This is a genomic window from Bacillus sp. 205(2023), from assembly GCF_037027485.1.
GTDB lineage: Bacteria > Bacillota > Bacilli > Bacillales > Bacillaceae > Bacillus > Bacillus halotolerans.
The window spans coordinates 861,833-1,090,490 of the sequence record NZ_JAXCHF010000001.1; the positions used below are offsets into that span (position 1 = coordinate 861,833).

Consider the following 228,658-nt stretch of genomic DNA (forward strand, 5'->3'; position numbering starts at 1 on the left):
GAGGGACGAGAAAGCTATGAAAAGCAAGAAATGATTCGTTCCTCAGTAACCAGCATTTGAACCGGGATATCATGTGACAGATGCGGCACGTGATCATACAGCTGGCATTCTAAAAGCAAAGAAACTGTGTTCCCTTTATAATCACTTAAATAACGATCATAATAACCGCCGCCAAAGCCAATCCTATAGCCGTTGGCATCGAAACATACGCCAGGCACGATCATCAAATCAATCTGTGATTGGATCACTTCATTCGTTTTCTCAATCATCGGCTCCTGAAGTCCGGCGTAAACCATTTCAAGCTGATCATCCGCTTGGAATGTGCGGAACTGCATTCTTTTCGTGTCGGGATCACACTTTGGAATACAAACTTCTTTCCCTTCGCCCCAGGCTTTTTCGATGATCGGCCGTGTCGGTACCTCCAGCCCTCTTGAAATGGTGACGGCTATGGTGCAGGCATTTTGCCACTCTTGGAGTGAAAATAAATGCTTGTTGATACGCGCAGTTTTCTTAGACAGTTCTTCACTCGATATCGCTGATAACGTTTCTATTGTTTCTTTTCTTAATTGTGATTTCATTTCCATCCCCCTCGGAATAGAAAAAAGCCAGAACCTTTTTCAAAGCTCTGGCTTTTTTCTTACACCTCAAACAGCTACGCTGTTATTTTGTTTCACGGTGTAACGTAGATTTTTTATCACGTGGGCAATATTTTTTAAATTCAACGCGGTCTGGATTGTTGCGTTTGTTCTTTTTAGAAATATAGTTACGCTCACCACATTCTGTGCAAGCCAAAGTAATATTAACGCGCATTGTTTTCCCTCCAAACTAAATATCATTTACTTATTCAGACTTATATATAATACCACTATAATGCACGGAATGCTAGGATGTTTTTCAATGAAATGATGATTTATTGGATAGACGCTGATAAAGCTGCAAATATGATGCTGTGATGATCCGTGGATGATGCAGTTTCATCACTTGTTCTCTGCCCGCTTCTTTTATCCGGCGGGCCTTTTCTTCATCTATTAATATGTTGTGAAGCCTATCGGCTGCCTCCCGTTCTTGCGAAAAATCAGCAGCAATTGCAGTTTTGTCATGAACGGCAAAGTCACAAAAACCGCCTGACTGTGAAACAGCTGTCAGCACGCCTTGTTCCATGCTTTCTTGTGCAGCGAGCCCAAAGGGTTCATAAAAGCTTGGGAAAACAGCCATTTCACATTGAGACAGTAACGTCACGATCTCTCTTCTATTTAAAAAAGGATAAAACATTACACTTTCCTTTATGCTCAATTGCTCAGCCTGTTTCTCATAGGCAGCAAGAAACGGCCCTTGTCCAGCTAGCACCAACTGAAGGTCAGGCCGGCATTTGTTCAGTATAGAAAATACCTTCAACAGCTGTGAAAACCCTTTTTCCGGAACAAACCTTCCAAACGAAAACAAGTATCTTTTATGAATGATCCTTTCAGCTAGGCCGCTTTTTGCCTGCAGAGACAGAGGGCTTGGGATGACGGTTATTTTTTCACGAAACGGATACGCCTCATTCATCGATCTCTTCATAAAAGTGCTTAACACAATCAGTTCGTCGGAAATGTCGAGGAGGAGCCTTTCCGTCAGCACCCTGTACGGATGAGGCGTTTCTTTGCATGCACGCTTCCTTCTGCTTTCAAGCCCGTGGATCGTTGCGGCAAGCGGAATGCCAAGCTGCTTTTTCAAATAATGAGCGGCAGGGGCCGTCATGTCATCATGGGCATGAATCAGATCAAAGCGTTCACTGCATGACAACACTTGTTGAACCATTCTAAAATTGACATCAGCTATAAAGTCTTCAACATTCGCATAGGAACATAGCTTACCGCTTGGAACGCATATCGTTATTTTGATATGCGGATTTAAATAGGAAATAAGACGACTCAAATGAACGCCAAGCCCGCTTTTCGGTTTATTAGGATGCTCGAATGAAAGCATAAGGATGTTCATTTCCCTCTTCCCTCACTGCAATAGCAGGTATAAGCAGAAAATTGCTCCTCCCACCTGGTATGTATTTCTGCATTGCGGAAACTGTTTATGTCGCTGACACCGTTTTCTGCAAGAAAGATGTCCTCTGTTTCAGCTAGTTTGAGAGAAACATTTATCGAATTCAGTATTCTGCATTCAGCGCGATATAAAGCATTACCAGGCACCTGAACAATGATCCATTTCCCTTTATCCCGTTTTATGCGTTTCGTCCTGACAGCTTCTATACCGTTTCTTTTCACGAAAATACGGATTTCTTTTATCATGTCCGGCGTTTTTTCGAAAAGCACGGTTTCCGCCAGTTTCATCGTCTCAACTGAAAGATTCCATCGGACTGTCAATGTGTGAGAGTTTTGGATGTTCATGTCGAATATGTCCCTAAAAAAAGGAATCCCGCTTCGAATGTTATGGGGAAATGAGTGTTTGTCCATAGGCTTCTCACATTCTCCTTTCCTTCCATTGGCTCGGTGATCCTATTAAACCATTACCCATAAAGGAAGAAAAGAAAGATTTCTCGACAAAAACTCGTTTTTTTCGCGAATTCCTTTAGAATCCACTTGTTTTATGGTATAAAAAAGAAGGATAAAAAAAGAATAGAAGGTGATGAAACGTGGAAATTGCTATTATTGCGTTGTTTATCGTCAGTATAGCGCTAATTGCATTCTCATATTCTCAACGAGATCCGATGAAAGATGTCGAGCAGGAGCTTGAAACATTGCAGCTTTCTGCTATGCAGGAAATTTATAAGCTCAAAAAGAAAATGACAGTGCTTGAGGAAGAATTACTTGAAACAAACCTTGTGATCCGCAAAGCAAAGAACAGCGGCATCAATCAAAAGATCGCCAAACAAATACTTTCTAAATATAATAACGGCATGTCAGCTGAAGCAATTGCTAAAGCTGAGCATGTATCAGTAGAAGACGTGAATACGATTATAAAAGATAATGAGAAGGTGCTCGTATGACAAAACGAGGCATTCAGGCATTTGCCGGCGGTATCATATTAGCGACAGCCGTTCTCGCAAGTGTTTTTTATCTGACAGATGAAGATCAAGCCGCTGCTGTAAAAGAACAAAAAACAGTAACCGAGCAGGACGTGAACAATTATCTCGATTCTAAAAAAATGGTTTCTGTTAACCGTGATGAATATCAAAAGCTTCTCGACTCAAAAGAGAAATCTCTGAGCGATGACAGCAGCTCAGACTCGAAAAACAAAGTAAAAACGTACAAGCTCATCATTAAAGACGGCATGAGCACCGCAGATGTATCAGCTATTCTTGAAAAAGAAGGCATTATTTCTTCAGCTAAGGACTTTAATGACTACGTGATCGACGCTGGGTATCACAAGGAGATCCGTGCCGGAGAATTTAAAGTAAAATCAGATATGAGCTTCAAAAAGATCGTTAAAACATTAACACGATAAAAAAACAGGCTATGTAACAGCCTGTTTTTTTTATCCGAATTTCCCTGTAATATAATCGAGTGTTCTTTGATCTCTCGGCTGAGAGAACATTTTATTTGTATTATCGCATTCAACAAGCTCACCCATGTAGAAAAATGCAGTTTGATCAGAAACCCTCGCTGCCTGCTGCATGTTGTGCGTCACGATAACGATGGTGTATTTATTTTTCAGCTGAAGAATGAGCTCTTCAATTTTTCTCGTCGAAATTGGATCTAGCGCAGATGTCGGCTCATCCATCAGCAAAATATCAGGATTTGTCGCAAGAGCTCTGGCGATACAGAGACGCTGCTGCTGGCCGCCTGATAATGAGAGTGCAGATGAATGCAAACGATCCTTCACCTCATCCCACAGCGCCACGTCTTTTAATGACTTTTCTACAATGTCTTGCAGCTTCTTTTTATTTTTGATGCCGTGAACTCTCGGTCCGTAAGCGACATTATCAAAAATTGATTGCGGAAACGGGTTTCCTTTCTGAAATACCATGCCGATATTTTTGCGTAAATCTACGATATCCACTTTATCCTTTAAAATGTTGCTGCCATTATAGTTCAGCTCACCCGCAAGCTTTACATTCGGCGTCATCTGAATCATTAAATTCAATGTTTTAATAAATGTCGATTTGCCGCATCCTGACGGCCCGATAATCGCCGTGACTTCGTTTTGATTAATATTCAAATTGATATTTTTCAAGGCATGGTTTTCCCCATACCATAAATTCATTCCGTTGACTTGATATACTTCCTGTTTCTTTACAGCTTCGGTAGCAATACTCATTGCCAGCCTCCTATCCGAATTTCCCGTTAATGTAATCCTCTGTTTTTTGCTGCTTCGGACTTGTGAAAATTTGTTCGGTCTGTCCGTATTCAACGATCTCGCCGTTTAAAAAGAAAGCCGTCCGGTCAGACACCCGCAGAGCCTGCTGCATATTGTGAGTGACAATAATAATTGAGTATTCGCTTTTCAATTCCGTAATCAATTCTTCTATTTTCGCATTCGAAATCGGATCTAGCGCTGAAGCAGGTTCATCAAGAAGAAGAACGGCCGGCTTCATCGCGAGTGTTCTGGCAATACATAAACGCTGCTGCTGACCGCCTGATAACGAGAGTGCAGATGAATGCAAACGGTCCTTTACTTCATCCCAGAGCGCCGCTTTTGTTAAGCTTTCTTCCACGATGTCGTCGAGCACTGATTTGTTCCGCTCTCCGGCATATTTTAATGCATGCGTGATATTATGGTAGATCGATTTTGGAAATGGATTCGGCTTTTGGAAGACCATGCCGATTTCTCTTCTTAAGCTGACAACGTTAATATTGCTTCCCAGTATATTTAATCCTTCATACAAAATTTCACCTTCGCTTCTTGCAGAAGGAATTAAGTCATTCATGCGGTTAATATTTCTAAGAAAAGTAGATTTGCCGCATCCTGACGGCCCAATCAAAGCGGTCACCGCATTTTTTTCAATCTCCATATTCACGTGACGAACGGCCTGTGTGTTTCCGTAGAAAATAGACAGATCTTTCATCTCGAGCACATGGTGCTGCTGAGGAATTATAACCGCACTCTCAGGCTTTTCTTTTAGCATTTGTTCAGACATTGTTTTCGCCTCTTTCCGGTCTAATTTGCCGTAAGCTTTTTATAGATTATTGTTCCAAGCCATCTCGCCGCGAGATTGAAGACTAGGACTGAAATCACCAGCACTGCAGAACCTCCGTTGGCAATCGCTTCAGCATCCGGAATCATCCCTTGCGTATTCACGTTCCAAATGTGGACCGCAAGTGTTTCAGCGGGTCTGAAAATATTAAGCGGCGATGTTTCAGAAAACGGATTCCACTCTGCAAAATTGAGGCGCGGCGTTGTAAGCCCTGCTGTAAATAATAAAGCCGCCGCTTCCCCGAACACCCTTCCTGACGCTAAAATGGCACCTGTGATGATGGAAGGGATCGCACTTGGTATTAAAACGGTTTTTACGGTATGCCAGCGAGAAACACCTAAAGCGAGCGATGCTTCCTTCAAATCTTTAGGGACTGAACGGACCGCGTCTTCTGTCACACGCACCATAACAGGAAGATTAAAGACCGTTAATGCCAGCGCCCCGCCTATGATCGTATATCCCCAGCCTGTCAGGTTAACAAACATCAGTAAGCCGAACATCCCAATTACAATTGATGGAAGAGATGAAAGGACCTCAATACACGTTCTGATAAAATCTGTCACTTTGTTGTTAGGCGCGTATTCCGCCATGAACACTCCGCCACCCACTCCGAGCGGGATGGTAATCAGCATCGTGATAAACAGAATATAAAAGGAGTTAAACAGCTGGTCTCGTATCCCGCCTCCTGCGGCAATGGCGCTTGATTTTGTCGTAATAAAATCAAAGCTGAGCTGAGAAACACCGTTAATAATAATATAGGAAAACAGACCGACTAGAATCGCGGCGATAATGGCTGCGCATAAACCGAACATTCCAGTCGCCAGTTTATCTGTTAATTTGCGGTTCATTACACTTTCCTCCTAGATGACAAGTAGCGAATAAGCAGGATGAATAAGAATGACATCACCAGCAGAACAAGTCCCATTGACCACAGCGTATTATTTTCAACGCTTCCGTATGTGGTATGGCCCATATTCAGCGTAATAATGGTTGTCAATGTTCCTGCGGTGTCAAACAGACTTTCAGGCAATACTCTTGTATTTCCAATGACCATTTGGACAGCCAGAGCCTCACCAAACGCACGCGCCATACCTAGGACAACGGCAGTCATTAATGTCGGAAAAGCTGCAGGAATGAGCACTTTTCTAATGGTCTGCCATCTTGTCGCACCGAGAGCGTAAGAACCTTCTCTTAAGCTTTTCGGAAGTGATGCCATCGCATCAGCTGAGATAGATGTAATCGTCGGCAGAATCATAATAGAAAGCACAATCGTTCCCGCCAATAAACTGTGTCCTGTTCCGCTCGTTTTGAACTGAGCAATAAAAGGCACCAATACTGTAAGACCTATGAATCCATAAACAACAGATGGGATGCCGACCAATAATTCGATCACCGGCTGCAGCACTTTCTTCCCCCAATTCGGCGCAATTTCTGTCATAAAGATCGCACCTGCTATGCCGAGCGGCGCAGCAATGAGAGCGGAGAGAATCGTTACTGCAAATGAGCCAAAGATAAAAGGCAGCACTCCGTATTTCGGATCAGAATCTGTTGGGTTCCAATTCAGACTCGTTAAGAATTCAATTGGGCTTACACCATTTACAAGAAAAGATTGCAGCCCCTTAATGCCGAGGAAAATGGTGATCGCCACAGATGCCGCTATCATTATAAGGGCGCAGGCTGTCACGATCATTCTTCCCCGAACTTCATCCAATTGCCTATTTTGCCTTGAGCTGATTAAACGTTCGCTCACAGACATATTTTCTCTATTGTTTATCATTGTTTTACACTCCTATGAATGTGTTAAGAGGAGAAACGGAAGTCTCCGCACTCCTCTTTTTATTTAGATCAGCTTTGCTTCCCTTTGGCATCGCGAGTCACTTTCATATCAGTCACCGGAATGTACCCTTGGTCAGTTACAATGCTTTTTTGAATGTCTTCACTCTTTAGATAATCAAGAAATTCTTTCGCTAGATCTTTCGCTTCGCCTTTTGTATAAGAATGCTGATAAGCCCAGATTGGATATTCTCCAGTTGTAACGTTTTTCGCTTCAGGCTTCACACCGTCAATAGATAAAGCTGTTACTTTGTCATCTGTTAAATATGAGAATGCAAGATATCCAATCGCTCCCGGAGTATCAGCAATGATTTTTTTCACAGTGTTGGAAGAATCCTCAGTAATGCCTTCTGCCGGTTCTTCTCCGTCAAGCGCATATTTTACAAATGTAGCACGTGTACCTGAAGAATCAGGACGGTTTACAAGCGTAATTTTTTGATCCTTTCCGCCAAGCTCTTTCCAGTTTTTGATTTTGCCAGTGAAGATTTTTTTCAATTCATCTTTTGAGATATCTTTTACACCTGTGTCAGGGTTTACAGCCGCTGCCATACCGACTACTCCAACTTGATGGTCTACAAGCGCTTTTGCGTCGATACCTTCTTTTTCTTCAGCGAAAACATCTGAATTTCCGATTTGAACAGCCCCTTCAGAGACTTGAGAAAGCCCTGTTCCAGACCCCCCTGCTTGTACCTGTATATCAGCATCAGGGTTTTCTTCCATAAATTTTTCTGCAGCTGCAAGTACTAATGGCTGCATGGCCGATGAACCAGAAATGGTTAAAGAACCTGATGCCTTTTCTTCTCCTTTTGCAGAGCCGCTATTTGTTTTTTCACTTTCTCCTGCGTTTCCGCATGCAGCTGCAATCATCATAAAAGCAGCCATCAGAAGCATAAGCACCAATTTGTTTTTTTTCATTTCCTGAATTCCCCCTGCGTATAATGTGTAATTTGTCCTACACGTATAGAGTAAAGGTTCTATGTAAAATAGGTTTAAATCGAATGTTAAGGTTTTGTAAATCCGTGCATTTTTTTGTATAAAAAAAACGCCCACATGATGTGGGCGTTTCTGTTTAGTTATCCGAAGACGTTGTGTTTTCTGCTTTTTCTTCAATTTTGTCTTTATTTTTTTGCTGAGTATCTTCTTTGTCCTGCTTCGATTTCAGCTCAAAATATTTATCCAATACTTCTCTGCCGATTTCGTTCGTAATGGTATATTTAGCGCTGTAATCTACATAAGCCCAAGGAACTACAACAGAGATGGCAACCTCAGGGTTATCAGCAGGGGCATAAGCAACAAGTGTTGTATTATAAGTACTTTCACCTGTTTTTGATTTATTTGGTCCGTCATAGAACGATTGTGCTGTTCCTGTTTTAGCAGCAGGTTTATAAGATGCTGAAGCAAATTGACTTGCCGCAGTTCCTTTAGTCGCGACTCGTCTAAACCCGGCTTGAACCTCTTTAATATAATCGCTTTTCATGTCCACTTTATTCAGCACTTCAGGCTGAACAGATTGTACGACCGCCCCGATTCCTTTTTCTGCATCAGGTTCCCTTACTTCTTTTACAAGCTGAGGTTTCAAGCGGTAGCCACCATTTGCGATTGTTGATACATATTGTGCTAGTTCGAGCGGTGTGTACGTATCATATTGGCCGATAGCATAGTCAAGCAAGAATCCCGTCAATCTGCTTGTTCCTTTATAGCCTGTCATTTCATTTGGAAGGTCAATCCCAGTTTTTACACCAAGTCCAAATTGACTGAAATAATTCCGGAACGTATCAAAAGCCGTCGTATCAATCGGTAAAGCTTGATGCGGTTTATATTCACCTTTTCCAAGTGCGATTGCAGTTTTAAACATGAATACGTTTGAAGACTGCTCTAAGGCTCTTTGAATATTAACAGGTCCCAAAGTAGTCCACGATTTTTTGCCGTTTTTATCCTGGCCAATATATAATGGTTCATCCTGAAAAACTGTATTCAGATTGATGGCACCGGTTTGAAGACCTGTCAGTACAGTTGCGCCTTTGACAGCTGATCCCATAGCATAAGATGACGTCATATTCCCTAGTGCGTAATCATCAATTTTATATTTCCCGTTTTCTGTTTTAATCTGCTTACCCGCCATCGTCAGCACTTCGCCGTTTCTCGGGTCCATCATGACGACAAATGCCCGGTCTAACAATTCAGTACTTGGTCTTGCTTTAGCAGATTTGAGATTTTTCTCGATAATTTTTTCAACTGATTTTTGCAAGTCAATGTCAATCGTAAGCACGAGATCTTTACCGGCTTTCCCTTCAGAAACGGTCTTTGTTCCCGTTACATTGCCATTTGAATCTGTGATATTTTCCACCTTTGCTTTTTGGCCCTGCAAAAGGCTTTCGTATTGATATTCCAGATAACTTTTTCCTACCCTGTCGTTTCTGCTGTAGCCGAGCGACAGATAATGGTCGAGCAGATTTGACGGTAATCCTTCATCAGAGCTGGAAACACTTCCAAGCACGGAACGGAGAAGATTTTTATACGGATATTCACGTTCCCAGTCTGACGTGACATCAACACCCGGCAGTTCATCTAAATGTTCACTTACAACTGCCATTTCTTTCGCTGATACATCTTCATTTTTGATGTATTGCGGTGTTAACGCATATCCGGAGTCCATCTGTCTTTTAATGGCGAGAATCTGCATGTCTTTATCAGTCAATTCATTCAGCTGTTTATCGGTAATCCGTTTTAGCTGGAGCTGATATAAATCATCATCTGATAATTTTTTATTTTCTACCTGCTGTCTTTCCTTAGAAGTAATCAGCTTTTTCGCTTCTTTTGGTCTAGTCAAAATCCAATAATCTTTTTTATCTCGTTCTGTTACTTTTTTTGTCTCGACTTTAATCATATCTGCCAGCTTTTTTGCGATTTTCAGACGCTGTTCTTGCGTTGTAGATTTAGATCTGGTGTATGTAATCGCATTTAAAGCCTTATTTGTTACAATGGCATTAAAATTCCGATCATAAATTTTCCCGCGCGGCACCGCCGAGCTGACTTCACTTTGTTCCTGCTGATTGGCTTGATTTTTGTAATCATCGCCTTGAACGATCTGCTTAATGCCAAGCTCCACAATAATCCAGGTGAATATAACAAAAGCGGCCAAAAATAAAATATTCAGCCGGATCGGAAGCGACTTCTTTTTCTCTTTATGATTTTGCTTTTTTTGTTTATTTCTCCTCATAACATCACCTTTTTCTATTTACAGAAAGAAAAGACACTCACGTAAGAGTGCCATTTTTCATTTTAAAGGTTTTTTCGACTTTTTTCTACAGATAACCCCTTATTGCCAAAAAATTATCTTTCGCCTTTTAAAAGGTTCGGTTCAGTCACCCGTTTGTGGCCGTCTTCTTCCATAGTTTCATTTTCCTCTTCTTTCTCTTTAAAACGAATATCCTTGACAAAGTAATAAATGAGCGGATGCCCGATGCCCAAGATGGCAAGCGACAACGGTATACCCATATCTTCTTTAAAAAGGGCCACGATAAGGAGAAAGCATAAAATCGAAACAATTCTGCCGGCGTTTAAAAACATTTCTCTCAGCACGATATATTCAATTCTCGCTTTTCTGGCATGTCTGGCCCGTCCTATGACATCATATGTAAGCGATACATAAGGCACGAGCAAAAGAGGATAGCCGATCGCAATAAACACGCCGTACGTCAATAATGTCGTAAAGCTCATATGAAAGAGTATCAAAAACAGCGCACCATAGAGAATAAGGCCGCCCAGCAAAATTGATTTTTTACGGGCCTTCTTCTTGATCAGCCTTGAAGCAAAATAATAGGCAAAAAAGGAAACAGCAGAGTTGACGAGACCAAAGGTTCCGAGGGCCAGTTCGCTGTTTGTCTCAATAAACACAAAAACACTGATTAAAAAGACGAAAATCCCTTCTCTCAAGCCCTGAAAAAAATGCGCATTTGTAATTCGCCGCCAGTTCATATTAGTGTGGCGTTCTCCAAATACCTTACTCAGCATAAATTGGCCCTTTGATTCTCTCCGTTTTAGGAAGAAGCTCATCACGACAGCCAGTGCAAATAAACTGAGGGAGAGACTGAAAATGACAGTGTAACCCGTATTATTTTCAAGCCTTGAGATGACAAATCCTGCAACAATCGGACCAATCATTCCTGCGGATGAGGACAGGATGCCCATAAAGCCGTTGAAAAAATCCCGCGTATCAGGCTCTGTTATTTCAAAGGTGAGCACATTAAACGCGAGCCAGTAAAATCCATAGCCTACTCCGAGCACCGCTCCGATGAGAACAAGACGTGATGCAGCAGTTTCTCCAGCCAGCAGCACACTTAAATAAAATGCTGCTAAAAAAATCACTCCAAATCTAAGAATGAAAACCCGGTCTATTTTTTTGGCTAAACGGCCAGCTAAATAAAATGTTATCGGCTGCATCGTCACAATCGATAAGTTGTATATCGCCAAATCAATAAATTTTCCTGACTGCTTCCAGAGATACACATTCACAAATGTATTGGAAAGCGCAATTCCTAACGAGTAAAGACCGCCAACGGTCAGCAGAAGAAGTAATCCTTTATTTACATTTACATCTCCAATTACCTTTTTTAGTTTGCTCATTACTGACTCCCCTTTACTACCCCTTAGTCTGTCTCACTGAAACCGAGATATGTAAAGAGAAGACATAAAAAAACAAGGCCCTTTTATGAGGGCCTTGTTTTGCGTTATTATTTTGCTGCGCTGTAAAGACGAGCAACTTCGTCCCAGTTTACCACATTCCAGAAAGCTGAAATGTAATCAGGACGGCGGTTTTGATAGTTAAGGTAGTAAGCATGCTCCCAAACATCAAGACCTAGGATAGGCGTTTTGCCTTCAGAAAGCGGAGAATCTTGGTTTGGCGTGCTTGTGATTTCAAGTTTGCCGTTGTTTACAACAAGCCATGCCCAGCCTGAACCGAAACGTCCAGCTGCTGCTGCAGCGAATTGTTCTTTGAATTTGTCAAAGCTTCCAAATACACTGTTGATCTCTTCAGCAAGCTCGCCAGTTGGCTCGCCACCGCCGTTTGGAGATAAAAGTGTCCAGAATAATTTGTGGTTCGCGTGTCCGCCGCCATTGTTGCGGACTGCTGTGCGGATGTTTTCAGGAACAGAATCTAGATCTGCAACAAGCTCTTCAACTGATTTGTTTGCAAGAGCAGTGTTTCCTTCAACCGCTTTGTTTAAATTTGTAACGTATGTGTTATGGTGCTTCGTATGGTGAATATTCATAGTTTCCTTGTCGATATGCGGTTCTAAAGCATCGTACGCATAAGGTAATTCTGGAAGTTCGTAAGCCATGATAATTCCTCCTTAATATATATGTACTGAAATGCCGCTTCACAGCGAGCCTTTCTTCATTCAATGTAACAAAAGAACGCCGTGTAATCAATGAAAAAGCTCACAATTTGGCTATTTCAGCAGACATATTTCACTTTAACCGTTACTTCGCCCCCTTAAACCTCCTGACAGCAATTCTTACAGGACAGTCCATAAAAAATATCCGATCATTAAAAGCTGAATAATTCCCTTTGCAATGACCCCCGTTAAAAAGCCGATCAATGAGCCTAGCCCAATTTTAAACGCTGATTTTACATCTTTTTGATGTACGATAAGCTCTGCGCAAACAGCTCCGATAAACGGCCCTAAAATAATCCCCGCAACCGGAATCACAAAGGGACCGATCAACAACCCGATCGTACTCCCCCAAATAGCAGCTTTGCTTCCGCCGAACCTCTTTACACCAAGCAGATTTGAAACGTAATCTGCGGCGAATAATACTGCGGCGAATACAGCTTCAACCAGCCAGAACATATAGGAATACGGACTGAAAGAAAACAAAAATCCGTATAATACAAAACCGGCAACGATAAATACAACACTTGGAATAATAGGATACACAAGCCCGATAAAAGCGATGATAAATAGTGCAGCGATCAACAGCCAATACAAAATATCCATAGAATCCATCCTCCTCAATATGCTTACATCTCTGATCTTACACTTCTGCCAATGCAGGTCTTCCTTGTATTCATACGCTGGCAACGATACAATAAGCAACATATATTGTATAGCTAGGAAGTGAAGACAGTGAATGTATTTCAGCTTTTCATCAAAAGTACATACTCTCCACGGGATATTGCAAAAACAAGATTTCAAGGAATCGGAAAAGCGATTCTTTATGTATTTTTGCTTTCTGTCCTTTTTGCGATCCCCACTGCTTATTATGTAAGCTCAGGGACCGTCCAATCTATGAACGGCTTTAAATCCGTTTTAAACAAAGATTTCCCTGATTTCACAATTTCAAACGGCAAACTTCAGACGGATGAAAAAAAAGCCACAGAATCAAAGGCAAACGGCTTTGTCATTGTGTTTGATCCGACGGATGCATATGGCACGGAACAAATCGAAGCAAAGCAAAACGCAATAGGTATACTTCAGGATAAGTTTGTTTTGGCCATTGACGGACAGGCCCAAGAGATGGCTTACTCAATGATGCCGTCAGATTTAACCAAAAAAGATGTCACTGCAGGGTTAAACCAAAATAAAACAATGATCGTGACTGTTCTCTCAGTTCTCATTTTTCTCGTGACAGCGGCGGGAAAATTTATTGAGGTATCATTCTTGGCGCTTATCGGGCTAATCATAAAGAACGCTCAGCAAAAGCAGCTGTCCTACCAGCAGCTATGGAAGCTTTCTGCTTACTCCATTACCCTTTCAACACTATTTTTTACGATTATGCGTGCGTTAGAAACAACGGTGCCAAGTGAATTTTTAGTCAACTGGTTTGTTAACTTTGTCATCCTGTTTCTTGTATTAAAAGAGCTCCCGTCCAAAAAAGCTGTTGCTTAATTCGGAGACTGCCTTCGCAGTCTCTTTTCTTTTGTCATGAATCAACACGGACAAGCATACAATGTTATAAAAATTTTGTATGCGGGAGGCACAATCAATGAAACGTCTCACTTTTGTATTCAGCATTCTCTTTATCCTTTTTATTATTTTTTATGACCTTAAAATTGGAACGATCCCCATTCAGAACCTCCCCGTATATAAAGCATCGGCAACAACAGCTGTACAGGAAACAGCGTATAAAACGGTGACGGTAAAACCGGGTGACACGGTCATGTCAATTGTCGGGTCTGCAAGTTCCCCTGACGATATTGTAAAGGATTTTGAAACGCTTAATCCAAATGTAAAAGCCAATACGATTCAAGCAGGAACAGCATACAAATTCCCGGTCTACCCATAATTAACGTTAATTTCTTGTCAGTTCGGCGAATACACTGTTACAATATAATTTGTAAAATACATTGACATACACCATACTAGGTTTATTCTATCTAGAAGCGGCAACTACAATTAAGGAGCGATTGACAAGTGAGTGAAATCACCCATCGTACAAAAACGCGTCCCGTTAAAGTGGGACCTTTAACAATAGGCGGTAACAATGAAGTCGTTATCCAAAGCATGACAACAACCAAAACACATGATGTAGAAGCAACGGTTGCGGAAATTAACCGGCTGGCTGAAGCCGGATGCCAAATCGTGCGGGTGGCTTGTCCGGATGAACGGGCGGCAAACGCCATTGCGGATATTAAAAAACGCATCTCCATTCCGCTCGTCGTTGACATTCATTTTGATTATAAGCTTGCGTTAAAAGCCATTGAAGGCGGCGCAGATAAAATACGAATCAACCCAGGCAACATCGGCCGCCGTGAAAAAGTCGAAGCGGTCGTTAAAGCGGCGAAAGAAAAAGGGATTCCAATCCGAATTGGTGTAAACGCAGGTTCATTGGAAAAACGAATTTTAGAAAAATACGGATATCCGACAGCAGACGGCATGGTAGAAAGTGCTCTTCATCACATTAAGATTCTTGAGGATCTAGATTTTCACGATATTATCGTCAGCATGAAGGCTTCTGACGTAAACCTTGCCATCGAGGCTTACGAAAAAGCGTCAAAAGCATTTGATTACCCGCTTCACCTCGGAATCACCGAGTCAGGAACGCTGTTTGCCGGTACAGTAAAAAGCGCAGCAGGGCTTGGCGCGATTTTAAGCAAGGGCATCGGTAACACCCTGCGTATCTCATTAAGCGCAGACCCGGTTGAAGAGGTTAAAGTAGCGAGAGAGCTGTTGAAATCCTTTGGTTTGGCCTCTAACGCTGCAACCCTCATCTCATGCCCGACTTGCGGCCGTATCGAGATTGATTTGATCAGTATCGCCAACGAAGTGGAAGAATATATTTCTAAAGTGAAAGCGCCGATTAAAGTTGCAGTTCTCGGATGTGCGGTAAACGGCCCAGGTGAAGCTAGAGAAGCTGATATCGGCATCGCTGGAGCACGCGGTGAAGGCCTTCTGTTCCGAAAAGGTAAAATTGTCCGTAAGGTTCCAGAAGAAACAATGGTTGAAGAACTGAAAAAAGAAATCGACATACTTGCTGAAGAGCACTACGCAAAGCTTGAGGCTGAAAAAGCGAAATTAGCTGAAGAAACACAAAAAGCTTGACGGAAACCCGTCAAGCTTTTTTGTATTAGAAAAATGGAATAATAAATATTCCAAGCACTAATGAAACAACACCAATCCCCATGGCCCATGCACCCAGGCTTTGGGCTCCTCTTCTTCTTGCGATATAGCCGACAATAATACCGGCAGCTCCCAACAAAACAGGAAGAACAAACAATGAAATAATGGACAAGGCTAAAGCGATATACCCTATCCCCCGTCCTTCATTGACATTTCCGCCGCTGCGGTCATTCTCTTGGTCACCGCTGCGGTCAGAAGCGCGGAAAGGCTCTGCAATTTCAGCAGCCGTTTCCTCAAAAAAACCATCATTGTCGCGGGTAATATTTGTTCCTTCAGAACCATGATCTACATAGTAACTGTTGTTATCACGTTTTTCGTAATCGTTTGCCACCTTCAATTCCCCCTTCTGTTTTATTAAAGGAGCTTTTATAGTTTGATCCATTTTTGCTGATTCATGTTTGCTAAACTTTTCTGGTAATGTTAATTGTTTATGTTACACTTGAAAGGATGAAACTGAAGGAGTGTGGGCATGTTACGCTTAGGAATAGATATTGACGGCACAATCACGGCTCAGGATACATTCGTCCCTTATTTAAACCGCTCGTTTAATCTTTCCATTTCATTAAACGATATGACGGATTATGATTTAACAAAACTGTTACATATTACACAGGAAGAATTTTGGGATTGGATGAATCAAAATGAAGCAATCATATATAAAGAAGCACTTCTTGCGCAGCATGCAAAACAGTCCCTTGACCTCCTCAAAGAGGAGCACCGGCTGATTTATATTACGGCGAGAAGGACTCATTTAAGCGATGTTACGTTCGAATGGTTTGACAGACAAAACATCCATTATGACCACATAGAGCTCGTGGGCGGGCATCATAAAGTCGAAGCGGTCAAAAAACATGACATCGACTTGTTTTTTGAGGATCATCACGGAAACGCAATGATGATTGCAAAAGAAGCCGGTATACCGGTGATTTTATTCAATTCGCCGTATAACCAGCTTCCGATCGATTCAAATATCATTAGAGTTAACAACTGGCTCGAAGCGGTTCAATGGATAAATGAAAATAAACATTCTTTCATACGTGTGAAAAATTAAAAAAGGAGCCTGATCAGGCTCCTTTTTCTCTATCCTTAACTCTTACGCAGAAGGTTGATCTTGCTTTTCCTGTTCACAGCTTGGACATGTCCCGTAAATCTCAAATTTATGCCCGCTGATCTGATAGCCATCTAGGTCATCATAGAGCTTATCCATCGGACAAGACTCAATTTCCTTTGTTTTGCCGCAAGCCAGGCAAATAAAGTGATGGTGATGATGAGTAAATGAGCATTTAAATCGGAACAGCTTTTCACCGGAGAGCTCAGTCGTTTCCAAAATACCTAGCTCTTCATATAAAGAAAGGTTTCTGTAAATTGTATCAAAGCTTAAACCGGGATAATCATCATTTAGTGCAGACAGTACATTTTTAGCGGTCAGATACCTGTCCGAATCAGCAAAAAGCTGAAGCATATCTTCCCGTTTGCTTGTATATTTATATCCGTTTTCTTTCAGTAAGTTCAGCGCTTCTTGTACGTTCATGAAGGGCCCCCCTTTTCGCTTTGCTTAAGAACGAACGTATCTTATATATCAAAAAGAAAATGGCAGCTGTCTGACCAGCAAGCCATTTTCTTTACTACTGATAAAATTATACCCATAAAATGAATAAAAGTAAATGAAAGCCTAGTGGATTGCGGTTTTGAATTTACCGCCTCTTGTTTCATGAGTATTCATTATTGTAATAAATGCATTATCATCGACTTCAAACACAATGGATTTGAGCTTGGTCACTTCCAGCCTTGTGACAACTGCATAAATCACATCTTTTTCCTCGTCTGTATAGCCGCCTTTTCCCTTCAGCTTCGTTGTTCCGCGTCCGAGACGGTGTAATATAGCGTCAGAAATCTCATCATACTGGTCCGAGACAATAATCACAGCTTTTGTTTCATCAAGCCCTTGGATGACCGCATCAATGGTTTTCATGGCAATGTAGTAAGTCATGAAAGAATACATAGCTTGCTCAGGACCGAACACAAAACCGGCCCAAATAAAGATAAATACATTGATGAGCATCACAAACTCACCAACTGAAAAGGGCAGTTTTTTCGTTAGAAGGATACCGAGAATTTCTGTGCCGTCCATTGAACCACCGTTTCGAATCACCAGCCCGACACCAAAGCCGAGCAAAAGACCTCCGAATACTGTAGCCAGAATAGGCTGTGTCGTAATGGCTTCTACGTGGTGAAGCGAGGATTCGATTAAGGCAAGGCCGACAATCCCGATAACAGTAGAAACGAGGAAGGTCTTACCGATATATTTATATCCGAAGATCATAAAAGGAATGTTTAAAATGACAACGAATACAGCGAAATTCAGAAAGGGGTTTGACATAAAGAGGTGGTCTAAAATAAGTGATACACCGATAATGCCTCCATCAATAAAATCATTGGGGACTAAAAATAATTCAATACTTACCGCCGCAGACGCAGCTCCAATCAGAATCATGATGACCCTGAATATAAAGTGGGTAAATGATTCTCTTTTGTGTTGTTTTGTTGGGGTCATAAAATCTCCTTTCCTGCAATAACTATTTTAAATAGACTATGACTCTATTTTACCATGAAATGCTGACACATTTTACTGATTTGCCCATACATTATGTCTGAGAGGTGGAATGTTCGATGATATTATTTCAAAGAATTATTTTGCAGAGGCTCAATCAAGCCAGTGCTGAAGATTTATTGAAGTACTCTAAGCAATACGGAATCAGTCTGTCAAAACCGCAGGCAGTTGAAGTAGCAAACCTGTTATACGGGAAAAACGTGAATATTTTTAATGAGCAGGAACGTACGCGGCTGCTGAAACAAGTAGAATCCATTACTTCAAAAGAAACAGCCCAAACCGTTCATGAACTTTTCAAACAGTTCACAAGCTGAAAAAAGGGGGGAATTCAATCCCCCCCTTTTTTTATTGCTGTAAAATCTTTTCGAGTAATGTGTTGTCAAATTGCTTTTCTTTCAGCATTTGAATCTCAAAACGGTACGGCGGTTTTTTGTTCTTTTTATCTTCACCGACATACGGCGTTTCAAGAATTTTCGGGATGTCTTTTAACTGCTCATGATGAACGACATATTGCAATGCGTCAAACCCGATTTCCCCGAATCCAATATTTTCATGACGGTCTTTTCTCGCGCCTTTGACATTTTTGCTGTCATTGATATGGAGCACTTTGATTCTGTCAATACCGACAATTTTATCGAACTCATTCAGCACTCCGTCAAAATCTTCGACAATATTGTAGCCGGCATCATGTGTATGGCATGTGTCAAAGCATACAGATAACTGCTCATTGTGTGTCACGCCATCAATAATTTGCGCAAGCTCTTCAAAGCTTCTGCCGCATTCAGATCCTTTGCCTGCCATTGTTTCTAATGCAATCTGCACATTTTGATTCGGATCAATGACTTCATTTAAGCCTTCAATGATTTTTTTAATGCCTTCTTCGGCTCCCGCCCCAACATGAGCACCCGGGTGAAGGACGATTTGCTTCGCGCCGATAGCAGCTGTCCGCTCAATTTCAGAGCGGAGAAAATCAACACCAAGCTCAAAAGTAGCCGGATTGGTCGTATTGCCAATATTAATAATATAAGGCGCGTGTACGATAATCTCGTCGATCCCGTTTTCCTGCATGTGAGCGCGGCCGGCTTCTATATTTAAGTCTTCAATTTTTTTTCGGCGCGTATTTTGCGGCGCACCTGTATAAATCATAAACGTGTTCGCCCCGTAAGAGACTGCTTCCTGACTCGCAGCCAGAAGCATATGTTTCCCGCTCATAGAGACGTGTGAACCTATTCTCAACAACCGGTTCCCCTACTTTCTTTTTTTAGATTGATTTCTTCGCTGTTTTTTCTTAATTTTCTCCATCTCGTAGCTCATTTTCTTTTTATATCCCGGCTTAACCTTCTTCGGCTTTTTCACGAGACGATGGGCGATTTCATCTGCTTCGTTTGGCGTCTTTTTACGCTTTTGGCGGCGCTGGCGGTCATCGCCTTTTTTCCATTCACCTTTTTCAATCTCCAGGTAATCAAACTCAATGCCCATTTTCTCAAGCTTCACCAATGCATCCTCATCAGAAAGCTCATAAATGGTCATGGCCTGTCCTGAAGAACCCGCGCGCGCTGTTCTGCCCACACGGTGAACATAGAAATCAAGATCATCCGGCAGCTCATAGTTGATGACATGGCTGACACCTTTAATATCAATACCTCTTGCGGCGAGGTCAGTTGCAATTACATAAGTGAATTCCAAATCATTAATCTGCTTCATGACTTTTTTCCGCTCACGAGGCGTTAAGCCGCCGTGCAGAAGTCCGATTTTCATACCTTTGCCCATCAAATATTTGGCAATATGGTCGGCAGTGTTTTTTGTATTGGCAAACACAATGCCTAAGTATGGGTTCAGATTAGACATGATATCGAAAAGGAGCTTGTCCTTATCACGGTGCTTTGAAGGAATAAGAATATGCTCAATTTTCGCAGCAGTGACCTGTTTCGGCTCCACGTGGGCATATTTCGGGTTTTCCATATATTTTTTCAAAAACGGTTTCAGCTTTTCCGGAATTGTTGCAGAGAACACAAGCATCTGCAGATCCTCTGGCATACGTGAACCAATGTAATCAACGTCTGCAAGGAATCCCATATCCAGCATTAAATCCGCTTCATCAATAACAAGAGATTCAGCTTTATGAACACTTAATGCCTGTTCTTTGATTAAATCCGCAATCCGTCCAGGCGTTCCGACGACTAGATGCGGCTGCGTTTTCAGTTTATCAATGGCTTTCTGCTTATCTGTTCCTCCGATAAAACATTTCGAACGGATCGAATCGCCTTCTGCACCCTGCGTGATTTTCAGCGCTTCCTGATAAATCTGGTTGGCAAGCTCGCGCGTCGGAGCCGTGATGACCACCTGAACGACATCCTTAGCAGGATCAATTTTATTTAACAAAGGAAGCAAGTAAGCGTGAGTCTTTCCGGTTCCCGTCTGAGACTGTCCGATGACGCTTTCTTTTTTTAATACAGCAGGAATCAGCCTTTTTTGAATATCGGTCGGTTCATAAAAACCAAGGCGATGTACTGCATCTATAATAAACGGTTTCAATTCATACACATCAAATTTAGTTTCTTTCATTTTTCCCAGCTCCTTAAAGCGGCACATTATGTGTCCATCATCACATTATACCCGATTCACCTTAAAAACACCACGTTTGGAAGGCGTTTGTTTTATTCAGATAAGGAAAGCAAATACCGAAACCCATGCATATTGTAATAGCAGAGAGAACTGAAAGGAGGTACAAGTATGTTTTCACAGCAGCAGCCAATGAGAAACTATCCGCAGCCCGGTCCGCCCCGCCCTATGCAAAACCAGCGCATGATGGGAAGAACAGCGCCTGAAATGCGAAGACCTTCATTTGGTCCGCCGCAGCAAGGTTTCCAGCAATCAGGGCAGCAATTTCTTCCTCAGCCAAACGCCGGAGCAAGAAATGGGGCGGGCACAGGCTTAAAAGGGATGCTGTCCAAATTTCTGCCCGGCGCAGGAGGCACAGGGGCCCCCGGAGCAGCCGCAGGCGGAGGAGCAGGTCTGCAGGGCATTCAAAATCTCGCTAATCCGGCATCGTTATCCAGTATGCTCAACAATGTGCAAAAAGTGCTCGGCATGGCGCAGCAAGTCACCCCTATGATCCAGCAGTACGGACCCTTAGTCCGCAATCTGCCGGCAATGATAAAGCTTTACAGTCAATTAAGCAAAAACGATGATACAGAGGGCACTGAAGAAGAAACGAAGACAGAATCGGAAGAAAGTGCAGAAACAGAAAAGAAAACTGCGTCCAGCGACTCTGCCGAAAAGAAAAAATCAAAAGCAAGCAGTTCATCATCTGCAAAAAAAACAGAAGCACCGGACTTGAAGGAACAAGAATCAAAAACATCTGTCTCAAAGAAAAATGAAACGCCCTCTCCTTCCTCGAAAAAAACATCAGGCAGTTCAAAGCCGAGATTATATATTTAACATTCTTTGATATCTGGAGTGAGTTTGGCTATAATGGAGATCAGAAGAATGCAAGATTAGAGCCGTTTGATTACGGCTTTTTATATTGCCTTTACTCACTTCTGTATTGGAGGACAACCGAAAATGGACGTAATTAAAATTTCGCCGCGCGGCTATTGCTATGGTGTTGTTGACGCTATGGTAATCGCTAAAAACGCGGCACTGGATAAAAGCTTGCCAAGACCCATTTATATACTCGGGATGATTGTTCATAATAAACACGTCACTGATGCGTTTGAGGAAGATGGCATTTATACATTGGACGGCGCTAATCGACTGGACATCCTGAAGCAGGTTGACAAAGGAACTGTCATTTTCACAGCGCACGGCGTTTCTCCCGAGGTTAGACGAATCGCCGAAGAAAAAGGATTAGTCGCAATAGATGCTACATGTCCGGATGTAACGAAAACCCATAATTTAATCTTAGAAATGAAAGAAAAAGGATACCACGTAATCTATATCGGCAAAAAAGGCCATCCGGAGCCGGAAGGAGCGGTTGGCGTTGCGCCTGATATCGTTCACTTGGTTGAAACGCCGGAAGATGTCAAAAATCTCGATATCCAAGCTGAAAAATTGATCGTAACAAACCAAACGACAATGTCTCAATGGGATGTTCACGATATTATGGAGCTTGTGAAGGAAAAATATCCTCACGTTGAATATCACCAAGAGATTTGCCTGGCTACCCAGGTACGGCAGGAAGCTGTATCGGAACAGGCGAAAAAAGCGGACTTAACGATCGTTGTCGGCGACCCGAAAAGCAACAATTCAAACCGGCTCGCTCAAGTGTCAGAGGAAATAGCCGGCACAAAAGCGTACCGAATCGGCGATCTAAGCGAATTAAAACTGGAATGGCTTAAAGGCGTAAATACCGTCGCCGTTACTGCCGGAGCTTCAACACCGACACCGATCACCAAAGAAGTGATTCGCTTTTTAGAACAGTTCGATCATGAAAACCCATCAACTTGGACAATCGAACACAATGTTCCGCTCAAAAAAATCCTTCCGAAAGTGAAAGCAAAAAACTGAGGCCCTCACAGCCTCAGTTTTTTTATAGAAAAGTAAATGGATTTGTATCCGTTTCAGAAATAAAGATATTGACGTCTACTTTTTTATCCTTACACATTGACGTCAGTTTTTTTGTGACGCCTTCTTTCATGATTTTTTCAGCGTAATGGCCTGGATCAATGACACTCAGACCAAGCATCATCGCATCATGGGCAACATGGAAATATAGATCACCTGTAACGTAAACATCTGCGCCTTTTCGTTTTGCCTGGTGGATATACTTGTTCCCGTCTCCTCCGAGAACAGCTACTTTCTTCACCATGCTGTCAGCCTGTCCCACCATTCTGACGCCGTTCACTTGAAGCTTGTCTTTCACAAACAAAGCGAATTCCTGAAGCGTCATTTCATTTTTAAGTGTTCCGACACGGCCTAGCCCTTTTTCAGCTGGTAACTGTTCGACAGGATAAACATCATAAGCCACTTCTTCATATGGATGGCTTTTTATCATTGCGTTTATAACGGCTTTTTCTATGCTTTTAGGAAACACAGTCTCCAGTCTGACTTCATGAACGAGCTCAAGCTCTCCGACCTCTCCGATAAAAGGCTGTGCGCCGTCCAATGGCTTAAAGCTGCCAATGCCCTCAGATGAAAACGCACAATGGCTGTATTCACCGATATGGCCTGCCCCCGCATTTCCCAGCGCTCCTCTGACCTGCTCCTCATATTCTTTCGGCACGTATACGACCAGCTTTTTAAGAGGATCGGTATAAGTAGGAGCCAATACTTCAGTTTCACTCAGCTCCAAGGCCTCAGCAAGCAGATCATTTACGCCGCCGTCAGCAACATCTAAGTTAGTATGAGCCGCATAGACAGCAATATCATGCTTCAAACACTTTTCAATCAGCCTTCCGCCGGGCTGATCAGTTGAAATATGCTTTAGCGGCCGGAAAATAGGAGGATGGTGCGCAATGATTAAATCAACATCTTTTTCAATCGCTTCATCGACGACGCTTTCCAATACATCCAGCGTAATCATCACATTTTTAACCGGTTTATTTAAACTGCCGATTTGCAGACCGATTTTATCGCCTTCAACTGCATAGGCTTTCGGAGAAAATTGTTCAAACAGCTGGATGACTTGCTGTCCGTTTACCATTTTAGCCATGATCGATAACCTCCTTTAATAGCTTCATTCGATCGGTTAGTTCCTTCAATTTCTGTTTGTTATCTTCAGATGTTGCAGCACGGCTGATCTGTTCATATATATTTTGAGTATGCTGAAGCTCTTGTGTCCATTTTTTCAAAAATACAGCATTCTTTTCTTTTGCCAAAAATGGGCCTACGAGCATTCCTGCCGGCAAAGAAATTCCTGCATAAGCTGCATCTCTGTCTCCGGCTTCGGCGACAAGCACCTCATAGCACTTTCCGTCTTCGTCAAGAATCACTTCATCAATAAGTGCGTATCCTTCTTTATACAGCCACTCTCTAATATGAACGGCATGAATATTCGGCTGTAAAATAAGCCGTTCTTTACCTGTCAGTTTTTCTTTGCCTGCTTCTAAAATATGAGCGATCAGTGACCCGCCCATTCCGGCAATTGTTATGGCGTCAGCCTCACCTTTCTGAAGCACTTCCAGGCCGTCTCCTTGCCTTACCGTTATGTGTGCGCTTAAGCCCGATTTTTCGACCTGCCGTTTGGCAGACAAGAATGGACCGTCTGTTATTTCTCCAGCAATAGCTTTGCTGGCTTTATGATTCAGCACCGCATAACAGGGAAGGTAAGCATGGTCAGAACCAATATCCGCTACTACTGCTCCATCCGGTATGTACTCCGCTACTGTTTGTAATCGTTTTGATAATTTTAATTCGTTCACTAGTCATCACAACTTTTCTCAATCATTTTTTCCTTTTCTATCATATAAAAAATCAGTCCGGAATCCAAGCTGAGCGAATGATTTTCAGTTTATTTCTTTGCAGGAACAACATCAAGTATGGGTGACGGACAAAATAAAAGGCTGTCGAGAACATCTCGGCGGCCTGAGAACGTATAAGGAGAAAGATACATCCTTTATTTAATTTTAGACACCCATTCTGCCATGTCATCAAGCTTATCAGCCGGAACAAGACCGGAAGGCATTCCATTACCGCCTTTTTCAATCTTTGTTTTGATTTCAGCGACATCCTTCTTATCTCCTACACCTTTTAAACTCGGACCCGAAACTCCTTCATAATTTTCCCCGTGACACGCGATACAATTTGCCTTGTAAATGTCTTCCGGTGAAGCGTTCGCATCATCTTTTTCAGCAGACTTGCTTTCTCCCCCGCTCGCAATCTCACGAGAGTCATCAAGCCCCTTTACTGATAAAAAGAAAGTCAGACCAATTCCTAAAACAGCGATCAGTAAAAATGGAATAAGCGGATTCCATTTCATTTCCCTTCCCCCTTTATGATCCTTCCCCCTATGTAAACACTTCTAATTCTAACTTATTTTTACAAAAAGTAAATGGATTGGCATACAAAAGTTTTTTATTCACACTTTATACAAAATTGAATCAAAACATGCCTATTTCTCTAACATTCCTTTTATTCTATTGTATAATGTATTGTATACGCTTACAATAGAAAATATGGATTGGTATATTGAAATTTTTCATCACAATGTTCATTTGCAAATGACATCATTTTTCAGTAAAATAAAGGCATATTATCCATATATCTTTTTAAAAAAAGAAGAACGGATCTGCAAGACCCGTTCCATCTTATTCTAGAAAATCTTTCAAACGTTTACTTCTGCTAGGATGTCTTAGTTTCCGCAGCGCTTTCGCTTCGATTTGTCGAATACGCTCTCTCGTAACTCCAAATACCTTGCCGACCTCTTCCAATGTTCTTGTACGTCCGTCATCAAGACCGAATCGAAGCCGCAATACATTTTCTTCACGATCTGTTAACGTATCAAGCACGTCTTCAAGCTGCTCTTTCAATAGCTCGTATGCCGCGTGATCTGAAGGTGAAGTAGCCTCTTGATCTTCGATGAAATCACCAAGATGGGAATCATCCTCTTCACCGATCGGTGTTTCAAGGGACACTGGCTCTTGTGCTATTTTTAAGATTTCACGTACTTTTTCAGGTGTTAAATCCATGTCTTCCGCAATTTCTTCAGGTGTTGGCTCTCTGCCTAAGTCTTGCAATAGCTGACGCTGTACGCGGATTAATTTATTAATGGTTTCAACCATATGAACGGGGATCCGGATCGTTCTCGCCTGATCGGCAATGGCGCGTGTAATCGCCTGTCTGATCCACCACGTAGCATACGTACTGAATTTATAACCCTTACGGTAATCAAATTTCTCAACGGCTTTCATCAGACCCATGTTACCTTCTTGGATCAGGTCAAGGAATAGCATTCCGCGTCCGACGTACCGTTTGGCGATGCTGACAACAAGCCGCAGGTTCGCTTCAGCCAATCTGCGTTTGGATTCTTCATCACCTTCTTCAATTTTTTGCGCATAGGCGATTTCTTCCTTTGCAGAAAGAAGGTTAACCCGGCCGATTTCCTTTAAATACATACGAACTGGGTCATTGATTTTGACACCAGGCGGTACACTTAGGTCATTAAGGTCAAATTCTTCTTCGGCTTTGGCAAGCTGCTGAATATTAGGATCTTCTGTTTCTTCATTCTCACTAATTAATTCAACACCTTGTTCACCTAAAAATTCATAATACTCATCCATTTGGTCTGATTCAATCTCAAAGCTGGACATACGCTCAGCAATTTCTTCATATGTCAAAACGCCACGTTTTTTACCAGACTCGGTTAATTGTTCTTTCACTTGGTCGAATGTTAATTCAGTTTCGTGGGTTTGTTTATCAGCCATTATGGATCCCTCCTTCCAAAGCTTGCAACGAATTCTAAAAGCGGTATGATTCTTATTCGGTCCATTCAGGCGTTTTCTATGTGAACTGCCTTTAACAATGTGCGAATAATGAAATGACAATTCATGATGAGGTCAAGCGATCTATTTGCTCCTCCGCAAGGAATCATTGCCAATGAAAGCTCCTCATCAGTTGTCCCGGTTATTTTAAAGATCGGTTCAAAGTAACGATTTCTTGAGCCAGAGATGCCGCTCTCAAAAAATCTTTTTGCCTTTCGGCTTCGGCTCTTTCCGCCTCTTTTTCTTTTATCATTGACCATTTTCTGTGATTCAACACTTTTTTCACATAATCTGATAACTCGGCCTCGCTGAGTTCTTGATTAATCTGAAGCATTAAAATATCAGACAGTACCTGGCTTATATGATCATCCGTCACCCTGGCCATAAGGTGCTGAGGCGTCAGCTCGGCACCCTCTTCATAAAAAGCGTACAAATAGGCGGCCAAAGCGCGGTGTTCATCAATATTAAATTCAAACCCGACCCGGTCAATGACTTTTTTTATGACGCCCCTGTCACGAAGCATATGCGCCAGTAAAAGCCTTTCTGCATTTTCATACGCCGGGCGCAGCCGTTTTTGCCTTGCCTTAGTTGTCAGATGCGCTCTTCTTGTTTTCGTTTCACCGCTGCTGTCAGCAGGTTTGTTTTGCCTGCCGAATACAGTCAGCTGCTCAGTTAATGACTCCTGGGAAATCGAAAATTCGGAAGCAAGCTGTTTCACGTAGACTTCCTGTTCAAGTGATCCTGACAGCGCGCTGATTTCTTTAAGCACTTCTTTAATGTAGGCTAATCGATCGCCTTCATCGGACAGGTTCTTTCCTTTCCGGAAATATTGCATTTTAAACGCCATTACCGTAACGCTTGCATCGACAATGTCGTTTTTGAATTTTTCTCCGCCGTACTGTTTAATGTAATCGTCAGGGTCCAATCCGTCAGGGATCATTGCGACTCTGACTTTACAATCTTTTTTCTGAAGAAGCTCTGCAGCTTTCAAGGTGGCTTCATATCCGGCTTTATCAGAGTCATAGCAAAGAATGATTTCCTCCACGTTTCTTCTCAGAATCTTTACATGATCATCTGTCAGAGACGTGCCCATCGTCGCTATACTCTCTTTTACGCCTGAGTTTACCGCTGATATGACATCAGCGAATCCCTCGAATAAGACAGCTCTTTCCTGCTTTCTGATATGAAGGCGGGCCTTGTGAAAATGATAAAGCAGCTTGCTTTTATGAAAAAGCGGCGTTTCCGGACTGTTCATATATTTTGGCTGCTGGCTGCCAAGCGCTCGGCCTGAGAAAGCCACAACAGCTCCATGATGGTCATGGATCGGAAACATGATCCGGTTTCTGAAACGGTCAAAATATCCGCTTCCGTCTTCGCGTCTGATTAGCAGACCCGCTTTTTCCATTTGTGTTTCACTGAAGCCCCGCTTGACGAGAAATTTTGTTATGAAATCCCAAGAATCAAGAGCATAACCGATCTGAAATTCATCAATCAGCTCTTTTGTAAACCCTCTTGCAAGCAAATAATCCAGCGCTTCTTGACCTTCTTTTGTATTTATTAACAAATGATGGTAAAATTTCTTCAGAAGCTCATGAGCCTCCGCCATTTTTTGTTCTCCGGAGGATTCTGGCCGGACTGCGGTGTGAACCGTTATATCATCTGGAAAATCAATGTGGTATTTGTCCGCAAGGTGGGAAACCGACTCCGCAAACGAATAGCCCTCCATCTGCCTCAAAAAAGAGAAAACATTGCCGCCCGCTCCGCAGCCGAAGCAATGAAAAATCTGTTTGTCCGGCGATACGGAAAACGAAGGTGTGCTTTCTCCGTGAAAAGGACAGAGTCCAAAGTAGTTTCGGCCTTGCTTCTTTAATTGAACATAATCACCTATGACTTCAACGATATCTGCCGACTTTTGCACCTTGTCTACAATTTCATCTGGTATCCGATTTCCCATCTTATAACACTCCGTCGTACATTATTCGATGTTTTAGTGCAAAATCCCTTCATCGTTCGACAGGATTTTTTGCAGCAGTGTAACAAATCGTTCTCGATCTTCATGATTCAATTTTTTAGGCCCTTTGGCATATATGCCTTTTCTCCTTTGTTTGCCGGAAACATGACGGCCTTCAAGAGCAAAATCAATCGTATCTTCCTTGTAAAGACGCCCTCTCTCCGACATGACGGTGACATTCCTGTTCACAAGCAGGGATGCTAAACCAATATCCTGCGTCACCACGACATCTCCCGGTTTTACATGATTTGCGATATATAAATCAGCAGCTTCTTTATGAGGATCAACATACTTCCATTTTTCTTCCTGACTTCTGGAAAGCTGGTAATGTTCAAATGAAGCGACAAAAAGAACTTGAACTTCATAATCGGATGCTGTTTGTAAAATTTCGTCTTTTACGGGACAAGCATCAGCATCGACAAAAATCGTCTTTTCTTTTTCATTAAGAAGAGTAATTCTCCATCCCTCCATTAAACTCCTGCATAAAAGCAAGCAAAATCGCACACCCTGCAAAAATGCGGGTGTATATGAATTTGTCGAAAAATTCCCGGGAGAAATTCTTGACATCTTACCCATAATAGTTTATTCGTATCACACTAACCTTAAACCTAAAATTAATCATTTTATCACAATTTTTTATTATAATACAAACTTCACAAAGATGCTATTGTTTTTCATTATTCCCTTTTGGCAAAGTCAAAAACCCAGGATAGAGCGTCCTGAGTTACATGTTTTTCGTTTTAAGATGATGGATAATATTTGCTGTTTCTTCTACTGCTTTATTTGAAACATCTACAACCTGGCAGCCGATTCGATCCACGATCTTTTCGAAATATTCCAGTTCCTCTTTAATTCTGTTGATATTTGCATAGATGGCCTTGTCATTGAGGCCAAGCGATTTTAACCGTTCTTTTCTGATATGATTCAGTTTATCCGGACTAATCTTCAGGCCGATGCATTTTTTCGGGTCAACATTAAAGAGCTCTTCCGGCGGGTCAACCTCCGGAACAATCGGAACATTGGCAACCTTCAGCCGCTTGTGGGCAAGATATTGAGATAACGGTGTTTTAGAGGTTCTCGATACACCGATCAAAACGATATCAGCTTTTAAAATGCCTCGTGGGTCACGCCCATCATCGTATTTAACAGCAAATTCAATCGCTTCGACCTTTTTGAAATAATCTTCATCAAGCTGGCGGACCCGTCCCGGTTCATATTTCGCCGTTAAACCGTAGGCTGTTTCCATTTTATCAATTAACGGGCCGATAATATCATAATATAAAACATTTGCTTTTTCCGCTTCGGCAATCAAATATTCTCTTATTTCCGGCACCACAAGTGTAAAACAGATAATGCCTCCATCTGCTTTTGCAAGTGAAATCACTTCATTGATAGTGCCAATGTCTTCAACATAAGGAATTCTTCTTACATGTGTATCATCCGCTGAGCCGTTAAATTGGCTTAATGCAGCTTTGACTACCAATTCGGCCGTTTCACCGACGGAATCCGATACAACATAGATGATGCGGTTATTCATATTATCCCCCCGTTAGTCTGCGCTCTTATAGGATTTCATTTTCTGATAAACTGACAAGTATTTTGGTCATATTCGTTTTCGTCACTCTGCCGATCACTTCATATCCTTTATCGGTATCTTTGATGACAGGCAGCGCATCGATTTGTTTTTCAATTAAGTGCTTTGCAATGTCCATCACATAATCCTCGCGTCTGCACACTGTAATATTCGGCATTCTAGTCATAATAATGTGCACAGGGACAGAAGTAAGCTCCTGCTGGCCGATGCTGGCTCGTAGTAAATCCTTTCGTGAAAGCACTCCGACTAAAACAGCATCACGGTCCACTACAAACAGAGTACCTACATCTTCTAAAAACATGGTGCAAATCGCATCATATACAGAAACGTTCTCGTGAATAACGACGGGGATAGATTGAAAGTCTTTCACCTGAAGCTTTTTCAGTTTATCTGCCAAAAGCTGCGTGCCGGTTTTTCCAGTATAGAAATAACCGACTCTCGGGCGCGCCTCAAGGAAACCTGACATGGTGAGTATGGCTAAATCCGGACGCAGTGTTGCTCTCGTTAAATTCAGCTGTTCGGCAATATGCTCCCCTGTAATCGGTCCGTTTTCTTTTACAATCTGCAAAATATGTTCTTGCCGTTTATTTAGTTCGATCGTACTCACCACCTTTTCACTTCGTATCTATGTAAAGAAATAATAAACCATATTATAACGTAAATGCTTTGTAATCAAACAAAAAAACTTTCAAATGGGGAAAAGACGATTACCGATCCCACAGCAACCGCCTTTTCTTTCTTTATTTTACAATAAGGGCATTCATATTAGCAAAGGACTTGATCTGATCCGCCAAGCTTACCATTTGCGCTAATCGGTTTGCCTTTAATGTCTCGTTATCAGCAATAACCATCGTATGGTCGAAATAAGCATCAATCGGTTCCTTCAAGGCCGCAAGGGAAGAAAGTGCCGCCTCATAATCCTTTTTGCTGAAGCTTTCCTGCAGATTTTGTTTAGCAGTTTGATAAGCTTCGTACAGCTTCGCTTCATATTCATTTTCAAACAAATCAGGCTGAATTTCCGCGCGAACTCCTTTTTTGCTGATAGAGATCACTCGGCCTAAAGATTCTGCTGTTTCCTTAAAGCCTGGCGCACCCAATTTTTGTTCCAGCACTTGCGCTTTGTGGAGCGCCGAATATGGCTCAAGCTCAAAGCTTTCCAGCACGGCATCTATTACATCATGTCTGATCTGCTCCGCATTTAAGACGTATTTTAGACGCTGAGTGAAGAAATCTAACAGTTCGGTTTCTTTTTCGGTTTGTACGAAAGTCAGCAGCTCTTCAAACGAAATGCCCCAGTTCCGGTCAAGCAGAATAGCGACAATACCGCTCGCTTGGCGGCGCAAGCCGTAAGGATCCTGTGAACCAGTCGGAATGACGCCAATCGAGAAGAAGGATGCGATTGTATCCAGCTTATCCGCCATGGCAACTACCGCCCCAGTGAAAGTGGAAGGCGTTTCTCCGCCTGCAGATCTAGGCATATAGTGTTCGTTGACAGCTGCGGCTACAGCAGCATGTTCGCCAAGCATTCTCGCATACTTTTCACCCATAATTCCTTGAAGCTCAGGGAACTCATATATCATATGTGTCACAAGGTCGAATTTAGAAATTTCAGCAGCACGTTTCACATGTTTTAATGTATCTTCATCAGCTTGAAGACGGACAGCAAGCTTCTCTGCGATCGCTGTTACTCTTCTTACCTTATCAGCGAGAGAGCCAAGCTCTTCATGGAACACAATGTTTTCGAGCTTCTTTACATTTTCATCAATGTTCAGTTTCTGGTCTTCCTTGTAGAAGAAGGAAGCATCTGATAAACGCGCACGCAGCACTTTTTCATTGCCTCGCGCGACATTTTCGATCGCGTGGCTGTTTCCGTTACGGACTGTGATAAAGTAAGGCAGCAAATCTCCGTTTTTGTCTTTAACAGGGAAATAGCGCTGATGCTCTTTCATTGTCGTTACAAGCACTTCCTCAGGAATGGACAGAAACTCAGATTCAAATGAGCCGTAAAGAGCCGTCGGATATTCTACTAAATGATTGACTTCATCAAGGAGATCCTCGTCAACCGGAATACTCCAATTGTTTTCTTCGGCCATTGCTTCCAGCTGCGATTGAATCATCTGTTTGCGAACATTTGGATCAGCAATAACATGCTGCTGTTTCAGCTGTTCTTCATAACTTGAAGGTGATTCAATAGACACTTCATGCCCCAGGAACCGGTGCCCCTGTGTCGTCCGGCCTGACTCAACATTTGTAATTGCAAACGGAATGACATCCTGGCCAAATAAAGCGACAATCCATTTAATCGGACGGATATAACGCAGATCTTCATTTCCCCATCTCATGTTTTTCGGGAAATGGAGGCTTGTAATTAAGCTGTTCAGTTCAGGCAGAAGCGTTTTGGTTTCTTGTCCTGCTTGGAATTTTTGCACAAAAACATATTCCGTGCCTTTTATTTCTTTCATATACAAGTCTTCCACGCTGGCACCTTGACCTTTTGAAAACCCAATCGCCGCTTTTGTCCAGTTGCCGTCAGCATCAAGGGCAATTTTTTTTGCAGGCCCTTTTGCCTCTTCTTTTATATCATCCTGCTTTTCTGCTACACCCTTTACTAAAACAGCAAGGCGTCTCGGTGTATTAAAAAGCTTCACTTCACCGTGTGCAATATTTTTTTCTGCAAGCCAGCCTGTCAGCTTTTCACCAAGCTGAACCATGCTTTCATTCAAAAAGCGCGCCGGCATTTCCTCTAATCCGATCTCTAAAAGTAAATCCTGTTTACTCATGAGAAGAACCCTCCCCTTTAAGCATTGGGAACCCTAGTTTTTCTCGTTCCTCATAATAGGTTTTTGCGACTTTTCTTGCTAAATTCCGCACTCTTCCGATATAGCCTGTCCGCTCTGTAACAGAGATTGCCCCTTTGGCATCAAGAAGGTTGAATGTGTGCGAGCATTTAAGCACGTAGTCATATGCGGGATGCACAAGACCGTTATCCATTTGCTTGATCGCTTCTTTTTCATACGTGCTGAATAATTGGAACAGCATATCAACGTCAGATGTTTCAAATGTATAAACGGAATGCTCGTACTCAGCCATCATGAATAAATCTTTCACAGTAAACCCTGACGTCCACTCAAGATCAAATACATTTTCTTTATCCTGAATATAAGAGGCCAGACGCTCAATTCCGTATGTAATTTCCACGGAAACAGGCTTACACTCAAGTCCCCCAACCTGCTGGAAATACGTGAATTGTGTAATTTCCATTCCGTCAAGCCAGACTTCCCAGCCAAGACCCGCACAGCCTAAAGACGGATTCTCCCAGTTGTCCTCAACAAAACGGATGTCATGCTCAAGCGGATCAATTCCGAGAGCGCGTAAAGAGTCTAAATACAGCTCTTGAATGTTATCAGGTGATGGTTTAATGATGACCTGAAATTGATGATGCTGATAGAGTCTGTTCGGGTTTTCTCCGTATCGGCCGTCAGCTGGGCGTCTTGACGGCTCAACGTAAGCCACTTTCCACGGCTCAGGACCGATACTGCGCAAAAATGTATACGGGCTCATCGTGCCGGCCCCTTTTTCTACATCGTATGCCTGCATGAGCACACAGCCTTCATTAGACCAATGCTTCTGCAGGGTTAGAATCATGTCTTGAATATTCATTTCAAGCACCTCCACTTTTCTTTCATAAAATTGCTGCGGCAGCAACCAAAAAACTCCCGTCTCTATGCTTGCCAGCCCGCAAACATAGGGACGAGAGTTCTCCCGCGGTTCCACCCTAGTTGCTGAGAACAAAATCCCAGCCTCTTTTTTAAAATTGCTCAAGAATGCCTTTCGTTGCGCGCTCATCCTTAGCTTACACCGTCCTAAGGTCGCTTTTATGAGGTAAACGCAAGTACTTCTTTCTCTCACTGCAACATATTTTATAATAAATGATCATATAAAAAGATGGGCCATATGTCAACTTTTGTTTTCACCCATAAGATGTTTCATACTCTCCATTTGATCTAAAAAACGCTTCGATTTCAGATAAACCCCTGAATATTCTTCGTAGTACAAGTCAATAACTTGCTTTAATTCATTTTTCGTTTCCTGCTTTAACGACACATTGCCAATCCTTGAAAGATCGAAGTAATAAAACAGTCTCAAAAGCCTTGCCGTTTGCGGCTTAATCGGCACCTTGTAAGGGTCTTTGTCAAAGCAGCGGTGGCAAATAAAACCGTTATCGCGAACAGAAAAATGGAATGTCCCATCCTGGCTTTTACAATGCACACAGTGATTAAGCTCAGGATACAGTCCCATCACAGCAAGCATCTTCATTTGAACAATGAAGGTAATAACATCCGGGTCTGTTCCTTCGTCAAGCTGTTTAAAGGATTCTAAAATAAATTCAAACAAATAGGGATTTGGTTTTTTTTCTTCTGTGCCTTTGTCAACGAGCTCAGCAATAAAAGCTGCATATGCAGTTAAAAACAAATCCTCTCTGATACCTCTCATGCTGAGAATCATTTCACCCTGCTGAAGGGTTCCGAGGCCTGTTGTTTTCTGCATTAGGAAAGAACCATACAAAAAGGGCTGGCTGACTGCTGATAAACGGCTGTTCGGTTTTTTGGCTCCTCTGGCCATAACACCTATTTTTCCGTGTTCTCTTGTCAGTAAAGTAACAATTTTATTCGTCTCTCCGTAATCATTGGTACGAAGAACGATTCCTTCACATTTTGTCAGCATTTCCGCACCTTCCTAAAACAGGAGCGGTCAAGAGGTCTATAAAATTGGAAAATCAAATCGGGCTAGCTCATCTTCTAGTTCTTCGGGTCTTTCCATGTTCTCTTTTTCCAGTTCTTTAAAAAGAAGATACGTATCAACATTTCCTGTTTGAGAAAATACGTTCCAGGTAAAATTCAACACAAGAAACCCACCTTTCTGTAGTTAAACTAGCTTACCTAAACTCCAAATTCTTACCTTTATCTTGACCAGATGTCCTCCATTTCATGTTAAACAAAATTTGCTAATGTATCCCTGTTCATGTGAGATAATGACACAGCAAGTGATTAATATTCATCCTCTTTAAAGCCGAAGTCGCGAAGCTGGGACATTTTGTTACGCCAGTCTTTCTGCACTTTTACCCACAATTCTAGATAGACGCGAGAACCTAAGAGGGCCTCGATATCCGCTCTCGCTCTTTTTCCGACTTCTTTCAGCAGGCTGCCTTTTTTCCCGATGACAATGCCTTTTTGAGAATCCCGTTCGACCACAATTGTTGCCGCCACGTGCACGGATCCGTTGTCCTGCCCTTTAATCGATTCGATGCTTACCGCAATGCTGTGCGGGATCTCTTCCCTTGTCAGATGCAGCACCTTTTCCCTGATCAACTCAGAAATGATAAAGCGCTCCGGATGATCGGTCACCTGATCACTCGGATAAAACTGCGGACCTTCAGGCAAATATACTTCAATCTGCGCCAGCAATGTTTCAATGTTATTTCCCTCTAATGCAGAGATCGGAACAATTTCCTTAAAAGGATATCGCCCGCGGTATTCGTCAATTAGCAGAAGCAATTGATCAGGGTGGATCTTGTCAATTTTGTTTACGATTAAGAAAACAGGTGTCGAGGTATTCTGCAATTTCTCAATAATGAACTCGTCGCCCTTGCCATAGCCTTCCTCAGCATTGATCATAAATAAGATCAAATCGACTTCTTTTAATGTATTTTGCGCCACTTTCATCATAAAGTCCCCAAGCTTATGCTTAGGCTTATGAATTCCTGGTGTGTCAATAAAAATCGTTTGTGATGTGCCGGTCGTTAATACCCCTTGCACCTTATTTCTTGTTGTTTGGGGTTTATCACTCATGATCGCGATTTTTTGGCCGATCACTCTGTTCAAAAAAGTAGACTTTCCTACGTTTGGTCTTCCGATAATGGATACAAATCCTGATTTAAAGCTTTCGTTCGTCATGTAAATCCTCCGATGAAAATGCGCCTGGCAATAATTCTTCTGCAGTCATTTCTTGTATTTGTCCTTGTAAATTGGTCAGCACGATAATAACGTCCTTTGTGCAGAGCTCAGAAATCACCTGCCGGCAGGCTCCGCACGGTGATACTGGTCCCGGGGTGTCAGCAGCTACTGCCAGCATCTGAAACTCAGTATCGCCTTCAGAAACAGCTTTAAACAAAGCGGTACGCTCAGCGCAGTTGCACATGCTGTATGCCGCATTCTCTATATTGCAGCCTCTGTACACTTTTCCATCTTTGGTAAGAAGAGCGGCTCCTACTTTAAACTTGGAATACGGTGCATATGCCATGTCACGCGCTTTTAAAGCTTCTGTTATCAATTTCTGTCTGTTCATGTGTGCATGTTCCTCTCTTACCTATAATGGTACCGCTATCACTTTATATTTTACATAATGGCGCTCCTTTTTTCACGCCCATTTCTAAAAATGTAAAATAAATGTAAGAATTTTCAGCCATACAGCTTTGGCAAAAAAATAAGTAAACCAATAATACACGAAATCACGGCAAAAACGCAAACAGCCCCGGCAGCAGCGTCCTTAGCCGCCTTAGCAAGCGGGTGATGCTTATCTGTTACTAAATCAACCGTGTGTTCAATAGCTGTATTTAAAAGCTCCAGTGAAAGCATTCCGCCAATCAAAAGAAAAATAATAGCCCACTCTGACAGGCTGAGATTAACGAGAAAACCGCAAATGATAACGGCGCAGGCAGCCGCGGCATGAAATTGAAAATTCCGCTCCGTCCGCGCCGTTCTCCATATGCCCCGCCCTGCGTGCACGAAGCTCATTAGGAATCGCATCAGCTCATTTCTATGATCTCTTGAGTCCATAGGCGTCCAGCAAATCCTTTTGCTTAGTAAACATCTCCTCTTCTTCCTCTTTCGTCATATGGTCATATCCTAAAAGATGCAGGAATCCATGTACCGCTAGAAAGCCAAGCTCTCTCTTGAAAGAATGGTTATATTCTTCAGCCTGCTCTCTTGTACGATCTGCACTGATGATAATGTCACCTAAAACCGGCGGCATTTCAGCACCGACAATTTCAACTTCGTCTTCTCCCTCTTCTTCAAGAGCAAAAGAGATGACGTCTGTCGGCGTATCCTTTCCCCGATACTCTTTATTGATCTGCTGAATGTCTTCATTGGTAACGATCGTGACAGAAACCTCAGCCTGGTCCTGAACTCCTTCGCGCTCAGCGGCAAATTGAAGCAGATTTTCTACTTCTTTAAGCATCTCTTCAGAGACACTTCCGGTTTCATCTACGATATCAATCAATAAACTCATCTATTTCACCTTCTTAGTAGCCTCCGGATATTCAATCCGGGAGTGGAAAATTCCTTTTAATGTTGCACAAAGCGTTTTTGCGATTGTATCAAGCTCTTTAAATGTCAAATCGCATTCACTAAACTGTCCGTCCTGAAGCTTATCGGATATAATGCCCCGGACAAGCTTTTCAATTCGTTCAGGATTTGGATTATGCATCGATCTGACAGCCGCTTCGACACTGTCTGCCACTGATATAATCGCGGCTTCTTTTGACTGCGGCTTCGGTCCCGGGTAACGGAATTCTTCCTCTGTAATCTGATCGCCTTTTTCCTTCGCTTTATAATAAAAGAATTTCAAAAGAGAGGTCCCGTGGTGCTGCTCAGCAATATCCACAAGCTCCTTTGGAAATTTATAGCTTCTCAGCATATTCGCCCCGTCAGTGGTATGCGAAATAATGATATTTTTACTGAGCTGCGGAGAAAGCTTATCATGCGGATTGTCAATATTCATTTGGTTTTCAATAAAATACTGCGGCCGCTTTGTTTTTCCGAGGTCGTGATAATACGCACCCACTCTTGCAAGCAAACCATTTGCCCCTACCGCCTCGCAGGCGGCCTCTGACAAATTAGCGACCATAACGCTGTGGTGATATGTACCTGGTGTTTCTGTCAGTATTTTTCGAAGCAGCGGATGGTTAGGGTTGGACAGCTCGATCAGCCTCATTGTGGACAAAATGCCGAAACCTGTCTCAAAAAACGGCATAAGCCCGATAATTAATACGGAGGAAGCAAAACCCGACACAACCCCCATCAGCATGAGCGTCCCGATTTCCAAGCCTGACAGCGCGGTGTTTTGGATCAATAATAGAGATAGAACCACAATCATATTGATAAACGCCACAAAAAGCCCGGTCTGCAAAATTTTTGATCTGCCATTGTGTTTTCCTAAAAACAAAACACCGGAAATACCGCTGATCAAATAATAAATACCAATGACATAATTAAATGTTCCTGTCACACCTTGATTAAACATCATACTTCCGCAAATCGCAAGAATGATACTTCCTAAAATAGCGATCCGTTCATTCATCAGCAGCTTGATTAAGATTGCACCGGCCGCAATGGGGACAAGATAGCCAATATTGTTATATTCCATCTTTTGAAATAAACTGACAACCTCCATAATAACAAGCAAAAGCGTTGTAATAATGGAGAATAATAGGATCGACTTGTTTTTGAATTTCAGATTTTGATTCTGTTTTTCGAAATAGTAAACGAGTGTAGCAATGAAAAGCCCGATCATAATCAAAAGGCCGCTAATCGGCTTGAACAAATTGGAGTTATTTAACAATCCGGTCAGCTCAAGTTTTCTGTACACTTCCCGATCAATGAGGTCATTTTCTTCCACGAGCACCTGCCCCTGTTTGATCTGAACCTGCTGAACATTGTCTGACGCTTCCTGGCGTTTTGCCTCTGTTGCTTTTGGATCGAAGACGTAATTCGGAATAATGGCGTAACGCCCGATTTCCGTGGCGGCTCCCAAATATTTAGACGGGATAGAATTACTCTTTAGTTCTTTTTGCACTTTATCTTTTGCTTCAGATAATTTATCCGACGGGATTTCACTGCTCATCACTGAGTTTACTGCTGTTATGACAGTATCTCTGACAAATGAAAAATCTTCATGGTCCGCCTTCAGCAAAGTCTTGATGGCATCCTCTGATATAGAATCATTCACATCTGACGTCAGCTTATTTTTCACCGACTTAATCATTGTTTTTTCTGATGGTGAACTGCTGTCTTCTTCTGCTGATTTTTTCACTTCACTGATACTGTCGAATATCGATGACACAAGATCAATTCGATTGTCTGTATAATCTTTCTTTAAGGTATATTGATCTTCGACCGCATCCTCAGCAGCTTGCTTTTTTTCCTCTGTCGCTTTTTGATCTTCCACAGTTGCCGGAGCATAAATGGTCTTGTCGCTGACTGAAAACAGGTCTAAATCAAGCGTTTCCGGCTTCACATGTACAAAAAGCAATGCGAACATAATCGCAGCCAGCAGAAGATACAGCAGTACATGCATGGAGCGGGCATTTTTAAAGCCGCGCCACTTTTTTGAGCCGCTTTTGGTCTTCCCCTTCTTTTTCAACACAAGAACCTCCTCTAGAAAATCAAGCTCATAAGCAAAAATGACCCGATAACGCGCGATCGGGTCATTCAGGATTAATTTTGCTTATCGTACGCTTCAATAATTTTCGCAACCAGCGGATGTCTGACCACGTCTGTCTGGTCCAGTTCAATCACAGAAATGCCGTCGATTTCTTTCAGCATCTCTCTCGCTACTGCAAGTCCCGATTTGACGCCTTTCGGCAGATCAATTTGACTAACGTCACCTGTAATGATCATTTTAGAGCCAAAACCCAGCCTCGTCAAAAACATTTTCATTTGGGCAGGCGTAGTGTTCTGTGCTTCATCAAGTATAACATAGGCATCATCAAGCGTCCGGCCTCTCATATAAGCGAGCGGAGCGATTTCAATGACTCCTCTTTCCAGCAGCCGTTCTGTATGATCTGTTCCAAGGACATCATGAAGAGCGTCATACAGCGGGCGCAAATAAGGATCTACTTTCTCTTTGAGGTCACCTGGTAAAAAACCGAGGCTTTCACCGGCTTCTACCGCAGGTCTTGTTAAAATGATTTTTTTAATATGTCCGTTTTTCAATGCGTGGACTGCTTTTACGACAGCAAGGTACGTTTTTCCGGTTCCCGCCGGGCCGATGCCAAATACAAGATCATTTCGTTTCATGGCGGCTACGTATTCCCGCTGTCCCATGGTTTTCACACGGATCGGTTTGCCTTTTGCGTTTTTTGTAATTTCTTCTTCATACATGCTTTCAAAATATTCAAGTTCATTCTTCTTTGCCATCTTGATGGCGGAAATCACATCACGTTCAGAGATCTCTATCCCCTTGCGAATTAATGCGAGAAGTGATCCCAGAAGCCTGTCGGCAATCTGAAACGATTCTTCATCGCCTGAAATATAAATCGTTTCGCCTCGCGTAATGATATTTACATCCAGATCTTTCTCCATCAGTGTCAAAAAAGAATCTTGATTCCCGAATAGTGAAAGCGCCTCGTCCGGGCTTTTCAGTTTTTGATTCATCGCAAGTAAATGTTCTGTCATTCTTCAGTCTCCCTGACAATAGGTGTGGTTTGAACGATATCTTCTATAACTTGGTAGAGAATAATCAACTTTACTTTACCATTCTCGACTGTCTGGTGCAAAACTTTTTCACTTTTCACCTCGCCGTCCTCGCCTATTTTACTCTCTACATCCCGTTTACCCATCTTGATTCCTTCTTGAACTGCTTCTTCTTTCGTATATTTTCGCAAAGCCTCTTCACTTTCTCTCGTTTGCTCTTTGATATAAGAAACAGGGAGCTCCAAACCGAGAAAATGAAGCGAATGCTTCTCTTGTTCTGTTTTTGGATGTTTTAATTCTTCTTTTTTAAGCGTTATCCCCCAGATTGGGAAAGCCCATGAGCCAAAAGAAAGCTTGTGCTTTGTCCTTACTTTGCCCGTATAGACGTTAAATAATGTTTCAAGGGGCACCGTTACTTCAGATCTGTACCAGGTCTCGCCGTAAATTTCAGCTTTAGAGGCGACTTCCTGCTGCTCATCTTCGCTTCCGATTAAGCCGGAGACAAGCATTTGCCCCTTTTCCACATGATCATGGATTGCGGCCATGGGCTGTCCTTTCTGAACAAACATTCTTGTAATGGTTGCTTTCTTTTTGGCGACAATGTGGCGCGGACTGACATACTTTTCTTTTTCAGGCTCATTTTTCTCTACAACTTTCATGTGGATGGTCGTGCCTTTCAAATCGACTCCGACCCACGTGATATTGTCTATTCCGTTGGTTAACGATTTTTGTATTTTTTCGGGAGACTGCATTAAAAATTGCAATCGCCCTTTTTTGACGCCGATTTCCTTCAAATGCTGCATCATTTGGTGCTCCGTTTCAGGCTTGGCACCAGTCACTTCAATTTTCCACACCATATTGGAGAGCAAAAACAAAAGGATAAAAAAAAGCGCAAAACCAATGGTAAAACCTAAATTCAGTTTGGATTTCAGCAATAAGAACGGGAACCCTTTTCGATTGATAAAACGGGCTTTACAGTCAAACTCTCTTCTGACACGCCGAAAGGCATGTACATCCTGAAGCTGTATATATAACAAGACGGCTTCTTTCTTTTTTTTCAGATGAAAGATCGGAATCCCTCTTCTTGTGCATTCATTAAGGAGCCGTTCAATGCCTCGTCCCGTCACTTCAAGCTGGACCTTACCACCAAAAAAAGACAGCCATTTATTTTTCACAACATTTCCCCCTCGGCTTTATGACTCAACATATCGAACGACATCAATCGTACCCTCCAAAAGTATTTCTTCCGGAAGAATCGCTTTGATAACAAAGTTTTTTCCTGATATGATGCACTGGCCCTGCTTCAGCATCAGCCTCACTTCATTCTCACTGAACAGCAGAAGGCCTCTGTGGTTTTCTATGTAGATATGAAGTCTGCCGACCATTGTGATCCGCGGCAGATCCATCATAACGTCCGGGGGAATTTCCAATGCTCTTGTCAGCCAAGCTTTTAAACGATTCTTTCTTTGCCCCATACAAAAAGAACCCCCTTTCATCTCATATGTATGATTAGAAAGAGGGTTCTAACACTTAATTTTTGCGGGCTGCACGCATTGTGTGATGAGGTTTTTTTGCCCTTGGCGGACCGAATACCTCGCCTAAGACTATGCCTTGCACCACAGTGTCTTTATTGACCTGAAGCAGTTTTTGCTTGGTATACACAGCTTTATGTTTGGCGGCAGTAAGATCCCGCTCAAGCCCTTTCAGGTTTCTTTCCGTTTCCTTCCGTCTGTCTTCAGCTTCTTGTCTCATCTGTTCCAAGCGGTTTGGAATAGGAGCTGGCGTTTCTTCAGCTGATTGTTTATTTTGAACAGAAGCAGGTTTCATTGTCTGCGGCTTTTTTCTTTTTTGATTTTGATTGTTTTTTTCTTCTTTTTTCACTTTGCCGAAAATCGTGGAAATAATTCCGATAATCGCTGCAATAACAAGCGGATTCGTCAGTATATCTTCCATAACTATTCTCCCTTCTGCATAGAGAGATTATGATTTGCGGTCTTCATCCGATTGGTCTTTCGTTAATTTACCGAATGAATCACGCATATCTGTGTCTGCATCAATGTTTTTAATATTCATGTAGTCCATGACGCCGATATTTCCTTCGCGTAAGGCTTCGGCCATCGCAAGCGGCACTTCCGCTTCGGCTTCAACCACTTTAGCTCGCATTTCTTCTACACGCGCGCGCATTTCCTGTTCTTGAGCAACAGCCATTGCACGGCGTTCTTCGGCTTTGGCCTGTGCAATATTTTTGTCGGCCTCTGCCTGATCCGTCTGCAAGATCGCCCCGATGTTTTTACCAATGTCAACATCAGCAATATCTATCGAAAGAATTTCAAAGGCGGTTCCTGAATCCAGGCCTTTACCGAGAACCGTTTGAGAAATCATATCAGGGTTCTCCAGCACTTTTTTGTGATTTTCGGATGAACCGATTGTAGAGACGATCCCTTCGCCTACACGGGCTACAATCGTTTCCTCACCCGCACCCCCGACGAGGCGGTCGATATTGGCTCTTACTGTAATTCTCGCTTTCGCCTTCACTTCAATTCCGTCCATGGCAACACCTGCAATAAACGGTGTTTCAATGACCTTCGGATTAACGCTCATTTGCACGGCTTCCAATACATCACGGCCGGCAAGGTCGATGGCTGCACAGCGTTCAAATGTAAGCTCAATATTAGCACGCTGAGCTGCGATAAGTGCGTTAACGACTCTATCTACATTCCCCCCGGCAAGATAGTGGCTTTCAAGCTGGTTTGTTCCAACGTCGAGTCCCGCTTTATGCGCTTTAATCAGCGGATTAACCACCCGGTTCGGTATGACGCGGCGTAGCCTCATCCCTATTAGAGTGAAAATGCTGATTTTAACTCCGGCTGCTAAAGCTGAAACCCAGAGCATAACAGGTACAAATGTAAAAAATACAGCTAAGACAATGATCCCTACTACGACAATAGCCAGTATCATTAATGTTGATGGGTCCATGCTACTTCTCCTCGTTTCTGTTTAAATTTCTCTCACGACAATGCGCGAGCCTTCCACTTTGATTACTTTTACTTTTTTATCTTTCTCTGTAAATAATCCTTCAGATACCACATCAAGACGTTCGTCATCGATAATGACGGTTCCCGCGGGACGCAGCGGCGTAAAGGTCACGCCCTCCTTGCCGATTAAGTCCGTGCGCGTTTGGTTTGATACATAACCGCTCTCTGTATTTGTAGAATCATTTAATATAAACTTCTTAAAGAATTTCATACGCTTTCCCAACACCCTTGTCAGTAAAATGAAAGCTGTAATGGAAACAGCTGAGGCGATCAAGAGAGAAACCGCCATGACTGTGAAGCTTCCCGCGGCCAAAAATAAGCTCGCAACAATTGCTCCCAAGCCAAGTAAACCAATAATTCCTCCGGGGAGGAATATCTCCATTAGGATCAGAATCACCCCTGCTATAAAGAGGAGAACCGTTTCATATCCGGCAAGACCCGTTGCAAGATGTCCGTAAAAAAACAGGATCAAAGCGATAAATCCTGCTGTTCCAGGCAGACCGACACCAGGAGAAAAAAGCTCAACAGTAAGACCTAAAAAGGCAATTGTCAATAAAATAGGAACAACAATCGGACTGGTCAACCACCTTGCTGCCTTTTCTGCAAAGCTTTCCTCAGCATAGCTGATATGTGCATCTTCGTATCCAAGCTTCTTCACAAGCGCGGAAAGATTTTTAACAGTTCCTTCTGAATAGCCTACGTCAACAGCTTTTTCCGCATTCAGCGTAAGCAGATCTCCCTTCGGCGCGCCCGCTTCTCTTGCATCTACATCAGGGTCTGCCATGGCACGCGCGTATTTTGGATCACGGTTGTTTTTTGCTGCAGCATCTTCCAGCTCCGCAAGCCAGAATGATTCAGCTTTTTTGTCAGCAGCATTGCCTTTACCGTCTATGATCGCCGCGGCTCCCATCTTTCCTCCGGGCGCCATATAAATGGCGTCAGCCTGTAACGCGATATATGCACCAGCAGACAATGCCCGTTTGTTTACATAAGCAGTTATCGGGATATCCGTTTCATTGATCGTGTCCGCTATATCAATAGCTGATTTCACCAGTCCTCCCGGTGTGTTGATATCAAGAATAATATGGTTTGCATGCTGAGCCTCTGCATCTTGTAGCGAACGCGACAAAAACGAGGCGAGACCCTTTTCGACATTTTTTTCAACGGGAATGACGTAGACGGTTTGTTTTTCTGCTTTTGTGTGCAGTTGAACTCCTAATAATGATAGTAGAAATATGCTCAAAAGAGCCGCTCGGAATCCTTTTGTTTGAAGCAAGGGCGATGTATCCCTCCTTCCTCGTATATTAAGTGCCTTCTCTTCATACGTAACAAATGTATCAAAGGTTTCATTTTTTTATGTATAAAAAAAGACATCTCTCTTAGAAAGATGTCCTTTTCTTCGCCATTTAAGACAGTTGACTGCTCACAAGCTTATTAATTAAACTTCCGTCAGCTTTACCTTTTACTTTAGGCATAATTGCCCCCATCACTTTGCCCATGTCCGCTTTTGAGCTCGCACCGACCTCCGCGATGGTTTCATTTACGATTGTACGCAGCTCTTCTTCTGATAGCTGCTGTGGTAAATAAACTTCTAAAATGTCCAGCTCTTTTTGAACTTTATCTACTAAATCTAAACGATTAGCGTTTGAAAATTCCTGGAGGGAGTCTTTACGTTGCTTAAGTTCACGAGAAAGGACAGTGAGTTCCTCATCCTCGGTCAAACTGTCTTTCTTAAGCTTAATTGCTTCGTTTTGAAGTGAAGCTTTAACCATTCGAACGACAGTCAGTTTGTCTTTCTCACGGCTTTTCATATATAGCTTCATATCTTGGTTAAGTCGCTCAAGAAGACTCATAAATCCACCCTCTTTTAGAATTTGCGTTTTCTAGCAGCTTCAGACTTTTTCTTGCGCTTTACGCTAGGTTTTTCATAAAATTCGCGCTTTCTTGCTTCTTGCAAAGTACCTGTCTTTGATACACTGCGTTTGAAGCGACGAAGAGCATCTTCAAGCGATTCGTTTTTTCTAACGACCGTTTTTGACATTCTCTTTCCCTCCCTCCGAATACACCAATCGACTACCTTTAAGTTACACATATAAACATGTACTTTGACATTATAATATAAGCCTTCAGTCAGGTCAACTAAGTGAGTTCACTTTTCCGTCATGAGCGAGACTGCCTGTCTATATAATGATAGAAAGGGGTTGGTGAATAAAATGTTGCTTCTGATTAGTTTTACTGCTCTTATATTATTCTTTCTCGCAGGAATGAACATGCTTCGGAAAGGTTTAATTTCGCTGACGTATTCAAAAATTGAAGAGCAGCTGCTGATTTTTACGGATCATCCATTAAAAGCATTCCTCATCAGTATTGTTTTTACAGGATTTCTCCAAAGCAGCTCCGCCTTTATGGTAATTGTCATCGGATTTGTAAGTGCGGAGGCCCTTTCTTTCAAACGGACAATACCGATGATCCTTGGAACAAATGTCGGATCTACCTTTACAACCGAATTTCTTGCAATCAAAATGGATGTGTTGATTTGGATTCTATTGATTGGCGGTTTGCTGTTTTTTCTGACGGGCAGGTATCCGTTCAAACAGCTGGGAACAAGCTTCCTCGGACTCGGAATTATCTTTTTTTGCATCAGCGGCTTCAGCCGTCTTGCAGAACCGCTTACTCAGCTGAAAACAGGTGCAGGGATTCTTCATCATGTAAACGACTCAAACTGGTCTGCTTTGCTTATCGGCATGGTGTTAACTGCAATCATTCACTCAAGTTCTGTCTGCGTCGGCATTTTAATGAGCTTTATGAATGAAGGCGTTATTGGACTGACACAGGCAATGAGCGTTGTGCTTGGGTCAAACATCGGGACATGCATTACCGCTGTCATGGCTGCTGTATCCGGTGGATATGCGGCAAAACAGACAGCGTGCGCCCATGTTTTGTTTAACATAATCGGCGTAGCAATTGTATTCCCGTTTTTGGCGGCAGCGACCGGCTTTGTTGAACAGCTCTCGGCAGACCCTGCCCAAAGAATCGCCCATTTCAGCCTGCTATTTAATGTCGTATCAGCTCTTTTGTTTTTACCGCTTACCAACTTGTTCTACAGCTTTATTAAACTGCTTATTCCAGCTAAAAACTGAACATAAAAAACCGGCACATTTAGATGCACCGGTTTTTCAGATTAAGAAGACATACGCATTTGTTCTGTTATGTCATCCTCAACAATACGGACAAACTGTCCTTCATTGTATGGATAGCCTGCTTTTAGTATTTTTACTTTCACGATTTTGCCGATCATGTCTTCCGTACCTTTGAAAACAACTTTCATGTAGTTGTCTGTGTAGCCGACATACATGTTTTCTTCATCTGATTCTTTAAATGCTTCCTCAGGGATAATTTCAAGGACTTCATTTTCATAATCAGAGGCATATTCCTTCGCAAGCTGGTCAGAAAGTGCAATCAGGCGGTGTACACGTTCGTTTTTGACGTTTTCTTCCACTTGGTCTTCCATCCGCGCAGCTGGGGTTCCCGTACGTTTGCTGTAAGGAAAAACATGCAGTTCAGAGAATCTGTTTTCTTTAATAAAGTTATAGGTTTCCATAAATTCTTCTTCTGTTTCGCCAGGGAAGCCTACAATGACATCGGAGGTTACAGCTAAGCCCGGAAGTGCTTTTTTCAGCTTATTTAAACGGTCAGCGAAAAATTCCATAGTGTATTTGCGTCTCATCCGTTTAAGCACTGTGTTTGATCCGGATTGAATCGGAATGTGCAAATGGCGCACAATCTTATCTGAACGGTCTAAAACTTCAATCACTTCGTCTGTGATCTGGCTTGCCTCGATGGACGAAATTCTGATCCGTTTCACGCCTTGAACACGGGCGTCAAGTTCTCTCAAAAGCTTGGCAAAGTTGTAATCTTTCATATCTTCACCGTAGCCGCCTGTATGAATACCAGTAAGTACGATTTCTTTATAACCCGCATCAACAAGCTGCTGTGCTTGTTTAATAACTTCCTCCGGGTCACGTGAACGGAGAAGTCCGCGCGCCCACGGAATGATACAGAACGTGCAGAAGTTATTGCAGCCTTCCTGTATTTTTAATGACGCTCTTGTCCGGTCTGTGAAAGCCGGTACATCAAGTTCTTCATATACTCTAGCTTTCATAATGTTGCTGACGCCATTGATCGGCTGACGCTCTTCACGATATTGATCGATGTAGCCGAGCATTTTTTCACGATCCTGAGTTCCGACTACAATGTCAACACCCGGGATTGCCATAATCTCAGCTGGCGAGGTTTGCGCATAACAGCCTGTGACACAGATGACGCCGTCAGGATTTTGACGAATGGCGCGTCTGATCACTTGGCGGCTTTTTTTATCTCCCGTATTTGTTACCGTACATGTATTAATGACATATACGTCAGCTGTTTGTTCAAAGTCTCTTCTTTCATAACCCGCATCTTTGAAAAGCTGCCAGATTGCTTCTGTTTCATAATGATTGACTTTGCAGCCAAGCGTATGGAACGCAACAGTTGCCATTATTGATCACCTCTTAATAACTCTGTATGATAAGAAATTGCGCTCAGCGCGTATAGCGGAGCTGTTTCTGTCCTTAAAATTCTCGGTCCGAGGCCGCACGGAACAGCGTTTTTCGCCGTTAGCCGCTCAACCTCCGCATCTGTTAAACCGCCTTCGGGACCGAATACGATCAAAAGGGATGATCCTTTCGGAAGGCTGCTTACAACTGCGCTGAACGAGCTTGTTTCTCCTTGCTTCGATGACTCTTCGTATGCAACGACACATTTATCGAAATTCTGCACCTTTTCAAGAAGCTGCTGAAAGGAATGAATATCCAGCACTTGCGGCACTTCGTTTCGGTACGATTGCTCCGCCGCTTCCTTCGCAATTTTTGTCCATCTTTCCCGCTTTTTCTTAGCTTTCTTGTCATCCAGCTTGACAACAGAGCGTGCGGCTTGCAGAGGAATAAAGGCATGAGCTCCCAGCTCAGTCCCCTTTTGGATAATCCATTCAAGTTTATCTCCTTTCGGGAGGCCGCTTGCAATATAAACCTTTATCGGAAGCTCTCTGTTTTCATTCGTCCATTCTATCATAAGACAGGACACTTTTTCTTTGGTAACAGATTGAAGTTCACATTTTGCTTCGAAGCCATCCTGAGAGCAGCAGATAATCTCGTCTCCCTCGTTCATTCTCATGACATTTACAATATGATGAACATCTTCTCCGGTAATTGAAATAGCCGGCGCTTCCTCCATTTGCTGCTTCGTGAGCTCGATAAAATATCGTTGCATACGCTGTGACACCTACTAACTGTTATTTTTTCGCAATAATGCTGACCCAATCTTCCATTGAGAGAATTTCCACAATCGTAAAGCCAGCCTGTTCCAATGCTTCTTTTACCTCTTGTTTTTTATGGCTGATAATTCCTGAAGTAATAAAATGCCCGCCGTCTTTCAGCAGATGGTATGCCTGTGAAGTAAAACGAAGGATGACTTCAGCCAAAATGTTAGCAACGATCACATCATGTTCTCCTGAAATCCCGTCTAGCAAATTATTTTGTTTGACTTGAGCTATATCGCTAACCTTGTTTAACTTCAAATTGAGACGTGCGCTGTCTACAGCAACGGGATCAAGATCATAGGCATGAACCGATTCAGCCTCAAGCATTGCAGCCGCAATACTTAAAATTCCGGAACCTGTACCTACATCAATCACCTTATCACCCTTTTGCACAAAGCGTTCAAGCGCCTGAATACAAAGTACGGTTGTCGGGTGTGTGCCTGTTCCGAATGCCATTCCCGGGTCCATTTCAATAATCAGCTCATCCGTATGTACCGGCGTATATTCCTCCCACGTCGGTACAATCGTAAACTTTTCAGAAATTTTCACAGGGTGGTAATACTTTTTCCAGGCAGTCGCCCATTCCTCTTCGTTCACTTCGGAAATTGTGATATGGTTTCTGCCCAAATCAATATCATAAAGAAGCAGATTATTAATTGTTTCTTTTATGCCCTCTACCGTTTCTCCAAGAAAGCTGTTGACCGGCAGATACGCTTTGACAATGACACCCTCGTTCGGATAATCATTGGGGTCGAGCTGGTAGATTTCCCCGTACACATTCTCACGTTCTTTAATTAAATCAAGCGGGTCCTCTATCACAACCCCACTCGCACCAGCTTCATGCAAAATATTTGAGATAGGTTCGACCGCTTCATGTGTTGTGTGAATGCTTAATTCGGACCATTTCAAAACTACCAACTCCTCATCCAATAATTAATCGCCTTTAAACGCGCGTTTTACCTTATCAAAGAAACTCATTTCCTGTTCATCAGGCAGGTTTCCGCTGACTTCGGCAAATTCGCGGATAATATCTTTTTGTTTATCTGTCAAGTTTGTCGGAGTGACAACGCGGACGACGATATGCTGGTCACCCTGTCCATAGCCTCTGACATTTTGAACGCCTTTGCCTCTTAATCTGAATTTTGTTCCTGTTTGTGTACCGGCAGGGATTTTCAATTTCACTTTCCCGTGAAGCGTCGGAACTTCCACTTCATCTCCAAGCGCGGCTTGAGCAAACGTTAACGGCATTTCACAGTAAATATCATCTCCGTCGCGCTCAAAGAATTCGTGGGCGCGCACGTGGAATACGACAAATAAATCCCCGGCAGGGCCGCCGTTTACGCCTGGTTCACCCTGTCCTGAGAGACGCAGCTGCTGCCCGTCATCTACACCGGCAGGAATTGTGACGTTGATTTTTTTGCGTTTTTTGATTTTTCCTTTGCCGCCGCAATCCGCACATTTGTTTTTAATGATTTTACCTGTACCTTCGCAGTGGTGGCAGACTCGTCTGTTGACAACTTTACCAAACGGCGTGTTTTGCTCCACATTTAGCTGACCGGAGCCTCCGCAGTGCGAGCACGTTTCCGGATTTGTACCAGGTTTCGCCCCTGAGCCTTTACATGTATCGCATGTTTCCTCACGCGGAATCTCGATGGTCGTTTCTTTTCCGAAAACGGCATCCTCAAATGACAAAGTCATCGTATATTGCAGATCCGCCCCTTGGCGCGGTGCATTCGGATCTCTTCGTCTAGTGCCGCCGCCGAAAATACTTGAAAAAATATCATCGAAACCAAAACCGCCGAAGTCGCCGCCGCCAAAACCGCCGCCGCCGAAGCCTTGGTTAGGATCAGTATGGCCAAATTGGTCGTAATGAGACCGTTTTTGGTCATCAGACAGCGTTTCGTATGCTTCTTTGACTTCTTTAAACTTTTCATCTGATCCGGCTTCTTTGTTAATGTCAGGATGATATTTTTTTGACAGCTTTCGATAAGCCTTTTTTATTTCATCCTTTGAAGCGCTCTTACTTACACCCAGCACTTCATAGTAATCACGCTTACTCATCTACTTCACTCTCCCGAATTTCTCACATAAATTAGATTGTATCATTTTGAATTATGATTTTTCAATTCCTTTTATCCCGGGCAAGAAAAAAAGTCAAAGCCAAGAGATGCCTGACTTTGACTTTCTAACCATTGAATCAGATTATGAAATATGTTCTTTTCGGCCAGCCCAAAAGCGGGCTGACTCAGAAAGAAACTTATTTTTTGTTTTGGTCGTCGTTTACTTCTTCGTATTCAGCGTCAACAACGTTGTCATCAGCTTTGCCTTCAGCGTTTGCTCCGTCTTGAGCTTGCTGTGCTTTAGCAGCTTCTTCGTAAAGCTTCATAGAAAGCTCTTGAACGATTGCTTGAAGCTCATCTTTTTTCGCTTTGATCTCTTCAAATTCGTTTTTCTCAATCGCTGCTTTTAAAGCGTCTTTGGCATCGTTGGCTTTTTTCACTTGTTCTTCGTCCACTTTGCCTTCAAGATCTTTTAATGTTTTCTCAGTTTGGAAAACAAGCTGATCTGCTTCGTTGCGGACTTCGATTTCTTCTTTTTTCTTCGCATCAGCGTCAGCATTTTCTTCCGCTTCTTTTACCATGCGTTCGATCTCATCATCAGAAAGACCTGAAGAAGATTTGATTGTGATGTTTTGTTCTTTTCCTGTGCCTAAGTCTTTTGCTCTTACATTTACGATACCGTTTTTGTCAATATCGAAAGAAACTTCGATTTGAGGCACGCCGCGCGGTGCTGGCGGAATATCAGTAAGCTGGAAGCGGCCGAGTGTTTTGTTGTCGGCAGACATTGGGCGCTCACCTTGAAGAACATGGATATCAACAGCTGTTTGGTTATCGGCAGCAGTTGAGAACACTTGTGATTTGCTTGTCGGAATTGTTGTGTTGCGGTCGATCAGTTTTGTGAACACGCCGCCCATTGTTTCAATACCGAGAGAAAGCGGTGTAACGTCAAGAAGAACAACGTCTTTTACGTCACCAGTGATAACGCCGCCCTGAATTGCAGCACCAAGCGCTACAACTTCATCCGGGTTTACGCCTTTATGCGCTTCTTTTCCAGTTTCTTTTTTGATTGCTTCTTGTACGGCAGGAATACGAGTTGATCCGCCGACAAGGATGACTTTGTCGATTTCGCTTGCAGAAAGTCCTGCATCTTGAAGCGCTTGACGGACAGGGCCCATTGTGCGCTCTACTAAATGAGAAGAAAGCTCTTCGAATTTAGCGCGAGTTAATGTAAGTTCAAGGTGAAGCGGTCCTGCTTCTCCAGCTGTGATAAACGGTAAAGAAATTTGCGTAGAAGATACGCCGGAAAGATCTTTTTTCGCTTTCTCAGCTGCGTCTTTCAAACGCTGAAGCGCCATTTTGTCTTTTGACAGATCAATGCCGTTTTCTTTTTTGAATTCAGACACAAGATGATCGATAATGACTTGGTCAAAATCGTCTCCGCCCAGACGGTTGTCACCGGCAGTTGAACGTACTTCGAATACACCGTCGCCAAGTTCAAGGATGGAAACGTCGAATGTACCGCCGCCAAGGTCGTATACCAGGATCGTTTGATCTTCATCTGTTTTATCAAGTCCGTATGCAAGCGCTGCTGCAGTCGGCTCGTTGATGATACGTTCTACTTCAAGACCTGCGATTTTACCAGCGTCTTTTGTCGCTTGACGCTCAGCATCGTTAAAGTATGCAGGAACTGTGATAACTGCTTTTGATACTGTTTCGCCAAGATAGCTTTCAGCGTATGATTTAAGGTGTTGAAGGATGATAGCAGACACTTCTTGAGGAGTGTAATCTTTTCCTTCAATTTCAACTTTGTAATCTGTACCCATATGGCGTTTGACAGACATAATTGTGTTAGGGTTTGTGATAGATTGGCGTTTAGCCACTTCCCCTACTTGGCGTTCGCCGTTTTTGAATGCGACAACTGATGGAGTTGTGCGGTTTCCTTCAGCGTTAGCAATAACTTTAGGCTCGCCGCCTTCAAGTACTGCCACACATGAGTTTGTTGTACCTAAGTCGATTCCGATAACTTTACTCACTTGAATAACCTCCTGCTATGTAATTATTGATTCACTTTTACCATGGAAGGGCGAATGACGCGATCCTTCAGCATGTAGCCTTTTTGCATTTCCTCAACGACAATGTTGGAGCCGTAGTTTTCATCTTCAGCCTGCATAACGGCTTGGTGAAGGTTCGGATCAAATTCCTGTCCTACAGCTTCGATTGCTTCTACGCCTTCTTTATTCAAGGCTTCTACGAGCTGGCGGTGGACCATTTCCATTCCTTGGAGCAAACTTTTCGTCTGTTCATTGTCGGCTTCAACCTGAAGCGCTCTTTCAAAGCTGTCAAGAGCCGGCAGCAATTCAGTAACGATGTTTTGAGAACGGTATTTCTGTGACGCTTCCATTTCTAAGCGGCTGCGTCGTTTATAGTTTTCAAAGTCTGCTTGAACACGCAAAAGTTTGTTTTCCTTTTCCTCAAGCAAACCTTGCAATTCGTTAATTTGATTTTGAAGAAGTTCGCTTTCGTTTGTTTCTTCCTGCTGTTCTTCAGCGGCAGCTTGTTCTTCGATTACTTCTTGCTCTTCTGTTTCGTTTTGTTCCGCGGTTTGTTTTTCTTCTGACATTGTGTTCACCTCCCTCAAAAGTGTAAGGAGAAGGGCGGGTGATGCCCTTCGATAAAATTTGCCAAATTTCCCTTACTCATCATACAAACTTGTTAATGCTTTTGACAAGTCTGAAGTCACATGCTGAAGCAGACTGACGACCCGTGAATAATTCATACGGGTTGGTCCGATGATCGCAATTGAGCCTATTTGCTTCTTATCTACTGAATAAGAGGCTGTAATCAGGCTGCAGTTTTCCATCTCTTCATAGTCATTTTCTTTTCCGATTTTAATCGAAATGCCTGTATCTGAAGATTGGACGAGCTTCAAGACGTCCTGCTCCTTTTCGATTAGAGAAAGCAGCGACCGCACTCTGCCGATATCATGGAACTCGGGCTGGTTCAGCATATTGATTTTCCCGCCGAAAAACAATTTTTCAACGTGACTTGTCGAATGAAATGTTGAGCGCAGCGCTTCAAGGATGTTGTCGTAGTTCTTAATGTGCTGCCTTAAGTACATGACAACTTCTTTAAAAATGCGTTCATTCAGTTCATCCATCGGAACACCGGTTAAACGGTCGTTCAGTATATTTACCAGCTTTTCAATATCAGACAGATCCATTTTGGTTGGAAAATTAATCGTTTTATTTTCCACATGCCCCGTATTGGTAACGAGAATGGCTACCGCTTTATCAGGCTGAATCGGTATGATTTGAATCTGTTTAAGATAATTCTCGCTCAACTTCGGCCCGAGTACGATAGACGTATAATTCGTAAGATCGGACAAAATTTTTGCTGATTTTTGAACTGTCTTTTCCAGCTCGAATATTTTTTCTTTGAAGATCGAGTGGATTTGGTCTAGGTCGGTTTTTGTCAGTTTGACGGGCGACAGCAAATGATCCACATAATACCGGTACCCTTTTTCCGACGGAACACGTCCTGAGGAAGAGTGGGTTTTCTCAATAAAGCCCAGTTCCTCCAAGTCAGCCATCTCGTTTCTTATTGTTGCAGAGCTAAATGTGATTTCATCTTTTTTCGAAAGAGTTCTAGATCCGACCGGCTGCGCCGATTTAATAAAATCGTTGATTATGACCTGAAGGATCAGCAGCTGACGATTTGTTAACATCATCATCACCTCTGTTAGCACTCTCAACAAGCGAGTGCTAAATCTATAACAAAAGTATCAAACCACAAGAAAAATGTCAATTATAACTCACCCAAAAAAGCGCCAAAAACTTCATTACCCAATAATTTTCCCTGATGAGTCAAACAAACGGCAGATTCTGTGTTAAGAATCAGTCCCTTTTCAGAAAGCTCTTTTAAAACGCCGGGAAAAAGTTTATCAAGAGAACGACCGTATTTCTCTTCAAACCGTTTTTTGCTGACTCCGGATGTTTTTCTTAATCCTAAAAACATCTCTTCTTCAATTTGTTCTTCCATCGTCACTTCATGTGTATCCCGATAAGGAAAACCTTTTTCAGCTATCAGGTCAATGTAATGTTTAACAGGTCCGACGTTTACCGTTCGAATTCCGCCGATATACCCGTGGGCTCCTGCTCCGAAACCGAAATATTCCTCGTTGCTCCAGTACGTCAGATTGTGCTTAGACTCCATGCCTTGCTTTGCAAAATTGCTGATTTCATATTGATGAATACCGGCAGCTTCCATCCGGCTCATCACCGTTTCGTACATTTCGGCTTCCTGTTCCTGCGCCGGCAGATGAAGCCGCCCTTTTTGCATCAAATTATAAAATACCGTTTTCGGTTCTACAATGAGAGAGTAAACGGAATAATGCTCTGCGTTCAGGGATAAAGCAGTTTTTAAAGAATGATCCAGATGTTTAAGCGTTTGTCCGGGAAGACCGAACATCAAATCGAGACTGATATTATCAAAACCAATTTCCCTTGCACGTTCAAAAGATGTAAATACGTCTTTTTGTTTATGCACCCGTCCGATTTTTTCTAGAAGGTCGTCTTCGAATGTTTGCACACCGAAGCTTAAACGATTAACGCCCGCTTCCTTGAGTATTTTCAGTTTTTCTGCCGATAGGTCGTCCGGGTTCGCCTCAACAGCGAATTCCTTTAAAGTGTCTGAAGGCTTCAGCACACGGCTGACCATGTCCATCAATTTTTTGAGCTGGTCCTCTGAGAGGGATGTCGGCGTGCCTCCTCCGATAAAAATCGTATCCAAATCAGGCTGCCCCGTTTTTTCTATCGTATTTATCATTTCCTTCTCGAGTGCGTTTAAATACTCGCCGACGGGCTGGCTTTGAATAAAATATTTATTGAAATCGCAGTAGTGGCAAATATGCTCACAAAATGGAATATGGATATAAGCTGATTTCAATGTATTCACCTTCTTTACAGAAAGAAGCCGCAGTACAGGACTGCGGCGGCTTCTATTATTTTTTCGGACTGTCGTCCATTTTCAGGACCGCCATAAATGCTTCTTGCGGCACTTCAACTGAGCCGACCTGCTTCATTCGGCGTTTTCCTTCTTTTTGTTTTTCAAGAAGCTTCCGTTTCCGCGAGATGTCTCCGCCGTAACATTTAGCCAATACGTTTTTACGCATCGCTTTAATGGTAGAGCGGGCCACGATTTTCTGGCCGATCGCCGCTTGAATCGGTACTTCAAAGTGCTGGCGCGGAATAAGCTCTTTCAGTTTTTCTACAATTACTTTTCCGCGTTCGTACGCGTAATCGCGATGCACGATAAATGAAAGGGCGTCGATTTTTTCTCCGTTCAGCATAATGTCCATCTTGACAAGTTTAGACGGTTTGTAGCCGATCAGTTCATAATCAAAGGACGCGTAGCCTTTTGTGCTTGATTTCAGCTGATCAAAAAACTCATAAACGATTTCCGCTAATGGCATGTCATAGACAATACTCACACGATTTGCGTCTAAATATTGCATGTCGATAAAATTGCCGCGTTTTCCTTGACAAAGCTCCATCACCGCACCGACATAATCGTTCGGCACCATCATTGTCGCTTTTACATACGGCTCCTCGATTCTTTCGATCTTTTGTGGGTCAGGCATGTTGGACGGGTTGTCGACAACAACCTTTTCGCCGTCTGTCATATACACATCATAGATAACACTCGGTGCCGTTGTGATCAGATCGATTTTAAACTCACGCTCAATCCGCTCCTGGATGATTTCCATGTGAAGCATACCTAAAAACCCGCAGCGGAAACCGAATCCGAGCGCTTGGGATGTCTCTGCTTCATATTGAAGCGATGAGTCATTCAGTTCAAGCTTCTCAAGAGCTTCCCTTAAATCGTTGTATTTGGCCGTATCGATCGGATACAAACCGCAATACACCATCGGGTTCAGCTTGCGATATCCAGGCAATGCTTCGGCAGCCTGATTGGCCGCGCTTGTTATCGTGTCACCGACGCGTGTGTCACCGACATTTTTGATCGCAGCAGTTAAAAAGCCTACATCGCCAACGGTCAGTTCATCTGTCGGAGTTGCTTTCGGCGTGAACACACCGACTTCTGTCACTTCAAACTCTTTGCCGGTTGCCATCATTTTGATTTTTTGCCCCGGCTTTACCGTTCCTTCAACGACTCTGATATAAGCCACGACACCGCGGTAAGCGTCATAAAGCGAGTCGAAGATCAGCGCTTTAAGCGGCGCTTCTGGATCTCCGGTCGGAGCAGGCACCTTTTCCACGATCTGCTCTAATATCTCCTCAATCCCGATCCCGGCTTTTGCTGAAGCGAGCACGGCTTCCGATGCGTCAAGGCCGATGACGTCCTCCACCTCTTGGCGAACACGTTCCGGCTCTGCGCTTGGCAGATCGATTTTATTAATAACTGGAAGAATTTCAAGGTCATTATCAAGCGCCAAGTAAACGTTCGCAAGCGTCTGCGCTTCAATTCCTTGCGCCGCATCCACGACAAGTATCGCTCCTTCGCAGGCAGCAAGGCTTCGGGATACTTCATATGTGAAATCGACGTGTCCCGGTGTGTCAATCAGGTGGAAAATATATTCCTCTCCGTCTTTCGCTTTGTATTTAAGCTGAACAGAGTTTAATTTAATGGTGATGCCCCGTTCGCGTTCAAGATCCATAGAATCAAGCAATTGTTCTTTCATTTCTCGTTGAGTGATTGCCGACGTTTTTTCTAAAATACGATCCGCTAAGGTCGATTTTCCGTGGTCAATATGGGCGATGATGGAGAAATTCCGAATTCTCGACTGCCTCTCTAAACGCTTTTCTTTATCTGTCACAATCTATCACTCCTACTATTAAACGCAAAATACACTAGCTTAGATTATATCAATAGGATTGTAAAGATTCAATGTAAAACAAGAAAGAGAAAAGTTCCCTCTCATACTGGGGCTGCTTTTCTCTTTCAAGCACTTATTTTCTCATATCCCGTACCCATTCATACATCGATTGGGCTGTGTTGGTCACTGTGTCAGAAAGCGTTTTTCCGGCTTTAGAGAAAACGTTAAAGGTTTCCACCTGTTCCAGCTCTTTTTGTTTCTCTTCTAAATCTTTCGAGGTTACTGTTTCCCCTAAAACGGTCGCTTCTTTTTCATTATTTTCTCCGTCTGTGAGCGTAAACGCGCCTTTCAGTGAAGGATCATGATAGCCTTTCATGCTCAGCATGCCATTATTCGCCTGTTGCATGCCGAACAGGACGCCTATAAACATCATCGCCACAAGAAGCAAGCATTTGCCAAGATATGCAATCAACTCGACCACCTATTTCTTATTGTTTTTTCGTCTCGCCGCTTTCAGCGTTAACCTTTTCAGCATCCCAGTACATTTCGCTGAATACGTCAGCGGTTGCGTCAGCCGCCCGCTGCAGCTCTTCGAGATTGTTATCCACTCCGCCGAATTCAAGCAAAAGCGCTCTGTCGTTTAAGTCTTGGTTGTAAACTCCGTTATCGCCTGGTGAGCCTTTAGAAAAAACCCCTGTGCTGAGTCCCGGGTATTTTTTCTCCATCAGCTTGTGAAGCTCACTTGCAATTTTGTAGTTTTCTTCGAAATTCTTGCTTTTTTTGCCGACCACAAACGCCACCCGGGCATAGCTTTTCCCTTTAATGGTTGCCGTCGTATTTTTCTTGCGCCTGGAGTCTCTATGGATGTCAATGATATATTGCAGATTTTTGTTTGACGCAAGGGCTTCCTGTACGACCGGCCTTGATTCATCGTAGGATCTGGCATAATTCAAACCTTTTTTGCTCAGTTTTGCCTGTATATCCGTTTTATTAACTGTGGCTCCGATACCTTGAGATTGCAGCGCTTTTCCGAACATGTCCCCCACGAGGGTGACGTTTGCTTTAGAATGACGCGCCATATCGGGGTCCGTCTCACCTTTTAATAGCGGGAGATAAGATTCCGTATTATGCGTGTGATAGATAAAGACAACCTTCTTATCGCCGGTTGTTTGTTTTGGCGGGTCTTTTTGCGTATTGTCTGTTTGCGTCTGCTGTTTTTCAATCTCCGCCAAATTCGCTTCTCTTTCTTCCTGCATCACCTTTGAAGGCGGCGGGGATTCCGACGGCATGTTTGTATAATCGGTGCCTTGTCCCGCTAAAAGAATCTCTGTGTCAAATTGCGCAAACCCAGGCAGCTCGCGTCCAAGAAAACTTCGCGGATCTTCGAGATTAATACTTGTCGCCAGCTTTAAAGAAAGACGTGATAGATGAAATGAGCTGTCGGTTTGAGAAAGGTCAGAAGCGAAATAATGGTTTTCCATCCGCAGCAAGTGTGCAAATACGTCACCCGGCAGTTCGTCGGCAATCCCGTAAAAAGAGTCAGACGAAGGCCTGAGTTCCGGCCGGAGAGACGTCAGCACACCAGATAAAACAAAAATCACTACTAGGCTTGCGATAAATAGAAAGATCGCCTTTATCGCTTTCCCGCCATTCACCGCAACAACAATTTGTCTGTTTCTGCGTTTATTTCTCATTGAATCCCTCCAGCGCTTGTCTAGTAATTACTCTATGAACAAGCTAGAGGAAGTAGAACCGTTTAGTGATTATAGGAGCCTTTGTTTTCTTGAGACACCTTTTCATGAAGCGCTGTATTTAATCCGTTTGCCAGCACATTTGCCATATCGTCAATAAATGAATCGACTTCCTTCGGCGTGACCATCAAATTATGGCCCAGAGGCGCCAGCACCTCATGAATGAGCTGCCGCTTTTCATTTTCTTCAAGAGTTCCGACAATGCCGAGAAACGATTGACGCTGCCTTGGGTCGGGAAGATCCTCTTCAGTAAGCACTTTCTTTTTCCCAAACGTCATCCCCGCCGGAACAAGCGATCTCGACGGACTGTCATCTCTCATTTCTCTGCCAAAATGCTTTAATATGTAGTCAACCGTATCGCTGGCAATTGTTACCGCGTCAACGACCGTCGGTACACCGATTGCAATGACAGGTACGCCCAGGGTGTCCTTGCTCAAGTCTTTACGTTTATTTCCGACGCCTGACCCCGGGTGAATTCCTGTATCTGATATTTGAATGGTTGTGTTGACCCTTTCTACCGCACGCGCCGCAAGTGCATCAATGGCAATCACAAAATCAGGTTTTGACTGTTCGATTACCCCTTTAATAATGTCGCTTGTTTCGATACCTGTAATTCCCATGACACCAGGAGCAAATGCGCTGACAGGCCTGTAGCCCTCCTGCACATTTTCAGGCTGGAGTTTAAATAAATGTCTTGTCACCAATAGATTTTCTACAGCCATCGGACCGAGCGCATCAGGTGTCACGTTCCAGTTGCCGAGGCCGACAATTAAACAGCTCGCATCCTTTGAGATCTTAAGGCTTTCCAGAAAGGCTGAGAATTCTTCCGCAAATACAGCAGAGACTTTCTCTTGCATTTCCGAGTCATTTTCTCTGATCCCTTGGGCCTCAATCGTTAAATAACGTCCTTCTTTTTTTCCTGAAAGCTCAGCGCCTTCCTTCGTGATATCAACAGTGCGGATTTTTATTCCGCCATGATCGCGTTCTTTTTCGATAAAACCTTTTATCTCTTTTGCAGGCACAGCCTGCTGATTAGCCATGGCATCCTTCGTTTCAACCGCTAAATCCGTACGCACCAAATACTGATTTACATCCAGCTCACTCTTTTTCATACAGGGCCTCCTTCGATATTCAGTATCCATATTGTTTCCATTTATAAAATGAATCATGCTTAAAAGCATTTCTTCAATGAAAAATACTTTACATTTATATTGCAATCTAAAGGTGTGTTTGATAGAATACAATTTGTTCTATTGTGAAGAAGATTTAACCTTAAGACACTGTGCTACAGGTTGTATCTTAGGAGGTGAAACACATGCCAAACATTAAATCAGCGATTAAACGTACAAAAACTAATAACGAACGCCGCGCTCATAACGCGACAATCAAATCTGCTATGCGTACTGCAATCAAACAAGTTGAAGCTTCTGTTGCAAACAACGAAGCTGACAAAGCGAAAACTGCTCTTACTGAAGCAGCTAAACGTATTGATAAAGCAGTGAAAACAGGTCTTGTACACAAAAATGCCGCAGCTCGATACAAATCAAGACTAGCGAAAAAAGTGAACGGACTTTCTGCATAAAACAAAAACGATCCTCAATTATGAGGATCGTTTTTTTCATTTCTTTTTAACAGCTGCAAGAGAAAAAGCTCTAGTAAAAGCTGCTTGTCCTTTTTCCCGGTTTTCATCTCATAGTCCATAACGGCAAGCTGTTCAATAATAGACCGGAGCTCGGCTTCTGAAAAAAGCCTCGCTTGATCCATCGCCAGCTTTACCCGGAATGGATGCACCTTTAAATTAGAAGCAATCTGTTTTTGTCCGTACCCTTGTTCCGCGAAATATTTCGTCTGCAGGATCAGCCGGAACTGGTTCGATATAAGAGCCATAATTTTGATCGGTTCTTCATTTTGTTTGAGCAAATCATAAAAAATTTGCAGACTCTCAGTTCGTTTCCGATTGACGATTTTATTAATCAGTTCAAAGATATTTTGTTCCAGGCTTCTCGCCACAAGCATTTTCACATCATCCAGCGTAATCTCTTCACGGTCTCCAATAAACGTGCAGAGTTTCTGAATCTCCTGAAAAAGAGATGACAGATGCCCGTTTACAAGCAAAACCAAATGCTCTGCCGCCTCGGTGCCGATCGTTTTCTGCTCGGTTCTCGCCAGATTGATCGTAAAGTCTGTCGTTTCCTTCGCGTTTAATTCCTTTGCCTCCATCATGAACGCCTGCTTTTTTAGCGCTTTGGTCAGTTTTTTCCGCTCATCCAGTTTTTCATAAGGCGCAAGCAGAACAAAGACCGTATATGGTGCCGGTGATTGTATATACGATTCAAGCGCGCTGACGTTGTGCTCAACTTTTTCTTTCTTTTTCTCACCCGTTAAAAAATATGGATTTTTCACAATGACAAGGCGCCGCTCCCCCATAAACGGGAACGTTTCAGCGTCAGCAATCGCCTGATCCAGCGGGTCTTCTTCCAAATCAAAAACAGACAGGTTGAAATCTTTTGTCTCTTGATCAATCACCGTCTGTCTGATCCTGCTGACGGTTTCTTGGAGCAGATACGTCTCTTTTCCGTATAAACAATAAACCGGATGGACTTCTCCTTTTTTCAGGCTTTTCCACACATCAAATACCATTGTTGTACGACTTCCTCTCTTTCATCATCCCCTTCTATCCTAAATTGTGTTTGCAAAATAGTAAAGAGGAAGCCTGACAGCTGCTTCCCCATTTATATTAAACGCCTGTTCGCAAGCCCCCGGGACAGCTTGTAAAAAGGCGATAATCACCAGAACAGAAAACGTTACCTTAGCTTCTAGATTTTTCAAAACGATTCCATTATACTTAAGTCAGTCAGGGGGGATGAAATTGAATGATTTTGAAAAAAACGTTCAAAGCAAACGAAATGATGCTGTAGATTCAGCGGTTGGTTTTGTTGTGTCCTTCGGATTTTTCGCCTTATTGTTTGTCATGGCAACGGTTATTCACCTGGTTGGTTCATAACACGACTGCCCGGGCTGCTGATTTCTCGGCAGTCTTTTTTAATTCGTCTCTGTCATATCTGATGTATCATATGGAGGGTAAACCGAAAAGGTTCCAGATCCGCTTTTGTAAGTGTATTGGATCGTGCCGCTTTGATCAGTGCGCAGCACACGGATGGATCGGCTCTTTAACAATTGAAGAACTTCTTGATGCGGATGATGGTACCTATTGTTTTCACCCGCTGAGATGACCGCCGTTTTGGGCTGAAGCTGTTTGATGAATTCTTCACCGGTCGAGCCCTTGCTTCCATGATGCCCCACCTTTAACACATCCGCTTTTATATTCGGGAACACATTGATAACCTCCTGTTCCCCCTCTTTTTCCAGATCACCCGTCAGGAGCCAGCTGAGCCTGCCTGTTTTCATCCATAGAACGAGAGAAGAATTATTTTTACTTGCCGGATCAGGCGTTTCCGGTGACAGCACATGAAACTGTAAGCCCTTTATTTGCAATACATCACCCCGCTTCACCTCTTCAATTGTCACACCCTCCTGTCTGGCAGTCCGCAGCACTTTCTCATCATGAGATTCAGAAACAAACCCTTTCGGAATGATGAGACGATTCACTTTATGATGCTTCAGCAAAACCTCTGCCTCTCCGATATGATCTTGATCTGCGTGCGTCAGTATCAGCGCATCAAGCTGCTTGATGCCCTTTGCCGTTAAAAAAGGGATCAGCACCTTTTCCCCCAGTGAAAAAGGATGCTGTTTTTCCCGCCAAGGCTCTGACGAATAAGACAAAGTGCCTCCCGTATCAATTAAAACACGGCCTTTCTGATACGGTGCACTGACAAACATACTGTCACCTTGTCCGATATCAATCATATCTACTTCTCCCTCGGAACTAACATAAGGGAAAACAAAGAGCAGGATAAGCGTTGCACAAAAAAGGCTTGTGGACACTGTCAGCCGGGGAAACGAGGGTTTCTCAATACTCATAAGCAATATGATGACAGCGAGCGTGAATAAGAGAAGAAGAGCAGGTGCAGGACGTGAGATGATGATTGTGAATATATCTATATCAGCGATTTTAGTGATCAGTCTGTTGGTCCAGGTCATCATTACATCAAACCAATAGAACAGAAATTGACCGACGGACGCTGAAAAAAATAATAGAATAACTCCTATAATAGCAGCCGGTAAAATACAGAATGTATAAAAAGGCACCAACACCATATTCATCGGAATGCTAATGATAGAAAACTGCTGAAAATGATACAGAAGAATGGGTAGTGAGCCTAGCTGGGCAATAACAGATACGATCGTCAGCTGTCCCAGACTCGTTTTGATATGCTGAAAAATAGATGATGAGAGAATTAAAGAAAAACTGACCACAAATGAAAGCTGAAATCCAGCTTCAAAAAGGTAGTAGGGATTAAAAAGCAAGAGGACAATATATGAAAGACAGATTACCCCGGCAGAATTCACCCGCTGCTGAAAAAGGCTTCCCGCTAAGTAGACGCCCGACATCAGAGCGGCTCGGAGAACAGAGGGCGCTGCACCTGTCAAAATAACATAGATCGGCAGAAACAAAAGCAATAGGATTGACGCATTTTCTCTTGTTATGCCCAGACGGATCATTGCGTAAAATAGGCCTGCTGTCAAAATTCCGATATGGAGCCCTGAGATGGCTAACAGATGGACAACGCCTAGATTTTGGTAAGCATTAAGCACTTCGTCATCCAAATAAGATCTTTCACCTACTGTAAGCGCCTGTACGATTCCTGCTGAATCTGGCGGAAGCTGTGTGTTCGTGAATGATATGATGTATTTTCTCAAACTGAGAAGCTTATATCGGACACCTGAAGGCTCGCTGCAATTTCCAATAGATGTGACAGAATAGCTCCAATGAATATGCTGCCGGTAAAGATACTGTTGATAATCTAATGTTCCCGGCACTGTTGCTTGTTTTGGCTTCTCCAAATCACCAGTCAATTCGCATGCCATACCCGGCTCTAGATGTGACAGTTTGTCTTTTTCAGCTAAAGACTGAATCCGATAAGAGGCAGCCCATTTTTCGCCATCGGGCGTCTTGATCAGCATAGACATCCGATCCCCGTCAATTTTAGGAATACTATGAATAACCGCCTTGAAGTGATAGCTGCCCTGCTGAAACGAAGAAGTATTTTGAGAATCTGTGATCTTAAACAGGGCAAAATTGAGTACAAAAGAGAATAAACAAACAAAAATGAGTGGAGCGTGCCTTGTTTTGATTGACACAATAAGAAGAAAGAGGAAGAAGAGAAAGACAGCGGAGAAATAAGAGGCAGCAGCAATTCCAGCCGTTGCTGAAGCTGCCGCCAAAGGCAATAATAGACGCGAATTCCGCATCAATCACACATAACTCGTAAAAAGTTGATTAGCCTGTTCATGTATTGTCTTCAAATCTTCCTCTGCAAGACCGGCATCCGCTAATTTTTCTAAAAGCCCCGCTACAAATGAAAGCTTTTCTCTGTTTTTCAGATCAACGATCATTTCATCGAGTTCAACCTGTTCAACCGTAACGCCTGATTGCTCAAATAGCTCCTGGGCATACGGATGTGTTTTATAATCCTCAGCGTAATATACTGTTTTGATACCGGCTTGAATGATAGACTTACAGCATTGAATACACGGATAGTGCGTGACATATATCTCCGCTCCATCTGTCGGCACTCCAAATTTAGAGCATTGAAGAATCGCATTCATTTCCGCGTGAATCGTTCTCGCGCAATGATCGTCTATCATTAAGCATCCTTCGTCCGCGCAATGTACGCCGCCTGCGATTGATCCGTTATAGCCTCCTGCAATCATGCGTTTATCTCTGACAATGGTAGCGCCGACAGACAATCTCGGGCAGGTGCTGCGCAGTGCCAGTAAATGGCTTTGAGCCATAAAATATTGGTTCCATGAAATTCGTTCCACGTTGTTCCCTCCAAATGTTGTGTTGCCTGTTCTTTAGTTTACCTATCATCATGCATGACCGTCAATTCACTTTACTGTAATGGAAGACTTTATTTTTTCAAAAGATTTTTCGCCAATTCCCGAAACCTTTGTGATATCTTCAATTGTTTGGAAACGCCCGTTCTCTTCCCGATATGCAATAATCGCTTCAGCTTTTGAAGGCCCTACTCCCGAAATGTTTTGTAAATCCTCTAATGTTGCTGTGTTGATATTGACCAATGTCTCCTTCCCCTTACTGCTTTGTACAGCGCCGCCGGCCGCTTGCTGCGCCGCCTCTTCTCCCTCACTCGGTATGTACACCACTGTACCGTCCTGTAAAAGTTCCGCCAAATTCACTTGTGTTTCATCTGCTTTTTCACCAATGCCGCCTGCTTTCTCAATAGCCTGCGATACTCTGTCTCCCGTATTCATTTCATAAACGCCGGGATGCTTAACAGCGCCTTTTATATCAATTACAATATTTTCTTCCTCTTTGTCTTTTGCCGCTTCCTGCTTGACCTCCGCATTTTCCTTTTCACTAGATACAACTTGTTTTACAGGCTCTTTGTTATTTCCGCTGAAAAAAAAGAGGCAAAGAACTGCAATGAGAACAGCAGCAGAGCCAACTGACATGATTATCGTTTTATGTTGATTCAACCAATTCAACTTGCATGGGCCCCGCTTTCGTCATATTTTGTTTCTTTATCACATATGGTTTAGAGGATAATAGCTCAAAGGAGGGGAAATCATTGAAGATTGGCTTTATCGGCACTGGAAATATGGGTACGATCCTTATAGAATCATTTATTGAATCACAAGCAGCCGATCCCTCAAACATCACAATCACAAACCGCACAATTGAAAAAGCGTTGAAGATAAAAAACCGCTACAACAGCTTAAACGTAACAGAAAGCCTTGAAAAGCTTGTTGCAGAAAATGAGATCATTTTTATCTGTGTAAAGCCGCTTGATATATATCCATTATTGTCAAGGGCAGTCCCTTATTTAACAAAGGATCACATTCTCATTTCAATTACAAGCCCGCTTCAGACTGATCAGCTGGAACAGTATGTGCCATGTCAAGTGGCACGAGTTATCCCGAGTATTACAAACCGGGCGCTTGCTGGCGTTTCTCTTGTCACCTTCGGTAAAAGCTGCGGGGAGGCAGCAAAAACAAAAATCAACGAGCTGATGAAGCACATTTCTAATCCGCTGCAAATTGAAAGTGACATCACAAGAGTAGCGTCAGATATCGTAAGCTGCGGACCCGCTTTTATGAGCTATCTGGTTCAGCGGTTTATAGATGCAGCCGTTACGGAAACGTCAGTATCTAAACAGGACGCTATACTCATGTGTAAAGAAATGCTTGTCGGTCTGGGAAAACTGTTAGAAACCGAATTGTATACCCTTCCTGCATTACAGGAAAAGGTTTGCGTAAAAGGCGGCGTGACAGGAGAAGGCATTAAAGCACTCGAAAGCGGTGTACAGGATATGTTTCATCGGGTGTTTCAAAATACGCATTTGAAGTACGAAGAGGATATTTCCGCAGTGAAGAAGCAGTTTCATGTGTAAACGAGTATGTCATAGCCGTTTGTTGTATGCAAAAGGGTAAAAAGGCATTTTAAAAACCATCGTCTTAGTAAACGATGGTTTTTGATTTCTGTGCTTTAAAGAACAGGCGTTCAGATTGTGATGACGGCGCTGAATCGGTAAAATCAGCGGTGACCTTATGAAGCTGAAAGCCGCAGCTTGCCAGCATTTCTTCGTATTCATCCACTCGGAACGTTCTTTGCTCATGTGTTTCGTCGAAGCGGTCGTACGCCTCTCCGTTCCAAACAAAAAACGACATATCATGAATGGCGGAAAGCTCTTCACTTCCGGCAAAGCTTTGCCAAATATAGCTGATATCTTCGTCCTGATCAGCAAACGTGCTCCCAGGAAAAACCTCGGTTATTTTATACGGTGAATGAACATCAAACAGCAATATGCCGTCCGGCTTTAGCACCTGAAATACACTTTTAAAGGTATTCATTACGTCATTTTTCGTTTTTAAATAATTCAAGGAGTCACAGCAGATCACAACCGCGTCAAACTGGCCTTCAAATCCGGTAATCTCTCTCATGTCCTGCTGAAGGAAAAGAATCGGCTGTTTAGCTGGTCCTTTTTGCTGGGCGTAAGAGAGCATTTCTTCACTGAGATCAATCCCGGTGACTTCAAAGCCTTTTTCGGCAAGCCGGATTGAAATCTCTCCGGTGCCGCATGCCAAATCGAGAATACGGCCTTTTTCCGGTAGAGATGCTTCAATCCACTTTGTCCATTTGTCGTAAGGTGCGTGAGACATTAACTCGTCATACACGCTTGCAAAGCCTTGGTAAATCATTGGTTCAATCCAAGTTCCAGGTCTGCGAGCGGAGCGTCTCCCCACAGTTTTTCTAGGTTGTAATAGCTTCTTTCATCCTTATGAAACACATGGGCAATGACATCCCCAAGGTCAACTAATACCCATCTTGCTTCATCGAAGCCTTCCATCTTTTTGACTTCAATGCCATTTTCTTCAGCCTGGTCCTTGATTTCACGCGCAATGGCCTGCACTTGTTTGTCTGAATTACCGTGGCAGATCAGAAAATAATCCGCAACCAGAGAAATTCCTTCCATATCCAGTGCTAAAATATCCTCTGCCCGCTTATCGTCGCAAGCCGCAGCTGCAATCTTTAAAATGGACGTTTGATTCATTCACATATTCCTCCTGTTCATTTGCCAGACACAAGCCAGTTATAAGTTAAACATGTATCTGGGAAAACCTGTTGATTTTTTTTCATTAGAAAAATCATTGTATTTTTGATCGACTGAATCAACGCTTGATTCAAATCCGTTTCTGCAAGTTCACGCACCTCATCGACACCTGGAAATTTACGGCCTGGTTCAATATAATCAGCAACGTAAATGACTTTTTCCAAAAGCGTCATGCCCGGACGCCCAGAGGTATGATATCTGATCGCGTCAAGAATATCTTCATCATGAATTCCCGCTTCTCTCTGGACTAGGTAAGCGCCGACCGGAGCATGCCACAGCTCCGGGTTGTGATCCAACAGATACGCGGGCATTTTTTCTCTGGCTATAATTTGTTTCATTTCTTCTTTCGGGCGAAATTTGGCGTAATCATGAAAGATAGCCGCCGTTTCCGCTTTTTTGGAGTCGGCGCCAAAGCGCTCCGCAAGTTCAATCGCCGTGTTCATTACGCCAATTGTATGGATATATCGATGCTCGGTCAATTGCTGCTTGACGCAGGCAAGTGCCTCCTCACGATTCATATAAACCATTCTCCTCTACATACTTCTTCACTTTATCAGGGATTAAGTAGTCAGTGGGCTTCTTGCTTTTAAACCGTTCCCTTATCATAGTCGATGATACCTCAAACTCCGGAACGTCTGCAAAGAGAAGCGGATAAGGGGTTTCAACATGAAAACCGGGGCGCTTTACTCCGATAAATTGAATAAGGTTCAGCAGCTCGTCCAGCTTATACCATTTAGGCAGGTATTCAATCATGTCAGCACCGATAATAAAGAAAAGCTGATCATTCGGATATCGCTGCTTTAGTAAAGAAACGGTATCAAAAGTATATGACGGCCCTTCTCTTTCCATTTCAGCAAGCTGCAGCTTAAAGGATGGATTAGACTGAATAGCAAGCTTCAGCATTTCCACCCGATGAGTGCTGTCTGTATAGTCTTCATCCTGTTTATGCGGAGGAATTTGATTGGGCATAAACCAAATTTCGTCGAGCTCCGCCTGATACAGCACCTCATTCGCCATTAAAAGGTGACCGTTATGCGGAGGATCAAACGTGCCTCCGAAAATTCCGATTTTCTTCATTTCAACCACCTTAAGGAAGCTCGATTTGTTTATTTTCCTTTGATTCCTTATATAAAACAATCGTATTGCCGATCGTCTGAACCAACTGTGCGCGGCTTCCTTTTACAAGAGCTTCCGCAACATCATTTTTATCGTCTTCGCAGTTTTGAAGAACGCTGATTTTAATCAGCTCTCTCGCTTCAAGCGCTTCAGAAATTTGTTTAATCATGTTGTCATTGACTCCGCCCTTTCCTACTTGAAAAATCGGGCTTAAATGGTGCGCTTTTGAACGCAAGAAACGTTTTTGTTTTCCTGTTAACATTATTTTCCTCCTAGTTTCCCTACTACAATAGATCTCATTTTTTCAACATCAGGCTCATGTCCCGTCCACAAGCGGAAAGACAATGCCGCCTGCTCAACAAACATGCCGACTCCATCCAGTGTTTTCAGACCTTTTTGCTTCGCTTCTTTTAATAGTGAAGTCTGAATCGGATTATACACGATATCGCAAACAACCGCACTGCTTGCAGCACGCTGCAATGAAAGCGGAATATCTTCCACGTATGGATACATGCCTACAGATGTTGTATGGATAATTACATCATACTGCTCAAGCCGTTCTTCTGCTTCTTTTATGCTTAACACTTCTACATTGCGGAACGAGGGGGCAGATTCTGCGAGCTGTTTGGCTTTTTCTATCGTTCGGTTGCAAATATCAAACTTTTCCGGATTGTCGCGGACGATCGTTGTAAAAATCGCTCTGGCTGCCCCGCCCGCGCCGATCATTAAGAAAGACAGTTCGGAGATAGGTTTGTCCAAAATTCTCATTAAAGATTTCACAAAGCCTTCTCCGTCTGTATTATATCCGACAAGCTTGTCTCCTTCTCTTCTGACAGTGTTAACGGCACCAAGCACTTTTGCGCTCTCATCAATATGATCGAGATGATCCATGATGGAAACCTTGTGCGGAACAGTCACATTGATGCCTTCTACACCAAGAGCTCTTATCCCTTTTACCGCATCTTCCAGACGATTCTCTTCCACCTTAAATGCATGGTAGTGTCCGTCCAAACCAAGATCCTTCAAAGCCGCGTTATGGATATCCGGCGACATGGAATGCGCAATCGGATTTCCGATAACCCCGTACAGCTTCTTCATACTCCTCTCCCCTTTTTGTTAAATTAATGAGCGCCGAACAAATACGTGAACGCCTTTTGGCGCATAAGCCGTTATTTTTTTATTCGCGTCATGCACCGTTACCCAGCCTAACCCAGAGAAAACGATATCTGTCTTTTGCTCTTTCATCGTAAACGTATGGGCAACCAGCTCTGGAAACTCATCCATATCATCTTTTCCCGGCGGTGTGAGCAATTCCCCTGCGTGCTTTTCATAAAGCGCGTCTGCATTTTCCAGTTTCGTTCTGTGAATCATTAATTCATTCGGCATATAGCAGACAAAGGCAGCTCTTTCACCTGAAACATAATCAAACCTTGCCAGTCCGCCGAAATACAGCGTTTGCTGATCGTTTAGCTGGAATGTGCGCGGCTTCAGTTCCTTTTTGGGCGAGAGTACTTTTAAATCCTTTTTGTTTACATAGTGCGCCATTTGATGGTGATTGATGATTCCCGGTGTATCATAAAGCGCAGAGCCGTCATCTAACGGAATTTCAATTGCATCAAGAGTTGTGCCCGGGAATTGGGATGTCGTGATAATGTTGTCTTCACCTGACACTTCTTTAATAATCCGGTTAATGAACGTTGATTTTCCTACATTGGTACAGCCGACAACGTAAACATCCTTGCCGTTACGGTAATGCTCAATCGCATCAATGACTTCTCTGATTCCCTGGCCGCGTCCCGCACTGACCAAAAATACGTCAATCGGTTTTAAGCCAAGCTCTTTCGCCTCGCGCTTCATCCACTGGATCAGCCGTTCTCTTTTGAGCGATTTAGGCAGAATATCTGCCTTGTTTCCGACTAACAATATAGGATTGCCTCCGACTAAGCGCTGCAATCCATTAATCCAGCTGCCGTTAAAATCGAAAATATCAACAATTTTAACGACGAGAGAATCCGTTTCTCCAATTCCATGAAGGATGTTTAAAAAGTCATCATCCGTTAAGGAAACGTCTTGTATTTCATTGTAGTTTTTCAGTCTGAAGCAGCGCTGGCAAATCACACTTTCTTTAGAAAGCGAAGCCGGCGGCGCGTATCCCAGACCATTTTTGTCTTCGGTTTGGATTGTGACTCCGCAGCCGATACAAACAACCTTTTCCATTCTTACTCCTCCCACTGAATGTGCCCTTTTCGTTTAAGAGCACTCAGTATTCTGCGTTCGACCTGGCGGTTAAAGCGCGTAATAAAGCCATCCGAGGAAGCGACAGGCACAACCAGGATCGTATGGTAGCCGTTACGGTTCCCGCCGAGTACATCAGTCAGCAGCTGGTCTCCGATGACAACACAGTCCTCTTTTTTCAGCTCCATATTGCGCACTGCTCTATTAAAGGCTTTGCCCATCGGTTTTCTTGCTTTATAGATGAATGGTATGCCGAGCGGTTCCGAGAAAAGTTTTACTCTTCGCTCATTATTATTAGAGACAATCGTCACTTTAATGCCGTGCTCTTTCATTTCTTCAAACCACTCGATCAATCGCGGCGTCGCGTTTGGTCTGTCCCATTCAACAAGTGTATTATCCAGGTCAGTGATAATTCCTTTTACATTTCGTTCCTTTAATTTTTCAGGTGTAATATGAAAAATATTTTTAACAAACTCGTCAGGTAAAAAAAACTTTTTTAACAAAACCCGCACCCTTCCCTTTTCTTTCTCTTAAAATTCATGTCGAAAAAAATCGAACTTGCGCTTAAAGAAAAACTGAGCAAAAAAATTTCGACAAAAATTGGGTTTCTTCACCAGGTGTGGATAATTTTACACACACTATCCACTCTTATTACATCACTCTTTAGACAAATTATAAACACGATACTCACAAGTTATCCACTTTTTGGTGTGGATAACAGAACGATTGTTCTTATATGCAATTCATGGTAGATTAAAGATAATCTTCAGCTTCAGATGAACGCAACCTATAAATGTATGTCACAAAGTCATGAATGATTCCAACTATGAAGGAGGTGTCTCTCCCATTAATTGGGTTCCTAGCATGAGAAAATTGTCTGATGAATTATTAATAGAATCTTATTTCAAAGCCACCGAAATGAATTTAAACCGTGACTTTATCGAGTTAATCGAAAACGAAATAAAAAGAAGATCGCTCGGACATATTATTTCCGTATCTTCTTAATAGGAATTTGTCTATTTTTTCCGGGCGTATTTCCTTTTTTTACTCAGATGACTGATATTATATCACTTCAGTTACGCGCTTTACTACTGTTTTCAGCAAAAAACACCCCTAAAAAGAGGTGTTTCCAGGGCTGGATTTCATGTGAACCAATACACTCCGCCCACAATCAGGAGAACAACAATCAAAACAACGATAAAAGCGTATCCGTATGCTCTGCTTGCGCCATATGGCCAGCCGCCGAAAGGATACGTGTATAAATAACCGCTGTACATGTGAAGCGCGCCTCCTTAAAAATGTTTCTATAACAGCCTATGTAGGAGAAATAAAACGGCTTAGGCCTTTTTCCGGATCAGCGCTTCAGGACCTGCCCATCTTGTATTCCTTCATAAACTATCCTTGCTCCTTTAGGTGTCATATGATTCCCGGAAGGATCTATCAAGCCGGATTGGATAAGTGCTTCATCAGTAGCTTTTCCGCCGTCTGCTTCTATAAAGTGCTTCCAGTTGTCTACGAGAGGCACATTCATATGTTTCGCGACATCTCTTGTAATATCATTGTATGAGTTATGCCACTTTCTCGCCCCGCCTTTTGATTCAAAAGCAGCCGCTTTATACCTGGAATAGTAAAAGAGGTGATGCTTCCCGTTTCCTTCAATAATAGGGATACACGTCATTAAAACAGGCTTGATGCCGTGTTTTCTGCTTTCTTTTATAAAGTAAACCAGATTCTCTCTGAAACGCAGCTTTGACACTCTTGGCTTTCCTTCAGCCAGAATCCCAGCGTCATTAGTGCCAAACATAATAAAAAGATGCTTAGGTTTTTGATCGAGTACATCTGTTTGAAACCGTAAACGGGCATCTTCAGTCGTTTGTCCTCCAATTCCTGCGTTGAGGATATCAAGATTCCCGCGTTCAGCCGTTTTTAATATATTGACCCACTGCTGCGCTTTTGGATAGTCACGATAATCCCAATTAGAGCCGCGTGTATTGCTGTCACCAAATGCTACCACGTCTTCGTATCCCTTTCCTTCACATCCTGCTGTAACGAACAGCAGAAGGAAAAGGATGAACATATACTTCATCTTTACACCCCCAAAAGCTTCATCTTTATGTTATACCTCTGTTCTGTTTCATTCAACGCAGAGTTTTTTCGTTATAGCGTTCTCTTTATTGTTAACGTGTCCCTCTCAACTAAAATCATTCTGTTTCCAGTAAGGGGTGAGATATCTATTTCAGTTCCCTTCTTTTTCTGCGAAAAAACACTTCAGAGAGTTGAGTGCAATAACCTGCTTCCGCCAGAGGAAACAGGCTACTGATTACCTCTGCATTTATTTTAATTTCGCTTTAAGCTTGGCCTTTGTTTTTGGTCCGTAAATACCATCAGCTTTTAATCCATTCATCAGCTGAAAACGTTTCACGGCATTTGCTGTTTTCGGTCCATAAATGCCGTCAATACCGTAATTCTTCGCGCCTTTATCGGGGTAAAAATGAAGGGCGGCTAAAGCCTTTTGCAGCTGAAGAACTTTAGTGCCTTTTCTATAAGGCGCAGTGAGTTTTATTACTCCTGAAGGCAGAGGATAAGATTTGGGTGATTCTTCAGATGGCGTATCAGAGGAAGAAATTCCGTTTTTGAAAGCACTCCATTGATGTAAGAGTTTGCGGGGACATTCTTTTCCAGACCATTTTTTGTGGGGAACAACACGATCCAGCGAAATATTGTGATCCTTCATTAATTTTTTGATCAGCCACTGCGCATTAGCTACTGCTTTGTCAAAATCGCCGTCTGCATTTTCACAGATTTCAATCCCGATTGATTTGCGATTCCCTGTCCCATTGGTGCCGTCGCCAGCATGCCACCCGTTTTCAGTAAGAGGTAGATGCTGATAGATGTCTGAATCGTCTACTGTAAAATGCCAGCTGACAGATGTACTTGGGTTTTTCACATAATCAGCGTGCATTTTTGCATCGGCACCTTGGGCGGTATTTGCTGTATTGTGCACGGTAATATATGCAGGTGTCATCGCATAGCCGGGACGGTTATCGTTTGATTTTGGTATAAAATCCTTTTTTATCGCTACCATTTCTATCCCTCCCTGCTATTAAAGAATGCAGCAACAAGAGAAATGGACAGCCTATTTTACTAGATAAAAAAGAATTGTATTTCCCCCCACTGGTATTACAGTTGAACCATCGAAACGGTACAAGTTATACTAACGTAGATGCCGGAGATTCTGCCTCCTGACATCGCCACAAGTGTTGGGAGTGGATAATTGATATGTTAAAAAAGACTTTAGGTATAATCTTGATCATCGCCGTTATTGCAGTCGGTTTCTATCAGAAAGAAGCTTGGCTTGATGCTATAAAAGCAGGCGGATTGATCTCCGTTTTATGTAGTATGCTGCTGATAGCCGCCGACGTCTTTTTCCCGATTGTGCCGTTTGCAATCATTGCAGCTTTAAATGGCGCTGTGTTCGGAATTGCAAATGGTGTTTGGATTACACTGGCCGGTTCAATGCTTGGCACGATATTGCTGTTTTTTCTTGCGAGGTACAGCTTTCGAGATTGGGCCAGAAAAAAAATAAAAGCTTATCCTGCTATACAAGGCTACGAGGCTTCATTCGATAAAAATGCGTTTACCGCTGTTTTATTGGGAAGGCTTATCCCTGTTATCCCTTCTCTTGTCATGAACGTTGTATGCGGACTAAGCAGTGTTCGGTGGCATGTTTTTTTCTTCGCCTCTTTAATAGGAAAAATTCCTAACATTTTAGTTGTTACCATTGCCGGCGCCAATTTCTCCAGCAACAAATTGCTTTCTTTCAGTATTTACGGGGCCTACGTTCTGATCCTGATGCTAATCATATATATAAAGTTTCCTCATCTGGTGAAAGCGTCAAAAAAATAAGGGCGGCCCGCTTCGCCCCCTTACTTTTTTTCTGTTGCATGTCCTCCAAATTCATTACGGAGCGCAGCAACGACCTTTCCTGTAAACGTATCGTCTGTTAACGAACGGTATCTCATCAAGAGGGACATCGCGATCACCGGAGCTGCTGTCTGCAGATCTAGTGCCGTTTCCACTGTCCATTTCCCTTCCCCGGAGGAATGCATGACGCCTTTGATCTGGTCCAGCCTCGCGTCTTTAGAAAAAGCTCGCTCAGTCAGCCCCATAAGCCACGACCTTATGACAGAGCCATGATTCCATACCCTTGCGACTTTCTCATAGTCAAATTCAAACGGACTGTTTTCCAGCACTTCAAATCCTTCACCAATGGCAGCCATCATTCCGTACTCAATGCCATTATGAATCATTTTCAAAAAGTGGCCGCTGCCCGCTTCTCCGGCATATAAATATCCATTTTCAACAGCAGTATCCCGAAACAGCGGCTCCGCGATACGCCATGCTTCGGGGTCTCCTCCAACCATATAACAAGCCCCGTGACGCGCTCCCTCCATACCGCCCGAAGTTCCGGCGTCGAGATAATGAAGACCGGCTTCTTTCATTTGATTGTAGCGCCGGATCGATTCTTTATAATGAGAATTTCCAGCCTCAATGATAATATCCCCTTCGTTTAATAACGGTGCCACATCACTCAGTACAGCATCTACAACGCCGTGCGGCACCATCACCCACAGAATTCGCGGCGTATCTAATAATGAAATCAACTCTTTTATATTTGTTGTCCCCTCAGCCCCATAAGATATCAGTTCATCAACAGCCGCTTGATTCACGTCATAACCGATTGCTTGATGATTGCGGTCGATCAATTGCTTTCCTATGTTTATGCCCATTTTCCCTAAGCCGATCAATCCTATTTTCATGTGAGTTCCTCCTGGTTGTCTAAACTCTAAAGCCATTACTCTTTATGTTCCCTGTGAACTGCTATGTGATACGTCCTGTTTTCTCAAATAAAAAACAAAAGCGGGCCGCGATCAGCAAGAGTAATTCCTTTTATCCCCAGTAACTTACTGCTCCGTGTCATATCGTTTTTGTATGATCTTTATCATAAAGAAGACTTGATAATCATTTGGCGGCTTCATGCATGACAGCAAAAATCGCGGAAACATTCTTGATTTCCTCTCTATTTAAGTTAAAATATGGGAAGGGAATTCAACTTATTTCTAGTTAAGAAGGTGACAACTTGCAGGATCAAACACAAACTATCATTGGAATTACGAAAACCGCGAAATGTTTATTATACGGTACACTTGCAATCATCGGTCTTCTCATTGGTTATTTTTTTCATCAGCTTGCGAAATGGGCATTATCCCTGCCGTGGATTCCATTAGAAGGCCCTCTTCGGCTTGTTACCTCTTTTCACGGATCACCGGTTAAGTTTATCACCGCGCTGCTTGGCCTGATTGCAGGTATATGGTTCGCTCATTCAATCATGAAATTGCTATTAACTGTACAGATTACAAACGACTCCGTAGCATTAATGAAAGGCAAGCATGTTCAAACGATCAACTCCGAAGACATTGCTCTGGTATTTATTGATCACAAACGGCTTGTCCTCTTAGGAACAGACGGATATGAACTGGCACGTGAAGAAATAGATGAAAAACCTAAAATCATTGAGCAAGCCTTTAAAAAGCACCATTACGTGTGGTCGGCTGAAGGTGACCCGTTTAAAGACAAATTTCGGCGATGGGTACCTGAATCACCCGATCTCTCTCCAAGCGCTCATGCTATATTGAAGGCTCGTCAGAAAGCACTGAAAGAAGAGGAAACAGACGACATTGAAGATTTCCGTCTTGAACTTGCAAAGATCGGGATTGTTGTACGTGAAGAAGGAACACGCCAGTATTGGCGAAAAGCAGAATCGTATCCTCCTCAGGAAAATCAGCCTAGCGGCAAAATAGGATCATAGCAAAAGAGGCTCAGAATTGAGCCTCTTTTTTTATTACTGAACAATAAACAACACTTTGGTGCCATCTGGATAACTGCTCATTTGATTTCCTACCCATGAACCGGCACCGCGATTATCAGAAGGCGTTACATATCGGACATCGGCTCCGGCGCCTCCTTCTTCACAAACTGCCATCGGCCATTCATCCCGATCGTAGCCAGGCTTCGTCGGAATTCCTTTTAATGATTCCTCCCGCCTTTTGTCCGCCCCATCACGATCAATTGTACATATATCAGAATGTCCTTCGGCAATCGCATCTCTTATATGATCCCCGGTTTCCGGATAACGAGACAACGGAAAGTATAAAATTTTGTCATATAAAGCAGCCCCCTTGACCTGTTGCGGAGCCGTCATATCCTTTCCCAACAAACAAAGAAAAACTGCTGCCGCCAGAAAAAGCATTGCCATCCATCTTTTCATCCTCATCCCCCCATACCATACAGTTTCGTTTATTTAAATGTATGGGAGCAGCGTAAAGATTATTTTAAAAAACAAAACCTCAGCTCTCCATTGAGAAATTTCCCGGTACAGACACAGACAGCCTTCCGATCACATACATTGACATATAGGCTTTTGCCTACATAATCATGTGGAGGTGACGATGGTGACAGGTGTTTTCGCAGCGCTCGGTTTTGTAGTTAAAGAGCTTGTCTTTTTAGTATCTTACGTGAAAAACAATGCCTTTCCACAACCGCTCTCAAGCAGCGAGGAAAAAAAATACTTAGAGCTCATGGCTAAAGGGGATGAACATGCCAGAAACATGCTGATTGAGCATAATCTTCGCTTGGTCGCCCATATTGTAAAAAAGTTTGAAAATACAGGTGAAGACGCAGAGGACTTAATCTCCATCGGAACAATCGGGCTGATCAAAGGAATTGAAAGCTATTCCGCCGGAAAAGGGACAAAACTGGCGACGTATGCTGCGCGGTGTATTGAAAATGAGATTGTAATTACAAAAGGGGGGTGCATACACCCCTCTTTAATAAGTTTCAATATATACGGTGTCAGAATCCACAACGGTAACTTCTTTCACGATAAAGTTAACAATTGTTTTTTTATCTTCAAGAGTTAAGTTATCTGCACCGATTGATTGAAAATAGTCGATGGCTCTTTTTAGAGCATTTTCACTTGAGCTCGTATCATCTAGGACTTTCATTTTTGATTGGATTTCGTTACACTTTTCAGTAAGCTGGTTTTGCTTTTTTTGCAGTTCAATAATTTGTGCTTTGATTTCATCAATATCTAAATCATCGTCATCGCTTAGGCTGATTAGCGTTAAAAGACGCTTGCGGCCTTTTTTTGTTTTCTCTATCTCTTTTTGAATGAGTTCTAATTCATCAGACAGGTGATTTGATTGTTCAATCTCTTTAAAAGAAGCATACTTTTGAGGATTTGTGATGAATTTAAAAATTTCACCCCATACATGCCGGTTCAATTTATTCTCAGACATTTCTTTTCCGCAGCCGCGGTCCTTTGCCCCAGAATAATTTTTCCGACAAGTATACACATAGTAGTCTTTACCATGTGATTTTCTTTTCTTTCCTGTCATGGTATTTCCGCACTTCCCGCATCTAACCAAACCGGATAACAAATAATTGTGAGGACTGATACTCAAGTGCTTTCGTTTACTTTGGCCTAAAAGCTCTTGAGCATAGTCCCATTGTTCGGCTGGAATTATTGCTGGAATTTTAACAGTGATTTGTTCTTCTTCAGGCCTTATTTTAATTATAGATTTGTTCCCTGCCTGTTTTGAAACATAGGAACCCTCTGTATCATATTTATACTGTTTATGTTCACCCTTATAAGAAGAGTTCATTAATATTTGTCGAACAACCTGCCTGTGCCATACTTTGGCGCCTTTTTTGGTTTTAACCCCCATCTGGGTTAAATGTAGAGCAATACCATTTACTCTGCCGAAAAAAGGGCTTTTATGATCGGTGAAATAGTTAAAAATCATTCGAATAATTTTGGCTTCCTCTTCAAATATCGCAAGAGTTCTTCTCTCTTTAACAAATTTATAGCCATATAGTTTGGAATCTTTAATAATCATGCCTTTTTTCATTTTTTGAAGTCGGCCGCTTGAAGTCCGTTCTTTGATTTTGGCTTTTTCAAATTCTGAAATTGCCCCGCGCATTGCGAAAAACAATTGACCCTCTGGAGAATTGGCATACTCACCATTTACAAAAATCAAGGGTATGTTTCGCTTTCGCAGTTCATCATCAATGATAAGCTGATTCATTAATTTCCGAGAAAGTCGGTCAGGATCATAACAAATAACTTGACTTATAAGTCCTTTGCTTGCATCCTCCCTCAGGCGATTCAAAGCCGGACGTTCTAAAAGCTCTCCAGAAAATCCTTCATCGGCATACTTCAGCACATCCTTAGTCCCTGCTTTCTTTATGCAGGCCTCGATCTGGCTGTCGATGCTCGATCCCTTGATCGCTTGTTCCTCGGTCGATACCCTTACATATATTGCTATCACCCTGGATCTCCTTCCTATAAAGTTTTATTAAATAATGATAGCAATCGTTAATGCATTTGTCAGCATGAGGTCCCTCGATGATTATTACCTTCATAAAATGCATCACCCCTTGGGTAATGCTATGTGACAAGTGTTTGTCCTAATGAGGTGATTTTCAATGAGTATGAAAACAAATAAAAAAACCGATGGTTTAAATCATCGGTTTCTTCTCTGACGTATACGACGCCCACTAGTCCCTCAACATAGTAAATCCATATCATTGGTTATGAAAGCTAATTTTCATTACACTCTGTATATTCACTTTGCACCATTTCTATACGTTTATATGAAATATGGTTAAAAAATGGTGAGCTAAAACGATAAAGATCCAACCTGTTCATTTGGTATCCTTATTACTCAAGGACCTCAATAAAATGAGCACTGTTTTTAGGTTATTAAACCACTGAATATTTTTATGGTATTGCACGTGTCCCTGGTGGCATGTCTATTAAAATAGCCATATGAAAATAAATACTGCTCCTATGAATTTTTTTGAGAAGAAAACTGTGACTATGAGTACGAACTTAATAAGATCGATGAATTGCAAACCAAAATTAAATGTACGTGAGGCTAAATGTGAATTACTCTAAAGTGAAAAAATTCTTTGATGAGAATAAAAAATATTCAATTCTTATTGGAGAAGTCATTGATAAACAAATTAAAGAGATAGAAGAAGATCTCAGAGTAACCCTTCCAGACAGTTATAAGTGGTTTTAACTGAGTATGGTTCAGGAGGCACGTTCGGACTATGATACTCGGTTATGACTCTCATGGAGCTGAAGTTGTAGAGCAAACAAAAGAATACAGAACGTTTTACAAGCGTATACCAGGTCTAGTTGTTATTGAGTATATAGATGAATACTTTTATTGTCTTGATACAAATAAAATGGTAGATGGCGAATATCCTGTTATCCTTTGGGACAACCATGAAGGATACGGTTATACTGCTGTAAATAATTTTCTTCAATAACCCCTTGGTTCATTGATGATATGAAATTTTGATAGTAGTAATTATATAATCCTCTCTAACAACTCTCCCACTTTTTCTGCCATAGCACGAGGTGGATAAGGCATTTCATTTTTTAGCCACCATTCCACTACTCCCACGTAAGCATTTGCAACAAATTCAACAATGACATCTTCACTTTGGCCATAATTTTTGCCTTTCGTTATATCTACATCTTTCTTAAACTCTTCGATATTAAACTTAAGGAACTGACTGCGAAAATATCGAGCTCCCTCACTGGCCAACATCGTCGAAAAGAATAAATAATTACTCTCAAGATATTCCATGCAGTGAACAGTCGATTCAATCCAATCCATTTCAGTAGCTGACTCGCAAAAATCTCCCATATTGTTTATATGTTCTTCCATAATCTTATCTAATAGATCAAATTTATCTAAGTAATGAAGATAAATGGTTCCTCGATTAACATTTGCTCTGTCAGCAATATCCTTAATTGTAATGTGATCAAAACTTTTTTCACTCATCAGCTCAATCAGAGCACTCTTAATCGCTTCTTGACTTTTGGTTATTCTTCTATCCACTTTGGACATAGCTGGTCACCACACTTTCTTAAGATCATCAACAATTTAGGTTGAAGTGTTGATTAATCAACGAATTACGTTCATTTAACCATTGAGAGCATCGTGTATCTATTTATAATTATAAACAAATGTTGATTAATCAATCAACGATGCTTTCAACAAAGTCAATATACACCATTTAATTACAAGAGAATTATTTTTAAAACAAAAGTAAGAAAGGGTGTTATTTAAAATTGAAAAAAAAGTTTACTATCACGCTTGTACTCACAGGGATATCATTGGGCTTGCTTTTATCCGCGGTGACCTTTGCATCAAAGACTAGTGCTGACGTTGCATCAAAGGCTAGCGTTGACACTGTATCCAAGAGCGTTGGATACAAGCCTGATCTGTCCAATGGAGCAGACAACTTTTACAAAAGCAACAAGGTAAACAAAAAGAATGTTTCGTTTAAAAATCAATACAACATGAAAGTTGCAGGGAATCTTTTTATTCCTAAAGGTTTGAATCAGAACACCAAAAATCCCGCGATCATTGTCGGGCATCCTATGGGCGCAGTAAAAGAACAAAGTTCAAATCTGTATGCGCAAAAAATGGCTGAAAAGGGATTCGTTACGTTGTCCTTGGATTTGTCTTTCTGGGGAGAGAGTGAAGGTCAGCCTCGCAACGCTGTTTCGCCAGATATCTATGCCGAGGATTTCAGTGCTGCGGTGGATTTCCTAGGCACCCGGCCGTTTGTTGACAAGGAGCGGATTGGTGTTCTAGGGATTTGTGGCAGCGGGAGCTTTGCCATCAGCGCAGCCAAGATCGACCCGCGCATGAAAGCCGTTGCGACAGTCAGTATGTACGACATGGGTGCTGCTAACCGTAACGGGCTTAAACACTCGCAGACTCTCGAGCAGAGAAAGAAGATTCTCGAAGAGGCAGCGGAGCAACGCTATGCGGAGTTCACAGGCGGCAAAACCAAATACACCAGTGGGACAGTACATGAACTGAATGAAAAATCTACCGCCATTGAGCGAGAGTTTTATGACTTCTACCGCACTCCAAGAGGTGAATACACGCCTAAAGGATCGTCGCCAGAACTCACAACGCACCCGACGCTCACCAGCAACGTCAAATTCATGAATTTTTACCCATTCGAAGATATACAGACGATTTCTCCTCGTCCAATGCTTTTCATCACAGGTGAAAACGCTCATTCCAGAGAGTTTAGTGAAGAAGCCTACAAGCTGGCGGGCAAACCGAAGGAAATCTACATTGTTCCGGGTGCAGGTCACGTGGATCTGTATGACCGAGTGAATCTAATCCCTTTTGACAAGCTCGAGTCCTTCTTCAAAAAAAACCTGAAGAAAAAATAGTCGGATTGAAAATTGCAGAGAGCTTTGCGTACCAATGGTACTTCAAACGAAACAATTATAATAAAGCAAATCTTCCTGGATTCTCATTTTTTAAAACAAAGTAATTTTATAAAATGAGTTTTATTTCTCTAAAATTCCTTTGTCAATAATAATGTTATGAGGTGAAGAATGATTAAAAAACAGTTTATTGTCAATAAGGAAACAGGATTTGCGAGACCAGCAATCCTGTTAGTAAGTTTAGCTCATCAATTTGCATCAGATATCTTTCTTGAATGCCGTGGGAAAAGAATCAATCTAAAACACTCACCTAAGTCTATAATGGACATTATGGACTTGGAAATTAAACCTGGAACCGAAATATATTTAAAGGCTATTGGAGCTGACGAGGTTCAGGCTATCGAAATGATCAAAGATAGTTTAATAAAAAATGATTATGTACAGTAAAACTCTATCTTCTTACAAACTAAAGACACTGATATGCAGGTTATACAAATACTTAGCTTTTTCTAAAATAATCAACAATATTTGTTGACTTGTTGAATAATCAACGAATTGCATTCATTTAATCATTGTATGTATCACATATCTAATTAATAATAATAAACAAATGTTCATTATTCGATCGATGTTCATTTAAATGAAAGAAATCTTGGACACAATATAAAGAAATGTTTCAAAGAAGGGTGTTATGCAATATGTCAAATATTCAAGGTAAAGTTGTGATTATTATAGGTGCATCAAGTGGGATTGGCGAAGCAACTACTAAGAAACTTGCACAAGAAGGAGCAAAACTAGTTATAGCTGCTCGTCGTGAAGATCGTTTGAAAGCTCTTGTTGAAACGTTACCCAACGCGGAAATTTCATATGCTGTTGCAGATGTAACGAATAAAGAAGATGTTCAAGCAGTTGTAGATTTGGCAGTTAAAAAATATGGCCGTATAGATGTAATGTACAATAACGCTGGAATCATGCCAACTGCTCCACTTTCAGAAACTCGCTTTGATGAATGGCGTCAAATGTTGGATATTAACATTATGGGTGTTTTAAATGGAATTGCTGCTGCATTACCTATTATGAAACAACAACAGTCCGGTCACATTATTGCAACTGATTCCGTAGCTGGACATGTTGTTTATCCAGATTCAGCTGTATACTGCGGGACTAAGTTTGCGGTTAGAGCGATTATGGAGGGATTGCGTCAGGAGGAAAGGGAAAATAATATTCGGTCAACTATTGTTTCACCGGGTGCTGTCAGTACTGAACTTTATACAACAATTAATGATCCTAAAAACCGCGAATGGGTAAAGGATCTTATGGATACAGGAGAAGGTTTTTCTCTTAAACCAAGCGATATTGCAGATGCAGTAGCTTATACGATCAGTACGCCTGAAACCGTTGCAGTAAGTGAAATTTTGATTCGTCCAACCAAACAAGTTATCTAATGAATGTTGGCGATTAAGGATTATTAGCCCTGCATGCCAGTTACTTTAAATTCTATAAAAAAAAAATGCCCCTATATGGTTTGGGGCATTTTTTACTATTGCTTGTTGATCCATCAATAAAGATTGGAGTTGTTATTTTGGTTAAACGAAATAATTTATTAATATTAATACTCACCGTAGGAACTTTCGGCATTATCAATACTGAAATGGGGGTTATAGGGATATTACCCTCTATTGCTGATTATTTTCATATTAGTGTATCTAAGGCCGGGTGGCTGGTAAGTCTCTTTGCACTTACTGTTGCTATTTGCGGTCCTACTATGCCGTTATTATTTTCGGGGATCAATCGCAAGAAGGTAATGTTACTTGTACTTGGTATTTTTGTTCTGGGTAACATTGTCTCTCTGTTTGCAACAAACTTTACGATAGCTATCATTGCTCGTGTAATTCCAGCCATTTTTCACCCCATTTATTTTTCAGCGGCTTTTACAATAGCTGCTAACTCAGTTGACAAGAAAGAAGCTCCAAAAGCTGTTGCCAAGGTACTTATGGGCGTTTCTGCAGGTATGGTACTTGGTGTACCAATCGCAAGTTTTCTTGCTAGTACAGTTTCGCTTCATATCGCAATGTTATTCTTTGCAATTGTGAATGCTCTAACATTCATTGCTACATTAGTATTTTTTCCTTCTATGCCTGTAAAAGAAAAACTTTCTTACGGCAAACAGGTAAGTGTATTAAAAAAAACAATTACTTGGCTTTCCATTGTTACAGTCATTTTAATAAATTCAGCAATATTTGGGGTTTATAGTTATCTTGCTGAGTATCTGAAAACAGTTACGAATATGTCTCCTAATACAATTAGTTTCATATTAGTCATATTCGGTGTGGCAAACATCATTGGGAATATTATTGCAGGTAAGTTACTTACTAAAGATACCATCAAGACTGTTGTTTCTTACCCATTTGTATTAGGAATTGTATACATCATATTATTTTTAATAGGACAATTTACTTTACCAATGGCTGTCATTACTTTAGTTTGGGGAATAGTAGCTGGTATAGGAAATAATATAAATCAATATTGGATTACGTCTGCTGCACCAGAAGCTCCTGATTTCGCAAATGGATTATTTGTAACATCTGCTAATGTAGGAACAACAATTGGTACAGCTGTAGGTGGATTATTTATATCACAATTAGGTACACAATACGTCGTGTTAGTAGGATTTTTATCAGTTATATTGAGCTTGATATCGATTTTACTCAGAACGAACATGTATAGTCCCACAAAACAATTTTTTAGATAAACTCGATATTTTAATGAACTTTCATTTCATATTTTTATTAAGAAAGAGCCGACTGTCCTTTTGAGGATGATCGGCTTTTTCATACCTTATTTATTCAACAGATAAGTCAGGCATTTCAACATTTAACGTCATTTATCTGACAATCATATGAACTGTAAATAAATAACTTACTTTAAGTTAGTGGACAATTTTGGTCACAAAATATAATTTCCTCGAACACTCAAAAAAATACCAAAGGTCTAAAACCCTTGGTATCATTGATGCGGCCGAGAGGACTTGAACCTCCACGGGTTATTCACCCACTAGGCCTCAATAAAGTGAAACTGTGTTTTCTGTTACAAAACCTTTATATATCAGTGTTTATTTATTTTGATTATGTTGTTTTGCAATGATTTATTCATATTGTGGAGTAAAAATGGAGTAGTTTTTTTCATCACCAGAAAATTACATGTCATTGGTGGCATATTCGCTAGAATAACCACATATCTTTTGTTTTCTCTGCAAGACAGTAAAAGATAGCCTAGCTTGAAATAAAAAACTAATTACTAACTGATTAGTAACTAGTTTAGAGTTAAATCTATTTTGAATAAATTAAATTTTTGGTCTCACCATATCTTCTGGCTTGAACATCTCTTCAAACATTGTTTTTCTGTTAGTAAATTGAGTTTCGCAGCAACCTCTTTTAATGTCAAACCTTCTTTTAAAGTGATATGAGTGGTGATCGACAATTACCTATTTTTATACCAACCTTATTATAGTGCGCTTTTATATTAACAATAGGTTGATTGTTTGTAACCTCATTTATTAGGTCGTTTAATTTATTTAGATTAACCGGTTTATTCTCTAACAAGTTATTGAAAGCTTCTTTGACTTCTCGAGGATAAACATTCCCTACCATACTCGACAAACCGTTACATCCATTATTGATTAACTCTAGGAAATTTACATCTCCTGCTGCAAACATAATAAAGTCTTTAGAAAGATTGGTTTGTTGATGACGATGAACGTCGCCTCCTTCTTTCAGTCCAATAATATTAGGATGCCGGCTGACCAAGTCTTTAAGTGCTTTCTGGCTCAAATCAAAGCCAGTTCGGGCAGGGTTATTATAAAGCACAACCTCTTTAGACGTATGGCTAAGCAGTTCATCAACATAATAAATAGCTTGCTGTTGTGTTGGTTTTATATAAGGCGGAAAGCCAAGTAATATAACATCTATATTGGTTTTTTCGATTTTTTCAATAAGCTTTCTAGCATCACTTGTTCTTATAGATGACACACCAAACATCAGTTCAATATCCTCAAATTTTTGCTGATTGAAATGTTCAATGATTTGTATACGTTCATTAATGCTGAGTGAATGTTGTTCACCAGTAGTGCCGCATATAAGCAAGGAATCGATTCCGTTGTTTCGTAAATATTCAACAATAGGGTCAAAGCCTTCTAAAAATAAACTCTCATTTTCATAAAAAGGAGTAGGAATAGCAACATTAAAATTTTTCATTATAAGCAATCCTCCAACTTATAAACTTATTGCATTTTTTTGTTTATATTTTCTTTCATTAAACTAGAGATTATTTGTTCGTGTGTATGTGGTATTAGACTGAGTTGGTTAACGACTAATTCCTGCCGTAATATCGAATGATTTTGACTTAGCTTCGCTTTCCCCTCTATTTTGTTGATTTTGATTTTAAAACCTTTTACCCCTTTGTTCATGCCCGCTAACAATTTAGAATCGACATCCCCTATTTTGTATGGACTGTCAGGGCTTTCGTATTTCAATACCAGATCACTCATTGAATTTATTGTTTCTTCCTCATCCAAAAGTTCAACTTCCCCGTAAACATGAGCAGATACGTAATTCCATGTAGGTACAGCCTGATTCGTCTCATACCACTTGGGCGAAATATAACAATGAGGCCCTTGAAAAACTGCTAAAACGGATTGGCTTACGATATCTTTCCACTGAGGATTCGGTTGAGCCAAATGACCGTATAAGTAATTTTTATCGTTGCTTATCATCAAGGGCAAATGGGTTGCATACGGCATACCATCGTGCACTGAAAACAATGTTGCAAAACCATACTCTTTTATAACATCGCAAGCTTCGTCTTCACTAAGCTGAAATGGGGCGGGGATATACATAAAACCCTCCTTTCTAAAAATGGATTGATCAAGCGCCTTTAGGGTATAATATGATACTAACTGACATTTTAAAAGGTACAATTCCAAATAAATATACATGTCAGGGGAGAAGACGATGAAAAACATTATTTTTGCTTTTAAAAGTAATACTCCTAAATACAAACAAATTTACGAGCAATTCAAAGCATTAATTGAGCAAGGAAATATACAAGCAAATGAACAATTACCATCCATTCGTGAACTGGCAAATTCCCTGCAGGTAAGTCGCAATACAACGCTAATGGCCTACGATCTACTTTTAGCGGAGGGATACATTCGGGGCGAAAAAAGAAAAGGGTATTTTGTAAATGAAGTAAACCCCCTTTTGTTTCAACGAAAAAATGACTCTTTTCAAAGTAAGCAAACAAAAACGTTAGAAGAAAGGGTTCTGATTGATTTTCGTGCAGGTGCTGTAGATCAAAAGCATTTCCCTCTGAAAACATGGAGGAAATTGTATAATCAAGTTTTGACATTAGAGAAAAGCTACCTATACGGTGAAGCATTCGGTGAAATACAGCTACGTGAACAAGTAGCTGCTTATTTGTTAGAATCCCGCGGGGTGAAAACTGATGCAAATTCCATTATCATTGGCAGCAGTACTCAGCAAATGTTAATTTATCTTGGTCATATTCTGAAAGATGAATTTTCTGGGATCATAGTTGAGGACCCAGGTTTTGACGGGGCGAGAGAAGCATTTCAATTTCATGGGTTTTCTCTAGAAACATTACCTGTCTTTGAAAGTGGGGCTGATTTTTCGAAGTTAAATTCAATGAAAGAAAAATTAATTTATGTGACACCTTCTCATCATAGCCCTTACGGAGTAAGCATGCCCATTCAGCAACGTCAAACACTTATCAATTGGATTAATAAAAAAGAGGGATATATTCTTGAAGATGATTACGACAGTGAATTCCGTTATACGCAGCAGCCATTTCCTGCCCTTGCCTCCATTCATTCAGAAAGAGTAATCTATTTAGGAAATTTCTCAAAATCCTTTCTTCCAGGCGTTCGCCTAAGCTATATGGTTTTACCCCAACCTATATTACATCTATACAAAAACCGTTTTCTTCATTTCGAAAGTACTGCTTCTTTGCTTAACCAACTAACCATGGCCGAATTTATGAAAGAAGGTGAATGGGCCCGGCATATTAAACGCATGCGTACCATATATAGACGCAAAATGCAGCACTTTACTTCAAATTTAAAGAAGCAGTTCGGAGATCATTTAACGATTATTGGTGAGCAGTCTGGATTATATATATTAGTGAAAGTTCATCTTAACTATTCAGAAGAAAGATTAATCCAACGTGCTTTAAAGTATGGAGTAAAAGTATATCCTACTAACATTTATTTCGTTAATAGAAATCCTAATAGACCAATCATAAAGTTAGGTTTCGCTCATCTCAACTTTGATGAAATAACACAGGGTGTAAAACTTTTGAAAAATGCTTGGTTGTAATACACATATCTTAGTTTTGTCTTATTTAAAAAATTAGAAATGGTTAATTATATTAGATTTTGGACTTCATTAGGATGCATCTTATTTCTTTATTACTTGTATTTAATCCCAAGTCTGTTAAAATAACAACCTAGAAAATGTAATAATAGCCATTATATTATATACAGGGTGGTCTGATGGAGTTAAAAGACAAAATAAAACAAGTTGCCATATACCTCAGAAAAGTTTAATCCAGCTAGATGGCATGTATTAACTTGATGCACTGTTGTTTTCTTTTCAAAGGTAAATTTATAAAAAATAGTTAATTCCTTGAGTATTTCACTTTTCGGTGTTACAGATAAAATGTGGAAATCCGTCACCATTACAACTTTTCCTCGGATACGAAAAGCATAGCTCCCCGCATCTGAGGCAAAAGTACAATTAGAACTGTTCTGTGCCTGTTGCTATCTTGTCGAAATCCACATTCGTCAACTGTTTTGAGACTTCCCATAATCGCTTCGCTGTGTTCATATCTTGTGCCTCAGGTGTTATTTTAGCAGGTGCGGGGAATCCCTTTATTTCTCTAGTGCCACCCGGTCCATAATACTGTCCGCTCTCTGCCTCTGGAGATGTTGCAGCAAAAAGCGTCGGCAAAGCCCCTTGTTCAGCTGACTGCAACATAAATTTTCCAAACAGACGAATGGGAAGTGGGGCTTTATTATTCTTTGTTCCAGTGTCAACCAAATCTGTTCGAGATAAGCCTGGGTGAGCAGCAATGCTCATCACTCCCCACTTTTCAGATTCACTGCGACGATGAAGCTCAAGTGAAAAAATCAGGTTAGCCAGCTTTGATTGCCCGTATACCGGCATTGGCTTATAGTTTTGTTCAGATTGCAAATCATCGAAGTTAATCACCCCATGATTGGCGGCAAGGGCACAGACAGTCACTACACGAGAGTTGCGACTTTTTCGCAAAAGCGGCATAAGATGAGCTGTCAATGCAAAATGTCCAAGGTGATTTGTGCCAAATTGCAATTCAAAGCCATCTTTTGTAACTTGCCGCTTTGGAATCGTCATCACTGCGGCATTATTGATTAGAACATCCAGATTTTGATACTTACTACTTATTCGCTTTCCGAAAGCTTCAATAGATGCAAGGTCAGCAAGATCTAGCTCTTCAAAATGAATGTTTGCCGAAGGAACACTTGACTGAATTTTTTCGATTGCTGCCTCCCCCTTGTTTCTATTTCTTCCTGCCATAATCACCTCTGCACCTGCACGACTTAGAGCTAAAGCATTTATATAGCCCAACCCACCTGTACCTGTGACAATAATCAAACGACCTCTCTGAGAGGGAATATCGGACATCTTCCAAACACCTTTTTCTTGTATGTTTCCCATAACTTTTTCTCCTTTTCTATTACTTACTTCAAAAAGGTTGATTATAGTTAGTCACGTGAATTAATTATTTTGCGATCAAAGAAATATTTGTCAACTCAAAACATAATTCTAGCAAAAATAGATAAAGCTAAACGATCAATGCGCAATATAAGTAATCATGTCCAAAATAGAAGCATCAATTCGTTGTTCTAATTCGTCTGCTAATTGAAAACGTATTTTTTGTTCGCTGCTTTCAGTACGTTCGATCTGATTATCTACTGCAAAAACATTCTCTCCAAAACATTTGACTCCCATAGATGCTAACAGAGGTTTTAATGCGTAGTCTATTGAAAGTAAATTTGAAATGGTTCCTCCTACAAAGTAGGCCGCTGCTATTTTATCTTTAAAACCTTTTTGGGGTAATAAATCGATATAGCTTTTGAGAACTCCAGTATAAGTTGTTTTGTATACCGGACTTGCAATAATAATTCCTGACGCTTCTTCAACCTTAGTATGCGCAGCCAGTATAGGCTTACTGTTAAAATTAGCGTGTATTAAATCTTCTGCAGGCAATGAAGGTACATCAATAATCGTCACATCACATCCGTTTTGTTCTAGTTTTAATCTTGCATAATTTATTACACCATTTATACGGGATTTTTCGTTTGGACTTCCGGATATTATCGCTATTTTTCTCATCTTCTGCTCCCCCGTATCCATTTATTTTTCAAAATGCGTTGCTACACCAAGTGTCATGATATGTTGCGGAGGCACACCCATCAGTACTCTTCCGTATAACTCCAGTCCGGTTGATGCTGTAGTAAGTGCATGATTAGCCCCACCTCTAATGTCGCGGAATATTCCTGACAAACGATTGGAATCGGCAATGACACTTCCTCCGCTTTCTGCCACTAGCATATCTACTGCTTCCCAGCACAACATAGCCGCATACGTAATATCGGTCTGGATTTGGGCAAATTCTTTTAAGCTGAATTTTTCTCCACTCTGAACATGATGCTCTAAATTTTCAATCGTTCGGCTAATATGAAGGTGAGCTGATTCAACCTTCATGGCTGCAAGTCCTACTTTATATTGAATATGCCCAACATTCGCTTGAGAAGTATGGGTTGTCATTGTAATCCCTTTACAAGGTGCTTTTTCAACAAAAAATTCCAATGCCCCTCTGGCAAGCCCGAGAATAGCGCTTATCCCTGTTGTTATGGCGGTGATAACATTTACATAAGGTCTATACCTGTCACGTCCCTTTAATTCTACTGGTGAAAAATTCTGGTGGCTCATGTCCTGGCGTATTACATAGTGTTCCGGAATAAATACATTTTTCATTTCCAAACTGTTACTTGCGGATCCTTTTAGGCTCATTGTATACCAATCATCCACAATTGTTACATCATTCATAGGCACGACTGCCAGCATCATTTCCGGATTCTCGCTTTGTTGCAAGGACTTCATATCCATCAAATTTAACAATGCATGGGTGGCATGTTTGGAACCAGAGCCAAATCCCCAAAAGCCCTTCTCTACTAAATAACCTCCGTCTACTTTTTTCACAACCGCTTTACGTGCCTGTAAAACAGAACAGAAACGCACTTCCTCATCCTGGTTAAAGATCGAATCCAAAACTTCAGACGATAAGGACAACGAAGCGTTGTAATTATTTCCGTTTATGATTTGAACGACCCAACCAACAGAACCATTTCCTTTTGCTACTTCAGAAATAATTTCGACCATTGCACGGATACTCACTTCATGACCGCCATACTTTTTTAATGTACCGAGCTTAAAGAGTCCTGCCTCCGAAACTTTTTGTATAACTTCATCTGGAATATGTCGGTCTTCATCAATTTTAGCTGCAAATTTTTGAAGGTAGGGAACGAGTTCTGTGGCGTTCCTGAGTAATTGTTGTTCATGAGCAGTAAGTTGATGATTTGTACTTAAATTAGCCATCGATTGCACTCCTTTTTCTACACTTGTATAATAACGTGTGTTTGTAGTTTAAATATTATGGTGTATAATAAAATGAATCAACCGATAAAATGATCAATATGTCGAATAACGGTACAGAAAGAGGTAATTGTCTTGGATAAGCACACAACTGATGACTTACGGGTGAGAAGAACACATAAGCTTCTTTACAATGCATTATTGGATTTAATGGAAAAGTACTCCTTTGAAACAATAACCGTGAAACAAATTTGTGATCTAGCCATGGTACATAGAACCACGTTTTACACTCATTTTAATGACAAATTTGACTTGCTTTCCCATGCACTAAGACAAATTGCTGAGGATGAATTTAAGCTTGGCCAACTTACTCCTTCTGAAAGTTTTCAAGAGCTATTTTCAATAGCAACAAAACATAAAAAATTGTTTTCACAGCTCCTGGCGGAAGAAAGAGATTCTCTGAGGAATTTGTTACGAAGAGAAATGGGATCGGGCATGAAGCAGCACTTGATTGAAGATTGTTCGATTGAGAACAACTCGATTGACATGCAGATTGCTGTAGAGGCCTATGTTGGCGCTGTCCTTGGAGTGTTAAATTGGTGGATTGAAAACAATATGCCTATTGATCAAGAAAACCTTTATAAACAGTTAACAGAGTGGGTTTTCCTAAAGCAATAAATAAAATGGAGAAGTTTGTATTTACTTATAATTACTGTGGTAAGCTAAATATAAATAAAACTGAAAGAAGGTGATCCCATGCCCACTAACAATAAACCCAATAGATTAATCGCTGAGAAGTCTCCATATTTACTTCAACATGCTCATAACCCTGTGAATTGGTTTCCTTGGGGAGAAGAAGCATTCGAAAAAGCGAAACGCGAAAACAAACCTGTTCTCGCATCTATTGGGTATAGCTAGCTCGGGTAGCTACACGCACATGTCATTGGTGACAAGTCATGAACTCCTATAATAAATATAAAGCAAAAAAGATACCAATATGCTTTGGTATCTTCATCTAAATCGAGTCCCTCAATAAAGTGGATCAGTTACAAAAGCCTGTATATTTATTTGAATCATTTTTTACTCAATACGGGGATAATATGGGCACTGTTTTTAATCCGTCCAATTAAAAAAATGAAGGTTCTTCCCCTTCCCATTAGTCCCAAACTTGATCTCCTGCAATTTTAAAACCAGCTTTTGAAGGTCTATCTTATCTACGAAGTGAGTTTTTTAATGAACTAATCTCCAAAACCACCTAATTCCCCATCGCACAGATTCTTCATGAGAACCAAAAAGTTATTGCGGTCTCACCGAAAATTTAAATTGCGGTGCCCTATTGCCTTTTTCTGCGAACGAAAACTTGTTAATATTTACATTACTAGTAGAGTTAAGGGAAGGGTGAATATCTTGATATCAATCACATCAGCTGAAGTGGGAATGAAAATTAATGAATGGCATAGGCATATTCAAAAATTCAACGTTACTGATGCTGAAATGTTAAAAGCTGAAATAGAACGTGATATAGAGGTTATGGAAGAAGATCAAGATTTGCTTATTTATTATCAATTGATGGCCTTTCGCCATAAGATCATGTTGGAATACACGCTGCCATCTGATGAAAACCGAATGGAACTTTCAGAATATTTAAAGAAAATCGAAGGCCATAAGAAAAAACTAGACAATATGCGGGCATATTATTATAACTTCTTCCGCGGGATGTATGAGTTTAGAAACGGTGAATACACAAAGGCCATTACATATTACAAAAAAGCTGAACGCAAAATTCCAACGATCTCCGACAAGATTGAAAAAGCTGAGTTTTATTTTAAGTTATCCGAAGTCTATTATCATATGAAAATGACTCATATCTCAATGCACTACGCTGAACTTTCATACAATATCTATAAAAAACATGAACTTTATTCTGTTCGGCGTATTCAGTGCCATTTTGTCATTGCCGGTAACTACGATGACCTTGAGAACCATGAAAAAGCTCTCCCCCACCTTCAAGAAGCTTTAAAAGGTGCTGAGCTGCTTAAAAGTAAAAATACTCACATCTATGCCACCGCATTTTTCAATCTCGGTAACTGCTATCACAAAATGGACAACCTAAATAAGGCTGCACGTTATATCGAACAAGCCTTGGTTCAATACAGAAAAATAAACTCTGACGTACTTCCGCAAGCTTATCATGACCTAGCTTTGATTTATTTTAAACAAGGTAAAAAAGAACAAGCAATGGATTGCTTCCGCAAAGGAATCAGAAGCGCTGTAGACTTTAAAGACGAACTTTTTATGAACTTATTTGAAGCATTAGACGTTCTTTATATAAGAAATGGCGATACACCTAAACTCCTCAACATTTTTTCTCGTTTAGAGAACGGCAAAGGATACCCTTATCTGGAAGAGCTGGCATTGTTAGGAGGCAACCTTTTCGATTATAATGGAAAAATAGAGGATAGTATCATCTGTTTCAAGAAGATGGTATATGCTCAAAAGCAAATATCGAAAGGGGAATGCATGTATGAAATCTAAATTGTTTATCAGTTTATCCGCCGTTTTAATTGGACTTGCCTTTTTCGGATCTATGTCTAATGGCGAAATGAAGGAAGCATCCCGGAATGTAACTCTAGCACCTACTCATGAATTCCTTGTTTGATTCGATAAACAACATTAGTTCTAATTCCCTTTAGCCGTTTCATAACGGCTTTTTCTTATTTTAGACATCAAGTAAACCTCTCGACCAACTATTACATTCCCTCGAAACAGGTCAAAAGACACAGATCTAATGATTCATTTCCACCCTTTGATCCACAAACAGTTAGTTTCATCATTCTTCCATGGTAATATTTTGTTATGACGATTAAATGAAAGGATATGATCATGAAAGTCTTTGAAGCTAAAACACTTATGTCTGAAGCTACAGACCGCGCCAAAGAATATAAAGAACTAAGGACGCAAATGGTCAACTTGAGAAAAGCTTTACAAAGCGTCGCTGAACTTGACGACAGCGAATTCTCAGGTAAAGGCGCTAATAACATTAAAGCATTCTATCACGATCATGTTGGTGTCACTGATCAATGGATCGATTACATTGACATGAAAATCGCATTTTTTAACAGCATTGCCGGAGCTTTCGAGGACAAAGGTCTCTCTGATGCTTATATTGAAGAATCTTTTTTAGAACATGAACTGGCTAACGCCCATAAAAAATCAAAGTCCATCATGTCTGAACAGAAAAAAGCCATGAAAGATATTCTAAACGATATCGACGACATCCTCCCGCTCGACTTGTTTTCAACAGAAACCTTCAAGGATGAGCTTGCAGATGCCAATGATAAACGCAAAAAAACAATTGAAAAACTAGGTGACCTTGACGAAGATTTACTGACAGAATATGCCCTGTCAGAACCTAATGAACAATTCATCAAGTCAGACTTCCAAAAGCTCCAAGAAGCAACGGGCAAAGGCAAAAACGCTACGCCCATTCACTACAACGCCAAGGCGTACCGTGAGAGTGATATACATAAGAAAAAAGGCGATATTGAAAAGCGAACGGAAGCTTATTTGAAGATTAAAAAGAAAGAAGAAAAAGAACGGGAAATCGAAAAGTTGAAAGAAAGACTGAAAAATTACGACTATGCTGATGCAGATGAATTCTATTCAATGGCTAAAACAATTGGGTATGAAAATCTAACAGCAGATCAACAAAGATATTTCACACAGATTGAAAACACACGGGAACTAATGGCTGGAGCCAAAGGTACTGTTACCGCCCTTTATGATATGACAGCTGAAACATTAGACTATATGGCACACAATCACCCTGTCGACATGTTTATTAATTCTGCAGTTGCAGTTTATCACTATGATTCTACGTTTAACTCAATAAAAGATGCAATAATAACCTCCTATGTTAGAGACGTAAAGAACGGAGACGCAGAATCAACATCTCACTGGATTACATGTGCAGCAGTAAACATCTTTGCTTTAAAAGGTGCTGGTTCAGTTGCTAAAATAGGAGTGAAAACAGCCGGAAAAGCTGCAGTCAAAAAAGTGTCTAAAAAACTGGATGAAACTCCTGATCCACTAACAGCAATTAAACCGTTTGTCATGCGAGATGATGTTGTTGTAGCAGGTGGTGTGCCGTATAATGTCATCAACGATGTGAGTGCAAAAGACAGGCTACTTCAGCTTGCTAAAAAATTAGATGAAACAAGAAAACCATTTACAGGTAAGGAAATAAATCTCCCTTGGTTAAATAAAGAAAAGTACAGTGCTGTTGAAATAGACGGCAAAGTAAAGGTTAAAGGTGAAGTTAGAGATGTAAGCCGGAGAGTCTATACCTTAAAGGACATTGATATTAATCAAAAAACTCCAAGAGGAAAAACCAATCTTGAATTAATGAAGGATGGTAAATCTCCTTATGCTAAAGACGGAACACAGATTAACTTACATCACCTCATACAAGAAGAAAGTGGAACATTGCTTGAGATACCTAACAGTTTACATACAAAGTATAGTGATGTGATACATGGCCTAAAAGGTAATGGCGAAAGCTTTAGAAATGATGTTTACTTGGAGAAACAATACAATAACTTTAAGACAAGGTATTGGAAGTGGAGAGCAAAACAATATGAGAAAGAATAAGGGGTTATAAACCATGGATTTTTATTTGAAAGTAAAAGAATTCTTAGCTGAAAATGCAAAGGAAAAAGATTTCACAGGTGGAATTAGCGAAGATAAAATTTTAAAAATCGAACAAGATCTTCAAGTCACACTTCCAGATAGCTACAAATGGTTTCTTAGAAACTATGGTTCTGGTGGGGTTTATGGAATCGATTTATTAGGATATGACTTTGGTGGTGCTTCAGTTGTTGAGACAACCAGGGAATATCGTCAATATAGGGAATTGCCAAGTGGATTGGTAGTTATAGAGCATGTTGATTTTTTTGGTTATTGCTTAGATACCAATAAAATGAACAATGAAGGAGAATGTCCAGTTGTTATTTGGAGTGAATTTGGTGGCTATAAAGAGCTTGATTCGGCGCATTTTATAAAGTTCTTTTATGAAAGGCTACATGAGATGAAAGAAAACTGGGAAGAAGATGAAGATTGGGACGATTAAGCAAAAAATTGAATTTAGTGCCTCTTGCAAATGAGGGGCTTTTTTTTAAATTGATTGGTGTTTTTCTCTGCAAAGCTAACAAGATATTTATAATAGCCCATCCAGTTTTTTTGTTTTCTGTCCGTAACTGCCGTCTTGATTTCAGTAGAAAAAAAGAGCCCTTCTTTAAGTAAGGACTCTTCTCAGTACAGAATTATTTTATTTTTTCTATTTAAACCAAGCTTTCTTTAAATTGTTGGTAAAATTACTATCATTAAAAGGAACATTTGCTTTACCGAAATTTGCTATATTTAATGCATTCCTTGCGGCAGGAGTTAAATCATCCCAGCCGATTAACGGTTGAGTTCCACCTACAACACGATCGCTCATCATCAATTCGTGGTTGAGCGGCCATGTGCTGTCATAAGCAATCAAAGGATGAGTGCCATCTTTCATGTTGGTTCCGCTTGGTGCTACATTTGTAAATTTTCCATGTCCAGAATATGCAATTGATAAAACTTTTGGATTTTGATTTGCTGGATTATCTATCCATACAACGATTCCTTCCCAGTCATGTCTGTGACCTAAGCTTGGAGAGGCTTCATCTTTAGGAAAATACCAAGAGTACATGATTGCCCAAACACCATTGTACCATGCAGAACGTGAATATACTTGTCCAGTATTTTTGCTGCAATGTCCTTCAGGCGCTCCAGTAGGCTCTAAACCCCCACTTGTATTGCCTTTTTCATCTACTGCAGGAAAAGGCACACAGCCGCTATAAACCTTTAAATATGGCTGAAAACGTTTCGCAGCTTTTTGAGTAACAGTTGTAGGTACCACCTCTCTAAAACCCACAACTTTATCATGATCGATTACAGCTGCATTTGCTGTTGAAACCATGCTAACAGAAGTGATTACAGATAAAAAGAGAGCCAAGAAAAATTTGTTCATTATTCCAACTCCTTTTAAAAATATTGACAACAATTAAATACCACAGAGTTGGAATAAATATCAATATCTTTTTTTAAAGCTAACTGAATATCCATACTAGAGTACTATTTTATTTTTCTTAGGTCTTTAAATTCAGTAAATAATACACTCTTCAAAAATACATAAAATGTCCTCTCTTTAAAAAAGAGGGTTGTTATTTCAATAATGCTTCAAGTTTAGCTTTCGTATCCGGTCCATAAATACCGTCTTGGGTAAGACCATACATAGATTGGAACCGTTTAACTGCATTTGCTGTTTTTGGACCATACACACCGTCAATTCCGTGATTCGGCGCTCCTTTATCTGGATAGAAATAAAGAGCTGCTAGAGCTTTCTGAATCTGCGTGACAGAAGCGCCTCTCATCATTGGGTTCTTCACTTTGAAAATACCGGAAGGCAGCGCATATGACGTTTTTTTGCTGCTTGAGTTTGTTGTTTGCTTTTTAGTGGCACTTATTTTGCTTGAGCTTGTTTTTCCACCTAGCGCCTTTAATTCTTTTTCAATGGCAGCCTTAACTTGATTCCATCTACCCTCTGACAAAATGCGGTGCGGGCAATACTTGCCGTTCCAGTCTTGGTGCTTACGGACACGATCAACGCCCCATCCCCGTTCTTTAAGCAGCTGTGCCACAAACTTAATAGCAAGTTTTTCCGCTGCCTTATATCGTGCCCCTCCTGACTTGCTATAACAAATTTCGACACCAATCGACTTACGATTCCCTGTACCGTTTGTTCCATCTCCTGTATGCCAAGCGTTACGATTTGTTGGAATTCCTTGAATGACTAGTTTATCGTCTACTGCAAAGTGAAAACTTGTTGAGCTAGAGTTATTCTTCATGTAAGAAATCTCATTGGCTGCTGAAGCATCATTCGCAGTGTTATGAATAGTAATATATTCAGCTTTCATTGGATTAGGACATTTCAATCCATACTTTGATTTAGAGACTAGATTCTTTACAACTTTAATGGTCATATATCCTCTCTCCTTCTGTCTGTGTAATAAAAAAAACCACTGGCTTAGCCAGCAGCTTTGTCTGCGTTATCCTTACTCTGTTCTTTTTCGTTCTCAATTGTTTGTAATCGATCTGTTATTGTTGAAGGGATTTTAACACCGATCTGTGCTAAGTTTTCAGTTATTGATAAACCTTCATTAGCGATATAAAAAAGAACGGTACCAAATGTTAGGACACCGTTTAAATTGAGGACTGTATCAATAACGTTTGCTAAAATGACCGCAAAGAAATTGAGCAGCTTGCGGACATAGCCAAACCATGCGCTTCGGCTCCGCAGTTTCTTGAATTTCCATGCCTTAATTACTCCTGTTAAAACGTCTATTATGCTAAGAACTAGAAGTAAATCAAGATACTTCACCCCTCCAAATAAATATACTCTTGCTAAATCTAATGTTTCAAAATTGATAAACAAACTTGTCTCCTCCATTTCTAATCACCTCCGAGGCAAATAAAAAAGGACAGCCGGATCTTATGAGACGGCCGTCCCTCTAACTGAAAAGTTTCCATTTGTTAAAGATGTAAGCTCCATAACAATTTCTTTAAAACCAGTAATGTCAAAAGACCAGGCTTCAGATTTTCCTTTTGTGCTAGTGGCAAACGTTCCGTCATCCACTTTCTGCCCTCTAAGGGCTCTTTTTGTTCCCGATAAGGATTTACCCCAGAACTTCAATTCACTTGTCTCAGCCGTCCCATAAACCTCAATGAGTAACGTTTTGAATGATCCAACGGTGAATGGGTTACCCTCACCTATGGTTTCTGTTTTATCGTGAAAGACAATATCCATTGTTTTTGATTGAGTGTCTAATGAGCTAAAGTTCAGGCCTTCAGTCTGAACTTTTAAACGACCATCATCAGTTAAGCCGCTTTTATCTAGATGGACTGAGAACGGAGCAACTGCTGTAATAGGAACAGTATGGTTAATGTTTATATCCTCTTCACCTGCGCCCAATGACTGGTAAAGCAAGAATTCAGATTGCTGCAGGTTACCATTTGCGTATCTGAAACGGAAATAACGTTTAGTTAAGTGAACCCATTCAGTCTCGCCAAGCGCATTTGCTTTAACGACCAATGAAGAGACTGTGGTCCATGAATTCATATCGTTACTTTCTTCAATGAATAAGGTACCTTCACGATCAGAATAAGCATGACCTTTTACTTTTGAAATTAAAACCTGACCTAATCGATCTTGCCCATATTGCGTGTATACTTCAGTGGCTTTTAAAACTGCGTTCGTCAGCAGCTCCGCATTACCTGAAATAGCAGCGACGGGTACTATAAAATCCCGGTTCCCTTCCCTGTAAGGTTTAGCCGCTCCTGGCTTACCGGTTGCATCTGTTGGAAATTGAAAACTATATGATGCCATTAAAAATCCTCCTTGCTATTGTAGATCATTAGTGGTGAGCATGGGTTTACAACGGAACCACCCCCTTTAAGGCAAAATAAAAAAGCCCTAAATGGCTTCCCCTGTGAGCTCTTTATACTGTTCAGCTGTAATGAGTTTTTTCTCTATTCCTTCCTGTAAATCTTCGGGCGAGCAATCTTTGAGATGAATTGCCTGTTTAACCATTTCAGACGAAGCCCATTTATAATGCAAAGCCAGCACCCAATAATTCATGAATCTCTCCCTCCTTGTAGAGTAAGTAACTGCAACTTTATTTTTGAGAGCTCGCTTCCCAAAGTTTGATTTAATTCTTCAAGCTGTTTACGAGCTAGCTTTTCCTGAGATAACTCTTTCGCGAGTAGCTCAATCTGATTGGGAGGTTCATAAGACGGTTTTTTCTGTGACTCCTCCCACCAGGCCTCTAATTCTTCCTGAGTCGGTAACGGCGCCCTGATATTCCATTTCTCAATGTATGAGCCATTCCCGTCATTCCGTAATTCAAAATCTTTTCTCGGTACTGCGTTAGGGTACTTGTACATAATCGCATCATACAAAATCATAGAAGCACCTCCTAAAATCTCGGGTAATTTCTACCGCCGATTTCTGTGATATCAAAGTAGTTATACCATCCTGAGTTATCAGAGATATACCGTGAAGTATTACCGTCATAACCCACATAAAGATACATCTCTATATAATCCCCCTTATCAGCTGGAACAGTGGCAGCTCCATATACTCCAACATTGAAATCTGTGGTATCAGACGGGCTAGCAGGACTATTTCTATAATGTGCTATGTTCTTATAAATCGTTCCGTTTAAGTAGATCTCTAATTCATAGTTAGCATATCTCTGAACGTTTTCGATATATACACCGGCATTGACTAGAAACATTCCGCTGTTTGGACAGATAAACCGGCAATTATTAATGTCAAAGGCATTATGACTGTCCTTTATCTTTCGATTAAAACGAATTTTTTGCTTTTCTCCTTTGATAAGAAGTTGCTTACCTGTTGTTCCAATATTGGCATGAGCGAACCCTGATATCTTTTGCCAAGAGGTCCAGCCTGAACCACTCCACCAGTGTCTAATCCAAACTCCTGTACTGTCGTAGTAAGTCCCAGACTCATTTCCTGTCCCATAAAAGTATTGTGTAAATCGGTAATTATTATATTTTTCATTTTTGACAATGCCATAACCTAAAGGGTAGCCAGTGGTATTCCCTTGACCAATGTCCATTAATGTCAATCCTAAAGGATATTCTTCCCCTCCTGTTCTTGCATCTTGAATAGCATTGTCTCCAGTAATTAACGTCAGATTGTTATTTTTGTAGTTGGTATCCACGTAATGTTTTGCATCCAATAAAGCCTTATCCGCTTTTTCCTGGGCTCCGGCAGTTGTTTCTTTCGCATTCCAATTCTCCCGCTCTACTGGTGTTATGTGCCGTTGTAAATCATTATGATGCTCTTCAAATTCTTTTTTCGAAGCTTGCTGTACATTATCTACGTTCCCTAGCCCGATTTGCGCCTTTGTTGTATTGTGAGGGTTGTTCATATCATTTTTATGTACAGCTAAATCTTTATGCGCGTCTTGAATGCCTTTCTCCCAACGGTTTACATCATCTTCATTTATAGGATCGTCCGGAAGCCAATCTGTTTTTGCATCATAAACCATTTGCTACACCACCTCGAAAGTAATCCTAAAATCTAGCGTTCTATTATTACTGACGTCTAAATTTGTTGTTCTTTCCGTAATTACGTTGTTTTGTTCATCAAGTATCTGAACACTCTTAATATGTTTGATGTCTTCCTCTCGTTGAGTAAGTACCGTGACAACGGCACCCTGAATAGTGAGTTCCACAATTTTTGTTTCATTTCCATTCAGTAGCACTTTCGATATTCTATTTTTCAAATCTGCAGCTGTTCGCTCTCTATAAAGCTGTGTAATCATACAAGAACCACCTCGTTATTATTGAGCGTGACGGAATAACCTACCCTTAGCTCACTTGCTTTTCGATACCTTCTGTTATTTAAAATGACAGTATCTTTTATCTTGATTGGCTCATTCAAAGCAGCTCGCAAGGTATATGCCAAATGAGCTGGCTTCATATTCTCCAATATTTCTAGAAGCTCGCTCATATGCTGCATATCATCTATATCAATATCAACATTGAAACGATACTCTCTAGGAAGTAGCCGGACTTGAGCTGACGGATTTTTCAGAAACCGATTTAATGCCTGTTCAATAGCCTTATATGTTACCGGCGGTATATTGGACATTTTAGAGATTAGGCGCAATCGGCGGATCTCATCGGTGTCACCTGATTCTCGCGGTACGTTCAAAATCTTTTCCCATCGTTCAAGCCCCCAAGTTGCCGTAGTAACAAACAGCTGATCTGTCAGATCAAAGATGCTGTTATTTTGCTTCTCAAATTCCGGAGATCCCGCTTTAAGAAGTTCAGCCATTTCCTTTAACTTGGTAAGGAACGGCGGCAGGTAAGCAGTCATTTCATCGAGTTTGCTCAATAATGTTCACCTGCCCCAATTTAGGAATTTCGACGTCACTCAGAACCAAATTTTCGGCCACACCGTTGATTTTAATATCTGCGTAATCACTTACTGAAGGTGAATTGTAGACAATATTATTAATCTGCGATAAACGGATAACGTTATCTTCAAAAGCCATCTTTTTAAAGAGATTTAAAACACCTGATTCGATTTCTTGCTTTACCTGATCGATAGAGCTATTGACCTTGGGAAGTACCTCGGCTGAAATCTCAATCTCTTTCCATACCGCACTCTCCACTGTGACAAAGGCACCTATTGGCGCTTGTCCCTCACCTTGTCCGAGCTCAGGATCAATATAGTTTTTCACCTTTGATATTAAAATATCGGAAGCAGGTTCCAAGTTAGCATTGGTCACGACAATTTTGACTGTGCCGTCCCCGTTCCAAAGCGGAAACACCTTTACCTTCCCTACTCCGTCTACTTCTTCAGCCCATTGTTTATAGTGAGCTTTATTTGCACTGACAGCTTCTCGGCGCACGCGGGTAAAATATCTAGCTCTTAAGCTGTCATCATCCTCTTCTTCACGTCCAGGAATCAGGATTTCTTTGACAATGGCCGTTTCTAAACCGGGAATGGTATCCAATGACAGTAAATTGCGTCCGGTCAGATTGGCGTTTCCCGCTTCACCAGGTGTTTCACAGATGAGCGTCCCGTCTGCCGTATATTGAAAATAAAGATTATCCACGTAAAAGCGGGAGCCGACAGGAATAGTAACTCCAGATGTAAACTCTCCCGCTCTGACCGCCTTTGTCGCGGCTGTCCGTTCAATTCCCGCTTCCGCTGCACGCCTGTCTAAAAATTCGCCTTGTGCGGTATCAGAAAAAACTAGCTCAAGCACAGTATCCAGCCATATATAAGACTTCGCAAGCTCGGCCGCCGCCGGGGCTAACGCATTATAAATGACGCTGCCTTCTCTTGTGTCAATATCTGCGGAAATGCTGTTCAGCATACGCTCCATAATCGCTTCAAAAGTCTGATCTTCAAACATCTTCGCCAATCACCTCCTCATTCTCAAGCGTTCCTTCATCCGTCTCCACCACGAAGGACACATGAAACGCGTCGCCTTGTTTTTCAATCTCAAAATCTGTTACAGCCGATATCCGGTCATCATAAACCAGCGCCTCTTCTATCAGTCTCGGGATCTCCATTTTCTTATACGCGTCTGTTGTTTCATTATCTACCAGGACGTCTTGAAGCTCATTTCCAATGTCATGGCTGAAAACAGAATAGGCGTATCGCTCAGTATGAAGGGATAAATATACAAACTGCTTGATCGCTTCTAGGCCTGTGATAATTTCATTTGTGATACGGCCATTTTCAAAATCTATTTTGTAGGTTTGCGAGGTCTCTATTACTTCACTGTCATCTTCTATATCCTTAAATTCAATTTCTGGGGAAAGGGTCATGATAAGCATCACTCCTATAACGTTCTTGAATTTATTAGTTGAATGAACCATAATAAAAACCGCTCCTAAAGAGCGGTTTTAAAATATAGAAAGTAATTCATTCTAAGAAGAAATAGAAAGGGATTTATTTACTGCTTTTTGAGCATGGATTAAAGTTGTATCAAATAATGGCACTTCTGAATCCTCTACCTTTACTAATAATCCAATTTCAGTGCATCCAAGAATGATTCCTTCTGCTCCTCTATCCACCAAATTATTTATAATCTTCTTATAAATGTTTTTGGAAGACTGTTTAATTTCACCCAGACACAGTTCTTGATAAATAATATTATTTATTAATTCCCGTTCATCATCATTAGGCACAATGACATTAATATCATGAGACTCGATACGTGATTTATAGAAATCTTGTTCCATCGTATATTTAGTACCAAGTAATCCTACTGAACGAATGTCTTGTCTAATAATTTGTTCTGCAGTTGCATCGGCAATATGCAAAATAGGTATAGTGATCATTTCTTGTATATATCCAAGAACTTTATGCATAGTATTTGTACATATTACAACAAAATCTGCACCGGCTTTTTCTAATGATCTTGCAACTTCACCTAAAGCTTCACCTGCTTTATCCCAGGCCCCTACGGATTGATAATGTTCAATTTCCTTAAAATCAACACTGTATAAAAGGCATTTAGCCGAGTGAAGCCCTCCTAACTTCTTTTTTATTTCTTCATTGATAATTCGATAATACTCAGCTGAAGATTCCCAACTCATTCCACCAATAAGACCAATAGTTTTCATAACCCACCTCGGATAAAATTTTCAAAACATTATAGTTATTCTAAGGTATAGATTAGGTCTTTACAATTATTTATTTTTTCAGGATTACCATTAAATTTTATCGAGAATAAAAAATGATTGCCCGCCTTTTAAAGAGACAATCATCACACGCTCACCTGTATTCAGCGCTTCTTCTTCACCGGCCCGCAACCGCTTTGGAACAATAATCAAATCAGCAGGTATTATTAATTTGTCACTTTCATTAAGCTTTATTTCAACAGGAGAAACGGAAACCACTTCAGCCGGCAGAATATCCACCGGCGACTCTGAACCAACGGCACCGACAGCCAAATGTTTGATCGCTTCACTTAGTCTCATGAGGAAGCACCATCAGAAATAGAGTTTTTCTCCACCACATCAATGGTCATCGTGTGCGTGGATCCTTTAAATTCGTGTTTGTCTGTATCGATCCAGTATGTCTTCTTAACCCCGACTTCCGGAATTGAGATATAGACGGGCAATCCGCTCTGAAGATCCGGAATACCAATCGCTTGAATACTTTTGAGTTCCTTTTTTACACCTTTTTTCTGTGCCTGTGTGACTTTCGCACGCTCCTGAAGCTGCGCTTGGTTAATGTTATCGGAAACCGTTTCGACATACTGAAGCACACCATATTTACTGATGCCTGAGCTGTCGCTTGCGGTGGCTGTGTATGTTTTATTGTCTTTTTGACGCCGAAGCTTTACTTTTGTGGCCGTGTCATTAATTGAAGTGCTGTATTGATAGCCGGTGATGTTCACCCCCGTCTCCAGCACCCATACTTCTGACGGATCAGGCCAAGCTCGTAGGCCGAGCTTTCCTTTCGCAGAATATAATTGATAATTCCTTCCGGTTTGGCTCTTCGTTTGTTTCAAGGCTTTCAGAATCATGTCATAAAGGCTCGTATCATCTTTAAACACTAATGATTTAATGGTGTAACCCGTATTTGCAATGGATGTAGTCGGAATCTGAAAATCTCGCGCCAGGCGCTTAATAATCTCGTCTGCTCGCTGATTCGAGAACACATAAACATCTTTGTTCTTAACCAGATATTGCAGCATGTCATAAGCCGTAAAGGTCAGCCCATGTTCTTCCGGATTGCGAGAAAACACAATACCTCTAAACAGCTCTTTCCCTTTCCACTTAAACAGAACCGTATCTCCTTCTGATACGCTGTAATATGAATGGGTTCCTTGTTTCGTTATGATCTTTGCTGTGATCGATCGCGGCGCCTGATACCGTTGCCCTTCGAGGGAAACACTTTCAGTTACCAGCTCAAGCCATTCCGTTTCTTTAATGACGAAAAGTTCTATCATGTCATCACCTGCTTACTGCGGTATCTTTAATTTTTGCCCAGGAAAGATCCAGTGTCCTGGCTGTCTTATATTCCGTTTGCTTCGTTTGATCATAACCTTTTTATTGACGTTCCAGATCTTGCGCCATTTTGTGCTGTCTCCATAAAATTTGCCGGCAAGGTCCCACAGTGTATCGCCTTTCTTAACGGTGTATGTTTTAGGAGCTGATTTAGATGGCCGTTTCTTTTTCGTCTTTTTCTTCTGCTTGATCTTCCGCGGCGACGCAGTTTTGTATTCCTTCAGCTTTATTTCATAATCACGATCACCTATATCTTTTTGGCCCTCACTATAAGTAAAAACCTCGATACTGCAAGTTAAATTAATTTTCGTTCCAGTAATTAAGAATTGAACCGGCTTTTTAGATTTCACCCATTTCTCGATCTTTGCAATAGCATTTTCAGAAGAAGGAAATCCCTTATACTCAGCAAGCGGGCTATGTTTCTTTGGAAAAAAAGAAGAGAACGAAATTTCTTTCGCTCCCGGTTTATCAATAAAAATGATCTCTCCAAAACTAGCCACTTTTACTGATTCATTTTGAATTGTGTTTGAAATATCAATTTGTTCAGGAAGGACAGGAAGCCGCAGCTTGTCCTTCCCTTGCGAAATCCAGAATTCATATATGGATTTAGTCAAAAGCAACTACTCCCTTCGTTCCAATGTTGATATCCTGTTCAAGCTCATCGACAAGGACCTGCTTAATCTTAGCTACAAGGCTGTTCATGTCTTGGTCATTGTGAAAATGCTGATCACCATTAAATTGAATAATAACCTCTTTACCTCCTGATGCTGTAACAGTTGTTTGCTGACTGCCTGTTGTAGCTGCTGTTACCTGACCGGAAGATAGTTCAGTTTGTCCTTTTTGAGATGGGTCTGTGACTTCCATTCCGAGTGCCTTAGCTGCTTGGGCTAATAGATAACGTCCACGGATGCCTCTCTCCTCCGGAATGATCCATTCCCGTTTGTTTCCTTCACCGACACGTGCAATCTGCTCTTTGGTAATAAGTCCGCCGTTAGCATAGCCAACATATGGACCTCCGTGTCTCATGTTTCTAATGCCTGGTACATTATTAATTGATCCATATCTGCTTTTGATATAGCCAATCGCAGCAGCAGCGTTGTGAATCGGGTTAAGAATGTTATTCATGCCCGGCAATTTGTGTGCGTTGAAGGTACTTGGGATTGTCTGCATGAGCCCCTGAGATGGATGTCCTGCTTTCGCATTACTATCCCATAAATTGATTGCCTTCGGATTACCGCCTGACTCATGCTGAGCAATTGTCATCAGCCCTGGAAGCCAGCTCATTGGTGTCTTTGTGGCCATGATAGCGGCCATAAGCCATTGCTTCACATTTCCGCTTACTGCTCCCATTCCGGAATAAGCAGCAGCTAGTGAACCTGCTTGTTTTTCAGCAAACTTTTTCACATCAACAGAATCCAGACCTTCTACAATACCTATAGAGGCAAAACGACCGAGACTCATCATGACACGGGAAGGTGAATGAATATCAAGCTCTTCACGAAATGCCTTCTCAACTTTTTTCGCCAGTTCCTTGGCAGCTTCATGGACTTCACTTGCCTTAGAAGTCATGCCTGAAACAAAATTACCGATCATACCGCTTCCCCATCCGTTTGATGATTCTTTAGATCGGATAAACGGCTTGTTAATATGAGTGCTGACGTATTGATCAGTACCAGTTTGTGAACTATTTTGTCCGGAAGCAAAACCTTTAATCGTTCCGCTTCCCCATGATGAAGATTTATTAACAGTGTTCTGAAATGGCATTTTAACCTTCGTCTGCAAGAAGCCATCTGTACCGGTCGAAGTGCTGTTCTGACCTTTAGCATATCCATTGACCACTTGCTTTCCGTAATTCGGAGAATAAGAGATTAAATTGTTCATTGGCTGCCCAACGTTTTTCTGTTTCCAAGCGTCCATAGAAACAACATGATCTCCAATTCCTTGATCAAAGCCTTTAGTGAACTGTTGACCAAATGAAGTCGCTTGTTCATCAAGACTGGATGTGTCAATAATAGGAGATATAGAAGCAGTCACCGCCGCACTACGGAATAGCGAGGAAGTTGCCGGTTCACCTCCTGCAGATGAAGCAGACGCTATATCATCAACAACACTCATCCCTAATTTCGAAGCAGCTTGAGAAAGGAGCATTTTGCCACGACCTTTATTGTTCTCAACAGGAATAACAAATTCTTTACCTGCTTCACCAATCCAAGATATCGTTGGCTTCGTAATGTAGCCACCAGTAGCATGTTTCTTTGGCTTTTCTTTTCCCGTACCAAATAAATAATTTACGCCACTCTTCACATATCCCACGCTTTACCAGCAGTTTTTTTCGCACTTGAAGCTACTTTACCACCAACTTCTTTTACTCCGCCTAAAATACTGCTTCCCAATTCCTTTACACTCTGCCACTTTTCAGACCACCACTTCTTACTAAAAAGTGTTTCTGAGATGGAACTCTTAACACTTTTCCATATTGATTTAGCATTGTCCCATTTATTTTTTGACCAACTCTTTACACTTTCCCATTTTCCTGACCACCATTTCTCGCTAAATAAAGTGGATTTCAGCTTTCCTTTAACAGATTGCCAAACAGAAGACGCGGTGTCCCACTTACTTTGAGCCCAACTTTTTACGCCTTCCCATTTTCCTGACCACCACTTCTCACTAAATAAAGTGGATTTTATTTTTCCCTTTACGGAATCCCAAACAGATGTTGCACTATTCCATTTGTCCTGTGCCCAGCTTTTAACACCAGACCACTTTTCCGACCACCATTCACTATTAAATAAAGTGGACTTCACCTTTTCTTTTACATTAGACCATGTATCACTTAACCCATTGAGAGAAGTCTTCGCATTACTCTTAATGCCTGACCATTTTTCAGACCACCATTTTTGATCAAATAATGTATTGTCTAGTTTCTTCTTTATTTCTGAACCATCAAACGCTTTACCTAAACTTGAGCCACCCATGGTGCCTGCTATACCACCAACTATTCCACCAATGGCTGTTCCCACTCCAGGAATAATGCTGCCAATAGCCGCTCCTGTAGCCGCTCCAGCAAGACCACCGCCAGCTGATCCAATTTTTTCACCAACATTGTCTTTATTCATTCCAATTAAATCTGTTGCCGCTAACGCTGTTCCTAATAGAGGGACTCCCTTTGCAAACTTGCCAACACTTTTCAGAGGACTTAAGACTTTCCCGAACTTCGATGTACCGCCTGAAACTCTACCAGCTGAGTATAGCTCCGATCTCGTTGTGGTTATTGCTGATCCTGAACCTCTGGTTGGATTAGTACTTACAGTTCTACCGGAACGCCTTCTCTCCAACCGTTCAGATGACACAGCAATTGAACTGTCAGAAGGGTTCATTCGGTTTGGATTACCGCGTCGACCTAAAACTCTTTTCCCTCGTCTTCTACGAATGCGATCATTTTTACCTCCATCGCTACAACAGCAACATGTTAAGCTACCGCTTCGAGGTAAACTCGTTGGACCTGTAGCAGTTTTGGATTCTCTGCCCCTTGTGCTGGCATTACGAGTACTGTTCCTCCTTTCACTTTGCGTATTAGTGCCAGCTTTAGGAGTACGTTTTGGAATTAATTTTCGGATTACGCCTGCTGCATCACTTCCGACAGTACCTATGCCTTTTAACAGCGGACGTAGTATTTTCAAATAACCAATCAACCCAATTAAAGAAGGGATCACAACTTTAATCGCTGTTTTCAAATCATCCCAACGGTTGACGCTCCACTCAATGGCTACGTTTAACTTATCACCTATCTCCTCACCAAGATCGGCAATATCTTTTTTGATCTCTTTAAGTTTTTCCTGACCTTCTTTACTGTTAATGAACGAGCTGATTTTATCAAAGGCTGGCCCTAATCCAGTTAGCAGAGAAGTTCCCATATCCTTAGATATGCTTTCAAAATCTCTCATGGCATCATTAACCGGTGTCATCGGGTTATTATCCCGAAGTTTCGTAAAGCTTCGTTCCAATTCACCGCTTGTTTTGGCACTTGTACCAATACCCTCAGCCATATCTAAAATCGGCTGCTTAAGGTCTTCATATTGTGTTCCAATAAGTTCAGTCGCAATAGCAGCCCTCTTTGTTTTATCTTTCACTTTAGAAAGGGCTTTTGCCACCCTAAATAAACTTTCCTCTCCACTTATTGAACCATCTTTGAAGCCCTTGAACATTTTCTTAGTTTCCTTGGCCCCGAACAGCGTTTTAAATGCGTCCACTTGGCTATCAGACATTTCGGTTCGGCGGATGTTAAACTCACGCATACTATCGGCTAGGTTATCGAAGTTTCTGGCGCCACCCTTTGTTCCTTTTATCATGGCGCTTGCAATTTGGCCGCCTGTGAGCTTCAAGTCTTTAAAGGTGGAACTGTATTCATTCATCGTGTCCAATAAATCGTCAGCTTGGTCACCGGCATTCCGATATACATAAGCAATTAAGTCTCCGCTTTGTTTCCCAGACAATTTCAAGTTGTTATACATTGAACTAAAAGCACGATCTACCTCTGCCTGATCAGCATTCATAAGCTGGGCAATCTTACTTGACGACTCAGTCAATTCAGCCAGAGCTTTTTTAGACGCCCCTGTCTGTTGCGATAAGTTTCTAAGAGATAAACTGACTTCTTCCCGAGAACTGCCCGCTTTATTGTTGAAATAGATCTGATCCGTCATTCTTGCAACATCTTTCTTATTAACGTTTGAAGTTGCTGACACGTAAGCATCCTGAGACATTGTACTCTTACCAGAACCCATAATTGAACCTGCAGAAAAACCGCCTGCAACTGCCAGAGTAATGGTAGCATCCTTCAAGCTGTCTATTTTCGCTTCAATTGCATCCAGAGCCGCTGAAGCTCTATCCTTAATAGAAACAGTTGGCTCAGCATGTTCGTCGTCTACATCGGACACATGACGACGGATCTCATCTAATTGGTTTGACGCATGATCACGTACAGATACAGATGGTTCAGCTCTTGAGTGGTTCAAATCAGAAAGACCTCCACGGATTAAGCGAAAACGTGGTGTAGCTTGATCATTTACGGAAACTGTCACCTCATGGCGGCTCTCGGTAAGATCCTCAGCTTGCTGACGTATAGAATGTAAGCCATTTGAAGCTCGATCATCTAAATCTACTTCAATCGATCGAGCCCGACCGGTCAAACGGTTGGCTGATCGGTCAATTCGCCGCATAACTCTCTCAGTCCGATCTTCAGCATCAAAAATAATAGGGCCATTGGCGGCCCTCTTAAGTCTTTCAGCATTTCCTTGTATCATTCGAAGCTTGCGGGAAATCTTATCATGTAATTCAAACGTGGCTGTTAGTTTAGCCATAGTTAATTACCTCCCTTCTTCGCTTCTTTTTCTAACAGCTCAAGCTTATAACTGATAAACCCATATAAGAGCGCCTTGAATTGTCGCGGTGCCTCATATAGTTCTCTTAATTCTGACGGGGCGTATTTGAGCTCATGCATCGCGAAATAAAGATATACAGCCTCTTTGTCCCCGTCCTTTACTAGTTTTTTGCTGCTTCTTCAAGGTCTTCGAGATCATCATCAAAGCCATTGATTTCAATTGCTTTGTTTAGCCAGTTCGCATACTCACCGCCAACCGAAAGAACACGTTTTGCGACTTCCACTGGATCTTCTGTTTTGTAAGCCTCACGTAGTTCCTTAGCTTTAAAGTTCGGGTAAACAGTCGTTTCAACCGCAATACGAGCATAAAAGCGTTGGCTATCCAATTCCTTCACACGGCCGCGGCCTTTTACATTCTTGTAAGTCGTATTCTCTTTCTCAAGTTCGTCAATTCGTTCAGTCGTGATTGCTTTGAAAATGAATGGAACAACATTGCCTTCTTTGTCTACAAACCGTTTAGAAATCGGTACTTTCACTTCCTCAGCTTCAATTGTTTGTCCCGGCATAAAGAATGAAAGATCGTATACCTTTTCGTTTTGTTTTTTGCTCATGTACATTAACTCCTTTAAAATTAGATTCAATCGATTTAAGCCAACAAAAAAGACAACCACAAAAATGGTTGTCTAGTGTATAATTATTCCTGTACATTTGCACGGCTAACTCAAAGGTGGTCTGCTGGCTAAATCCCCTGAAAGGGGGTGACGCCCATGTCGACATTTCAAGCGCTTAGTTTAATGCTTGGAACGGGAATGTTTATTCTCGCCTTGTTGACGTATATAGACAAAAAGAAATAGACCACCCTTTGAGGCCTGAGAAACTTCTAGGGTAGGTCCATATCTAAAATACACCTATAGCCAGCGCTCCAATGAGGAGCCAGCATTTGTACAGGCCGGAGTGCGCCAACACTCCGGTATTTTTTATTTTATGCAAAAATCTAAAGTTAAAACATCTGTTTTTTTACATTAGTTCTATCATTTATTACTAATGTAAAAGTATATATTCAGTATATACCCAGTAAATACAGTTTGCAATGCAAACAGAAAATTAACTGTTATTATAAATAGGCTCGTTAATTAGAACGTGGATTTCAACTGCTCAGGAACATCAAAGTCCTCAAAGGTAAACGGTACCTCTTCCTCTAATGCTTCTGAGTCAACATCAAGCCCAGCGATTTTCGCAGAATCAAAGTTCACATCATACAAGGTGACTCGTTCAGTACCACGACCTGAAGAGGCGTCATCCAAAACAGCTTGTAAGGTGAAATAAGGATCGCTTCCCTTTTTTACATAATCCATCATAATAAGAACAAATTGAGAAGTCACTTTATAAAAAGTGGCTGTTCCCGTTCCATTTGCTCCAGTCGTCTTGTGCCCCGTCATTCGGCGACCCATGATATTGACCTCCGATTTATTTTTCTCCACATTGGCTTCAAAAGTTTTGATATGAGCCATTTCTTCTCCATCAAGAAATAGTCTGCCCTCTTTACCAGAAATGGTGTTTTGCGCTTTTAATGCCATTCTTATTTCACCTCAACGTTAAAGTAGAATTTTTCTGCTGCATCGACGGGTTGAACAGCGAGATCAATCAGGAAGCCGTCACGATCATTATTCAAAGCAATTGTAATGTCATTCTCTGAATCAAAATCAGTAATGCCCCCGTTATCTTGAAGAACACTCAAGTATTGAGTAATCAGCGTTTTTACAAACTGCAGTCCGTCATTTGTAGCGGGAACGTCACTGCCGCTTGCTTTGCGAGACTTGATCAATGCTTTTAATTGAGATGTCAGGTCATTATTGATTGCATCAAGTACACGGACAATTTTGTTTTTCTGGAACATCTTATTTTTCTCTGCTGTTAGGCTTGTGAGTGAATTAATGTCCTTTTCAACCGATACTGATTTATCACGAGAATCATAAGTAAACAAAAATTCCCCATTTGACAATCGTTCAACGATTTCGTCGTTGTCAATTCGGTTAAGGACATCTACAGCTCCCTCGTATTCTACAAATGTAAGTGATTGATTAAATGTAGCCCCCGCACTTGCGCCTGCAACCCAAGCAGTAGCTTTTTCAGGAGTGATCTCCGTTCCATCTTCAAGTAGGACGCCACCAGTTACATTGATAATACCCTCATGGTCTCCCTTGTAATTTGAAAGAACACCTTGAACCTTTTGCCCTTGGTTGTCTCTCAGCCGTTTGATAAACGCAACAAACGTTGCTTTTAATTGCTCGTTATCCTCTACAGGCAGTGCGATTGTGTCAAAGTATTCCGTTTCAGCCGCTTCCAAGAAAGCTGTATAATCAGCATTGGTCGGTGTTTTGTCTGTTCCACCTGACAAGCGGACTCCGGAAGATGCCGGAAGAGCACCGCTTACGTCTTCAGGAGCCGTACCGGTTAACGGAATAGTGACTGTTAAATCCCCTTTCCCTGTAAACGTGACATAGTTATTTTGTTTAAGCTCTTCAGCTTTAGAAACTGTTTGTTTATCAACTTCTGACTGATCAAGGTAGGTAGTGACATCCACTTTTGAAGAGTCAATAACGTTTTCTGTAATGCTGATAATGATGTCATTACCCTTTGTGCCGCCATAAAGAGCAGTAGCTTTTACACCTTCGCTGATGTCTGCTGAAGCACGAAGACCTTCCGTCAAGCGATAAAGCAAGACTGTATTCGCCTTCTTCAAAGACTCACGTAAAAGCAACAGCGAAGGATCATCAATGTTCAACCCCACTTTTTTATTCAGGTCCTCAATTGAAGAAATAGAAATGAATTTCTTAACCTCACCCCAGCTGGACGCTATCGGCAGTGCAACTGTTCCACGTTCTCCTGCAGAAACACGGTTTTCCGCGGTCGTTTTGAAGTTAAAGTAAATACCGGCACGCTCTTTTTCCTTACCGGGCGTGAAAGTCCCCCCGTTCATCTATTTGACCTCCTTTTGAAGAAACTGAGTAATCAACTTCTTCGCTTCCGATTTTGTAATACTTGTTTTATGAACATGAAAAAGAGCACCGTCAAACACCTCGGGTTTTACCCCAAAGAGCTCTCGACTGTGCTCTCGCAAATCCTTAATATAAAAAGCATTTTCTGCTTTCTCTTTTTTAGTGGCCATCATTTCACCCCACTTTTAAATTTAAAACCATCCATTGAACGCTGTTCTTCCCGCTCATACCAATAGCGGCTCGTCCAGTTTAAGACAATGGTCGCGTAATCATCTGATACCCGCGTTTCTATTCGAGATAGGCGAATAAAATCCCCCGTATCCTCGCCAGATTCTTGTATAAGCGGAATTATGCCCCTTCTGCTTCTAAGTGTATCCGCAATTCGTTCCGCTTCGTTTTGAGCCTTCTGTGCGTTCTCGTGAAATAGTTTCACGTTTAAAACATAGGCTTTCTGAAACGTAGATACTGTGTCCGTCCCATCGACCGTGGAAGCCGGTGGAAAGTAAAGAGACGGAACAGCAAAGTCCTGCGGTATTTCTTCTTCATACACTTGAACAGGATACAGTTTGTATAGATAGCCCATAATTGAACCTACCTCTTGATTCATGGCATCACCGCCTTAAAATTCTTCATCAATCCATTGCTGTAGCTTCCGCTCAAGGCTTCTCTCAAACATCAACTGAAATATAGCCATGGCTTTATCCCAAAAGCCAGAACCGTCGACCCATTGGAACTTCAGCAACATTCCGGTTTTTCTTTCAGCAGGGTCATATTCGAAACGGTCGCCTTTCCACCGCCCTGGGACCCATCGTCTATCCTGATTTTTAGACGGATCGATCGTAAAGTGCCCGTCATTCACGTATGAGGCGTATTCCAGATTTGTTCCAACATCCAACTTTAAGCTGCCTTTTGTCATTGAAAAGATATTATCCTGGTCACCTTTCTGAAAGGAATTAAGCAAGCGGCGTGTGTCTACCGTCTTCGTCCTGATAATTTCATCTTGAATAATGTCTAGGAACTCAAAACCCATAGCTTCAAGCCACTCCTCGTACTTCCCTTTCAATCCTCCACGAGAAGCACGGTTTAATGATTGAATGAACTGATCAAGACCTTTTATCTTCACAGATATTCAACCTCCCGAACTGCCGTCACTTCCCAATGATGATTCCTGATTTTGCGGGGCTTCTGTAATTTATAAGCAGTCCCATCCCAAACCGCCCTGTCATTTACTCGAATATCAGCAGTAGCAGGGAAATGCACAAGGAATGATTGATAAATAGCTACATTCGGTTCCTGTTGGATAATGGACTGACTCTTTTCTGTAAAATAACACGGCTGATTTTCTATGTCCGGCTCATCAGGGTACGAAAAAACCGGTTGAACATCTTCAACCGGCACCCCGAATTTTTGCTGTCTATTTTCTTTTTTCTCCTGCAGATGGTAAATGTCACATCTGTGAGTCAATAAGGATTGATAACTCATATTGATCTCATCCGCACTTTCGCTTCAATCCCTTCTAAATCAGGGTCAGCCGGTTTCACATAATCTTTTATTAATGCATACACATCAGGTTTTTGAAGAGAACTGCCATCCCCTAGAGTATATGAATAGTCACCAATTTTTTCAGTTGTATATCCTTTAATAATTGACTCGTCGCCATTTATAAGAGCATAAAACTGAGACAACTTTAATAGGGCCAGTCGAACCGTTTCAGGCAAAGGAATATACTCTGCATCTGAAAAATCATGTCCAACTTTAAGAATGATATCGGCAGTTGCCTCAAGTATATCCTGTTTTAACAACTCGTCAGGTCTGGTCTTTACAGACTCAAAAACTGAATAACTCTTTAATTCTTCGGGAGTGATTAACAGCATAGGTCACTTCCCTTTGTTATCTATTTGCTTAAGGATATAGGCAATTCTTTCATCTGCATTTTTGAAGTCAGACGGATTGCCACCAAGATTAGAAATAATGGATTCATGCTCTGCTTTATTCATACCTTTCAATTCCGATTCAGTATAATTTATCGGATCATCCTTTTGATTCTTAAGATCTTTATCTAGCACAAAATATGGATTTTCATTTAAATACTCATAGAGTTTTTTCGATACTGTTTGACTGACACCTGCTCGAAAGGTTATTCCCATCACATTGTATGTTTTGCCTATAATAAGCTTTGCAGTATACACGCCAGATCACCTATTCCTTCACTTTCACAATCTTGGCTACTGCGTCTTCTTCTTCAAAAACACTATCCAATTTCGCTGTCAGAACAATGATAAACATACGACGGCGAATGTCTTTATCTACTTCAATCCGAATATTACGAGAGAATCCAAGAATAATATTCTTCGGATGAGTTAGGATGATATCAGAAACATCTGTAGCTGTATCTCCTTCTCCAATCGTATAAGGTTGTAAATTGGCAATACCTTTGACAGGAACACCGAAAGCAGAAGAAAGGCCACCTTGAACAGCTGCATCCCCTAAATTCGTTTGACGGTCCGCTACGCGATCTTTCCATTCAACCTCAATACCAGGCGATGTATAGAAACGGAACTCTTGGGGGATTCGCAAATATTTTGGAGGTACAGCTTTATATCCTCGTTTAAATGTTTGCCGTGTCAACTCCTCACCTGCAGCATCAACAATGTGAGATGTAGCTTGTTTTCTGATGCCATCTAATTGTGCAAGATATGAATCGGATGAAGATGTATCCCCATTTACAAGCAATTCTTCAATATCAACCGCAGCACGCTCAGCTATCATTTGCATGATTGTATTTTGAAGACCATCTTTTTCGATGTTGTTTTCAAGTGTGTCATAGGTAATGTTAACTTCAGCAATTACTTCTTTTGTGCTTAAGTTAACTGTGCTAGTTGATGGAACTGATTTTTGATCTTTAGTAAGCGCAACTCCCTCTTGGGCTGCCCTTAAAATTCGCTGACCAAAACCGATCTTCTCGATTTTCTGTGTGTCATGATCCATTTGAATAACTCGCGCATCTCTTAAAATAGTTGGCGTATCTTGAACCATTCGAATAAAAGTTGAAGCTTGAGTAGGATTCATAATCCCACCGCTCTCTAAAGTAGAAAGTGTCATTTCTGCTTTATTAATAACCTCTTGATTTCTCATTCGTATCCTCCTTATACATTAAAACAGCCCTGACCAGATTGATTTTTGAACTTGTTCGGAACCTGATTCTTCAGTTTGCTTAGATGTTCCACGACTTTTTTCGATTGCTTCAATACGATCAGCGAGCGGTTGAACAGCATCAGTAATAGCTTTTTTCAACTTCTCAGCTTCTTTTTCAGCCGCTTCTTCTGTTTTTTCTTTATCTTTCTTTTTAGGATCTTCTTCTTTTTCTAGATCTGCCAGCCGCTTCTCAATCGGCTCTAAAGCGGCTTGAATTGATTTCGTTACTTCCTTCGAAGTCATTTCTTTTTCCTCCTCTTCTGTCTCAACCTGACTCAGCAAGTTACCGAGAGCAGTATGAGCATTTTTAATTTCTTGTAGGTTTGAAGCGGAAAACTTTCTGCCCGCCTTTGTAACTGGCTCTTCATATGATTGCTGTTGTTTTCCAACAAAAAAGTTTTTGAGCAAATTAAAAAGCCCTTTCTCATCTGTTTTCTCTTGAGTAACGGGCTTTTCTTCTTGTTTTTCAATTGTCTCAGCAGTCCCTGCCATTGAATAACCGGTAATTTCACCTTTTTTGATTTGCTCCCATACTTCTTCGGAAGCCTTTGTGACAAGGACCCATGATCCTTTTTTGATGGTTTCCCCATTCATTTCAAAGTCAGCGGGTGCGACATAGGACTCTACCACCTCGCCAACACCACCTTGAAAATCATGTTGCTTATCAATTTCACGGGCATCTTTCAGGAAACCATGAGCGGCTTTTTCGATTTCTGCAGCTGTCATGAAATCACCGTGGGCGTCTACTGTATCCGGCTCATATACGATACCGTACACAAGTTTTTGCTCGTCCGCTTCTTTGGTAAGAACCTTGACTTCTTTTTGAAATACCGGCTTTTCTTCTGACTTCATAAAAAAGAACTGCTTTTGATTAGCAGCCTTGTCTACATACGAAACATGTGTGATTTTTGCATTTACTAATTCTCTTGGCATGTTGTTCACCTCCTTTCACGATTTAACCATTGTTTGTATTTCTCTTCATACTCCTTAATTGCTCTCTTTTCGCTATTAACTTCATTATCTCCCTCAGTAAATCTCCTTAAGAAAGGAAATCTTTGAACCAAACGTTTAGGTATTATAAATCTACAAAATTTAGTTCCCCAATTATCTTTTTCTTCTTCAGTTAAATGAATCATAAAATTTACAAATAGAACAAATACCAACAAGATAGAAATCAACTGGGTGAATAAGAAAACCCAACCATAAATACCTTCTAGCATATGTTCTTCTGAAAACCTGTCTGTTATAGTTACATACACCATAATGATATCCAAAAAGGCTGCAAAAATAACAGTGTGACTAAAATACCTATATCCCCTCAACAGCATTCGGAACCATATATTTTCTTTACTTTCAATAATTAAATACCATCGTACTTCTTTATTAACAACCTTGTGTTCCGTATAAAACACCTGCTCAATATCATTTTTCAGAATTACAAACTTGGTCATAAGTCTATCTAGATTTTCACTGGTTTTTTCTGAAAGATAGACATAATAAAGTTCCTCTAGTTCTACAAACCGTTTAATAATACGCTTATCTTTTAATTTAACAAGTGAATTGTGGTCTTTTGAGTATTTATCAAAAAACTCTTTCAGTTCTTCAGTAATATCAGTAATCTTAACTTTATTTAATATGTTTTTAATGGAGAAGAAAAGAGACCCGCTTGCTTCCATTAGACTTTCAGTTAAAATAGTTTCATTTCTTTTCAGTTTGTTCCGTTGCATTACCAAGATTGATGTTAGGATCACAGTCACAATGGACCCTAATAATGCTCCATAGTCTTTTAAACATGTTAAAATTGTTTCCATATACTCCCCTCCTATTTTACTTTACGAAATAAAATAGCCAGGGTTTCAATGGTTCTCTAAATTTCTTTTAAAGCTTCTCTTCGAATCTTTTCCTTTTCCTCAGCTGACAACCCTAAGATATCGTTATCTACCACAGATGATAGAACACAATGGCAATGAACCCGCTCACCTGCAGATAGTTTAGGATCTCGTGGAAACATGCATGTCTCGCCACTACCTGGTATCTGAAATTCTTCATCTACGCCAATTACTGTGCCATCAAGATCAATATGATTCTCACGCGGGTTGTTTTTCTTCCCTCCGCTGTGCCGCCATTTCTTTTTCTTAACTGCCGGCGATTGTGCATATGACTCATGCTGAGCGGCAGAGGAAGCAGCAAGCACTTCAGTGATGGCCGTGGTACGCGCCCGCTCCCTATCAAATTGTGGCATGTCTTTGAGAGTCAACTCAATGTCTTGGATTGTAGAACCGTTTTCGATTGCATCCGTCAGCACGTTTTCTACTGCTTCATGAGTGTTTAACTTCATGATCTGAGCCAGTTTTTCAGACCAACCCTTAATCCAATTAATTGTACGATTGGATAAGACCTTAAAAGGCACTTCCGGATCTATAGAGTCCATGATCACTTCGGCCAGTTCTTCAATGGTCTGCTGCAAGAATCCCTCGGTCAGTTCCTGAAATTCTTCCTCGAAATCATCCTCCGCGAATAGGTTCTGTGTAAAAAACACTAGAAGCGCTTCTAAAGTCGCTTTCGAATCTTTGCTTACAAAACCATTCAGACCCTCTAAATACTTCTTACGCTGGCGTCTGAGCAATTTGGCGATTCCTTTTTCATATTCTTCAACAAATTTAGAAAGGCCGGGGAAATCAGGTACACTCTCCATTAGATTCTTCATCTCATCTTCCTCGGCTTTTTTAATAAAAGCATTTAGACTTTCCAGCAGTTTATCTGTTTTGTTCATCTCTTCAGATCCTCCAAAACATCCCGCATATCTTTTAATAATCCAATCATATCAGGAGTACCGGCCTTAGATTTAAACAGCGTAGCCGAAGGATCAGAAGCAGACGACTCGTTAGTCTTACCAAGCGGCCTATTGTATTCTTCCTCAGGCCATTCCTCAAGCGTCTTACCAAGAACTCTCCCAGCTAAATCACGTAGATCATTCGGAGAAACTGCACCAGCTGTTATAAACGGTGTTAAAACCTTAGCAATCTCAAGCGGGTCTCTAAAGTCAGGCCCTTTCAACATAAGACGAACCTTATGAATTTCAAGATCATTTAGAAATAAAGCATTCAGTTTACCTGTGATTAATTTTCGTTCAGGCTGAAATACTTGTTCCTCAGTAATCTTTCTTGCTGTGTCTGCTGTCGCTCTGTTGTAATCTTGGGCTTCACCTGTATAAAGTGGAGGCAAACGAAAAGCCGATCGAATTTTGTCTCGGCTCTTTTGGTCATATTCCAGAAACAAGGCATCCTCTTGAAGGATTTCAGCAAGTGATTTAATATCGACTTTCACTGGAGCAATCTCTTCATCACCATGAATGTTTTTCCCCTTCGCTATGCCTTCTGCTTCAAGTAATAGGAACTTATGAGCGTTCTCCACCCCTTCAAGCCCATTCATATAATCCTGCAATTGCGTGTATGAGTCTTCTGACAACATACCATTTTCAATTGTAATAGCAGCGGGAATATGTCTACCTTGCTTGAAGTACATGAAGTTCAGCTCTTCTGCTTTACGAGCTCCGTACAGATTAACAATATGGCCGATCCATCGAGGCTTTCCATAAGTACCGCTTCCTATTTTGAAATGAACCACTTCATTTGCTTGTTTTTCGAATGGAGTCTGTTCATCATATTGGCCTGTCTCTAAATTTAAAGTACGAGGATCACCATATTCTTTAAAGTAAACCATACGACCGTCAATCATCTGAACATACTTACGAAATCGTTTTTCTCTTTTGATTGATTTCATTTGTCCCTGTTCGAAGTATGTAAAATCAACTTCGATTGGTTCAGACAGTTTGCAAACCCGAACATTTTGAACGTCCATATATTCAATACCAGCTGGCTTATTTTCACCGTTTCGAATCACTTCGATAAAGCCATTCCCTGTCTTTTCTCGGTCTTCAATAACAAAGCCGAGTAAAGTCTCTGCTGACTCATCAAAGTGAAGATATTTAACGAACTCTTCAAGCTTAGTCCATTCACTTTCAGCTTCTGTTTTTTCTTCATTTGTCACATCTGGCGAATTCACATCAAACGAATACTCAAAATCAAATCCAAAGCCTACGATATTTGTTCTGTAAGCATCAACGCATTGCTGTAAGATCGTTGAATACTCAGCAATCATTTTCAATTCTTTTAGGTTATACGGAGGCGGTAAAATATTGCTGTCATAGGTGTCCGCAAATTCATCCTCATAAATTTGTTTCGTTGATTCAGTAGGTGGAGTAGCTTTGATCACTCGTGCTTTAACAGATTGTTTTGACATCCTTTACCTCCTCCCTGGTCTTGTTCTTTGCGGTCTTCCTTTAGATTCTTCTTTCAGATCAGTTACCTCGTAATCATCAAGCGCATACCAAATAGCTGATAGTGTATGCGGATCTATGGTGAATTCGTCTTCTATGATGTTCCCCAGCTTATCGGTAGCATAAGTGAGCGGTTTAAGTTCATAAATCGTGTTCTCGCAACTGTCAGAGCAAATGATCTTCTTGAACCGTTTGATCTTCTTTGTGTATTGGAGGCGTGAACCCTGATACTTACGGGCGCCCACCATATTAAACCCATGCTGTTGAAAATATCGGATTGTTTTAGGCTCCGCAGAATCCGCCTTTATTAATTCCTTAGTCTCTGCAAATTCCTTGAGTTCTTCGGCCGTCTTATCGTCCGTTAATCCATTTTTGTAATACTCCCAGTAGATATAGAGATATTTCTTTTCATGATCCACAGCAACCCTAACGACGGCGTTATACGATTCCACAAAACCAAAGTCCATGCCAACCCGTTTAAGCGGGCGGTTAATATCAGCGATTGCAGCCATAACCTCTTCATGAGGCCATTCTTCAAACTGCGGCAGAACCCGAATTCCATTCACGCCAAAATGACCTTTCCTCGCAATTCGGTAAAGGTCTGGGTCATATTCCTTCAATTCTTCAAGTTGCTGGACATAGCTTTCTGGCAGAAAAAGATTATCGTCTGCCGTTGAGTGATGATAATAGGTGTCGTTGACAACGATTATCCGCTTTTCATAAAGTTCCTTATCATCCAGTACAAAACGCTTCTCCCTATCATCCTTGAAGAAATGCTTAAAAGTCCAATTGTCCTCTCCGACTGGATTTGTCGAAAGTATCATGTGAAGCGGCAATGTCGGGTGACGAAGACGTCCTAACAGCTCCTTGAATCCTTCATACTTCACTTCTGAACATTCCTCAATCCAAATGAGTGAAATATTATTTATTGATTTCAGTTTGGCTGGCTTATCCATCCCTTTAAAGATGATGCGGCTGCCATTTGAAAATCGAATCTGCATAGGAGAAGATACGCACCTAACAATTCCATCTAATTTCAGATCACTTACAAGTTCATCAAAAAGAGAAAATGTGGAGTCCCTATGTGTGTCGTACACTTCTCTGATAACAAGAGCAGTACGTTTTTCTTTGAGCAATTTCAGAACAATCTTCAAAGCAACATGATAGCTTTTAGATGATCCATAACCACCCACGAGAAACTGAAACTTTTGATTCCAGTCAAAGAGAAACTCTTTAAAATGCGGATTTACCTGTTTAATCACTGTCATCACCTTTGTTCACAATGGTGATCTCAAAAGGTTTATCTTCTTCTGTAAGTTCTTCGATCTCTATTTTTTTCTTGTTGATATTTAAGCGCATATGCTCCAATTTAAGGCGTCGTTCGTCTTCCGAATGGGCTAATTCATCAAACTGTTTAATTAAGTTCCTGAGCTCTGCCATGGCCCGAGATTGAGCGTTCAAGAATGTGGCATGACGATCCCAAGAAAATTGAAATTCGTATTCTTCCTCTTCAACTTCGTTTGTCTCAGAAAGGACAGACTTTTTCTTTTTCAGTTCCTTAATCATTTCCTGCTTATCAGAAACGAACATGATTTTTTGTGCCCTTATAATTGCGGCATATTGAATCTGTATCTGATCCCATATCATATCGACAGGTGAGCGCTCCTGTATCCCTTCCATGATCGATAGCGTTTCTTCTGGCAGGAACTTTGAGAAGAATCCATGAGTCACAGCGTTTTGATTTCTCTGTGGTGCACCTCCCTTATTACCTAACGCATTTTTGTTACCGAATGGTGCACCTACTTTTTTTATGTGCACACCTTTTTTTAAGGATGCACCCTTTTTTCTTTGCCAACCATGCCGCTGTTTCCATGATTTAATGGTGTTCACAGATACTCCATATTTGTCGGCAAGGTCCTTGTATTTCATACCTTCGATATAATCTTTATATGCGCGAATGTGCTTTTCAGCCATCTACATCCACCACCGCCTCCTTTTGGATTGAGTTGTTTTGGAAATATTATTCTCTCTAAACCGCCACCGCGTTCAAGCCGTTAACAGCCAAGTGGTCTATCCTGAGGCTTATCAGAAGCAGTTTGCAGAGAATATAAAAAACCCTTCACTTAGAAGGGTCATTTTTCTCCTTTATTTAAATTAAGATAATACCATCCCATGTTCTTTGCTCTAATATTTTGTATCCTCCAGTAAAACAAATGATACTTTTTAACACTATGGGTATCTTTAATAATTGTCTCGTTGTCTTTCTGGTTAAATGATCTTATACTTTTATATTTCATCCGTTGCCCGGTTTGTAATTGATACCAAACATCTATTCTTTTAATTCCATAAGCTCGATTCATAACATCACTATATTTGATATCCAGTGGAATATAAATCTCTTCTTCAGGCAACATAAATGGTATTGACGATTCTATTATACTCTCTTCATCGTTCCCTAATTTTATTTTGATATAGCCGCCAGTAATAATACTTTTCCCGACAGTCCTTATTTGTAAATAATTAAATCTAGTTACATCAGTGAAATTCTCATCTTCATCAAGTCTTTTTCCTATTATGAACTTTTCTAAGCTCTCATAGCTTTTTGGCATTAATAACTTCGCCCCCCTCTTTACAAAAGGAGCATTTTTCAGATGATATTTTGCTGTAATCTGATCCATAACCATAAAAGTTCTGTATTCGAATTTCACCTTATGGTCCTCATTAATCCTACCTAATATAAAAGTAATGAATGGCACTATTATAGCTGCTGCAGCAGTTAATGCTGTAGGTAGTACGCCAAAAGTTTTTATAAATTCATCCAAATTGCTTCACCCCACCTTATTATCGGTGAATAACGAAAACAAAGGAACATTTCGCAAAATTTGTCGAACGATTGATTTATCTATACTTATAAATTACTTAAGATAGCGATCTACGATAGGGAAAGCGCCTGTCTTTCAATCCCCTATTACCATAATACATTACTAAATACAAAATGATATGCCGTTATCATGCCAAGTTTGTGCCATAAATACGGTTTACCAATACTCCTAGTAATTCTAGAGTATGTTTACTGTATTCAACAAAGTTATTCAATTACCCCCCCTTTTTTCCATCATTATACACAAAATTCATTTTCTATGAATTTGTATTGCTAACCAGCTCTGCCATTCCTTTATCCTTCTGTTCTCAAAATTGCTCTTAAACCGAATTACAGGCCCATTATGCGTGCACAAATAAAAAAAACGCCCTCCCATCTTAGGAAAGCGCTAAGTGATTTATCTTTTTCAAAATTGCGTATGTAACACCAATAACATGGCAATTTGATACTTCAAGCAATTATTTTGTTATATTCTAACGAATTTAACAAACATTGTATCTCTCCGTATTTATCAAAAATTGTTCTTAATTTTCCGTTTACTATAACTTGTTGTTTTATTAGTTCATTATCACAATTGTATATGAAAATATCATTAATGGTTATGTCATATGCAGTTTTAGAAATAACGTTTATCCTTGTACTATCTTTTTGATGTTCGATTTTATATTCCTTACCTTGTATAATTGCTTTTTCTATAATATTCTCTATAGATTCACCTTTATAAATGAGTAATTTAGCGACATCATCAAATATACTCGACACTTTAATCAATCCCTTCTATTTTTGTTTTGATTCTTTCAAGGAGAGTAGGTAATAATTTTTCTGCTTGTTCAAAATCGTACGTCTCCCATTCATCAATTCCACGTTTTAAACGTTGCTTTAAATTAAAATTAATAGACATTACACAGTAAGCTATATTATCTTTTGCATTCATTAAAAACCGATTACTTGTATTGTTAGGTAATTCTTTTCCTTGAGGGTCAATTTGGGTTTCCTCTAATAAAGATTCTACAGAATCTATAATTCGTTGTTTATGAACAGCATGTAATTCTTCTCTAATAAGATCAGCTCTTCGTCTCTCTGTTTTATCGTTTACAAATTGATCTAACTCTTGTTTTCTTCTTTCTATGAATTCTTTTATATGTCTTTCATCAACCTTTGCTTGCCTCATTTTCTCTGCTTGATCTTCAATTTCTTCATTGAAAGATGAAATACTTTTTTCTATTTCTATCGAGTATTTTCTTCCAACTCCATCACCCAAAAATTCTTTAGTGGTTTGGATTACTTCTCCCCCTACACTTACTTCACCTATATCGGTGTTTTTATCAAAAGATTCCTCGTAGGCAGTCCCGATACGTTGTTTTCTCTCAGCTTTCTTTTTTTCCCCTGTGTAGTAGTCCCATAAATCTTCAATATCTAAATCTTTATGATAAATAACATGTGCAACATTATCAATAGGATCAATTGGATTATCTTCTTGTATTTTTCTTAAAGCTCTTCCTATAAATTGAGCATAGGGACCTGGAGTTCTAAAAGGTCTAAAAATTGCAGCTATACTAATATTTGGATGATCAAATCCTTCTCCTAACATGTTAACATTAACTAGGACATCTAATTCACCTTTTTTAAACTTTATGATTGCCTTTTCAGATTCTTCTAGTCGAGTACTTGCTACATAATCAGATGAGAGGCCAGCTTCGTCATATAACGCTTTTATCTCTTGAGCATGTTCTATACTACAAGCTACAGCAATTATTTGATGATAGGAGTTGCCATGTCTCCGCTTTTCTATTAATTTCTTCTTACTCATTTCAACGATTGTTTTACTACAATCCTTTGAGTAAGCTACTGCCCTACTAACCCAATTGGAATCCATAACATCTAATGCTTCTTCTTTGCTCGCTTTTTTCCCATCAATTATAAACTCTAATTTTTGAGTTGTATAATCATGTGCAACTATATTTTTAATATATCCATCCCTAATGGCGTCCGATAATTCTAATTCATAAATTATTTGTCCATCCAGCTCTTTGTGATCAGCTCTTGTTGGAGTTGCAGTTAATTTAACAATTTTTTGAGCATCAAAATATTCTAATGCTTTAAGCCACGAATCCGCAGCTGAATGGTGTGCTTCATCAATGATAATCATATCGAAAAAATCATTTGGCAATATACTTATTAATGTTTTCCTAGAATTCGTGTTATATACTTTGTGAATATTCGCAATTACTATGTTAGCCTCTTCTAAGTATTTAAGAGCTCTTTTCTTATCATTGCTTTTATCATAACCAGCATATCTATATACATTTGGAAGTTTATTCTCATCAAAAATGACTTGTTTGCTTGTCCAAAAGTTAAATACAGTCCTAGTATCAAAATCATCTGAGATTCCCTCTTGAATTATCAAGCTGGGGGTTATTATTAAAACTCTCCCTTCGCTTATCTCATATGGTGATAATCCAATAACCCCAGTTTTCCCAGTCCCAGTAGGGAGAACTATAATCTTATGTGAATCGGGATTCTGAATAAAAGCTTTCTTCAATAACATATGCGCTGCTCTCTGTGGCTGTCTTAATTTTGTGTTACCTTCAATAAAAACGTTAGTTTCCTTAAAATAATCTTTCATCGTATCCCTCGCTGCAGTAGTATTTTTATCCCACTTTACCAAATTTTTTAAAATCGAACAATATGCAGTTATTCATATCTTATATACTGTGCAACTCGTCGAACTAAGCCAATCCCTTGTCCTCTCTGTGTTTAACCAGTAACCCTAAAATGAATTACACACCTGTTATTTTTGAGAAATTGACGAAAAACGCAAAGAAAAAAGGCTCATCCTTATTGTTTTGGATGAGCCTGGTTATATTTTAAATTTCTTCATAGCGTTTATTCATGGCGTCTTGATTGATTCCGATGTATCGCAGGGTTGTCCGTTGGAGTGATAACCGAATGTTTTCCTCAATGTATGAGTGCCGATGTCATCTAAACCAACATACTCAGCAGCAGCCCTGAAAATCTTGTATGCCATCGACCGGGATATTGGCTTGTTAATCCCTTCACGGCTTTTAAAGAGAAACTCATGGTCCTCTTTCCCTTCGACATAGGCCTTAAATTCTCTTTGAAGAGCTGGCGTCATATCAATTCTCTTTTTCTTTTTCGTTTTCTTCTCTATGAGATTGAAGTATGGCCGTTTCGCGTCTCTTACTCTCAGCTGCAGAATATCCGATATGCGGAGCCCTGAATTGATACCGGTCACAAATAGCATGTAATTCCTCATGTTTTGCTCTTTTAAAAACCTCTTGATGTAAAATATGCATTCCGGATCACGTATAGGCTGAACAAAATTCATTAAGAAGCTGCCCCTTTCTTGTAGACTTCTTCTCTCAGAGCAAACGCCAGCCGATATAGAGCCTTTGCCTTCACACGATAATAGCTGCGCTGGCTCATTCCCATTTCTGCATATACTTCATAATCATACATTTCTTCCGGCTGCATATAGAGCATGACGATGATCTGCCGTTCTCTTTGAGAAAGCCGGTTAACAGCCCTTTGAATCTTTTTTAAGAATTTGTCACGCTGAATCTCCCAATCAAGACGCTTTAATGCTACATCTTCCGTGGATGAATGAAATTCATTCGTAATGCTCGGCGGAACAATGCTGTAAGTAGACGTTACCTTTGGTAAAAAATCATCTGGCACCTGTAAAAGATATAACCGGTATTGATTCAGCAGTTGCTCTACTCTTGCTTTAGTGGCTTCTTCGTCAATTTGAGGCAGGTTTAATGTTAATTGATTCATATTTACCTCCTGATTATTAAAATAAAAAGGACACCAAACAAACAGCGTAAATGCTGTGAGTTCAGTGTCCGCAGGCTTTCCGTCTTGGACTTAACTATTTTTTCTTCTTAGATTTCTTTTTTGATTTGTTTGAGGGACTCCCCCCCTGTTCTAAAAGATAATTATACAAAAGAGTTTCCAGCAACCTGTAATTTTTATTGTAACTCGATCCATTTTGGAATTGATGTATTGCTGAGTATATAAAAGCTCCTAATATAATTACTTCAATTCCTAGTGACAACCATAAAATCATGACTTGATTAAACTCTTCTTGTTTTAGATTTGGTTCTTCCACAGCAGTATTAATAATTAGTGTAAACCAACTGGTAATCATGGAAACTAAAATAGATGGGATGATAATTTTTAAATATGTTGTTATAGAAGCTGCTTTTCTATCTTCATTAATCGATTTGAGATAAGGCAAGAGATAATTTTCGATTTGGTTTATAGAATATTTACGAGTTTCCAAATTTTTTTTAAAAGCTTTATAAATAATTTCTCTTCTTAACTTATGAAACCCACTATATCCTGATAACTTCGCAAATTTTGTTAGAGCCTTACTCACACTTAAAATAGCAAAAATAAAAACAAGCAAGAAAATAGCCCCAAATACAATTAAAAACATTTTTCCATGAAGGCATTTATATAAGAAAAAACCACAAGTTAATACTACAAGTAAATAAAAAATTATTTTATAAAAAAGCTTTAAAAAAAATTTGTTTTTTTCTTGCACTTTCTCTTCATCTTCCTCTAAAAAAGGGGAATCTATAAAGAAGTATTTTATTTTCTTTACCTTGCTCACTTCCTTATAAAGCTCGAATAGTTCATTATCTATATCCACCATAGTATTACACCACCTCTATTCTTCCTACGAAGAAAAACATAAAAAGTTTCACTTAAATGTGGGTAATAATATTTATCTAATAGTTAATATGATTAGCAAATCCTTCTTAACACAACTAAGCACACCATAACTACCTCTTTCGATCCAAATACTTTTCAATATTTTTAATTTAAGCAATAGCAGGAATCAAATGTTTGCCCCACCATTGAAGTTTCGCTTTCATGTCCGTTCCTCCCTCGCAGATAAAAAACCCTGTTACTTAACTTTGTAACCTATCTCATGATCAACCCGCGCAAAACTGCCCTTTACAGTTTGAATAACAGTCTTACCGTGCTCCGGTGCTTCTAAGACATGTGCAGAACCTTGATTCCCATCTAAAACAATGATTTTAACCTTCCCTGGGTCAATTTTCTGCTGAATAGTGAAGTCTTTTTTGACGTTAATTTCTCTTGGATTGTACACTCAAAGCGCCCCCTGTGTTATGATATATGTACCAGTTCATATCAAGAACACTGAGGCTAAGCGCTTCGGTGTTTTTTATTTTTAGGCAGAAACCTCTCTTATCATGACTTCCACCCTCGGCTCTTCGCTATAAAACTTACTGACTTTCAAATCCACAACCTGACTATCATCTTTGTATATCAGATGATTCAAAGCATCTTTCACGCCCTTTACATAATTATCAACGTCGGGCTTTGTAGTCGGCCGCAGAAGACCCTTTTCAGCTTTTTCTTTCTTCTTTGATGAGTTTGAAACTGATTTTGGCATAGGTCTGTACACTTTGACATCCATTGCGACAGGGCCATTAATAATGTTCTTCGGGCGATGCTGAGACGCAACCAAAGCTACATACTGCTTGAAATACTTTGATTTTGCTGGATCACGCATATGCACCTTCCCATTTCGTATTGATCCACGCGGCCGTCCTTGTGCGACTGGCTCTCCATAAACAGTGAGCTTAATGTAATCCAACTGCTCTTACCTCCCGTCAAGCTGTTCCCATAGCTGAATTTCTTTTTCTATTCTCGGTGCGGAGAGTAAAATTGCCAGCAGAGACACGACTGCTTTAAGCACTCAGCATCCGCTCCATTTGCTTTATTTTTTCCTCAAGTAAACGGATAGTTGGCGTAAGATCTTTACCTTCTGTAGGACTTAGAGGTCCGAATATATAAAGTCCATCAGCTGCTTTTACATTCGTTTTCTCTTTCATTCCCAATCACCTAACCTATGATTTAATTGCATTCGATTGCCTTTAATAATCACTATGTAATCACGACACATCTGGTGAATCCGTGAACCAAGAGCCTCGTCTATATCCAAAATCTCATCGATTGTTAACTCTGAAGAGATCAGCAAAGCCTTGTGATTCAAATATCGATAATTTAAGACTGACTGAATTTGTTCAACCTGCCAATCAGTTGCCCTTGGTTGACCGTTTATTGGTTTGAATAAGTCATCAATGAATAGAACTTCGACCTTTCTCATGGCATCGAGTTTTGCTTCTAAGTTGTCAAAGTTAGCTTTCAAATCACCCATGCCCTCTACGTAAGGAAAGTACATGCAGTGTACTGATTTTTTCTTGATCAGATTATTCATAATCGCCGTGAGCAAATGAGTTTTACCGCTGCCTGGCTGTCCAAGTAATGCGATACTGTTTTGCCGTTCTCCTTTGATTTTTTGAAAATCTTTATAGTATTCGACTGCACACTCATAGGCGTCCTTGATCATGTCTGGCTTACCGTCCGTGATGAAGTTACCAAATAGAAGCTTTTCAAATTCTTCTGTAATGCCACTAGCTGCCATGAGTCTGGCAATTTTCTTTCGTCTTACACATTCACACTGTTTTGAATAAGTATCTTTCCATTCACTAGCTTTGTCCGGCGTGCAAACCTTCCCCAAAAGAAAATCATCTTCCGATACCATATCTTCTGGAATCATAAGATCTAACTGTTCATCTAAATGCCAAGGAGTGTCTTTATGGACCCGATAAACGACAATTCCACGATCCTTACAATAAGGACAATCAAATTCAGCCTTTTCTTCGGATGCGGCCTGTTTTGTTCCCAAAAAGCGGGCTGACTTTTCCCGAAGCTCCTGCATGATCGTTTGAAATGCGGTGTCTATACTGACTGCTTTGTTTATAGCCATATTGTTTCTCCTTTCTCTTTTGAGTGAATGGATTCGATAAGATGGCTTGAACGTATGACAAACTAGCAGCTTTCCCCTTTAATTGAAACGCTGTCTTGATAGCCTCCATCACTTTTTCTTCACCATAGTCATCAACCATGTAGCCGAGCCGCTGTGCCTCAATCGGGCCGACTGACCGAGCAACTTTGTTTTCATATAGCTCAAAGGCATTTTTCATTTTATCATCAACCTCCTGATGTCCAATCTCAGCTGACTCCAATGCTTTTTTCTTCATGTAATTTCCTAGCTGTATGTAGTCTGCATAATGAAGTATGGTGACGATGAATCCTCTTTTTTGCGGAAGACGATACAATTTGATATATCCCTGTTTCTCCATTCGGTCTAGTGAGTATTTGATCTGTGCAGCTGACCAGTTAAAATCTTTTGCAAGTTCTACAACTTTGATAATGGTTTGCCCAAGATCTAGCTCTTGATTTGGCCTGTATTCAGCTCTTTTAAACAAGTGATCATAAATTTTTTCATCCCTAAACTCTTTGAATGGCAGTCGGGGTATGACCACATACCCCATTGCTTTGATGTCCAAGTCAATCACCTACTTCCTTTCACAGAGTGCAGTTATGTCACAGATGCCGACCTCAATCGAACGGAAGTTCATCTTCTTTTATATCTACAGGCTTGCCGTCAAAAGGATCGGCTTCTTGCGCGATTGGTTTTTCTGTTTCTTCTTTGTTTGAAGGCTCGGAATCGATAATTTCTGAACTATCCGCTTCATTGGTAATGTCAATCCGTTCCCTTGTTTCATCTTCCTCAATAACTGCTTTTTGCAGTTCCACAGAAAGAATCCCCCACTTACTCAAAACTGCTTTCAATACAGTTTTAAGAGCCATTGCATCCCAATCATTTTTCCATCCAAAATCAGACTTACTAAACTTTTTTTTGTGCTTTTCTACTTGTGCCTTTGTCCAGTACACTGTTTTTCGGAAGCCATTTATCAACTCAAAATAAGCTGCATAACCAATTACTGCGTCTGATTCTCGTTTTTCAAAATCAATCTCGATCTCCTCAGTCAGCGGATTCCACTTCTGCAATTCGCCTTCATGAATCGGTATGCAATTGATGGACTTATATTGGCCTGTTCGCAAAGCAAGTTGTATATATCCTTTGTATCCTAGCTGGAATTGAGCCTTTCCTCCATAAGGTACAATCCAGGCATACCCTAAGTTTTTATCTATAGGTAGGTCGAGTGTAGCTGCCACCATTGCAGATGAAATAACGCTCATAGGATCTGTTTTCTGTAACATCTGCTCGCTGTTGTAAAGGCTTAAGATAGAGGCAGTAAACTGTGTAGCCCTCTTCCCTAACACTTCCTCAAATCGTTTAATAACAGATGGTGAGGAAAGTAAACCCTTCATGGTTGCTCCTTGCTGTTGCACAGGTGCGCTTTTTTGTTTCTTTTGGATGTTGTTTTTAATTGATTGATTAGTAGCCATAATCAACTAACCTCCTTGATTCCAAAACGTCTGAAATGAGTTTCCTTTTTGACCTTCTCGTAAATATCCGGAAACTGCTCTTTTAGCTTTTTCGTGTCAACTCGATTTGAGACAACTGGCTTCCAACAAGCTTGATAGTTTCCAATAAATCCATACTCTGCATCCTTCATTTCATGTTTGATCTGGTTCTCTAACTCTTTTGCCTGACTTTGTAGCTCTAAGATCTGTTCTTTAAGAAGCAAGTATTGTTGAATACGTTCTCGATTAACCGCAGTTAAATCAATAGCTTTGTTATTTTCCGTTTCGGCATATCGTTTTTTGAGGTATTCCTCCGCAGCACTTGAACCATCTAAAGCAGGTGCTTGTCCGCCTAAGACCTTGTCATTCCAAAACTCAATCTCTGCTTCAAAGATCATGTCAATTAACTCGTCGTCTCTTTCAATCTCTTTCCAGACAAATTTGTTTCCGCCGATCAGCACAGCAAAGTAGGCTTTCTGATATTCAGGTCCAAGCACACCCAGATAATGCTGGACCTGCACGATATAGCTCTCGGGGATTTCTTCGTCTTCCCATTCTTTTAAGTTGTAGGCAGAGGTTGTTTTACATTCAAGGATTGCTTTTTCACCAACGATCATTCGGTCTACATTAGCCAAAATGAAATCATGTTCTGGATGTCTAAGTATTGCTTTTTTACGTCTAACCTTCTTGCCACTACGAATCTCAAATTCTTTTGCAACAATGTCTTCTAGCAATGATCCAAAGTAAGCAGCTTCACTTTGCGATTCACTTATAGGGACCTGTCCTGTTTTGTCTAACCATAACTCAAAAGGTGTCTTCCACTTGTTTAACCCCAAGATAATGGATGCATCTGAGCCGCCAATTCCTTTTCTTCTTTCAATAAGCCATTCATCGCGGCTCATTTCAGAAGTCTTAGCAAGAACCCCAGCCCTTTTCCTAGTCATAACACTAACCCCCATTGTTTTTATTGAGGCTATCTGATAAAATATTTGCACATGAGTTTTTTTAGATAGCCTTTAAAGAAGTCCACTTTGCTGAGTGGGCTTTTTATTGCTCATTTTTAAATTCAAAACCAAGTTGCTCCCTTAGATATCTTTCCAAGTTCTCTCTGAGAATGATTTCGCCGCCATCAATTACATAATCATCAACTGGTGTTACTTCATCACCGTAAAAATCTATTTGCACATCCGTTTCAGTTAGCTTATCGTGCCAGTTGTTTATGACCATTGGGTTTTCGACCATTCATATTCTCCTCTCTGAATTTGTCTGCACGTCTATTCCATAACAGATGGAATTCACTATTGTTACGAATCATCGCACACCATTTACGAACTTCCAGAGCAGTTGCCGGTTTATGAACAAAAAATGAACCATTATCCTATACACCTGCTCACTACAGTTAAGTTGATACCTTGCTGTTGCATTTTTAATGCCGTTTCATAAAAATGTCCTTTGTTTGCAAGCCGGCTAATATCCTCAGTAAGAACCTTGATGCTTCCAGCAAGACTAATCGCTTCTTCATAATCACCATCACGTAATGCCTCTGACAGCATGATTGATAGCTCTTCTGCTGATTCGATTTTTCTTTTTGAGATAAGAACATCTGACTTCAAGAAATGATTAGTATTCATACTGAAACCGCCTGCCTTCCTTCTTGTTTTGCCATAGCAACTTGATCAACTAGAGCTTTCCGCGTCCATCTATCTGCAAGTTCCTGCATTTTCAACCCGTGAGTACGAACAAGTGAATAAATCAATGTTTTGTTAGCCGCAATCAAATCAAAAATCTGTTTAATATCGGCCATCGGCAGCTCCTCTGTTTTACCTGGTCGGTTATCCGTAAGCCAACGGGCTAAATGTTTGGTTGCTTGTAATGCTTCCTCCAATTGGTGAACCATATTAATCACCGCATTACTTGCACATTCATTAAGTGCCGGATCAATAGGAGCAGCGGCTGTGGGATGAAGTTTAAATAAGTAGTGGACAAGATCAATATGTTCATAGGCATCACACTTCTCAAACCACTTGATACATAACTCTGGAGTGAGCTTGGCAAGTCCATTTTCAACATCTGAAACATACCTTTGATCCTTACCTCCGATTAACTTGCCGATTTGGTATTGGGAAAGACCTGCAGCCTTACGGGCACTACGCATAATCTGCGGTAAATTCCTCATGTTGTATGGGTTGTTCTCCATATGTTTGCCTCCTGATATATTGGATTTTCAGTTTTAAAATTGAAGTTAAAAGACCATGCTGTTTATAAATGACTTAGGCTGATTCCTTTTTATTTTGTTGTGCAAGCTTCTCTTGGTGTTCATTCATGCGCTGAACAAGTATGCCTCTGAGGTATTTGTAAGCTTTGGCTTCTGCCTGTTCAAACAGCGGACCTTTTTTCAAGATGACTTTCATAAGAAATGCCTCCTTGGTTACAACTTTTATTAGGCTGGATTTTTAGCTTTTTGTTTCGTTTCGACAACATTTTCTTCAAAAAAAATTGTCCAATCAAAGTTAAGCTCTCGTGCTATTTTTTTAGCTAATTGAACGGATGGATTTCTTTTCCCTAATTCAATGTTGGCGTAAGCTCCTCGAGAAATGTTAACTTTTTGGGCAACTGATTTTTGACTTTGATTACCTCGTTGTGAAATTAACCATTCTCTCATAATTTTCAACTCCTTTTGTGTCATTTCGAATCATTCGACATTATAATATCGTCGATTTGAAACATTGTCAATATATTTTTCGTCGATTTGAAACAAAACTTTATTTGTTTCATTTTGACACGTTATAATTATTGGAGAGGTGTGTCCAATGTTTAATAAAAAATTAATTGCTCTTAGAAAATCAAAAAAGCTAACACAAGAAGAAATGGCATCAAAAATAGGTGTTCATAGAGGAACATATGCTAACTACGAGAGAGGACACCGCCAACCAGATTATGAAACGCTGGTTAAAATAGCTGATTTTTTTGAAGTTACTACTGACTATCTCCTTAGAGATACAGAAAGCGAAAACCTTGATAGAACCTATAAAGAACAAGCAAAAAAAGTGTTAAACGATCCTGAAACGTTCCTTGCAGCAAAAGACGGAGAAATAACTGATGAGATCTTACAGGCTGCTTTGGAGATTATAACGGAGCAATTAAAAGAAAGACGGAAATCAGATAAATAAAGCCGTTAGTTTATTATTATTTATTTCTGTTTATTATGTTTAATTCTGTTTACTAATAAGATTTAGATTCTCATTTATATCTCAATCAAATCCTCATTTATAAAGTGATTTTTGAACCTTTTAGAAACCCTTACATGACAAGGGTTTTTGTTGTTTTTCTCATTTATATTTTCATTTATGTTTCTTTTACATTTTCATATATAAAAATGAAGTGGCCTGATTACATAAGGAGCGTTTATTGTGAAGAGAAGCATTGAGTTTTTTTAAGTTTGACAGGGAGCCTATTGGGTGTTGTAGCATCTATTTTTGCTTTAGTTATCGCCTATTTAGATTTATTTTTTCATTTGATCAGATACTTTAATATGACAAGCGACCTTCTTGTTGAGGCATGGGTATCTTTGATCCTTTCATGTATTGGGTTTACAGCTTCAATTGTTGTCTTATTTAAGCCAAAGTTGAGCAGTGTTCTACTATTTGTCTCAGGGGGAGGACTTATATGTATTGATTGGTTCTATTTAATACCAGCTATACTTATGATCATCCCCGGGATCATGGTATTTGTAAGGAAAGAAAAATCTGCTCTTAAATCAGTTTGAATCTGAAAACAAAAGAACCGCGACTGGCGGTTCTTTTTTATGTTGCAATTCATACTTTAAATAAACTTTTTGTAGATAACCCTCTAGAAACAAACCATCATTTGCAAGTATCCATGCAACAGGATACCCCCTCACCTAAACGCATTTTCCTATGAAAATAGTCTTGGTTTCCCTATAATATTTAACGGATCCAATTTTTAGATTGTCGTCTTTAAGGAGGTTTTAATCTTGAGGTATACAAACAGTCATTTAGAGGATTGGATTGAAAACTTATACAAGAAGATTGATATTACAGAACCAGAACAAATTAATTTTGAACGGATTGCCGAGGCTTTAGATATCAGGCTTTCGTTTAAACCTGTTACAAGCTTCGCACTTAAACACAGCGGAATTTATAATATATGCTTGGACAGCCGAAAAAGCCGAACTGAACAATGGTATGATTTCGCTCATGAATTTTGCCATATATATAGACATGAAGGTGATAAAAAAACAATGCCGTCAACTTGGACTGATTATTTGGAATGGCAGTCGAATTATTTTACATATCACTTTTGCATTCCAACTTTCATGTTGCGTAATATCAACCTTCCGTACATACAAACACATGCAATTGAAAATGTGGCTTGGCTATTTAACGTATCCCCTTGGTTTGCCAAGAAACGTTTGAACATTTATTACAGGAAGCTGTCTCAACATTTATTTAATCAATCAGTGACGGGAAATCTGTGCACCCCCCTTTTGTAATTAATAATGAAATCCTCATGCATTTGCGCGCACTAAAAAAAACAAAAAAAGACGTCTCCCTTCATGATCCGATCGGGCAGGATAAAGAAGGGAATGAAATAAGCCTGATCGATGTCCTGAAATCAGAAAATGAAGACGTGATTGATACGATCCAGCTCAATATGGAGCTTGAAAAAGTGAAGCAATACATTGACATTTTAGATGACCGTGAGAAAGAAGTGATTGTCGGACGGTTTGGGCTTGATTTAAAGAAGGAAAAAACGCAGCGTGAGATTGCCAAAGAACTCGGTATTTCGCGCAGCTATGTATCTCGGATTGAGAAACGGGCGCTGATGAAGATGTTCCATGAGTTCTACCGGGCGGAAAAGGAAAAGCGGAAGAAAGCGAAGGGGAAATAATGCAGAAGAAGCCGGATCTAATATTCCGGCTTTCTCTCATTCATTTACATGCTTCTTTTAAAACTTTCGAAACTAACGGAGACAGAATATACGATAGAGACATGAAAATATTTCCATTCAATCGCTTGTCTCACTATCTTAACTCGTCAGCACTGATAAGCTCAATTATCATTTCCGTAAAGACGATCAGGATCGTAGCAGATGACTTGACTTATAAGTCCTTTGCTTGCGTCCTCCCTCAAGCGATTCAAAGCCGGACGTTCTAAAAGCTCTCCAGAAAATCCTTCATCGGCATACTTCAGCACATCCTTAGTCCCTGCTTTCTTTATACAGGCCTCGATCTGGCTGTCGATGCTCGATCCCTTGATCGCTTGTTCCTCGGTTGACACCCTTACATATATTGCTATCACCCTGGATCTCCTTCTCATAAAGTTTTATTAAATAATGATAGCAATCGTTAATGCATTTGTCAGCTTGCGGTCCCTCGATGATTATTACCTTCATAAAATGCATCACCCCTTGGGTAATGCTATGTAGGAGCTGTTTGTCCAAATGATGACCTTTTATAATTAAAATTGGGTTAATCTTAGTCGTCAAATAATGATATAATTTAACATAATTAACCACCCGAATGAGAACGTTTGTTTGAATACGGGATTGTCTTGATTTATTATAGGAGGTAGGATTTATGTTTAACGATGTTATTCAATATGTTCAATTTTCAGAGTTGGATGTTTATGATCCCTTTTTCTCCAGCCTTATCGAAGATTACGTTGGCTTTGAAAAGTGGTTTCAAAAAAAAGCAATGCAAGGGGAAAAAGCTTATATACTTAAAGAAGATAGGTTGTTAGGTTTTCTATACTTGAAAGAAGAGTTTGAATCTGATGAAACAATCAATCCTATTTTTGAAAAAAAAAGACGTCTCAAAATTGGTACTTTTAAAATAGAAGCTCATGGCACTGTTCTTGGACACCGTTTTATTGGAATAATACTTAAAAAAATGATAGATGAGCACTACTCAGAATGTTATGTTACAGTTTTTGAGAAACAAAAACCACTAATAAAGTTATTTGAAAAATTCGGGTTTACTTTATGGGGTAGGAAAAATAATGGTGAATTGATATACATAAAAACATTAGAAAAAACGAATGATATATTTATGGATTTTCCACGTATCGATACACAAAATAAAAATAAATATATATTATCTATATATCCGATATGGCATACGAAGTTATTCCCAGATTCCAAGTTAAATACAGAACGGAATCATAAAATTGAAGATCTTTCTTTTACTAATACAATCGAAAAAGTTTACTTATCTGGCATGAAGGGACTGGATGAGCTTACCCGCGGTGATCTAATCGTTATATATAGAACTGCAGAAAGTGGAAAGAGAGCAGAGTTTTCTGCTGTGGCTACTTCAATCTGTACAGTTATTGAGAATAGAAATATCCATGAGTTTAATACCATGGAAGAGTTCATTAGTTATTGTGGGAAAGGAACCATATTTAGTAAAGAAGATTTAGAAAAATTTTGGTATACAAAAAAGTATCCATATATAATTAAAATGCTTTATAATATTTCACTACCCAAACGTATTATTAGACATCATTTAATTACTAACGGCATAATTGAGAGAAACGCTTATGCTGGCTTTATTAAACTTACTGATCAAGCCTTTGAAAAGATTCTAAAGTTAGGTGAAATTAATGAAAGTTTTATTATCAATTAAACCAGAATTTGTTGATGAAATTGTTTCTGGTAAAAAAAAATTCGAATATAGAAAGCAAATTTTTAAAAGAGATGATATCTCTTCGGTAGTAGTCTATGCTACTAAACCATTTGGAAAAGTCGTAGGTGAATTTGATATTGAGACTATTTTAATTGACAACCCAGATATTATATGGACAAAAACAAAGGACTATTCAGGAATAACATATAAATATTTCAAAAATTATTTCAAGGGAAAACGAACTGGTTTCGCAATTCAAATTAAAAATTTTAAACAGTATGACATGCCTTTGGATTTAAATGAATTCGATAATAAAATAAAAGTAGCTCCACAATCCTTTTGTTACACAGAAGGAGGACTTTGATGGATTATATTTTCTTAGCAGGAGTACACGGTGTTGGAAAATCAACCCTAGCTTCAAAACTAGAAAGTTTAATTGACATTGAATGTATTTCAATTAGTGATCTAATTAGAAGAGCCGGAAAAAAAATACCGATATCTGAAAAAAACACAGCTGGTATTTCTGGTAACCAGGAGTTATGGAAAAATGAATTGTATAAGCTAAATCTAAAAAAAACATTTATGTTGTTGGATGGACACTTTTGCTTATTAAATAAAAACAAAGTTATATTCCCTTTACCTCTTAGTACTTTCGAAAATACTAATATGACAAAAATTATCCTTGTACAACACCGTCCTTCAATTATTCGAGAGCGCCTTCTATCTAGGGATAATATAAGTTATTCACTTGAATTGATCGAGGAACTTCAAAAATGTGAGATAAAACGAGCAAAAGAATATTCACGTAATAAAAAAATAAAACTATTTATATATAATGAAGATAAACCTTTAATTGATTTAATTAATTTTATAACTGATTAAAATGTTTTTCTTCAAAGGGTGAGGTAAGAGAATGCATCATAATCTTAAAATTAATAAAGAGTACTTTAATCCAGTAATTAAAGAAATTAAAACATTTGAAATTAGAAAAAATGATAGGAATTTTCAGTTAGGCGATAAGATCACTTTAAAAGAATGGGATGCGAAAACAAAACAATATACAGGGCGTAAAGTTAATATTGTAATTACCTACCTTACAGACTTTGAACAAAAAGATAATTATGTTGTTTTTAGTTTCAAAATATTATAAAGTTATTTTATTTTTAATATAACTTCACCCTCCTAAATTTGAAGAATATAAAAAAGTATGGGTAACAACAAAGTATTGTAACTTGCATTTTTCCAAAAAACCCTCTCAAGTATGAGAGGGTTTTTATAGATTAAGTCTGTAATCTGATACCTGCCATTTGCATTTCAGCATTAGTCTTATGGGCCTCAATATGCTGGTTAGATTGTTCCGAAGCCGCAGTAAACGCAAATAAACCAGTAGTTACAATAACAGCAGAGAGAAATACGCAAACACCTTTTTTAATATTCATATAAACAGTCACCTCGCTGAATTTGAAGCTGCGCTTCAACCATTTTATCATAGAAAAAACTGGATTCTTCGAATTCTCCGCCTTCTCTATAATATTCTGCAGTAAGCAACGTTATGTGTTCCGTAAAAGAGAACATGTGACTTTCATTAAGATCATTCAATATATTAAGGATACCCTGTTTATCAACTGACTCAATATATAAAGCATTCAGAAACTTATTCATCGATAAGAAAAGTTCGTCATTAAATTTTTGTGCTGTTTCGATCCCTTGCTGCAAAACCTTCTGTCCTTCATTAAACTTTTCTTGCTTGAATAAAACTGTGGCCAACGAATGAAGCGTATGAGGAAGTGTCCTTAAATTTGTTTTTTCTGCAACTTCAGCTGCTTCTTTCAAATATCCCTCAGCTTTACCTGGTTGTCCCATGTAATGATAACATTCGCCTAAATTATAAAGAGCAGAACTTATTAGTCTGTCGTGCCCCAATTCTTTAGAAAGTTTCAGAGCTTCTTCAAGATGTTTCAACCCCTTTTCATAATGTTTAAAATCAAGATAGTTACCAACGATTACAAACAAGCTTTGAATTTTCCTTACAGTATACAGCGGATTCTGATCATAAATCTCCAATGCCTTTAAAATGTGGTGCATGGAAACGTGAGTTTGTTTCATGTTGTAATAAGCTTCTGCTACTTTAAAATGAAATTCAGCTTGTTCGATTTCATCAGTAACAGCATAAAGTTCTTTTTCAGCTTTACGGTAATAATTAATAGCTTCAACGAATTCTTGCTGATCGAATTCATACATACCACGGAAAAATAATGAGTAATATTTCAGGAGACCGGTTAATTTCTTTTGGGGAGCTTCAATTTTTTCAAGTAATTCTGAGATGGTTGGACGAGCTGTTCTATACTTTTTTTCCGGCTCTAAGTAGTCAAGCATTAGTTGATGTCGAAAGCTCATGAGTGAGTAATAAATCAGTAAATACTCATCCTCTTCCATCTGTTTAATTTCTCTTTCAACTTCTGCTTTTAAAATTTCGGCATCCGGAACACTAAACTGACGTATCATCTTGTACCATTCGTTAATCTTAACCCCTACATGCGAGGAAGGTAAAACCGGATTCACAGGATCCCTCCTTTTATGTCTTTTTATGTAATATTCTAACATTTCCAAAAAGTGTTTGAACCGCAAAAAAACCGCAAACTTTTTCGTCTGTACCTTGGATATGATTAATCAAGATAATTTTAAGTTCGTTTCTTCTTTCTTCCATGGTAATATTTTGTTATATGATTAAATTGAAAGGATATGATCATGAAAGTATTTGAAGCCAAAACACTTATGTCTGACGCTACAGACCGCGCCAAGGAATATAAAGAGCTAAGGACGCAAATGGTCAACTTGAGAAAAGCTTTACAAAGCGTTGCTGAACTGGACGACAGCGAATTCTCAGGTAAAGGTGCTAATAACATTAAAGCATTCTATCACGATCATGTTGGTGTCACTGATCAATGGATCGACTACATTGATATGAAAATCGCATTTTTTAATAGCATTGCCGGAGCGGTAGAGGACAAAGATCTCTCTGATGCTTATATTGAAGAGTCTTTTTTAGAACATGAACTGGCTAACGCCCATAAAAAATCAAAGTCCATCATGTCTGAACAGAAAAAGGCCATGAAAGATATCCTAAACGATATTGACGACATCCTCCCGCTCGACTTGTTTTCAACAGAGACCTTCAAGGATGAGCTTGCAGATGCCAATGACAAACGAAAAAAAACAATTGAAAAACTAGGTGACCTTGACGAAGATTTACTGACAGAATATGCCCTGTCAGAGCCAAATGAACAATTCATCAAGTCAGATTTCCAAAAGCTCCAAGAAGCAACGGGCAAAGGGAAAAACGCTACGCCCATTCACTACAACGCCAAGGCGTACCGTGAGAGTGATATACATAAGAAAAAAGGTGATATTGAGAAGCGTACAGATGCTTATTTGAAGATCAAGAAAGAAGAGGCGAAGGAACGCGAGATAAAAGACTTAAAGAAAAAGCTGGCGAATGGTGTCTCAGATCCGGATGAGTATTTAGAAATTGCGAAGAAGATCGGGTATGAGAACCTTGAACCTGCACAGTTACAGTATGTGGTGCAGCTAGAACAAGCAAAACAGCTGAAGTCCGTCGGTGAAAGTGTAATCAATGCAGGTAAAACGGCATTGGATATCATCGATGGGGTTAATGATGGGCTTAACGATGCGATTGATGATACGATATATGGCATCAAAGACTTGGTAGTAGGAGCCTGGGAATATTCACAGCTTCCTATGGAACTAAAACTTGCAAAAACAATTACAACAGTCTTAAGTGTCCCCTCCTACCCTAAAATAATTTGGACAAACATCGTCGATTCATGGAATGATAAAATGATAAATGGCGATGCATACACAAGAGCACATTATATCAGTTATGCAGTCGGTAATATCGTTGGTCCAAAAGGTGCGGGTGCCGCAGTGCAAACCACTACTAAGCTGTCAAAAGTAGGTAAAGTGGTGGAAGGTGGAACAGCCGCTGCTCATGTGAATAAAGGAATTACAAAAGGAAACAACCTTATTAATCCCTTTTTTAAAAACAGATATGAACCTGCACTTGTAGGAATTGCACAAGATATTGAGAATACTCATAACGTTAAAAACACACCACTGTTAAAAAGTATAATTGAAGAAGAAAAAAATAATGCTTTTCACAAAATAAATGTTACTTTTAGGCAAGGTTATGATACCCATTTAGTTAAGGTAGAAGATATAGTTAGAAAGAAAAATAAAGGAATTGTCGGCGGTCACAACCTACATAATTTTGAAAAGGCATTTATTGATAAAGGTTGGGATTTAGAGAGTTGTATAATTTCAAAAAGAGAACACCCCACAATTGATGGTATCTATGAAATTGAATATGGTTTACCTGCATTAGATAGAGAAGGAAATATCAAACCTGGAGAACTGAAAAAAGTCCGTACTCCAAAGACAGTTTATGATCCCGAGAAGATCTCAAACGAACAAATGTTGCAGTGGGGAGAAGAAGCAATGAAAAATGGAGAAGTAGTCGGGAGAAAAGTAACTGGATACGCTAAAAATGGTCTCAAGTTTGAAGGTTATATTGATGAAGCTACTGGAGAAATAACAAACTTTTTCCCTACCTTAAATGATTAAATAATTCGGAGTGAAAGTGAAATGGATAATAAAAACAAAGACTTAATTAACTATTTTTTTCAAGTTATGGGTGATGAACGTTTTTTACGCATTTTAGAGAAATTCTCCAACGGAGAGGGTTATGGTATAGAGAATGTCTGGTGTGTATTTGCTGATGACTACGAAGAGTGGGAAGAAGATTATTTTGGAGATGAGGGTATAGCTTTTTATTTCGATTACCCAGCAGTCGAGGAAGATGAAGAAGTCATATTAGATTACGAAAATTTCTATAAATATTTAAATGAAATTGTTGGTCAATATATAAAACGACACCCAGACAATAAATTAGAAGTAGAAAAATACATGGGAACCATTAAAGAGAAATATAATATTAAGCTATAAGGAAAAGCTGAATATTTCTATGTTGTACATTGTTATGTTATTTTGAAGCCCCAATGAAATTTCTAAGGGGCTTTGTTCTATTTCAAGAAGGTTCTGCTTCAACAAATGGTAAGGTTATAACTGGACATAATTTATTCCGGAATAAAGTCTTCAAAGAAAGGCAAGAACAGAGCCTCAGTAGCGAAAAATGTTGGTTCCTTTTGGTGTTAGCACAATCAACAAAAGCTTAACTCCGGGTCAGGTTTTCAAGTTAACGAATCCTAAACTAACAGCAAAAATCCAGAGCTTTATCAACCTGAACTACCTTTGTCCTAAAGGAGTATACTTTGGTGATTAGGAGAGATTGTCTAATGGGCGTTACACAAGAAAATAAAGTAATTGCTAGAACAGTTTTAGGAGCTTTTGGAGGTAAACCGAAAGTGACGAAATATTGGGATGATAACGAGAATAGCAACATAGATATTTTATCGGTTAGTGACCAGCCTCTGGAAGGTATCACGTCATATTCAACTCTAGGCTTGTCGGAGCATTCTATTAATTATGAGGTGAATGGCACTCCGTTACGGATAGAAATCGTAGCTGCAATGGAGTCAGCTTCAGACATATATGCTAATGTTTTATCAACTTGTGCCTTTAATATAATCAACTCAAATTTCTCTTGTGCACCAGGTGTTATTTTTAAAAACACCCTCTAGTGTTTGAACTAACATACCGCCAAATAGTCCGAGTTATAAGTAAATGTTTTCAACTATTGAAAAGGGAATTCCACTAAATATTCCGAAGACCCTAATATTTAATTAAAGCCTTGCATTAAAGTATCAACCACTTCTTTTACAGTTCTGATTTCTTTAATTGGCGTAATTCCAGTACCTATAGAAATATAGCCATCGTCTGTATTGCCTTCTAGCATGCCGATACGCATTCCAATTGATCCACGCATCATTTTTGCTATTTCTTCACGACTTACACCTTGTTTATCCATTTCTACTAGTTTATTCGCAAATTTAGTAGGTAAAGAACGATAGTATGCTGGTAAAGTACGGAACATTAGTAAATCTTCTGCTGTAGCATCTACAATCATTTGTTTCACGTTTTCTGCTGCTGGATTTTCTTTTGTTGGAATAAAGACACTACCAGCAAACACACCTTCAGCGCCTAAAGCAAATGCGGCACGCACTCCTCTAACATCTCCAATACCACCAGCTGCCATTACAGGGGTATTTATAGCATCTACAATCATTGGAACAATCGAAAATGTTCCAATAACTCGTTCTGGAACCGTACCACCTTCATCAAATCCAGTCGCTACATAAACATCTATTCCAAATTCTTCTGCAGCTTTTGCATTTTCAATAGTAGGAGTAAGTGGTCTATAAACAATTTTAATATCGTTTTCTTTTAATGGTTTAAAGATTCTTTCATCCAGTATATCGTTTACAATAACAACAGGAACTTTCTCGTCAATAACTGTTTCTAAAATTGGCCATGTGTAAGCTAAATCACGATTTACGATTACAGGTACTCCAAATGGCTTATTAGTTAATGATTTTGTTTTTTGTATTTCAGTTCTCATTCTTTCCGCATTTATTTCGGGTGAACGAGTTATATCAACCTGACCGGCATTTGGACCTAGAAATCCTAATCCACCAGCATTGCTTACCGCCGCAACAAATTCGGCATTAGTAACCCAAGACATCGGGCCCTGTATAATTGGCTTTTCTACATTTAATATTTTGCATATTCTATTATTCATTATTGAATCCTCCTGTTTAGTTTATTTTCAATCTTCAGTTGGTTTAAAGAAATAATTAGTTTGCTAAATATTTTTCAGTTTGGCTTACTTATTAGTACAATATTTTGGACAGAGTATCTTCCAGGTTACTAATATATATTTAGGGTGCTAAATATATGTTTGAGAGAAAACTTAAGATAAGTTTTTCTCCATACGCTTTATTAAATCCCTTAATATTAAGCGTTCTTCGGCTGAAATTGACTGTAGTAATTTTTCTTGGTGTTCATTCCATTTAATTCTAACGGGTTCTTCTAATTCTTTGCCTTTGTCCGTTAGATAAATTCGCATAACCCTTGCATCTTCTTCATCACGTTTACGGTATATAAAACCATTCTGCTCTAGCGATTTAACCATATTTGTTACCGTAGGCGGTTCGCATTTTAAATGTTCACATAGCTGCATTTGTGTTATTCCATCACCCAACCACAAACGTGAGAGTAAATTATCTTGGCCGACATAAAGATTGAGTTCTCTAAGGCTCTCACTATAATTCCGACGCATTTGGGAAGAAACTTTATCTAAGGACATACGAATATCACAGTCCACACTAATCTTCAAAGATGAACCTCCCTCCTCTAGCCAAAAAATATTTAGCGGGCTAAATATATCATGGTTGTGTTTTAGTTGTCAACGTTTCTACATTGATTGCTCTTCTTCAGCTAACCTGCTCCGTTTGTGACATAAGAATGGTATATCTTTCTTTTAGAACTAAACAATGCATTTGTTGAACAAAAATATAAGGAGTGCATGTTTCACTCCTTATTTTATATGACTTTTTACAATTTAGGTCTTGATAAACAACGAGACGAATAACGATAAGGCAAAAATTAAAAGATACCAATATGGTTTTGTACCTTCTTTAAATCGAGTCCCTCAACGTAGTAAATCCATACCATTGGTTATGAAAGCTTATTTTCATTACACTCCTTATATTCACTTGCTATTAATTCTATACGTTTATATCAATTATGGTTAAAAAATGGTGAGCCAAATCAATAAACATTTGTCAGAGAAGAATTTAATTTAAAAGCGAAATAAAAAGCTGCATACTCAGGAAAAAGAACCTTTGGCGAAAAAAGAAAGAAGCAAACATATTTATGTGAATTTGTGGCATACATGATATACAAAAAGGTGCGCTCTAACTGGGTGCACCTTTTGTTTTTATGAATTGTATATTTCTCTGTTTAGATTCACAACATCCTCGTGTGAAAATTCAACATCCTTTTTCTCTGCAAATATTTCCATCACTTTGTCGCGTAGTAATGGTGCTTTTTCTTTATTCGCCTTTTTCAACGCTTTCGTGAGTTCATCTTTTGTTAGCTCTGTGCAGTAAGCAGGAGTTCCTGGCTGCTGTCTCCAAGAGTCACTTAAAGAACCACTGACTACTGCATCGAAGCCTAACTCGGACACTACGTCCATGACTGCTTGTTTTTGTGATGCGTCATCACCAGCAACTGCCATCGCGATTCGTTCACTAGAATCTGCGGATGTTCCTTCATTTTCTAAAGTATAGGCTAATAAGTTGTTGAACGCTTTAATGACAGGTCTGCCTAATTGATTTGAAACGCAAACACTTTCAACCATCCCGTTCTCGATTTCTTCAATTTTGTCGTCTCTAAAAGGATAATAATTTGAAGTATCTACAATGATTACTTTCTCTCCGACTTGATCGATCATGTTCCGAATGCTTGACATTGCTTTTGTAGGAAGAGATATTATAAGAACATCAATATTTTTAATTGCATCCTCTACGCGCACCGGTGTTCCAGCAAGCTCTTTTCCTTCTAAATATTCAATTCCCCTTGCATCTGCAATTTTGACATCATGCCCATTCTTAACTAATTTTTTAGAAATAATTGAGCCAATTGATCCTGCACCTATAATTCCGAATTTCACTATTTTCCCCTCCTAAAGGATTTGTACTGGACACATTCAGAAAGGAACCGATTACTTTAGTGTTTACTTAACGAATAATGTACTATAGCAGCAAAGGTATTTTAGACTTTTATTCTTTTTCTCCAAACTTTTTCCCGAACTCCTCCATTAAATCAATAATAGGAATCAACGCCTCCCCTTTTGATGTTAATGAATATTCAACTCGTGGAGGAACCTCAGGAAAAACCTCTCGCTTAATTAACCCATCTGTTTCTAGTTCTCTCAACTGTTTTGTTAGAGAACCTTGTGAAATGTCCCATAAAAAAGCTTTAATTTCGCTATAACGACGTTCTTTTGTTTTTAAAAACCAAAGGATTAAGTACTTCCAACGCCCAGAAAGTACGTTTTGCGTATAAGCAATACCATACATTTCTTTTTTTTCTTCTATGAATTCTCTTTCGAAACCATCTTTACAAATTCTTGACATCCTAACACCTCACTTATCTACCTATAAGTTCAAAAAAATGTACTACAGCAATTTAAATTGCCCTCTTCCAAAAGATAATTAATGATTTTATTCTAGTGGATGTAACAAAAATACTCAATACGACTTTATCATATCCAAATGAGTATTTATCAATCAATATTGGAGTAATACAAGAGTTGGGCATTTACTAATGCCTACAAAATCTTTTCATGAAGTTGTATGCTCTCGACAATCTGTGCGCCAAGGCTACTGTTAATAGTTTTGGGATGGGAGCGATTCAATTGAAAGGAGTGTAACAATATTTGTTGATTTGATATAGATTGAGTAGGCTTCTTCTTCAATGTATAGTATTGAAACTCTAATGATGAAAATGGGATATGAAAAAGCCATAGTATTCTTTATATATTTCGGTAATATATTTAGCCTACTAAATAAAAAAAGAAATTGAAAGGAGTTTTAAATAATGGCAAATAATCATCAGATAAAGTTATCCATCTTAGATTTCGTCCATATTTTTAAGGACAGTAAGCCTACTGAAAGTTTAATGAATTCAACAGAGATGATGCAGCTAGCCGATAAGTTAGGGTATACCCGATACTAGTTTACTGAGCACCACAACACCACTAGCCAAATCAGCACATCTCCTGATTTGTTAAGTATGCATGCAGCAGCACATACGAAAAATATCCGTGTAGGTTCTGGGGGAATAATGCTACCTAATCATAGTCCCTTTAAAGTCGTAGAAAACTTTACCCTACTTGAAGCTCTACATCCTGGACGGATAGATCTTGGATTAGGACGAGCGTCAGGAACCGACGGATGGACAGCGTGGGCCTTACAACGTTCACGGGAAGCCCTTGCTGCCAATGATTTTCCAGAACAGTTAGATCACTTACTTTCATTTTTTTCGCGAAGCTTTCCAACGACTCATCCTTTTAGCAATATTAGACCTCCGGGTGATCCATCATTAGTACCGGTATATAGAAAGGAGAGGGAGATAAATGACAAATAAAAAACAGCTCAAAATTGGCGCTATTATTGATGGTGTTGGATGGAATTATATGGGCTGGCGCCATCCGGATATGCCTGCCAAGCTAGTGAAAATGTAGACTATTATGTACAAAAGGCCCAAAAAGCTGAAGAAGGTAAGTTTGATATGGTCTTTTTAGCAGATGTCAGCCATATTGGGCCTGGTATGATTCCACATTATTTGAGTATGTTTGAAGGAATAAGTATTTTGTCTGCGCTTAGCATGGCTACCAGTTATATTGGCCTTACCGCAACCATTGCGACCTCATATGCAGATCCATTTACTGTGGCTCGACAGATGGCTTCTCTTGATAAGATTAGTAACGGTCGGGCAGGCTTGAATGCCATTACTTCTATCCAGGAGGGTTAGCGAATTATAGCCGAACACATCTTTCTAAATCAGACTTATATCCAATGCAAAAGGAATTTTTAGAGATTGTGGAAGGTCTTTGGGACTCATATGAGGATGACGCTTTTATTCGTGATAAAGAAAGTGGTATATTCTATGATCCTAAAAAAATGCACGCTATAAACTATAGAGGAAACTATTTTTCTGTGGATGGTCCATTAAATATTAGCCGTTCTAAACAAGGAAGACCTGTCATTTTTCAAGCTGGTACTTCATCAGAATTTATGAACATTGCATCGAAACATGCTGAAGGCGTATTGGTGAATGGCGACAATTTTGAATACGCTAAGAGCTTTAGCATGGAGCTCAAAAGAAGGGTAGCCCTAGAAGGTCGTTCACCAGATGATTTTTTAATTATGCCGATACAGCATCCTATTGTCGGCAGTACAGAAAGAGAAGCTGAAGAAAAATTTCAGGAGCTAGAAAGCTTAATGCCATATGGATACAAAATACCAAAACCGAAGTTTTTTGGTTCGGCCGAGAAGGTAGCTAATCAAATTCAACTTTGGTATGAGGAAGGTGCTATGGACTTGCTCCTACTAAGACAGGAGCATCCTTCTGGATTTGATAACTTTGTTGATTTAGTCGTCCCCATCTTACAAGAAAAGGGAATTTTTCGTAAGGAATATGAATCACACACTTTACGTGGTAATTTGGGTTTACCCTATCCAGAAAACAGTTATGAAAAATCAACCAAGAAATAATTAGAAATTTAGTATATACACGTTTGATTTGTTACTAAATACGAGAGACACATAAATCATCATAAGATATAAATGAAGAAAAATTATCGTTAATTAAAAGGAGATTATTTAATATGAAAAATCGCATTACAGAATTACTTGATATAGAGTATCCAATTATTTCAGCAGCAATGACATGGGTTACTTCTGCAGAATTTGTAGCTGCAGTTTCTAACGCAGGAGGAATGGGAGTATTGGGACCGAATGCTGGACAAACAGAAAAATCTTCAAGTCCAGAAGATACTGCTGAAAGACTTAGAAAAGAAATACAAAAAGTTAAACAACTGACTGATAAACCTTTTGCAGTTAATTATATATTTCCCATGGATGAAATCAAGGAAGATCCCTTTACTAATGCTATTTTTGACATCTTGGTAGAAGAAAAAGTGAGAAATGTGATTGCTATTGGTCAAAAGGTAATTCAAAAGGAAGTAAATAGACTAAAGGCACATAATATTAATATTATTTATAGAGATCTCAGCCCTACTGCACAAAAATTAGCAGAAGCTGAAAAATCAGGAGTGGATGCTCTTATTGCAACAGGTTATGAAGCTGGTGGCCATATGAGTGACTACAAAATTAGTACACTTTCAATCGTACCTCAAGTAACTTCTTTGGTAAAAATCCCTGTCATTGCAGCAGGTGGTATCATTGATGGAAAAGGAGCTCAGGCAGCTTTTGCGATGGGTGCAGAAGGTGTATATATGGGGACACGCTTTATAGCCACAAAAGAGAATCCAGCAAGTGAGGCTACAAAACAAGCAATACTAAAAGTGAAAAGTGAGCAATTTATTGAATTCAAATCCGGTGTCGGACATTTAAGAACAATTCCGACAGAAGCTGGAAAAAAAGCGTTCGAACTTATCAATCAAGGGAAACCAGAAGAAGCCTATAAATATTATGGAAATGGTTTCAAAATTGGTATGTTAGATGGGGACTTAGTTAACGGCACTATAAGCTTATCCGAAGCTGCAGGTGGAATAAAAGAAATTAAAACTTGCGCCGAAGTTATTAATGAAATAATGAGTACCCTTGAAAAATAATAGTTTAAGTCTCTTTTTTCTAAAAAGAACTTTAGTGGTGTAACGAAAAAAGCCCGATTTCTTTATTTTAATACAGAGGAATCGGGCTTTTTTTATTGGAGATTTCTCAATGTTATAAATCTGCATTTTTCTGACGCTCCCCCACATACTTCGTGTTTTTCGTTTATGTTATTTTCTTTTAAAATACCTTTACATAATTGATTTAGACCTTTTTCTTACTGTTAAGTACAAAAAAATGTACTACGGCAATTTCAATTGCCCTCTTCATAAATTAGAGTGATGATTTTATCATATTGAATACCAGTTACATTATTTTTTTACAAATAACTCTAATCCAACTTAATCAGTTTGAATCTAATATGTAAGAAAGGAAGAATGTCAATATGAATAATACAATTGAATTACTTTGTAATCATACTTCCATTCGGTCTTTTACAGATCAACCTCTCACAAAGGAGCAACGAGAAGCAATCTTTAAGGCAGCTAATCAAACTTCCTCTTTCAGTCTTCTCCAGGCTGTTTCTATCATTAGAATTACAGATCCAGATCTTCGAAAAAAGGTGATGGAGCTTTCTGCGAATCAGCCTTATATTGAAGAGGCAGCTGAGTTTTGGATTTTTTGTGCCGACTTTAACCGAAATCATCAAATTGCTCCCGATGTAGACCTTGAGTATATTGAATACCTTTTAATAGGTACATTTGATGCTGGGCTAATGGCTCAAAACGCTTTGACTGCAGCCGAATCAATGGGACTCGGTGGTGTATATATCGGTGGAATAAGACTTAATATTACAGAATTAACTGAGGTATTACATTTACCAAAGCATGTGATTCCTTTAGTTGGGTTATGCATAGGCCATCCTGCTGGAGAGAAACCCGGACTAAAACCTCGTTTGCCTCAATCAATGGTCATATTTGATAATCAGTACAAGCCACTAGACGAAGAAACTTTAGCAACCTATGATCAACAGATGCGTGAGTATTACCAGAATCGTCCTGTTAAAGCGCCTTTCACAGTGAAAAAAGTAAAGGGATGGAAAGATCATATTGAGGATCATCTTGAAAGAAGCAAACTCCCCTTCATGCTTGAGTATTTAAATAAACAGGGATTTGCTAAAAAATAAATTTTTCCCAAAAGGAAATTTCGGTATTCCATCCAAATAAAAGAGGAAGAGGTTTGACACTCTTCCTCTTTATGCACCAACTCGATCTGCGGCAATTTTGAAACCACCATTTGAAGTGCTGTCTTCATCTACGAAGTGAGTTTTTTAATGAGCTATCCCCAAAACCTTAATTCCCTCTTGAGAGATTTTCCATGAGAACTAAAAAGTTATTGCAGTCTCACCGAAAATTTAAATTGCGGTGCCCTATTGCCTTTTTCTCTCCCCAAAAATAAGGTTATTTCTCAAGGATTTAAAAGTGGTACAACCTTTATTCTTTTGACTCATTTGCTGTCAAAGTTGAAGCAATCCAAAACATAAATAAAAAACCCTCAATTAAGAGGGTTTAATCAGTTTTCATGTTTGATTGCGGTCAGAAAGTTGGTGATATGCTTCACTTTTCTCTACAGTAAAAGTAGTAACTAAACCTAAACCTAAAGTAACTGCACTAAGCATAATGATTACGCCTTTTTTAAAATTCATACAGGCATTCTCCCCTCTGAATTTGTTTTTGCGTTTCAAGCATTTTTTGATGATAAACATATGATGTTTCAAATTCCTTTGATTTTGCAAAAACTTCAGCCGTATCAATTGCGATATCTTCCACATACGCATAATTCTTATTTCTTTCTAAGTAATCAATCGTTTTTTTGATTCCCGCTTGATCTACTGCATTAATATAAAGTGCTTCCAAGTACTTTTGCAGGGACACAAAAAGTTTATCACCTTGGGATATCGCAGCGGATAAACCCTTTTTACTCATTTTTATTGCTTCACTTGTTTTCCCCTGCTTAAAAAGAAATTTAGCGTATGTAAACAGGGAATGTGGTAAATTGCTCAACTTAGCACTTTCTGATACCTTAGCAGCCTCATTTAAGAAATGATCTGCTTTATCATTTATTCCTAAATCTGCGTAATTCTTTCCGAGATTGTAGTAAGCCGAGCTAAGTAGCCTTTCATTGCGATCTAACTGTTTTGACAACTCTAAGGCTTTTTCAAGGTGCGGCAAGCTTTTCTCGAAATGTTTAAAATCAACGTAATTTCCAGATATCACGAAATGACATTGTATTTTTCGCACTTTATAAAGTTCATATTGATTATAAATGTCCATCGCCTGTTTAACATGGTGCATCGAGATATGATTTTGCTTCATAATATAGTAAGCTTCAGCCAACTTAAAATGAAATTCCGCCTTCTCAATATCATCATTAACATGAGTAAGGTGTTTTTCTGCTTCTCGATAAAAACCAATTGCTTTGACATATTCCCTCTTATCAAACTCATACATTCCACGAAAAAACAGAGAATAGTAAGACAACAGACCAGTTATCCCCTTATTGGATGCTTCTATTTTTTCAAGTAACTCATCAATCGTTGGTCTTATGCGTGTGGTTACGGGTTCCAAATAATCTAACATAAGCTGATGACGGAATTTCATTAAAGAGAAGTAAATGAGTAAATACTCATCTTCCTCCATCTGATTGATCTCTTGTTCCACCTCTGCTTTTAAAATCTCTGCATCCGGGACACTAAATTGACGTATCATTTTATATCATTCATTGATCTTTACGCCAACTTCTGACGATGATAAGACCGGATTCACAGGACCCCTCCTTTATATGTGTTTTTATGTAATATTCTAACATTTCCAAAAAGTGTTTGGACCGCAAAAAAACCGCAAACTTTTTATTCGGTTCGTTCATAATAAAAAAGCAGGCATTATGCCTGCTTTTTTGAAAGGACTCTATCAATTAAAAACATAAATAAACTGAATAACAAGGACATAACTAACATGTCGAGTATAGTAATCCCCGAATCTCTTTTTATTCCAAAAAACAAAATAGCTTGTAAAATTAAAGAGACCAGGAAAAACAATATGTACTTCATACTATTCATGTTAGAACATCTCCTTTACCTTTTTAATCACGATATAATGAATTCTACTTCTAAGATAAATCAAAGGCCAAAAAATTATCACTTATATCTTGTTCAGCTTGTTCCTCTAACCAATTTAGGTGCACCGGACTTGTTTTACCAGGTTGTTTCTATATGACTATCAATTTTTCGCTTTTCCGTTCTTTATAACGGTAAAGAAGGTTATTCAAGTATTTTTATAAAATTGGCTATTCACGCATTTTATCTGTTGCACCTTACTATTCACAAACATTTGCAGAGTAGTATCTGAAACTTGATACCGCAATAAACAATATTACAAGTTGTATAATTAACATAGCAATTACCATCGGCGGGTAAGAAAAACAGCCATACTTATACAGTGTTGCTATCACTGTAAACAAAACGGCTAAAAAATGACTTACGAAAACAGTACCCAAGGCATGAATTGTTGATAGCAGGTACCTATACCTTTCAACGATATAGTTTCTTTTATCTTCTTCTTTAATCTTTAATAAATTTTCATGCCATAAAACCTCAAAATAAAAATAATCGTTCTTATTGTTATCTCTCCAATTGTCAGGTTTGGGAAAATTCTCAACCTGCTTAATTGCATTATCAAAAATCTGATTTTTATTAAATATCCAATTCGCTACAAAGTATAAATGATGAATTATATAACCCACTACCACGCCAAATATACTCAGAGAAATGAAAACCCCTATTAATTTTCCAAGCTCAGAAAACTTTAAATGAGCTGATATATAGTCAGCTTCAGTAAGTACAAAATAGGCTCCTATCCAGAAAATTAACATCCATCCTGGTATGCCCCACCTTATTAAATACTTTGTTTCAAAACTCATATAATCTCCTCCCACCTTATTATCGGTGAAAGAAAAGGACAAAGGAATAATTTGCAGAATTTGTCGAAATTTTTGCTACGAATCTTAATTTACGTGATCACAGAACTGCTTTCTCTTTTGAACATTTTGTGCATAGTTTTATTAGTGATAAAAAGCGACCCCTACATTTGGGTCGCTCTTCTCGTTTTATTACCTATTACCATAAGACATACGGAATACAAAATGGCGTGCCATTATCATGCCATAATTGCGCATAATTATTTTAATTAGAGAGTTTTATAAAATCGTTTATTAATTGATCAGTTGTTAATATTGTGGCAAACTCATCGTGCAATGTAGCTATAGATACATTATGAATAGTATTCGCATCATAATATGTACCATTTTGGTCTTTAATACCGAAGGCTACTGTTGCATCTGAAATTAGGTATGTATCAAATCCTAAATTGCCACTCATCCTTGTGGTTGTTGATACACAATGAGGTGTAGTTAAACCAGTTATTACTACAGTTGTTATTTCATTTAATTTTAAGAACTCTTCTAAATTAGTACCAATAAAGCTACTATTTACTTTCTTGGTTATTATTACTTCTTCATCCATAGGTTTAACTATTTCCTTTATAGCAAACCCTTCATTCTTTGGATGAAATAAAGAATGAGGTTTATCAGAAGTGTGTTGTATGTATATTACTGTCCATCCTTTTTCTCTCCACAATTTTAGTATTTCACTAATGTTTTCTTCCGCCTTTAAGTTATTTCGTTCACCCCATTTTTTATCATCGAAGGCTTTTTGTACATCCACAATTATTAAAGCTTTTTTCTTTTCTTCCATAAGTTAACCTCCTAAGGAATCACTTATTTTTATTACTACATTTTAAATACAAATTTTACTTTTGTACAATGGCTTAACGATGAATTCCAAATAAGCGCCCCCCTAAAACATTTGAATATATTTTCTACAGCGAATAATAATTAAAGCACTCTAATAAGGAGTGCTGAAATTAAAGACTATTGATTTAGAAGCCATTTGATACGCTCAACTGAAAATATATAGTGGAGTATTATAAGACATAAAAAGATGATACTAACAGTTTTTAAATTACTAAAATAAAGCGCTGCAACAGCCATTATAAAGATCATAAATTCAATAACTAATCTTGTTACCCCGTTTACAGCTATTACAGTTTGTCCATTTCGAATAGGATCATTAGACACTGCAAACACTGACCAGATAATCATAACTACAATCAGTAAAACCAAAGTTACAACATACTTAAGATAACCATTAAAGTTAAAATGGGTCCATGCAAACACACCTATGGAGATTAGTGCAACGATTTCAAGAGCGAATCTTAAAAGTAAGTTAGTTTGATTCAAATTATACAGCTCCTACTCCTTTACAACGCTAAACCGGCTCAAGAATTAAGAGTATTAATCATAGTCAAAATAGCAGAACCAACACTATAAAGTGATTTAATAGTATCAGTATCTCCTTTGAATTTACTTATCTTATCCATGATCTTTCTATATTTGCTTACAGCTTCTTCCTGATTGGCACTTTTCAATACCTCTAACATTTCTACAATTAGAGTGAAAATTTCATCTTGTTTCTCATTGCTAGTTCTCATAAGCAACGATATTTCATGCAGTATAGCTGTATTCCTTTCGATACCAGATAGTAGTTGAAGAGTTTGTTCACGGTACTCTTTCTCATCTTTCTCTCTTTGTTTAATGGCTTGCTCTTTTTGTTGCCGCTCTGAAGCTATCTGCTCATTAATTTTCTTAATATGACTCAAGTCAGGTGGAGGATAATTCAATTTAGGTAATTCTAAATTGATCTTAGGTATCTTTAAGTCTCCTACCAAGTTTTTGCTCCATCCATTTTCATTTCCCATTTAATCACCTCTTTTTAATTATCGGTTAAAGCAAGTAACTAAGGAACTATTTGCAAAATTTGTCGAACGATTAAACATAAAAAAGACACCTAATAAGGTGCCCCATGAAAAAATTATTGATTTATACTATCTCCAATCATACTTTCCAATTCTTTTTCAATCTCTTCTTGAGTCATGTCTTCAACTGGTTTATATTCTCCGTTGGCATTATAATCAGCTGGGTTATCAGAAACCCCATTCTCTGGTACATACTCTCCATCATCATTGTAATCATTTGGATTTGAAGAAGGTGTTTTTGGATTACTCTCTAATTCTTCTTCAGTATAAATTGAGCTATCAGATTCACCACTATCTGTATCTAATTCATCAGATGTATCGTCCGTTAAATCATCTGTTGATGAATCGACAGAGTTTACCGATGTATCGTCAGTCGGATCTTCTGAAGAACATGCACCAATTACCGCCACAATGCCAACTAATATAAATAACAAACAAATCTTTTTCATTTGTCTCCTCCCCCACCTTTATTATCGGTGAACAAAGAGAACAAAGGGACACTTTGCAGAATTTGTCGAATGATTTATTATCCTTTTACTATATGGTTTAGGTGGCACAATAATAATTCAGCCGCGCCGACCTGCCTCCAATTTTAAACCACAGATTTTTTCAGATTCAACAAACGCTCAAAGTGGCAATCTTGGTATAATTGGCTGATCAATTCGTCTTTCATTTTGCGTACAGTTTCCCTTGAAATGCCAAGGTGAAGACCTATTGCGCGGTAGCTCATACCCTCCATCATGCAATCATAAATGACTTTATGTTGCTCTCCTTTGATCTTTTCTGCCCCCAACTCAACTGCATAATACTCGTTTCTTATAGTACTTAAGACGTTTGAAAAGACATTCCTCTCGCATATCCATTTGCCTCAATTCAGCCTGACTCTTCCCAGGACTCCCTTTTGGCATAGCAGCTTCTAATCCATATTGAGCAACACCCCAATTTTTCATTGGAATTACCGAACCATAGAGTACCTTCTGCAAACGATGAACCTCTTTCACCATCCAGTGATAGCTATTGATTAGATTTTCAATTTCTTTTCGATTGATGAAACGTCCTCCTTTTTAAACAAATAAAACGGACACCAAACCAACAGCGTAAATAATACTGTAAGTTCAGTGTCCGCAGGCTTTCCTTCTTGGACAATATTACCTCTCAGCGCTCATGCTGTGCCCTCATTTCGTGGTGCAGGCATTCGGGTGGATTCTATATTTAAACTAAGTTCACAAAATATTAACAAAAAATACCTTGGATATTTTTGTATCTTGTGTAATAATACACTTGTATTAAAAAACAAAGGGAGTGTTTAAAATGAAATTGAAAAAAGTTTTAACTGGTACTGCTTTGTCACTTGCTTTGCTTGTTTCTGCCGCTCCTGCCTTTGCCGCAAGCCCTACCGATACTCATTCTGAAGAAAGTCAAACAAAGGAAGTATCTGCATTAGGTACCCTAGTTGTTCGTGGACTTCCTTCTGATCCAGACCCAGGACAAACAATCACTATCAACGGAACAACATATTATTTAGACAGTGTTACTTTTTATCCTGATGGATCTTATATCGCCTACTATTCAAGTTAACTATGAGGAGGTTTATAGCCTCCTTTTTCTTATAGTTCAACTACCTGTTTGATAGTCATTAACTTGACGACCATTTGAAGTTTAACTTGTAATGGCATCCACCATAAAACTTCTTTTCAAGTGCTTACCTGACTTTGTAACCTATCTCATGATCAACCCGCGCAAAGCTCCCCTTTACAGTTTGAATAACAGTCTTACCGTGCTCCGGAGCATCTAAGACATGTGCAGTTCCCTGATTCCCATCTAAAACAATGATCTGAACTTTTCCTGGGTCAATTTTCTGCTGAATAGTGAAGTCTTTTTTGATGTTTATTTCTCTTGGATTGTACACTCAAAGCGCCCCCTATGTTATGATAGAAGTACCAGTTCATATCAAGAACACTGAGGCTAAGGGGACTGACCCCATAAGATGAGACAAATAAAAAACACCTTCAAGTTTGAAAACGGATGATTGTTAGTCGAAATTAGACTTGGAGGTGTTTTTTCTATGGGGACAAGAGTGAGTTATCCGGTTGAAGTTAAGCAGAAGGCTGTAGAAATGAGATTGGCAGGCGTGCCTATGAAAGAGATCATGCAGGAATTGAATATCAAGAATAAGACGCAGGTTCAGACATGGATTAGATGGCATAAAGCTGAGGATACACATCGATTTGAACAGCCTGTTGGTAAGCAATACACTTACGGAAAAGGTCCGGAGTATTCTTACGAATTAGAGAAACTGCAGGCAGAGAACCGTTATCTGAGACAACAGAATGAAGTTCTAAAAAAGTACAACGAATTGGAAAGGAAGTTGATAGCCAAACGTCAGTTGAACTTGTAGAAGTATTGCACGGCACAATGACCGTACAGAATATCTGTGTTCATTTAGGTATCTCACGAGCGTCTTATTATCGTTGGAAGAAGAACCTGATGAAAGATCATCCCAAGTGCCATTTGAAAAAACAAATCGGCACGTTGTGCCGAGAGCACAAGTATCGATATGGATATCGAAAAATTACAGCTATATTAAAAAAGGAAATGCGTATTAACCATAAAACGGTTCAGCGTATCATGCAGAAAAATCAGTGGCAGTGCCGGGTTAAGGTGAAAAAACGCAAGAAGAATGGGCAGCCATATGCCGTGGTCGATAACATATTGAATCGGAACTTTCAGTCTGATCATCCTCTTGAAAAACTAGTAACGGATATCACGTATTTGCCTTATGGACAGAAACAATTGTACCTTTCCAGTATATTGGATGTATACAATGGAGAAGTAATTGCTTTGACGATTGGAGATAAGCAGGACACAGACTTTGTCTTAAACACACTTGATCAACTGCCAACACTGCCTCAGAACTGCGTGTTACATAGTGACCAAGGATCTGTGTATACATCTTATGAGTATCAGAAAGCTGTTAAAACAAAAGGCATTACCATGAGCATGTCCCGCAAAGGGACGCCCGCTGATAATGCCTCCATCGAATCGTTTCATTCCTCACTAAAGTCTGAAACGTTCTATCTTAACAGCATTAATCGAACCACGACCGCCATCGTAGAACGCACTGTCAAAGAATACATTTATTATTATAACAATATTCGTATTCAAACGAAACTAAACAGCCAATCACCGATAAGCTATCGGCAATTGGCTGTATAAAAGGTGTTTTGATCCCTGTCTTAAAAACGGGGGTCAGTCCCTTTCAAGAGGGCCTTTTTTATTTCAAGAACTCTTCAAGTTTCGCTTTAGTTTTTGACTCTTAAAGTCTGAATAAACATTATTAATAAAAATAAAATACCTCAGCAGCATTCTTGAACCCAAGTAAAGCCGCTAAGGTACTCTTTTCAAATTCACAAAACTAAAAAAGAAAGTCTATTCTATTATTATTTTAAACTCATCCTCTAATTCCTCTTGCGCCTCTTGGAAAACTCCTAATACATCATCAGCATATGAACCTAAAAACTTTTTACTTAACTCAAAATTTCTCCAGACTAAAGTTAATGGCAACTCTATCCACCCTGTAAGGCAATCCCATAAGGCGTCTAAATTTTTCCCATAGTAGTCTGGGAAGTCTAATTTATCTTTTAATGCATCATGTAATCCTTCTTTATTTTCAAAGTCTTTTCCATCTACAATTATTTTTCCCATTGAAAACTATTTCCTCCATTATTTTAACTTAACAAACGTTTTATAATGATCTGTTGTTTTATATATTAATCCATCATTCGAATAGAGTAATCTGTCATTCCCTCTGTAACCTGTGGTATAGTTTATATCAGCTTCACGCCACACTCTATTTTTAGCTTCAGGAAGACGCTTTTCTCTGTTTTTGTATATATCTCCCCCGATACTTTTACCCGGTGCTACTTTTGATAAATTACCTTTTTTGCTTTCCCATCCTAATTTTTTTGCTTCTCCTTTAGTTATGTAATTATCCGGCAACCGGCCATTTTTTGCCACAAAATCAGAAACTTCAGTAAAGCTATTAAGTACTTTCCTTGCCTTAACGCTACTCTCTACATATTTTGCGCTTTTGTTAGTTTTTGATACAGTTCCTGCTAATTTTCCTGAAACCTTTGTAGCGTCGCCGCCAACCACACTTAAAACAGCTACGGTCCTGTCAAATGAAGAAAGTTCTTTTTGAGATATTAAATCTTTACCTGTTATAGCTTCGCTTCCACTTTTCAAATTCGACAAAATAGGTAATAGATCAGCAGTAAATGACAAAAAGCGTTGTGTTTTTCTCAAGCTATCTGTATCATAATGAGAAACATTATTAATCTCAACATCTATTTTCTTTATATTTTTTTGAGAATCCTCTACTTTCTTTCTCTTTTGATTAAGTGTGTTTAACTTCTTTGTTGTTGATCCATCAGATGAGTAATAATGATAATTATAATTTATTTTAGTTTTATTAACAGTATCCAAGTTTTTATTCAGCTTATCAAGTGAATTATTTACATTGTTCATACTTTTGGATACATGTGTAACTCCAGAATTAATCTTATCAACAGATTTAGTCATCTGCTTCATATTAGAATTGGCAGCTTTAAGACTAGAATTGGTTTTATCCATTGCTTTATTTAAACCAGTAAGTGCACCATTCATTTGGTTAAAACCACGATTTGCCTCATCAATGCCTCTTTGCATTTCTAATACATCTTTATTCATTTTGTCTACTTCTTTATTCATCTCATCATATGTTTTATTCATATCAACCATGATGTCATTTATTTCATCAACCGTTTTAACTTGTTCATTTAGAGTTTTATTAATTTCATCCATTGCTTTATTACACTGGTCTATAGCTTCAATCATACCTTTAATATCTTCATGGATGCCTTTCAAAAGGTCTATAAAAGTTTTGATATCATTAACTGTTTTCTGTACAGCAGGTATAACCTTAGTTTTTATTAATTTTTCTATCTTAATAATTTCATTGTCTATTAGCTTCTTTACTGCTTTTTTCTTGGTCTCTACCCATATTGTTTTTTTAGACTTATCTAATTTATTATACTCTTGCTGAAGCTTCGTAAGAGTATTTAAAGCTGTATCTAAATCAGCAAAATCTTTTTTTGTAATTTCGTTTGATACAGCGTAGGCTTTCTCCGGCTTAACATAGTTCGGTAAATTAATCATTGAAAAAACAAAAATAATTAGTATAGCGCTTAAAAACTTTTTCATAATAGATCCTCCAAATTCATACAAAACTAACTTAATGTGAGATTAAATTTCCACAACAGTCCTCCTTAACCTTTATATATCCAAATACCCATAAAGTACTTAATAGTTATAACATAAATACAGGTATTAAAACCTTAAAAAACCTTAATTTACTAAAAATATAAGCTTTTATAAGGTAAGATCGGCTCTTTATAAATCAGCAGAATTTTGAGAATGACTTTATTACCAGAATAACTCAACATTTCATTACATCAATGAATTTAAGCCAAGGTTAAACTAAACTTCCCCTTCTGTTTGAGGCAAAGGTTCTTTTTTATGTAACACAAGAGATAACTTTGTCCGGCAATGTATAATCAATATTAAATATGCAGAAAGCCCTTCTCATAACGAGAAGGGCTTCTTACATAAATGCCGTCAATATGTTCTGGTCATTAGTGTTTACCTGGACGGTTTTTTTCGAGATTTTCAATTTGTTCTATAATAATTTTCAGCTGTATACAGAATTTCCAAAAATTCGCCCCTTGCGAAACAATATACCTATCTACAAAGAGCTCGAAATTCAAGTTTAGAAATTCATACTCCGTTTGATTAAGTAACCATAAGTAGTTTGGGTCTGTTGATGCCTTTGTTTTATCGATTAACAAATAACAGCCATCTAATAAGTGAGCGACCGGAATAAAGGTTGGCTTTAATATAGCAATCGTCTGCATTGTAAGCCCACTCGCTTTCAACGAATGGGCAAATCAATAATTAGTTTCTTTCTTGAACTGTGTTTGTACAACTTGTCAAAACCACATTCAGGACAACGTTCAGGTGGATCGACTGTTTCAACTTTAAACATCATATCTGTGTCATTTTCTTGTGGTAATTCAATTGCAATTAGATCTGAAATACATAGTAGGCCTCTCATGATGTTCATCCTTTGTAGGAAATGTCCCTGCTTCGTTACTGTATAGGAACTAATATTTCACACAAATGATTATCTATCATTTGTGAAGTATATCTTTCTATAACTGGTTGTTCTCTTATTGATAGATTATTTCTTTCTATCTCAGTAAAAATATTGCCCCAAAATTCACTGACTGCCTCTTTTATATGGTCAAGCAAGAAAACAGCGTATTTCCCACCAGAAAATTCACCAACATGAGCTGGTTTTTCCACATTAAAATCTTTATTTATAACAACGCAAACATCATAACGACATTCCTCTTTAGGAGTATTCTCTGGGTTATCTTGTGGTATGCCTAAAATTGTAGAATTATCAAATACACCATTCGATTTTGCCCACTTTTTAAAATTCTCCATTAATTCTTTGTTTTGCTTTTCACCATACTCCCCAACATTTCGGAAGTAAGCAATCCTTGATTCAGGTAATTCTTCAATAGTTATTTTCATATTTTAATCCTCCTTTCTTAGATAAGGTAATTCGATTTAAAATGTTTTTCAAGTTACATTTTAAAATTTTCTGATTATTATGTCATAATTGCCCCTCCTTTAAATCTATTCACCATAGTTATCCAAACAAATATAAACTGAAAATTTATCGAAGCTATATTTTAAGCACATCTGTTAAATAAAAGTAAGCTACATAAACTTTACTCTATGATTTATACAGTCATTAGGCGTAAAGATGCGACTTACTGTCGGGAAGCTGGTACAGGAACCCAGTGACTAACCGCTACCGTTTTTTCCTCGTATGTGTATCGTAGATATGACGCTCTATTTTTCCAATATTGCCGCCGTACACATGAATTCCTACACACGGATCATTGGAGGCACACTCCACTTTGTGAAGGTCTTGGTCAGTGGAGCAACAGACGACAACCTCCCCTTGCAGAATATAACGGTCATTACATGCTATCAGTTCCTCATGCTTATTAGAAGGCGATGCATACTGTATTTCGTGTTCTATTCCTTGCACTACTCCAATTACGCCCCACGTTCCATGATCATGGACAGGAGTGGATTGGCCAACATCCCAAACCGCAACCGCGATAGAAAAACTCTCATCGTCAGCAATATACAACGGATACAGAGCGTATTTTGGGTTCGGTTGCCGATACTGTGAAGGGAGAATATTATCGGCCTGTAACAGATGTCTCATCCTCTCCGCAATCTTGCCAGTCAAAACCTCTTCAGTCCCGCCGTCATGAACAATTCGATCCACATCCTTAATAAAAGACTCAATTTCAGGATTTGTCATTAACAAACACCACCTAAACTAAATTTCATATACCCTACCCCTGTCTTGTATATGAATTTCACGCTGAGTTTCAAGGATTAATTCCTCTCCTTATCCAATTAGAGGTAATAGTTTTTATTCGAAAAAGTACTTTTGTTAAATGCGTATATATAAAGATGTGCGCTTCTGGTCTTCGACAATTAAGATAGGAGATTGATTATTAACATTCTGTTTAAACACATGTTGCGTAATATCAACCTTTCGTACATACAATCACATGCAATTGAAAATGTGGCTTGGCTATTTAAAGTATCCCCTTCGTTTGCGAAGAAACGTTTGAACATATATTACAGGAAGCTGTCTCAACATTTATTTAATCAATCAGTGACGGGAAATCTATGCACCCCCCTTTTGTAATTAATAATGAGATTCTCATGCATTTGCGCGCATTGAAAAAAACAAAAAAAGACGTCTCCCTTCATGATCCGATCGGGCAGGATAAAGAAGGGAATGAAATTAGCCTGATCGATGTCCTGAAATCTGAAAATGAAAACGTGATTGATACGATCCAGCTCAATATGGAGCTTGAAAAAGTGAAGCAATACATTGACATTTTAGATGACCGGGAGAAGGAAGTGATTGTCGGGCGGTTTGGGCTTGATTTAAAGAAGGAAAAAACGCAGCGTGAGATTGCCAAAGAACTCGGTATTTCGCGCAGCTATGTATCTCGGATTGAGAAACGGGCGCTGATGAAGATGTTCCATGAGTTCTACCGGGCGGAAAAGGAAAAGCGGAAGAAAGCGAAGGGGAAATAATGCAGAAGAAGCCGGATCTAATATTCCGGCTTTCTCTCATTCATTTACATGCTTCTTTTAAAACTTTACGAAACTAATGGAGACAGAATATACGATAGATACATGAAAATATTTCCATATAACCACTTGTCTCACTATCTCAACTCGTCAGCACTGATAAGCTCAATTATCATTTCCGAGAAAGACGGTCAGGATCTTAGAAAACTTTACTTATAGTCCTTTACTTCATCCAAACTCGCCAGAAAATCCCTCAACGCATTCTTCAGCACTTCCTTAGAGACCTCGAGCTGGCTGTCGATGCTTGATCGCTTGTTCCTCGGTCGATACCTTTTCACATACAAATTTCCATCACCATGGATCGCATTCCTACAAATTTTAATGATAGCAATCGTTAATGCGTTTTGTCAGCTTGCGGTCCCTCGATGATTATTACCTTCATAAAATGCATCACCCCTTGGGTAATGCTATGTAACAGCTGTTTGTCCACATGAGGTGATTTTTAATGAGTATGAAAACAAATAAAAAAACCGATGGTTTAAATCATCGGTTTCTTCTCTGACGTATACGACGCCCACTAGTCCTTCAACATAGTAAATACATATCACTGGTTATGAAAGCTTGTTTTCATTCCACTTTTTATATTCAGTTGCCATCATTTCTATACGTTTACATCAATTATGGTTAAAAAATGGTAAGCTAAAAACCATAAACGCCCGTCCTAACTTTTTCATCATATTAATTATGATTTTAATTTTTCCTCGTAAAATAAAGTAGTGCTTTTCATTGCCGCCAGCCAGTTAAACACCATTGCGATTTTTTTGCTGTCATAGCAATTCTTTTACGATTTGACGCTAAAGTCACTATTATATTTTAATAGACAAAAAAAGAGGAGCAAACTCATGTCTGCTCCTTAACGTTTTTCTTTGCTCAAAGTCTAGTATCTTCTTTGAAAACCATAACGTCATTTCTTCTATGACGATAAATTTTTTGTAAGCATTTCAACAAGCCTTACTAAACCATATGAAGAAACTGTTTACTCGTTATGCCCTTTTTACGTTATTCATTTATTCAACTATTGGTGAAAGTGAACTACCTGCCCATACCTCTCCCTTATTAAGGGTCCAACTGTCATTATAAAAACTAGAACCACCTTTATTAACCGAAGGGCTGTGAACCTCATCCCAAGTTAGAAAATAAACGGTTTTCGGATATTTTTGTTTGACTGTATTAAGAAACGCAGAATAATCCAAATTACCATCTTGTTTTTGCGTGCCGATTTCTGTGAATGCAAATGGCTTATTAAGAGCTGTTAACTCATCATATCCTTGAATTGTAAAATCGTCTGAGAAATACGCATCTAATCCAACAATATCAACATATGAAGATCCAGGATAAAAGTCAGTCTTAAAGTCTCGATTGGCGTCCGGTGAGTAAACCCATATCAGGTTGTCCAAACCTCTGGTATCAGTCATATAATGATAGATTTTTTGATAAAGTTGTTTGTAAAGTGAGAAGCGCTGGCTGTCTTTTTTGTTATATTCGGTTAGTCCCCACCAAAACCATTCTCCATTCATTTCATGAAGAGGTCTGAATAGAACAGGAACACCTTCATTTTTTAACTGATCAAGGCCATCTGCAACTTTGCTCAGAACAGCCTCTAATCGCTTGCCCTCTGTAGTTGATGAGTCTAAGATTTTTTCATACTCACTGTTTGAAATATGGGAAGCATTTTTCCCAAAAATACTGGATGCGGGATTAGCTAAATGTAGGCTAATCTGAGGGATTCCACCGCTTTTCCAATATGAGATTAAGTCACTGTTACAACTATAGTCGATCGTCTCAGTAATATCAGAAATATAGGGCTTCTCCAACCATCCACTGGAATAATCACAACCATAAATTGCGGGTGACAGGCCTGTAGCATTCTTAATTCGGTTGGCTTCTTTCATGGAAAACGAAGCATTTGTGAATCCGCCGAATGCACCTGACAGTATGCGATTTTCAGATCGGTTTGGCAGATGGGCTAGCCAATTCATCAACTCTTTCGTTGTCGCCTGAGCATTAGGATTCACAGGGTTAACTTTATGAGCAGATGCCGTCTGTGAAAAAGCTGAAACAATTATTAAAGATAGTAAAATAAAAACACCAATTTTTTTAAACATTCATATTCTCCGTCTTCTAAATTTTATTATTCTAATCATTCATTCTGTTAAAGATATAAAACACAGAATCCATTAAGTCATTTACTCTTTTTAATCCCCTTTCAGTTTTAAAATAAGAGAGACCTTTCCTTAGAGATATTTGCATTTACCCATTGTATTTCTCCATTTTTTGGGCATTAATTATATTAAACCGAAAAATATCTTCTTTCATCAGACGTTTTTCCTTTTTTTACTGTATGTCTTACAGTCTACAAAGCAAACTTTTCCTTTTGCATTTAAAACCTTATTACCTATTTAATTTAGTCCAATTATTTTCGATAGTAAGTGGCGGATGATTTTCACTCTCTTTTTTATCCTCTTAAATTACAAAAACAAATCATTTTGATCCCCACTCATAGCAGCTAGCAATAATACTTTTGAAATACAACGTCCTTTTATAAACAGAAAAAGAGGAGCAAACGCCTGGTTTACTCCTCCAACTTAGTTTCTTTACCTTTTGCTTCTTAATAATCTGGTGTTTTCTTTGACAGCCCCAACCTGTCACTTTCTTCGTTACCTAGCATGTATTCAAGATTCTTAATACCAAGCCAAAAGTTATTGCGATCTACCGAAAATTTTAATTTGCGGTGCCCTAATTGCTTTTTACTCTCCCCAAAAATAAGGTTATACCTATCAGTTTTCATGTTTGATTCCGGTCAGAAAGTTGATGATATGCTTCACTTTGCTCTACAGTAAAAGCAGTAACGAAACCTAAACATAAAGTAACTGCACTAAGAATAATGATTACGCCTTTTTTAAAATTCATACAGGCATTCTCCCTTCTGAATTTGTTTTTGCGTTTCAAGCATTTTTTGATGATAAACATATGATGTTTCAAATTCCTTTGATTTTGCAAAAACTTCAGCCGTATCAATTGCCACTGGAGCAATCTCTTCATCGCCATGAATGTTTTTCCCCTTCGCTATACCTTCCGCTTCAAGTAATAAGAACTTATACTCCTTCAAGCCCATTCATATAATCCTGCAATTGCGTATATGAGTCCTCCGACAACATACCATTTTCAATTGTGATAGGGGCGGGAATATGTCTACCTTGTTTAAAATACATAAAATTTAGTTCTTCAGCTTTTCGAGCACCATACAAATTAACAATATAGCGAATCCATCGGGGCTTTCCATATGTACCGCTTCCTATTTTGAAATGAACTACCTCATTGGCTCGTTTTTCGAAAGGCGATTGTTCATCATATTGGCCTGTCTCTAAATTTAAAGTGCGAGGATCACCATCCTCTTTAAAGTAAACCATACGGCCGTCAATCATCTGAACATACTTATGAAATCGTTTTTCTCTTTTGATTGATTTCATTTGTCCTTGTTCGAAGTACGTAAAATCAACATCGATTGGTTCAGACAGTTTGCAAACCCGAACATTTTGAACGTCCATATATTCAATCCCGGCTGGCTTATTTTCACCGTTTCGAGACCTCAATAAAGCCATTCCCTGTCTTTTCTCGGTCTTCAATAACAAAACCAAGTAAAGTCTCAGCTGACTCATCAAACTGCTTTATAAGGTTCCTGACCTCTGCCATTGCCCGAGATTGAGCGTTCAAGAACGTAGCATGACGATCCCAAGAAAATTGAAATTCGTATTCTTCCTCTTCAATTTCGTTTGTCTCAGATAGGACAGCCTTTTTCTTTTTCAGTTCCTTAATCATTTCCTGCTTATAAGAAACAAACATGATTTTTTGTGTCCTTATAATCGCAGCATATTGGATCTGTATCTGATCCCATATCATATCGACAGAAGATCGCTCCTGTAACCCTTCCATGATCGATATCGTTTCTTCTGGCAGGAATTTAGAGAAGAATCCATGCGTCACAGCGTTTTGATTTCTAAGTGGAGCGGCACCACCTTTATTTCCTAGCGCATTTTTATGTGCACTTCCTCCCTTGTTTCCTTTTGCATTTTTGTTCCCTTTAGGTGCGTCTCGACGCAAAAGAGCGCTCCCTTTCATTTTTTGTTCACATTTATCGTTTGCTTTCCATTTACGGATAGTGCTGCTTGTGACGTTTAATTCCTCGGCAATGTCTTTTAACTTCTGGCTCCCACCGCTCTCTTCCCACAAACGAAAAGTCTTGTCTCTGCGTGGATCTCGTGGTCTTGGCATTACATCTCACCCACCTCCGGACCTCATGTTTGAGTTTGTGTTTGTTTTAATAGCTTTTGCTGATGTGTCCGCTATTGCACCTTTAGACAAAATATTCATTTCTTCTTTTTTAGACTTAAATCTATGTCGAAAATTATTGTTTGTCATACCTTATACTATCTCCCCTAAAGGAGGTGGACATATGGGATTCTTCGGTGGATACTCTAACGAAAATACTGGGTACTCAAATGGATATGGTAGCTCCTTCACTTTGATCGTGGTGCTATTCATTTTGTTAATCATTGTTGGTGCTGCATTCCTTTTTTAGTCTTGAGATATTTCTAATCTACTAAAGGAGGTAACTATATGGGAAACTCAAATGGTTATGGTAGCACCTTCGCATTAATCGTAGTGCTATTCATTCTATTAATCATTGTTGGTGCTGCATTCCTTTATTAGTCTTGAGCCACTTCAATCCAAAGCGGCCTTTTTGAATTCACCTCCCTGTACGAAGACGCCATAAGAAGTTTTTATGGCGTTTTGCTATGTTATTAACTTTATCAACGCTGACAAAGTTAATAAATCAGCGTTAAAAATAAAAAGAGAGGACCATTCTAAATCCTCTCTTTCTCTTTCTCTTCCCAGGACTTCCTTTTGGCATAGCTGCTTCTAATCCATATTGTGCAACACCCCAATTTTTCATTGAAATAGTTGAACCATAAAGCACTTTTTGCAACCGATAAACCTCTTTCACCATCCAGTGATAGTTATTGACTAGATTTTCAATGTCTTTTCGATTCATGAGTAGTCCTCCTTTTATAAACAATTAAAAAACGGACACCAAACAAACAGCGTAAATGCTGTAAGTTCAGTATCCGCAGGTTTTCTGTCTTGCGACTTAATTAGACTAAAAAATTATTTTAAAATTCATTTCAACTAGCATCCCTATCGAAGTAATTCGACCCGCATATCATGTACTATCTCTTTTTAAGGGAGGTGGACATATGGGATACTCATATGGTTATGGTAACTCCTTTGCATTAATCGTGGTGCTATTCATCTTATTAATCATTGTGGGAGCAGCTTTCTTCGGAGGCTATCCAGAAGGCGTTCCTATTTAATTGATATGTAGGAGTACCTCCATGTTCTGTTTGACGCCATAAGAAACCTTTATGGCGTTTCCGTTTATTTTTTAGACAAAAAATTCATTTTTTCTTATTTAGACGTAAATCTATGTCGAAAACTATCGTTTAGCATATCTTATACTATCCTCACTAAAGGAGGTGGCCATATGTCTAATGGTTACGGTAGTTCCTTCGCGTTAATTGTGGTGCTATTCATCTTGTTAATCATTGTCGGAGCAGCTTTCTTTAGATTTTAAGTTAACTCTAGACTAGCTCCTCCGAAGCAGCACCTCCCTGTTCGGCTAACGCCATAAGAAATCTTTATGGCGTTTTGTTATGTGATTAACTCACCATATGCTGACAAAGTTTCTGAACCAAGGAAATATAAAATACCAATCTTCATCTTTCTGAAGCTCTATGAGTTTTTTTAAAATAGTCAACAGTTTTAGCTTAATATAATTTATTGATTTAGAAGCCATTTTATACGCCCAGCTGAAGTTATATAGTGTAGCAATATAAGACAAAAAAAGATGATACAAACTGTTTTTAAATTACTAAAATAAAGCGCTGCAACAGCCATTGCAAAGATCAATAATTCAATAAATAATCTTATAACCCCGTTCACGGCTACTACAGTTTGACCGCTTCGGCTAGGATCATTGGGCACTGCAAACACGGACCAGATAATCATAACTGCAATTGGTAAAACTAAAGTTAAAACATATTTTAAAAAACCATTGAAGTGAGTCCAAGCAAACACACCTATGAAAATCAATGCCGCAACTTCAAGTGAAAATCTTAGAAGTAAATTCATTTGACTCAGTTTTTTCAACTCCTCTTTATTAAAAAGCCCCCGCAGGAGATGCTCTTTCTCCACTTTATTTCAGCATATAAAAACTTTTCTGTTCTTCTCCTTTTGATTCTCTTTGAGTTTTTGGAGAGATCATCTCCACTTTTGAAGATATGATACCGACTACTGCTGTTACTAATGCTCCGATTAATGCAACAATTATAAGTATAGTGACATATGACAACTTATCTCCTCCTATCCAGATAATTATCCAAATAATCAGGAAGTTGTCTACAATTCGCAAAATTTGTCGAACGAAATTGTTGAACAATACCATATTTTGTTATGAAAATGAATTCAGCATATTCCGTTTACATCACCGAATTTCTAATAATGCCTCCCAGCTGAGTTGGAGTCAGATGATTAAAATGTGCTCCGAAAACTTGAAAAAGTGTTCAAGTATGAAGCAAAAAAAGGACTGAACGATCCTGAAACGTTCCTTGCAGCAATAGACGGAGAAATTACTGATGAGATCTTACAGGCTGGCTTTGGAAATTATAACGGAGCAATTAAAAGAAAGACGGAAATCAGATAAATAAACGCAGTCTAGTTTATTATTATTTATTTCTGTTTATTTAATTCTGTTTACTAATAAGATTTAGATTCTCATTTATAAAGTGATTTTAGAACCACTTAGAAACCCTTACAGGACATAGGTTTTTGTTGTTTTTCTCATTTTATTTTCATGTAGGTCTCTTTTACATTATCATATATAAAAATGAAGATTACATAAGGAGCGTTTATTGTGAAGAGAACCATTGAGTTTGTTTTAAGTTTAATAGGGAGCATATTGGGCGTTGTAGCATCTATTCTAGCTTTAGGTATCGCCTACTTAGATTTATTTTTTCATTTGATCAGATATTTTGATATGACAAGTGACCTCCTTGTTGGGGCATGGATATCTTTGGTCTTTTCATGCATTGGGTTTACCGCTTCAATTGTTATCTTATTCAAACCAAAGTTGAGCAGTGTTTTACTTTTTATTTCAGGGATTGGAGGACTTATATGTATTGATTGGTTTTACTTAATACCAGCTATACTTATGATCATCCCTGGAATCATGGTATTTGTAAGGAAAGAAAAAACTGCTCCTAAAGCAATTTAGAGCAGAGTATAATTCAACTGAACCGCAACTGGCGGTTCTTTTAGTGTAAAGTCATATTTTAGATAAACTAATTGTTATTATTGGACAGTACCATAATCAAAATCAATATCTATCTTGTCTAAATCCCCCTTAAAATTTTTAGCATAAGTCATTGTTAAATGTACGCTTTTATCTATCCACCAAGTTCCATCATCAGTATTCGTATCCCAAGTAACATCTATATCTCTGCTCAAATTCTCAAAAAACACCAAATTCCCAATAGCTACTGTTTTCCCGTTAATCTTGTAATATATTAAAACAATTTTCTTATCGAATATACCTGTCCCGTGCTTTACGATTGTTAAACTATAAGGCTTATTAGGACATTGCTCTTCAAGTATAATTTCAGGATTTAAAAATAAAACATAACAGATGAAGAAAATTGGAACAATCATTAACCTTTTTAATAATTTTTTATTGATATTAAACCGTTTAACAACCCATTTCATTTGGGATACACCCCCATCTTTGAACGTACAGCTCAGGCATAGGCTTAAAAAAATAAAGCGTTTCATTCGTATTATAAGGCAGGGAGATGGTAAAACGGAAGAAATGTAAAGAGGGAAAAAAACTGCTGACGAGGAGTCAGCAGCTACACATGCATCTATCTGTATAAGTCCTTATCAATAATAATGTATTCAATATCAAGTTCGTTATTTCCAATTGATGAGGAAACGATCAAGGCCAAGGGCCGTTTTTAATGCGCCATCATCTCATGGGCAATATCATGTCCGTCCATTTCTGACGGGTAATAGGTAGGCCAGTTTTTGACTTCATCAAGTAAAGCTTCACGGTCGTCACCCCAATACAGATGGTAATGATTGGATTTAGTCGGATAGATACTATGATCACTAAACTGAATATACTGAGGAAGTCCTTCAGCTTCTTTAGCAAGTCTGAATATGTATCTTACCCCTCTATTGCCCGCATCATATGTCAGAATTTCGTACCCGTCATAAATATACTGACCAGAATATTCTTTCCCATTTTTGAAGAACGTTACAGTATCTGGTTGAATTAAGATACGTTCAACATCTGTTTGATACCCTTTTTTAAAATATTCTTTATATTCTTCAGCTGTCATGTCACCTTCATGTTCTGCTTTATAAGAAAATACTTCGTCAAGAGTACCATCTTGCAGGTATGAATATACAGATTGCCAGTCTCCTTCCCAGTCAGAAAGTGAACGATCCTTTACTTGACTGTTTTTAAAATCGCCTTCATAAATTTTTTCTGTTTCTTCATCATGTGCATGATTATGTTCGTGATCATGATTATGATGATGAGATTCTGATGTTTGCTCTTGCGTTTTAGAAGAGTCTTCTTCAACTGCTGAGGATGATGCTGTTTTATTAGACTCACCTTTAGGTGAACCTGAAGTCTGACATCCTGCCAATACTAGTAATGAACCAATCGCTAATATCCCTAACCTCTTTGCAAATAAAATTCCCATTACGACACCCCTTCTCCTCAAATCGAAATTATTACGATTTGTATTATACATTTATCTTATGCAAAGATCAAAGGGAAAATGAGATGTTTTCATGATTTTATCATCTTACTTTCTGCCCTCTTGACTGTTCATACAAAATACAAATACAATTTCCTCGGTCTTTCATTTATGTACTTAAAGTTATCATTAATAAGTGGGCTATCCCAGCGATTGAGTTATTTATAAACAGGAAAAACCACACCAGTTGGTATGGTTCATTCAGATGGGCCCTAAAGAAGAGACTCTATTGTACGGAGTATACAGCTAGTTGCAACGGTAACCTACAGGGCCGTCTGAGCCTGTGTAAACATAAGTGTCAGACACATATCCAATATTCACAATACCCCGGGAATCTTTCCACTGGATTTGGTCCCAAATATTACTCGTTCCATACTTTCCGGTTACAGTTGTTCCATAAGCATAGCAATAGTAAGGAACACGCGAGCCGCTAGGAATGGAAAGCATAATAGGATAATTTGTACCTGGACCGCTGCGCATATTTACAGGCGCACCGCTGCTTGTTGAGACAGTAAAGTACTGAACTGCAAGTGCCTGACTGGAAAAGATGAACAATGATGCAATCATAACGGTTAACATACTCAACGTTTTCAATTTAGTCAATTGAATCCCTCTTTCTATGAAAATATCACTGTATTAGTTTTTTGATTGCAGCTAAGACTACCAGCTGCATTTAGGAACTACCGGGCCGTCTGAGCCTGTATACATATATGTATCAGAAACAAACCCAGGAACGATCTCCCCGCTTGCAAGCGTCCGCTCTGTGTAATTCCAAATATTACTTGTTCCATACTTTCCAGTTACAGTTGTACCGGTTTTGTAGCAATAGATCGGGATACGGGTGCCGCTCTGGATGGTTGTTACAATCCCCCAACTTGTACCTGGGCCGCTGCGCATATTTACCGGAGCACCGCTGCTTGTTGAGACAGTGTAATACTGAACTGCTTGTGCATGACTAGAAAAAATGAAGAATGACGCCATCATAACGGTTAACAAACTTGCCATTTTTAGCTTTCTCAACTTATACTCCTCCTCATCATAAATGTCCTGCGTCTGGCTTTCTTACATTCAGTTCAGGAATGATTCGGCAGACCATCTTCGCCCCTTTCGTTTACATATATTGATATCATATTACCATCAAACAGGTATATGAGAAGTGCCATTATTACTGAATTTTCCGACAGATGAGAGGGTAAAATTTGGGAATATAGGGATTGCAATGCAAGCCGAAATAATGCATGAAAGATATGTCACACACCACTTAAAAGCTTGATTACTAATCAAAATTTTTGATGATCCCTCGGTCAGTTTCCATCATGAGTGGTGCATCTATACTGTATTTATCCGAGAATATCCATCTTCTTCCGACAGGACCTAATAAAATATAGACTCCTTCTTTATACTCTCCCATGAAAAGTAAATGATTTTTTGAGAAAGGTTCATCATCTCTTTGCCGAATTCCCAGCTTTAAAAGGTAATCAAAACATTCTTTAACATGATTTGTAGATAAACCAATCTCGCTTATCCCTATTACATTGTCGGGCGTGAATTCTTTTGACTTCGTTTCCGGAGAGGTTTCTAATCGAGAAATAAACTCAACAATATTACCTGCAGGATCTTCAAAATATATCGATCTTGCCTTTGCATTTGCAAAATACACTTCATCGTCACCATCTTCTTCAAGTAAATCAACCTTCTTTTTCAGCCATTCTTTAGCTTGTGCGAAAATATTCGAATGGATATTAAACGCAAAATGATAGTAATAGCGATTCACTTCGTCTTGATGCAAGGTTAAGATGCTTTCTCCCACTTGAAATGTGGCTAATGTATCAGTTAACGCCAGCCTTTTAAATTGAAGGATATCTTTATAAAAGCTTACAGTTTGATTAAAATGAGAAACAAATATTTCAAGATTTTTTATTTTCACTATTCATCCCCCCTCTCTTAATATATCTAAAATGAGAAACAAATTCTTTCTACATTTAGCTTATTTAAGCTACATCATTAGACTGAAATATAGAACCTCCTGCACTTGTTTTTCATTCACATTTCGTAACTTTAAGGATACATACTATGCCTCTTCTATCAGCCAGCAGCCGTAGGCTCTCCATTTTTATAGCTTCAGTCACATTGTTATCTGAAACCACTTTCTGAACTCGTTACCAATGTCATGACTTACTCGTTCTAGTTTTCTAAATCAAAATGACAGAAAACTTTGTCCCCTTTCTTGTCATGCTCATCGAAACCCTAAATAATAGCGGATTTTTTATAATATGAGTTTCTTGTCTAAGACAACCTTTTTTCTTTCATAACTTATATTGTAAGACAAGATTTTTTGAGAGGGTGATTTTGATGAGCTGCAGCAACGGTGGGTTTAGAAGTGTAGACGAATTCATGTTCGGCTCTCGTCGCGGGAACAACGGTACCAATGGCTTCAATGGTTTTAATGGGGGCAATGGAGGCAACAATGTAGAAACAATTGTTTCTCCCACAAGAAATGTTGTAAATACAACAACCAATGAACGTACTGTTAGACGTGTTCAGCCGACTCACATTGTTAATGTTAATAGAAATGTTACAAGAGTAGAAAATTACTATCCAGTGACACAATCTACAGAGAATGAAAATATCGTTGAGGAATATGATTGTGGAAATGACTTAAGATATCCACGCTGTAAACCAGTAAAAAGATGGAATAGGTAATCATTCAGTAAAGATTCATTTTAGGCATCCTTATGAATGCCTTTTTTATTACCCTCCCCTTTCCAATTATAAGATTTTCGGCTTTAAAATGAGTTGGTTTCTTTTGAAGATAAGCAGTTAAACAAAACGCTCGTATAAAAAAGGGGGACTTGGAGCGAGTCCCTGAAAATGATAAAAAAAGAGAGGTTTTCTTCCTCATTTCTTTGTGAACTTGTTTTTTTGCAAATGATCTTCTAACGCTTGTAAAGCCTCATACTCGTCAACGCCATTAACTCTTATCTTAATGTGGGTATTAGGTTTAATTCCTAGTGACATCACATCAATGAGGGACTTGGGTGTATTTTTCAGATCGACAGATTCCCCTTGATATTCAAGATATATACTGGAGCTGAATTGACAAGCCGCACGCACTAACAAGGCCGCTGCACGGGCGAAGCCTGTACTCGCGATAATTGTATACTGTTTTTCTATCATTCTCCCTGCTCCTTAGGCCTGAAATTCCCTTAAGGAATTGGAATAGGCCAGTTTTTATTCTTAAGCCCTCTATTCTTTCTCTCAATCCGAAAGCGTAGTATCTTGTTGATTAGCAATATCGTTTTCGACCATAATTAATGATGACCAACTATTCGGTGAGGTACATATGGTTCTTCTAGAAACCTAACTTCTTCAGGCGTCAATTTAACTGCAAGAGCACCTACGGCATCTTCAAGGTGTGACATTTTTGTAGCACCAATAATAGGAGCTGTTACAGGCTCTTTCTGCAGCAGCCAGGCAAGCGCGATATGAATACGGGGAACACCGCGTTTTTCTGCGATTTCCCCTGCTCTTTTATGATAAATGTTAACAAAGAAGGAATTGTTTAATTCATTCTAGCCTTACTGGTACTTATCCATGAAAACACTTTCCGTTTTAGGTCTGCTTTTGAGTTTGTCCTCATTTTCGCGCAATTTCCCATCATAATCCTCGATTTTTTTATTTAATCTTTTTATTGTTTCATCAATTTCTTTCCGCTTTTCTATCAATCGCTGTCTTTCGTCAGCCAGGATATTTTTGCGGGCTTCTACTGTTCGGTCTCCTTCAGTAAATAAGGTTGTATATTCAATTAACGCTTCTATCGTTAGTCCAGCATTTCGCATGCATTTGATGAATTCAACCCATTTGATATCTTCTTCATCATAATCGCGGATTCCGCTTTCTTTTCGTTTTACCGGCGGGATCAATCCAACACGTTCATAATATCTGAGCGTTGCGGCTGTTAGGCCAAACTGCTTTGCCACTTGCGTAATATTCATATTTTTCACCTCTTTATCCTGCTGTTTTTGAAGATAACACTTAAAGTTCACTTTAAGTCAAGAAGAAACCAAGTTTAAACTCTGACGTATTTCTCAATCTCATTCTTCAGGAGATGTCATGAATATTCCGCCGCACGTAAAACATTGGCATGGCGCAACAAAAGACAGTTGATTTGTGCATTTAGCCATTACTCCTGGAGAGACGGACTGGTTAGAGCCTGCTCATGATGAATGGTATGATGCATTATAAAATGAACGCATCGAGTCAATTGATTCGATGCGTTTTTTTATATGAGCGGCCGTACAGAATTTGCTTAAGTGTTAAAAAAGCATTATTTCTTCAATCATTGTGTTTACTCTTAATCTTTTATAAAAATATGTTTCTAAAAAAACTCTTGCCTTAAAGTGGACTTTAAGGTTTAAAGTGATGTTGAACACACATGACAAACACCAAGTGACATGTTCTTATCTGGAAACTGACTATATGAAAGGAAGGTCTGTATGTGTAATCATTATAAAACTCGTGTATTAAGTGTACCAAATGCTAAAGCGAAATTTGAACAGACTACAATTGAAAGAAGAGAATTACGGCCGCACGACGTCTTAATCGACATTAAGTTCAGCGGTATTTGCCATTCCGATATCCACAGTGCGTTCGATGAATGGGGCGGAGGAATTTTTCCGATGGTTCCCGGTCACGAAATCTCCGGAGTTGTGGAGGCTGTGGGAGCAGAAGTCACAAAATTTGCTGTCGGAGATCGCGTTGGCGTCGGCTGTTTTGTTGACTCCTGCGGAGAATGCGAATACTGCCTCAGCGGTGAGGAACAGTTCTGCACTAAAGGTGTTGTCCAAACTTATAATTCACTGGACTATGATGGAAATCCGACGTATGGCGGATACAGCCAAAAAATCGTTGTCACTGACAGGTTCGTTGTTCGGATACCGGACAGTTTGGAGATGGATGTTGCCAGCCCTCTACTGTGTGCAGGGATTACAACATATTCCCCTCTAAAACACTGGAACGTCGGCCCAGGCAAAAAGGTTGCGATTGTAGGGGTCGGCGGGCTTGGTCATTTGGCGATTCAATTTGCGCATGCTTTGGGTGCAGAGGTAACCGTCCTGAGCCGCTCTATGAATAAGAAAGAGGAAGCCCTTGAACTAGGGGCTGACCATTACTATGCAACCAGTAATCAAGCTACATTTATTGAATTGGCCGGGCGTTTTGACGTAATCTTAAATACAGTATCCGCGAACCTTGATGTAGATGCCTATTTATCAATGCTTCGGATAGACGGAACACTTGTGAATGTAGGGGCACCGGCCGAGCCGGACAAATATAGTGTATTCTCCTTAATCATGGGCCGCCGCAGCCTAGCGGGTTCTCTTGTCGGCGGAATTCCAGAAACACAAGAGATGCTTGATTTCGCTGCTCAGCATGGCATTGCACCTAAAATTGAGGTGATTCGTGCCGATCAAGTGGATGAAGCATATGAGCGTGTTCTTCGCAGTGATGTACGCTATCGATTCGTTATTGATATTTCTACATTATAAGTCGGAATAGTTGTAAAAGGTGGGGTAGCCTCGTTTTGGCGGTGATGTTACCATATGAAAACCATAAAATCTATAAAACAACCCTTTCGCAGGACTCTTACGAAAAACATCTCAAGCAAATATTTTGAAGGACGATGAACCTGCCTGTTATTCTATGGTATATAGGAATTCATAGGAGGTATAAATATGAGCAAAAAAATCGCTGTTCTCGTTACAGACCAATTCGAAGATATCGAATATACAAGTCCGGTAAAGGCATACGAAGAAGCTGGCCATAGCGTCGTTGCCATTGATTTGGAAGCAGGCAAGGAAGTTACCGGTAAACATGGCGAGAAAGTGAAGATCGACAAAGCGATCTCCGACGTAGATGCAAGTGAATTCGATGCCCTATTGATTCCTGGAGGATTTTCCCCAGATTTGCTTCGCGGAGATGACCGGCCGGGTGAATTTGCGAAAGCATTTGTAGAAAATGAGAAACCTGTTTTCGCTATTTGCCACGGCCCGCAGGTACTCATTGATACGGATCTTCTGAAAGGCAAAGACATCACTGGCTACCGCAGCATTCGCAAAGACTTGATCAACGCTGGTGCAAATTACAAAGACGAAGAAGTAGTCGTCAGCCACAACATTGTAACAAGCAGAACACCTGATGATTTGGAAGCATTTAACCGCGAATCATTGAACCTGTTGAAATAAGAAAAAGGCACAGACTGTTTGAGTCTGTGCCTTTTTTTATAGAGAAAGTGTAAGAATCTCAATTCCCCCTTCATTTAAAATGCCTCTTTTGTCTTTTCTAATCAGCCTTTGCGCTGACATTCTGGAAGGCTGCTGTAGCATCCCAAACGTTCAAGCCAAATTGACCTTCTGAGAATGCAGAATCTTCAGCATCTATGACTAGACGGTCATCCAAATATATTTTAAAGTGAGCGCCATGAGCCACAGTTTTCAGATGATATTTTTTATTTATATCTATCGGTGTTTGGTGTTCGGCAATAACAGAGGCAATCCCGTCCTCAAATTTAAAAAATTTCACAAGATCATGTTTCGCATCCACATTGGCTACATAACCGTTTTGTGCGTCTTTATCAGAACGAAACACAAGAGCCCCTGCCCCTTTTCCGTTCCCATCCTTAATGATTATATCGGATTCATAAGTGAAGTCAGCTCCTGATGCTGAAGACATCATGAAGGAATCGCCGTCTGATCGTCCTTGTTTTCCATCAATTGTGTCGGCCCACGTACCGTTTACAGTTGTCCAGCCAGTCAAATTGGATATAAACGGTGACGCTCCCCATGCTTTTTTTAAAGGATGAATCGTGAGGGAGTTTACCTTAGCACGGCCATTAATAGCATATAATTCAAGACCTTTGCTTGATCTATCCGGAAGAATGATGTCAGTCAACACCTGTTGCCCGTCATTACCAAATACTTCGACTGAAGAGCGGTCAACAAAAATACGCATTTTAATCTTTCCATTTACCGGCTTCAGCGGAGCTGCTTGCTTCCCAGTGTTAAAGGTTGGATTAAAGGTGACATTTCCGGATTGGCTTCGGTCAACGAACAGTTTGCCGCTCTTTTGATGATAACCGATTTTTGTATATTGATTTCTCCCTGTTCGAACCTTAAAACCGAATTCAGAAGCCGAACCTGGATTCACTTGAAACTCTGCATTCATTTCATAAGCATCTCCAGATATACCCGCCAATACATTACTGCTTTCTGGCGATATAATCTTATTTTTCCACTTCTGCGCGGCTCCCCTGATAGATTGCAGCTCTGTTACTGGTGTTTGAATAACTCTGATCCCTCCAGAAAGCGCTTTCAATTTTACTTCTCTTGGAATAGTCGTTGCACTTCTCCATGGAGATGTAGGAACATCGTTGGCATATTGCCAATTGCTCATCCACCCTAGCCAAAGCCGCCGTCCATCTGAAGAAGGGACATCGGACCAAGAAACAGCCGCATAAAAGTCTTTACCATAGTCAGTCCATAATACTTTGTCTGACGGGTTTTCGTTCTTGAAAGTTGTTCCATCAAAACTTCCTACAAAATATTGCATGCCTGATCCTCCTGAAATCGCACCGTTTCCGACACTGACTTGCATCACCCATTTCTTTTGTTTCGGATTGCCGTCTACAGGAAGCTCAAATAAATCCGGACATTCCCATACGCCTCCATGACTTCCTTGTCCTTGACCAAACTCACTTGCATATGTCCACTTCTTCAGATTTTTTGATGTATAAATGAGAATTCGGTCACCAGCTGCCAGGACCATCACCCACTTTTTATCTTCTTCATACCAAAACACTTTCGGATCGCGAAAATCTTTTTTTCCCGGGTTTGGAATGACCGGATTACCTGAGTATTTCGTCCACGTTCTGCCTTTATCATTACTATAGGCGACGCTTTGCACTTGGCCGTCTTCATGATCCTGCGTATATATAGAGACAAGCGGCTTCTCCTTTCCGGTTTGAAAACCGCTTGTATTATTCCAATCGACCACTGCGCCCCCGGAAAAAATTGTGCCTTTTTCATCAGGTGACAGCGCTATGGGAAGGTGCTTCCAGTGAACTAAATCCTTGCTTACTGCATGGCCCCAATGCATCGGCCCCCATTGCAGACCGTATGGATGATGCTGATAAAACAAATGATACTCCCCTGCATAATAAACCATTCCGTTTGGATCATTCATCCAGTTTGCCTCTGGTGTGAAATGATATTGAGGACGGTAATCCTCATCATAGTAGCTTGAATCGGCTGCACTTACTGGCAGTGCCATAGTAAACAGCATGGTGAATAGGATCACGACTTGAATAAGCTTCTTTTTCATTCTGATTCTCTCCTCTCTAACATATAAAAACATTCAAGAGAGACATCTGCACGAGTGATCCGTGATAAAAGCTGTATCGAATGATGAAGAGGTTATGAGAAAGACTTCGGCAGGTTCTCCCCTTTTTACCCGTTAAGCGCTTATGCCAGAAATCCAGCCCAATAGCCAAGAATACCGATCACAAATATGCCAACTATAATTAGGAGAGGATTTACTCCTTTTCGCAGCATCCATGCCACTAATAAAGTCAATCCTAAAGGCAGCGCCCCCGGCATAATGCTGTCTAAAATATTTTGCACAGTTTGAACGTCAACTTTTCCGTTATCATCTTTAATTCTTGAAACAACGATCGGGATGTTGATGGTGGTCCACTTGGAGACCAAAGCCCCCATCACAAATAACCCGAGGATGGAAGCACCTTCTGTCAGTTTTTGAATACGATTCCCTGCTAGATCCTGCAGAATCTCCATCCCTTTTACATAGCCATACTTTAAACCGTAATATTTTGTGGTTAATCTGATGGCATTCAGCAGAAAAAAGAACAGCAGAGGACCGGCAATGTTTCCGCCTAAAGCAAGAGAAGCCCCTAAAGCAGCCAATACGGGACGTACGGTTCCCCAGAAAATAGGGTCGCCCACACCCGCTATCGGGCCCATTAAACCGATTTTCATCCCGCTTATTGCTTTCCCGTCAATTCCTTTATTGTTCGCCATTTCTTCTTCCATGGCAGCTGTCACCCCAAATATGGGTGCGGACAGCCACGGGTGTGTATTAAACCATTCCAAGTGGCGCTGTAATGCTGCGTTTCTTTTCGCTCCCGGACCGTACAATTTTTTTATCGCCGGTATCATCACATAGCAATATCCCATTGCCTGCACACGTTCAAAGTTAAATGAGCCGAGCAAGAAATTCGAACGGATAAACATACTGAAAATGTCTTTCTTTGTTAATCTTTTTTCTTTCTCCAATTTTCATCCCCCCTCGTTCTTATGCATCAAGATCGTCATCATCATCATAGACAGCTGCATTGCTGCCGTCTGCGGCTGCGGCAACTGCCCCGTGGGCGCTATTTTTTTGCATAACCTGCTGGTATAAAAGCGCCAGACAGAGACCAAGAGCGCCAAACCCTACTAAATTGAAATCGGTAAACGCTGCCAACAAAAAACCAATATAGAAAAATGGCTTAAGATAAGGGATATTCATCATATTGATCACCATTGCATACCCCACAACAACAATGATGCCCCCTCCTATTTGCAAACCTTTGGTAATGACTTCCGGAATATTTCCTAAGAACGCCTGAACAGCGCTCACACTGATTAAGGCCACAATCAAAGTCGGTATCATAACACGCAGCGCCTGAAACACCATGGCAGTAATATGCATAATTTCAATTCCTTTGATATTCCCCTCCCTGGCATATTTATCAGCACGGTGAATGAAAAAGACAGTAATCGTTCGGACAAAAATAGTAAGCGCTTGACCTGCAGCTGCCAAAGCAACAGCGACGGCAATGCCTTCACCAATGCCTTGATCAGCGGTAATCACTAAAATGGTTGAAATCACAGAGGCAATGGCTGTATCAGGCGCCATGGCGAGGCCGACATTCATCCAGCCCAGCGCCATCAGCTCCAGCGTTCCTCCTAAAATGATTCCTGTTTTTAGATCACCAAGCACAAGGCCAACCAAAGTGCAGGCAATCAGCGGACGGTGTGTTTGTCCTTCATCCAATACACTTGCAATACCTGTAATGGCTGCAATGATTAACAACAAAATAATTTGTATTGAAGTCATCATCTCATCCCCTTGATGATTTTGTTACATTTCTCAAAATCTCCATAAAGTCTTCACTGGCATCAGAAGGCAGCTGCCTCAATTCCAGTGTGACGCCTAATTCATTTAATGTTTCAAACGCATCTATATCCTCTTCAGTTACGCTGACTGATTTGGTGATTTGCCGGCGATTATTCTCAAAACGCATCCCTCCGACATTTACGGTTTTGATAGGGACGCCTGCTTCTATGAGAGATACAATATCGGATGGGTTTTCAAACAGCAGCATCGCCGTTACCCCTTCGTAGCGCGGACTATGAAACGCCTTTGCCATTTTAGAAATTGATACGGCACTCGCCTTTACATTGGAAGGAGCAACAGAAAGGATCAGGGTTTTTCTCATTTCATCCTGCGCAACGTCATCTGACACAACGATGATTCGGTCTGCTGCATGGACTTTAATCCATCTTGTCAGGATTTGGCCGTGAATAAAGCGGTCATCAATTCTTGCCAATGTAATGTTCATCATAGTTCATCCTCTCTTTTTTCTTCACAAACTGTTTTTGCTTTTTCTAAATGTTCGCTGCAAACTTGAAAGCTTTGCTGACTCATTTTTTTTAAGTGATTCAGCATTTCTTTGAGTTTCATGTGTTCTCTCAGGCTTAATACCTCCAGTAATATCGGCAGGTTTATGCCGGCAGCCATATCCATTCTTTGATCCTTAGCGATGAAGGAAGCCGCTGCGTTATATGGTGTGCCTCCAAAAATATCAACTAAAAAAAGCACCTCATTTTCTTTCGGAATATCCTGAAGCGTCTGATGATATTTTTCTTGCAGCGTTTGGATGCCCTCTCCTTTAAAAAACGGCACCGCTATCAGATGATTTTCTTCACCGAATATCATGCCTGAAGATTCTTTTAATGCTATGGGAAAGTCCCCATGTCCGCTAATAATGACTGAAATCATAACACGTTTGCTCCTTTCCTTTTTCGTACATCCATTTATAATGCAAGTATCGTGCCAAAGAATCTGTGTTAAGCGTTTTCATTTGTTTTTCAGCACATGAAGAAAGCTGATTGAAACACATGTGAATACAAAAATAAACCTGTATTAAAATGGCGTTCCATTTAATACAGGTTTACGGAAAAAAACTGCTTTTAACACATGTGGCCATGTACTTCTTCAGCAAAAATGGCGGCTATAAATAATTTTTCATCATCGCTTATGTTCAGTCCCAATTTTTGTTCATAAGGGATTAATGTTCGCTCTGTCACCTCAAAAATCTCTTTCAGCTGATCGGTTATTTCGTCTTCTTCGGAAAAAGCAATCGGATTCTGTTTAATCACCCTTTCAAAGGCAAAAGCCGTATGCATAATCACTTTGATCATCACTGTGTTATTGAAAATGATGCCTAACTCATCTTGAATGGTCTGAAGCCACTCTAATAAGATTTCTATAATGTGATGGGGGTTCAAAAAAACCAGATACTTTTTCAAACTATCCTCGCAAAGCTCCCGTACAATGATATTTGCGCCCGATAATCCATTACTCATCGGGATGCTGCCTTTTGTGATCGCCTGTTGGATCATCTTCTCTCCTTCTCCTCCAATTAATACCTCCAAAGATACATGCGGAGCATTGATTTTAGGATCTTTTGTTCCTACTGTCGCAAGAATCTCATACTCTTTTTCGATTTCTTTGATGCTGTTTGCCAATTTAATCGATGATACGGTCAATATGTGGATGGGAACATCAGAGGCCTTGTTTACGATCGTTGTTAAGATGTCTTCCAGCTTTTTTGCCGTTCCGCTGCCTGTTGTGCAAATCGAAACCAACGCCCTCTTTTTGCCTGGTGAGGCGGCAGGCTGCCGATCCCATAACTCAATAAAATCCTTTGTGACCGAATCATATATGGCATGTAAATGTAAATTCAGATAGTTCACCTTTCTGACGGCGTCCAGCACCATTGAGGTCGTGACATTGCTGATTGTTTTGATTTTGATGCCTGTTTTTTCTTCAAGCTTGCTTTCCAGCATTGCAAGTGACCCCATATCAACAAGCATTAAAACACCTTCACCTTCATCTACCTGCTGTATTTTCCCCGCTAAGCGCTCCATAATTTCCGCAGGTGAAACAGAAAGGGGCATATCGACGGCCGCAATTGGGGTGCTTCCTAAAAGCTCCGTCGCTACTTCAACCATGGAACTCGCCATGCTATTTCCATGTGCGGCAACCACAATCCCTACTCTTTTGTTTTCTTTTAACGTTTTGATGGAATGAATCAGCATCGTTAAGTAGATGACTTCTATTTCCGGGACGGTTACTCTGAAGTGTTCCTGAATTTTGTCTTTGAATATGAGCGCCACCTGATACTCTTTCACATGGGTATCACGGATTTCATCCGTTTCCTGCGCATTTAAAACATCAATTTGCTTACCGCGTTTTAAAAATGAATCGATATGCATACTTAAAAAATAGATAAATTTACGGTCAAATGTGCAATTCAGTTCTTGTTCAGCAACTTCTTTTAATTGCTTCGTCATTTGAATCACGCCGTCCTCAACAAATGTCAGCAGGTTGTCATTTCGGAACGCGCTTTGATTAAAAAAGCTTCTGACATGCAAATGAATATCCGTTAAAATATATTGGTTTATTTCCTTTTTGGACAAGCCTTCTTTGTTTAACACTTCGACTTTTTCTTCTATCAAATGATACAAATTAAATGATAGATCATCATCAATTTTTGTTGTTTCATCTTCTACTATCGGGGATATGATGGTTGTGATATTGACATATTCAGAAATCGTTTTGCTTCTTTTCATGTTTTTGCTGCTCGACATCCAATCTTGCTTGATTTCATCCGGGAGATCCCGAACGGTCAGTTCAACAACTTCATCTCTGTCAAGATTATGTAAAAATCCATGTGCACAAACTAACTGCACATTTGATTTCAGCTGTCCCACATTCCCAAACTTCGCAGAATGAATCAATGCATTATATACATCGATATGCACACTTAGATTCTTCTTAATACGCTCTGCTTCTTTCCCTAATAAAAACGTTGTGAGATCAACTCTCTCTTTAAGAGATCGTTCTCCCAGCGATGGAATATGAATCGTCATTGGAATTCTTCGCAAAAATGTTTTTAATAGAGCAGAATTAGGGTTTTCGGTAGTTGCGCAAATAAATAATACTTTCGATGTTCTTTTATGTTCAGTTTCTCCAAGACGGTTATAAGATCCGCTGTCGATAAAATAAAACAGCATTTCTTGTCCCTCAGGCGGAAGACGATGAATTTCATCCATAAACAGAATGCCCCCGTCGGCCTGCTCAACTAAACCGGCTTTATCTTCGCTGGCGCCGGTAAATGCTCCTTTCTTATGACCAAATAATTGAGAGAGTAATAATTGAGGATTGTTATAGTAATCTGCACAGTTAAATGTGATGAACGGAGAACCAGGATTCAAAATGTCAGAGTAAATCGCAAACTGGTAAATCCGGTTCGCAAAAAGGGATTTACCGGAGCCTGTCGGTCCTAAGAGAAGCATGTGCAGACCGTGCGGAGGATAAAAAACAGCTGCTTTTGCTTGAGAAATTGCTTTCTTCAAACTGCCTTTTGCTCCAATCATAAGTTCAAGAGGATTCGTAGAAATATTTTGATCGTTCTTTTTTTGATTTTCAGAAAGCCCCTTCAGCTCTTTAACTTCCATTATCTCTGTATTCCATTTTTTGTTGAATGCTCTTTCCACTACTTCCACTGGAATGTACCGCACGGGAAACGTTTTAATTTTTATCACCTTTTTGGACCGCACGAGATTGTTTAATTCAAAACTGACATTGGACCGCTCTATCTTCAATTGCTGAGCAATTTCCTTTGCTGAATTTCCCTGTACCTTTAAAAGATGATCTAAGCTGGAGTCATGAAAATTATGCATGAGCTGATGGTATATTTTATCAATTCTTTTCATCTATAACATCCTTTGTCCTTATTAGTCAAAATTGAAAAAACGGACATCAATTTTTATGCCTTGTACTGAGGATCTCATCTCATTCTATGGCCTTGCGTCCGCACTTGGATTTTCTTTTTCAATATTCTGTGAAATGTTTTTATATGCAGGAACAATAGCACGTATCTCAACACAAAAGCTTGCACCGATTAAAAAATAATTTCGTTATTTGTCTAAACAAACACCCTTTTTTGGTGTTTTTGATCTATGATTCACTCAGGTTGTCCCCCTTCAAAAGTAATAATTCGTAAACAGTTTACCACTCTCCGTGAACATATTGGTGACAAAGTTCTGATACTTCGGAAAATACATCTTAAAGATCAGGGCAAACAACCCAAAACTTAATCTCTTGTCATTATAAACATGACTGAATGTAAACTCTCTATTCTTCTTATAACCTTATTATTTTAATAAAAAATAGTTGGATATATTATTAGAGCGGCAGAAAAGAAATCCTTTACACATCCTGGTGGATATTACACCTTATAAAAATAGATACATTAGTTACATTTAATTAAAAAAATCAATAAAATTTAATATAATATAAGTTTCCTGTTATAATGATAGATAAAAAATTCAGGAAGCTATGATTCCTAAACAACCAAGATAACTATATTTTTTATTGGAGGAAAACATAAAGTGACGGACGATTCCACTATGGACAATTCTCTGCACAAACGGAAATTGTCCAGAGGCCTTAAAAACAGGCACATACAACTCATAGCGATTGGGGGGGCAATCGGAACTGGTTTATTCCTAGGATCAGGGAAATCAATACATTTTTCAGGACCCTCTATTTTATTTGCTTACATGATCACGGGCGTATTTCTCTTTTTCATTATGCGTTCACTGGGAGAGCTGCTCTTATCTAACGCGGGATATCACTCTTTTGTCGATTTTGTAAGTGATTATTTAGGAAATATGGCAGCATTTATTACCGGCTGGACGTACTGGTTTTGCTGGATCTCACTTGCTATGGCTGATTTAACAGCTGTCGGTCTTTATACACAATATTGGTTTCCTGGTGTACCCCAATGGATGCCAGGGTTCATTGCGCTTATGATGTTGCTCATCATGAATCTAGCGACTGTAAAACTTTTTGGTGAATTGGAGTTCTGGTTCGCATTAATCAAAATCATCGCAATACTGGCACTGATTGTTATCGGTATTGTCTTGATCATAAAAGGATTTTCCACACAGTCAAACATCGCCTCCTTCACGAATCTTTGGAGTCACGGCGGCATGTTTCCAAATGGTTTACATGGATTTATCCTCTCATTCCAGATGGTCGTGTTTGCATTTACGGGCATTGAACTTGTGGGGCTTACTGCAGGCGAAGCAGAAAACCCAGAAAAAGTAATCCCTAAAGCAATTAACAATATCCCTATTCGAATTTTGCTTTTTTATATTGGCGCTCTTCTTGTGATTATGAGTATTTATCCATGGAATATCATCAATCCTGCTGAAAGCCCATTTGTTCAAGTATTCTCAGCGGTCGGTATCACAGCAGCCGCCAGCATCATTAATTTTGTTGTACTGACATCTGCTGCTTCAGCTGGCAATAGTGCTTTATTTAGTACAAGCCGGATGGTATACTCGCTTGCCAAGGATCATCATGCACCTGACCCATTGCAAAAGCTGACTGCCTCAAATGTACCAAGCAATGCATTGTTCTTTTCAGCCATTGCCATTCTTATTGGTGTTATTCTGAACTATGTAATGCCAGAGCAAGTCTTTACGCTTATCACAAGTGTTTCTACTATATGCTTCATCTTTATTTGGGGCATTATTGTGATTTGCCATTTGAAATATCGGAAAACAAGACCGGATGCAGCAAAGGTGAATACATTTAAAATGCCGCTTTTTCCATTATCCAATTACGTAACACTGGCTTTCCTAGTGTTCATACTGGTTGTGCTGGCACTCGCGAAAGATACGCGTGTTTCCCTATTTGTCACTCCAGTTTGGTTTCTCTTATTGATGATTGCTTATAAAGTTCGTCATACTAAGTGAAATCATAAAAAAAGACAAGGGAGCTGTTTATCCCTTGTCTTTTTTGTGTGCTGCGAGGCACTGGATATTCCATGTTTTACGATCCCGCTCATGTAGTGTCATGATCTTTTCCCGTACGAATGTCTCCAAATAAACGTATGCTGAAGCTAAAAACATACCTGCCTCCGTGATTTAATCTCCATATTTATCAAAAGACTCCGTTCAAAATATGAACGGAGTCTTTTGATAAGTGGCCGTGACATCAATTTAAACCAGTTTTAATACCAAACCCAACTAATATGATTCCCGTTATTTTTTGAAAAGCTTTCTGGAACTTGGGATTTTTCATCCATTTTTTTGCGTAATCAATGATATAAACGAGAAAGAGGAACCATAACACCGCTAATAGGGTGAGAATTGAAGCTAAAATAATAAGCTGCTGGTTTACATTTCCCTTCAGATTGATGAATTGGGGCATGATCGTGACATAGACCAAAACCGTTTTGGGATTGAGAATGTTACTGAGTGACCCTTGCATAAAGGAAGATTTATAGTGTCGTTTCGGAGAAATTGCTGCGGTTTTTGCTTGAGCTTGCATATCGTCTAAAGAAAACATATTTTTTGCAAAAAAACTTTTTATCCCTAAATAAATTAAGTATGCTGCTCCCAAATATTTGATTGTTGTAAAAAGAATCACCGACTTGGCAATGACCATTGATAAACCTAGAATGGCAATAACCGTCCAAAAAGATAGTCCCGTTGCCAATCCAAGAATATTATATCGGCCAGCCTTTGCGCCATACCTAAGGGTATTTTTCATAACAAGCATCGTATCTGCTCCTGGAATGATAACCATCATGGCAGCGATCGGTATGTATGCGAGTAAGCTGTGCATGTTCTTTCCCCCTTTAAATGAATCGCCTTAATATATAGTGACTACTAAAGTAACTCCCTACAAAAAGTGTATCAATACGTTTGGAAAAAATCAATATGGTTTGTTAAAATAGCGATTACAAAGGCAGCGACTGCTCTTTATATTGGAGGATGTATGAAGGAAAATATGTTAGACATTTTAAAAAACCTCAATTTTACCGAATATGAATCAAAAGCTTATCTGGCATTATTGCAAGAATCGCCTTTAACCGGCTATGCGGTAGCCAAAAATTCCGGCGTGCCTCGTTCAAAAATATATGAAGTCTTGGAAAGCCTTGTCTTAAGAGGAGATGTTTTTGTAAGCCACGGAAACACGCCTCAGTATGTCCCTGTACCCGCTAAAGAACTGATTAAAAACCGACGGCTCAAAGCGGAAGAGAATTTTGACCAGGCTGAAAAATACTTTGAAAAATTCGAACAGACCGCAAATGACCGGGAAAATATCTGGAATATTACCGGCCGCAGTGAAATTCTTGAAAAGGTGAAGGCTTGTATATTATCAGCAAAAAAAAGAATCCTCTTGGAGATCTGGAAAGAGGATTTCAAAGAGGTGGAATCAGAGCTGAGACAGGCGGCAAATAAAGGTGTCATTGTCACCATTATTGCCTACGGAGATATCGCATCTGATTTTGCTAATGTGTACCTTCATGATATGAGCAGTGAAATTACAGAAGAGTATGACGGACGGTGGCTTGTATATAGCGGAGATGATTCAGAAGTAGTAGCAGGTATTGTCTCTCTTGGCAACGATAGCCGTGCTGCATGGACGATGCATGTAGGTTTAGTCATGCCTATTACAGAAGTGATCATTCATGATCTGTATCTCATGGAAATTATGAAGAAGCATAGAGGGCTTTTAGAAGATAGTTTTGGAAAAAACCTCATCCAGTTACGACGCAAATTTTCAATCCACTCAGATTTTAAAAAACATTACTTGGAATAGAACACATGATATTTCCTGTATACCATGTAACCAAAAAACATGGCTTGTATCAACAAGTCATGTTTTTTTATGCACTCCCCCATTAATAGGGTCTTTTCCGTTTATTTTTAAGCAATTGATCCTCCCCTCCCGCTCCTGATCACTTTTTTTAAAAAAATAATATCTGCGCAAACTATTTTTCAAACTGCCCCGTCTATCCTAGGTAACGTCCTACGATATACGTATATTCAAAAAGGAGCCCTTTATTGCAATGAAGAAAAAACAAACAATAAAAGCGTTGCTTGTCACATGCATAACTGACCATAAGCAAGATTTCTACAGGTTAGCCTTCAGTTATGTGAAAAATCAAGATGACGCATTAGATATTATTCAGGAATCTATAAAAAAAGCGCTCAGCTCAGTTGAAACGGTCAGAAACCCTGAGACGATAAAAAGCTGGTTTTATAAAATCTTAGTACGTACAGCTATTGATTTTTTGCGAAAACAAAAAAAGTTAAAGGTGATGGATGACGAAACGATAGAGTTTTTAAGCTCAGGAAAGGAAGATCACTATAAGGACACTGATCTTCATGAAGCGCTCGACGAATTGCCGTCACACTATAAAACAATTATTATTTTGCGTTTTTTTGAAGACCTCAAATTAGAAGAAATTGCGGAAATTACAGGGGAAAACTTGAATACCGTCAAAACGCGCCTTTACAGAGCATTGAAGCTGATGCGCATTCAGTTGACGAAGGAGGATCTTTCTTAATGGATAAGAGATTACAGCAATTAAGAGAAGAATATAAAAATGTCCAGATTCCTAAAGAACTGGATATCATTGTCGAAAAAGCCCTTCAGCAAAAACCAAAAAAGAAAAGAATCGTCATGTGGCCGACATCAGCAGCTGTCGCGGCAGCTATTTTATTCACTGCACTTGTCAACATCAACCCAGATGCAGCTCAAGCTATGTCAAAAATCCCTGTCATCGGCAAGATCGTCAAAGCCATCACTTTTATTGAGATCAAAGAAGAGAAAGATGAATCAAGCATCGATGTCAAAACGCCTGCTCTGTCGGGACTTTCTAATAAAGAGCTTGAAAACAGCATCAACCAGAAATATTTGAAAGAAAGCAAGCAGATGTATAAAGAATTTATACAGTCCACATCCAAAAATAAAAAAGGACATCTCAGCATTTACAGTGATTACGAGACAGTAACAGACACGCCAGATTTAATTTCTATTCGGCGAGATATTGAAAAAACACAAGCATCATCTTACACACAAAGCCGTTATATCACAATTGACAAAAAGAATGATATCTTACTTACCTTAAAAAGCTTATTTAAAGATGACCGCTATATCAAAGTCATCAGCCAAAACATCAAAGAACAAATGAAACAGCAAATGAAGGAAGATCCAAATAAAATCTATTGGGTCACTGACGAGGATGCAGAACCATTCAAACACATTCAGCCTGATCAAACGTTTTATATTACAGAAGACCATAAACTTGTGATTTCATTTGATGAATATGAAGTTGCCCCCGGCTATATGGGCGTTACAGAGTTTAAAATTCCGACCAGCGTCATCTCAAATCTGCTCATGGGAGAACGTTATGTTCGATAACAGAAAAACATCCATGTCATCATCTGTCATGGGTGTTTTCCCTTTCGCAAAGGGACCTGACAAATATCAAGAAGGCGTAACCTTGCAGCCAAAACAACAAGAATATCTGCACATTATTGGAGGAATACCATGTATCACAAGACACAGCATCACCGCTACATCACTGGACTCGATGGCCTTCGGGCTTTTGCCGTCCTGGCAGTTATCGCTTATCACCTAAACTTCAATTGGGCTAACGGTGGCTTCATTGGAGTTGATATCTTTTTTGTATTATCAGGCTACTTAATTACATCTATTATATTGCCGGCACATGGAAATAATATCAGCCTTGATTTTCGGGACTTTTGGGTGCGCCGAATTCGGCGGCTTCTGCCAGCGGCTTACCTTATGATCATTTCCGCTGTTATTTGGGTCGTCGTGTGCAACCGGGAACTTCTGCACACTGTGCGCGGAGATGCCATCTCTTCTCTCTTTTACATGAGCAATTGGTGGTTTATTTTTCATAAACTCTCGTATTTTGATAGCTTCGGATCCCCGTCACCGCTTAAAAACCTTTGGTCATTGGCAATTGAAGAGCAATTTTATATTGTATGGCCGATGTTCTTGGTTGCTGGAATGTACATATTTAAAAACCGTGCGAAACTGGCGGCAGCGGTATCGTTGCTTGCGCTCTGTTCAGCCGTGATGATGAGCGTACTGTATGAACCCGGCGGAGATCCGAGTCGCGTGTATTACGGCACAGATACTCGTTCGTTTGAACTTCTCATAGGATGTGCTCTGGCTCTGATATGGCCGATGAAAAGGCTGTCTTCCAACAGGCTGCCATACAAACTGAAGCGCCTTTTGTATGGCACAGAACTATCGGCGTTTTGTATTTTAGTTTTGTGTGTCTATTTTACAGATGAATACGAACCTTTTCTTTACAGAGGCGGAATGTTTTTAATAAGCATTACCGCAGCGGTCCTTATTGCATGTGTATCCCATCCGAGCAGCTTTTTGGGCATTCTGCTTTCATGGAGGCCTCTTCGTTGGCTTGGAACGAGGTCTTACGGTATTTATCTTTGGCACTACCCTGTTATTGTGTTAAGCACGCCGGTTCAAGAAATCGGAAACCCTGTTTTTTGGCATATTGCGCTAAAGATCATCGCTACATTTATACTCGCCGAGCTTTCCTATCATTTTATTGAGAAGCCGATACGGACAGAAGGGGTTAAGTCATTTTTCTGCCGGGCTTTTATTCATAGAATTCGGGAATGGAAAACGACATCTGTCATCAGCAAAATGTCAATTGGCTTCGTCATTCTCGCTATGCTTATTTTTGCAGGGGGACTGTCAGGGGTAGCCGGAGAGAAAAAACATCCGCAATGGACGTATAGCTCACAAGAAACAAGCGCTGACACAAACCAGACGTCAGAGCATAGAAAGATGGCAGCATCCGATAAAGACGGAGAAAACAAATCCAAACAAAAAACAACAGCCTCAACTAAAGATCAAGAGGAAACGAGCGCAAAAGGACAGGAGACTAAGAAAAAAAAGGACATAAAATCTCAGAAAGAACCGGCAGCTGCTGATAAAGAAGTATTAGCTATAGGGGATTCCGTCATGCTTGATATCGCCTCCAGCCTCCGTCAGTCTCTTTCACATGTCATAATTGATGGGAAGGTGGGAAGACAAATGTCTCAAGCTTTAGAACTGACACGGGAATACAAGTCTTTTAATCAGCCGAATAAAGCCGTCATCATTGAACTGGGAACCAATGGCTATTTTACAAACAGCCAAATCGATCAATTGCTTACATCTTTCTCAAAAGCTCATATCTATCTTGTCAATACGCGGGTTCCCCGGCAATGGGAAAGCAAGGTGAATGAAGCTTTGCGGCAGCAGGCTAACACGCATAACAATATTACGTTGATTGACTGGCATACAGAAGCTCTCCAGCATCCGGAGTATTTCACCCCCGACGGCGTACACTTGGTTCCTCAAGGGGCTAAAGCTTTAACCGCTCTTATCATTCAGGCAATAAAATAGATTAGCAAAAAAGAGGTCCTGCTTAGACCTCTTTTTTGCGATAGATCAATTCCAGCTGCGTGCAGCAAACTGCTTTTAAAAAAGGATTGCCGTTCACATTGATGACATGGACCAGGCATAAAACCTAATCTATTGGTAATTTATATTCTGCATTCTAAAATTATTCCTTCCGCTTCGTTCTCAAACTCACCTAATACGATAATAACCTTCGATTCTTTATTCATATTGCCACCCCCTTCGCTTATGGTCCATTTATATTACAACATTTTTCAATTTATGTTAATAAATAGGTATAAGAAAACTCACAAACTACCGCCCTTCCTAACTTGAGAAATGGCTGACCTATATATGGTCCTCATCATTTTTATTTCTAGCTGTGAAGCTCTTATGTTTACCTATCGTTTACGTGAGGGTAAGCAAATATAGAATGGAGGGATCATCGTGGAAGCTAATGCAGAAAAAGAGATGAAAAAGCAAATAAATCGATACGAGCTTTTTTTCAAAAAACGATATAAAGTTCTCTATACAGTAAACGATTTTATCATTGGCGCTTTATTTTTAATCGGCAGCTTTTTCTTCTTTTACGATGAATTAATGTCTGCAGGGATATGGCTGTTTGCGGTTGGCAGTTTCCTGCTTTTAATCAGACCGACGATTCGTTTGGTTCATGATTTTCATTACAGAAAACATCTTGAGCGTCTATATCATCATGGAACATCCTCTGACTAGATTGGAGTGTGAGGAAGCGAACAGACAAATGCATAGTCTCAAATCGGATAGTCTAACTCAAACGGCAGGATGAGATGCAAGAATAAAAAGGAAAAAACGTTTGATTAAGTTTCTGGAAAATTAAACTCCAAGATACAAATATATAACTTTATAACTATTTATTTATAAAAAACCAGAAAAAAACCTAAAGTTTTATATCTTTCGGACGATAATAATAACAAGGCCGGCGCGATACTCCCTATAACATCCTTTTCAGTAGATTTCAATATCGTGCCGGTTTTTTTCACATGCTAAAGCAATCCCGCCATCTCTGGCGGGATTTATTTTTACTTACATTCCAGTCCATACATCTTTTACATAACGTTTTTGATCTTGCAGCTTCTTCAGCCATTCTGCTGACGCTTCCTGACTTGCTCCTTTGTCAGCTTCATAAGCCGCACGCAGTGTGTTCTCTACTTCAGGAGCCATTTGCGCACCATCGCCGCATATATAAACGTGCGCACCTTTCTCGATCAGTGAAATTAATTTATGTGCATCTTGTTTTAGCAAGTGCTGAACATATACTTTTGGTTCGTCTTCCATTCGTGAATAGCATCGATGGACTGTTACCAAACCGGCTTTTTCCGCCTTATCAAGCTCTTCTTTATAAAGATCGTCATGATCAGGACGCCGGCATCCGAAGTATAAATGAGCTTCTCCAAGCGCACTTCCTTCCTTCTTCAGAACGGATCTGGCCTGGATGAAACCTCTGAATGGCGCAATTCCTGTACCCGGCCCCACCATAATAAGAGGGGTTTCAGGATCATCAGGCAGTTGGAACCCAGATTGCGGCGTCCGAATGAAACAGGCAACCGTATCACCTTGACGGAGTCCGGCTAAATAATTGGATGCAACGCCCTTGTATTCTCCGCGTCCGCTCCAAGCTGAGGCCTTTACAACTCCCACCGTCATACTGACCCTATTTGCTTTGACCTTCGGTGAGCTTGAAATTGAATAATATCTCGGCTTTAGTGATGGCAAAAGCTCTAAAAACCGTTCAAACGGCATTTCACAGGCCGGATAGTCCTCTAACAGATCCAGCATTGTCACACGTTTTGTCAGAACCTGTTCCTTGTACATTTCATCACTCGATACAAGTAATTCCAGCTCTTTTTTATGAGGCGGGCATACTGTATATGAAGCCAGCTCACGAAGCTGAAGCCTTGAAGCAGAATCCTGCAGCTCTACGTAGGATGATAATAACTCCGTCACTCTGATCGGCCGATCCAGCGGAAGGTGAGCCATATGCGGGCTCCCGTTCAGTTTTATCACAGCCTGCGGCTGCAAATCGAATCGGTTGAGAACCCGTTGAACCAGCTCTTGACTGTTTTTCGGCAATATTCCGATGTGGTCGCCTTCTTTATACGTTTTTGAGTCAGGGAGCTCCAATTCTATATGACGCGTCGAACGCAAACTGCTTGCTGTCTGAAGCTCACGGTTTTCAAGAACGATACCTTCAAACGCGCCATACGCTTTAGCAAGCGGTGTCTCTGTTGCTTCACTGAGGAATGTAATGGATAGTGACGGCTTCGTTTCTTTCTCGGTTATTTCATTCACGTGAAAGGCTTCCATTGTTTCCTTCCAAAAGCGGTTCTCCCAAGACTCGCGATGGCTTTCAAAGTCATCGGCCGCATCGCCTTCCCCAATGGATGTCAATCGTGATGCTCCTTTTGATGCCATCATGTCATCGATAAGGCGAGGAATTCGCTGATACGTGCTGGCCCAGCTCCGGTTTCCGCAGCCAAATACCGCATAGGAAACACCCTTTAATTGACCTTCCTCCAACTCTCCCAGCCACTCGACAAAGCCAGCAGCATTATCAGGCGGCGCTCCGTTATATGAGGCAGTCACAATGACAACAGCGCCTTGGTCGGGGAGTTTTCCAATGTAATCATCAAGAGGTGCAGTTTCCGCTGTAAAGCCGAGCCGGCGCCCGTAAGCTGCCAATTCACCTGCCATGCCTTCTGCGGTGCCGAGGTTTGAACCGTAAAGAACGAGTAAAGGTGTGCCGTGTTTAGGTTTTGTCTCGTTTTCCTTTGTTTCGTGCGCGGTGCCAGTCTGTTCTTTTTTCTGAACATTCATTTGGACCGTTTTCCTTGGTTTCACTGTAATTTTAAAATCATCCGGTTTAATTGTTAATGCCTCTTTGATTTTGAGCTCGTAACCAGTGTGATTCATCAATTCAAAGTGCTTTAATACAAGTCCGAGAACCATTGTCGCTTCTTGAAGCGCAAACTGCATCCCGATACACGCCCGCTGGCCGTTTCCAAACGGTTTATACGCATGGTGAGGAATATTCTCAGGGTTCTCAAACCGTTCCGGACGAAAATCTTCTGCATCTTCACCCCAAGCGTTTTGATCTCTGTGAAGTTTTGGGATCAAGACGGATACGGGCTGTCCTTTACTGATAGGGTATTCGCCGCCTAAAACTGTATCCTCCTTGGCATAAAGAGAAAAAGCGGGCGCTGTCGGATACAGCCTAAGCGTTTCATTGAGAACCATCCGAACATATTTCAGCTGCTGAATGTGTTTATATTCAGGCGTGTCTTCCGTTAACACGCGATCGGCTTCCTCTTGAGCTTTTTTAAGTTTTTCCGGATGTTTAAGCAGACAGTAAATCGCAAAGGAAAGCAAGCCGCTCGTTGTTTCATGGCCTGCGATTAAAAACGTGATGATTTGATATCTGATGTTTTCATCATCCAGTGTCTCACCCGTTACAGGATCTTTCGCATAAAGCATGAGCGATAACAGATCCTTAATGTTTTGGTCCGGGTTTGCTTTTCGCTCTGCTATAATTCTGTCAACCAGCGAATTCATCACTTCGATATCCTTTTGGAACTGCTGTCTCGTTTTGACCATCATCTTATCCTGCAGGCCCAGTCTTTTTGTTTGATTCATTCCTTCTTTTAAAGCCCGGAGCATGCTGGTGATAAACGGATGCTGCGTATCACGGTAAAAGCTGTTAAACCGATAGTTAAATCCGCATAACCCGATGGTATCAAGCGTCAGGCGGGTCATATCGTCCGCCACGTCAATTTCTTCATTCGGATTCAGCCGGCTCCATTTTTGAATCAGCTGTGTCGCGATATCCAGCATCATAGAATGATAGCCTTTCATTGCTTTTTGACTGAAGCTCGGCAGCAGAATACGATGGGCTTTCTGCCAATTCGGCTCGTGCGTCCAGCTAGTAAACAACCCGTCTCCTCCGAACTCACGCACTTTCAGCAAGCCTTTTCCAAGGTTTTTGTCAAATCGGCTCTCGTCACACACTTCAGCAACGAGTTCATGGCCTGATACGAAAACGCCGGATACACCAGGAAAATCGAAACGGAAAATCGGCCCTAACTCATCAGCAATCCGCCATAAGGATTGGGAAAGCTGTTCCTTTTCCAAATGCGGGAGGTTTTTTAAAGGTCCGTATGTTTTCGGCTGAGGTATTGCACTTGCCTGTTTCATAAACATCTTCCTTTCTTTATTCTTCTGAAGTCAATGAATGAAGTTTAATCGCGTCCCAGCAGCATTGCTCCAATTCAGAAATCAAATCAGCATTCATCTCTATATCACCTTGTTGCACAAGCTGATACAACTTGAGAAATGCGCCTAATACAATCGCAATTAATACATTGGAGGGCAAGGAGCGGATCACTCCTTCTGTTTTTCCCTTGTTAAAGAAATCGTCAAGCATTTGAGTCAGGTTTTCTATCATTTTTTTGCTTGTTTCATTTAAATAGTGAGCATCCTTTTTCGTTTCAAGGAAAAATAGCGCGTAGTCGCTCTCCTTCGTAAATTGAACGAGACAGCAAAATATGTGGCGAAAGCCCTCTCTGACAGGCATTTCAGAATAATTTCGCTTTACCTTTTCTGAAAAACGCTGAATGCTTTCTTGAAACAAAACATTGACGAGTGTTTCTTTGCTGTCAAAGTAGCGATAAATCGTGCCTGTACCAACTTCAGCTCTTTTTGCTATCATTGGGATGGTGGTGGCATCAAATCCTCTTTCCGTAAAAAGCGAAAGCGATGCCTTCATGATCAAATCGTATTTACTGATAAGTGCGGATGCCATGTAAACTTAAAACCTCCGATCCATTTAGGAATGAACATTCATTCCGGTTGTTCATAAATGATATCCACTCTGTCTCAAATCACCTCTTACCCATTCTTATGTTTATAGTTTATATGAAAAAAACTTTTTTTAATATAAATGCTATGCAAAAAATATAAAATTAAGAAAATATACCCAAATCCCTGAATGTCAGAAGTCTGGATATATTTCCCGAGAAATTTTTTATTTAACAGCGACAATACAAAGACACGAATCGCGTCTGATGACAGAAATGTCTCTAAAATGCTGATTTTGCAGCAATTGAATATATTTTTTCTCGTTTTTTTCTGCATTGTTATCAATACTGATGTAAAATCGGCCGTCAATTTGAAGCACTCGATAAATCTCTCTTAATGCGAGCCTGACATCAGTACAAGCCTGAACCGTATGTAAAGAAAATACTTTATTGAAGGTACGGTCTTCAAAGGGGATCCTTTCCGGATGACCATGGAAAATGCCCCCTTGATCTGTTTTCTTTTGCTTTTGGATTGCACGAGATACCTGTCTTACTTTTCGCTTAGAAGAGTCGATGCTTTTTATGCTTCCCTTTTCAAGTTTTCCCGTTATTGTCTTAAAGACAGAGCCGTTTCCGGTTCCGATTTCTAAAATTCTGTCATTTTCTTGTATGTCTATAGAATCAATCATCATATGCTCAATTATTTTAGTTTGCTTATATTTCCCAGAAAATAATTTCAATAGGTTCGCTCGTTTATAAAGTTTGTTTTCTAGCATTTTAAACACCTGCTTTTGGTTTCCTGTGCTTATTTATTATATTGAAAAAATAAACATCGCTTCATTTCTTATACAGAATGAAGATATCAACTAGACGGCAATGTGTTTAGAAATGTTTCAACAGAACTGAACATTTTCATTTTTCCCCGCAAAAAAAGGCAGAAAACAAAATGTTTTCCGCCTGCTTTTTAATGCCAATGATATGGGAACATATACAGCCTTTGCTGCTGCATCGCCGCCAGCCTCTGCTGACGGAATGGATTGCCATAGCCGTGTTTGAAGGAATGCGGCATGGATGCATAACCATGACCTATCGACGGCAGCCTTTTTTGTTGAAAGTTCATCATGCCATCACCTGCCCTTACATAAAGTGCTGCTTTTTTATGATATGCAGGACGGCATTTCTTTGACAGCTTCATTCGCTACACTTGGTCCTTCTCCATCGTATAATGCATCAATAGTTCCATTTTAAGCATTTGTCATCTCTCCCTTCTGTATTTTGTTTCCTTTTTTTTAGCGCCAGTTTGTCAAATAAAGATGTTTCAGCTGAGATTTTTTCATTTCATCATAAATCTGCTCGATCTGCTGTTCTTGTTCGAACTCTTCCGGGCTTTTAAACCGTTTGTTAATCGTTAAAGTCAAAAAGAATAGGTTAATCGTCATATCGCTCACCCCCTTTCAAAGTCCGCTCCAAGCGAAATAACCCGCGGCATCTCCCTGCTGCGGGCACATAAAAACCGCAGACAAAAGAAGACACCCATGTCTCTACTGCCTGCGGGGAGTTGCGTATGTCCGACGATTCCGAATTTAATGCGTGCGATAAGCATCGGTTAAGGAAGGACACGGACTCTTCCACAGGCTGAATAAACCATTATAAATTCCTTGTACATTGCGTGAGCCATTAACTGGTCTGCGTCGTTGTCGCATTGTCATTTTGATTCAGCCTCCTTTGCTTTTTTTCTTACTTCGTAAGTATATCCACTAAATTCCATTTTGTAAACATCTTTTTCTAAAAATGGACGTAAATTGTGTGATTCATCAACTGTCTTTGTCCCTTGTTTATGATACCTGTTTCATTTCTTTTCTGGAGCGGTCTTTCTTATGATATGCGATAAAATAGATGAATCCGACAAACACTGCTCCTCCAATAACATTGCCGATAAAAGCCGGAATGAGGTTTCCGATAAACTGCCCCCACGTAAACGAGCCTGCAAAAATGGCAGCCGGAATTACAAACATGTTGGCGACAACGTGCTGAAATCCGATTGCCACAAAGGCCATGACAGGGAACCATATGCCAACAATTTTCCCTGCGCCATCTTGAGCACCGAAGGAAAGCCAAACTGCAAGACACACCAGCCAGTTACAGCCGATGCCGGAAACGAGAACCTTGCCAAAGCTCATATCAAGCTTGCCTTGCGCGACAGCGATCGTCTTTTCCAAATATGGCCCCGTTTCGGTTAAGCCGACAAGATGGCCGAAAAAGTAAGCAACAAACAAAGCGCCGACCAGATTCATAATGGTAACGATCACCCAATTAACCGCCAATTCCTTTAGTGATATTTTTCTCGAAAATAATGCCATTGCCATTGACATCATATTTCCTGTTATCAGTTCAGCCCCTGCAAGAACCACAAGGATCAATCCTACAGGAAATACCGCAGCCCCGATAAAACTGGACAGGCTTCCCCATTCTTTCGGAAGATCGCCGATCACCCTGATATCAAGCAAATAACCGAGTGCGATAAAAGCACCGCCTAAAAAACCCAGCACCAAGAGAGACAGCAGCGGAAGCTTTACCTTTTTCATCCCTGCTTCAATTGCTGCTTCTGCTATTTCATCCGGTTTCCGAAAACCCATACTACATACGCCCCCATTGTTTCTCCATTTTTACAGTTATAAAAGAAAAGCATCAAAAAAGGCAGCACTCAAATAACCTGTATCAATCAGGTGTTTGAATGCTGCCTAACTTGTGTGCATACCCATACAACAACATCAAGCAGAATTAAGATATTGATAGAGAATATATACAGTTCGTGCATACATTCCATTGCTTTTGTCCTTCTATAACTGCAGTAAAAACATCATATCAAATGTGACAATTTTGTGTCAATGGCAAATATGCTAGTTAAAAAGGACTTCTTTTTGGTCGTCAATTTTTCGGTCAAAGACAAAAACAGATACGGCGATATTTTCTTCAATTTTGATATCAGAAAACAAATGAACAAGCTTAGCCCCGATCAGCTCCTCCATTCCTTCCGGCGTTTTTTTAGAGTAAAGGTCTTGAATCAGGCTTGTCCGAGCCGCATGCACCATTTCTCTTCCCTCAGGCGTGCGGGCGATAAACTGCTCGCTCGCGCTCAGGTTGCCGTAGAGCGTCGACACAGCCATATTATCTACAAATACCGTGTGAATCCGTTCAGGTCCTTTGCCGAACAATTCCTTGCGAAGTTTTCGAATAATATCATTGAACTCATGAATTTTCTTTGACATGCTGATTACCCCTTCCGATTTTGCCTTAAAAAAGGCCGTTCCCGGTTCCCCTCAGGACATTTCACTTGGTTAAAATTTTCCTGTCATATTGTATTATAATAAATATCACTTTATAATAAAAGCAGTGTTGATGGATTTGTAATAGGATCTTGTTATGAGTCTATCGGTTTATAAAAATCAAGGATTGGTCTGTTAGTAAGACTTGCTAGTGAACTATTCCGCCATGTGTGTTTACACCTTCTGTGAATGAAAGACAGGTGTATCTATACATGGCTTTTTTGACTTCTTGAAAGAAAGATGGAGGGGAATATGAATATGATGGACGATAAGTCGATCAGTGTCCGCGTTGACGGAACAGAAATTCAAGCACGAGCAGGGGCCACAATTTTAGATATTTTAAATGAAAATGGGATTGAGTATCCGCAAATCTGCCACGTCCCAGAGGTTGATCCGATTCAAACATGCGATACATGCATTGTAGAGGCAGACGGCAAGCTGGTTCGTTCATGCTCTACGGTCGCTGAAAACGGAATGTCAATTGATCTTTCGGGAAATCGGGTGAAAGAGGCACAAACCGAAGCAATGGATCGCCTTCTTGAAAATCATTTGCTGTATTGTACGGTTTGCGATAATAACAATGGGAACTGTACACTGCATAATACAGCGGAAATGATGGGGATCGAGCATCAAAAATACCCTTATACGCCAAAAGAAGATCCGTCTTGTGCGGTTGATATGTCTCCCCCTTTTTACCGATATGATCCAAACCAATGCATCGCCTGCGGCCAGTGTGTTGAGGTGTGTCAGAACCTTCAAGTCAATGAAACACTCTCTATCGACTGGGAACGCGAACGTCCGCGGGTTATTTGGGATGAAGGAGTTTCAATCAACGAATCTTCTTGTGTCAGCTGCGGCCAATGTGTCACGGTTTGTCCGTGTAATGCACTGATGGAAAAATCAATGCTTGGCCAGGCTGGCTTTATGACGGGTATCAAGCAGGATGTCATGGAACCAATGATTGACCTTGTCAAAAATGTTGAACCGGGGTACAGCAGCATTTTTGCCATTTCTGAAGTTGAAGCGGCAATGCGTGAAACAAGAACGAAAAAAACAAAAACGGTATGTACGTTCTGCGGTGTCGGCTGTTCCTTTGAAGTATGGACAAAAGGACGGGATATTTTAAAAATCCAGCCTGTTTCTGACGCTCCTGTTAACGCAATTTCTACATGTGTCAAAGGGAAATTCGGCTGGGATTTCGTTAATTCTGAAGAGCGGATCACAAAGCCTTTAATCCGTAAAAACGGGGCTTTTGTGGAATCTTCTTGGGAAGAAGCCCTCGATCTTGTCGCAAGCAGATTAGGTACAATTAAAGAGACATACGGCAAAGGCTCTGTCGGATTCATTTCTTCTTCTAAAATTACGAATGAAGAAAACTATGTCATCCAAAAATTAGCGCGTCAGGTATTTGAAACAAATAACGTCGATAACTGCTCTCGCTACTGTCAGTCTCCTGCTACAGACGGGTTGTTCCGTACGGTCGGCATGGGCGGTGACGCCGGCACGATTAAAGATATTGCCAAAGCCGGACTCGTCATCATCGTCGGCGCCAATCCGGCTGAAGGACATCCGGTGCTTGCAACACGGGTCAAACGTGCACACAAGCTCCATGGACAAAAATTAATCGTTGCCGACCTGCGGAAAAATGAGATGGCTGAACGGTCTGATCTGTTCATCAGCCCTAAACAAGGTACAGACCAAGTATGGCTGATGGCCGTTACGAAATATATGATCGACCAAGGCTGGCATGATCAAGCGTTTATTGATGAGAACGTGAACTACTTTGAAGACTATAAAGAAACACTTAAAACCTATACGCTTGATTATGCGGAACGCATCACAGGCCTCTCAAAAGAAAGCATCATTCAAATTGCCGAGATGATTCGTGATGCTGACGGCACTTGTGTTCTTTGGGGAATGGGTGTTACTCAAAATACGGGCGGCTCTGATACGTCAGCAGCGATTTCGAACCTGCTTCTGGCAACAGGCAACTACCGCCGTCCGGGTGCCGGCGCTTATCCTCTGCGCGGACACAATAACGTTCAAGGCGCTTGCGACATGGGGACATTGCCAGGCTGGCTTCCGGGATATCAGCATATTACAGATGACGAAGCACGCGCCAAATTTGAAAAGGCTTATGGTGTGGAGATTGAAGGAAAACCAGGTTTAGACAATATTCAAATGCTTCATTCCATTGAAGAAGGCAAGATGAAGGCCATGTACCTTGTTGGTGAAGATATGGCACTGGTCGATTCGAATGCGAACCATGTGCATGATATTTTATCAAGCCTTGATTTCTTCGTGGTTCAGGACATTTTCCTGTCGAGAACGGCTCAATATGCCGATGTCGTCTTGCCTGCCACTCCATCTCTTGAGAAAGATGGAACGTTTACCAATACAGAGCGCCGTGTGCAGCGATTGTATCAAGCGCTTCCGACACTTGGAGACGCGAAACCGGACTGGTGGATTATTCAAGAGGTGGCAAACCGCTTAGGAGCCGGATGGAGCTACAGCCATCCAAGCGACATTTTCTCTGAAATGGCGAGTCTTTCTCCTCTGTTTGGAAAAGCCAGCTATGAGGTGCTTGAAGGCTGGAACACCTTCCTATGGGGCAGCTTCACAGGTGAAAGCACGCCGCTTCTGTATGAAGACGGATTTAATTTCCCAGACAAAAAAGCCCGTTTTGCACTGTCTGATTGGACTGAACCTGCCGCTTTCCCTGAAGAATATGATCTTCACATCAATAACGGCCGGATGCTTGAGCATTTCCATGAAGGAAATATGACAAATAAATCGAAAGGCATTCAATCCAAAGTGCCGAATGTATTCGTCGAAGTATCGCCGGAACTTGCACAGGAGCGCGGCATTTGTGACGGTTCACTGGTTCGCCTCGTATCTCCGTTCGGAGCTGTTAAATTAAATGCGCTCATTACTGACCGTGTGCGAAAAAATGAACTCTACCTGCCGATGAACTCGACAGACAAGGATTCAGCGATTAACTTCCTGACAGGGCCTGCGGCTGATAAACGCACGAACACGCCTGCTTACAAACAGACGAAGGTTCGCATGGAGGTGCTTGGAGGCTGCGAAAGCGCACCGCTTCCTAAAACAAATCCGCGTAACAAGAAACGGAATCCGCAAAACGGCGTCGAGGCAGAAAGAAAATGGAACCGTCCGGGTTATGTCCATTTGACTGATTAAATGAAAGGGGGAAACGAAAATGGCCACTCCGATTACAACGATCAAAAAAGAAACAAAAACAGCGGAGCAAATCAAGCTTGAGAAAATCGAGGAGCTGAAGGAGCTGCTGACGGAAAATGAGGATGCCGTCTCGAAAACGATGACGTTAATGAGTGAACTTAATGAGCTTGGCATCTTTGATGCAGCAGCAAGCATGCTGAGGGCGAAAGAAGACATCGCCAAAATCGCGCTTGGCCAGGTATCTCGCGAGCCTGTCACAAACCTCATCAACACGATGATGGCGGCTGGAGGCGCTTTGACAAAGGCTGATCCTGCGTTTACAGGCAAGCTTTTAGAAAGCGTAATGGCGGGAACCGAACAGGCGCAAAGCTTTTTAAAAGAAGACAAGAAAGTCGGCATTCTCGATCTCTTAAAAGCGATGAACGACCCTGATATTAACAGAGCAGTCGGCTTCGGCCTTCAGTTTTTAAAAGGCATGGGAAAAGAGCTGCGGGAAGAATAACAAAAAACAGCCATCAGTTGATGGCTGTTTTTTATTCGTCGGCTTCTTCCAAGCGCTTCTTATATACGAGTGAACGGTCGGCGCAAAAGAAAGCGCCGGCTAAAAATACGCAATCCGTCATAAACATAACTGATTTCTGGCCTAACGTTAAGCCCTGATCAGGAAGAACCGCGCCTATATATAAAAAAGTGCTGACTGCAAGCAAGGTAAAAGCGAAATGCTTGTAGTCTTCTTTTAATGATTTCATTCTATTCTTCTTCATAAAAGAATCACCTGCCAGATTCATAGTATATGACTATTATAATATACTCTGGCAGCTTACAGAGAAAGTAAATCTATCCATTTGTTATAAAATGTTAAGAGCCTGCTCGATATCTTCCAGCAAATCCTCCCCATCCTCTATTCCCACAGAGATTCTGATCAAGCCGTCTGTAATGCCGAGTTCAAGCCGGCGCTCTCTCGGAATAGAGGCATGTGTCATTCTAGCCGGAACAGAAATTAAGCTTTCTACAGCGCCCAGGCTTTCCGCAATTGTAAACAGCTTAAGTTTGCCTAAAAAGGCATCCACTCGCTCTTCACTGCCAATATCAAAGGAGATCATGCCTCCAAAGCCTGATCCTTGAGATTTCGCAAGCTCATGTCCCGGATGGTTTGGAGAACCAGGGTAATATAACGTTTGAACAGCAGGATGTTGCTCAAGAAAACTTGCGATTTTCCGCGCGTTTTGATCGATTGCTTCCATTCTGAGCCCCAGTGTTTTGATCCCTCTCATTAACAGCCATGAATCCTGAGGGCCGAGCACGCCGCCTGTTGAATTTTGCACAAAATGCAGCTCTTCTCCAAGCTCTTTCGAAGCTGTAATAACTAAACCGCCGACAACATCACTGTGTCCGCCGAGATATTTAGTCGCACTGTGAAGCACGATATCAGCGCCTAAAGTAAGCGGCTGCTGAAAATATGGTGTATTAAAGGTGTTGTCTACGATTAGAAGAACACCCGCTTTTTTCGCAATATCTGCCATCAGTGATAGATCGGTGATTTTGAGAAGCGGATTTGTCGGTGTCTCAATATAAATTGCCTTTGTATTGGGACGAATCGCTTTTTCGACTTCTTCTCCGCTGCTTGTATCCACAAAAGTTGATTCAATGCCGAGACGGTTAAGCACCTTTGTCATCACTCGATATGTCCCGCCGTACACGTCATCAGTCAAAACAACATGGTCTCCGCTGTTAAACAGCATCATAACAGCTGTAATTGCAGCCATTCCTGAGCTGAACGCATAACCTGCTTCCCCGGCTTCGAGCTCTGTCACAAGCGTTTCCAGTGCAGTTCTTGTCGGGTTGGCCGTTCTTGAATATTCATAGCCGGTATGCTGGCCTGCTTTCGGCTGCTTGTACGTGCTCACTTGATATATCGGAACGGAAACAGCTCCTGTTTTCTCATCACCTGTGATCCCGCCATGTACCATCAATGTTTTTTTCTTCATATCAGATGCCTCCTTCGTATATATGTTTGCTGATATATCGATCACTGCTGTCTGGGAATACTGTGACAATATTTGTTCCGGCAGACGATTTTTTCGCTTCCTCCAATGCCGCATAAAGCGCTGCACCTGAAGAGCTTCCGATCAGCAGGCCTTCTTTTTCAGCCGCTTCTTTAACAAGTCTAAAAGCATTCTCATCTGTTACCGTATATATTGCATCAAAATGGCTTTCATCCATATAGTCAGGGATAAACTCCATGCCGATCCCTTCTGTTTTATGAGCATGAGGCTCTCCGCCGTTTAATATGGAGCCTTCCGGTTCGACAATTACTGTTTTGACTGCGGGATGTTTTTCTTTTAAGAAGGATGCTGTTCCCGCGAATGTGCCTCCTGATCCTGCCCCAGCGACAAACGTATGAATCTTGCCGTCAAGCGCTTTCCATATTTCAGGCCCAAGAGTCTTATAGTAAGTCGATGGATTTACTTGGTTTTTAAATTGCAAAACACAATAGGAATTATCAATTTCCCTCTCCAGCTGTATCGCTTTTCGAATGGCTCCCTGCATTCCGTCTTTACGCGGCGTATGCACGATTGACGCTCCTAGCGCCTGCATAATTTGCTGCTTTTCTTTGCTGAAATGTTCCGGAACACAGAAAATGGCTTTTAAACCATGTTTTCTGGCGTTAAGGGCAAGCCCGATACCTGTATTTCCGGCCGTTGCCTCTATAATGACTCCCCCGGGCTTTACTTTGCCTGAATCCAGGGCGTCACGGATCAGCATATCTCCCAGTCTGTCTTTTATGCTTCCGCCAGGGTTCATCATTTCCAGCTTGGCATATACAGCCACACCTTCAGGAATATCAAAATTCTTCAAGCGGAGAAGCGGTGTATTCCCAATCAGCTCGGTAATGTCCGTAATAACTGTCATATATGTCCTCCTCCTTGATAGAGGTTGTTTTAGGGAAAACGGAGGAGAACACTCCCCCGTTTTAATGAATTCGTTTGATCACTTTTAACACAAGCTCTGTTGAGTGAACAGCAGCCTGCTCTAAAAATTGGTCAAATGATACAGGTGATTCTTTTCCTGCGATATCAGATAATGCTCTGATCACAACAAACGGCGTTTTAAACTGGTGGCACACTTGAGCGACTGCCGCTGCCTCCATTTCTACCGCATACAGATCAGAAAATCTCGCACGCACCTCTTCGACCCGCTTCGGATCATTCATAAAGGAATCGCCTGTTGCGATCGTTCCTTTTGCAACTTGAATGCCGTCAAGCTCAGAAATCGCTTCTTCAGTAATGCTGATCAGCGTTTCATCTGCGGCGTAAGCAGCCGGAAGGCCTGGCACCTGTCCGTATTCATAATCAAAGGCCGTTACATCTACATCATGATGGCGAACGTCAGTAGAAATGACAACGTCTCCCACATTCAGTGTATGATGAAATCCGCCCGCTGAGCCTGTGTTAATCACATAATCAGGCTTGTAGCGATCAAGCAGAAGTGTCGTGCTGATCGCAGCATTCACTTTTCCGATTCCTGATTTTAAAAGAATGACTTCAGTTCCTTCATATTGGCCTGTTGTAAATTCACAGTGCGCGATCGTTTCTGTTTTTGCATTTTCCAGTTTGTTTCTTAGGATGGTTACTTCCTCTTCCATTGCTCCGATGACTGCTAGTTTCATCTATACACATTCCCTTCACTTTACCGTTTGATCGCCTCCATTATCCACACGAAGTCGTTTTGCTGAATGAATTGGACTGCAAAACCTTCAGCTGTAAACATCTCTTTCATCGTTTCCAATGTGGGATAATGCTCCGTCTTTAAATCATTCGCCAGCTGATAAAAGCCCTGAGAACGTGCTTTATCAATGGCTTGATTATACGCTTCCTCGTGTTCAAAGACAGTATCGGCAAACACTATTTTATCATGCATGTGAAGGTATTTGCCATATTGCTTTATTGCGGCTCGTTTTTCTTCGTCAGTCAAATGATGAAAAGCATATGAACTGACAATCGTGTCAGCCTGAAATGGCGGTTCAGGGAATGTCAGGAAGTCTCCGTCAACAATTTCCGCCCTGCCGCGGAGCTTGTCAGATGCTAACTTGCGCATCGCCGGAGACGGCTCGACTCCAAATACAGATTTCCCCGCTTCAAGCAGTTTCGCTGTCAAGTTGCCGGTCCCTGGCCCAAATTCTAATACACGAATCCCTGACCGGCTGACAATGGCATTCAAAATATCATCATAGCCTCTGAATGCCTCTTTATACTGAATATCCAAACCTTGAACTGTTTGATCGTAAGTTGCGGCCCAATCCTCAAAAAGAGGGATAAATTCACGTCCCATAGTTGTCACACTCCATATTTTATAATTCCTATAAGCATACTATGAATTAATGATGGAACAGTTCCTATCTTACCATATCTTCTTGAAAGTAGGTACTAAAACACTTTGTGTTTTTTATCCAGTCATATATTGCGCGTACAGCGTAAAAAGGCTTATACTTCATATGACTTGTAAAGGCGGAGGGGTCGAAAGATGAATTTTCAATTGGATCTGATTAAAGACAAAGTAGAATTTTTCGAAGCGGCATCATTGCAGGAGCTTGAAAAGAAAATCAACACACAAATTGAAAACAATAAAGCGATCATGCTGCGTGTGAAATCTGTCTCGCATCAAACAGCTGTGGCAGACGGAAAATTTTTTTACAGCGCCGTTGTTCATTTTGCAGCTGAGGTGTAAAACAAAAGCAGCCGAAAGATTCGGCTGCTTTTGTTTATTTTAATTTTTCTACTTTTGTCGGCTTCCAGCCTTTTTCATCAACCCATGTAATCGTTACTTGATATTTCTCTCCGCTCGTTTTATCTAAAATCTTACCTTTGGCATCCTGAGGGCTGCCGTTATTTCCGAGCCAGAGAACGGTCATGTTATCTGTTGAAACACCGGTTGCATATGATATGGCTTTCAGCATCTCAGCCCAGTCTTGTGAGCTTGAGTCATAAGTGGCAGCATGCTCGCCCTTCTGCTCAGTTCCGACTGCCTTCCAGTCAGGATTTTCATACGTTTTTTCCACATCACTTGATGAGCCGCCTTCTGTGACTTTTGCGTCTTTAAGCGGGTCATCTGAATTTGAGTTTGAGTCTGAATCAGAATCAGAGTCATCACTTTTAGAAGAATCATCTTTTTTGGAATCTGAATCTGAGTCAGAAGATTTCTCAGAATCCTTTTCGCTGTCAGATGTATCTTTCTTACTGTCTTTTATATCCTCATCCGATTTCTTTTCCGTCTTTCCTGAAGCCGGAGATTCCTGTTTTTGCGCCGTTTCAGAATCCTTGCTGACATCTTTGCTAGAAGGACTGTTAATGAAGAGATTGGCTGCTACTACAACAATTAGAATAGATACGATTGCGATTAAGATGTTAAGCACTAAATTAGCTTTCCTGCGCTTATCACGGTTTTCATAACGAGATTGATTATTGCTCAATAATTCTGCACTCCTTTATCCCTCTTGGCTCAGCATATATTTTACCATGTGCTGAGAAGTTGTTCTATTTCTGATTGATTTCAATTTCGTGTACTTTTTTAACAATATCATAAAACACCGAATTTGTCAGAGCCTTATCCCCCGGCGTATCCATGTGCAATACGACAAGCGCGTATTTCGGCTTATCCGCGGGAAAATACCCGGCAAACCATTTTTCATAAAGCGTTTCTTTATCTTTTGAAAGCTTGCCTGTCTGGGCGGTGCCTGATTTCCCTGCTACAGTATACGAAAGATCCTGAAACCTTCTGCCCGTTCCGGAAGGAGATTCCACCACCTGCCGCAGCATTTTTTGAAGCTGCTGTGCCGTATATTTGTCTATTGTTTCTCCTTTAATCTTCTGATCTTTAAACTTGACGAGCGTTGTGCCGTTTTTGTATTCAATCTGCTCTGCGATTTTCACCTGCCGCTTTTCACCGCCGCGGGCGATTGTCGCCATCATATTAGCTACCTCAAGCGGCGTTACCTTTACATTTTTCTGCCCGATCGCTGTTTGCGCAATTGCTTTTTTGACTGATTTGTCTTTTTCATCCCCCCAAATCACGCCGCTTTTTTCATTATAGAATTGGCGGAAATCTGACTCGTGGTACAGTTTTCCTTCCCAGCCTGCCCGATCTGTAAGGGACAGCTTTTCTGACATGTCTTCAATGACGGAATGGTCTTTCTTCATTAATTGTTCGGCAAGACTTGTAAACGTGTAATTGCAGCTTTGTGCGAAACTTTCTTCAAAGGACAGGGTTCCATTATCGTCTCCCGGTTCGCCGTACAGGTTTAAATTACAATTAAAGGTTTGACTCGGCTTTACCGCGTTATGCTCAATCGCAGCTGCCGCTATCACAGTTTTAAAAACGGAGCCGGGATAGATTGGCGTCAGCATATAATTTTGAAGCGTGTTTTGTCTGGACACATCGGCATCCGGTTTGCTTACGATGCCCAACACACTGCTCTTTTCGATGTCCAGCAGCACCGCTCCTCCTTTTTTCAGCCCCTGATCATCTAGTATGCCTTCTATCGCTTTTTGAATGCTTTGATCAATCGTTGTTTTGACTTGGAGCGGATAAAATGAGTTGGCCTCAGCTGTATATTTGACGTCCATGCCGAACAAAGGGTTTCCTTTTCCGTCCACATGATACAAAAGCTTCGTGTCCTGTTCCGGGAGCAAAAACTCATCAAATGTCCGTTCTAAACCAGTTGTGCCGATTTTCGTTTTAATCGGCAGGTTTTCCTTTTCAGGATACTTATTGCGGAGAAGCGCCGGATCTTGATTGGTTGTGCCTATCGTATGCGAGGCAAGACTGGGCTTGTCTTCATTCTCCATATATACGCCGTAAATGCCAGGATATTTCAAAGAATTGATTTTTGTGATAGATTCCTTCGAAAGTGTTTTGATTTTCTTTTGATGTAAAATAACTGGTTTTTTCGATTTTGCAAGAGTCTGATGCAAATCATCTTCAGACATGCCGAGAATCTCTGCGACTTTTTTAATCGGCCAGTCCTGCGTTAACAGAAAAGGGAACAAGACAACCGCAGGCTCGCTTGTGCCAGTCAGCGCTTGGCCGTTTCGATCTAAAAACGATCCTCTGCCATCAGAAATGAGCACTTCCTCCGTTCGTTGATTAACACTTTCCTGTATTAAATTAATTTTCTTTTTCGAAAATGATTCTGTGAAAAACAGCTGGATTTCCGCGAGCCTAAGCAAAAGCAGAAAAAACACGATTAAAAAAGCCAGGACAGCCAGCTTCATTCGTTTCGATAACTTCATAAAAAAACACCTCACCCACATTGTGGACGAGGTGTTTCTTTGCTAAACGGATATTATGAAATTTTCACAATTTTCACGAGCATTTCTCCGCCCGGTGTCTGAACTGTGACTTCATCATCTACTTTTTTGCCAAGCAGGCTTTTAGCGATCGGCGAGTCGTTTGAAATTTTCCCTTCAAACGGATCAGCTTCAGCGCTTCCGACGATTGTATAAGATTCTTCATCACCATCAGGCAGTTCGACAAAAGTGACGGTTTTACCTAAACCGACAACGTTAGAGCCGCCGTCATCTTCAATGATTTTCGCATTGCGGATCATATTCTCAAGAGTCGTTACACGGCCCTCTACGAATGCCTGCTCTTCTTTCGCTGAGTCGTATTCAGAGTTTTCGGAAAGATCCCCGAAACTTCTCGCGATTTTGATGCGCTCTACTACTTCTTTTCGTTTAACCGTTTTCAAATATTCTAATTCTTGTTCAAGTTTTTGTTTTCCTTCTACAGTCATAGGAAAAACTTTCTCTTGTGCCATGTCCCTTCACTCCTTCTGGTTGTCCCTCAACATCTTCGATTATGTATGAGAGCATAAACTAAAATACAAGAATGAGAACACAGGGCAGTCCTCGTTCTTCTCTCCCATATTGGTACTGTTTATCTTAAACTGAATCTTGTGGTTCTGCAAATATTTCGCGTTTATAAACAGGGAAAGAAGGGAATTTACACATCCCCTTCCTGCCTATACATAATATGGTCAGAGTTATTTATGTCTATGCTATGGTATTACAAAATCGCATTTTGTTCAAGAATGGTTTGAATTTTTGTGACCATCAGATCAATTGCAACGTGATTTTGTCCGCCTTCCGGGATAATAATATCAGCGTATCGCTTTGTCGGCTCAACGAATTGATTGTGCATCGGGCGGACAACAGACACATATTGTTCAATGACAGAATCAATAGAGCGTCCGCGCTCATTAATATCTCTCATAATCCGTCTTATAATGCGCAAGTCTGCGTCTGTGTCAACGTAAAGCTTGATATCCATCAGGTCGCGCAGCCTTTTATCTTCAAGAACAAGAATGCCTTCAAGAATAATCACGTCTTTCGGCTCTACGTGAACCGTTTCTTCTGACCGTGTGTGAAGCTTATAATCGTAAATCGGCTTTTCAATCGGACGGTAATTCAATAGGTCTTGAATATGCTCGATTAAATAGTCATTATCAAACGCAAGCGGATGATCATAGTTTGTATTCAGCCTTTCTTCAAATGGAAGATGGCTTTGGTCTTTATAATAGAGGTCTTGCTGGATCATTAAAATCGAGTGCCCTTTGAATTGTTCATAAATTGAACGTGTTACACTCGTTTTTCCTGAACCGGAACCTCCTGCGATTCCAATGACTACTGGACTCTTACCCATGGGTGATTACTTCCCCTTTCTCATCATGTTGCTCGGATAAATCTTTTTGTCTAATTTGAATTTGACAATTTGCAGGGGATGGCGGGCAGCGTCTAGCTCATTTCCGTCTTCGTCCCAAATGGTTTCAATCGTATGTGTAAAGTTTTCGATTTCCGGACCGAAAAATTCTACTTCGTCACCTTTTTTGAAGAAATTGCGCTGCTGAAGAGTGACCATTTGTGTATCCTCATCATAATTCAGCACTAAGCCGACAAAATCAAATGTTGTTTTTTTGCCGTGTTCGCCAAACATTTGCTCTTCATAGCCTGGTGTTCCTTCGAAGAAAGCTGTCGCAGTGTCACGGTTGGCGCATTTATCAAGCTCTTCCAGCCATTCTTTTTGAATCACAAAGTTATCGGGATCAGCGCAATAAGCGTCAATCACTTTACGATATACGCTGACAACTGTCGCTACGTAGTGAATGGATTTCATCCGTCCTTCAATCTTTAAGCTGTCGATGCCCATTTCAATCATTTTCGGAATCGACTCAATCAGCTTCAAGTCTTTCGGACTCATTGCAAACGGAGCGTCTTCTTCACTGTATAAAGCAACGGCATTGGCACCGTCGGTTTGATATAAATCATAATCCCAGCGGCATGACTGGCAGCAGCCTCCGCGGTTGGAATCGCGGGCTGTCATGTGATTGCTCAAGACACAGCGGCCGGAGTATGCAATACACATCGCACCGTGAATAAAGGATTCGATTTCGATATCTACTTTTTCTTTCATTTCTCTGATTTCGAGCGCGCTTGTCTCACGGGCTAACACCACACGGTCAAGCCCTTCTTCCTTCCAGAACTGAACAGCCTTCCAGTTGGAGAGAGATTGCTGCGTGCTCAAGTGAACCTCAACATGAGGCGCTACTCTGCGGCAGGTTTCGATAATAAGCGGATCTGCCACAATGATGCCGGCAACATTGGCGTCACCGAGAGCTTTTAAATAATCTTCAAGCCCGTCAATATTCTCATTATGGGCAAAAATATTTGTCGTGACGTAAATTTTCGCGCCGTATTTTTTCGCAAATTCGACGCCCTCTGCGATTTCTTCAATCGTAAAGTTATCCGCATTCGAACGAAGCCCGTATTCCTGCCCTCCGATAAAGACGGCATCCGCTCCGTAATGTACAGCAATTTTCAGCTTTTCAAGATTCCCCGCAGGCGCGAGAAGCTCTGGCTTTTTCGTAATCACACGCTTACCATCAACTATTTTAGAAATCTTATCATTTACGGCAGTCATAGCGTAACCTCCTTTTCATTAATAAACCGTTTCTTTAAAGAAGAAGCCGGTATCTATTTTTCTGTTTACTGGCTGAATGTTTTCAATACGTTCGATCCAGTCTTCTTTTTTCGCTTCGTAATCGTCACGGTTTTCCGCACACAGATCAATCGCTTCTCTGTACATGCTGGTGACTTCCACTAAGTATTCAGATGATTTCAGAACACCGTCGATTTTGAAAGAATCGACTCCCGCATCTATCAGATCTTCAAGTTCATCAATGATGCACACATCGTTCGGGCTCATGATATGTGTGCCGTTCTCATCTTCGAAAATCGGATATTTATTATGGCGTTCCTTATCATGCAGGAACATGCCGGATTCTTTTTTCTTTCTTTCAATGTCCATGACTTTGCCTTGGTATTCGAAATAGTTTCCGATCAAGGAACGTTTCGACTGGAACATGCAGGTCATTCCATGCACCTGGACTTCAATTTCAACTTCTGCATTTTCTTTGATCTCAACAATGCTGTCCATATTTAATTCTCTGGCAAGCACAGATCGAGCTGCGCCTTTACGTCCCCAGTAGTTGCATGTATAATAGTTGGTTCCTGTCGTTTCTGTGCTCCAATGAAGCTTCAGATCCGGCGCTGATTCACGTGCAGCCATAAGAACGGCAGGATCGCCGAATACAGCCGCATCAACGCCCGTTTCCGCTAAGAAAGCGAGATAATCGCCAAGTTCTCCCACTTTATCGTTATGAAAAATTCCATTTACGGCAACGTATACTTTTGCTCCTTCGTTATGGGCAATGTCTACCGCTTTCGTTACATCCTCACGGGAAAATTCCCCCGCTAATCTCAGACCGTATCTCTGTTCCCCAACTAAAAACGCAGTTGCCCCCGCCTGAATCAGCGGCAAAATGTCTGCCGTACTTGTCGGTGTGACTAAGAGCTCTGGTTTTTTCATGACGTTCACCTCTTCTTTTTACTGATCGCAAGCCCGTCCCCAACAGGGATAATCGCAGTTTGATAATCAGGATGATTCATCAGCCAATGATTATACTCATCGATTTTTGATACCAGCCTGCGCCTTCTTTTTGGTTCTATTTTGCTGTAATCCTCTGCCACCAGACCTTTAAACAGCACGTTGTCTGTTAAAATCACCCCGTCTGGCGAAAGCATCGGTTCATATAAGTGAAAAAAGTTTTGATATTGACCTTTAGCAGCATCAATGAAAATCACATCATATGGCGCTGTGACATGAACGGCTTCTGCTAATTCGAGCGCGTCCCCGTAAAACACATGGATTCGGTCATCAAGCTGAAAATCCTTTATGTTGTGAACAGCTTCCTCATGGCGTGTCTCATTGCGTTCAATCGTATATATTTCTGCAGACGGCAGTGCCAGCGCCATTCGAATGGCCGAGTAACCGATAGCCGTTCCGATCTCCAGTATTTTCTTCGCCTGTTTGACAGACAAAATTTGGAGCAGCACTTCTATGCCCGCTTTTTCCATAATCGGAACATGATGTTCTTCCGCATATGCTTCCAGTTTCCTCACGTTATCCGGCTGAGGCTTCAATAATGCTTCTATATAGTCATTTATTTGTTCATAGCGGTCTGTCACAACAAACAGCCTCCCGTTCTAAAAAGGAGTGCCCCAGTCTTTGACACAGGACACTCTCTGAGCACAACTTGTATACGTTAGTAAACAACCCGATATATTTTATCATAAAACCTTGCGGAATGCGAATAAAAGGAGAGCTTTTGCTCTCCTTTTATTTCTGATTTTTTGCCGAAATATATTTTTCTTTTGCTTTATTATGTTCTTTTAATGTTTTCGTAAATACGACATCACCGTTTGATTTTGCTAAAAAGTACAGATAGTCCGTTTTATCCGGATGAAGCGCCGCTTCCCAAGACGACATTCCGGCATTGGCAATCGGTCCTGGCGGCAGACCGGTGTTTTTATACGTATTGTACGGCGAATCGATTTCAAGGTCTTTATAAAGCACCCGGTCTTTATGCTTTCCAGCCGCGTACAAGACGGTCGGATCGGTCTGAAGCGGCATCTTCTTTTTCAGCCTGTTATAAAAGACGCTGGAAATTTTATGGCGATCCGCTTTTTCAGTCGCTTCCTCTTCGATCAAAGAAGCCATCGTCAGCAGCTTATGCACAGAAAGCTTTTCTTTCTTCATTTCTGTTTTGTATGTCTTCACATAAGAATCTGTCTGTTTCATCATCTCAGTTATGATGTTCTCAAGCGATGTATCCGGATCGTTGAATGGATATGTAGCCGGGAATAGGTATCCTTCCAACGGATGCTTTATATTTTTCTGAAAAACATCGTTTGTAACGGTGTCCGGAAATTCCTTTTTCAGCTGATTGATAAACGTTTTATCGTCCAGCTTTGCCATGACCTGTTTTTTTGAGTATTTCGTTTCCTCCGCAATGGCGTCGGCGATCTGTGTCAGCTGTTTCCCCTCAGGGACCGTGATTTGAAAGGCGTAGTTTGTTGCTCCGCTTGTCAGCTTCTTGATAATGGCATCCAGATCCATTCCTTTGTTCAGATGGTAGTACCCGGCTTGGAATCCGGAAGCTTTTTTATATTTCACATAGTACTGAAATGCCTTTTCACTTTTTATGACATTGTTTTCCTTCAAAATCGATGCGATCGTAGATACAGACGATCCGCTCGGAATGTTAATATTAACTGTCGTTTTATTGTTTTTTTCAACAGGTTCCAGCAGTGATTTCCCATATAAAAATGCTCCGCCTATGATGAGAAGCAGCACAATAATGGAAGACAGTACAATTCTTTTTTTATTTAAAAATGATTTTTTTTGCTGATTAATATACATAAGGTCTCCTCCCATCAGCTTTTATACTACATGATTCATGCTGTTTCGGCAATTTATTACAAAAAAAGGTCTCTTTATAAGCAAAAAAAAGCCGGAGCAGTATAGGCTCCGGCTTTTGGCGCGGTTTTACTCTTCGTCTTCTTCCGCTAAAAACGTGTTTAATGTCTCTTCGATCATATCCCATTCTTCATCGGTTTCGATCGGGAATAGTTCGCCGTCTTCACCATCTTCGTTTGGCGTAAAGCTGGAAGCAAGAATTTCTACTTCTTCATCATTCTTTGTTTCAATTGGGTAGTACAACACATAAGATTTGCCAAACTCTTCGTTTTCAAATGTAAACAGCACTTCGCAAAGCTGTTCATTTCCTTGTTCGTCAACAATTGTAATATTTTTTTCGCCGTGTTCCATTATATTCACCTCTGGCTTTAATTTAAGCTGTCAAGATATCCTTGCAGAATCATAACAGCCGCCATTTTATCAATGACTTTTTTTCGTTTCTGCCTGCTGACATCAGCGGCAATCAGCATTTTTTCAGCCGCCATTGTGGTAAGACGCTCGTCCCACAGCACAACAGGAACATTGTACGTGGTTTCAAGCACTTTCGCAAATGTTTGGCTGGCTTCACCTCTCGGGCCGACTGTTCCATTCATGTTTTTAGGAAAGCCGAGCACGATCTTATCTATAGTATAGTCTTTTGTCAGTTCAGATAAACGGGGTAAGCCGTAATCGCCCTCTGCTTCATTTATCTTTATGGTCTCAATGCCTTGAGCAGTCCAGCCCATTTCATCGCTCAGAGCAACACCGAGTGTTTTGGTTCCTAAATCGAGCCCTAATATTCTCATTGTTTATTTACGCCTCTTTATGCTGTTCTAAATAAGACTTCACCAATTCCTCGATTAATTCGTCTCTTTCAAGTTTGCGAATTAAATTGCGAGCGTCACGATGCCTAGGAATATAAGCGGGATCACCTGACAGCAAGTATCCGACAATCTGATTGATTGGATTGTAGCCCTTTTCCTGAAGCGCGTCATAAACAGTAATCAGCACCTCATTTACGTTAGTCTCGGCAGAATCATCGGAGAAATTAAATTTCATCGTTTTATCAAACGAGCTCACCGTTTTGCACCTCTTTCCCAAATTCGCAGGCAAAGTTCAGCCTGGGGTCCTAATCTTACCATCATTCTACACTACATGGGCAAATTATAAAACGGATTTCACCCAATCTTCTACAGAAGCCAATGCTTCTTCTAATTTTTCCGGCTGTTTGCCGCCTGCCTGTGCCATGTCCGGACGGCCTCCGCCGCCTCCGCCGCAAACTTCTGCGGCTTGTTTGACAAGCTTGCCGGCATGAAGGCCTTTCTCAATCAGATCCTTTGTAACACCTGCAGAAATATTGACTTTATCATTTTGCACAGCGCCAAGCACGATGACCGCAGAGCCGATTTTTGCTTTCAGTTCATCAACCATTGTGCGGAGATGGTTCATGTCTTTGGCGTTTACCTTTTCCGCAAGCACGCTGACACCATCAACTTCTTTTACTTTTGATAGAATCGCGCCTGCTTCAACGTTGCCGAGTTTCGCCAGAAGAGATTCATTTTCTCTTTGCGCTTCCTTCAGCTCAGCCTGCAGCGCAGCAACGCGCTTCGGCACTTCTTTGATATTTGTTTTCAGTTCGTCGGCAGTCTGCTTCAAAACTGAGATCTGGCTGTTCATTTCCACGTAAGCGCCTTGTCCTGTTACAGCTTCAATCCGTCTAGTGCCCGCTCCGATTCCAGACTCAGATACGATTTTAAATAAACCGATTTCGGCTGTGTTGCTGACATGGCATCCGCCGCAAAGCTCAAGGCTGTAATCTCCGACTTGAACAACCCTTACAATATCACCGTATTTTTCTCCGAACAGAGCCATAGCTCCCATTTCTTTTGCTTCAGCGATCGGTTTCAGATCAATGCTGACCGGAATGCTTGCCCAAATCTTTTCGTTTACAATGACTTCAATTCGTTCGAGCTCTTCTTTTGTCACTTGCCCGAAGTGTGAGAAGTCAAAACGAAGGCGGTTTTCATTCACAAGAGAGCCCGCCTGATTGACGTGCGTTCCAAGAACATCCTTCAAGGCCTGGTGCAATAAGTGCGTTGCCGTATGGTTTTTAATCACGCCGCTTCTCATATGATCTTCAACCTCAGCTGTTACATGCATGCCTTTTTGAACGGTTCCGCTCTCGACAACACCTTCATGCACATGCTGGCCGTTCGGCGCTTTTTGCACATCTTTCACTTTTACCACTGCCTGCTCGCTGCGCAAAAAGCCTTTATCGCCGATTTGACCGCCGCTTTCCGCATAGAAAGGTGTTTCGTCAAGAATGATCTGTACAGTTTCGCCTTCATGTGCTTCTTCAATTAACTGGCCGTCTTGCAGAAGCACAATCACATTGGCATCAGCCTTTGTTTGAGAGTAGCCGACAAATGTGCTTTCTTCTGTTACGTCGCGTAATGCGCCGCCCTGCACCTGCATGCTGCCGACATCCTGACGTGCATTTCTGGCCCGCTCGCGCTGCTGGTTCATTTCTTCTTCAAAGCCTTTATGGTCAACTGTCATGTTCTCGTCTTCCGCATATTCTTCAGTCAGTTCAACCGGGAATCCGTAGGTGTCGTAAAGTTTAAAGACATCCGCACCTGAAATGACGCTGCTGCCCTTATCTTTTTCCTTTTTGATCATTTCTGACAAGATGGCAAGCCCTTCATTCAATGTTTCGTGGAAGCGTTCTTCCTCCGTTTTTATGACCTTTGAGATGAATTCTTCCTTCTCTTTTACTTCAGGGTAGAAAGCAGCCATGATCTCAGCAACAACCGGCACAAGATCGTACATGAACGGACGGTTGATGTTGATCGTTTTGGCATAACGCACAGCGCGGCGCAATAAACGTCTTAATACATAGCCGCGTCCTTCATTAGACGGAAGCGCCCCGTCACTGACAGCAAAAGCAACCGTTCTGATGTGGTCGGCGATGACTTTAAATGCAGTGTCTTTTACATGGTCTTGGCCGTATGCTTCACCGGAAATCGTTTCTGTCGCTTTGATGATTGGGACAAACAAATCAGTATCGAAGTTTGTCGGGACATTCTGGATGACAGATACCATTCTTTCAAGTCCCATGCCTGTATCAATGTTTTTCTTCGGAAGCGGTGTATAGGTGCCGTCCGGGTTATGGTTGAACTCAGAGAATACAAGGTTCCATACTTCAAGGTAACGGTCATTTTCTCCCCCAGGATAAAGCTCTGGATCATCTGGATCGTTCCCATACGCTTCACCGCGGTCGTAGAAAATTTCTGTGTTCGGTCCACTCGGCCCTTCGCCGATGTCCCAGAAGTTCCCTTCCAGGCGAATAATTCTTTCTTCCGGAATACCAATTTTTTTCGCCCAAAACTCATATGCTTCTTCATCTTCGGGATGAACCGTCACAGAAAGAAGCTCTTCATCAAAACCAATCCACTTGTCACTCGTTAAAAACTCCCAAGCCCATGTGATCGCTTCTTCTTTAAAATAATCGCCGATGGAAAAGTTTCCGAGCATTTCAAAGAATGTGTGATGGCGCGCGGTTTTACCCACATTTTCAATATCGTTTGTTCTGATTGCTTTTTGAGCGTTTACGATTCTTGGATTTTCCGGCACAACGCGGCCGTCAAAATATTTTTTCAGCGTCGCAACACCGCTGTTGATCCAAAGCAGTGAAGGATCTTCATGAGGCACTAATGACGCGCTCGGCTCTACAGCATGTCCTTTTTCTTTAAAGAAATCCAAAAACATTTGACGCACTTCAGCAGAAGTTAAGTGTTTCATTGTATTTCCTCCTCTATAAAAATCGAAATTCTCTTCAGTGACAGCAAAAAAGCCCTCCCCCTATGCAAACACACGTTTACACAGGGACGAGAGCTGTCTCGCGGTACCACCCTGATTACGGGCCTTATGATTCGCCCGTCACCTTTCATCCAATAACGCAGGATGTGCGGCAGCGATTAACTGCACTCAGGATTAGCTTCCTCCGATCTTCTGATAAAGCTCCTTTCAGCTTGCGGAGCTTCTCTCTTTAACAGGGCTTCGGCGTACTCAGATCCGTCACTCGAGATTCGTATGTATTCTACGAGAAATTATAGACAAGCGGCACGCCAATGTCAATGCTCCGTCCGCATCCGCAGAAAATGGATCATCATTACTTTTAAAACAGCCGCAGCAGGCACTGCCAGTATCATGCCGACAATCCCCGCCAGCTCTCCTCCGGCAAGAAGCGCAAGCATAATCACTACCGGGTGCATCTTGAGGCTTCTGCCGACAATAAACGGACTGAGGACATTTCCTTCCAAAAATTGAAGTACAAACACCGTAATGACAACGACAAGGACGGCCTTCACAGAAATCGTCATCGCAATCAAAAGCGCAGGAACAGCGCCGATAAAGGGACCGAAGTACGGGATGACATTCGTAATACCCGAGATAAGACCCAGTATCAGCGGATACGGAAGGCCAAATATCCAAAATGTAATACCGGCTACAGCTCCAAGAATCAAGCAGACGAGCAGCTGGCCGCGAATGTAATCACCGAGAGAATCATCTACATCAAGCAAAAAAGCGCTGCCCCGCTTCCTCCACGACTTCGGCGTCAAATACCACACCGTTTTTTTCATCAATTCGATGTCCTTGACCATATAAAACACGAGAAAAGGAATCGTTGCCGCAATTAAGAAATAGTCGAGCACTTTACGGATTCCGCTAATTGCCCCTTCGATTGTGCCGGCGAAAAACGCCTCTGTCTGCCTAATCATTTTGTCTATGCGCTGATGCATGCCGTCCGGCCAGTCATCTGTATGGTTATGCACATGGAGAAGGAGCCCATTGTACGTCTCGGCAAACATAGGTATATTTTCTGACAGATCCGTCAGCTGCACGATTAGAACAGGCACACCTTTATATAATGCCCAGCCCAGTCCGCCAAAAAAAAGGACGTAAATCACCAAAATGCTTAAAGTCCTTGGCAAACCTTTGTCATGAAGCCACTCAGTGACCGGAAGTAATAAATAAGAAATAAAAATAGAAATGATCAAGGGAATAAAGATCGATTTTATGACGAGCCACAGGGGAGACCATAACATATCTAGCATACAAAAGACATAGACTGTTAACAGGACCAATAAACAAATGGCCACCCATAACAAAAGCTGCACCGGTTTCTGGAGCATCTGCTTTCACCTCTTCTATATCTTTTGAGGATTATAGGGAATTATTCTCTTATGTTTTCTTTACACAGACAAATGGAATGGATATTTTCCTGCGTTAAATTTTCAGAAAAGTTTGACCCTTTCGCACTAAGGTATGCATCATATCGTGTTGTTACTTTCCTCAACCTTGTAAGTTAGTTACATTTACACATAATTATTGAAGTTTCTGTTAGGAGGATTGCGATGATCTCATTTCAAAATGTAAACAAGCATTACGGAGATTTTCATGTGTTAAAGCAGATTAACCTGCAAATCGAAAAAGGTGAAGTCGTCGTCATTATCGGCCCATCCGGTTCCGGAAAAAGCACTTTGCTCAGATGCATCAACAGGCTGGAGACAATTAACGAAGGAACACTTACCGTAAACGGCACAGTTATTAATGACAGAAAAACTGACATTAATAACGTACGGCGAAATATCGGAATGGTGTTTCAGCACTTTCATTTATATCCTCATAAAACCGTGCTGCAAAATATTATGCTGGCGCCCGTAAAAGTACTCGGACAATCCGCTGAACAAGCAAAGGGAACTGCGCTGTATTACCTTGAAAAAGTCGGAATCCCTGAGAAAGCAAACGCCTATCCTTCCCAGCTTTCCGGCGGGCAGCAGCAGCGTGTGGCTATTGCCCGGGGACTGGCGATGAAGCCGGAGGTCATGCTGTTTGACGAGCCGACATCGGCGCTCGATCCGGAAATGATCGGTGAAGTGCTTGATGTGATGAAAAACCTCGCCAAAGAAGGCATGACAATGGTTGTCGTGACGCATGAAATGGGGTTTGCGAGAGAAGTGGCGGATCGTATTGT

At 40.3% G+C, this 228,658-nt stretch carries 248 protein-coding genes, 24 pseudogenes and 1 other annotated feature (1 of these 273 only partly in view); of the genes and pseudogenes, 68 read left to right on the forward strand and 204 right to left on the reverse strand.

Annotation, left to right across the window (positions count from 1 at the left end; genetic code table 11):
• Positions 1 to 14 precede the first annotated feature (14 nt).
• The 4 genes from WA325_RS04230 to WA325_RS04245 form a co-directional block, all read right to left on the reverse strand.
• Positions 15 to 578, reverse strand: a complete 564-nt coding sequence (locus WA325_RS04230; protein WP_336183227.1) for a 5-formyltetrahydrofolate cyclo-ligase — start codon at positions 576 to 578, stop codon at positions 15 to 17.
• An 82-nt stretch (positions 579 to 660) separates the two neighbouring features.
• Positions 661 to 810, reverse strand: a complete 150-nt coding sequence (gene rpmG, locus WA325_RS04235; RefSeq protein WP_003153056.1) for a 50S ribosomal protein L33 — start codon at positions 808 to 810, stop codon at positions 661 to 663.
• Between the two features lie 84 nt (positions 811 to 894).
• Positions 895 to 1,980, reverse strand: a complete 1,086-nt coding sequence (locus WA325_RS04240; RefSeq protein ID WP_248338889.1) for a glycosyltransferase family 4 protein — start codon at positions 1,978 to 1,980, stop codon at positions 895 to 897.
• Positions 1,977 to 2,447: a hypothetical protein gene (locus WA325_RS04245; protein WP_248338891.1), complete on the reverse strand. Its 471-nt coding sequence runs from the start codon at positions 2,445 to 2,447 to the stop codon at positions 1,977 to 1,979. The genes WA325_RS04240 and WA325_RS04245 overlap by 4 nt, the downstream gene beginning before the upstream one ends.
• 179 nt (positions 2,448 to 2,626) lie before the next feature.
• Between WA325_RS04245 and WA325_RS04250 the strand changes: the two genes are divergently transcribed.
• Together WA325_RS04250 and WA325_RS04255 are read left to right on the forward strand one after the other, a co-directional pair.
• A complete protein-coding gene (locus tag WA325_RS04250) occupies positions 2,627 to 2,980 on the forward strand; it encodes a hypothetical protein (RefSeq protein ID WP_010334943.1) in 354 nt (117 codons plus the stop codon).
• Positions 2,977 to 3,438: an endolytic transglycosylase MltG gene (locus tag WA325_RS04255; protein ID WP_024122063.1), complete on the forward strand. Its 462-nt coding sequence runs from the start codon at positions 2,977 to 2,979 to the stop codon at positions 3,436 to 3,438. The genes WA325_RS04250 and WA325_RS04255 overlap by 4 nt, the downstream gene beginning before the upstream one ends.
• A 30-nt stretch (positions 3,439 to 3,468) precedes the next feature.
• On the opposite strand, the gene pstB (WA325_RS04260) is transcribed toward WA325_RS04255, so the two are convergent.
• The 9 genes from pstB (WA325_RS04260) to WA325_RS04300 form a co-directional block, all read right to left on the reverse strand.
• Positions 3,469 to 4,251 carry a phosphate ABC transporter ATP-binding protein PstB gene (gene pstB, locus WA325_RS04260; RefSeq protein ID WP_198098341.1) on the reverse strand — a complete coding sequence of 261 codons (783 nt, stop codon included), beginning with the start codon at positions 4,249 to 4,251 and terminating at the stop codon, positions 3,469 to 3,471.
• A gap of 10 nt (positions 4,252 to 4,261) precedes the next feature.
• Entirely contained in the window at positions 4,262 to 5,071 is an 810-nt protein-coding gene (pstB, locus tag WA325_RS04265; protein ID WP_336183228.1) for a phosphate ABC transporter ATP-binding protein PstB, read from the reverse strand.
• A 20-nt stretch (positions 5,072 to 5,091) separates the two neighbouring features.
• On the reverse strand, positions 5,092 to 5,976 hold the full coding sequence (pstA, locus tag WA325_RS04270; protein WP_024122066.1) for a phosphate ABC transporter permease PstA: 885 nt from the start codon (positions 5,974 to 5,976) through the stop codon (positions 5,092 to 5,094).
• On the reverse strand, positions 5,976 to 6,905 hold the full coding sequence (pstC, locus tag WA325_RS04275; RefSeq protein WP_024122067.1) for a phosphate ABC transporter permease subunit PstC: 930 nt from the start codon (positions 6,903 to 6,905) through the stop codon (positions 5,976 to 5,978). Before pstC ends, pstA begins: the two co-directional genes overlap by 1 nt.
• A gap of 68 nt (positions 6,906 to 6,973) precedes the next feature.
• Positions 6,974 to 7,876, reverse strand: a complete 903-nt coding sequence (locus WA325_RS04280) for a phosphate ABC transporter substrate-binding protein (protein WP_336183229.1) — start codon at positions 7,874 to 7,876, stop codon at positions 6,974 to 6,976.
• 154 nt (positions 7,877 to 8,030) lie between these two features.
• Entirely contained in the window at positions 8,031 to 10,181 is a 2,151-nt protein-coding gene (pbpA, locus tag WA325_RS04285; protein ID WP_202852932.1) for a penicillin-binding protein 2A, read from the reverse strand.
• A 113-nt stretch (positions 10,182 to 10,294) separates the two neighbouring features.
• A complete protein-coding gene (locus tag WA325_RS04290; protein ID WP_024122070.1) occupies positions 10,295 to 11,587 on the reverse strand; it encodes an MFS transporter in 1,293 nt (430 codons plus the stop codon).
• A 107-nt stretch (positions 11,588 to 11,694) separates the two neighbouring features.
• Positions 11,695 to 12,303 (reverse strand): superoxide dismutase SodA, encoded by a 609-nt coding sequence (gene sodA, locus WA325_RS04295; RefSeq protein WP_044154540.1) that lies wholly within the window; start codon positions 12,301 to 12,303, stop codon positions 11,695 to 11,697.
• A 177-nt stretch (positions 12,304 to 12,480) separates the two neighbouring features.
• Entirely contained in the window at positions 12,481 to 12,963 is a 483-nt protein-coding gene (locus WA325_RS04300) for a DUF456 domain-containing protein (protein WP_202852931.1), read from the reverse strand.
• Positions 12,964 to 13,092: 129 nt separating this feature from the next.
• On the opposite strand from WA325_RS04300, the gene WA325_RS04305 reads away from it, so the two are divergent.
• The 3 genes from WA325_RS04305 (at position 13,093) to ispG (ending at position 15,507) form a co-directional block, all read left to right on the forward strand.
• Positions 13,093 to 13,854 carry a DUF1189 domain-containing protein gene (locus WA325_RS04305; protein WP_105953604.1) on the forward strand — a complete coding sequence of 254 codons (762 nt, stop codon included), beginning with the start codon at positions 13,093 to 13,095 and terminating at the stop codon, positions 13,852 to 13,854.
• Between the two features lie 97 nt (positions 13,855 to 13,951).
• A complete protein-coding gene (locus tag WA325_RS04310; RefSeq protein WP_105953603.1) occupies positions 13,952 to 14,251 on the forward strand; it encodes a LysM peptidoglycan-binding domain-containing protein in 300 nt (99 codons plus the stop codon).
• A 137-nt stretch (positions 14,252 to 14,388) separates the two neighbouring features.
• Complete coding sequence (gene ispG / locus WA325_RS04315; RefSeq protein ID WP_174754447.1) at positions 14,389 to 15,507, forward strand: flavodoxin-dependent (E)-4-hydroxy-3-methylbut-2-enyl-diphosphate synthase; 1,119 nt, start codon at positions 14,389 to 14,391, stop codon at positions 15,505 to 15,507.
• 25 nt (positions 15,508 to 15,532) lie between these two features.
• On the opposite strand, the gene WA325_RS04320 is transcribed toward ispG, so the two are convergent.
• On the reverse strand, positions 15,533 to 15,922 hold the full coding sequence (locus WA325_RS04320) for a DUF308 domain-containing protein (RefSeq protein ID WP_082687864.1): 390 nt from the start codon (positions 15,920 to 15,922) through the stop codon (positions 15,533 to 15,535).
• A gap of 132 nt (positions 15,923 to 16,054) precedes the next feature.
• Here WA325_RS04320 and WA325_RS04325 point away from each other — a divergent pair, with 132 nt between their 5' ends.
• On the forward strand, positions 16,055 to 16,636 hold the full coding sequence (locus tag WA325_RS04325; RefSeq protein ID WP_105953602.1) for a hypothetical protein: 582 nt from the start codon (positions 16,055 to 16,057) through the stop codon (positions 16,634 to 16,636).
• Between the two features lie 42 nt (positions 16,637 to 16,678).
• Here the strand turns inward: WA325_RS04325 and WA325_RS04330 are convergent, their stop codons facing one another.
• Together WA325_RS04330 and WA325_RS04335 are read right to left on the reverse strand one after the other, a co-directional pair.
• Positions 16,679 to 17,116, reverse strand: coding sequence for a Fur family transcriptional regulator (locus tag WA325_RS04330; RefSeq protein WP_010334964.1), 438 nt, complete (start codon positions 17,114 to 17,116; stop codon positions 16,679 to 16,681).
• 141 nt (positions 17,117 to 17,257) lie between these two features.
• Positions 17,258 to 18,139 (reverse strand): YitT family protein, encoded by an 882-nt coding sequence (locus tag WA325_RS04335; RefSeq protein WP_010334965.1) that lies wholly within the window; start codon positions 18,137 to 18,139, stop codon positions 17,258 to 17,260.
• Between the two features lie 116 nt (positions 18,140 to 18,255).
• Here WA325_RS04335 and WA325_RS04340 point away from each other — a divergent pair, with 116 nt between their 5' ends.
• Positions 18,256 to 18,510, forward strand: a complete 255-nt coding sequence (locus WA325_RS04340; protein ID WP_105953600.1) for a DUF2624 domain-containing protein — start codon at positions 18,256 to 18,258, stop codon at positions 18,508 to 18,510.
• A 31-nt stretch (positions 18,511 to 18,541) separates the two neighbouring features.
• Here the strand turns inward: WA325_RS04340 and WA325_RS04345 are convergent, their stop codons facing one another.
• Positions 18,542 to 19,435, reverse strand: coding sequence for a deoxyribonuclease IV (locus WA325_RS04345; RefSeq protein WP_105953599.1), 894 nt, complete (start codon positions 19,433 to 19,435; stop codon positions 18,542 to 18,544).
• Positions 19,436 to 19,444: 9 nt separating this feature from the next.
• On the reverse strand, positions 19,445 to 20,761 hold the full coding sequence (cshB, locus tag WA325_RS04350) for a DEAD-box ATP-dependent RNA helicase CshB (protein ID WP_105953598.1): 1,317 nt from the start codon (positions 20,759 to 20,761) through the stop codon (positions 19,445 to 19,447).
• A 168-nt stretch (positions 20,762 to 20,929) separates the two neighbouring features.
• On the opposite strand from cshB, the gene vrrA reads away from it, so the two are divergent.
• Complete coding sequence (gene vrrA, locus WA325_RS04355) at positions 20,930 to 21,637, forward strand: VrrA/YqfQ family protein (RefSeq protein ID WP_336183230.1); 708 nt, start codon at positions 20,930 to 20,932, stop codon at positions 21,635 to 21,637.
• 123 nt (positions 21,638 to 21,760) lie between these two features.
• Positions 21,761 to 22,705: a 4-hydroxy-3-methylbut-2-enyl diphosphate reductase gene (locus WA325_RS04360; protein ID WP_105990428.1), complete on the forward strand. Its 945-nt coding sequence runs from the start codon at positions 21,761 to 21,763 to the stop codon at positions 22,703 to 22,705.
• Between the two features lie 22 nt (positions 22,706 to 22,727).
• Here the strand turns inward: WA325_RS04360 and WA325_RS04365 are convergent, their stop codons facing one another.
• The 25 genes from WA325_RS04365 to rpsU all read right to left on the reverse strand — a co-directional run bounded on the left by WA325_RS04365 (position 22,728) and on the right by rpsU (position 45,772).
• Positions 22,728 to 23,849: a Nif3-like dinuclear metal center hexameric protein gene (locus tag WA325_RS04365; RefSeq protein ID WP_336183231.1), complete on the reverse strand. Its 1,122-nt coding sequence runs from the start codon at positions 23,847 to 23,849 to the stop codon at positions 22,728 to 22,730.
• Positions 23,842 to 24,510 (reverse strand): tRNA (adenine(22)-N(1))-methyltransferase TrmK, encoded by a 669-nt coding sequence (gene trmK / locus WA325_RS04370; RefSeq protein ID WP_336183397.1) that lies wholly within the window; start codon positions 24,508 to 24,510, stop codon positions 23,842 to 23,844. Before trmK ends, WA325_RS04365 begins: the two co-directional genes overlap by 8 nt.
• A 242-nt stretch (positions 24,511 to 24,752) precedes the next feature.
• Positions 24,753 to 25,115, reverse strand: coding sequence for a cytochrome c550 (cccA, locus tag WA325_RS04375; RefSeq protein ID WP_003237051.1), 363 nt, complete (start codon positions 25,113 to 25,115; stop codon positions 24,753 to 24,755).
• A 328-nt stretch (positions 25,116 to 25,443) separates the two neighbouring features.
• Positions 25,444 to 26,559 (reverse strand): RNA polymerase sigma factor RpoD, encoded by a 1,116-nt coding sequence (rpoD, locus tag WA325_RS04380; protein ID WP_003226225.1) that lies wholly within the window; start codon positions 26,557 to 26,559, stop codon positions 25,444 to 25,446.
• A gap of 199 nt (positions 26,560 to 26,758) precedes the next feature.
• A complete protein-coding gene (gene dnaG / locus WA325_RS04385; RefSeq protein ID WP_024122082.1) occupies positions 26,759 to 28,570 on the reverse strand; it encodes a DNA primase in 1,812 nt (603 codons plus the stop codon).
• 33 nt (positions 28,571 to 28,603) lie between these two features.
• Positions 28,604 to 29,098, reverse strand: coding sequence for a YaiI/YqxD family protein (locus tag WA325_RS04390; protein ID WP_024122083.1), 495 nt, complete (start codon positions 29,096 to 29,098; stop codon positions 28,604 to 28,606).
• A 253-nt stretch (positions 29,099 to 29,351) separates the two neighbouring features.
• The gene (locus WA325_RS04395; protein WP_003237056.1) at positions 29,352 to 30,164 is read right to left on the reverse strand and encodes a pyruvate, water dikinase regulatory protein; all 813 of its coding nucleotides are present in this window, start codon (positions 30,162 to 30,164) and stop codon (positions 29,352 to 29,354) included.
• Between the two features lie 25 nt (positions 30,165 to 30,189).
• Positions 30,190 to 30,828 (reverse strand): transcriptional regulator CcpN, encoded by a 639-nt coding sequence (gene ccpN, locus WA325_RS04400; protein WP_024122084.1) that lies wholly within the window; start codon positions 30,826 to 30,828, stop codon positions 30,190 to 30,192.
• Between the two features lie 133 nt (positions 30,829 to 30,961).
• Positions 30,962 to 33,001 carry a glycine--tRNA ligase subunit beta gene (glyS, locus tag WA325_RS04405; RefSeq protein WP_202852927.1) on the reverse strand — a complete coding sequence of 680 codons (2,040 nt, stop codon included), beginning with the start codon at positions 32,999 to 33,001 and terminating at the stop codon, positions 30,962 to 30,964.
• Positions 32,994 to 33,881, reverse strand: a complete 888-nt coding sequence (gene glyQ, locus WA325_RS04410; protein WP_010334976.1) for a glycine--tRNA ligase subunit alpha — start codon at positions 33,879 to 33,881, stop codon at positions 32,994 to 32,996. Before glyQ ends, glyS begins: the two co-directional genes overlap by 8 nt.
• A gap of 83 nt (positions 33,882 to 33,964) precedes the next feature.
• Positions 33,965 to 34,139 (reverse strand) — a binding site (T-box leader).
• Positions 34,140 to 34,178: 39 nt separating this feature from the next.
• Entirely contained in the window at positions 34,179 to 34,946 is a 768-nt protein-coding gene (gene recO, locus WA325_RS04415) for a DNA repair protein RecO (RefSeq protein WP_024122086.1), read from the reverse strand.
• Positions 34,947 to 34,982: 36 nt separating this feature from the next.
• On the reverse strand, positions 34,983 to 35,126 hold the full coding sequence (locus tag WA325_RS04420) for a YqzL family protein (RefSeq protein WP_024122087.1): 144 nt from the start codon (positions 35,124 to 35,126) through the stop codon (positions 34,983 to 34,985).
• A 143-nt stretch (positions 35,127 to 35,269) separates the two neighbouring features.
• A complete protein-coding gene (gene era, locus WA325_RS04425) occupies positions 35,270 to 36,175 on the reverse strand; it encodes a GTPase Era (RefSeq protein ID WP_105953591.1) in 906 nt (301 codons plus the stop codon).
• Complete coding sequence (gene cdd / locus WA325_RS04430) at positions 36,156 to 36,566, reverse strand: cytidine deaminase (RefSeq protein ID WP_024122088.1); 411 nt, start codon at positions 36,564 to 36,566, stop codon at positions 36,156 to 36,158. Before cdd ends, era begins: the two co-directional genes overlap by 20 nt.
• Before the next feature lie 113 nt (positions 36,567 to 36,679).
• The gene (locus WA325_RS04435; protein WP_105990422.1) at positions 36,680 to 37,057 is read right to left on the reverse strand and encodes a diacylglycerol kinase family protein; all 378 of its coding nucleotides are present in this window, start codon (positions 37,055 to 37,057) and stop codon (positions 36,680 to 36,682) included.
• A complete protein-coding gene (gene ybeY / locus WA325_RS04440) occupies positions 37,038 to 37,511 on the reverse strand; it encodes an rRNA maturation RNase YbeY (protein ID WP_010334982.1) in 474 nt (157 codons plus the stop codon). Before ybeY ends, WA325_RS04435 begins: the two co-directional genes overlap by 20 nt.
• Complete coding sequence (gene pgpH / locus WA325_RS04445) at positions 37,512 to 39,647, reverse strand: cyclic-di-AMP phosphodiesterase PgpH (protein WP_081638339.1); 2,136 nt, start codon at positions 39,645 to 39,647, stop codon at positions 37,512 to 37,514.
• A gap of 71 nt (positions 39,648 to 39,718) precedes the next feature.
• Complete coding sequence (locus WA325_RS04450) at positions 39,719 to 40,678, reverse strand: PhoH family protein (protein WP_105953588.1); 960 nt, start codon at positions 40,676 to 40,678, stop codon at positions 39,719 to 39,721.
• Positions 40,675 to 41,871 (reverse strand): sporulation protein YqfD, encoded by a 1,197-nt coding sequence (yqfD, locus tag WA325_RS04455; protein WP_024122092.1) that lies wholly within the window; start codon positions 41,869 to 41,871, stop codon positions 40,675 to 40,677. Before yqfD ends, WA325_RS04450 begins: the two co-directional genes overlap by 4 nt.
• A gap of 18 nt (positions 41,872 to 41,889) precedes the next feature.
• On the reverse strand, positions 41,890 to 42,171 hold the full coding sequence (yqfC, locus tag WA325_RS04460) for a sporulation protein YqfC (RefSeq protein ID WP_024122093.1): 282 nt from the start codon (positions 42,169 to 42,171) through the stop codon (positions 41,890 to 41,892).
• 55 nt (positions 42,172 to 42,226) lie between these two features.
• Complete coding sequence (locus tag WA325_RS04465) at positions 42,227 to 42,649, reverse strand: hypothetical protein (RefSeq protein ID WP_105953587.1); 423 nt, start codon at positions 42,647 to 42,649, stop codon at positions 42,227 to 42,229.
• A 27-nt stretch (positions 42,650 to 42,676) separates the two neighbouring features.
• Complete coding sequence (gene floA / locus WA325_RS04470; protein ID WP_105953586.1) at positions 42,677 to 43,672, reverse strand: flotillin-like protein FloA; 996 nt, start codon at positions 43,670 to 43,672, stop codon at positions 42,677 to 42,679.
• Positions 43,673 to 43,693: 21 nt separating this feature from the next.
• Positions 43,694 to 45,007 carry an NfeD family protein gene (locus WA325_RS04475; RefSeq protein WP_105953585.1) on the reverse strand — a complete coding sequence of 438 codons (1,314 nt, stop codon included), beginning with the start codon at positions 45,005 to 45,007 and terminating at the stop codon, positions 43,694 to 43,696.
• 130 nt (positions 45,008 to 45,137) lie between these two features.
• On the reverse strand, positions 45,138 to 45,584 hold the full coding sequence (locus WA325_RS04480; RefSeq protein ID WP_010334989.1) for a GatB/YqeY domain-containing protein: 447 nt from the start codon (positions 45,582 to 45,584) through the stop codon (positions 45,138 to 45,140).
• 14 nt (positions 45,585 to 45,598) lie between these two features.
• The gene (gene rpsU, locus WA325_RS04485) at positions 45,599 to 45,772 is read right to left on the reverse strand and encodes a 30S ribosomal protein S21 (RefSeq protein WP_003152957.1); all 174 of its coding nucleotides are present in this window, start codon (positions 45,770 to 45,772) and stop codon (positions 45,599 to 45,601) included.
• 172 nt (positions 45,773 to 45,944) lie between these two features.
• Between rpsU and WA325_RS04490 the strand changes: the two genes are divergently transcribed.
• Positions 45,945 to 46,871 carry a Na/Pi symporter gene (locus WA325_RS04490; RefSeq protein ID WP_336183232.1) on the forward strand — a complete coding sequence of 309 codons (927 nt, stop codon included), beginning with the start codon at positions 45,945 to 45,947 and terminating at the stop codon, positions 46,869 to 46,871.
• Between the two features lie 41 nt (positions 46,872 to 46,912).
• Here WA325_RS04490 and mtaB read toward each other — a convergent pair whose 3' ends face one another.
• From mtaB to gpr, 12 genes are all read right to left on the reverse strand, one after another.
• Positions 46,913 to 48,268, reverse strand: a complete 1,356-nt coding sequence (gene mtaB, locus WA325_RS04495; RefSeq protein ID WP_105953583.1) for a tRNA (N(6)-L-threonylcarbamoyladenosine(37)-C(2))-methylthiotransferase MtaB — start codon at positions 48,266 to 48,268, stop codon at positions 46,913 to 46,915.
• The gene (locus WA325_RS04500) at positions 48,268 to 49,038 is read right to left on the reverse strand and encodes a 16S rRNA (uracil(1498)-N(3))-methyltransferase (RefSeq protein WP_105990418.1); all 771 of its coding nucleotides are present in this window, start codon (positions 49,036 to 49,038) and stop codon (positions 48,268 to 48,270) included. The genes mtaB and WA325_RS04500 overlap by 1 nt, the downstream gene beginning before the upstream one ends.
• Before the next feature lie 22 nt (positions 49,039 to 49,060).
• Positions 49,061 to 49,996: a 50S ribosomal protein L11 methyltransferase gene (prmA, locus tag WA325_RS04505; RefSeq protein WP_105953581.1), complete on the reverse strand. Its 936-nt coding sequence runs from the start codon at positions 49,994 to 49,996 to the stop codon at positions 49,061 to 49,063.
• Between the two features lie 24 nt (positions 49,997 to 50,020).
• The gene (gene dnaJ / locus WA325_RS04510) at positions 50,021 to 51,148 is read right to left on the reverse strand and encodes a molecular chaperone DnaJ (protein ID WP_024122101.1); all 1,128 of its coding nucleotides are present in this window, start codon (positions 51,146 to 51,148) and stop codon (positions 50,021 to 50,023) included.
• A gap of 196 nt (positions 51,149 to 51,344) precedes the next feature.
• Positions 51,345 to 53,180 (reverse strand): molecular chaperone DnaK, encoded by a 1,836-nt coding sequence (dnaK, locus tag WA325_RS04515; RefSeq protein ID WP_024122102.1) that lies wholly within the window; start codon positions 53,178 to 53,180, stop codon positions 51,345 to 51,347.
• 23 nt (positions 53,181 to 53,203) lie between these two features.
• Complete coding sequence (grpE, locus tag WA325_RS04520; protein ID WP_336183233.1) at positions 53,204 to 53,767, reverse strand: nucleotide exchange factor GrpE; 564 nt, start codon at positions 53,765 to 53,767, stop codon at positions 53,204 to 53,206.
• A gap of 72 nt (positions 53,768 to 53,839) precedes the next feature.
• Positions 53,840 to 54,871, reverse strand: a complete 1,032-nt coding sequence (gene hrcA, locus WA325_RS04525; RefSeq protein WP_024122104.1) for a heat-inducible transcriptional repressor HrcA — start codon at positions 54,869 to 54,871, stop codon at positions 53,840 to 53,842.
• 80 nt (positions 54,872 to 54,951) lie between these two features.
• Positions 54,952 to 56,091 (reverse strand): radical SAM family heme chaperone HemW, encoded by a 1,140-nt coding sequence (hemW, locus tag WA325_RS04530; RefSeq protein ID WP_105990417.1) that lies wholly within the window; start codon positions 56,089 to 56,091, stop codon positions 54,952 to 54,954.
• A 55-nt stretch (positions 56,092 to 56,146) separates the two neighbouring features.
• Positions 56,147 to 57,982: a translation elongation factor 4 gene (gene lepA / locus WA325_RS04535; RefSeq protein ID WP_044154493.1), complete on the reverse strand. Its 1,836-nt coding sequence runs from the start codon at positions 57,980 to 57,982 to the stop codon at positions 56,147 to 56,149.
• A 133-nt stretch (positions 57,983 to 58,115) separates the two neighbouring features.
• On the reverse strand, positions 58,116 to 58,454 hold the full coding sequence (locus WA325_RS04540) for a YqxA family protein (protein ID WP_105953578.1): 339 nt from the start codon (positions 58,452 to 58,454) through the stop codon (positions 58,116 to 58,118).
• A 16-nt stretch (positions 58,455 to 58,470) separates the two neighbouring features.
• The gene (gene spoIIP / locus WA325_RS04545) at positions 58,471 to 59,676 is read right to left on the reverse strand and encodes a spore autolysin SpoIIP (protein ID WP_044154491.1); all 1,206 of its coding nucleotides are present in this window, start codon (positions 59,674 to 59,676) and stop codon (positions 58,471 to 58,473) included.
• A gap of 62 nt (positions 59,677 to 59,738) precedes the next feature.
• Complete coding sequence (gpr, locus tag WA325_RS04550; protein ID WP_336183235.1) at positions 59,739 to 60,845, reverse strand: GPR endopeptidase; 1,107 nt, start codon at positions 60,843 to 60,845, stop codon at positions 59,739 to 59,741.
• A gap of 203 nt (positions 60,846 to 61,048) precedes the next feature.
• Between gpr and rpsT the strand changes: the two genes are divergently transcribed.
• Positions 61,049 to 61,315, forward strand: coding sequence for a 30S ribosomal protein S20 (gene rpsT / locus WA325_RS04555; protein WP_010335003.1), 267 nt, complete (start codon positions 61,049 to 61,051; stop codon positions 61,313 to 61,315).
• Positions 61,316 to 61,329: 14 nt separating this feature from the next.
• Here rpsT and holA read toward each other — a convergent pair whose 3' ends face one another.
• Together holA and WA325_RS04565 are read right to left on the reverse strand one after the other, a co-directional pair.
• Positions 61,330 to 62,373 (reverse strand): DNA polymerase III subunit delta, encoded by a 1,044-nt coding sequence (gene holA, locus WA325_RS04560; protein ID WP_336183236.1) that lies wholly within the window; start codon positions 62,371 to 62,373, stop codon positions 61,330 to 61,332.
• A gap of 39 nt (positions 62,374 to 62,412) precedes the next feature.
• Positions 62,413 to 62,562 carry a hypothetical protein gene (locus WA325_RS04565; RefSeq protein WP_125825438.1) on the reverse strand — a complete coding sequence of 50 codons (150 nt, stop codon included), beginning with the start codon at positions 62,560 to 62,562 and terminating at the stop codon, positions 62,413 to 62,415.
• Positions 62,563 to 62,602: 40 nt separating this feature from the next.
• Between WA325_RS04565 and WA325_RS04570 the strand changes: the two genes are divergently transcribed.
• Entirely contained in the window at positions 62,603 to 62,737 is a 135-nt protein-coding gene (locus WA325_RS04570; protein ID WP_010335005.1) for a YqzM family protein, read from the forward strand.
• Positions 62,738 to 62,775: 38 nt separating this feature from the next.
• Here the strand turns inward: WA325_RS04570 and WA325_RS04575 are convergent, their stop codons facing one another.
• The 3 genes from WA325_RS04575 to WA325_RS04585 form a co-directional block, all read right to left on the reverse strand.
• Positions 62,776 to 65,106, reverse strand: coding sequence for a DNA internalization-related competence protein ComEC/Rec2 (locus tag WA325_RS04575; protein ID WP_336183398.1), 2,331 nt, complete (start codon positions 65,104 to 65,106; stop codon positions 62,776 to 62,778).
• Positions 65,107 to 65,109: 3 nt separating this feature from the next.
• Complete coding sequence (locus WA325_RS04580) at positions 65,110 to 65,679, reverse strand: ComE operon protein 2 (protein WP_105990416.1); 570 nt, start codon at positions 65,677 to 65,679, stop codon at positions 65,110 to 65,112.
• Positions 65,680 to 65,745: 66 nt separating this feature from the next.
• Entirely contained in the window at positions 65,746 to 66,363 is a 618-nt protein-coding gene (locus WA325_RS04585; RefSeq protein WP_105953574.1) for a helix-hairpin-helix domain-containing protein, read from the reverse strand.
• Between the two features lie 83 nt (positions 66,364 to 66,446).
• Between WA325_RS04585 and comER the strand changes: the two genes are divergently transcribed.
• Positions 66,447 to 67,268 carry a late competence protein ComER gene (gene comER / locus WA325_RS04590; protein WP_024122113.1) on the forward strand — a complete coding sequence of 274 codons (822 nt, stop codon included), beginning with the start codon at positions 66,447 to 66,449 and terminating at the stop codon, positions 67,266 to 67,268.
• A 64-nt stretch (positions 67,269 to 67,332) separates the two neighbouring features.
• Here comER and WA325_RS04595 read toward each other — a convergent pair whose 3' ends face one another.
• The 8 genes from WA325_RS04595 to WA325_RS04630 are packed head-to-tail and all read right to left on the reverse strand — an operon-like array spanning position 67,333 to position 72,343.
• Positions 67,333 to 68,076, reverse strand: a complete 744-nt coding sequence (locus WA325_RS04595; protein WP_227597810.1) for a class I SAM-dependent DNA methyltransferase — start codon at positions 68,074 to 68,076, stop codon at positions 67,333 to 67,335.
• On the reverse strand, positions 68,073 to 68,429 hold the full coding sequence (rsfS, locus tag WA325_RS04600; protein WP_044154484.1) for a ribosome silencing factor: 357 nt from the start codon (positions 68,427 to 68,429) through the stop codon (positions 68,073 to 68,075). Before rsfS ends, WA325_RS04595 begins: the two co-directional genes overlap by 4 nt.
• Before the next feature lie 17 nt (positions 68,430 to 68,446).
• Positions 68,447 to 69,007, reverse strand: coding sequence for a bis(5'-nucleosyl)-tetraphosphatase (symmetrical) YqeK (yqeK, locus tag WA325_RS04605; protein ID WP_336183237.1), 561 nt, complete (start codon positions 69,005 to 69,007; stop codon positions 68,447 to 68,449).
• The gene (locus tag WA325_RS04610) at positions 68,997 to 69,566 is read right to left on the reverse strand and encodes a nicotinate-nucleotide adenylyltransferase (protein WP_010335014.1); all 570 of its coding nucleotides are present in this window, start codon (positions 69,564 to 69,566) and stop codon (positions 68,997 to 68,999) included. The genes yqeK and WA325_RS04610 overlap by 11 nt, the downstream gene beginning before the upstream one ends.
• A 10-nt stretch (positions 69,567 to 69,576) precedes the next feature.
• On the reverse strand, positions 69,577 to 69,867 hold the full coding sequence (yhbY, locus tag WA325_RS04615; protein WP_024122118.1) for a ribosome assembly RNA-binding protein YhbY: 291 nt from the start codon (positions 69,865 to 69,867) through the stop codon (positions 69,577 to 69,579).
• Entirely contained in the window at positions 69,867 to 70,703 is an 837-nt protein-coding gene (gene aroE, locus WA325_RS04620; protein WP_105953572.1) for a shikimate dehydrogenase, read from the reverse strand. Before aroE ends, yhbY begins: the two co-directional genes overlap by 1 nt.
• Positions 70,704 to 70,721: 18 nt before the next feature.
• A complete protein-coding gene (yqeH, locus tag WA325_RS04625; RefSeq protein ID WP_024122119.1) occupies positions 70,722 to 71,822 on the reverse strand; it encodes a ribosome biogenesis GTPase YqeH in 1,101 nt (366 codons plus the stop codon).
• Between the two features lie 2 nt (positions 71,823 to 71,824).
• Positions 71,825 to 72,343 (reverse strand): YqeG family HAD IIIA-type phosphatase, encoded by a 519-nt coding sequence (locus WA325_RS04630; RefSeq protein WP_003226126.1) that lies wholly within the window; start codon positions 72,341 to 72,343, stop codon positions 71,825 to 71,827.
• 361 nt (positions 72,344 to 72,704) lie between these two features.
• On the opposite strand from WA325_RS04630, the gene WA325_RS04635 reads away from it, so the two are divergent.
• A complete protein-coding gene (locus WA325_RS04635) occupies positions 72,705 to 72,845 on the forward strand; it encodes a sporulation histidine kinase inhibitor Sda (protein WP_003226124.1) in 141 nt (46 codons plus the stop codon).
• A 137-nt stretch (positions 72,846 to 72,982) separates the two neighbouring features.
• Here the strand turns inward: WA325_RS04635 and WA325_RS04640 are convergent, their stop codons facing one another.
• From WA325_RS04640 to WA325_RS04650, 3 genes are all read right to left on the reverse strand, one after another.
• Positions 72,983 to 73,117: a hypothetical protein gene (locus tag WA325_RS04640; protein ID WP_010335019.1), complete on the reverse strand. Its 135-nt coding sequence runs from the start codon at positions 73,115 to 73,117 to the stop codon at positions 72,983 to 72,985.
• Positions 73,118 to 73,194: 77 nt separating this feature from the next.
• A complete protein-coding gene (locus tag WA325_RS04645; protein ID WP_105953571.1) occupies positions 73,195 to 73,926 on the reverse strand; it encodes an SGNH/GDSL hydrolase family protein in 732 nt (243 codons plus the stop codon).
• Between the two features lie 246 nt (positions 73,927 to 74,172).
• Positions 74,173 to 74,925 carry a peptidoglycan recognition protein family protein gene (locus WA325_RS04650; RefSeq protein WP_336183238.1) on the reverse strand — a complete coding sequence of 251 codons (753 nt, stop codon included), beginning with the start codon at positions 74,923 to 74,925 and terminating at the stop codon, positions 74,173 to 74,175.
• Positions 74,926 to 75,119: 194 nt separating this feature from the next.
• Between WA325_RS04650 and WA325_RS04655 the strand changes: the two genes are divergently transcribed.
• A complete protein-coding gene (locus tag WA325_RS04655; RefSeq protein ID WP_024122122.1) occupies positions 75,120 to 75,746 on the forward strand; it encodes a TVP38/TMEM64 family protein in 627 nt (208 codons plus the stop codon).
• 20 nt (positions 75,747 to 75,766) lie between these two features.
• Here the strand turns inward: WA325_RS04655 and gnd are convergent, their stop codons facing one another.
• Entirely contained in the window at positions 75,767 to 76,660 is an 894-nt protein-coding gene (gene gnd / locus WA325_RS04660; RefSeq protein ID WP_202852916.1) for a phosphogluconate dehydrogenase (NAD(+)-dependent, decarboxylating), read from the reverse strand.
• Positions 76,661 to 76,980: 320 nt separating this feature from the next.
• Between gnd and WA325_RS04665 the strand changes: the two genes are divergently transcribed.
• Positions 76,981 to 77,709 (forward strand): YqeB family protein, encoded by a 729-nt coding sequence (locus WA325_RS04665; protein WP_127696749.1) that lies wholly within the window; start codon positions 76,981 to 76,983, stop codon positions 77,707 to 77,709.
• Positions 77,710 to 77,742: 33 nt separating this feature from the next.
• On the opposite strand, the gene WA325_RS04670 is transcribed toward WA325_RS04665, so the two are convergent.
• Entirely contained in the window at positions 77,743 to 78,168 is a 426-nt protein-coding gene (locus WA325_RS04670) for a NucA/NucB deoxyribonuclease domain-containing protein (RefSeq protein WP_105990405.1), read from the reverse strand.
• Positions 78,169 to 78,349: 181 nt separating this feature from the next.
• Between WA325_RS04670 and WA325_RS04675 the strand changes: the two are divergent.
• Positions 78,350 to 78,700 (forward strand): annotated as a pseudogene (locus WA325_RS04675) (sigma-70 family RNA polymerase sigma factor); the annotation flags it as partial.
• A gap of 27 nt (positions 78,701 to 78,727) precedes the next feature.
• Here the strand turns inward: WA325_RS04675 and spoIVCA are convergent.
• Together spoIVCA and WA325_RS04685 are read right to left on the reverse strand one after the other, a co-directional pair.
• On the reverse strand, positions 78,728 to 80,188 hold the full coding sequence (gene spoIVCA, locus WA325_RS04680) for a site-specific DNA recombinase SpoIVCA (protein ID WP_336183399.1): 1,461 nt from the start codon (positions 80,186 to 80,188) through the stop codon (positions 78,728 to 78,730).
• Positions 80,146 to 80,324: pseudogene (locus WA325_RS04685) on the reverse strand (hypothetical protein). The gene spoIVCA and the pseudogene WA325_RS04685 overlap by 43 nt, the downstream one beginning before the upstream one ends.
• A 521-nt stretch (positions 80,325 to 80,845) precedes the next feature.
• On the opposite strand from WA325_RS04685, the pseudogene WA325_RS04690 reads away from it, so the two are divergent.
• Positions 80,846 to 81,239: pseudogene (locus WA325_RS04690) on the forward strand (SMI1/KNR4 family protein).
• Between the two features lie 41 nt (positions 81,240 to 81,280).
• Here the strand turns inward: WA325_RS04690 and WA325_RS04695 are convergent.
• Entirely contained in the window at positions 81,281 to 81,826 is a 546-nt protein-coding gene (locus WA325_RS04695; protein WP_014112744.1) for a TetR/AcrR family transcriptional regulator, read from the reverse strand.
• A 224-nt stretch (positions 81,827 to 82,050) separates the two neighbouring features.
• Between WA325_RS04695 and WA325_RS04700 the strand changes: the two genes are divergently transcribed.
• The 4 genes from WA325_RS04700 to WA325_RS04715 all read left to right on the forward strand — a co-directional run bounded on the left by WA325_RS04700 (position 82,051) and on the right by WA325_RS04715 (position 85,924).
• Positions 82,051 to 83,175 carry an alpha/beta hydrolase gene (locus WA325_RS04700; RefSeq protein WP_336183239.1) on the forward strand — a complete coding sequence of 375 codons (1,125 nt, stop codon included), beginning with the start codon at positions 82,051 to 82,053 and terminating at the stop codon, positions 83,173 to 83,175.
• Between the two features lie 168 nt (positions 83,176 to 83,343).
• Entirely contained in the window at positions 83,344 to 83,619 is a 276-nt protein-coding gene (locus tag WA325_RS04705) for an HPr family phosphocarrier protein (protein WP_014477407.1), read from the forward strand.
• Between the two features lie 251 nt (positions 83,620 to 83,870).
• Positions 83,871 to 84,617 carry an SDR family oxidoreductase gene (locus WA325_RS04710; protein ID WP_322839703.1) on the forward strand — a complete coding sequence of 249 codons (747 nt, stop codon included), beginning with the start codon at positions 83,871 to 83,873 and terminating at the stop codon, positions 84,615 to 84,617.
• Positions 84,618 to 84,754: 137 nt separating this feature from the next.
• Positions 84,755 to 85,924, forward strand: coding sequence for an MFS transporter (locus WA325_RS04715; protein WP_336183240.1), 1,170 nt, complete (start codon positions 84,755 to 84,757; stop codon positions 85,922 to 85,924).
• A 591-nt stretch (positions 85,925 to 86,515) separates the two neighbouring features.
• Here WA325_RS04715 and WA325_RS21430 read toward each other — a convergent pair.
• The 3 genes and pseudogenes from WA325_RS21430 to WA325_RS04725 all read right to left on the reverse strand — a co-directional run.
• Positions 86,516 to 86,625: pseudogene (locus WA325_RS21430) on the reverse strand (hypothetical protein); the annotation flags it as partial.
• The gene (locus WA325_RS04720) at positions 86,625 to 87,425 is read right to left on the reverse strand and encodes a dihydrodipicolinate synthase family protein (RefSeq protein ID WP_336183241.1); all 801 of its coding nucleotides are present in this window, start codon (positions 87,423 to 87,425) and stop codon (positions 86,625 to 86,627) included. The pseudogene WA325_RS21430 and the gene WA325_RS04720, both read right to left, overlap by 1 nt.
• A gap of 26 nt (positions 87,426 to 87,451) precedes the next feature.
• The gene (locus tag WA325_RS04725) at positions 87,452 to 88,066 is read right to left on the reverse strand and encodes an FMN-binding negative transcriptional regulator (protein WP_336183242.1); all 615 of its coding nucleotides are present in this window, start codon (positions 88,064 to 88,066) and stop codon (positions 87,452 to 87,454) included.
• Between the two features lie 115 nt (positions 88,067 to 88,181).
• On the opposite strand from WA325_RS04725, the gene pdxR reads away from it, so the two are divergent.
• Positions 88,182 to 89,564 (forward strand): MocR-like pyridoxine biosynthesis transcription factor PdxR, encoded by a 1,383-nt coding sequence (pdxR, locus tag WA325_RS04730; RefSeq protein ID WP_336183244.1) that lies wholly within the window; start codon positions 88,182 to 88,184, stop codon positions 89,562 to 89,564.
• A gap of 420 nt (positions 89,565 to 89,984) precedes the next feature.
• Here the strand turns inward: pdxR and WA325_RS04735 are convergent, their stop codons facing one another.
• The 3 genes from WA325_RS04735 to WA325_RS04745 form a co-directional block, all read right to left on the reverse strand.
• Positions 89,985 to 90,944: an SDR family oxidoreductase gene (locus WA325_RS04735; RefSeq protein WP_227099043.1), complete on the reverse strand. Its 960-nt coding sequence runs from the start codon at positions 90,942 to 90,944 to the stop codon at positions 89,985 to 89,987.
• Between the two features lie 135 nt (positions 90,945 to 91,079).
• Positions 91,080 to 91,622, reverse strand: a complete 543-nt coding sequence (ssuE, locus tag WA325_RS04740; RefSeq protein ID WP_227099041.1) for an NADPH-dependent FMN reductase — start codon at positions 91,620 to 91,622, stop codon at positions 91,080 to 91,082.
• Positions 91,623 to 91,643: 21 nt separating this feature from the next.
• Entirely contained in the window at positions 91,644 to 92,888 is a 1,245-nt protein-coding gene (locus WA325_RS04745; protein WP_336183246.1) for an acyl-CoA dehydrogenase family protein, read from the reverse strand.
• Positions 92,889 to 93,020: 132 nt separating this feature from the next.
• On the opposite strand from WA325_RS04745, the gene WA325_RS04750 reads away from it, so the two are divergent.
• From WA325_RS04750 to WA325_RS04775, 6 genes and pseudogenes are all read left to right on the forward strand, one after another.
• Entirely contained in the window at positions 93,021 to 93,563 is a 543-nt protein-coding gene (locus tag WA325_RS04750; RefSeq protein ID WP_227099038.1) for a TetR/AcrR family transcriptional regulator, read from the forward strand.
• Positions 93,564 to 93,641: 78 nt separating this feature from the next.
• A pseudogene (locus tag WA325_RS04755) lies at positions 93,642 to 93,800 on the forward strand (DUF255 domain-containing protein); the annotation flags it as partial.
• A 492-nt stretch (positions 93,801 to 94,292) separates the two neighbouring features.
• A complete protein-coding gene (gene rapE / locus WA325_RS04760) occupies positions 94,293 to 95,420 on the forward strand; it encodes a response regulator aspartate phosphatase RapE (RefSeq protein WP_029727091.1) in 1,128 nt (375 codons plus the stop codon).
• Positions 95,410 to 95,544 (forward strand): phosphatase RapE inhibitor PhrE, encoded by a 135-nt coding sequence (phrE, locus tag WA325_RS04765; RefSeq protein ID WP_014114495.1) that lies wholly within the window; start codon positions 95,410 to 95,412, stop codon positions 95,542 to 95,544. The genes rapE and phrE overlap by 11 nt, the downstream gene beginning before the upstream one ends.
• 224 nt (positions 95,545 to 95,768) lie before the next feature.
• Positions 95,769 to 97,535, forward strand: a complete 1,767-nt coding sequence (locus WA325_RS04770; protein WP_336183250.1) for a T7SS effector LXG polymorphic toxin — start codon at positions 95,769 to 95,771, stop codon at positions 97,533 to 97,535.
• Between the two features lie 13 nt (positions 97,536 to 97,548).
• A complete protein-coding gene (locus WA325_RS04775) occupies positions 97,549 to 98,013 on the forward strand; it encodes an SMI1/KNR4 family protein (RefSeq protein ID WP_153940202.1) in 465 nt (154 codons plus the stop codon).
• A 207-nt stretch (positions 98,014 to 98,220) separates the two neighbouring features.
• Here the strand turns inward: WA325_RS04775 and WA325_RS04780 are convergent, their stop codons facing one another.
• The 18 genes and pseudogenes from WA325_RS04780 to WA325_RS04865 form a co-directional block, all read right to left on the reverse strand.
• Positions 98,221 to 98,943 carry an NPP1 family protein gene (locus WA325_RS04780; RefSeq protein ID WP_153940203.1) on the reverse strand — a complete coding sequence of 241 codons (723 nt, stop codon included), beginning with the start codon at positions 98,941 to 98,943 and terminating at the stop codon, positions 98,221 to 98,223.
• A gap of 193 nt (positions 98,944 to 99,136) precedes the next feature.
• Entirely contained in the window at positions 99,137 to 99,955 is an 819-nt protein-coding gene (locus tag WA325_RS04785; protein ID WP_336183251.1) for a peptidoglycan recognition protein family protein, read from the reverse strand.
• Positions 99,956 to 99,999: 44 nt separating this feature from the next.
• Complete coding sequence (locus tag WA325_RS04790; protein WP_032725170.1) at positions 100,000 to 100,422, reverse strand: phage holin family protein; 423 nt, start codon at positions 100,420 to 100,422, stop codon at positions 100,000 to 100,002.
• Positions 100,423 to 100,464: 42 nt separating this feature from the next.
• A complete protein-coding gene (gene xepA, locus WA325_RS04795; protein ID WP_336183252.1) occupies positions 100,465 to 101,358 on the reverse strand; it encodes a phage-like element PBSX protein XepA in 894 nt (297 codons plus the stop codon).
• Positions 101,359 to 101,445: 87 nt separating this feature from the next.
• On the reverse strand, positions 101,446 to 101,610 hold the full coding sequence (locus tag WA325_RS04800) for an XkdX family protein (protein ID WP_163138258.1): 165 nt from the start codon (positions 101,608 to 101,610) through the stop codon (positions 101,446 to 101,448).
• Positions 101,607 to 101,936: an XkdW family protein gene (locus WA325_RS04805; RefSeq protein WP_188323152.1), complete on the reverse strand. Its 330-nt coding sequence runs from the start codon at positions 101,934 to 101,936 to the stop codon at positions 101,607 to 101,609. The genes WA325_RS04800 and WA325_RS04805 overlap by 4 nt, the downstream gene beginning before the upstream one ends.
• 11 nt (positions 101,937 to 101,947) lie before the next feature.
• Positions 101,948 to 103,048: a hypothetical protein gene (locus tag WA325_RS04810; protein ID WP_336183253.1), complete on the reverse strand. Its 1,101-nt coding sequence runs from the start codon at positions 103,046 to 103,048 to the stop codon at positions 101,948 to 101,950.
• A gap of 3 nt (positions 103,049 to 103,051) precedes the next feature.
• Positions 103,052 to 103,324: a hypothetical protein gene (locus tag WA325_RS04815; RefSeq protein ID WP_095252398.1), complete on the reverse strand. Its 273-nt coding sequence runs from the start codon at positions 103,322 to 103,324 to the stop codon at positions 103,052 to 103,054.
• A complete protein-coding gene (locus WA325_RS04820; protein ID WP_336183254.1) occupies positions 103,321 to 103,899 on the reverse strand; it encodes a putative phage tail protein in 579 nt (192 codons plus the stop codon). Before WA325_RS04820 ends, WA325_RS04815 begins: the two co-directional genes overlap by 4 nt.
• Positions 103,883 to 104,929 carry a baseplate J/gp47 family protein gene (locus tag WA325_RS04825; protein ID WP_336183255.1) on the reverse strand — a complete coding sequence of 349 codons (1,047 nt, stop codon included), beginning with the start codon at positions 104,927 to 104,929 and terminating at the stop codon, positions 103,883 to 103,885. The genes WA325_RS04820 and WA325_RS04825 overlap by 17 nt, the downstream gene beginning before the upstream one ends.
• Positions 104,922 to 105,347 carry a DUF2634 domain-containing protein gene (locus WA325_RS04830; RefSeq protein WP_336183400.1) on the reverse strand — a complete coding sequence of 142 codons (426 nt, stop codon included), beginning with the start codon at positions 105,345 to 105,347 and terminating at the stop codon, positions 104,922 to 104,924. The genes WA325_RS04825 and WA325_RS04830 overlap by 8 nt, the downstream gene beginning before the upstream one ends.
• A gap of 102 nt (positions 105,348 to 105,449) precedes the next feature.
• The gene (locus WA325_RS04835; RefSeq protein WP_059352332.1) at positions 105,450 to 106,148 is read right to left on the reverse strand and encodes an aspartate/glutamate racemase family protein; all 699 of its coding nucleotides are present in this window, start codon (positions 106,146 to 106,148) and stop codon (positions 105,450 to 105,452) included.
• Positions 106,149 to 106,238: 90 nt separating this feature from the next.
• Positions 106,239 to 106,505 carry a DUF2577 family protein gene (locus WA325_RS04840; RefSeq protein ID WP_336183256.1) on the reverse strand — a complete coding sequence of 89 codons (267 nt, stop codon included), beginning with the start codon at positions 106,503 to 106,505 and terminating at the stop codon, positions 106,239 to 106,241.
• A complete protein-coding gene (locus WA325_RS04845; protein ID WP_336183257.1) occupies positions 106,502 to 107,482 on the reverse strand; it encodes an XkdQ/YqbQ family protein in 981 nt (326 codons plus the stop codon). The genes WA325_RS04840 and WA325_RS04845 overlap by 4 nt, the downstream gene beginning before the upstream one ends.
• Before the next feature lie 12 nt (positions 107,483 to 107,494).
• Positions 107,495 to 108,154 carry a LysM peptidoglycan-binding domain-containing protein gene (locus WA325_RS04850; protein WP_336183258.1) on the reverse strand — a complete coding sequence of 220 codons (660 nt, stop codon included), beginning with the start codon at positions 108,152 to 108,154 and terminating at the stop codon, positions 107,495 to 107,497.
• Positions 108,147 to 112,897, reverse strand: a pseudogene (locus WA325_RS04855) (phage tail tape measure protein). Before WA325_RS04855 ends, WA325_RS04850 begins: the two are co-directional and overlap by 8 nt.
• A gap of 2 nt (positions 112,898 to 112,899) precedes the next feature.
• Positions 112,900 to 113,037 carry a hypothetical protein gene (locus tag WA325_RS04860; protein WP_095432542.1) on the reverse strand — a complete coding sequence of 46 codons (138 nt, stop codon included), beginning with the start codon at positions 113,035 to 113,037 and terminating at the stop codon, positions 112,900 to 112,902.
• A 41-nt stretch (positions 113,038 to 113,078) separates the two neighbouring features.
• Positions 113,079 to 113,528 carry a phage tail assembly chaperone gene (locus tag WA325_RS04865; RefSeq protein ID WP_336183259.1) on the reverse strand — a complete coding sequence of 150 codons (450 nt, stop codon included), beginning with the start codon at positions 113,526 to 113,528 and terminating at the stop codon, positions 113,079 to 113,081.
• Positions 113,529 to 113,684: 156 nt separating this feature from the next.
• On the opposite strand from WA325_RS04865, the gene WA325_RS21435 reads away from it, so the two are divergent.
• Positions 113,685 to 113,771 (forward strand): putative holin-like toxin, encoded by an 87-nt coding sequence (locus tag WA325_RS21435; protein ID WP_106610765.1) that lies wholly within the window; start codon positions 113,685 to 113,687, stop codon positions 113,769 to 113,771.
• 279 nt (positions 113,772 to 114,050) lie between these two features.
• Here WA325_RS21435 and WA325_RS04870 read toward each other — a convergent pair whose 3' ends face one another.
• From WA325_RS04870 to WA325_RS05035, 34 genes and pseudogenes are all read right to left on the reverse strand, one after another.
• Positions 114,051 to 114,494, reverse strand: a complete 444-nt coding sequence (locus WA325_RS04870) for a phage tail tube protein (protein WP_003229930.1) — start codon at positions 114,492 to 114,494, stop codon at positions 114,051 to 114,053.
• 2 nt (positions 114,495 to 114,496) lie between these two features.
• Positions 114,497 to 115,897 carry a phage tail sheath family protein gene (locus WA325_RS04875; protein ID WP_336183260.1) on the reverse strand — a complete coding sequence of 467 codons (1,401 nt, stop codon included), beginning with the start codon at positions 115,895 to 115,897 and terminating at the stop codon, positions 114,497 to 114,499.
• Positions 115,898 to 116,089 carry a hypothetical protein gene (locus WA325_RS04880; RefSeq protein WP_033880532.1) on the reverse strand — a complete coding sequence of 64 codons (192 nt, stop codon included), beginning with the start codon at positions 116,087 to 116,089 and terminating at the stop codon, positions 115,898 to 115,900.
• Positions 116,086 to 116,523: a phage tail terminator family protein gene (locus tag WA325_RS04885; RefSeq protein ID WP_336183261.1), complete on the reverse strand. Its 438-nt coding sequence runs from the start codon at positions 116,521 to 116,523 to the stop codon at positions 116,086 to 116,088. Before WA325_RS04885 ends, WA325_RS04880 begins: the two co-directional genes overlap by 4 nt.
• Before the next feature lie 12 nt (positions 116,524 to 116,535).
• Positions 116,536 to 117,039 (reverse strand): HK97 gp10 family phage protein, encoded by a 504-nt coding sequence (locus tag WA325_RS04890; protein ID WP_336183262.1) that lies wholly within the window; start codon positions 117,037 to 117,039, stop codon positions 116,536 to 116,538.
• Positions 117,036 to 117,398: a YqbH/XkdH family protein gene (locus WA325_RS04895; RefSeq protein WP_326209849.1), complete on the reverse strand. Its 363-nt coding sequence runs from the start codon at positions 117,396 to 117,398 to the stop codon at positions 117,036 to 117,038. Before WA325_RS04895 ends, WA325_RS04890 begins: the two co-directional genes overlap by 4 nt.
• A complete protein-coding gene (gene yqbG, locus WA325_RS04900; RefSeq protein ID WP_153912322.1) occupies positions 117,395 to 117,790 on the reverse strand; it encodes a protein YqbG in 396 nt (131 codons plus the stop codon). The genes WA325_RS04895 and yqbG overlap by 4 nt, the downstream gene beginning before the upstream one ends.
• 3 nt (positions 117,791 to 117,793) lie before the next feature.
• Complete coding sequence (locus WA325_RS04905; protein WP_336183263.1) at positions 117,794 to 118,105, reverse strand: YqbF domain-containing protein; 312 nt, start codon at positions 118,103 to 118,105, stop codon at positions 117,794 to 117,796.
• A gap of 10 nt (positions 118,106 to 118,115) precedes the next feature.
• On the reverse strand, positions 118,116 to 119,051 hold the full coding sequence (locus WA325_RS04910; RefSeq protein ID WP_085186550.1) for a phage major capsid protein: 936 nt from the start codon (positions 119,049 to 119,051) through the stop codon (positions 118,116 to 118,118).
• Between the two features lie 18 nt (positions 119,052 to 119,069).
• Positions 119,070 to 120,044 (reverse strand): XkdF-like putative serine protease domain-containing protein, encoded by a 975-nt coding sequence (locus WA325_RS04915; RefSeq protein WP_336183264.1) that lies wholly within the window; start codon positions 120,042 to 120,044, stop codon positions 119,070 to 119,072.
• 5 nt (positions 120,045 to 120,049) lie between these two features.
• Positions 120,050 to 120,922 carry a hypothetical protein gene (locus tag WA325_RS04920; RefSeq protein ID WP_024122166.1) on the reverse strand — a complete coding sequence of 291 codons (873 nt, stop codon included), beginning with the start codon at positions 120,920 to 120,922 and terminating at the stop codon, positions 120,050 to 120,052.
• Between the two features lie 56 nt (positions 120,923 to 120,978).
• Positions 120,979 to 121,884, reverse strand: a complete 906-nt coding sequence (locus WA325_RS04925) for a phage minor head protein (RefSeq protein ID WP_336183265.1) — start codon at positions 121,882 to 121,884, stop codon at positions 120,979 to 120,981.
• Positions 121,881 to 123,413, reverse strand: a complete 1,533-nt coding sequence (locus tag WA325_RS04930; protein WP_254491027.1) for a phage portal protein — start codon at positions 123,411 to 123,413, stop codon at positions 121,881 to 121,883. Before WA325_RS04930 ends, WA325_RS04925 begins: the two co-directional genes overlap by 4 nt.
• A 3-nt stretch (positions 123,414 to 123,416) precedes the next feature.
• Positions 123,417 to 124,712 carry a PBSX family phage terminase large subunit gene (locus WA325_RS04935; RefSeq protein ID WP_336183266.1) on the reverse strand — a complete coding sequence of 432 codons (1,296 nt, stop codon included), beginning with the start codon at positions 124,710 to 124,712 and terminating at the stop codon, positions 123,417 to 123,419.
• Complete coding sequence (terS, locus tag WA325_RS04940) at positions 124,705 to 125,424, reverse strand: phage terminase small subunit (protein ID WP_336183267.1); 720 nt, start codon at positions 125,422 to 125,424, stop codon at positions 124,705 to 124,707. The genes WA325_RS04935 and terS (WA325_RS04940) overlap by 8 nt, the downstream gene beginning before the upstream one ends.
• A gap of 158 nt (positions 125,425 to 125,582) precedes the next feature.
• Positions 125,583 to 126,272: a hypothetical protein gene (locus WA325_RS04945; protein WP_163116827.1), complete on the reverse strand. Its 690-nt coding sequence runs from the start codon at positions 126,270 to 126,272 to the stop codon at positions 125,583 to 125,585.
• Between the two features lie 509 nt (positions 126,273 to 126,781).
• On the reverse strand, positions 126,782 to 127,093 hold the full coding sequence (locus tag WA325_RS04950; RefSeq protein ID WP_163116828.1) for a hypothetical protein: 312 nt from the start codon (positions 127,091 to 127,093) through the stop codon (positions 126,782 to 126,784).
• 1 nt (position 127,094) lies between these two features.
• The gene (locus WA325_RS04955; protein WP_163116829.1) at positions 127,095 to 128,957 is read right to left on the reverse strand and encodes a DEAD/DEAH box helicase; all 1,863 of its coding nucleotides are present in this window, start codon (positions 128,955 to 128,957) and stop codon (positions 127,095 to 127,097) included.
• A gap of 234 nt (positions 128,958 to 129,191) precedes the next feature.
• A pseudogene (locus tag WA325_RS04960) lies at positions 129,192 to 129,680 on the reverse strand (tyrosine-type recombinase/integrase).
• Complete coding sequence (locus tag WA325_RS04965) at positions 129,680 to 130,129, reverse strand: ArpU family phage packaging/lysis transcriptional regulator (RefSeq protein ID WP_163116830.1); 450 nt, start codon at positions 130,127 to 130,129, stop codon at positions 129,680 to 129,682. The pseudogene WA325_RS04960 and the gene WA325_RS04965 overlap by 1 nt, the downstream one beginning before the upstream one ends.
• 94 nt (positions 130,130 to 130,223) lie before the next feature.
• Positions 130,224 to 131,012 carry a hypothetical protein gene (locus WA325_RS04970; protein ID WP_336183268.1) on the reverse strand — a complete coding sequence of 263 codons (789 nt, stop codon included), beginning with the start codon at positions 131,010 to 131,012 and terminating at the stop codon, positions 130,224 to 130,226.
• Positions 131,013 to 131,267: 255 nt separating this feature from the next.
• Positions 131,268 to 131,474 (reverse strand): XtrA/YqaO family protein, encoded by a 207-nt coding sequence (locus WA325_RS04975; protein ID WP_336183269.1) that lies wholly within the window; start codon positions 131,472 to 131,474, stop codon positions 131,268 to 131,270.
• A gap of 81 nt (positions 131,475 to 131,555) precedes the next feature.
• A complete protein-coding gene (locus WA325_RS04980; protein ID WP_336183270.1) occupies positions 131,556 to 131,984 on the reverse strand; it encodes a RusA family crossover junction endodeoxyribonuclease in 429 nt (142 codons plus the stop codon).
• Between the two features lie 94 nt (positions 131,985 to 132,078).
• Positions 132,079 to 132,228, reverse strand: a complete 150-nt coding sequence (locus WA325_RS04985; protein ID WP_101169936.1) for a hypothetical protein — start codon at positions 132,226 to 132,228, stop codon at positions 132,079 to 132,081.
• Complete coding sequence (locus tag WA325_RS04990; protein ID WP_336183271.1) at positions 132,219 to 133,160, reverse strand: ATP-binding protein; 942 nt, start codon at positions 133,158 to 133,160, stop codon at positions 132,219 to 132,221. The genes WA325_RS04985 and WA325_RS04990 overlap by 10 nt, the downstream gene beginning before the upstream one ends.
• A complete protein-coding gene (locus tag WA325_RS04995) occupies positions 133,042 to 133,719 on the reverse strand; it encodes a DnaD domain protein (protein ID WP_336183401.1) in 678 nt (225 codons plus the stop codon). The genes WA325_RS04990 and WA325_RS04995 overlap by 119 nt, the downstream gene beginning before the upstream one ends.
• A gap of 76 nt (positions 133,720 to 133,795) precedes the next feature.
• Positions 133,796 to 134,650, reverse strand: a complete 855-nt coding sequence (locus WA325_RS05000) for a recombinase RecT (protein ID WP_336183272.1) — start codon at positions 134,648 to 134,650, stop codon at positions 133,796 to 133,798.
• Between the two features lie 2 nt (positions 134,651 to 134,652).
• Positions 134,653 to 135,612 carry a YqaJ viral recombinase family nuclease gene (locus WA325_RS05005; RefSeq protein ID WP_336183274.1) on the reverse strand — a complete coding sequence of 320 codons (960 nt, stop codon included), beginning with the start codon at positions 135,610 to 135,612 and terminating at the stop codon, positions 134,653 to 134,655.
• A 103-nt stretch (positions 135,613 to 135,715) separates the two neighbouring features.
• Positions 135,716 to 135,910 carry a YqaI family protein gene (locus WA325_RS05010; RefSeq protein WP_153256267.1) on the reverse strand — a complete coding sequence of 65 codons (195 nt, stop codon included), beginning with the start codon at positions 135,908 to 135,910 and terminating at the stop codon, positions 135,716 to 135,718.
• On the reverse strand, positions 135,870 to 136,007 hold the full coding sequence (locus tag WA325_RS05015) for a hypothetical protein (RefSeq protein ID WP_336183402.1): 138 nt from the start codon (positions 136,005 to 136,007) through the stop codon (positions 135,870 to 135,872). Before WA325_RS05015 ends, WA325_RS05010 begins: the two co-directional genes overlap by 41 nt.
• Before the next feature lie 34 nt (positions 136,008 to 136,041).
• Positions 136,042 to 136,299, reverse strand: a complete 258-nt coding sequence (locus tag WA325_RS05020; RefSeq protein WP_336183275.1) for a YqaH family protein — start codon at positions 136,297 to 136,299, stop codon at positions 136,042 to 136,044.
• Entirely contained in the window at positions 136,296 to 136,865 is a 570-nt protein-coding gene (locus WA325_RS05025) for a helix-turn-helix domain-containing protein (protein WP_015714341.1), read from the reverse strand. The genes WA325_RS05020 and WA325_RS05025 overlap by 4 nt, the downstream gene beginning before the upstream one ends.
• A gap of 73 nt (positions 136,866 to 136,938) precedes the next feature.
• The gene (locus WA325_RS05030; protein WP_088679343.1) at positions 136,939 to 137,079 is read right to left on the reverse strand and encodes a hypothetical protein; all 141 of its coding nucleotides are present in this window, start codon (positions 137,077 to 137,079) and stop codon (positions 136,939 to 136,941) included.
• A gap of 29 nt (positions 137,080 to 137,108) precedes the next feature.
• The gene (locus WA325_RS05035; protein ID WP_095315165.1) at positions 137,109 to 137,330 is read right to left on the reverse strand and encodes a helix-turn-helix transcriptional regulator; all 222 of its coding nucleotides are present in this window, start codon (positions 137,328 to 137,330) and stop codon (positions 137,109 to 137,111) included.
• A gap of 148 nt (positions 137,331 to 137,478) precedes the next feature.
• Between WA325_RS05035 and WA325_RS05040 the strand changes: the two genes are divergently transcribed.
• From WA325_RS05040 to WA325_RS05050, 3 genes and pseudogenes are all read left to right on the forward strand, one after another.
• Positions 137,479 to 137,838, forward strand: coding sequence for a helix-turn-helix domain-containing protein (locus WA325_RS05040; protein ID WP_336183276.1), 360 nt, complete (start codon positions 137,479 to 137,481; stop codon positions 137,836 to 137,838).
• Positions 137,839 to 138,662: 824 nt separating this feature from the next.
• Positions 138,663 to 139,181 (forward strand): ImmA/IrrE family metallo-endopeptidase, encoded by a 519-nt coding sequence (locus WA325_RS05045; protein WP_336183277.1) that lies wholly within the window; start codon positions 138,663 to 138,665, stop codon positions 139,179 to 139,181.
• Positions 139,181 to 139,579 (forward strand): annotated as a pseudogene (locus tag WA325_RS05050) (sigma-70 family RNA polymerase sigma factor); the annotation flags it as partial. The gene WA325_RS05045 and the pseudogene WA325_RS05050, both read left to right, overlap by 1 nt.
• A 136-nt stretch (positions 139,580 to 139,715) precedes the next feature.
• On the opposite strand, the pseudogene WA325_RS05055 reads toward WA325_RS05050, so the two are convergent.
• Positions 139,716 to 139,947, reverse strand: a pseudogene (locus tag WA325_RS05055) (recombinase family protein); the annotation flags it as partial.
• Positions 139,905 to 140,083: pseudogene (locus WA325_RS05060) on the reverse strand (hypothetical protein). The pseudogenes WA325_RS05060 and WA325_RS05055, both read right to left, overlap by 43 nt.
• A gap of 184 nt (positions 140,084 to 140,267) precedes the next feature.
• Between WA325_RS05060 and WA325_RS05065 the strand changes: the two are divergent.
• The 4 genes from WA325_RS05065 to WA325_RS05080 are packed head-to-tail and all read left to right on the forward strand — an operon-like array spanning position 140,268 to position 142,464.
• Positions 140,268 to 141,314 (forward strand): hypothetical protein, encoded by a 1,047-nt coding sequence (locus WA325_RS05065; RefSeq protein ID WP_336183278.1) that lies wholly within the window; start codon positions 140,268 to 140,270, stop codon positions 141,312 to 141,314.
• On the forward strand, positions 141,292 to 141,678 hold the full coding sequence (locus WA325_RS05070; protein ID WP_129508140.1) for an ASCH domain-containing protein: 387 nt from the start codon (positions 141,292 to 141,294) through the stop codon (positions 141,676 to 141,678). The genes WA325_RS05065 and WA325_RS05070 overlap by 23 nt, the downstream gene beginning before the upstream one ends.
• A complete protein-coding gene (locus WA325_RS05075; protein WP_248337339.1) occupies positions 141,678 to 142,196 on the forward strand; it encodes an ATP-binding protein in 519 nt (172 codons plus the stop codon). Before WA325_RS05070 ends, WA325_RS05075 begins: the two co-directional genes overlap by 1 nt.
• A gap of 31 nt (positions 142,197 to 142,227) precedes the next feature.
• Complete coding sequence (locus WA325_RS05080) at positions 142,228 to 142,464, forward strand: DUF3850 domain-containing protein (protein ID WP_103804248.1); 237 nt, start codon at positions 142,228 to 142,230, stop codon at positions 142,462 to 142,464.
• A 130-nt stretch (positions 142,465 to 142,594) separates the two neighbouring features.
• Here the strand turns inward: WA325_RS05080 and WA325_RS05085 are convergent, their stop codons facing one another.
• Both WA325_RS05085 and WA325_RS05090 read right to left on the reverse strand, forming a co-directional pair.
• Positions 142,595 to 142,753 carry a hypothetical protein gene (locus WA325_RS05085; RefSeq protein WP_248337337.1) on the reverse strand — a complete coding sequence of 53 codons (159 nt, stop codon included), beginning with the start codon at positions 142,751 to 142,753 and terminating at the stop codon, positions 142,595 to 142,597.
• A complete protein-coding gene (locus WA325_RS05090; protein WP_442895278.1) occupies positions 142,743 to 143,819 on the reverse strand; it encodes a tetratricopeptide repeat protein in 1,077 nt (358 codons plus the stop codon). Before WA325_RS05090 ends, WA325_RS05085 begins: the two co-directional genes overlap by 11 nt.
• Before the next feature lie 243 nt (positions 143,820 to 144,062).
• Here WA325_RS05090 and WA325_RS05095 point away from each other — a divergent pair, with 243 nt between their 5' ends.
• The 3 genes and pseudogenes from WA325_RS05095 to WA325_RS05105 all read left to right on the forward strand — a co-directional run.
• The gene (locus WA325_RS05095; protein WP_336183279.1) at positions 144,063 to 145,955 is read left to right on the forward strand and encodes a T7SS effector LXG polymorphic toxin; all 1,893 of its coding nucleotides are present in this window, start codon (positions 144,063 to 144,065) and stop codon (positions 145,953 to 145,955) included.
• Between the two features lie 21 nt (positions 145,956 to 145,976).
• Positions 145,977 to 146,336, forward strand: coding sequence for a ribonuclease toxin immunity protein CdiI (gene cdiI, locus WA325_RS05100; protein ID WP_248337330.1), 360 nt, complete (start codon positions 145,977 to 145,979; stop codon positions 146,334 to 146,336).
• Between the two features lie 350 nt (positions 146,337 to 146,686).
• Positions 146,687 to 147,028: pseudogene (locus WA325_RS05105) on the forward strand (suppressor of fused domain protein); the annotation flags it as partial.
• Positions 147,029 to 147,129: 101 nt separating this feature from the next.
• Here the strand turns inward: WA325_RS05105 and WA325_RS05110 are convergent.
• The 4 genes from WA325_RS05110 to WA325_RS05125 all read right to left on the reverse strand — a co-directional run bounded on the left by WA325_RS05110 (position 147,130) and on the right by WA325_RS05125 (position 150,490).
• Complete coding sequence (locus tag WA325_RS05110; protein WP_105953560.1) at positions 147,130 to 148,089, reverse strand: NAD(P)H-dependent flavin oxidoreductase; 960 nt, start codon at positions 148,087 to 148,089, stop codon at positions 147,130 to 147,132.
• Between the two features lie 171 nt (positions 148,090 to 148,260).
• Positions 148,261 to 148,686, reverse strand: a complete 426-nt coding sequence (locus WA325_RS05115) for a MarR family winged helix-turn-helix transcriptional regulator (RefSeq protein WP_032732229.1) — start codon at positions 148,684 to 148,686, stop codon at positions 148,261 to 148,263.
• A gap of 603 nt (positions 148,687 to 149,289) precedes the next feature.
• Complete coding sequence (locus tag WA325_RS05120) at positions 149,290 to 150,024, reverse strand: NADPH-dependent F420 reductase (protein WP_336183280.1); 735 nt, start codon at positions 150,022 to 150,024, stop codon at positions 149,290 to 149,292.
• A 109-nt stretch (positions 150,025 to 150,133) separates the two neighbouring features.
• A complete protein-coding gene (locus WA325_RS05125; protein WP_105953558.1) occupies positions 150,134 to 150,490 on the reverse strand; it encodes a winged helix-turn-helix transcriptional regulator in 357 nt (118 codons plus the stop codon).
• A 616-nt stretch (positions 150,491 to 151,106) separates the two neighbouring features.
• Between WA325_RS05125 and WA325_RS05130 the strand changes: the two are divergent.
• From WA325_RS05130 to nfsA, 4 genes and pseudogenes are all read left to right on the forward strand, one after another.
• Positions 151,107 to 151,502: pseudogene (locus tag WA325_RS05130) on the forward strand (LLM class flavin-dependent oxidoreductase); the annotation flags it as partial.
• Positions 151,492 to 152,632, forward strand: a pseudogene (locus tag WA325_RS05135) (NtaA/DmoA family FMN-dependent monooxygenase). The pseudogenes WA325_RS05130 and WA325_RS05135, both read left to right, overlap by 11 nt.
• A gap of 113 nt (positions 152,633 to 152,745) precedes the next feature.
• Positions 152,746 to 153,714, forward strand: a complete 969-nt coding sequence (locus WA325_RS05140; RefSeq protein ID WP_105953557.1) for an NAD(P)H-dependent flavin oxidoreductase — start codon at positions 152,746 to 152,748, stop codon at positions 153,712 to 153,714.
• A 383-nt stretch (positions 153,715 to 154,097) separates the two neighbouring features.
• On the forward strand, positions 154,098 to 154,838 hold the full coding sequence (gene nfsA / locus WA325_RS05145; protein WP_105953556.1) for an oxygen-insensitive NADPH nitroreductase: 741 nt from the start codon (positions 154,098 to 154,100) through the stop codon (positions 154,836 to 154,838).
• Between the two features lie 393 nt (positions 154,839 to 155,231).
• Here nfsA and WA325_RS05150 read toward each other — a convergent pair whose 3' ends face one another.
• The 8 genes and pseudogenes from WA325_RS05150 to WA325_RS05185 all read right to left on the reverse strand — a co-directional run bounded on the left by WA325_RS05150 (position 155,232) and on the right by WA325_RS05185 (position 160,631).
• A complete protein-coding gene (locus tag WA325_RS05150) occupies positions 155,232 to 155,357 on the reverse strand; it encodes a hypothetical protein (RefSeq protein WP_258182200.1) in 126 nt (41 codons plus the stop codon).
• Positions 155,347 to 156,420 (reverse strand): response regulator aspartate phosphatase, encoded by a 1,074-nt coding sequence (locus tag WA325_RS05155; RefSeq protein ID WP_326326195.1) that lies wholly within the window; start codon positions 156,418 to 156,420, stop codon positions 155,347 to 155,349. Before WA325_RS05155 ends, WA325_RS05150 begins: the two co-directional genes overlap by 11 nt.
• Positions 156,421 to 157,027: 607 nt before the next feature.
• Positions 157,028 to 157,630 carry a hypothetical protein gene (locus tag WA325_RS05160; RefSeq protein WP_105990334.1) on the reverse strand — a complete coding sequence of 201 codons (603 nt, stop codon included), beginning with the start codon at positions 157,628 to 157,630 and terminating at the stop codon, positions 157,028 to 157,030.
• A gap of 262 nt (positions 157,631 to 157,892) precedes the next feature.
• Positions 157,893 to 158,462, reverse strand: a complete 570-nt coding sequence (locus WA325_RS05165; RefSeq protein WP_326326198.1) for a cysteine hydrolase family protein — start codon at positions 158,460 to 158,462, stop codon at positions 157,893 to 157,895.
• 176 nt (positions 158,463 to 158,638) lie between these two features.
• The gene (locus WA325_RS05170; protein ID WP_326326538.1) at positions 158,639 to 159,016 is read right to left on the reverse strand and encodes a YrdB family protein; all 378 of its coding nucleotides are present in this window, start codon (positions 159,014 to 159,016) and stop codon (positions 158,639 to 158,641) included.
• A gap of 29 nt (positions 159,017 to 159,045) precedes the next feature.
• Entirely contained in the window at positions 159,046 to 159,525 is a 480-nt protein-coding gene (locus WA325_RS05175) for a hypothetical protein (protein ID WP_024122223.1), read from the reverse strand.
• A gap of 113 nt (positions 159,526 to 159,638) precedes the next feature.
• Positions 159,639 to 160,031 carry a hypothetical protein gene (locus tag WA325_RS05180; RefSeq protein ID WP_336183281.1) on the reverse strand — a complete coding sequence of 131 codons (393 nt, stop codon included), beginning with the start codon at positions 160,029 to 160,031 and terminating at the stop codon, positions 159,639 to 159,641.
• Between the two features lie 143 nt (positions 160,032 to 160,174).
• A pseudogene (locus WA325_RS05185) lies at positions 160,175 to 160,631 on the reverse strand (sigma factor-like helix-turn-helix DNA-binding protein).
• Positions 160,632 to 160,893: 262 nt separating this feature from the next.
• Between WA325_RS05185 and WA325_RS05190 the strand changes: the two are divergent.
• The gene (locus WA325_RS05190; RefSeq protein WP_105953550.1) at positions 160,894 to 161,160 is read left to right on the forward strand and encodes a transcriptional regulator; all 267 of its coding nucleotides are present in this window, start codon (positions 160,894 to 160,896) and stop codon (positions 161,158 to 161,160) included.
• 124 nt (positions 161,161 to 161,284) lie between these two features.
• On the opposite strand, the gene WA325_RS05195 is transcribed toward WA325_RS05190, so the two are convergent.
• On the reverse strand, positions 161,285 to 161,491 hold the full coding sequence (locus WA325_RS05195) for an XtrA/YqaO family protein (RefSeq protein WP_024122227.1): 207 nt from the start codon (positions 161,489 to 161,491) through the stop codon (positions 161,285 to 161,287).
• 156 nt (positions 161,492 to 161,647) lie between these two features.
• On the opposite strand from WA325_RS05195, the gene WA325_RS05200 reads away from it, so the two are divergent.
• Positions 161,648 to 162,798 (forward strand): IS3 family transposase gene (locus WA325_RS05200; RefSeq protein WP_336183282.1). Its coding sequence is split into 2 segments (ribosomal slippage): positions 161,648 to 161,921 and positions 161,921 to 162,798, totalling 1,152 coding nucleotides; the frame shifts between segments, so codons are not numbered across the junction.
• Positions 162,799 to 163,011: 213 nt separating this feature from the next.
• Here the strand turns inward: WA325_RS05200 and WA325_RS05205 are convergent.
• The 6 genes and pseudogenes from WA325_RS05205 to WA325_RS05230 all read right to left on the reverse strand — a co-directional run bounded on the left by WA325_RS05205 (position 163,012) and on the right by WA325_RS05230 (position 167,026).
• Positions 163,012 to 163,287, reverse strand: coding sequence for a barstar family protein (locus WA325_RS05205; RefSeq protein ID WP_336183283.1), 276 nt, complete (start codon positions 163,285 to 163,287; stop codon positions 163,012 to 163,014).
• Between the two features lie 18 nt (positions 163,288 to 163,305).
• Positions 163,306 to 164,823 carry a ribonuclease domain-containing protein gene (locus WA325_RS05210; RefSeq protein ID WP_336183284.1) on the reverse strand — a complete coding sequence of 506 codons (1,518 nt, stop codon included), beginning with the start codon at positions 164,821 to 164,823 and terminating at the stop codon, positions 163,306 to 163,308.
• Positions 164,824 to 165,288: 465 nt separating this feature from the next.
• Positions 165,289 to 165,515: pseudogene (locus WA325_RS05215) on the reverse strand (SMI1/KNR4 family protein); the annotation flags it as partial.
• A gap of 38 nt (positions 165,516 to 165,553) precedes the next feature.
• Positions 165,554 to 165,733, reverse strand: a pseudogene (locus WA325_RS05220) (ISL3 family transposase); the annotation flags it as partial.
• Positions 165,734 to 165,768: 35 nt separating this feature from the next.
• Positions 165,769 to 166,218, reverse strand: a complete 450-nt coding sequence (locus tag WA325_RS05225) for an AraC family transcriptional regulator (protein ID WP_336183285.1) — start codon at positions 166,216 to 166,218, stop codon at positions 165,769 to 165,771.
• A gap of 283 nt (positions 166,219 to 166,501) precedes the next feature.
• Positions 166,502 to 167,026: a cysteine dioxygenase family protein gene (locus tag WA325_RS05230; RefSeq protein ID WP_336183286.1), complete on the reverse strand. Its 525-nt coding sequence runs from the start codon at positions 167,024 to 167,026 to the stop codon at positions 166,502 to 166,504.
• A gap of 219 nt (positions 167,027 to 167,245) precedes the next feature.
• Between WA325_RS05230 and WA325_RS05235 the strand changes: the two are divergent.
• Both WA325_RS05235 and WA325_RS05240 read left to right on the forward strand, forming a co-directional pair.
• A pseudogene (locus WA325_RS05235) lies at positions 167,246 to 167,422 on the forward strand (ImmA/IrrE family metallo-endopeptidase); the annotation flags it as partial.
• Positions 167,422 to 167,820: pseudogene (locus WA325_RS05240) on the forward strand (sigma-70 family RNA polymerase sigma factor); the annotation flags it as partial. The pseudogenes WA325_RS05235 and WA325_RS05240, both read left to right, overlap by 1 nt.
• 1,064 nt (positions 167,821 to 168,884) lie before the next feature.
• On the opposite strand, the gene WA325_RS05245 reads toward WA325_RS05240, so the two are convergent.
• From WA325_RS05245 to terS (WA325_RS05260), 4 genes and pseudogenes are all read right to left on the reverse strand, one after another.
• Entirely contained in the window at positions 168,885 to 169,982 is a 1,098-nt protein-coding gene (locus WA325_RS05245; RefSeq protein WP_336183287.1) for a glycosyl hydrolase, read from the reverse strand.
• 679 nt (positions 169,983 to 170,661) lie between these two features.
• Positions 170,662 to 170,787, reverse strand: coding sequence for a hypothetical protein (locus WA325_RS05250; protein ID WP_336183288.1), 126 nt, complete (start codon positions 170,785 to 170,787; stop codon positions 170,662 to 170,664).
• Positions 170,777 to 171,543 (reverse strand): annotated as a pseudogene (locus WA325_RS05255) (phage portal protein); the annotation flags it as partial. The gene WA325_RS05250 and the pseudogene WA325_RS05255, both read right to left, overlap by 11 nt.
• A pseudogene (gene terS, locus WA325_RS05260) lies at positions 171,520 to 172,149 on the reverse strand (phage terminase small subunit); the annotation flags it as partial. The pseudogenes terS (WA325_RS05260) and WA325_RS05255, both read right to left, overlap by 24 nt.
• A gap of 181 nt (positions 172,150 to 172,330) precedes the next feature.
• Here terS (WA325_RS05260) and WA325_RS05265 point away from each other — a divergent pair.
• Entirely contained in the window at positions 172,331 to 172,456 is a 126-nt protein-coding gene (locus tag WA325_RS05265) for a YjcZ family sporulation protein (RefSeq protein ID WP_105953548.1), read from the forward strand.
• A gap of 38 nt (positions 172,457 to 172,494) precedes the next feature.
• A complete protein-coding gene (locus WA325_RS05270) occupies positions 172,495 to 172,587 on the forward strand; it encodes a YjcZ family sporulation protein (protein ID WP_021480116.1) in 93 nt (30 codons plus the stop codon).
• A 178-nt stretch (positions 172,588 to 172,765) separates the two neighbouring features.
• Here the strand turns inward: WA325_RS05270 and WA325_RS05275 are convergent.
• Positions 172,766 to 172,930 (reverse strand): annotated as a pseudogene (locus WA325_RS05275) (sigma-70 family RNA polymerase sigma factor); the annotation flags it as partial.
• Between the two features lie 202 nt (positions 172,931 to 173,132).
• Here WA325_RS05275 and WA325_RS05280 point away from each other — a divergent pair.
• Both WA325_RS05280 and WA325_RS05285 read left to right on the forward strand, forming a co-directional pair.
• Entirely contained in the window at positions 173,133 to 173,249 is a 117-nt protein-coding gene (locus tag WA325_RS05280; RefSeq protein WP_082687868.1) for a YjcZ family sporulation protein, read from the forward strand.
• A 170-nt stretch (positions 173,250 to 173,419) separates the two neighbouring features.
• Complete coding sequence (locus WA325_RS05285; RefSeq protein WP_105953546.1) at positions 173,420 to 173,509, forward strand: YjcZ family sporulation protein; 90 nt, start codon at positions 173,420 to 173,422, stop codon at positions 173,507 to 173,509.
• Positions 173,510 to 173,712: 203 nt separating this feature from the next.
• Here the strand turns inward: WA325_RS05285 and WA325_RS05290 are convergent, their stop codons facing one another.
• Positions 173,713 to 174,084 carry a YrdB family protein gene (locus WA325_RS05290; protein ID WP_227598116.1) on the reverse strand — a complete coding sequence of 124 codons (372 nt, stop codon included), beginning with the start codon at positions 174,082 to 174,084 and terminating at the stop codon, positions 173,713 to 173,715.
• Positions 174,085 to 174,130: 46 nt separating this feature from the next.
• Complete coding sequence (locus WA325_RS05295) at positions 174,131 to 174,286, reverse strand: hypothetical protein (protein ID WP_180950485.1); 156 nt, start codon at positions 174,284 to 174,286, stop codon at positions 174,131 to 174,133.
• A gap of 201 nt (positions 174,287 to 174,487) precedes the next feature.
• Here WA325_RS05295 and WA325_RS05300 point away from each other — a divergent pair.
• Both WA325_RS05300 and WA325_RS05305 read left to right on the forward strand, forming a co-directional pair.
• Positions 174,488 to 174,641 (forward strand): annotated as a pseudogene (locus WA325_RS05300) (transcriptional regulator); the annotation flags it as partial.
• A gap of 206 nt (positions 174,642 to 174,847) precedes the next feature.
• The gene (locus WA325_RS05305) at positions 174,848 to 175,207 is read left to right on the forward strand and encodes a hypothetical protein (protein WP_227597844.1); all 360 of its coding nucleotides are present in this window, start codon (positions 174,848 to 174,850) and stop codon (positions 175,205 to 175,207) included.
• A gap of 77 nt (positions 175,208 to 175,284) precedes the next feature.
• Here the strand turns inward: WA325_RS05305 and WA325_RS05310 are convergent, their stop codons facing one another.
• The 5 genes from WA325_RS05310 to WA325_RS05330 all read right to left on the reverse strand — a co-directional run bounded on the left by WA325_RS05310 (position 175,285) and on the right by WA325_RS05330 (position 178,683).
• Positions 175,285 to 175,695, reverse strand: coding sequence for a hypothetical protein (locus tag WA325_RS05310; RefSeq protein WP_248337323.1), 411 nt, complete (start codon positions 175,693 to 175,695; stop codon positions 175,285 to 175,287).
• Positions 175,696 to 175,943: 248 nt separating this feature from the next.
• Entirely contained in the window at positions 175,944 to 176,699 is a 756-nt protein-coding gene (locus tag WA325_RS05315; RefSeq protein ID WP_305934504.1) for a metal-binding protein ZinT, read from the reverse strand.
• 303 nt (positions 176,700 to 177,002) lie between these two features.
• Complete coding sequence (locus WA325_RS05320; protein ID WP_105953543.1) at positions 177,003 to 177,359, reverse strand: SH3 domain-containing protein; 357 nt, start codon at positions 177,357 to 177,359, stop codon at positions 177,003 to 177,005.
• Between the two features lie 57 nt (positions 177,360 to 177,416).
• Positions 177,417 to 177,776 carry an SH3 domain-containing protein gene (locus WA325_RS05325; protein ID WP_142391638.1) on the reverse strand — a complete coding sequence of 120 codons (360 nt, stop codon included), beginning with the start codon at positions 177,774 to 177,776 and terminating at the stop codon, positions 177,417 to 177,419.
• Between the two features lie 256 nt (positions 177,777 to 178,032).
• Positions 178,033 to 178,683 carry a VOC family protein gene (locus tag WA325_RS05330; protein WP_336183289.1) on the reverse strand — a complete coding sequence of 217 codons (651 nt, stop codon included), beginning with the start codon at positions 178,681 to 178,683 and terminating at the stop codon, positions 178,033 to 178,035.
• 425 nt (positions 178,684 to 179,108) lie between these two features.
• On the opposite strand from WA325_RS05330, the gene WA325_RS05335 reads away from it, so the two are divergent.
• On the forward strand, positions 179,109 to 179,459 hold the full coding sequence (locus tag WA325_RS05335; RefSeq protein WP_105990326.1) for a CotD family spore coat protein: 351 nt from the start codon (positions 179,109 to 179,111) through the stop codon (positions 179,457 to 179,459).
• Positions 179,460 to 179,654: 195 nt separating this feature from the next.
• On the opposite strand, the gene WA325_RS05340 is transcribed toward WA325_RS05335, so the two are convergent.
• From WA325_RS05340 to WA325_RS05350, 3 genes and pseudogenes are all read right to left on the reverse strand, one after another.
• A complete protein-coding gene (locus WA325_RS05340) occupies positions 179,655 to 179,933 on the reverse strand; it encodes an HPr family phosphocarrier protein (RefSeq protein ID WP_105953541.1) in 279 nt (92 codons plus the stop codon).
• Positions 179,934 to 180,067: 134 nt separating this feature from the next.
• A pseudogene (locus tag WA325_RS05345) lies at positions 180,068 to 180,289 on the reverse strand (aldo/keto reductase); the annotation flags it as partial.
• A 45-nt stretch (positions 180,290 to 180,334) separates the two neighbouring features.
• Positions 180,335 to 180,751, reverse strand: coding sequence for a MerR family transcriptional regulator (locus tag WA325_RS05350; RefSeq protein ID WP_105990325.1), 417 nt, complete (start codon positions 180,749 to 180,751; stop codon positions 180,335 to 180,337).
• 103 nt (positions 180,752 to 180,854) lie between these two features.
• Here WA325_RS05350 and WA325_RS05355 point away from each other — a divergent pair.
• From WA325_RS05355 to yraA, 3 genes and pseudogenes are all read left to right on the forward strand, one after another.
• Positions 180,855 to 181,001: pseudogene (locus WA325_RS05355) on the forward strand (gamma-carboxymuconolactone decarboxylase); the annotation flags it as partial.
• A gap of 251 nt (positions 181,002 to 181,252) precedes the next feature.
• On the forward strand, positions 181,253 to 182,302 hold the full coding sequence (locus WA325_RS05360; RefSeq protein ID WP_105990324.1) for an NAD(P)-dependent alcohol dehydrogenase: 1,050 nt from the start codon (positions 181,253 to 181,255) through the stop codon (positions 182,300 to 182,302).
• Between the two features lie 186 nt (positions 182,303 to 182,488).
• On the forward strand, positions 182,489 to 182,998 hold the full coding sequence (yraA, locus tag WA325_RS05365; protein ID WP_069487145.1) for a cysteine protease YraA: 510 nt from the start codon (positions 182,489 to 182,491) through the stop codon (positions 182,996 to 182,998).
• A 97-nt stretch (positions 182,999 to 183,095) separates the two neighbouring features.
• Here the strand turns inward: yraA and WA325_RS05370 are convergent, their stop codons facing one another.
• From WA325_RS05370 to WA325_RS05395, 6 genes are all read right to left on the reverse strand, one after another.
• Positions 183,096 to 185,132, reverse strand: coding sequence for a GH32 C-terminal domain-containing protein (locus WA325_RS05370; protein ID WP_336183290.1), 2,037 nt, complete (start codon positions 185,130 to 185,132; stop codon positions 183,096 to 183,098).
• A 140-nt stretch (positions 185,133 to 185,272) separates the two neighbouring features.
• Positions 185,273 to 186,100 (reverse strand): PTS fructose transporter subunit IID, encoded by an 828-nt coding sequence (gene levG / locus WA325_RS05375; RefSeq protein WP_105953536.1) that lies wholly within the window; start codon positions 186,098 to 186,100, stop codon positions 185,273 to 185,275.
• 19 nt (positions 186,101 to 186,119) lie between these two features.
• Positions 186,120 to 186,926, reverse strand: coding sequence for a PTS fructose transporter subunit IIC (gene levF, locus WA325_RS05380; protein WP_044154405.1), 807 nt, complete (start codon positions 186,924 to 186,926; stop codon positions 186,120 to 186,122).
• Positions 186,927 to 186,930: 4 nt separating this feature from the next.
• Positions 186,931 to 187,431 (reverse strand): mannose/fructose/sorbose PTS transporter subunit IIB, encoded by a 501-nt coding sequence (locus tag WA325_RS05385; protein WP_326139794.1) that lies wholly within the window; start codon positions 187,429 to 187,431, stop codon positions 186,931 to 186,933.
• Positions 187,431 to 187,871, reverse strand: coding sequence for a PTS fructose transporter subunit IIA (gene levD / locus WA325_RS05390; protein ID WP_059335489.1), 441 nt, complete (start codon positions 187,869 to 187,871; stop codon positions 187,431 to 187,433). Before levD ends, WA325_RS05385 begins: the two co-directional genes overlap by 1 nt.
• A gap of 191 nt (positions 187,872 to 188,062) precedes the next feature.
• Positions 188,063 to 190,873, reverse strand: a complete 2,811-nt coding sequence (locus WA325_RS05395; RefSeq protein ID WP_248337309.1) for a sigma 54-interacting transcriptional regulator — start codon at positions 190,871 to 190,873, stop codon at positions 188,063 to 188,065.
• A gap of 678 nt (positions 190,874 to 191,551) precedes the next feature.
• On the opposite strand from WA325_RS05395, the gene WA325_RS05400 reads away from it, so the two are divergent.
• Positions 191,552 to 192,925 (forward strand): amino acid permease, encoded by a 1,374-nt coding sequence (locus tag WA325_RS05400; protein WP_248337307.1) that lies wholly within the window; start codon positions 191,552 to 191,554, stop codon positions 192,923 to 192,925.
• Positions 192,926 to 193,166: 241 nt separating this feature from the next.
• On the opposite strand, the gene WA325_RS05405 is transcribed toward WA325_RS05400, so the two are convergent.
• Complete coding sequence (locus WA325_RS05405) at positions 193,167 to 193,799, reverse strand: LysE family transporter (protein WP_024122275.1); 633 nt, start codon at positions 193,797 to 193,799, stop codon at positions 193,167 to 193,169.
• A 153-nt stretch (positions 193,800 to 193,952) separates the two neighbouring features.
• On the opposite strand from WA325_RS05405, the gene WA325_RS05410 reads away from it, so the two are divergent.
• The 5 genes from WA325_RS05410 (at position 193,953) to WA325_RS05430 (ending at position 199,145) form a co-directional block, all read left to right on the forward strand.
• Positions 193,953 to 194,780 (forward strand): TrmB family transcriptional regulator, encoded by an 828-nt coding sequence (locus WA325_RS05410; RefSeq protein ID WP_059293538.1) that lies wholly within the window; start codon positions 193,953 to 193,955, stop codon positions 194,778 to 194,780.
• A gap of 250 nt (positions 194,781 to 195,030) precedes the next feature.
• On the forward strand, positions 195,031 to 195,531 hold the full coding sequence (sigV, locus tag WA325_RS05415) for an RNA polymerase sigma factor SigV (RefSeq protein WP_024122276.1): 501 nt from the start codon (positions 195,031 to 195,033) through the stop codon (positions 195,529 to 195,531).
• Entirely contained in the window at positions 195,531 to 196,388 is an 858-nt protein-coding gene (rsiV, locus tag WA325_RS05420) for an anti-sigma-V factor RsiV (RefSeq protein WP_151174392.1), read from the forward strand. The genes sigV and rsiV overlap by 1 nt, the downstream gene beginning before the upstream one ends.
• Positions 196,389 to 196,517: 129 nt before the next feature.
• Positions 196,518 to 198,416, forward strand: coding sequence for an acyltransferase family protein (locus WA325_RS05425; protein WP_336183292.1), 1,899 nt, complete (start codon positions 196,518 to 196,520; stop codon positions 198,414 to 198,416).
• A 465-nt stretch (positions 198,417 to 198,881) separates the two neighbouring features.
• On the forward strand, positions 198,882 to 199,145 hold the full coding sequence (locus tag WA325_RS05430; RefSeq protein ID WP_207203690.1) for a YrhK family protein: 264 nt from the start codon (positions 198,882 to 198,884) through the stop codon (positions 199,143 to 199,145).
• A gap of 330 nt (positions 199,146 to 199,475) precedes the next feature.
• Here the strand turns inward: WA325_RS05430 and cypB are convergent, their stop codons facing one another.
• The 7 genes from cypB to WA325_RS05465 form a co-directional block, all read right to left on the reverse strand.
• Positions 199,476 to 202,640 (reverse strand): bifunctional cytochrome P450/NADPH--P450 reductase CypB, encoded by a 3,165-nt coding sequence (cypB, locus tag WA325_RS05435; protein ID WP_202853952.1) that lies wholly within the window; start codon positions 202,638 to 202,640, stop codon positions 199,476 to 199,478.
• A 16-nt stretch (positions 202,641 to 202,656) separates the two neighbouring features.
• On the reverse strand, positions 202,657 to 203,247 hold the full coding sequence (locus tag WA325_RS05440; protein WP_024122281.1) for a TetR/AcrR family transcriptional regulator: 591 nt from the start codon (positions 203,245 to 203,247) through the stop codon (positions 202,657 to 202,659).
• Between the two features lie 222 nt (positions 203,248 to 203,469).
• On the reverse strand, positions 203,470 to 204,018 hold the full coding sequence (locus tag WA325_RS05445) for a class I SAM-dependent methyltransferase (RefSeq protein WP_227597894.1): 549 nt from the start codon (positions 204,016 to 204,018) through the stop codon (positions 203,470 to 203,472).
• A gap of 188 nt (positions 204,019 to 204,206) precedes the next feature.
• Positions 204,207 to 204,365: a hypothetical protein gene (locus WA325_RS05450; RefSeq protein WP_125825436.1), complete on the reverse strand. Its 159-nt coding sequence runs from the start codon at positions 204,363 to 204,365 to the stop codon at positions 204,207 to 204,209.
• A gap of 166 nt (positions 204,366 to 204,531) precedes the next feature.
• Complete coding sequence (locus WA325_RS05455) at positions 204,532 to 204,681, reverse strand: YrzI family small protein (protein WP_105953524.1); 150 nt, start codon at positions 204,679 to 204,681, stop codon at positions 204,532 to 204,534.
• A 396-nt stretch (positions 204,682 to 205,077) separates the two neighbouring features.
• Positions 205,078 to 205,878 carry a formate/nitrite transporter family protein gene (locus tag WA325_RS05460; protein ID WP_105953523.1) on the reverse strand — a complete coding sequence of 267 codons (801 nt, stop codon included), beginning with the start codon at positions 205,876 to 205,878 and terminating at the stop codon, positions 205,078 to 205,080.
• Between the two features lie 264 nt (positions 205,879 to 206,142).
• Positions 206,143 to 206,511, reverse strand: coding sequence for a DUF2294 domain-containing protein (locus WA325_RS05465; RefSeq protein WP_024122287.1), 369 nt, complete (start codon positions 206,509 to 206,511; stop codon positions 206,143 to 206,145).
• A 315-nt stretch (positions 206,512 to 206,826) separates the two neighbouring features.
• On the opposite strand from WA325_RS05465, the gene fdhF reads away from it, so the two are divergent.
• On the forward strand, positions 206,827 to 209,769 hold the full coding sequence (gene fdhF, locus WA325_RS05470; protein WP_336183293.1) for a formate dehydrogenase subunit alpha: 2,943 nt from the start codon (positions 206,827 to 206,829) through the stop codon (positions 209,767 to 209,769).
• Between the two features lie 19 nt (positions 209,770 to 209,788).
• A complete protein-coding gene (locus WA325_RS05475) occupies positions 209,789 to 210,271 on the forward strand; it encodes a DUF1641 domain-containing protein (RefSeq protein ID WP_010335090.1) in 483 nt (160 codons plus the stop codon).
• A 31-nt stretch (positions 210,272 to 210,302) separates the two neighbouring features.
• Here WA325_RS05475 and WA325_RS05480 read toward each other — a convergent pair whose 3' ends face one another.
• The 5 genes from WA325_RS05480 to WA325_RS05500 form a co-directional block, all read right to left on the reverse strand.
• Positions 210,303 to 210,533 (reverse strand): YrhC family protein, encoded by a 231-nt coding sequence (locus WA325_RS05480; protein WP_010335091.1) that lies wholly within the window; start codon positions 210,531 to 210,533, stop codon positions 210,303 to 210,305.
• Positions 210,534 to 210,617: 84 nt separating this feature from the next.
• Positions 210,618 to 211,757 carry a bifunctional cystathionine gamma-lyase/homocysteine desulfhydrase gene (locus WA325_RS05485; RefSeq protein WP_248337291.1) on the reverse strand — a complete coding sequence of 380 codons (1,140 nt, stop codon included), beginning with the start codon at positions 211,755 to 211,757 and terminating at the stop codon, positions 210,618 to 210,620.
• A gap of 1 nt (position 211,758) precedes the next feature.
• Positions 211,759 to 212,682 (reverse strand): O-acetylserine dependent cystathionine beta-synthase, encoded by a 924-nt coding sequence (locus WA325_RS05490; RefSeq protein WP_202853639.1) that lies wholly within the window; start codon positions 212,680 to 212,682, stop codon positions 211,759 to 211,761.
• Between the two features lie 61 nt (positions 212,683 to 212,743).
• Positions 212,744 to 213,439, reverse strand: coding sequence for a 5'-methylthioadenosine/S-adenosylhomocysteine nucleosidase (gene mtnN, locus WA325_RS05495; protein ID WP_248337289.1), 696 nt, complete (start codon positions 213,437 to 213,439; stop codon positions 212,744 to 212,746).
• Between the two features lie 20 nt (positions 213,440 to 213,459).
• Positions 213,460 to 214,101 carry a class I SAM-dependent methyltransferase gene (locus tag WA325_RS05500; RefSeq protein ID WP_227597898.1) on the reverse strand — a complete coding sequence of 214 codons (642 nt, stop codon included), beginning with the start codon at positions 214,099 to 214,101 and terminating at the stop codon, positions 213,460 to 213,462.
• Positions 214,102 to 214,293: 192 nt separating this feature from the next.
• On the opposite strand from WA325_RS05500, the gene WA325_RS05505 reads away from it, so the two are divergent.
• Complete coding sequence (locus WA325_RS05505) at positions 214,294 to 214,497, forward strand: YrzA family protein (RefSeq protein WP_024122294.1); 204 nt, start codon at positions 214,294 to 214,296, stop codon at positions 214,495 to 214,497.
• A 34-nt stretch (positions 214,498 to 214,531) separates the two neighbouring features.
• On the opposite strand, the gene WA325_RS05510 is transcribed toward WA325_RS05505, so the two are convergent.
• The 13 genes from WA325_RS05510 to WA325_RS05570 form a co-directional block, all read right to left on the reverse strand.
• Positions 214,532 to 215,239 (reverse strand): YrrS family protein, encoded by a 708-nt coding sequence (locus WA325_RS05510; RefSeq protein WP_105953518.1) that lies wholly within the window; start codon positions 215,237 to 215,239, stop codon positions 214,532 to 214,534.
• Positions 215,240 to 215,303: 64 nt separating this feature from the next.
• Positions 215,304 to 217,058: a peptidoglycan D,D-transpeptidase FtsI family protein gene (locus WA325_RS05515; protein WP_336183294.1), complete on the reverse strand. Its 1,755-nt coding sequence runs from the start codon at positions 217,056 to 217,058 to the stop codon at positions 215,304 to 215,306.
• A gap of 53 nt (positions 217,059 to 217,111) precedes the next feature.
• Complete coding sequence (gene greA, locus WA325_RS05520) at positions 217,112 to 217,585, reverse strand: transcription elongation factor GreA (RefSeq protein ID WP_010335099.1); 474 nt, start codon at positions 217,583 to 217,585, stop codon at positions 217,112 to 217,114.
• Between the two features lie 248 nt (positions 217,586 to 217,833).
• Positions 217,834 to 218,469 (reverse strand): uridine kinase, encoded by a 636-nt coding sequence (gene udk / locus WA325_RS05525; protein ID WP_010335100.1) that lies wholly within the window; start codon positions 218,467 to 218,469, stop codon positions 217,834 to 217,836.
• Positions 218,470 to 218,475: 6 nt separating this feature from the next.
• Positions 218,476 to 219,744, reverse strand: coding sequence for a peptidase U32 family protein (locus WA325_RS05530; protein WP_044154332.1), 1,269 nt, complete (start codon positions 219,742 to 219,744; stop codon positions 218,476 to 218,478).
• An 18-nt stretch (positions 219,745 to 219,762) separates the two neighbouring features.
• On the reverse strand, positions 219,763 to 220,692 hold the full coding sequence (locus WA325_RS05535; RefSeq protein WP_105953515.1) for a peptidase U32 family protein: 930 nt from the start codon (positions 220,690 to 220,692) through the stop codon (positions 219,763 to 219,765).
• Positions 220,693 to 220,697: 5 nt separating this feature from the next.
• Positions 220,698 to 221,351, reverse strand: coding sequence for an O-methyltransferase (locus WA325_RS05540; RefSeq protein ID WP_105990310.1), 654 nt, complete (start codon positions 221,349 to 221,351; stop codon positions 220,698 to 220,700).
• Between the two features lie 151 nt (positions 221,352 to 221,502).
• Entirely contained in the window at positions 221,503 to 222,585 is a 1,083-nt protein-coding gene (mltG, locus tag WA325_RS05545; RefSeq protein ID WP_336183295.1) for an endolytic transglycosylase MltG, read from the reverse strand.
• A gap of 126 nt (positions 222,586 to 222,711) precedes the next feature.
• The gene (locus tag WA325_RS05550; RefSeq protein WP_105953513.1) at positions 222,712 to 222,993 is read right to left on the reverse strand and encodes a DUF1292 domain-containing protein; all 282 of its coding nucleotides are present in this window, start codon (positions 222,991 to 222,993) and stop codon (positions 222,712 to 222,714) included.
• A gap of 17 nt (positions 222,994 to 223,010) precedes the next feature.
• Positions 223,011 to 223,427 (reverse strand): Holliday junction resolvase RuvX, encoded by a 417-nt coding sequence (gene ruvX, locus WA325_RS05555; RefSeq protein WP_024122301.1) that lies wholly within the window; start codon positions 223,425 to 223,427, stop codon positions 223,011 to 223,013.
• A gap of 7 nt (positions 223,428 to 223,434) precedes the next feature.
• Positions 223,435 to 223,701, reverse strand: coding sequence for an IreB family regulatory phosphoprotein (locus tag WA325_RS05560; RefSeq protein ID WP_003225903.1), 267 nt, complete (start codon positions 223,699 to 223,701; stop codon positions 223,435 to 223,437).
• 84 nt (positions 223,702 to 223,785) lie between these two features.
• Complete coding sequence (gene alaS / locus WA325_RS05565) at positions 223,786 to 226,422, reverse strand: alanine--tRNA ligase (RefSeq protein ID WP_202853642.1); 2,637 nt, start codon at positions 226,420 to 226,422, stop codon at positions 223,786 to 223,788.
• Between the two features lie 332 nt (positions 226,423 to 226,754).
• A complete protein-coding gene (locus WA325_RS05570) occupies positions 226,755 to 227,816 on the reverse strand; it encodes an AI-2E family transporter (protein WP_024122303.1) in 1,062 nt (353 codons plus the stop codon).
• A gap of 222 nt (positions 227,817 to 228,038) precedes the next feature.
• Here WA325_RS05570 and WA325_RS05575 point away from each other — a divergent pair, with 222 nt between their 5' ends.
• Positions 228,039 to 228,658: the 5' portion of an amino acid ABC transporter ATP-binding protein gene (locus WA325_RS05575; RefSeq protein ID WP_105953511.1), read on the forward strand. The gene runs 109 nt beyond the window's last position; only the first 620 of its 729 coding nucleotides appear in the window; it begins with the start codon at positions 228,039 to 228,041; its stop codon lies off the right edge, out of view.

Coding starts and splice junctions, on each gene's coding strand:
- mtnN (WP_248337289.1), bottom strand. CDS start 213,439: ATGAAACTAGCAGTCATCGGAGCAATGGAAGAGGAAGTAACCATCCTA.
- WA325_RS04450 (WP_105953588.1), bottom strand. CDS start 40,678: ATGACAGAACATTTACTTGCGATGAATCAAAAACTGAAAAGCCCGGAC.
- WA325_RS05035 (WP_095315165.1), bottom strand. CDS start 137,330: ATGAGAGAATGGTTAATTTCACAACGAGGTAATCAAAGTCAAAAATCA.
- WA325_RS04910 (WP_085186550.1), bottom strand. CDS start 119,051: ATGAGAAATCAAGAGGTTATTAATAAAGCAGAAATGACACTTTCTACT.
- rpoD (WP_003226225.1), bottom strand. CDS start 26,559: ATGGCTGATAAACAAACCCACGAAACTGAATTAACATTCGACCAAGTG.
- WA325_RS04920 (WP_024122166.1), bottom strand. CDS start 120,922: ATGGAAACAATTTTAACATGTTTAAAAGACTATGGAGCATTATTAGGG.
- ruvX (WP_024122301.1), bottom strand. CDS start 223,427: ATGAGAATATTAGGGCTCGATTTAGGAACCAAAACACTCGGTGTTGCT.
- WA325_RS05370 (WP_336183290.1), bottom strand. CDS start 185,132: ATGAAAAAGAAGCTTATTCAAGTCGTGATCCTATTCACCATGCTGTTT.
- WA325_RS05190 (WP_105953550.1), top strand. CDS start 160,894: ATGAAATTGAAAAAAGTTTTAACTGGTACTGCTTTGTCACTTGCTTTG.
- WA325_RS05315 (WP_305934504.1), bottom strand. CDS start 176,699: ATGGGAATTTTATTTGCAAAGAGGTTAGGGATATTAGCGATTGGTTCA.
- WA325_RS04990 (WP_336183271.1), bottom strand. CDS start 133,160: ATGGCTATAAACAAAGCAGTCAGTATAGACACCGCATTTCAAACGATC.
- WA325_RS05450 (WP_125825436.1), bottom strand. CDS start 204,365: ATGATGAACTTTCAACAAAAAAGGCTGCCGTCGATAGGTCATGGTTAT.
- WA325_RS05155 (WP_326326195.1), bottom strand. CDS start 156,420: ATGATACGTCAATTTAGTGTCCCGGATGCAGAGATTTTAAAAGCAGAG.
- WA325_RS05270 (WP_021480116.1), top strand. CDS start 172,495: ATGGGAAACTCAAATGGTTATGGTAGCACCTTCGCATTAATCGTAGTG.
- WA325_RS05165 (WP_326326198.1), bottom strand. CDS start 158,462: ATGGAAGAAAAGAAAAAAGCTTTAATAATTGTGGATGTACAAAAAGCC.
- WA325_RS05445 (WP_227597894.1), bottom strand. CDS start 204,018: ATGCTAGAAAACAAACTTTATAAACGAGCGAACCTATTGAAATTATTT.
- WA325_RS04785 (WP_336183251.1), bottom strand. CDS start 99,955: ATGACCATTAAAGTTGTAAAGAATCTAGTCTCTAAATCAAAGTATGGA.
- WA325_RS04635 (WP_003226124.1), top strand. CDS start 72,705: ATGAGAAAATTGTCTGATGAATTATTAATAGAATCTTATTTCAAAGCC.
- WA325_RS05440 (WP_024122281.1), bottom strand. CDS start 203,247: ATGGCATCCGCACTTATCAGTAAATACGATTTGATCATGAAGGCATCG.
- WA325_RS05070 (WP_129508140.1), top strand. CDS start 141,292: ATGAAAGTTTTATTATCAATTAAACCAGAATTTGTTGATGAAATTGTT.
- rpsU (WP_003152957.1), bottom strand. CDS start 45,772: ATGTCAAAAACGGTCGTTAGAAAAAACGAATCGCTTGAAGATGCTCTT.
- ybeY (WP_010334982.1), bottom strand. CDS start 37,511: ATGAGTTTATTGATTGATATCGTAGATGAAACCGGAAGTGTCTCTGAA.
- WA325_RS05500 (WP_227597898.1), bottom strand. CDS start 214,101: ATGGGACGTGAATTTATCCCTCTTTTTGAGGATTGGGCCGCAACTTAC.
- WA325_RS04640 (WP_010335019.1), bottom strand. CDS start 73,117: ATGTACAGCGGTTATTTATACACGTATCCTTTCGGCGGCTGGCCATAT.
- WA325_RS04810 (WP_336183253.1), bottom strand. CDS start 103,048: ATGGTTTATGATGCAAAAACAGATTGGCTTCCGGACGATCCTATAAAT.
- yraA (WP_069487145.1), top strand. CDS start 182,489: ATGAGCAAAAAAATCGCTGTTCTCGTTACAGACCAATTCGAAGATATC.
- WA325_RS04930 (WP_254491027.1), bottom strand. CDS start 123,413: ATGTCAAAACAATCTGTTAAAGCACGAGTGATCAAAGCTACTCCACCT.
- WA325_RS05360 (WP_105990324.1), top strand. CDS start 181,253: ATGTGTAATCATTATAAAACTCGTGTATTAAGTGTACCAAATGCTAAA.
- cdd (WP_024122088.1), bottom strand. CDS start 36,566: ATGAACAGACAGAAATTGATAACAGAAGCTTTAAAAGCGCGTGACATG.
- WA325_RS04865 (WP_336183259.1), bottom strand. CDS start 113,528: ATGAGCAAAAAACAAAACGAAAAGGTATACGATCTTTCATTCTTTATG.
- pstB (WP_198098341.1), bottom strand. CDS start 4,251: ATGAGTATTGCTACCGAAGCTGTAAAGAAACAGGAAGTATATCAAGTC.
- spoIIP (WP_044154491.1), bottom strand. CDS start 59,676: ATGAGAAATAAACGCAGAAACAGACAAATTGTTGTTGCGGTGAATGGC.
- WA325_RS04365 (WP_336183231.1), bottom strand. CDS start 23,849: ATGGCTAAAATGGTAAACGGACAGCAAGTCATCCAGCTGTTTGAACAA.
- WA325_RS05465 (WP_024122287.1), bottom strand. CDS start 206,511: ATGTCAAAGAAAATTCATGAGTTCAATGATATTATTCGAAAACTTCGC.
- WA325_RS05090 (WP_442895278.1), bottom strand. CDS start 143,819: ATGATACGTCAGTTTAGTGTTCCGGATGCCGAAATTTTAAAAGCAGAA.
- WA325_RS04280 (WP_336183229.1), bottom strand. CDS start 7,876: ATGAAAAAAAACAAATTGGTGCTTATGCTTCTGATGGCTGCTTTTATG.
- WA325_RS04815 (WP_095252398.1), bottom strand. CDS start 103,324: ATGATTACACAGCTTTATAGAGAGCGAACAGCTGCAGATTTGAAAAAT.
- WA325_RS05065 (WP_336183278.1), top strand. CDS start 140,268: ATGTTTAACGATGTTATTCAATATGTTCAATTTTCAGAGTTGGATGTT.
- dnaJ (WP_024122101.1), bottom strand. CDS start 51,148: ATGAGTAAGCGTGATTACTATGAAGTGCTGGGTGTAAGTAAGAGCGCT.
- WA325_RS04895 (WP_326209849.1), bottom strand. CDS start 117,398: ATGAGTTATCAATCCTTATTGACTCACAGATGTGACATTTACCATCTG.
- pstC (WP_024122067.1), bottom strand. CDS start 6,905: ATGATAAACAATAGAGAAAATATGTCTGTGAGCGAACGTTTAATCAGC.
- WA325_RS05095 (WP_336183279.1), top strand. CDS start 144,063: ATGAAAGTATTTGAAGCCAAAACACTTATGTCTGACGCTACAGACCGC.
- WA325_RS05075 (WP_248337339.1), top strand. CDS start 141,678: ATGGATTATATTTTCTTAGCAGGAGTACACGGTGTTGGAAAATCAACC.
- WA325_RS04240 (WP_248338889.1), bottom strand. CDS start 1,980: ATGAACATCCTTATGCTTTCATTCGAGCATCCTAATAAACCGAAAAGC.
- WA325_RS04490 (WP_336183232.1), top strand. CDS start 45,945: ATGTTGCTTCTGATTAGTTTTACTGCTCTTATATTATTCTTTCTCGCA.
- WA325_RS05430 (WP_207203690.1), top strand. CDS start 198,882: ATGAAAAAGCAAATAAATCGATACGAGCTTTTTTTCAAAAAACGATAT.
- nfsA (WP_105953556.1), top strand. CDS start 154,098: ATGAATAATACAATTGAATTACTTTGTAATCATACTTCCATTCGGTCT.
- alaS (WP_202853642.1), bottom strand. CDS start 226,422: ATGAAACACTTAACTTCTGCTGAAGTGCGTCAAATGTTTTTGGATTTC.
- hrcA (WP_024122104.1), bottom strand. CDS start 54,871: ATGTTAACAAATCGTCAGCTGCTGATCCTTCAGGTCATAATCAACGAT.
- WA325_RS04860 (WP_095432542.1), bottom strand. CDS start 113,037: ATGCATGAGCTCAAATACGCCCCGTCAGAATTAAGAGAACTATATGAG.
- WA325_RS04735 (WP_227099043.1), bottom strand. CDS start 90,944: ATGGGAAACATACAAGAAAAAGGTGTTTGGAAGATGTCCGATATTCCC.
- WA325_RS04805 (WP_188323152.1), bottom strand. CDS start 101,936: ATGATTTTGTATGATGCGATTATGTACAAGTACCCTAACGCAGTACCG.
- cccA (WP_003237051.1), bottom strand. CDS start 25,115: ATGAAATGGAATCCGCTTATTCCATTTTTACTGATCGCTGTTTTAGGA.
- WA325_RS05180 (WP_336183281.1), bottom strand. CDS start 160,031: ATGAAAAAGATTTGTTTGTTATTTATATTAGTTGGCATTGTGGCGGTA.
- WA325_RS04725 (WP_336183242.1), bottom strand. CDS start 88,066: ATGTATATCCCCGCCCCATTTCAGCTTAGTGAAGACGAAGCTTGCGAT.
- yqbG (WP_153912322.1), bottom strand. CDS start 117,790: ATGCTGTTAATCACTCCCGAAGAATTAAAGAGTTATTCAGTTTTTGAG.
- rsfS (WP_044154484.1), bottom strand. CDS start 68,429: ATGAATCAAACGTCCATTTTAAAGATTGCAGCTGCGGCTTGCGACGAT.
- WA325_RS04870 (WP_003229930.1), bottom strand. CDS start 114,494: ATGGCATTAAAAGCGCAAAACACCATTTCTGGTAAAGAGGGCAGACTA.
- WA325_RS04710 (WP_322839703.1), top strand. CDS start 83,871: ATGTCAAATATTCAAGGTAAAGTTGTGATTATTATAGGTGCATCAAGT.
- WA325_RS04915 (WP_336183264.1), bottom strand. CDS start 120,044: ATGCCAAGAGAATTAGTAAATGCAAAAATCACACATGTTTCGTATGTA.
- WA325_RS21435 (WP_106610765.1), top strand. CDS start 113,685: ATGTCGACATTTCAAGCGCTTAGTTTAATGCTTGGAACGGGAATGTTT.
- WA325_RS05110 (WP_105953560.1), bottom strand. CDS start 148,089: ATGAATAATAGAATATGCAAAATATTAAATGTAGAAAAGCCAATTATA.
- WA325_RS05480 (WP_010335091.1), bottom strand. CDS start 210,533: ATGAAGAAGAATAGAATGAAATCATTAAAAGAAGACTACAAGCATTTC.
- pstA (WP_024122066.1), bottom strand. CDS start 5,976: ATGAACCGCAAATTAACAGATAAACTGGCGACTGGAATGTTCGGTTTA.
- WA325_RS05285 (WP_105953546.1), top strand. CDS start 173,420: ATGTCTAATGGTTACGGTAGTTCCTTCGCGTTAATTGTGGTGCTATTC.
- WA325_RS05000 (WP_336183272.1), bottom strand. CDS start 134,650: ATGGCTACTAATCAATCAATTAAAAACAACATCCAAAAGAAACAAAAA.
- rpsT (WP_010335003.1), top strand. CDS start 61,049: ATGCCAAACATTAAATCAGCGATTAAACGTACAAAAACTAATAACGAA.
- greA (WP_010335099.1), bottom strand. CDS start 217,585: ATGGCACAAGAGAAAGTTTTTCCTATGACTGTAGAAGGAAAACAAAAA.
- WA325_RS05475 (WP_010335090.1), top strand. CDS start 209,789: ATGGCCACTCCGATTACAACGATCAAAAAAGAAACAAAAACAGCGGAG.
- WA325_RS05395 (WP_248337309.1), bottom strand. CDS start 190,873: ATGAAAAGAATTGATAAAATATACCATCAGCTCATGCATAATTTTCAT.
- holA (WP_336183236.1), bottom strand. CDS start 62,373: ATGGTATTTGATGTGTGGAAAAGCCTGAAAAAAGGAGAAGTCCATCCG.
- sigV (WP_024122276.1), top strand. CDS start 195,031: ATGAAGAAAAAACAAACAATAAAAGCGTTGCTTGTCACATGCATAACT.
- WA325_RS05040 (WP_336183276.1), top strand. CDS start 137,479: ATGTTTAATAAAAAATTAATTGCTCTTAGAAAATCAAAAAAGCTAACA.
- vrrA (WP_336183230.1), top strand. CDS start 20,930: ATGTTTTCACAGCAGCAGCCAATGAGAAACTATCCGCAGCCCGGTCCG.
- cdiI (WP_248337330.1), top strand. CDS start 145,977: ATGGATAATAAAAACAAAGACTTAATTAACTATTTTTTTCAAGTTATG.
- pstB (WP_336183228.1), bottom strand. CDS start 5,071: ATGTCTGAACAAATGCTAAAAGAAAAGCCTGAGAGTGCGGTTATAATT.
- WA325_RS04845 (WP_336183257.1), bottom strand. CDS start 107,482: ATGATAGAACTTTTCGTCATTAAAGAAACGGAATGGCTTGAGCTGGTA.
- WA325_RS05020 (WP_336183275.1), bottom strand. CDS start 136,299: ATGAATACTAATCATTTCTTGAAGTCAGATGTTCTTATCTCAAAAAGA.
- WA325_RS05335 (WP_105990326.1), top strand. CDS start 179,109: ATGAGCTGCAGCAACGGTGGGTTTAGAAGTGTAGACGAATTCATGTTC.
- WA325_RS04970 (WP_336183268.1), bottom strand. CDS start 131,012: ATGGTGGATATAGATAATGAACTATTCGAGCTTTATAAGGAAGTGAGC.
- WA325_RS04840 (WP_336183256.1), bottom strand. CDS start 106,505: ATGAGACTAAGTGAAGCGATCAAACATTTGGCTGTCGGTGCCGTTGGT.
- WA325_RS04575 (WP_336183398.1), bottom strand. CDS start 65,106: ATGCGGAATTCGCGTCTATTATTGCCTTTGGCGGCAGCTTCAGCAACG.
- recO (WP_024122086.1), bottom strand. CDS start 34,946: ATGCTGACAAAATGTGAAGGAATCGTTCTTCGTACCAATGATTACGGA.
- sodA (WP_044154540.1), bottom strand. CDS start 12,303: ATGGCTTACGAACTTCCAGAATTACCTTATGCGTACGATGCTTTAGAA.
- rsiV (WP_151174392.1), top strand. CDS start 195,531: ATGGATAAGAGATTACAGCAATTAAGAGAAGAATATAAAAATGTCCAG.
- mtaB (WP_105953583.1), bottom strand. CDS start 48,268: ATGGCAACTGTTGCGTTCCATACGCTTGGCTGCAAAGTCAATCATTAT.
- WA325_RS04245 (WP_248338891.1), bottom strand. CDS start 2,447: ATGGACAAACACTCATTTCCCCATAACATTCGAAGCGGGATTCCTTTT.
- WA325_RS05405 (WP_024122275.1), bottom strand. CDS start 193,799: ATGCACAGCTTACTCGCATACATACCGATCGCTGCCATGATGGTTATC.
- yqeK (WP_336183237.1), bottom strand. CDS start 69,007: ATGAATCGTGAGGAGGCACTTGCCTGCGTCAAGCAGCAATTGACCGAG.
- WA325_RS05505 (WP_024122294.1), top strand. CDS start 214,294: ATGAATTTTCAATTGGATCTGATTAAAGACAAAGTAGAATTTTTCGAA.
- WA325_RS05550 (WP_105953513.1), bottom strand. CDS start 222,993: ATGGAACACGGCGAAAAAAATATTACAATTGTTGACGAACAAGGAAAT.
- levF (WP_044154405.1), bottom strand. CDS start 186,926: ATGACTTCAATACAAATTATTTTGTTGTTAATCATTGCAGCCATTACA.
- WA325_RS05160 (WP_105990334.1), bottom strand. CDS start 157,630: ATGAGTTTTGAAACAAAGTATTTAATAAGGTGGGGCATACCAGGATGG.
- WA325_RS04775 (WP_153940202.1), top strand. CDS start 97,549: ATGGATTTTTATTTGAAAGTAAAAGAATTCTTAGCTGAAAATGCAAAG.
- WA325_RS05280 (WP_082687868.1), top strand. CDS start 173,133: ATGGGATACTCATATGGTTATGGTAACTCCTTTGCATTAATCGTGGTG.
- WA325_RS05140 (WP_105953557.1), top strand. CDS start 152,746: ATGAAAAATCGCATTACAGAATTACTTGATATAGAGTATCCAATTATT.
- WA325_RS05030 (WP_088679343.1), bottom strand. CDS start 137,079: ATGAAAGTCATCTTGAAAAAAGGTCCGCTGTTTGAACAGGCAGAAGCC.
- floA (WP_105953586.1), bottom strand. CDS start 43,672: ATGGACCCATCAACATTAATGATACTGGCTATTGTCGTAGTAGGGATC.
- glyQ (WP_010334976.1), bottom strand. CDS start 33,881: ATGAATATTCAAGACATGATTCTAACCCTGCAGAAGCATTGGTCTAAT.
- era (WP_105953591.1), bottom strand. CDS start 36,175: ATGACGAACGAAAGCTTTAAATCAGGATTTGTATCCATTATCGGAAGA.
- WA325_RS04230 (WP_336183227.1), bottom strand. CDS start 578: ATGAAATCACAATTAAGAAAAGAAACAATAGAAACGTTATCAGCGATA.
- WA325_RS05350 (WP_105990325.1), bottom strand. CDS start 180,751: ATGAATATTACGCAAGTGGCAAAGCAGTTTGGCCTAACAGCCGCAACG.
- WA325_RS04875 (WP_336183260.1), bottom strand. CDS start 115,897: ATGAACGGGGGGACTTTCACGCCCGGTAAGGAAAAAGAGCGTGCCGGT.
- levD (WP_059335489.1), bottom strand. CDS start 187,871: ATGATTTCAGTCATTATTAGCGGACATGGGGACTTTCCCATAGCATTA.
- WA325_RS04830 (WP_336183400.1), bottom strand. CDS start 105,347: ATGACCCTTTCCCCAGAAATTGAATTTAAGGATATAGAAGATGACAGT.
- WA325_RS05455 (WP_105953524.1), bottom strand. CDS start 204,681: ATGACGATTAACCTATTCTTTTTGACTTTAACGATTAACAAACGGTTT.
- WA325_RS05150 (WP_258182200.1), bottom strand. CDS start 155,357: ATGAATTTTAAAAAAGGCGTAATCATTATGCTTAGTGCAGTTACTTTA.
- WA325_RS05085 (WP_248337337.1), bottom strand. CDS start 142,753: ATGAATATTAAAAAAGGTGTTTGCGTATTTCTCTCTGCTGTTATTGTA.
- WA325_RS04770 (WP_336183250.1), top strand. CDS start 95,769: ATGAAAGTCTTTGAAGCTAAAACACTTATGTCTGAAGCTACAGACCGC.
- WA325_RS05210 (WP_336183284.1), bottom strand. CDS start 164,823: ATGAAAAAGTTTTTAAGCGCTATACTAATTATTTTTGTTTTTTCAATG.
- WA325_RS04800 (WP_163138258.1), bottom strand. CDS start 101,610: ATGAATTATTGGGTGCTGGCTTTGCATTATAAATGGGCTTCGTCTGAA.
- WA325_RS05460 (WP_105953523.1), bottom strand. CDS start 205,878: ATGGGTTTTCGGAAACCGGATGAAATAGCAGAAGCAGCAATTGAAGCA.
- WA325_RS04595 (WP_227597810.1), bottom strand. CDS start 68,076: ATGATTTACCAAGGCTTTGCAAGCGTGTATGACGAGTTAATGTCTCAC.
- WA325_RS04955 (WP_163116829.1), bottom strand. CDS start 128,957: ATGAAAGATTATTTTAAGGAAACTAACGTTTTTATTGAAGGTAACACA.
- cshB (WP_105953598.1), bottom strand. CDS start 20,761: ATGAAAGAAACTAAATTTGATGTGTATGAATTGAAACCGTTTATTATA.
- WA325_RS05485 (WP_248337291.1), bottom strand. CDS start 211,757: ATGAAGAAAAAAACATTGATGGTACATGGCGGGATCACAGGTGATGAG.
- WA325_RS05230 (WP_336183286.1), bottom strand. CDS start 167,026: ATGACAAATCCTGAAATTGAGTCTTTTATTAAGGATGTGGATCGAATT.
- xepA (WP_336183252.1), bottom strand. CDS start 101,358: ATGGCATCATATAGTTTTCAATTTCCAACAGATGCAACCGGTAAGCCA.
- WA325_RS05010 (WP_153256267.1), bottom strand. CDS start 135,910: ATGGTCGAAAACCCAATGGTCATAAACAACTGGCACGATAAGCTAACT.
- WA325_RS04885 (WP_336183261.1), bottom strand. CDS start 116,523: ATGAATCAAGAGGTAGGTTCAATTATGGGCTATCTATACAAACTGTAT.
- pdxR (WP_336183244.1), top strand. CDS start 88,182: ATGAAAAACATTATTTTTGCTTTTAAAAGTAATACTCCTAAATACAAA.
- WA325_RS04745 (WP_336183246.1), bottom strand. CDS start 92,888: ATGGCTAATTTAAGTACAAATCATCAACTTACTGCTCATGAACAACAA.
- WA325_RS04300 (WP_202852931.1), bottom strand. CDS start 12,963: ATGGATATTTTGTATTGGCTGTTGATCGCTGCACTATTTATCATCGCT.
- WA325_RS04335 (WP_010334965.1), bottom strand. CDS start 18,139: ATGACCCCAACAAAACAACACAAAAGAGAATCATTTACCCACTTTATA.
- WA325_RS05515 (WP_336183294.1), bottom strand. CDS start 217,058: ATGAAGTTATCGAAACGAATGAAGCTGGCTGTCCTGGCTTTTTTAATC.
- mltG (WP_336183295.1), bottom strand. CDS start 222,585: ATGTATATTAATCAGCAAAAAAAATCATTTTTAAATAAAAAAAGAATT.
- WA325_RS04965 (WP_163116830.1), bottom strand. CDS start 130,129: ATGAATCAATTAACATTAAACCTGCCTCAAATTGACGAAGAAGCCACT.
- WA325_RS04255 (WP_024122063.1), top strand. CDS start 2,977: ATGACAAAACGAGGCATTCAGGCATTTGCCGGCGGTATCATATTAGCG.
- WA325_RS05530 (WP_044154332.1), bottom strand. CDS start 219,744: ATGACTGCCGTAAATGATAAGATTTCTAAAATAGTTGATGGTAAGCGT.
- aroE (WP_105953572.1), bottom strand. CDS start 70,703: ATGAAGAAGCTGTACGGGGTTATCGGAAATCCGATTGCGCATTCCATG.
- WA325_RS04360 (WP_105990428.1), top strand. CDS start 21,761: ATGGACGTAATTAAAATTTCGCCGCGCGGCTATTGCTATGGTGTTGTT.
- yhbY (WP_024122118.1), bottom strand. CDS start 69,867: ATGTTAACAGGAAAACAAAAACGTTTCTTGCGTTCAAAAGCGCACCAT.
- cypB (WP_202853952.1), bottom strand. CDS start 202,640: ATGAAACAGGCAAGTGCAATACCTCAGCCGAAAACATACGGACCTTTA.
- WA325_RS04790 (WP_032725170.1), bottom strand. CDS start 100,422: ATGGAGGAGACAAGTTTGTTTATCAATTTTGAAACATTAGATTTAGCA.
- WA325_RS04825 (WP_336183255.1), bottom strand. CDS start 104,929: ATGTTTGAAGATCAGACTTTTGAAGCGATTATGGAGCGTATGCTGAAC.
- WA325_RS04330 (WP_010334964.1), bottom strand. CDS start 17,116: ATGAACGTACAAGAAGCGCTGAACTTACTGAAAGAAAACGGATATAAA.
- WA325_RS04925 (WP_336183265.1), bottom strand. CDS start 121,884: ATGAACAAAACAGATAAACTGCTGGAAAGTCTAAATGCTTTTATTAAA.
- WA325_RS04880 (WP_033880532.1), bottom strand. CDS start 116,089: ATGATGGCCACTAAAAAAGAGAAAGCAGAAAATGCTTTTTATATTAAG.
- WA325_RS04780 (WP_153940203.1), bottom strand. CDS start 98,943: ATGAACAAATTTTTCTTGGCTCTCTTTTTATCTGTAATCACTTCTGTT.
- WA325_RS04695 (WP_014112744.1), bottom strand. CDS start 81,826: ATGTCCAAAGTGGATAGAAGAATAACCAAAAGTCAAGAAGCGATTAAG.
- WA325_RS05080 (WP_103804248.1), top strand. CDS start 142,228: ATGCATCATAATCTTAAAATTAATAAAGAGTACTTTAATCCAGTAATT.
- pbpA (WP_202852932.1), bottom strand. CDS start 10,181: ATGAGGAGAAATAAACAAAAAAAGCAAAATCATAAAGAGAAAAAGAAG.
- WA325_RS05570 (WP_024122303.1), bottom strand. CDS start 227,816: ATGCTCCAGAAACCGGTGCAGCTTTTGTTATGGGTGGCCATTTGTTTA.
- fdhF (WP_336183293.1), top strand. CDS start 206,827: ATGATGGACGATAAGTCGATCAGTGTCCGCGTTGACGGAACAGAAATT.
- WA325_RS05490 (WP_202853639.1), bottom strand. CDS start 212,682: ATGACAGTTATTACGGACATTACCGAGCTGATTGGGAATACACCGCTT.
- WA325_RS04645 (WP_105953571.1), bottom strand. CDS start 73,926: ATGAAGTATATGTTCATCCTTTTCCTTCTGCTGTTCGTTACAGCAGGA.
- WA325_RS05205 (WP_336183283.1), bottom strand. CDS start 163,287: ATGGGAAAAATAATTGTAGATGGAAAAGACTTTGAAAATAAAGAAGGA.
- phrE (WP_014114495.1), top strand. CDS start 95,410: ATGAAATCTAAATTGTTTATCAGTTTATCCGCCGTTTTAATTGGACTT.
- WA325_RS04610 (WP_010335014.1), bottom strand. CDS start 69,566: ATGAAGAAAATCGGAATTTTCGGAGGCACGTTTGATCCTCCGCATAAC.
- gpr (WP_336183235.1), bottom strand. CDS start 60,845: ATGAAAAAGAGTGAGCTGGATGTAAATCAGTATTTGGTGCGTACGGAT.
- WA325_RS04310 (WP_105953603.1), top strand. CDS start 13,952: ATGAAACGTCTCACTTTTGTATTCAGCATTCTCTTTATCCTTTTTATT.
- WA325_RS05310 (WP_248337323.1), bottom strand. CDS start 175,695: ATGAAATGGGTTGTTAAACGGTTTAATATCAATAAAAAATTATTAAAA.
- WA325_RS04655 (WP_024122122.1), top strand. CDS start 75,120: ATGTTAAAAAAGACTTTAGGTATAATCTTGATCATCGCCGTTATTGCA.
- WA325_RS05025 (WP_015714341.1), bottom strand. CDS start 136,865: ATGGAGAACAACCCATACAACATGAGGAATTTACCGCAGATTATGCGT.
- WA325_RS04480 (WP_010334989.1), bottom strand. CDS start 45,584: ATGAGTCTTCTTGAGCGACTTAACCAAGATATGAAGCTATATATGAAA.
- yqfC (WP_024122093.1), bottom strand. CDS start 42,171: ATGGGGCAAAGAAAGAATCGTTTAAAAGCTTGGCTGACAAGAGCATTG.
- WA325_RS05125 (WP_105953558.1), bottom strand. CDS start 150,490: ATGTCAAGAATTTGTAAAGATGGTTTCGAAAGAGAATTCATAGAAGAA.
- rpmG (WP_003153056.1), bottom strand. CDS start 810: ATGCGCGTTAATATTACTTTGGCTTGCACAGAATGTGGTGAGCGTAAC.
- ssuE (WP_227099041.1), bottom strand. CDS start 91,622: ATGAGAAAAATAGCGATAATATCCGGAAGTCCAAACGAAAAATCCCGT.
- WA325_RS04465 (WP_105953587.1), bottom strand. CDS start 42,649: ATGGAAGATATACTGACGAATCCGCTTGTTATTGCAGCGATTATCGGA.
- terS (WP_336183267.1), bottom strand. CDS start 125,424: ATGGCTGAAAAGCACATTCGCGCATATAAAGATTATATCGAAGGTATG.
- dnaG (WP_024122082.1), bottom strand. CDS start 28,570: ATGGGAAATCGGATACCAGATGAAATTGTAGACAAGGTGCAAAAGTCG.
- WA325_RS04395 (WP_003237056.1), bottom strand. CDS start 30,164: ATGAATAACCGCATCATCTATGTTGTATCGGATTCCGTCGGTGAAACG.
- WA325_RS04340 (WP_105953600.1), top strand. CDS start 18,256: ATGATATTATTTCAAAGAATTATTTTGCAGAGGCTCAATCAAGCCAGT.
- grpE (WP_336183233.1), bottom strand. CDS start 53,767: ATGTCAGAAGAAAAACAAACCGCGGAACAAAACGAAACAGAAGAGCAA.
- WA325_RS04290 (WP_024122070.1), bottom strand. CDS start 11,587: ATGAGCAAACTAAAAAAGGTAATTGGAGATGTAAATGTAAATAAAGGA.
- WA325_RS04670 (WP_105990405.1), bottom strand. CDS start 78,168: ATGAAAAGATGGATGGCAATGCTTTTTCTGGCGGCAGCAGTTTTTCTT.
- WA325_RS05225 (WP_336183285.1), bottom strand. CDS start 166,218: ATGAAAATAACTATTGAAGAATTACCTGAATCAAGGATTGCTTACTTC.
- WA325_RS05265 (WP_105953548.1), top strand. CDS start 172,331: ATGGGATTCTTCGGTGGATACTCTAACGAAAATACTGGGTACTCAAAT.
- WA325_RS05425 (WP_336183292.1), top strand. CDS start 196,518: ATGTATCACAAGACACAGCATCACCGCTACATCACTGGACTCGATGGC.
- WA325_RS05340 (WP_105953541.1), bottom strand. CDS start 179,933: ATGATAGAAAAACAGTATACAATTATCGCGAGTACAGGCTTCGCCCGT.
- WA325_RS05250 (WP_336183288.1), bottom strand. CDS start 170,787: ATGAATTTTAAAAAAGGCGTAATCATTATTCTTAGTGCAGTTACTTTA.
- WA325_RS04435 (WP_105990422.1), bottom strand. CDS start 37,057: ATGGACTCAAGAGATCATAGAAATGAGCTGATGCGATTCCTAATGAGC.
- yqeH (WP_024122119.1), bottom strand. CDS start 71,822: ATGGAAAAGGTTGTTTGTATCGGCTGCGGAGTCACAATCCAAACCGAA.
- WA325_RS05535 (WP_105953515.1), bottom strand. CDS start 220,692: ATGAAAAAACCAGAGCTCTTAGTCACACCGACAAGTACGGCAGACATT.
- WA325_RS05410 (WP_059293538.1), top strand. CDS start 193,953: ATGAAGGAAAATATGTTAGACATTTTAAAAAACCTCAATTTTACCGAA.
- glyS (WP_202852927.1), bottom strand. CDS start 33,001: ATGAGTAAACAGGATTTACTTTTAGAGATCGGATTAGAGGAAATGCCG.
- WA325_RS04720 (WP_336183241.1), bottom strand. CDS start 87,425: ATGAAAAATTTTAATGTTGCTATTCCTACTCCTTTTTATGAAAATGAG.
- WA325_RS04835 (WP_059352332.1), bottom strand. CDS start 106,148: ATGAAAACTATTGGTCTTATTGGTGGAATGAGTTGGGAATCTTCAGCT.
- WA325_RS04650 (WP_336183238.1), bottom strand. CDS start 74,925: ATGGTAGCGATAAAAAAGGATTTTATACCAAAATCAAACGATAACCGT.
- WA325_RS05245 (WP_336183287.1), bottom strand. CDS start 169,982: ATGTTTAAAAAAATTGGTGTTTTTATTTTACTATCTTTAATAATTGTT.
- WA325_RS04705 (WP_014477407.1), top strand. CDS start 83,344: ATGATTAAAAAACAGTTTATTGTCAATAAGGAAACAGGATTTGCGAGA.
- udk (WP_010335100.1), bottom strand. CDS start 218,469: ATGGGTAAGAGTCCAGTAGTCATTGGAATCGCAGGAGGTTCCGGTTCA.
- WA325_RS05005 (WP_336183274.1), bottom strand. CDS start 135,612: ATGACTAGGAAAAGGGCTGGGGTTCTTGCTAAGACTTCTGAAATGAGC.
- WA325_RS05175 (WP_024122223.1), bottom strand. CDS start 159,525: ATGGGAAATGAAAATGGATGGAGCAAAAACTTGGTAGGAGACTTAAAG.
- WA325_RS05385 (WP_326139794.1), bottom strand. CDS start 187,431: ATGAACATTACATTGGCAAGAATTGATGACCGCTTTATTCACGGCCAA.
- gnd (WP_202852916.1), bottom strand. CDS start 76,660: ATGAAAATAGGATTGATCGGCTTAGGGAAAATGGGCATAAACATAGGA.
- WA325_RS04500 (WP_105990418.1), bottom strand. CDS start 49,038: ATGCAACGATATTTTATCGAGCTCACGAAGCAGCAAATGGAGGAAGCG.
- WA325_RS04390 (WP_024122083.1), bottom strand. CDS start 29,098: ATGGAGGGATGGAGAATTACTCTTCTTAATGAAAAAGAAAAGACGATT.
- WA325_RS04325 (WP_105953602.1), top strand. CDS start 16,055: ATGTTACGCTTAGGAATAGATATTGACGGCACAATCACGGCTCAGGAT.